At 44.7% G+C, this 230,686-nt stretch carries 176 protein-coding genes, 6 tRNA genes, 3 rRNA genes, 14 pseudogenes and 1 riboswitch (2 of these 200 cut by a window edge); of the genes and pseudogenes, 94 read left to right on the forward strand and 105 right to left on the reverse strand.

Going from position 1 to position 230,686, the window contains the following annotated elements:
- From OCV19_RS23355 to OCV19_RS23365, 3 genes are all read left to right on the forward strand, one after another.
- A protein-coding gene (locus tag OCV19_RS23355; RefSeq protein ID WP_065675755.1) for a Gfo/Idh/MocA family protein crosses the window boundary here: on the forward strand, positions 1 to 530 show its 3' portion. It extends 445 nt beyond the left edge of the window; the window shows 530 of its 975 coding nt (coding positions 446-975); its start codon lies off the left edge, out of view; its stop codon occupies positions 528 to 530.
- 199 nt (positions 531 to 729) lie between these two features.
- Positions 730 to 1,068 (forward strand): Fis family transcriptional regulator, encoded by a 339-nt coding sequence (locus OCV19_RS23360; protein WP_065675754.1) that lies wholly within the window; start codon positions 730 to 732, stop codon positions 1,066 to 1,068.
- A gap of 431 nt (positions 1,069 to 1,499) precedes the next feature.
- Complete coding sequence (locus tag OCV19_RS23365; protein ID WP_065675753.1) at positions 1,500 to 3,731, forward strand: hypothetical protein; 2,232 nt, start codon at positions 1,500 to 1,502, stop codon at positions 3,729 to 3,731.
- Positions 3,732 to 3,774: 43 nt separating this feature from the next.
- Here the strand turns inward: OCV19_RS23365 and OCV19_RS23370 are convergent.
- Positions 3,775 to 4,088, reverse strand: a pseudogene (locus tag OCV19_RS23370) (hypothetical protein); the annotation flags it as partial.
- Positions 4,089 to 4,313: 225 nt separating this feature from the next.
- Here OCV19_RS23370 and istA point away from each other — a divergent pair.
- Positions 4,314 to 5,842 (forward strand): annotated as a pseudogene (gene istA / locus OCV19_RS23375) (IS21 family transposase).
- 10 nt (positions 5,843 to 5,852) lie between these two features.
- Positions 5,853 to 6,593: an IS21-like element ISVch3 family helper ATPase IstB gene (gene istB, locus OCV19_RS23380; protein ID WP_065677598.1), complete on the forward strand. Its 741-nt coding sequence runs from the start codon at positions 5,853 to 5,855 to the stop codon at positions 6,591 to 6,593.
- Between the two features lie 27 nt (positions 6,594 to 6,620).
- Here istB and OCV19_RS23385 read toward each other — a convergent pair whose 3' ends face one another.
- Positions 6,621 to 6,818 carry a hypothetical protein gene (locus tag OCV19_RS23385; RefSeq protein ID WP_065677639.1) on the reverse strand — a complete coding sequence of 66 codons (198 nt, stop codon included), beginning with the start codon at positions 6,816 to 6,818 and terminating at the stop codon, positions 6,621 to 6,623.
- 180 nt (positions 6,819 to 6,998) lie between these two features.
- Positions 6,999 to 7,757 (reverse strand): DeoR/GlpR family DNA-binding transcription regulator, encoded by a 759-nt coding sequence (locus OCV19_RS23390; protein ID WP_065677638.1) that lies wholly within the window; start codon positions 7,755 to 7,757, stop codon positions 6,999 to 7,001.
- Between the two features lie 280 nt (positions 7,758 to 8,037).
- Here OCV19_RS23390 and ltnD point away from each other — a divergent pair, with 280 nt between their 5' ends.
- The 8 genes from ltnD to OCV19_RS23430 all read left to right on the forward strand — a co-directional run bounded on the left by ltnD (position 8,038) and on the right by OCV19_RS23430 (position 17,322).
- Positions 8,038 to 8,952, forward strand: a complete 915-nt coding sequence (gene ltnD, locus OCV19_RS23395; protein ID WP_065677637.1) for an L-threonate dehydrogenase — start codon at positions 8,038 to 8,040, stop codon at positions 8,950 to 8,952.
- A gap of 2 nt (positions 8,953 to 8,954) precedes the next feature.
- Entirely contained in the window at positions 8,955 to 10,211 is a 1,257-nt protein-coding gene (otnK, locus tag OCV19_RS23400; RefSeq protein ID WP_065677636.1) for a 3-oxo-tetronate kinase, read from the forward strand.
- Between the two features lie 11 nt (positions 10,212 to 10,222).
- Positions 10,223 to 10,870 carry a 3-oxo-tetronate 4-phosphate decarboxylase gene (gene otnC / locus OCV19_RS23405; RefSeq protein WP_004732181.1) on the forward strand — a complete coding sequence of 216 codons (648 nt, stop codon included), beginning with the start codon at positions 10,223 to 10,225 and terminating at the stop codon, positions 10,868 to 10,870.
- Positions 10,870 to 11,646 carry a 2-oxo-tetronate isomerase gene (gene otnI / locus OCV19_RS23410; protein WP_065677635.1) on the forward strand — a complete coding sequence of 259 codons (777 nt, stop codon included), beginning with the start codon at positions 10,870 to 10,872 and terminating at the stop codon, positions 11,644 to 11,646. Before otnC ends, otnI begins: the two co-directional genes overlap by 1 nt.
- Before the next feature lie 180 nt (positions 11,647 to 11,826).
- Positions 11,827 to 13,281: a GntP family permease gene (locus OCV19_RS23415; protein ID WP_065677634.1), complete on the forward strand. Its 1,455-nt coding sequence runs from the start codon at positions 11,827 to 11,829 to the stop codon at positions 13,279 to 13,281.
- Positions 13,282 to 13,394: 113 nt separating this feature from the next.
- The gene (locus OCV19_RS23420; protein WP_065677633.1) at positions 13,395 to 14,564 is read left to right on the forward strand and encodes a glycerate kinase; all 1,170 of its coding nucleotides are present in this window, start codon (positions 13,395 to 13,397) and stop codon (positions 14,562 to 14,564) included.
- Between the two features lie 199 nt (positions 14,565 to 14,763).
- Entirely contained in the window at positions 14,764 to 16,215 is a 1,452-nt protein-coding gene (locus OCV19_RS23425) for a catalase (RefSeq protein ID WP_048609850.1), read from the forward strand.
- Between the two features lie 234 nt (positions 16,216 to 16,449).
- Positions 16,450 to 17,322 (forward strand): patatin-like phospholipase family protein, encoded by an 873-nt coding sequence (locus tag OCV19_RS23430; RefSeq protein WP_050647742.1) that lies wholly within the window; start codon positions 16,450 to 16,452, stop codon positions 17,320 to 17,322.
- 85 nt (positions 17,323 to 17,407) lie between these two features.
- Here OCV19_RS23430 and OCV19_RS23435 read toward each other — a convergent pair.
- From OCV19_RS23435 to OCV19_RS23450, 4 genes and pseudogenes are all read right to left on the reverse strand, one after another.
- A pseudogene (locus OCV19_RS23435) lies at positions 17,408 to 18,280 on the reverse strand (IS3 family transposase); the annotation flags it as partial.
- Positions 18,247 to 18,756, reverse strand: a complete 510-nt coding sequence (locus OCV19_RS23440; protein WP_029236503.1) for a helix-turn-helix domain-containing protein — start codon at positions 18,754 to 18,756, stop codon at positions 18,247 to 18,249. The pseudogene OCV19_RS23435 and the gene OCV19_RS23440, both read right to left, overlap by 34 nt.
- A 115-nt stretch (positions 18,757 to 18,871) precedes the next feature.
- Positions 18,872 to 19,864 carry a 2-hydroxyacid dehydrogenase gene (locus OCV19_RS23445; RefSeq protein WP_065675784.1) on the reverse strand — a complete coding sequence of 331 codons (993 nt, stop codon included), beginning with the start codon at positions 19,862 to 19,864 and terminating at the stop codon, positions 18,872 to 18,874.
- 612 nt (positions 19,865 to 20,476) lie between these two features.
- Positions 20,477 to 21,280, reverse strand: coding sequence for a ferredoxin--NADP reductase (locus OCV19_RS23450; protein ID WP_065675785.1), 804 nt, complete (start codon positions 21,278 to 21,280; stop codon positions 20,477 to 20,479).
- A gap of 342 nt (positions 21,281 to 21,622) precedes the next feature.
- Here OCV19_RS23450 and OCV19_RS23455 point away from each other — a divergent pair, with 342 nt between their 5' ends.
- On the forward strand, positions 21,623 to 22,567 hold the full coding sequence (locus tag OCV19_RS23455; RefSeq protein WP_065675786.1) for an acyltransferase: 945 nt from the start codon (positions 21,623 to 21,625) through the stop codon (positions 22,565 to 22,567).
- 152 nt (positions 22,568 to 22,719) lie between these two features.
- Here the strand turns inward: OCV19_RS23455 and OCV19_RS23460 are convergent, their stop codons facing one another.
- The 3 genes from OCV19_RS23460 to glgX all read right to left on the reverse strand — a co-directional run bounded on the left by OCV19_RS23460 (position 22,720) and on the right by glgX (position 27,542).
- Positions 22,720 to 23,442, reverse strand: a complete 723-nt coding sequence (locus OCV19_RS23460; RefSeq protein ID WP_065675787.1) for a tRNA (adenine(22)-N(1))-methyltransferase — start codon at positions 23,440 to 23,442, stop codon at positions 22,720 to 22,722.
- Positions 23,443 to 23,573: 131 nt separating this feature from the next.
- Positions 23,574 to 25,316: a sensor domain-containing diguanylate cyclase gene (locus tag OCV19_RS23465; RefSeq protein WP_065675788.1), complete on the reverse strand. Its 1,743-nt coding sequence runs from the start codon at positions 25,314 to 25,316 to the stop codon at positions 23,574 to 23,576.
- 240 nt (positions 25,317 to 25,556) lie between these two features.
- Positions 25,557 to 27,542, reverse strand: coding sequence for a glycogen debranching protein GlgX (gene glgX / locus OCV19_RS23470; protein WP_065675789.1), 1,986 nt, complete (start codon positions 27,540 to 27,542; stop codon positions 25,557 to 25,559).
- 434 nt (positions 27,543 to 27,976) lie between these two features.
- On the opposite strand from glgX, the gene OCV19_RS23475 reads away from it, so the two are divergent.
- From OCV19_RS23475 to OCV19_RS23485, 3 genes are all read left to right on the forward strand, one after another.
- Positions 27,977 to 29,377, forward strand: a complete 1,401-nt coding sequence (locus OCV19_RS23475) for a carbohydrate porin (RefSeq protein WP_170926828.1) — start codon at positions 27,977 to 27,979, stop codon at positions 29,375 to 29,377.
- Positions 29,378 to 29,458: 81 nt separating this feature from the next.
- Positions 29,459 to 30,325, forward strand: coding sequence for a MalM family protein (locus OCV19_RS23480; RefSeq protein ID WP_083994275.1), 867 nt, complete (start codon positions 29,459 to 29,461; stop codon positions 30,323 to 30,325).
- A gap of 110 nt (positions 30,326 to 30,435) precedes the next feature.
- The gene (locus tag OCV19_RS23485) at positions 30,436 to 31,263 is read left to right on the forward strand and encodes an alpha/beta hydrolase (RefSeq protein WP_065675792.1); all 828 of its coding nucleotides are present in this window, start codon (positions 30,436 to 30,438) and stop codon (positions 31,261 to 31,263) included.
- 76 nt (positions 31,264 to 31,339) lie between these two features.
- On the opposite strand, the gene OCV19_RS23490 is transcribed toward OCV19_RS23485, so the two are convergent.
- The 3 genes from OCV19_RS23490 to OCV19_RS23500 form a co-directional block, all read right to left on the reverse strand.
- Positions 31,340 to 34,183, reverse strand: a complete 2,844-nt coding sequence (locus OCV19_RS23490; protein WP_065675793.1) for an amylo-alpha-1,6-glucosidase — start codon at positions 34,181 to 34,183, stop codon at positions 31,340 to 31,342.
- Between the two features lie 30 nt (positions 34,184 to 34,213).
- Positions 34,214 to 35,392: a maltose/maltodextrin ABC transporter substrate-binding protein MalE gene (gene malE / locus OCV19_RS23495; RefSeq protein ID WP_048610530.1), complete on the reverse strand. Its 1,179-nt coding sequence runs from the start codon at positions 35,390 to 35,392 to the stop codon at positions 34,214 to 34,216.
- Positions 35,393 to 35,760: 368 nt separating this feature from the next.
- Positions 35,761 to 37,392, reverse strand: a complete 1,632-nt coding sequence (locus tag OCV19_RS23500; RefSeq protein WP_065675794.1) for a glycoside hydrolase family 13 protein — start codon at positions 37,390 to 37,392, stop codon at positions 35,761 to 35,763.
- Positions 37,393 to 37,586: 194 nt separating this feature from the next.
- Between OCV19_RS23500 and OCV19_RS23505 the strand changes: the two genes are divergently transcribed.
- A complete protein-coding gene (locus tag OCV19_RS23505) occupies positions 37,587 to 38,501 on the forward strand; it encodes a LysR family transcriptional regulator (RefSeq protein WP_065675795.1) in 915 nt (304 codons plus the stop codon).
- Positions 38,502 to 38,596: 95 nt separating this feature from the next.
- Here the strand turns inward: OCV19_RS23505 and pulA are convergent, their stop codons facing one another.
- Complete coding sequence (gene pulA, locus OCV19_RS23510) at positions 38,597 to 43,015, reverse strand: pullulanase-type alpha-1,6-glucosidase (RefSeq protein ID WP_065675796.1); 4,419 nt, start codon at positions 43,013 to 43,015, stop codon at positions 38,597 to 38,599.
- 343 nt (positions 43,016 to 43,358) lie between these two features.
- On the reverse strand, positions 43,359 to 45,155 hold the full coding sequence (locus tag OCV19_RS23515) for an alpha-amylase family protein (RefSeq protein WP_065675797.1): 1,797 nt from the start codon (positions 45,153 to 45,155) through the stop codon (positions 43,359 to 43,361).
- Positions 45,156 to 45,311: 156 nt separating this feature from the next.
- Here OCV19_RS23515 and OCV19_RS23520 point away from each other — a divergent pair, with 156 nt between their 5' ends.
- The gene (locus OCV19_RS23520) at positions 45,312 to 45,701 is read left to right on the forward strand and encodes a DUF1294 domain-containing protein (protein WP_065675798.1); all 390 of its coding nucleotides are present in this window, start codon (positions 45,312 to 45,314) and stop codon (positions 45,699 to 45,701) included.
- A 48-nt stretch (positions 45,702 to 45,749) separates the two neighbouring features.
- On the opposite strand, the gene OCV19_RS23525 is transcribed toward OCV19_RS23520, so the two are convergent.
- Positions 45,750 to 46,334 (reverse strand): LysE family translocator, encoded by a 585-nt coding sequence (locus OCV19_RS23525; protein WP_065675799.1) that lies wholly within the window; start codon positions 46,332 to 46,334, stop codon positions 45,750 to 45,752.
- 141 nt (positions 46,335 to 46,475) lie between these two features.
- Here OCV19_RS23525 and OCV19_RS23530 point away from each other — a divergent pair, with 141 nt between their 5' ends.
- On the forward strand, positions 46,476 to 46,916 hold the full coding sequence (locus OCV19_RS23530) for an Lrp/AsnC family transcriptional regulator (RefSeq protein ID WP_009845852.1): 441 nt from the start codon (positions 46,476 to 46,478) through the stop codon (positions 46,914 to 46,916).
- A 26-nt stretch (positions 46,917 to 46,942) separates the two neighbouring features.
- Positions 46,943 to 47,872 (forward strand): LysR family transcriptional regulator, encoded by a 930-nt coding sequence (locus tag OCV19_RS23535; protein WP_065675800.1) that lies wholly within the window; start codon positions 46,943 to 46,945, stop codon positions 47,870 to 47,872.
- 142 nt (positions 47,873 to 48,014) lie between these two features.
- On the opposite strand, the gene OCV19_RS23540 is transcribed toward OCV19_RS23535, so the two are convergent.
- From OCV19_RS23540 to dsrO, 5 genes are all read right to left on the reverse strand, one after another.
- Positions 48,015 to 49,076, reverse strand: coding sequence for a c-type cytochrome (locus OCV19_RS23540; RefSeq protein ID WP_065675801.1), 1,062 nt, complete (start codon positions 49,074 to 49,076; stop codon positions 48,015 to 48,017).
- A 9-nt stretch (positions 49,077 to 49,085) separates the two neighbouring features.
- Positions 49,086 to 49,727, reverse strand: a complete 642-nt coding sequence (locus OCV19_RS23545; protein ID WP_065675802.1) for a c-type cytochrome — start codon at positions 49,725 to 49,727, stop codon at positions 49,086 to 49,088.
- A 469-nt stretch (positions 49,728 to 50,196) separates the two neighbouring features.
- The gene (locus OCV19_RS23550; protein ID WP_065675803.1) at positions 50,197 to 53,289 is read right to left on the reverse strand and encodes a tetrathionate reductase subunit A; all 3,093 of its coding nucleotides are present in this window, start codon (positions 53,287 to 53,289) and stop codon (positions 50,197 to 50,199) included.
- Positions 53,290 to 53,303: 14 nt separating this feature from the next.
- On the reverse strand, positions 53,304 to 54,434 hold the full coding sequence (gene nrfD, locus OCV19_RS23555) for an NrfD/PsrC family molybdoenzyme membrane anchor subunit (RefSeq protein ID WP_065675804.1): 1,131 nt from the start codon (positions 54,432 to 54,434) through the stop codon (positions 53,304 to 53,306).
- Positions 54,431 to 55,237: a sulfate reduction electron transfer complex DsrMKJOP subunit DsrO gene (dsrO, locus tag OCV19_RS23560; RefSeq protein WP_065675805.1), complete on the reverse strand. Its 807-nt coding sequence runs from the start codon at positions 55,235 to 55,237 to the stop codon at positions 54,431 to 54,433. The genes nrfD and dsrO overlap by 4 nt, the downstream gene beginning before the upstream one ends.
- Before the next feature lie 221 nt (positions 55,238 to 55,458).
- On the opposite strand from dsrO, the gene OCV19_RS23565 reads away from it, so the two are divergent.
- The 3 genes from OCV19_RS23565 (at position 55,459) to OCV19_RS23575 (ending at position 59,445) form a co-directional block, all read left to right on the forward strand.
- A complete protein-coding gene (locus OCV19_RS23565; protein ID WP_065675806.1) occupies positions 55,459 to 57,330 on the forward strand; it encodes a sensor histidine kinase in 1,872 nt (623 codons plus the stop codon).
- 11 nt (positions 57,331 to 57,341) lie between these two features.
- Positions 57,342 to 57,944 (forward strand): response regulator transcription factor, encoded by a 603-nt coding sequence (locus OCV19_RS23570; protein ID WP_065675807.1) that lies wholly within the window; start codon positions 57,342 to 57,344, stop codon positions 57,942 to 57,944.
- A 292-nt stretch (positions 57,945 to 58,236) separates the two neighbouring features.
- Positions 58,237 to 59,445, forward strand: coding sequence for a tetratricopeptide repeat protein (locus OCV19_RS23575; RefSeq protein ID WP_083994276.1), 1,209 nt, complete (start codon positions 58,237 to 58,239; stop codon positions 59,443 to 59,445).
- A gap of 214 nt (positions 59,446 to 59,659) precedes the next feature.
- Here OCV19_RS23575 and sstT read toward each other — a convergent pair whose 3' ends face one another.
- Complete coding sequence (gene sstT / locus OCV19_RS23580) at positions 59,660 to 60,874, reverse strand: serine/threonine transporter SstT (protein ID WP_048609829.1); 1,215 nt, start codon at positions 60,872 to 60,874, stop codon at positions 59,660 to 59,662.
- Positions 60,875 to 61,510: 636 nt separating this feature from the next.
- On the opposite strand from sstT, the gene OCV19_RS23585 reads away from it, so the two are divergent.
- Positions 61,511 to 61,831, forward strand: coding sequence for an MFS transporter (locus OCV19_RS23585; protein WP_065675809.1), 321 nt, complete (start codon positions 61,511 to 61,513; stop codon positions 61,829 to 61,831).
- Positions 61,832 to 62,749, forward strand: a pseudogene (locus OCV19_RS23590) (HlyD family secretion protein); the annotation flags it as partial. It abuts the gene before it with no gap.
- 248 nt (positions 62,750 to 62,997) lie between these two features.
- Here OCV19_RS23590 and OCV19_RS23595 read toward each other — a convergent pair.
- Both OCV19_RS23595 and OCV19_RS23600 read right to left on the reverse strand, forming a co-directional pair.
- Positions 62,998 to 64,045: pseudogene (locus tag OCV19_RS23595) on the reverse strand (IS91 family transposase).
- Positions 64,042 to 64,932, reverse strand: coding sequence for a site-specific integrase (locus OCV19_RS23600; protein ID WP_065675778.1), 891 nt, complete (start codon positions 64,930 to 64,932; stop codon positions 64,042 to 64,044). Before OCV19_RS23600 ends, OCV19_RS23595 begins: the two are co-directional and overlap by 4 nt.
- Positions 64,933 to 65,026: 94 nt before the next feature.
- Between OCV19_RS23600 and OCV19_RS23605 the strand changes: the two are divergent.
- Both OCV19_RS23605 and OCV19_RS23610 read left to right on the forward strand, forming a co-directional pair.
- Positions 65,027 to 65,341: pseudogene (locus OCV19_RS23605) on the forward strand (HlyD family secretion protein); the annotation flags it as partial.
- A gap of 242 nt (positions 65,342 to 65,583) precedes the next feature.
- Positions 65,584 to 66,246, forward strand: coding sequence for an OmpA family protein (locus tag OCV19_RS23610; RefSeq protein WP_065676463.1), 663 nt, complete (start codon positions 65,584 to 65,586; stop codon positions 66,244 to 66,246).
- A gap of 56 nt (positions 66,247 to 66,302) precedes the next feature.
- Here OCV19_RS23610 and OCV19_RS23615 read toward each other — a convergent pair whose 3' ends face one another.
- On the reverse strand, positions 66,303 to 67,310 hold the full coding sequence (locus tag OCV19_RS23615) for an AraC family transcriptional regulator (protein ID WP_065676444.1): 1,008 nt from the start codon (positions 67,308 to 67,310) through the stop codon (positions 66,303 to 66,305).
- 285 nt (positions 67,311 to 67,595) lie between these two features.
- On the opposite strand from OCV19_RS23615, the gene OCV19_RS23620 reads away from it, so the two are divergent.
- The 5 genes from OCV19_RS23620 to OCV19_RS23640 all read left to right on the forward strand — a co-directional run bounded on the left by OCV19_RS23620 (position 67,596) and on the right by OCV19_RS23640 (position 73,142).
- The gene (locus OCV19_RS23620) at positions 67,596 to 68,570 is read left to right on the forward strand and encodes an alpha/beta fold hydrolase (RefSeq protein ID WP_083994306.1); all 975 of its coding nucleotides are present in this window, start codon (positions 67,596 to 67,598) and stop codon (positions 68,568 to 68,570) included.
- A gap of 55 nt (positions 68,571 to 68,625) precedes the next feature.
- Complete coding sequence (locus tag OCV19_RS23625; protein ID WP_083994308.1) at positions 68,626 to 70,428, forward strand: arylsulfatase; 1,803 nt, start codon at positions 68,626 to 68,628, stop codon at positions 70,426 to 70,428.
- Complete coding sequence (locus OCV19_RS23630) at positions 70,428 to 71,513, forward strand: transporter (protein WP_065676446.1); 1,086 nt, start codon at positions 70,428 to 70,430, stop codon at positions 71,511 to 71,513. The genes OCV19_RS23625 and OCV19_RS23630 overlap by 1 nt, the downstream gene beginning before the upstream one ends.
- Before the next feature lie 210 nt (positions 71,514 to 71,723).
- Positions 71,724 to 72,644 (forward strand): IS5 family transposase, encoded by a 921-nt coding sequence (locus OCV19_RS23635; RefSeq protein ID WP_065676447.1) that lies wholly within the window; start codon positions 71,724 to 71,726, stop codon positions 72,642 to 72,644.
- Positions 72,645 to 72,704: 60 nt separating this feature from the next.
- Positions 72,705 to 73,142, forward strand: a complete 438-nt coding sequence (locus OCV19_RS23640; protein ID WP_065676448.1) for a glutathione S-transferase family protein — start codon at positions 72,705 to 72,707, stop codon at positions 73,140 to 73,142.
- A 99-nt stretch (positions 73,143 to 73,241) separates the two neighbouring features.
- Here the strand turns inward: OCV19_RS23640 and OCV19_RS23645 are convergent, their stop codons facing one another.
- From OCV19_RS23645 to malT, 5 genes are all read right to left on the reverse strand, one after another.
- Entirely contained in the window at positions 73,242 to 73,700 is a 459-nt protein-coding gene (locus OCV19_RS23645; RefSeq protein ID WP_065676449.1) for a copper chaperone PCu(A)C, read from the reverse strand.
- An 82-nt stretch (positions 73,701 to 73,782) separates the two neighbouring features.
- On the reverse strand, positions 73,783 to 74,379 hold the full coding sequence (locus OCV19_RS23650; protein WP_065676450.1) for an SCO family protein: 597 nt from the start codon (positions 74,377 to 74,379) through the stop codon (positions 73,783 to 73,785).
- Entirely contained in the window at positions 74,376 to 74,816 is a 441-nt protein-coding gene (locus tag OCV19_RS23655; RefSeq protein ID WP_065676451.1) for a hypothetical protein, read from the reverse strand. Before OCV19_RS23655 ends, OCV19_RS23650 begins: the two co-directional genes overlap by 4 nt.
- Positions 74,817 to 75,019: 203 nt before the next feature.
- The gene (locus OCV19_RS23660; RefSeq protein ID WP_017064236.1) at positions 75,020 to 75,940 is read right to left on the reverse strand and encodes a DUF368 domain-containing protein; all 921 of its coding nucleotides are present in this window, start codon (positions 75,938 to 75,940) and stop codon (positions 75,020 to 75,022) included.
- Between the two features lie 579 nt (positions 75,941 to 76,519).
- On the reverse strand, positions 76,520 to 79,228 hold the full coding sequence (gene malT / locus OCV19_RS23665) for an HTH-type transcriptional regulator MalT (protein ID WP_065676452.1): 2,709 nt from the start codon (positions 79,226 to 79,228) through the stop codon (positions 76,520 to 76,522).
- A 567-nt stretch (positions 79,229 to 79,795) separates the two neighbouring features.
- On the opposite strand from malT, the gene OCV19_RS23670 reads away from it, so the two are divergent.
- From OCV19_RS23670 to glgB, 3 genes are all read left to right on the forward strand, one after another.
- Positions 79,796 to 82,249 carry a glycogen/starch/alpha-glucan phosphorylase gene (locus OCV19_RS23670; protein WP_065676453.1) on the forward strand — a complete coding sequence of 818 codons (2,454 nt, stop codon included), beginning with the start codon at positions 79,796 to 79,798 and terminating at the stop codon, positions 82,247 to 82,249.
- Between the two features lie 185 nt (positions 82,250 to 82,434).
- Positions 82,435 to 84,615: a 4-alpha-glucanotransferase gene (gene malQ, locus OCV19_RS23675; protein ID WP_059017551.1), complete on the forward strand. Its 2,181-nt coding sequence runs from the start codon at positions 82,435 to 82,437 to the stop codon at positions 84,613 to 84,615.
- 174 nt (positions 84,616 to 84,789) lie between these two features.
- Positions 84,790 to 86,970, forward strand: coding sequence for a 1,4-alpha-glucan branching protein GlgB (gene glgB, locus OCV19_RS23680; RefSeq protein ID WP_065676454.1), 2,181 nt, complete (start codon positions 84,790 to 84,792; stop codon positions 86,968 to 86,970).
- 98 nt (positions 86,971 to 87,068) lie between these two features.
- Here the strand turns inward: glgB and OCV19_RS23685 are convergent, their stop codons facing one another.
- The 6 genes from OCV19_RS23685 to OCV19_RS23710 form a co-directional block, all read right to left on the reverse strand.
- Positions 87,069 to 87,533, reverse strand: coding sequence for a TetR/AcrR family transcriptional regulator (locus OCV19_RS23685; protein ID WP_065676455.1), 465 nt, complete (start codon positions 87,531 to 87,533; stop codon positions 87,069 to 87,071).
- A 223-nt stretch (positions 87,534 to 87,756) separates the two neighbouring features.
- Positions 87,757 to 88,596, reverse strand: coding sequence for an energy-coupling factor transporter transmembrane component T family protein (locus tag OCV19_RS23690; protein ID WP_065676456.1), 840 nt, complete (start codon positions 88,594 to 88,596; stop codon positions 87,757 to 87,759).
- On the reverse strand, positions 88,593 to 90,287 hold the full coding sequence (locus tag OCV19_RS23695; RefSeq protein ID WP_019821660.1) for an ABC transporter ATP-binding protein: 1,695 nt from the start codon (positions 90,285 to 90,287) through the stop codon (positions 88,593 to 88,595). The genes OCV19_RS23690 and OCV19_RS23695 overlap by 4 nt, the downstream gene beginning before the upstream one ends.
- 6 nt (positions 90,288 to 90,293) lie before the next feature.
- Entirely contained in the window at positions 90,294 to 90,842 is a 549-nt protein-coding gene (locus OCV19_RS23700; RefSeq protein WP_004732085.1) for an ECF-type riboflavin transporter substrate-binding protein, read from the reverse strand.
- 302 nt (positions 90,843 to 91,144) lie between these two features.
- On the reverse strand, positions 91,145 to 92,275 hold the full coding sequence (locus OCV19_RS23705) for an HlyD family secretion protein (protein WP_065676457.1): 1,131 nt from the start codon (positions 92,273 to 92,275) through the stop codon (positions 91,145 to 91,147).
- Positions 92,275 to 92,670: a DUF3302 domain-containing protein gene (locus tag OCV19_RS23710; protein WP_065676458.1), complete on the reverse strand. Its 396-nt coding sequence runs from the start codon at positions 92,668 to 92,670 to the stop codon at positions 92,275 to 92,277. The genes OCV19_RS23705 and OCV19_RS23710 overlap by 1 nt, the downstream gene beginning before the upstream one ends.
- A 250-nt stretch (positions 92,671 to 92,920) precedes the next feature.
- Here OCV19_RS23710 and OCV19_RS23715 point away from each other — a divergent pair, with 250 nt between their 5' ends.
- Positions 92,921 to 93,823, forward strand: a complete 903-nt coding sequence (locus OCV19_RS23715; protein WP_065676459.1) for a DMT family transporter — start codon at positions 92,921 to 92,923, stop codon at positions 93,821 to 93,823.
- 32 nt (positions 93,824 to 93,855) lie between these two features.
- On the opposite strand, the gene OCV19_RS23720 is transcribed toward OCV19_RS23715, so the two are convergent.
- The 4 genes from OCV19_RS23720 to deoD all read right to left on the reverse strand — a co-directional run bounded on the left by OCV19_RS23720 (position 93,856) and on the right by deoD (position 99,354).
- The gene (locus OCV19_RS23720; RefSeq protein WP_065676460.1) at positions 93,856 to 95,436 is read right to left on the reverse strand and encodes a GGDEF domain-containing protein; all 1,581 of its coding nucleotides are present in this window, start codon (positions 95,434 to 95,436) and stop codon (positions 93,856 to 93,858) included.
- Positions 95,436 to 96,905, reverse strand: a complete 1,470-nt coding sequence (locus OCV19_RS23725; RefSeq protein ID WP_019821666.1) for a hypothetical protein — start codon at positions 96,903 to 96,905, stop codon at positions 95,436 to 95,438. Before OCV19_RS23725 ends, OCV19_RS23720 begins: the two co-directional genes overlap by 1 nt.
- A gap of 186 nt (positions 96,906 to 97,091) precedes the next feature.
- Complete coding sequence (locus tag OCV19_RS23730; protein ID WP_065676461.1) at positions 97,092 to 98,561, reverse strand: lactate dehydrogenase; 1,470 nt, start codon at positions 98,559 to 98,561, stop codon at positions 97,092 to 97,094.
- Positions 98,562 to 98,643: 82 nt separating this feature from the next.
- A complete protein-coding gene (gene deoD, locus OCV19_RS23735; protein ID WP_017061880.1) occupies positions 98,644 to 99,354 on the reverse strand; it encodes a purine-nucleoside phosphorylase in 711 nt (236 codons plus the stop codon).
- A gap of 346 nt (positions 99,355 to 99,700) precedes the next feature.
- On the opposite strand from deoD, the gene OCV19_RS23740 reads away from it, so the two are divergent.
- Positions 99,701 to 100,675 carry a L,D-transpeptidase family protein gene (locus OCV19_RS23740; protein ID WP_065676462.1) on the forward strand — a complete coding sequence of 325 codons (975 nt, stop codon included), beginning with the start codon at positions 99,701 to 99,703 and terminating at the stop codon, positions 100,673 to 100,675.
- Positions 100,676 to 100,852: 177 nt separating this feature from the next.
- On the opposite strand, the gene OCV19_RS23745 is transcribed toward OCV19_RS23740, so the two are convergent.
- Both OCV19_RS23745 and OCV19_RS23750 read right to left on the reverse strand, forming a co-directional pair.
- Entirely contained in the window at positions 100,853 to 101,119 is a 267-nt protein-coding gene (locus OCV19_RS23745; protein WP_017061882.1) for an Lpp/OprI family alanine-zipper lipoprotein, read from the reverse strand.
- A 172-nt stretch (positions 101,120 to 101,291) separates the two neighbouring features.
- Positions 101,292 to 102,051 (reverse strand): annotated as a pseudogene (locus OCV19_RS23750) (IS5 family transposase).
- Positions 102,052 to 102,363: 312 nt separating this feature from the next.
- Here OCV19_RS23750 and OCV19_RS23755 point away from each other — a divergent pair.
- The gene (locus tag OCV19_RS23755; RefSeq protein WP_048609810.1) at positions 102,364 to 103,695 is read left to right on the forward strand and encodes a DEAD/DEAH box helicase; all 1,332 of its coding nucleotides are present in this window, start codon (positions 102,364 to 102,366) and stop codon (positions 103,693 to 103,695) included.
- 151 nt (positions 103,696 to 103,846) lie between these two features.
- On the opposite strand, the gene OCV19_RS23760 is transcribed toward OCV19_RS23755, so the two are convergent.
- Positions 103,847 to 105,094 (reverse strand): SGNH/GDSL hydrolase family protein, encoded by a 1,248-nt coding sequence (locus OCV19_RS23760; RefSeq protein ID WP_065677199.1) that lies wholly within the window; start codon positions 105,092 to 105,094, stop codon positions 103,847 to 103,849.
- Between the two features lie 482 nt (positions 105,095 to 105,576).
- Between OCV19_RS23760 and OCV19_RS23765 the strand changes: the two genes are divergently transcribed.
- Positions 105,577 to 106,518, forward strand: a complete 942-nt coding sequence (locus tag OCV19_RS23765) for a lipase family alpha/beta hydrolase (protein ID WP_065677200.1) — start codon at positions 105,577 to 105,579, stop codon at positions 106,516 to 106,518.
- A 38-nt stretch (positions 106,519 to 106,556) separates the two neighbouring features.
- The gene (locus OCV19_RS23770; RefSeq protein ID WP_065677201.1) at positions 106,557 to 107,450 is read left to right on the forward strand and encodes a lipase secretion chaperone; all 894 of its coding nucleotides are present in this window, start codon (positions 106,557 to 106,559) and stop codon (positions 107,448 to 107,450) included.
- 58 nt (positions 107,451 to 107,508) lie between these two features.
- Here OCV19_RS23770 and OCV19_RS23775 read toward each other — a convergent pair whose 3' ends face one another.
- The 4 genes and pseudogenes from OCV19_RS23775 to OCV19_RS23795 form a co-directional block, all read right to left on the reverse strand.
- Positions 107,509 to 107,787, reverse strand: coding sequence for an IS3 family transposase (locus OCV19_RS23775; protein WP_390904179.1), 279 nt, complete (start codon positions 107,785 to 107,787; stop codon positions 107,509 to 107,511).
- Positions 107,751 to 108,380: pseudogene (locus OCV19_RS23780) on the reverse strand (IS3 family transposase); the annotation flags it as partial. The gene OCV19_RS23775 and the pseudogene OCV19_RS23780, both read right to left, overlap by 37 nt.
- Positions 108,347 to 108,855: pseudogene (locus OCV19_RS23790) on the reverse strand (helix-turn-helix domain-containing protein). The pseudogenes OCV19_RS23790 and OCV19_RS23780, both read right to left, overlap by 34 nt.
- A gap of 126 nt (positions 108,856 to 108,981) precedes the next feature.
- Positions 108,982 to 110,625, reverse strand: coding sequence for a methyl-accepting chemotaxis protein (locus OCV19_RS23795; protein WP_065677292.1), 1,644 nt, complete (start codon positions 110,623 to 110,625; stop codon positions 108,982 to 108,984).
- A 466-nt stretch (positions 110,626 to 111,091) separates the two neighbouring features.
- On the opposite strand from OCV19_RS23795, the gene OCV19_RS23800 reads away from it, so the two are divergent.
- From OCV19_RS23800 to OCV19_RS23820, 5 genes are all read left to right on the forward strand, one after another.
- Positions 111,092 to 111,913, forward strand: a complete 822-nt coding sequence (locus tag OCV19_RS23800) for a phosphate ABC transporter substrate-binding protein (RefSeq protein WP_057623610.1) — start codon at positions 111,092 to 111,094, stop codon at positions 111,911 to 111,913.
- Positions 111,914 to 112,024: 111 nt separating this feature from the next.
- Positions 112,025 to 112,954: a phosphate ABC transporter permease subunit PstC gene (pstC, locus tag OCV19_RS23805; protein WP_065677293.1), complete on the forward strand. Its 930-nt coding sequence runs from the start codon at positions 112,025 to 112,027 to the stop codon at positions 112,952 to 112,954.
- Between the two features lie 15 nt (positions 112,955 to 112,969).
- Positions 112,970 to 113,833: a phosphate ABC transporter permease PstA gene (pstA, locus tag OCV19_RS23810; RefSeq protein ID WP_048661034.1), complete on the forward strand. Its 864-nt coding sequence runs from the start codon at positions 112,970 to 112,972 to the stop codon at positions 113,831 to 113,833.
- A 90-nt stretch (positions 113,834 to 113,923) separates the two neighbouring features.
- The gene (pstB, locus tag OCV19_RS23815) at positions 113,924 to 114,673 is read left to right on the forward strand and encodes a phosphate ABC transporter ATP-binding protein PstB (RefSeq protein ID WP_004732036.1); all 750 of its coding nucleotides are present in this window, start codon (positions 113,924 to 113,926) and stop codon (positions 114,671 to 114,673) included.
- 511 nt (positions 114,674 to 115,184) lie between these two features.
- Positions 115,185 to 116,615: a YfcC family protein gene (locus OCV19_RS23820; RefSeq protein WP_065677294.1), complete on the forward strand. Its 1,431-nt coding sequence runs from the start codon at positions 115,185 to 115,187 to the stop codon at positions 116,613 to 116,615.
- 118 nt (positions 116,616 to 116,733) lie between these two features.
- On the opposite strand, the gene glgC is transcribed toward OCV19_RS23820, so the two are convergent.
- A complete protein-coding gene (gene glgC, locus OCV19_RS23825) occupies positions 116,734 to 117,954 on the reverse strand; it encodes a glucose-1-phosphate adenylyltransferase (protein WP_065677295.1) in 1,221 nt (406 codons plus the stop codon).
- A gap of 401 nt (positions 117,955 to 118,355) precedes the next feature.
- Between glgC and ompW the strand changes: the two genes are divergently transcribed.
- A complete protein-coding gene (gene ompW, locus OCV19_RS23830) occupies positions 118,356 to 119,003 on the forward strand; it encodes an outer membrane protein OmpW (protein WP_065677296.1) in 648 nt (215 codons plus the stop codon).
- Between the two features lie 203 nt (positions 119,004 to 119,206).
- The gene (locus OCV19_RS23835; RefSeq protein ID WP_065677297.1) at positions 119,207 to 121,018 is read left to right on the forward strand and encodes a choice-of-anchor I family protein; all 1,812 of its coding nucleotides are present in this window, start codon (positions 119,207 to 119,209) and stop codon (positions 121,016 to 121,018) included.
- Between the two features lie 110 nt (positions 121,019 to 121,128).
- Here the strand turns inward: OCV19_RS23835 and OCV19_RS23840 are convergent, their stop codons facing one another.
- A complete protein-coding gene (locus tag OCV19_RS23840) occupies positions 121,129 to 121,848 on the reverse strand; it encodes an SDR family oxidoreductase (RefSeq protein WP_008216572.1) in 720 nt (239 codons plus the stop codon).
- Between the two features lie 210 nt (positions 121,849 to 122,058).
- Between OCV19_RS23840 and OCV19_RS23845 the strand changes: the two genes are divergently transcribed.
- Complete coding sequence (locus tag OCV19_RS23845; RefSeq protein ID WP_050643751.1) at positions 122,059 to 122,964, forward strand: LysR family transcriptional regulator; 906 nt, start codon at positions 122,059 to 122,061, stop codon at positions 122,962 to 122,964.
- Between the two features lie 47 nt (positions 122,965 to 123,011).
- Here OCV19_RS23845 and OCV19_RS23850 read toward each other — a convergent pair whose 3' ends face one another.
- Positions 123,012 to 123,350, reverse strand: a complete 339-nt coding sequence (locus OCV19_RS23850) for a winged helix-turn-helix transcriptional regulator (protein ID WP_017103534.1) — start codon at positions 123,348 to 123,350, stop codon at positions 123,012 to 123,014.
- A gap of 105 nt (positions 123,351 to 123,455) precedes the next feature.
- Between OCV19_RS23850 and OCV19_RS23855 the strand changes: the two genes are divergently transcribed.
- Both OCV19_RS23855 and OCV19_RS23860 read left to right on the forward strand, forming a co-directional pair.
- On the forward strand, positions 123,456 to 124,223 hold the full coding sequence (locus OCV19_RS23855) for an SDR family NAD(P)-dependent oxidoreductase (RefSeq protein ID WP_065677298.1): 768 nt from the start codon (positions 123,456 to 123,458) through the stop codon (positions 124,221 to 124,223).
- Positions 124,224 to 124,358: 135 nt separating this feature from the next.
- On the forward strand, positions 124,359 to 125,012 hold the full coding sequence (locus OCV19_RS23860; protein ID WP_065677299.1) for a cupin domain-containing protein: 654 nt from the start codon (positions 124,359 to 124,361) through the stop codon (positions 125,010 to 125,012).
- Positions 125,013 to 125,089: 77 nt separating this feature from the next.
- Here OCV19_RS23860 and OCV19_RS23865 read toward each other — a convergent pair whose 3' ends face one another.
- Positions 125,090 to 125,728, reverse strand: a complete 639-nt coding sequence (locus tag OCV19_RS23865) for an NAD(P)-dependent oxidoreductase (protein ID WP_065677300.1) — start codon at positions 125,726 to 125,728, stop codon at positions 125,090 to 125,092.
- Positions 125,729 to 125,882: 154 nt separating this feature from the next.
- Here OCV19_RS23865 and OCV19_RS23870 point away from each other — a divergent pair, with 154 nt between their 5' ends.
- Entirely contained in the window at positions 125,883 to 126,779 is an 897-nt protein-coding gene (locus OCV19_RS23870) for a LysR family transcriptional regulator (RefSeq protein WP_065677301.1), read from the forward strand.
- A 146-nt stretch (positions 126,780 to 126,925) separates the two neighbouring features.
- On the opposite strand, the gene OCV19_RS23875 is transcribed toward OCV19_RS23870, so the two are convergent.
- Both OCV19_RS23875 and ribB read right to left on the reverse strand, forming a co-directional pair.
- The gene (locus OCV19_RS23875) at positions 126,926 to 127,774 is read right to left on the reverse strand and encodes a hypothetical protein (RefSeq protein WP_065677302.1); all 849 of its coding nucleotides are present in this window, start codon (positions 127,772 to 127,774) and stop codon (positions 126,926 to 126,928) included.
- A gap of 331 nt (positions 127,775 to 128,105) precedes the next feature.
- Positions 128,106 to 128,762: a 3,4-dihydroxy-2-butanone-4-phosphate synthase gene (gene ribB, locus OCV19_RS23880; protein WP_017054827.1), complete on the reverse strand. Its 657-nt coding sequence runs from the start codon at positions 128,760 to 128,762 to the stop codon at positions 128,106 to 128,108.
- 185 nt (positions 128,763 to 128,947) lie between these two features.
- A riboswitch (FMN riboswitch) is annotated at positions 128,948 to 129,098 on the reverse strand.
- A 373-nt stretch (positions 129,099 to 129,471) separates the two neighbouring features.
- Between ribB and OCV19_RS23885 the strand changes: the two genes are divergently transcribed.
- Positions 129,472 to 130,215, forward strand: coding sequence for a phosphatase PAP2 family protein (locus tag OCV19_RS23885; protein WP_065677303.1), 744 nt, complete (start codon positions 129,472 to 129,474; stop codon positions 130,213 to 130,215).
- An 85-nt stretch (positions 130,216 to 130,300) separates the two neighbouring features.
- Here OCV19_RS23885 and OCV19_RS23890 read toward each other — a convergent pair whose 3' ends face one another.
- From OCV19_RS23890 to OCV19_RS23900, 3 genes are all read right to left on the reverse strand, one after another.
- On the reverse strand, positions 130,301 to 130,663 hold the full coding sequence (locus OCV19_RS23890) for an MmcQ/YjbR family DNA-binding protein (protein ID WP_048613868.1): 363 nt from the start codon (positions 130,661 to 130,663) through the stop codon (positions 130,301 to 130,303).
- 82 nt (positions 130,664 to 130,745) lie between these two features.
- Positions 130,746 to 131,471: a sulfite exporter TauE/SafE family protein gene (locus OCV19_RS23895; protein WP_170926822.1), complete on the reverse strand. Its 726-nt coding sequence runs from the start codon at positions 131,469 to 131,471 to the stop codon at positions 130,746 to 130,748.
- 224 nt (positions 131,472 to 131,695) lie between these two features.
- On the reverse strand, positions 131,696 to 132,907 hold the full coding sequence (locus OCV19_RS23900) for an MFS transporter (RefSeq protein ID WP_048611602.1): 1,212 nt from the start codon (positions 132,905 to 132,907) through the stop codon (positions 131,696 to 131,698).
- Between the two features lie 29 nt (positions 132,908 to 132,936).
- On the opposite strand from OCV19_RS23900, the gene OCV19_RS24935 reads away from it, so the two are divergent.
- Both OCV19_RS24935 and OCV19_RS23910 read left to right on the forward strand, forming a co-directional pair.
- Positions 132,937 to 133,086, forward strand: a complete 150-nt coding sequence (locus OCV19_RS24935; RefSeq protein WP_170926821.1) for a hypothetical protein — start codon at positions 132,937 to 132,939, stop codon at positions 133,084 to 133,086.
- A 460-nt stretch (positions 133,087 to 133,546) separates the two neighbouring features.
- Complete coding sequence (locus tag OCV19_RS23910) at positions 133,547 to 134,161, forward strand: YitT family protein (RefSeq protein WP_017065874.1); 615 nt, start codon at positions 133,547 to 133,549, stop codon at positions 134,159 to 134,161.
- A 79-nt stretch (positions 134,162 to 134,240) separates the two neighbouring features.
- Here OCV19_RS23910 and OCV19_RS23915 read toward each other — a convergent pair.
- Positions 134,241 to 134,339: pseudogene (locus OCV19_RS23915) on the reverse strand (RNA polymerase sigma factor SigZ); the annotation flags it as partial.
- Complete coding sequence (locus OCV19_RS23920) at positions 134,323 to 134,619, reverse strand: ArsR/SmtB family transcription factor (RefSeq protein ID WP_004733042.1); 297 nt, start codon at positions 134,617 to 134,619, stop codon at positions 134,323 to 134,325. The gene OCV19_RS23920 and the pseudogene OCV19_RS23915, both read right to left, overlap by 17 nt.
- A 233-nt stretch (positions 134,620 to 134,852) precedes the next feature.
- On the opposite strand from OCV19_RS23920, the gene OCV19_RS23925 reads away from it, so the two are divergent.
- Complete coding sequence (locus tag OCV19_RS23925; RefSeq protein WP_065677304.1) at positions 134,853 to 135,953, forward strand: permease; 1,101 nt, start codon at positions 134,853 to 134,855, stop codon at positions 135,951 to 135,953.
- Between the two features lie 103 nt (positions 135,954 to 136,056).
- Here OCV19_RS23925 and trmY read toward each other — a convergent pair whose 3' ends face one another.
- Positions 136,057 to 136,656: a tRNA (pseudouridine(54)-N(1))-methyltransferase TrmY gene (gene trmY / locus OCV19_RS23930; RefSeq protein ID WP_050643762.1), complete on the reverse strand. Its 600-nt coding sequence runs from the start codon at positions 136,654 to 136,656 to the stop codon at positions 136,057 to 136,059.
- Between the two features lie 255 nt (positions 136,657 to 136,911).
- Here trmY and OCV19_RS23935 point away from each other — a divergent pair, with 255 nt between their 5' ends.
- From OCV19_RS23935 to OCV19_RS23980, 10 genes are all read left to right on the forward strand, one after another.
- Positions 136,912 to 137,436 carry a DUF3087 family protein gene (locus OCV19_RS23935; RefSeq protein ID WP_048611591.1) on the forward strand — a complete coding sequence of 175 codons (525 nt, stop codon included), beginning with the start codon at positions 136,912 to 136,914 and terminating at the stop codon, positions 137,434 to 137,436.
- A 589-nt stretch (positions 137,437 to 138,025) separates the two neighbouring features.
- A 16S ribosomal RNA gene (locus OCV19_RS23940) occupies positions 138,026 to 139,574 on the forward strand.
- 122 nt (positions 139,575 to 139,696) lie between these two features.
- A tRNA-Glu gene (locus tag OCV19_RS23945) sits at positions 139,697 to 139,772 on the forward strand.
- Positions 139,773 to 139,792: 20 nt separating this feature from the next.
- Positions 139,793 to 139,868 (forward strand) — tRNA-Lys (locus OCV19_RS23950).
- A 25-nt stretch (positions 139,869 to 139,893) separates the two neighbouring features.
- Positions 139,894 to 139,969 (forward strand) — tRNA-Val (locus OCV19_RS23955).
- A 25-nt stretch (positions 139,970 to 139,994) separates the two neighbouring features.
- A tRNA-Ala gene (locus OCV19_RS23960) sits at positions 139,995 to 140,070 on the forward strand.
- A 32-nt stretch (positions 140,071 to 140,102) separates the two neighbouring features.
- A tRNA-Val gene (locus tag OCV19_RS23965) sits at positions 140,103 to 140,178 on the forward strand.
- 382 nt (positions 140,179 to 140,560) lie between these two features.
- Positions 140,561 to 143,445 (forward strand): 23S ribosomal RNA (locus OCV19_RS23970).
- 135 nt (positions 143,446 to 143,580) lie between these two features.
- Positions 143,581 to 143,696 (forward strand): 5S ribosomal RNA (gene rrf / locus OCV19_RS23975).
- Together the 16S, 23S and 5S rRNA genes with 6 tRNA genes alongside form the textbook arrangement of a ribosomal RNA operon.
- Positions 143,697 to 143,765: 69 nt before the next feature.
- Positions 143,766 to 143,856 (forward strand) — tRNA-Ser (locus OCV19_RS23980).
- A gap of 288 nt (positions 143,857 to 144,144) precedes the next feature.
- Here OCV19_RS23980 and OCV19_RS23985 read toward each other — a convergent pair.
- The gene (locus OCV19_RS23985) at positions 144,145 to 145,557 is read right to left on the reverse strand and encodes a sulfatase-like hydrolase/transferase (protein WP_065677415.1); all 1,413 of its coding nucleotides are present in this window, start codon (positions 145,555 to 145,557) and stop codon (positions 144,145 to 144,147) included.
- A 70-nt stretch (positions 145,558 to 145,627) separates the two neighbouring features.
- Between OCV19_RS23985 and OCV19_RS23990 the strand changes: the two genes are divergently transcribed.
- On the forward strand, positions 145,628 to 146,482 hold the full coding sequence (locus OCV19_RS23990) for a glycerophosphodiester phosphodiesterase family protein (protein ID WP_065677414.1): 855 nt from the start codon (positions 145,628 to 145,630) through the stop codon (positions 146,480 to 146,482).
- Between the two features lie 19 nt (positions 146,483 to 146,501).
- Here OCV19_RS23990 and OCV19_RS23995 read toward each other — a convergent pair.
- The 5 genes and pseudogenes from OCV19_RS23995 to OCV19_RS24015 all read right to left on the reverse strand — a co-directional run bounded on the left by OCV19_RS23995 (position 146,502) and on the right by OCV19_RS24015 (position 151,883).
- Positions 146,502 to 147,766 (reverse strand): annotated as a pseudogene (locus OCV19_RS23995) (IS4 family transposase).
- Positions 147,767 to 147,965: 199 nt separating this feature from the next.
- Positions 147,966 to 149,288, reverse strand: coding sequence for a CoA-disulfide reductase (locus tag OCV19_RS24000; RefSeq protein WP_065676812.1), 1,323 nt, complete (start codon positions 149,286 to 149,288; stop codon positions 147,966 to 147,968).
- A 77-nt stretch (positions 149,289 to 149,365) separates the two neighbouring features.
- Complete coding sequence (locus tag OCV19_RS24005) at positions 149,366 to 150,772, reverse strand: cation:dicarboxylate symporter family transporter (protein ID WP_065676813.1); 1,407 nt, start codon at positions 150,770 to 150,772, stop codon at positions 149,366 to 149,368.
- A gap of 37 nt (positions 150,773 to 150,809) precedes the next feature.
- Positions 150,810 to 151,193, reverse strand: coding sequence for a RidA family protein (locus OCV19_RS24010; protein WP_017111552.1), 384 nt, complete (start codon positions 151,191 to 151,193; stop codon positions 150,810 to 150,812).
- Positions 151,194 to 151,217: 24 nt separating this feature from the next.
- Positions 151,218 to 151,883, reverse strand: coding sequence for a helix-turn-helix transcriptional regulator (locus tag OCV19_RS24015; RefSeq protein WP_065676814.1), 666 nt, complete (start codon positions 151,881 to 151,883; stop codon positions 151,218 to 151,220).
- Positions 151,884 to 152,442: 559 nt separating this feature from the next.
- Here OCV19_RS24015 and OCV19_RS24020 point away from each other — a divergent pair.
- Positions 152,443 to 153,750, forward strand: a complete 1,308-nt coding sequence (locus OCV19_RS24020; protein WP_086738414.1) for an IS4 family transposase — start codon at positions 152,443 to 152,445, stop codon at positions 153,748 to 153,750.
- Positions 153,751 to 153,812: 62 nt separating this feature from the next.
- On the opposite strand, the gene OCV19_RS24025 is transcribed toward OCV19_RS24020, so the two are convergent.
- Positions 153,813 to 155,147 (reverse strand): MATE family efflux transporter, encoded by a 1,335-nt coding sequence (locus OCV19_RS24025; protein ID WP_065676636.1) that lies wholly within the window; start codon positions 155,145 to 155,147, stop codon positions 153,813 to 153,815.
- Positions 155,148 to 155,409: 262 nt separating this feature from the next.
- Positions 155,410 to 156,384 carry a helix-turn-helix domain-containing protein gene (locus tag OCV19_RS24030; protein WP_065676637.1) on the reverse strand — a complete coding sequence of 325 codons (975 nt, stop codon included), beginning with the start codon at positions 156,382 to 156,384 and terminating at the stop codon, positions 155,410 to 155,412.
- 92 nt (positions 156,385 to 156,476) lie between these two features.
- On the opposite strand from OCV19_RS24030, the gene OCV19_RS24035 reads away from it, so the two are divergent.
- Positions 156,477 to 157,832 (forward strand): serine hydrolase domain-containing protein, encoded by a 1,356-nt coding sequence (locus tag OCV19_RS24035; RefSeq protein WP_065676638.1) that lies wholly within the window; start codon positions 156,477 to 156,479, stop codon positions 157,830 to 157,832.
- 66 nt (positions 157,833 to 157,898) lie between these two features.
- Entirely contained in the window at positions 157,899 to 158,690 is a 792-nt protein-coding gene (locus OCV19_RS24040; protein ID WP_065676639.1) for a hypothetical protein, read from the forward strand.
- Positions 158,691 to 158,785: 95 nt separating this feature from the next.
- Here the strand turns inward: OCV19_RS24040 and ppsA are convergent, their stop codons facing one another.
- A complete protein-coding gene (gene ppsA / locus OCV19_RS24045; protein WP_065676640.1) occupies positions 158,786 to 161,158 on the reverse strand; it encodes a phosphoenolpyruvate synthase in 2,373 nt (790 codons plus the stop codon).
- Between the two features lie 178 nt (positions 161,159 to 161,336).
- On the opposite strand from ppsA, the gene ppsR reads away from it, so the two are divergent.
- Positions 161,337 to 162,170 (forward strand): posphoenolpyruvate synthetase regulatory kinase/phosphorylase PpsR, encoded by an 834-nt coding sequence (gene ppsR / locus OCV19_RS24050; protein ID WP_017069200.1) that lies wholly within the window; start codon positions 161,337 to 161,339, stop codon positions 162,168 to 162,170.
- A gap of 141 nt (positions 162,171 to 162,311) precedes the next feature.
- Here ppsR and grxB read toward each other — a convergent pair whose 3' ends face one another.
- The 3 genes from grxB to OCV19_RS24065 form a co-directional block, all read right to left on the reverse strand.
- Entirely contained in the window at positions 162,312 to 162,944 is a 633-nt protein-coding gene (gene grxB, locus OCV19_RS24055) for a glutaredoxin 2 (RefSeq protein WP_065676641.1), read from the reverse strand.
- Positions 162,945 to 163,291: 347 nt separating this feature from the next.
- Complete coding sequence (locus OCV19_RS24060) at positions 163,292 to 163,450, reverse strand: hypothetical protein (RefSeq protein WP_004733064.1); 159 nt, start codon at positions 163,448 to 163,450, stop codon at positions 163,292 to 163,294.
- 164 nt (positions 163,451 to 163,614) lie between these two features.
- Entirely contained in the window at positions 163,615 to 164,595 is a 981-nt protein-coding gene (locus OCV19_RS24065; RefSeq protein WP_065676642.1) for a Gfo/Idh/MocA family protein, read from the reverse strand.
- Positions 164,596 to 164,814: 219 nt separating this feature from the next.
- On the opposite strand from OCV19_RS24065, the gene OCV19_RS24070 reads away from it, so the two are divergent.
- Together OCV19_RS24070 and OCV19_RS24075 are read left to right on the forward strand one after the other, a co-directional pair.
- On the forward strand, positions 164,815 to 165,297 hold the full coding sequence (locus OCV19_RS24070) for a GNAT family N-acetyltransferase (protein WP_065676643.1): 483 nt from the start codon (positions 164,815 to 164,817) through the stop codon (positions 165,295 to 165,297).
- A gap of 2 nt (positions 165,298 to 165,299) precedes the next feature.
- Positions 165,300 to 166,073 carry a L,D-transpeptidase family protein gene (locus OCV19_RS24075; protein WP_065676644.1) on the forward strand — a complete coding sequence of 258 codons (774 nt, stop codon included), beginning with the start codon at positions 165,300 to 165,302 and terminating at the stop codon, positions 166,071 to 166,073.
- A 92-nt stretch (positions 166,074 to 166,165) separates the two neighbouring features.
- On the opposite strand, the gene OCV19_RS24080 is transcribed toward OCV19_RS24075, so the two are convergent.
- The 9 genes and pseudogenes from OCV19_RS24080 to OCV19_RS24120 form a co-directional block, all read right to left on the reverse strand.
- On the reverse strand, positions 166,166 to 166,903 hold the full coding sequence (locus OCV19_RS24080; protein WP_048612840.1) for a sulfite exporter TauE/SafE family protein: 738 nt from the start codon (positions 166,901 to 166,903) through the stop codon (positions 166,166 to 166,168).
- 160 nt (positions 166,904 to 167,063) lie between these two features.
- Positions 167,064 to 167,783, reverse strand: a complete 720-nt coding sequence (locus OCV19_RS24085) for a glycerophosphodiester phosphodiesterase family protein (protein WP_065676645.1) — start codon at positions 167,781 to 167,783, stop codon at positions 167,064 to 167,066.
- A 56-nt stretch (positions 167,784 to 167,839) separates the two neighbouring features.
- Positions 167,840 to 169,138 carry a sn-glycerol-3-phosphate ABC transporter ATP-binding protein UgpC gene (gene ugpC, locus OCV19_RS24090; protein WP_065676646.1) on the reverse strand — a complete coding sequence of 433 codons (1,299 nt, stop codon included), beginning with the start codon at positions 169,136 to 169,138 and terminating at the stop codon, positions 167,840 to 167,842.
- Positions 169,128 to 169,970, reverse strand: coding sequence for a sn-glycerol-3-phosphate ABC transporter permease UgpE (gene ugpE / locus OCV19_RS24095; protein ID WP_065676647.1), 843 nt, complete (start codon positions 169,968 to 169,970; stop codon positions 169,128 to 169,130). The genes ugpC and ugpE overlap by 11 nt, the downstream gene beginning before the upstream one ends.
- 38 nt (positions 169,971 to 170,008) lie before the next feature.
- Entirely contained in the window at positions 170,009 to 170,890 is an 882-nt protein-coding gene (locus tag OCV19_RS24100; protein ID WP_017071586.1) for an ABC transporter permease subunit, read from the reverse strand.
- Positions 170,891 to 171,131: 241 nt separating this feature from the next.
- Positions 171,132 to 172,424: an extracellular solute-binding protein gene (locus tag OCV19_RS24105; protein WP_065676648.1), complete on the reverse strand. Its 1,293-nt coding sequence runs from the start codon at positions 172,422 to 172,424 to the stop codon at positions 171,132 to 171,134.
- Between the two features lie 292 nt (positions 172,425 to 172,716).
- A pseudogene (locus OCV19_RS24110) lies at positions 172,717 to 173,457 on the reverse strand (IS3 family transposase); the annotation flags it as partial.
- A gap of 96 nt (positions 173,458 to 173,553) precedes the next feature.
- The gene (locus OCV19_RS24115; protein WP_029236503.1) at positions 173,554 to 174,063 is read right to left on the reverse strand and encodes a helix-turn-helix domain-containing protein; all 510 of its coding nucleotides are present in this window, start codon (positions 174,061 to 174,063) and stop codon (positions 173,554 to 173,556) included.
- Between the two features lie 93 nt (positions 174,064 to 174,156).
- Positions 174,157 to 174,759, reverse strand: a complete 603-nt coding sequence (locus OCV19_RS24120) for a 2OG-Fe(II) oxygenase (RefSeq protein ID WP_017071587.1) — start codon at positions 174,757 to 174,759, stop codon at positions 174,157 to 174,159.
- A gap of 386 nt (positions 174,760 to 175,145) precedes the next feature.
- Between OCV19_RS24120 and OCV19_RS24125 the strand changes: the two genes are divergently transcribed.
- Complete coding sequence (locus OCV19_RS24125; protein WP_065675921.1) at positions 175,146 to 175,934, forward strand: MBL fold metallo-hydrolase; 789 nt, start codon at positions 175,146 to 175,148, stop codon at positions 175,932 to 175,934.
- A 129-nt stretch (positions 175,935 to 176,063) separates the two neighbouring features.
- Here the strand turns inward: OCV19_RS24125 and OCV19_RS24130 are convergent, their stop codons facing one another.
- Both OCV19_RS24130 and rimK read right to left on the reverse strand, forming a co-directional pair.
- Positions 176,064 to 176,492, reverse strand: coding sequence for an ATP-dependent zinc protease family protein (locus OCV19_RS24130; protein ID WP_048661634.1), 429 nt, complete (start codon positions 176,490 to 176,492; stop codon positions 176,064 to 176,066).
- A 32-nt stretch (positions 176,493 to 176,524) separates the two neighbouring features.
- The gene (gene rimK / locus OCV19_RS24135; RefSeq protein WP_019824669.1) at positions 176,525 to 177,430 is read right to left on the reverse strand and encodes a 30S ribosomal protein S6--L-glutamate ligase; all 906 of its coding nucleotides are present in this window, start codon (positions 177,428 to 177,430) and stop codon (positions 176,525 to 176,527) included.
- Between the two features lie 602 nt (positions 177,431 to 178,032).
- On the opposite strand from rimK, the gene OCV19_RS24140 reads away from it, so the two are divergent.
- Both OCV19_RS24140 and OCV19_RS24145 read left to right on the forward strand, forming a co-directional pair.
- On the forward strand, positions 178,033 to 179,817 hold the full coding sequence (locus OCV19_RS24140) for an SgrR family transcriptional regulator (protein ID WP_065675920.1): 1,785 nt from the start codon (positions 178,033 to 178,035) through the stop codon (positions 179,815 to 179,817).
- Positions 179,818 to 180,004: 187 nt separating this feature from the next.
- A complete protein-coding gene (locus tag OCV19_RS24145) occupies positions 180,005 to 181,066 on the forward strand; it encodes an MBL fold metallo-hydrolase (RefSeq protein ID WP_065675919.1) in 1,062 nt (353 codons plus the stop codon).
- A 113-nt stretch (positions 181,067 to 181,179) separates the two neighbouring features.
- Here OCV19_RS24145 and OCV19_RS24150 read toward each other — a convergent pair whose 3' ends face one another.
- The gene (locus OCV19_RS24150; protein WP_017060573.1) at positions 181,180 to 181,605 is read right to left on the reverse strand and encodes a MarR family winged helix-turn-helix transcriptional regulator; all 426 of its coding nucleotides are present in this window, start codon (positions 181,603 to 181,605) and stop codon (positions 181,180 to 181,182) included.
- A 69-nt stretch (positions 181,606 to 181,674) separates the two neighbouring features.
- Here OCV19_RS24150 and OCV19_RS24155 point away from each other — a divergent pair, with 69 nt between their 5' ends.
- From OCV19_RS24155 to OCV19_RS24175, 5 genes are all read left to right on the forward strand, one after another.
- A complete protein-coding gene (locus OCV19_RS24155) occupies positions 181,675 to 182,166 on the forward strand; it encodes a DUF2798 domain-containing protein (RefSeq protein WP_065675918.1) in 492 nt (163 codons plus the stop codon).
- 33 nt (positions 182,167 to 182,199) lie between these two features.
- Complete coding sequence (locus tag OCV19_RS24160) at positions 182,200 to 182,505, forward strand: DUF3861 domain-containing protein (RefSeq protein ID WP_017069212.1); 306 nt, start codon at positions 182,200 to 182,202, stop codon at positions 182,503 to 182,505.
- Positions 182,506 to 182,593: 88 nt separating this feature from the next.
- Positions 182,594 to 183,112, forward strand: a complete 519-nt coding sequence (locus OCV19_RS24165; RefSeq protein ID WP_261875707.1) for a helix-turn-helix domain-containing protein — start codon at positions 182,594 to 182,596, stop codon at positions 183,110 to 183,112.
- A gap of 13 nt (positions 183,113 to 183,125) precedes the next feature.
- A complete protein-coding gene (locus OCV19_RS24170; protein WP_086738397.1) occupies positions 183,126 to 183,938 on the forward strand; it encodes an IS3 family transposase in 813 nt (270 codons plus the stop codon).
- Between the two features lie 198 nt (positions 183,939 to 184,136).
- Positions 184,137 to 184,901 carry a hydratase gene (locus tag OCV19_RS24175; RefSeq protein WP_017069213.1) on the forward strand — a complete coding sequence of 255 codons (765 nt, stop codon included), beginning with the start codon at positions 184,137 to 184,139 and terminating at the stop codon, positions 184,899 to 184,901.
- A gap of 200 nt (positions 184,902 to 185,101) precedes the next feature.
- On the opposite strand, the gene malK is transcribed toward OCV19_RS24175, so the two are convergent.
- On the reverse strand, positions 185,102 to 186,214 hold the full coding sequence (malK, locus tag OCV19_RS24180; RefSeq protein WP_065677202.1) for a maltose/maltodextrin ABC transporter ATP-binding protein MalK: 1,113 nt from the start codon (positions 186,212 to 186,214) through the stop codon (positions 185,102 to 185,104).
- Positions 186,215 to 186,880: 666 nt separating this feature from the next.
- Between malK and malE (OCV19_RS24185) the strand changes: the two genes are divergently transcribed.
- From malE (OCV19_RS24185) to malG, 3 genes are all read left to right on the forward strand, one after another.
- A complete protein-coding gene (malE, locus tag OCV19_RS24185) occupies positions 186,881 to 188,065 on the forward strand; it encodes a maltose/maltodextrin ABC transporter substrate-binding protein MalE (protein WP_048614635.1) in 1,185 nt (394 codons plus the stop codon).
- A gap of 78 nt (positions 188,066 to 188,143) precedes the next feature.
- A complete protein-coding gene (gene malF / locus OCV19_RS24190; protein ID WP_065677203.1) occupies positions 188,144 to 189,715 on the forward strand; it encodes a maltose ABC transporter permease MalF in 1,572 nt (523 codons plus the stop codon).
- A gap of 11 nt (positions 189,716 to 189,726) precedes the next feature.
- Complete coding sequence (gene malG, locus OCV19_RS24195) at positions 189,727 to 190,617, forward strand: maltose ABC transporter permease MalG (RefSeq protein WP_048610621.1); 891 nt, start codon at positions 189,727 to 189,729, stop codon at positions 190,615 to 190,617.
- Positions 190,618 to 191,179: 562 nt separating this feature from the next.
- Here the strand turns inward: malG and OCV19_RS24200 are convergent.
- From OCV19_RS24200 to OCV19_RS24210, 4 genes and pseudogenes are all read right to left on the reverse strand, one after another.
- Entirely contained in the window at positions 191,180 to 191,452 is a 273-nt protein-coding gene (locus tag OCV19_RS24200) for a hypothetical protein (protein WP_083994361.1), read from the reverse strand.
- A 237-nt stretch (positions 191,453 to 191,689) separates the two neighbouring features.
- Complete coding sequence (locus OCV19_RS24205; RefSeq protein WP_065677204.1) at positions 191,690 to 192,193, reverse strand: acyl-CoA thioesterase; 504 nt, start codon at positions 192,191 to 192,193, stop codon at positions 191,690 to 191,692.
- 407 nt (positions 192,194 to 192,600) lie between these two features.
- Positions 192,601 to 192,852: pseudogene (locus tag OCV19_RS24940) on the reverse strand (peptide ABC transporter substrate-binding protein); the annotation flags it as partial.
- Positions 192,853 to 192,903: 51 nt separating this feature from the next.
- The gene (locus OCV19_RS24210) at positions 192,904 to 193,797 is read right to left on the reverse strand and encodes a DMT family transporter (RefSeq protein WP_065677205.1); all 894 of its coding nucleotides are present in this window, start codon (positions 193,795 to 193,797) and stop codon (positions 192,904 to 192,906) included.
- A 98-nt stretch (positions 193,798 to 193,895) separates the two neighbouring features.
- On the opposite strand from OCV19_RS24210, the gene OCV19_RS24215 reads away from it, so the two are divergent.
- A complete protein-coding gene (locus OCV19_RS24215; RefSeq protein ID WP_065677206.1) occupies positions 193,896 to 194,684 on the forward strand; it encodes an AraC family transcriptional regulator in 789 nt (262 codons plus the stop codon).
- Positions 194,685 to 194,749: 65 nt separating this feature from the next.
- Here OCV19_RS24215 and OCV19_RS24220 read toward each other — a convergent pair whose 3' ends face one another.
- The 6 genes from OCV19_RS24220 to OCV19_RS24245 form a co-directional block, all read right to left on the reverse strand.
- Positions 194,750 to 195,883, reverse strand: a complete 1,134-nt coding sequence (locus OCV19_RS24220) for a lipocalin-like domain-containing protein (protein ID WP_065677207.1) — start codon at positions 195,881 to 195,883, stop codon at positions 194,750 to 194,752.
- Positions 195,883 to 198,441, reverse strand: a complete 2,559-nt coding sequence (locus OCV19_RS24225) for an ABC transporter permease (RefSeq protein ID WP_065677208.1) — start codon at positions 198,439 to 198,441, stop codon at positions 195,883 to 195,885. Before OCV19_RS24225 ends, OCV19_RS24220 begins: the two co-directional genes overlap by 1 nt.
- Positions 198,442 to 198,449: 8 nt before the next feature.
- The gene (locus tag OCV19_RS24230; protein ID WP_065677209.1) at positions 198,450 to 199,148 is read right to left on the reverse strand and encodes an ABC transporter ATP-binding protein; all 699 of its coding nucleotides are present in this window, start codon (positions 199,146 to 199,148) and stop codon (positions 198,450 to 198,452) included.
- 738 nt (positions 199,149 to 199,886) lie between these two features.
- Positions 199,887 to 201,791 carry a bifunctional metallophosphatase/5'-nucleotidase gene (locus OCV19_RS24235; RefSeq protein WP_065677210.1) on the reverse strand — a complete coding sequence of 635 codons (1,905 nt, stop codon included), beginning with the start codon at positions 201,789 to 201,791 and terminating at the stop codon, positions 199,887 to 199,889.
- Between the two features lie 302 nt (positions 201,792 to 202,093).
- Complete coding sequence (locus OCV19_RS24240) at positions 202,094 to 203,083, reverse strand: zinc-dependent alcohol dehydrogenase family protein (protein WP_065677211.1); 990 nt, start codon at positions 203,081 to 203,083, stop codon at positions 202,094 to 202,096.
- Between the two features lie 26 nt (positions 203,084 to 203,109).
- On the reverse strand, positions 203,110 to 203,892 hold the full coding sequence (locus OCV19_RS24245; protein ID WP_065677212.1) for a phytanoyl-CoA dioxygenase family protein: 783 nt from the start codon (positions 203,890 to 203,892) through the stop codon (positions 203,110 to 203,112).
- Between the two features lie 319 nt (positions 203,893 to 204,211).
- Here OCV19_RS24245 and OCV19_RS24250 point away from each other — a divergent pair, with 319 nt between their 5' ends.
- Complete coding sequence (locus OCV19_RS24250) at positions 204,212 to 205,399, forward strand: GGDEF domain-containing protein (protein WP_065677213.1); 1,188 nt, start codon at positions 204,212 to 204,214, stop codon at positions 205,397 to 205,399.
- 53 nt (positions 205,400 to 205,452) lie between these two features.
- On the opposite strand, the gene OCV19_RS24255 is transcribed toward OCV19_RS24250, so the two are convergent.
- The 3 genes from OCV19_RS24255 to OCV19_RS24265 form a co-directional block, all read right to left on the reverse strand.
- Positions 205,453 to 205,698: a hypothetical protein gene (locus OCV19_RS24255; protein ID WP_065677214.1), complete on the reverse strand. Its 246-nt coding sequence runs from the start codon at positions 205,696 to 205,698 to the stop codon at positions 205,453 to 205,455.
- 175 nt (positions 205,699 to 205,873) lie between these two features.
- On the reverse strand, positions 205,874 to 206,755 hold the full coding sequence (locus OCV19_RS24260; RefSeq protein WP_065677215.1) for a DMT family transporter: 882 nt from the start codon (positions 206,753 to 206,755) through the stop codon (positions 205,874 to 205,876).
- A gap of 111 nt (positions 206,756 to 206,866) precedes the next feature.
- Complete coding sequence (locus OCV19_RS24265; RefSeq protein WP_065677216.1) at positions 206,867 to 208,213, reverse strand: MFS transporter; 1,347 nt, start codon at positions 208,211 to 208,213, stop codon at positions 206,867 to 206,869.
- Between the two features lie 320 nt (positions 208,214 to 208,533).
- Here OCV19_RS24265 and kduD point away from each other — a divergent pair, with 320 nt between their 5' ends.
- Together kduD and OCV19_RS24275 are read left to right on the forward strand one after the other, a co-directional pair.
- Positions 208,534 to 209,295 (forward strand): 2-dehydro-3-deoxy-D-gluconate 5-dehydrogenase KduD, encoded by a 762-nt coding sequence (gene kduD, locus OCV19_RS24270; RefSeq protein ID WP_065677217.1) that lies wholly within the window; start codon positions 208,534 to 208,536, stop codon positions 209,293 to 209,295.
- 53 nt (positions 209,296 to 209,348) lie between these two features.
- Entirely contained in the window at positions 209,349 to 209,981 is a 633-nt protein-coding gene (locus tag OCV19_RS24275) for an RpiB/LacA/LacB family sugar-phosphate isomerase (RefSeq protein WP_065677218.1), read from the forward strand.
- 122 nt (positions 209,982 to 210,103) lie between these two features.
- Here OCV19_RS24275 and luxN read toward each other — a convergent pair whose 3' ends face one another.
- Together luxN and OCV19_RS24285 are read right to left on the reverse strand one after the other, a co-directional pair.
- Positions 210,104 to 212,713, reverse strand: coding sequence for a quorum-sensing autoinducer 1 sensor kinase/phosphatase LuxN (gene luxN, locus OCV19_RS24280; protein WP_065677219.1), 2,610 nt, complete (start codon positions 212,711 to 212,713; stop codon positions 210,104 to 210,106).
- The gene (locus tag OCV19_RS24285; protein WP_065677220.1) at positions 212,706 to 213,935 is read right to left on the reverse strand and encodes an acyl-homoserine-lactone synthase; all 1,230 of its coding nucleotides are present in this window, start codon (positions 213,933 to 213,935) and stop codon (positions 212,706 to 212,708) included. Before OCV19_RS24285 ends, luxN begins: the two co-directional genes overlap by 8 nt.
- A 423-nt stretch (positions 213,936 to 214,358) precedes the next feature.
- Between OCV19_RS24285 and OCV19_RS24290 the strand changes: the two genes are divergently transcribed.
- Positions 214,359 to 216,800 (forward strand): M9 family metallopeptidase, encoded by a 2,442-nt coding sequence (locus OCV19_RS24290; RefSeq protein WP_065677221.1) that lies wholly within the window; start codon positions 214,359 to 214,361, stop codon positions 216,798 to 216,800.
- Positions 216,801 to 217,073: 273 nt separating this feature from the next.
- On the forward strand, positions 217,074 to 217,448 hold the full coding sequence (locus tag OCV19_RS24295) for a cystatin domain-containing protein (protein WP_050632865.1): 375 nt from the start codon (positions 217,074 to 217,076) through the stop codon (positions 217,446 to 217,448).
- A 75-nt stretch (positions 217,449 to 217,523) separates the two neighbouring features.
- Here OCV19_RS24295 and OCV19_RS24300 read toward each other — a convergent pair.
- From OCV19_RS24300 to OCV19_RS24310, 3 genes and pseudogenes are all read right to left on the reverse strand, one after another.
- A pseudogene (locus OCV19_RS24300) lies at positions 217,524 to 218,830 on the reverse strand (IS4 family transposase).
- A gap of 144 nt (positions 218,831 to 218,974) precedes the next feature.
- Complete coding sequence (locus tag OCV19_RS24305; RefSeq protein ID WP_017067975.1) at positions 218,975 to 219,553, reverse strand: hypothetical protein; 579 nt, start codon at positions 219,551 to 219,553, stop codon at positions 218,975 to 218,977.
- 212 nt (positions 219,554 to 219,765) lie between these two features.
- Complete coding sequence (locus OCV19_RS24310; RefSeq protein ID WP_050647808.1) at positions 219,766 to 221,364, reverse strand: isocitrate lyase; 1,599 nt, start codon at positions 221,362 to 221,364, stop codon at positions 219,766 to 219,768.
- Between the two features lie 141 nt (positions 221,365 to 221,505).
- Here OCV19_RS24310 and OCV19_RS24315 point away from each other — a divergent pair, with 141 nt between their 5' ends.
- Both OCV19_RS24315 and OCV19_RS24320 read left to right on the forward strand, forming a co-directional pair.
- Positions 221,506 to 222,459, forward strand: coding sequence for a LysR family transcriptional regulator (locus OCV19_RS24315; RefSeq protein ID WP_012600244.1), 954 nt, complete (start codon positions 221,506 to 221,508; stop codon positions 222,457 to 222,459).
- A 155-nt stretch (positions 222,460 to 222,614) separates the two neighbouring features.
- Positions 222,615 to 224,798, forward strand: coding sequence for a malate synthase G (locus OCV19_RS24320; RefSeq protein WP_065676754.1), 2,184 nt, complete (start codon positions 222,615 to 222,617; stop codon positions 224,796 to 224,798).
- A 211-nt stretch (positions 224,799 to 225,009) separates the two neighbouring features.
- Here OCV19_RS24320 and OCV19_RS24325 read toward each other — a convergent pair whose 3' ends face one another.
- A complete protein-coding gene (locus tag OCV19_RS24325) occupies positions 225,010 to 226,437 on the reverse strand; it encodes an NAD-dependent succinate-semialdehyde dehydrogenase (protein ID WP_065676755.1) in 1,428 nt (475 codons plus the stop codon).
- Positions 226,438 to 226,682: 245 nt separating this feature from the next.
- Positions 226,683 to 227,471: an IclR family transcriptional regulator gene (locus tag OCV19_RS24330; RefSeq protein ID WP_065676756.1), complete on the reverse strand. Its 789-nt coding sequence runs from the start codon at positions 227,469 to 227,471 to the stop codon at positions 226,683 to 226,685.
- 154 nt (positions 227,472 to 227,625) lie between these two features.
- Here OCV19_RS24330 and pta point away from each other — a divergent pair, with 154 nt between their 5' ends.
- Complete coding sequence (gene pta, locus OCV19_RS24335) at positions 227,626 to 228,744, forward strand: phosphate acetyltransferase (protein WP_065676757.1); 1,119 nt, start codon at positions 227,626 to 227,628, stop codon at positions 228,742 to 228,744.
- A gap of 56 nt (positions 228,745 to 228,800) precedes the next feature.
- Entirely contained in the window at positions 228,801 to 229,568 is a 768-nt protein-coding gene (locus tag OCV19_RS24340) for a sulfite exporter TauE/SafE family protein (RefSeq protein ID WP_065676758.1), read from the forward strand.
- 67 nt (positions 229,569 to 229,635) lie between these two features.
- Here the strand turns inward: OCV19_RS24340 and OCV19_RS24345 are convergent, their stop codons facing one another.
- Positions 229,636 to 230,686, reverse strand: partial view of a cobaltochelatase CobT-related protein gene (locus OCV19_RS24345; protein WP_065676759.1) — the 3' portion only. 668 nt of this gene lie beyond the right edge of the window; the window shows 1,051 of its 1,719 coding nt (coding positions 669-1,719); its start codon lies beyond the right edge, outside the window — the gene reads right to left on this strand; its stop codon occupies positions 229,636 to 229,638.

Below are 230,686 nucleotides of genomic sequence, written 5' to 3' on the forward strand. Positions count from 1 at the left end.
CCTACGTTGCGGCGATTGATCAGTTCGTGAATCCTGCGAGCAAAGGCGCGCTATACAACCTTGGTTGCTACCCAATGTCGCTGATTCACTCTGTTGCGCAGCAGCTGTTCGGTGAGAGTGTGTTCGATGATGTGCAGATCTCGGCAATCGGCCGACGAGGCGAAGATAGCAATATCTGTGAATCGTCGGCGATGATGCGTTTCAATGACCGCTTTACCGCGCAAATCCACACTGCTGAAGACCACGGTTTAAAGCATGGTTTTACGATCCTAGGCAGCAAAGGCTGTATCACGCTAGATACTAATCCATGGCTACCGACGGCAGAAAACACGTTTACGGTAGAGATCTATGAGACGTCGACACGTGAAGTTAAAGTCGAAGCGCAAGGTGATGGTTTCCATTATCAAGTGCGCAATATCCGCCAAGCGGTTGAGCAAGGTGACACACAACTTGCTGCGCCAATGGCAACCCACCAAGACTCTCGCGTGATCATGACGTTATTAACGGATTGGGAACAAGCCGCGAGCTAGTGTCTTAGTAAATTCTATACTCGTCTCATGTTTGATCGCCTCGTAAGCTATCAAACATGAGGCGTTTCCTCTATATCTTCCAGTCGACTCTCCCCAATAAATACTTTGCATTTGAAACCGCCACAGTGTCCAATATCAGGTAGTACGAAACTGACCGAAAAACCTTATTTTTTAAGGTGTTAAATAGGACCTTTGCCGCATGCGTAAATCAGATAAGAAAATCGAGAATCAAATCAGAGACGTGTTAACTGACGTTTGTGAAGACACGCTGAAAGGCTTCGATGGTTTTTTATGGGTGACTCACTCGGTCAACTTCTCATCTTTTCCACAAAGTTTGAAAATTGTCTGTGTATTCGATACCAATCAGGATAGAACGAACTTCTTAAGTGGCGAAGGTCAACAGAGTGCCTCTGGGGCTATCCAACACGCGTTCAATCAAGTTGGGATTCAACTGAAGAATATCGATAAGCATGTTAGTTACGATACACAAGAAAATTGCGACCGTGACCACCAAGGGAAGTGGAACAAGAGGCTTTAAGGTGCGTTGTCATCGTTCTTGTTTAGACAGCCTATCCAAATTGAGTTTCAATAGTGTGGCGCTCAAACTGAGATTCGATACAGCAAATCCAAGTCCTATTCTGAGTTCTAGGCTCTGATAACTTCTCATCTTCCAAACCGTATTATTCTCATTTTGAGAAAATCTGAGCTGATTTCTCGTTAGCCGGAGATACTTGGTTTCCAAATAAAATTAAAATCACAAAAACTTATATTTTCCTTAATGCATTGATTTTGAATCGGCATTTGCTCGTTTTACTTGCCACCGATGAAACAAGACAGACGAGCACTTGAACAATAGAGCCATGTAGTCGATACTTTTTTCGTATTTTGATTCCTAAATTGACACGTAAGTTGGCTGACTTTTCGTCTTGTGATTTAAGGCATGACAGTATCGATTAGGAAATTTGAATCATGAAAACCTACATTTCTGGGCTGCTCGCACTCATACCGTCATGTTTAATCGCTGGTTACGCTTTTGCTGTTGGTACAGCGGTTGTGCTGCCAGGGCAACATGAAGTTGGTGTTGATCTTTCGGGCTCCCCACTATCTGCGAATGCCGTCATTGATTGGGAAATTTCCAACAGTGATATTGTGTTCGGAGCTTATGCCGACAAAGCCGACAATGAGCGGGCCACGACAATTGGTTATATGTACAACCAAGTCATGGCGATGAATTCGGGTTGGTTGGAGAACGATCTCCGTAACCAAGCTGAGTTAGAAGGCCTCAATTTCGAAGACTATTTCCTGCACTTTTCTGAAGATACTGTCATTGCCGAAGTTGATAAAACTCATGGCGAGAAGACCCTTTTAAACCGAAAACCTATGATCTTGGGCTATACAGCCAGTGAAGACCATGCTGGCTTTTGGCTGTATCAAGAGCCTCCGTGGGATGCCGATGTGTTTGAGAATTTCGAACAGGGTGGGGCTTTGTATGTCTATCATGCTGAGCAGTTCGAACGGCTGACCTTTAAATTCTCACAGTTTGCTGGCAACGGCGAATTCTGGATTGAATACCCAACGGCTATTGATTCTCAGGGAAGGGTTTCACAGTGGGAAAGGCTCGACGTAAAGAAAGACAAAACGCTCAATATGACCAAAAACCAATCGGTGATCTGGAACCTTCCGGATAACTGGGTAAGAGCCACAACTCATGATGGCAGTGGTGCGAGCTATGGTGGCGGCCAGTATTTTGGCTCCACCTTTTTGAGAGATGGTGGGCGCTTATACGTTGTGAGAGTTCGTTGGCAAAGTGAGAACGCCGACGACAGGCCGCGTTTAAAAGAAGTAAAACTCAAGAACAGTTTTCCAACCGTCAAGTTAACCGATGCTCCGACTACAACGCCGGACGGCAATGCTATCAGCCAATGGCGAAAAATCCGCGGTTTTGATGTGTCTGCAGACCTAGATGGCGATAATTACTTGTCGCCAAGTGAGTATCGAAATCGAACCAATAAGAACGCGACAGCGCGTTTTCGTTGGGAATCAAGAGTGGTGCCATTTGGTCGAATGTGGAGCGCTAACTCATCTTGGTCGCTAACGAACGTCGCAAACGCGGATTATCTATCTGCTATTCATCGCTACTACAAGCAAAGCTGGGCAAGCCAAGGTTTGAATGGTGCGTATAACGACGACACAAATAAACTCATTGGTTCGAACCAGTTCTATGTTCACTCTGGCGGGCATGTTCAAGAGTTAGGAGCAGTTGCGGGTTCGAATCAAGCGGATGATCTCTATAAACAACAATTTTCAGCGTTTCTGAAAAATCTATCTGCTTTAGAAAGTGATGCGTCGATTGGGTTGAATATCGGAACCGCGAACTTACTGGGTCGAAATGGACAGTCTCATCTTAGCGAGGCGGGATCTCTGTATTTACGCGAGCACTACATTTTTCCATCTACTGGGTTTAGTGGTTACTCGGGGATCTCTAAATTCTGGGATAATTCAGCGCTCGCCTACAATGGACAAAGTGTTATTTTTCAGGCGACAACGCGTTATGGGCGAGTTCAGTATCTTGGAAATAGTGAAGAGAGTTGGAAGCAAGACCAATACTCGACCCTAGCGATCTACTACCTCAATCGACATGCTCAACATAGCTATTTCAATCAGTGGAACAATGGTTACGTCTATGGAAGTGGCAATACGACGGCTGACACTTTCTGGCAAAGTGGTGTCCCTAAAAACATCGCCTATCAACCAAGTTCGTTATTGGCCGTTGATTTGGGAGAGCCGAGTCATCAAATCCCACAAGGCTTTGAACCGATTCCTTTGATGCTATCAACAACGACACCTCAACCCGCGGACTACACCATCGTTGGCGATGCCTCGATGAACGAAATGGTGCATGCTGATCTGCCCAACGGTATGACGCACGTTCTACCGACGTTCACGTACTTTATGTATCAATCTGAAAATCAGGTGGTTGCTGGTGGTCCTGAGGACATGGTGTTAGCGAGAGAGTTTAGCAATGGTCGTGTGTTGTATCGTACGGATTTCCACGGTAAGAATCCGAGCTTTTATGAAACGTCAAAACTCACCATTGCGTTGGATGTTCCAATGAAACCTGTTGATGCTAACGGTAACGTTGGTGACTATGTGAGTGAAATAGAAATTGGCGGTTATGAAGGGCTTTTCTTACTTTATTAGAACCAATGCGAGTGAGTACTCTCGAACCAGAGCAGACTAGAATTTAGGTTCGGGATATGAGCTTATTCTTTTTACACTGTTTGAACTCTTTGGCGATCCACGATTGCTCGTTTAAACCATTGTCGATTAGAGCAAAAAGGTAGCCATCGACTTTGCCTGAAGCCGCAGGATATTCTTGAAATAGCCGGGGTAATCTGTCTCGTATTGAGCGTCTAACTGCTTACCGAGTTGACGCCATTTTACGAATAACTCAGAAGAAGATGTCTCAACCTTATATTGGCCTAAAATGCGTTGGTGGTGGGTTAACGCCACTTTAGCGCAGTGATTGGTCTGTACGACTTTTTGTATCAATTGCATATTTCGGAGCATTCCGATCAGTCATTTCGGGATTATCCGATCACCCATTTCGGTTTAAACCGATCACTGATTCCGCGATTATCCGATCACTTTTAGTCAAACTCCGAAATCGGTGATCGGAATAGCGAAAACCGCGATCGTAATGGCCGAAATCCTTCCTTTTTCTCTTTTAAATCAATAGCTCGCTATTCTTTACTTCTTAAACAAGAAGGAAAGGAAGCGACAATGGCCAAAAAGAGAACTCCAATGAACAAAATCAAAGAGGTATTACGCCTTAAATACGACTGCGGTCTCTCAAATCGTGGTATCGCTTCTTGCCTTAAACTCGGCCCGTCCACCGTATCAGAACTCCTTACTCGCTTTAAACAAAGCCAACTTGGTTGGCCTCTACCCGACAGTTGCAGCGATGCAGATCTCACACAGGCGCTGTATCACGGCAAGAAAGTCAGTCGAGATAAAGTTATGCCAGACTTCACTCAATACGCAGTCGAACTCAGGCGTAAAGGTATGACAAAGATGCTGCTCTGGCAGGAGTATCATGAGCAATATCAAGAGCAAGCTTACGCTTACACTCAGTTCTGCGAGCACTTCACTCGTTGGTTCAAAACCCAAAAACGCAGCATGCGCCAGCTTCATGTTGCAGGTGATAAACTGTTTATCGATTACTGTGGGCCTCGGCTTCAGGTGGTCAACCCTGACACAGGCGAAGTGCGCGAAGCGGAGGTGTTCGTCGCGACTTTAGGCGCGTCCAATTACTTATGTTGAAGCCTTCCCAGCCAAGGGAAGCCCTACTGGTTAGAGGCGCATGCGAATGCGTTCGAACACTTCGGTGGCGTACCACAACTCTTAGTTCCCGATAACCTACGCAGCGCAGTCACCAAAGCCAATCGTTATGAGCCGAGACTGAACGACAGCTATCAAAAGCTGGCTAATCACTATCAAACAGCCGTGATGCCTGCTCGCCCCTACAAACCGAAAGACAAAGCCAAGGCAGAGAATGCCGTGCTCCTAGTAGAACGCTGGATCATGATGCGGTTGCGACACCAAGCCTTCCACACTTTTAAAGAGTTGAATCTCGCCATCCGTGAACTCATGAATGAGTTAAATCAGCGTGAGATGAAACAGTATGGCGCCAGCCGCCAAGCGCTGTTCGATAAACTCGACAAACCTGCATTAAAGCCACTGCCTAGGCAGCGTTACCTGTATACCGAAACTAAACGAGCCAAAGTTGGCCCTGACTATCACATCGAATATCGCCGTCATTACTACTCGGTTCCCCATCAACTTGTTGGTCACCATGTCGAGTTGGAAGCCTCTAATCGCCTGGTGCAGATCTACCATCAAGGTAACTTGGTGGCCCAGCATCCACGTAGCCAAAGAGAGCGAGGAAACAGCACCCAACCAGAGCACATGCCAAGCAACCATCAACATCAGAAGTGGTCGCCAGGGCGCTTGCTTAGCTGGGGAGCCAATATCGGCCCAGCCACACGAGAAGTCGTCAATAAGATGCTGAACTCCAAGCCTCATCCAGAGCAGTCTTATCGTTCCTGCCTTGGCTTGCTCAGCCTCAGTAAAACCTATGGCGAATCGCGCCTAGAGCAAGCCTGTAAAGATGCGCTGATGCTGACAAAATCCAATTACACCTTCATCAGCAATTTGTTGAAAACAATCGTGAAGGACAACTGAGTAAAGACAACACGAGTACGCCAAATCTTGTTCATAGCAATGTTCGTGGCCCGAACAGTTATCACTAGGAGAAAGGATATGAATGCACTGAACGACCAACTCAAAACCCTACGCTTGAGCCATGCAGCGAAAGCATTAGAGCAGCAGCAAGAGCAACTGACCACCTACGCAGAACTGGACTTCGAGGAAAGGCTAAGCCTACTTCTGGAAAGCGAGATCTTGAATCGCAATCAGAGCAAAATCCAACGCTTAAAACGACAAGCCAAGCTGAGAGTAGATGCGCAGCCGAGCCAACTTATCTATAAGGAGGGACGAAACCTCAATCGTAAACAGATGAGCGAACTTCTGACGGGCAGTTATCTATACAAACACCAGAACATCTTGGTTACAGGCCCAACAGGCGCAGGCAAAACGTATCTTGCCTGCGCACTGGCAACCAGCGCCTGTGACCAACAACAAACGGTTAAGTACTACCGATTAACTCGCTTGCTTGACGACCTGACCGCTGGTCGTCTGGATGGTAGCTATCAAAAGCAACTCCAATCGCTGGCTAAGAAAGCCTTACTGATCCTCGACGACTGGGGGATGGAAAAACTCACTCAAGAGCATGCGGGTCACTTATTAGAAGTGCTGGAAGAGCGTTATCAAAACAGCAGCACAATCGTCATCAGCCAGTTACCTGTAAGGGAGTGGTACAACATGATCGGCAACGCCACCGTCGCGGACGCGCTAATGGATCGGCTAGTACACAATAGTCATAGAATAGAACTGGGAGGTGAGTCAATGAGAAAACTGGCGCAATCCGATCACTTAGAGTAAAAATAAGAAGAGGGAAAAACGGTAGGATCAGGTGATCGGAATAAACCGAAACGAGCGATCGCAATCACCGAAATACGCAATCAATTCAACTTGTTCTTCACTCATGGTTTTCGCCAGTACATTCTCTTGTTCGATACGCGCCATTCGCTCACTAAACGTTTCAGCATGGATGGGAAACACAAAAGTAAGCGGTAAAGCCAATACCAAAAGACGCTTGTAGAACATAACCTAACTCGTTGAATGGATTCGTGACTATTATGCCGTTGAGTAACAATATTATTAACGAATAAACGCGCTTAATTGTAAGAATTATTTTTATCGAGTAGATAAATAGATGATTTTGGAGTGGTGGTATTCAGGCTCTGAATGTTAGGTTGGTGAGCCTGAAATTTGATGAGGGATCCGTTACGAATTAATGACCTTGATGCCTTTGTCTTGAAGCTCATCAATCACACTACTCGAAAGATCAATATCGGTGATCACGCCATCAAGCGCACTTAAATCTAAGGCGTGGAAGGTAGCGATACGTCCGTATTTGGTTGAGTCTGAAATCAGATAGTTCGAATGAGCTGCTTGAACAATGGCTTGTTTGACTAATACCTTATTTTCACAAGGTGTCGAGAGCCCTTTTAGATTCCAAGATGAAGAAGAGATAAACGCAATATCAATATTCATCCCTGCCAAGAACTCAGCTACTTTGCCCCCAATACTCGATTGATTTTCACGGTCAACCTTGCCACCAGTATGGTAAATCTCAGATTGTGTGCTGTTCATTAGGTACGCGGCAATCGCGAAGTCATTGGTGATGATAAGCAGATCATCTCGCCCTGCAAGTTGGTGAGCGATCTCCAAAGAGGTTGTTCCAGCGTCTAAGTAGATAGTCGAATACTCAGGAACCAATTGAGCAGCTAGTTGACCTATTTGAGCTTTTTCGCTTGCTTGCTGTTCTACCTTGATGTCGTGTGACAATTCGCTGTGAAGTGCTTTAGTCAGCTGAACGCCACCCGAAACTGAAATCACTTTCCCTGATGTCTCTAGCTTTACGATATCTCGACGAATGGTCATATGAGACACCTCTAAGTGCTCAACAAGCTCAGAAATACTGATCACTTCTTGGTGTGATAATAGTGACAAAATGGTTCTCTGACGTTCCGCTGGAATCATGATTTTTCTTCTATGTTCTTATTTTTCATCATCCTATCAATCTTTAGCTGTTTTGTGAATATCTGTGAATATCTGTTGTGAAATTGCAATTAGAACTGTGATTGCTGCCGAAATTACCCTTATCTAATGCCTCTAAAGGGTTGAATTACTCAGTGGTGTTAACTTTTGTTAAAAGTGTGACTTATCACTAAGTCGCATTCGATTACTTCACATATAATCACAAACATAAACAAGAATTAACAAATCTAGAATTCAATAATTACGTGAAAGGCATCTTGCTATGAATGAAGTTCAATCTGTTGGTGTTATCGGTTTAGGTTCTATGGGCATGGGCGCAGCGAAGTCATGCGTGCGTGCAGGGCTTGATGTATATGGTTTCGATTTGAATCCGCAAGCGCTTGAAACCTTGGGTGAATATGGCGCAAAAGCGGTCTCGACAAGTGCGGTTGAGTTTGCAGACAAACTTGATTCAGTTTTGGTATTGGTTGTGAATGCAGCTCAAGTTAACACGGTACTGTTTAAAACTGGTCTTGCGGCGGCACTAAGACCTAACACGCCAGTTATGGTCTCGGCAACGATCTCAGCAGAAGACGCGAAACAAATCGAAGCTGAGCTTGCTGAACATGATCTTGTGATGCTGGATGCGCCAGTGTCCGGCGGTGCAGTAAAAGCAGAAGCGGGTGAAATGACGATTATGGCTTCAGGTGCGGTGACCACATTTGAAGCACTGGCTCCGGTACTTGATGCAACAGCAGCTAAAGTCTACAACATCGGTGAGACCATTGGCCTTGGTGCGACCGTTAAGATTATCCACCAGTTACTAGCAGGTGTTCATATTGCTGCGGGCGCTGAAGCGATGGCACTAGCCGCACGCGCAAACATTCCGCTTGATTTGATGTACGACGTTGTTACGAATGCAGCGGGCAACTCTTGGATGTTCGAGAACCGCATGAAGCACGTAGTCGATGGTGATTACTCTCCAAAATCTATGGTTGATATCTTTGTGAAGGATTTGAACTTGGTATCAGATACCGCTCAAGATCTGAAATTCCCACTCCCACTATCAAGTGCTGCACTGAACATGTTCGTTAGCGCGAGTAATGCTGGATTTGGTCAAGAAGACGACAGTGCAGTGATAAAAGTCTTCCAAGGCATTGATCTACCAGGTGTAAATACGTCAAAGGCGGAGAAATAATCATGTTATTAGGTGTTATTGCAGACGACTTTACAGGTGCTACAGACATTGCTGGTTTCTTGGTTGAAAACGGTATGCGCACTGTTCAATTGAATGGGATTCCAACGGGAGAGTTTGACACATCAGCAGATGCAGTGGTGATCAGCCTTAAATCTCGCTCTTGCCCAGCTGACCAAGCGGTGACGGATTCGGTTACTGCGCTTAAATGGCTTCAATCTCAAGGTTGCCAACAGTTTTACTTTAAATACTGCTCAACGTTCGACAGTACCGCTCAGGGCAATATTGGTCCCGTAACAGATGCACTTTTGGCGGAACTTGGAGAATCTTTCACTATGGTTTGCCCTGCATTGCCAGTAAATGGTCGCACGGTTTACAACGGTCACTTGTTTGTTTTTGGTGAGTTGCTCAGTGATTCAGGTATGCGTAATCACCCTGTTACACCAATGATGGATTCCAGTGTGGTTCGAATGATGGACGCACAATCAGAAGGTGTTTCCGGTTTAGTTAACTTTCAAACGATTGAACAGGGCGCTGATGCGGTTACCGCTCGTTTTAACGAACTCAAAGCTCAAGGTAGTCGCTACGCCGTTGTAGACGCATTTAATGCAGAGCACTTGGTGACGTTAGGTCAAGCGGCTAAATCTCTGAAACTAATCACAGGTGGTTCAGGCCTAGCTGCTGGTATCGCTAAAAATTGGACAGAACATCTTGCTGATCAAAGTGATGCAAAACATGCCGGTAGCCCAGTCAAAGCACCAACCGTTGTGTTCTCTGGTTCTTGTTCAGTGATTACTAACCAACAAGTTGCGGTATACCGGCAGCTTGCTCCTCACTTTGCTATCGATGTGAAGGCTTGCTTAACCAATGATCAATACGCCAATGAAGTGTTCGATTGGGTGATGACCAATAACCAAGGCGAGTTTGCTCCTTTGGTTTATGCAACCGCAGATGCTGCCGCACTAAAAGCAATTCAAGAAGAGTACGGCGCACAAGCGTCAAGCCACGCCGTTGAACAATTTTTTAGTCAACTCGCTATCAAACTACAACAACATGGCGTGAAAAACTTCATCGTTGCTGGTGGTGAAACATCAGGCGTCGTGACGCAAAGCCTAGCTGTGAAAGGTTTTCATATTGGTCCTCAAATCGCACCAGGTGTGCCTTGGGTTAAATCGGTCGAAGGTGAGTTATCACTAGCGCTAAAATCGGGCAATTTTGGTGATGAAAACTTCTTCGCTAAAGCTCAATCATTCTTTTCATAAGCGAGATTCAAATGAGTAAAGTTTTGATGAACGAGCAGCAGTTAAGAGAGCAAATGGTCACGCTCGCTCGTTCAATGTTCGAACGAGGTTACGCGACAGGTGGTGCAGGTAACCTATCTATCAAATTGCCAAATGGGCATTTTCTAGCAACACCAACAGGCTCTTCATTTGGTCGCCTTGTCGCTGAGGAATTGTCGGTTGTTGATATCGATGGCAACCACATCTCAGGTAAGAAGCCTTCTAAAGAAGCGGCATTCCACCTAGCGATTTACCGTAATAACCCTGTATGCAATGCCATTGTTCATTTGCATTCTACTTACCTTACCGCGTTGTCTTGCCTTGAAGGGTTGGATCGTAACAACGCGATTAAGGCTTTCACACCGTATTTCGTGATGCGAATTGGCGAGTTACCAGTCATTCCTTACCTACGCCCTGGTGACCCACAAATCGCTGAAGAGTTGGCAAAACGAGCAGGTGATTATCGAGCATTCTTGTTAGCAAACCACGGCCCAGTAGTAACAGGCACTGACTTTATTGATGCCGTTGATAACGCTGAAGAGCTAGAAGAGACCGCCAAATTAGCATTCTTATTGAAAGGGAATGATATCCGTTACCTAACGGACGAAGAAGTGATGGATTTAAAAGGGAGAGGCAAATAATGGCTAAGTTCGCAGCAAACTTAACGATGTTATTCACAGAAGTGCCATTTCTGGAGCGTTTTGAGAAGGCACATAAAGCGGGTTTCAAAGCAGTTGAATACCTATTCCCTTATGCATTTGAGGCCGAAGAGCTTGCAGAAAAAATGCAGGAATTTGGTTTTGAACAGGCACTTTTCAATATGCCTCCGGGTGATTGGGACGCAGGTGAACGAGGCTTCGCAGCGATTCCTGGCCGTGAAGAAGAGTTTAAAGCAAGCGTTGATACGGCACTTATGTACGCTAAAGCGCTGAACTGCAAGAAAGTTCACGCGATGTCGGGTCTACATGATGCGAAGTTCACGAGGCAGCAACACGTTGAAATCTTTATCTCAAATATTCGTTTTGCCGCAGATAAGTTTGCTGAGCATAACATCGAATTGATGATTGAACCGCTAAATAGCCGTGATGTTCCTAATTACTTCGTTGCTCACCAACGTGACGCTGTTGAACTGATTAAGTTAGTCGATAGGCCAAATGTGAAGCTGCAACTCGACCTTTATCACGCGCAAATCATGGATGGTGATTTAAGTACTTTGATTCGTGAAGTGGCTGCTTATACCGGTCATATCCAAATTGCTTCTGTACCAGAAAGGCATGAACCATCGGAAGGCGAACTGAACTACCCACACTTGTTTAGTGTTTTGGATGATTCAGGTTACCAAGGTTGGATTGGTTGTGAATACAACCCAAGAGGCACGACAGAAGAGGGGCTTGGCTGGGTAAACAGTTATTTATAGCGCGGTGGGAATGGCGTTTATATGTAACGAACCATAAAAGTAAAAAACTGATTTAGATAATACGGCTTACAGGCAAGCCAACACATAACGATAAAGTGCAATAGGTGATCCCGATATCACCTATATGCACCACCCTACAATTTTCATAAAAATGAAGAAAGAGACAAAAGGAATATAAAAATGGATGGAGCACTGATAGGCATCGTAATTGGCATCTTAACCATGATGGGTATGATTATTAAAACGAGAATCCCAGTCGCACTTGCTATGGTTATTGCAAGTATCATCATGGGTCTTTTTGCGGGTATGGCGCCAACAGAGTTGATTGATGCAATTAAAGCAGGTTTTGGTGGCGTGCTTGGTGGTATTGGTTTGATCATCGCATTCGGCGTTATCATGGGCGCGTGTTTCGAACGCTCTGGAGCCGCTGTTCGAATGGCAAAAACGTTTGTAAAGCTGTGTGGTAAAGGTCGTGAAGACTTAGCACTAGGTTTTACAGGGGTGCTTGTCGCTATCCCAGTTTTCTGTGACTCTGCGTACATCATTTTGCATTCTCTTGTTCGCGCAATTTCACGTGATACGGGTAAGTCAGCGGTTGGCCTTGGTGTAACTCTAGCGCTTGGCTTGCTTATCACTCACGCACTTGTGCCACCAACACCGGGTCCAGTTGCTGTGGCTGGAATTCTGGGTGTAGACCTAGGTGAATACATGTTATGGGGTTTGATGGTTTCTATCCCTATGATGCTTCTTTCTATGATTTATATTCGCCGAGTAGGTAACGAGTTCTACCGCGTACCAAACGGAGAGATATGGATTACTAACCAAGCTGATTGGGCAAACCTTGAGAAAGTAAAAGAAACAGATGACAGAGAGCTACCAAGTAACTTTTTATCATTCGGTCCAATTCTGCTGCCAATCGCATTCATCCTAATCAACACGCTTGTTGGTCAAGGTGACACTGCAATGCACAACGTTATTTCGTTGATTGGTAACCCAGTGGTTGCTGTTGGTATCGGTGTTCTGATGGCGCTATACGGTCTTACTCGTCATATTGAGCGCAAAGACATGGTTAGCTCTATGGATGATGCTCTGTCTACTACAGGTCTAATTCTTGTGGTAACTGGTTGTGGTGGCGCAATGGGTGCCGTACTTAAAGCATCAGGTGCTGGTCCTCAAGTCGCCGAAGCTATCGCAAGCAGCGGTATTCCACCTCTACTTGTACCACTAGCAATTGCTTCAATGCTTCGTCTAATCCAAGGTTCAGCAACTGCATCAATGATGGTTGCAGCAACGATGACACTGCCTCTAGTCGAAACGTTAGGTCTAGACCCAGTATTCGTAGCACTTGCATGTGCGGTAGGTCCGGTTGGCTTCTCTCATTTGAACGATTCATACTTCCACATCATCAACCGTACGTTAGGTATTACTGAACTAGCTGACCAAATTAAGATCTGGTCTGTGTCTTCAACTATCGCATGGGCGATTGGTGCAAGCATCATCATGATTCTAAACTTAGTGTTTGGTAAAGGCGGTACGTTGATCGACCCACTGATTCCAATTGCGGTTCTAGGTGCTGTATTCGTGTGGCTAAAAAGCAAAGAGAAATCACAAGTAAAGACAGCCGTTACTAACTAATACTACTTACCTTTATATACTGCCCCTATTAAGTGATTAGCTTGCTGATCTTCAATAGGGGCATTTTTAGATCGGGCACTCATCAAAATTACTAATCTTTTGGATCTCTCAGTATGAAAATTGTTATTGCACCAGACTCGTTTAAAGAATCTCTATCGGCTGTATCTGTGGCGGGGTGTATTGAAAAGGGCTTTCGTGAAATCTTCCCTGATGCTGAATACGTGACCTTGCCTTTAGCCGATGGCGGCGAAGGGACTGTGGATGTGTTGCTGCAAGGCTTAGCGGGGCAAAAGCGAACACATCAAGTGGAAGGGCCGTTGGGCGCATTGGTTAATGCTGAATGGGCGATGCTTGAGTCATCCGATAGCAACCCGAACAAAACCGCAATTGTTGAAATTGCTGCGGCATCAGGTTTGGATTTGTTAGCGCCAGAGCAGCGTAACCCTTTGGTGGCTTCTTCATTCGGCACTGGGCAATTGATTTTGGAAGCGATAGAGCAGGGCGCTCAAACGATTATTCTTGGATTGGGTGGCAGTGCGACCAATGATGGTGGTGCGGGTATTGTTCAAGCTTTGAGTGGTCGTTTGCTAGATCAAAAAGAGCAAGAGCTTAACCGAGGAGGCGCTGCACTAGCTGATTTATCATCGATTGATCTTACTGGTTTAGATTCACGCTGTGCTGATATCGAGTTAATTGTAGCGTGCGATGTCGATAATCCGTTGTGTGGTGATAACGGTGCTAGCCATATATTCGGCCCACAAAAAGGCGCAAGCCCAGAACAAGTTGTGATGCTTGATAAGGCGCTTGAGAATTTTGCTCAAGTAGTTGAATCGCAAGGTTGTGTTCGTGGGGATGATCCCGTTCACAAGCGTACTGGTTATGGCGCGGCTGGTGGTGCTCCAATGGGGCTTGGTTTGTTGTTTAACATGCAGATTAAATCGGGTATTGAGATGGTGCTTGATGTTTTGCAAGCCGATGAAGTATTGAAAGGCGCAGATCTTGTGATTACCGGTGAAGGGCAAATGGACAATCAAACTCTGCAAGGAAAGACTCCTTATGGCATTGCCAAACGTGCGAGCTTACAAGGCATTCCGACCATAGGGATTGCAGGTTCTTTAGGTACAGAAGTCGAAGCCTTATATCGTGAAATGAACAGCTTGTTTGGTACAGTGCGCTCTCCTCAGTCACTCGAGCAAGTACTGCGAGAAGCTGAATTGAACCTAACCAGAACGGCGAGGAACATTGCCTCAACTCTGAGGTTAGGCCATGCCATTTTTAAATAAACCGAAGTTATACATAGGCTTATTCGCAGTGAAGTTCAATAGGTTTTATAGATAACAACGATAAATATAAACGATTATATTTTCTGCCAACTCAGGTCCATTCTTTATCCATATTATTTTAGTGGTTTTTAAAGTATTGAATCCACTTAAATCTAAGATGTGGCAACGATGCGATATCTTTAACCTTAAGGAATAGACCATGAGTAAAAAACTAACTACAGCTGCGGGTTGTCCTGTTGCTCATAACCAGAATGTTCAAACTGCGGGCAAACGTGGTCCTCAACTTCTTCAAGACGTTTGGTTTTTGGAGAAATTGGCCCATTTTGATCGTGAAGTGATTCCAGAGCGTCGTATGCACGCGAAAGGCTCAGGTGCTTACGGCACATTTACCGTTACACACGACATCACAAAATACACCAAGGCAAAATTGTTCTCTGAAGTAGGTAAAAAAACCGACTTGTTTGCACGTTTCACAACAGTTGCGGGTGAGCGCGGTGCTGCCGATGCTGAGCGTGATATCCGTGGCTTTGCATTGAAGTTTTATACTGAAGAAGGCAACTGGGATATGGTGGGTAACAACACGCCAGTATTCTTCCTTCGTGATCCTCTTAAGTTCCCTGACTTAAACCACGCGGTGAAACGTGATCCACGCACTAACATGCGTAGCGCGAAAAACAACTGGGATTTCTGGACTTCTCTTCCGGAAGCTCTGCACCAAATTACTATCGTAATGAGTGACCGTGGTATCCCTGCGACTTACCGTCACATGCACGGCTTTGGTAGCCACACGTTCAGCTTCATCAACGCTGATAACGAACGTTTCTGGGTTAAATTCCACTTCAAATCTCAGCAAGGTATTAAGAACCTTTCTGATGCAGAAGCGGCACAAGTGATCGGTGACGATCGCGAAAGCCACCAACGTGACTTGCTAGACAGTATCGATAATCAAGACTTCCCGAAATGGACGTTGAAAGTTCAAGTGATGCCAGAAGCGGATGCAGCGAAGGTTCCATACAACCCGTTCGATTTGACTAAGATCTGGCCTCATGCAGATTACCCGTTGATTGAAGTGGGTGAATTCGAGCTAAACCGTAACCCACAAAACTTCTTCGCTGAAGTTGAGCAGTCGGCATTCAACCCGGCGAATGTGGTTCCAGGTATCAGCTTCTCGCCAGACAAGATGCTACAAGGTCGTCTGTTTGCTTACGGTGATGCACAACGATACCGTTTGGGTGTTAACCATCAGCATATTCCAGTGAACGCTCCTCGTTGCCCAGTACACAGCTACCACCGTGATGGCGCGATGCGTGTCGATGGTAACTTCGGTGGCACATTAGGTTATGAGCCAAACAACGAAGGTCAATGGGCTGAGCAGCCAGATTTCGCTGAACCAGCATTGAACCTAGATGGCGCAGCAGCACACTGGGATCACCGCGAAGATGAAGATTACTTCTCGCAACCGGGTGACTTGTTCCGCCTAATGACGCCAGAGAAGCAAGCGATTCTGTTTGATAACACTGCTCGTAACCTAGGCGGCGTACCAAAAGAGATTCAACTGCGTCACCTAAGACACTGTTACAAAGCCGACCCTGCATACGGTGAAGGTATTGGTAAATTGCTTGAAATTGATGTGAGTGAATTTAAGTCGTAATCAAGATGATTGATTAATTGAAAGGCCGTTGAGTGAATCACTTGATGGCCTTTTTTGATCTCGCCGTTTATTAAGCAACCCAAAATCATTGAAAATTCAACAATTATCATTGAAAAATTTAACAATTATCATTGATAGTTTTTACCTATCGAATTGATAAATCTATCCCATTATCTTTGTAAGAGTGATGGGATTATTCTACGACTATCAGTTTATAAAGTAGAAGAGTTTGAGATGAATAAGAGCGCATTAATCGTTGAAGGTGGAGCAATGAGAGGTATTTTTGCTGCCGGAGTTTTAGACGCCTTTATGCAAGACGATTTCCGTCCTTATGATTTTGCCATCGGCGTATCTGCAGGTGTGTCGAATCTGGTTGGCTACTTATCTCATGCACCAAAACGCAGTTATGATGTGATCACCACGATGGCGACGGATAAGACCTTCTTTAACCCTGCTCGCTTTGCCAAGGGTGGCAACTTGGTAGACGTTAAATGGTTATGGAACGAATCCAATCAACGTTATCCGCTCGATTGTGGTGAGCTGTTTTCAAGTATCCCACTCATTGCTGCTGTCACAAATGTCGATACGGGCAGTGCAGACTACTACCATATTAAGCCAGAAAACCTCTCTAACGTGGTGGAAGCAACCACCGCTTTGCCTATTGCTTACCGAGAAACACCGTGCTTCTCTGGTGGCTGTTATACCGATGGTGGTGTCGCGGATTCGATTCCGGTGCGTGAAGCATATCGTCGTGGTGCACGAGACATTACGGTGATTCTTTCTCATCCTTTAAGTTACCGAATGAAGCCTCAAAAGCACCAATGGATGCTAAAAAAACTGTTAAAGAAATTCCCAAATATTGCTGAGTCGATGGCGGTGCGTGCCGACAACTACAATCAGTCTTTGGAGTTCATTCGTAACCCACCCAAAGATGCGACCATTAAAGTGATAGCGCCGCCAGAAGCGTTCGCAGTGAAGCGTTTAACTATGGATCAAAGTACTCTTAATGCAGGTTACGAGATGGGCATTAAAGCGGGTGAAGAGCACCTTGCCATTCGAAAAGGCGTGTATGGTTTAGACACCGAAGATTGTCATTTCTGCGTCTAGGAAGGGTTTTAGAATACTGAATAAACGACGAAGCCACGCTGTTCACTTCCGAAATGAAGTGACCCCATAAAGTTGGACATTTCTGTTAAGCGGCTTTCAAGGCCTGAGTTCGATATTCTATCGGAGTCAGGCCTTTTAGTTTCACTTTTATACGTTTGGTATTGTAGTACTCGATGTATTCTTTAATTTGCTCTATCAGAGCATCTGCATCTTCAAAGCTTTGGTTGTGATACATCTCGGTTTTGAGTAAAGCAAAAAAGTTTTCAGCAACAGCATTATCCAAGCAGTTACCTTTTCTCGACATGCTTTGCGTTAACCCACTCTCCGCTACCTTTTTCTGATACTGTCGATGGCGATATTGCCAACCTTGATCGCTGTGTATAATTGGCTTTGAGTTGGGTTTCAGCTTTGATATAGCCTCCGTCAGCATATCCGTGACAAGCGGCAAGCAGGCATTTTTGGCCACTCTATAAGCTACCACTTCCTGAGTAAACAAGTCGACAACTGGAGACAAGTATACTTTCTGCTCTTTGACTTTGAACTCCGTGACATCAGTTACCCACTTTTCATCGGGTTGAGTCGCACTAAAATCTCTTTCAAGCACGTTGGGAGCAGCTGTTCCAGACTCTCCTCGGTATGAACGGTACTTTTTAATCCTGACCGTCGATTTAAGGTTGAGCTGAGCCATAAGCCTTTGAACCGTTTTGTGATTAAGCGCGACCCCCTGATTTTTTAGTTCTAAATGAATACGACGATAACCGTATCGGCCCTTATGTTCATGATAAATTGACTTTATCAACCGCAGCTCACGTTCGTAGCTATTTGGGCGCTTGCTCGTTTGAGCCTGATAATAAAAGACACTTTTTGCCAGCTGTAGAGTCTGCAGTAAGTGCTTCAACGGGTACTTGCCTTTAAGAGTTAGAGCTATGACCGCTTTTTCTTTGTTCGACGGTTTTTTTCCTGCTCCAACTCTTCCAACTTTTTTAAAACAGCATTCTCGGTTCGTAAGTAGACTAACTCCTCTTTTAGCTCCTCAAGTGTCATTTCATTATCAGGCTTAGTGGTTCGTTGAGGTTGCTGTTTCATTGAGGGTCTTCCTTTCTGGCGCATTTTGAGCCCCTTGATACCGAGCTCATTAAATCGTTTGAGCCAGACAGAGAGTATCCCAGGGGATGAGAGGTTTAATACTGCGCTAGTGTGCGTGAGAGACCATTCATTCGTCCACATTAAATTCAATGCTTTTCGTTTTGTTTGAGCAGTCGCGGCATGCTTAGTTGGTAAAAATGAATCAGTACCATGGATGGCAAAGACTTGAGCCCAATACCGTATCTGCCTTGAAGAAATTGAATATTGTTTTGCTAAGTAGAGAGATGACGTGCCATCTAAGTATTGCTTAGCAATGATACATTTTAGCTCTCGGCTATATTTGGACATAAAAAGACCCCCAATAATTGGTGTCCAACTATTGGGGGTCAGTTCAAATCGCGTGGCTTTGTATCTGTAGACCTAGTTTGTTTTTAACTCAGTCTGCGATTAACTCAATCTGCTATTAAACGAGTTCGTTGCCGCTGGTGTTGCCAGCAAAGAAGGCATCAACACTGGTGAGCGTTGTATTGGCGATGTTGAACAGCGCATCTTTGGTCAAGAAAGCTTGGTGACCTGTGAACAATACATTGTGACAAGCAGAGAGGCGACGGAATACATCATCGACAATCACATCGTTAGATTTGTCTTGGAAGAACAACTCTTTCTCGTTGTCGTAAACATCAAGGCCAAGCGCACCAATCTTACTCTGTTTAAGCGCTTCGATAGCAGCGGTTGAATCAAGCAGTTCACCACGGCTGGTGTTGACGATCATCACGCCATCTTTCATCTTCTCAAATGCCGTTGCATCCAACAGGTGGTAGTTCTCTTTACTCATTGGGCAATGCAAAGAAATCACGTCAGATTCTTGGTAAAGCTCGTCGAGTTCTACGTATTTAGCGCCTAACTCAACAGCTAACGGGTTTGGATATGGGTCGTAGCATAGAATGTTCATGCCTAAACCTTTCAGAATTCGCATTGTCGCTATGCCAATCTTACCTGAACCAATCACACCAACGGTTTTACCGTGGAAGTTAAAGCCTACTAAGCCTTCAAGAGAGAAGTTCGCATCACGAGTACGTTGGTATGCCTTGTGTAATTTACGGTTCAAACACATCATCATGCCAACCGTGTGTTCTGCTACCGATTCTGGTGAGTAAGCCGGAACGCGAACCACTTGCAGGCCAAACTCTTTGGCTGCGTCTAGGTCTACTTTATCAAAGCCCGCACAGCGCATCGCGATTAACTTGGTGCCGCCTTGAGCAAGAATCTCTAACACGTCTCGCGATAGGTCATCGTTTACAAACGCACAAACCACTTCGTTGTCGTGCGCCATTTTTGCTGTTGTTGTGGTGAGTCGAAAATCGTGAAAATGAAACTCAGCGTTGAGTTCGCCTTTTGCCAGTTCGAATGATTTTTCGTCGTATGATTTTGAGCTAAAAAAAGCAATGTTGAGCATGGCTTCCTCTCTTACCTAAAATATAAATAACCCACTGATTCATTCTCTGAAACGGGATTAAAACAAGGGCATGTTGACCTTTCGCGGTTAAGTTTTGTTCGAGATAAAATCGTTTTAATCGCGACGAGAGGTTTGCCGCCTAGTCATTCTAAGCAAAACCCTCTCAACAAAGAGTAAAACGATTTTAGCCGAACCCTTCGGGCAGTGTTTGTGGTTCCTTTCTACAGCGTTATCGAATTCTCATGTAGGCGAGCTACACGTCGAATTCTCTGCCTTGTATAAATAACCCACAAACGGCTGCAAAAATCAGCTCGATAGGTCAACATGCCCTACAACTCTGTTCAGTGTGCTAGAGTTTTTTTCTCTTGTCTATCACCATTAGTCATTGTAATTGCTATGGTTATTTGATCTTTTGTCTTCACTTATTGAACATTAAAAATCACATTACGAGGTTGCTTGCTTATAAGTTCATCAATATTGAATGAATCTTACTTTCGGGTGTGGAACGTTGAATTTTCCAGTGTGACGGAATACGTAAATGACTCATATAAAACCTCTTCTCTAACTGTTCTTTGAAAGTTGTGCTTCTGTCTAACGAGTGGCGGTTGTTATTTACCAGTAGTTCTCACTGCTGAATTGACCGGGTTTTCTGCGTAAGTGCTTTTCAAAACCTAAGCTAGTTAGCGCTTCGCTTGTGTCACGAACCATTTGCGGATTGCCACAAAGGTAGAAAAAACTGCGGGTTTGATTGAAAGTGACAGACGCGGTTTGCTCAAGGTCGCCTCCAAGTAACAAGCTTGGGATTCGTCCGCGCAAAGTTCCGGTGACTGATTCTCTAGAAATAATTGGCACATATTGTAGTTTCCCTTGGAAGTGATGAACGAGTTGAGCGATACGGTCTCGATAAGTCAGGTCTTGTTCTGTTCTTACGGCATGAACCAGTACAAGGTTTTTGAACAAGGCGACTTTTTCAGATTCTGAGCCGTTTTGCTGCTGTATCTGCATGCTTTCGAGCATTGAGATAAAAGGCCCAACCGCGGTTCCGGTCGAAAGCATCCATAGATCATCGGCGATCTCTGGGATCTCACCTAACGTCATAAAGCCACTTGGGTCTTTGCCGACAAAGATGTCATCGCCTACCTTCAACTCATGAAGTTGAGGTGAAAGCTGACCGTTCTGATCCTTAATAATCAAAAACTCCAGGTGTTGATGACCTGGTTCGTGTTCTGGCGCGTTTACCATCGAATAGGCGCGTCTCACGAACTCATCCTCACTGTTAAGCAAGCCCAGTTTCGTGAACTGACCCGCCTGATAGGGAGAGACAGGAGCACTGACTTGAAGTGAGAACAGTTGATCTGTCCATTCCGTCTTGTTTAAGACTTTACCGGTTACCAAACCATGAGGAATATCTGTCATATCATCACCTTTACGTAGAGAAGTTATCTCATTAAGGATACTCAACTATTTACATTTTGGAGTTGCATGTACCATGCCAATAGTGAGAATGGTTATCAATACTGGTTTTGTGGTAAAAACAATTTGAGACTGTGTCAAATGGACTTATTTAAATTAGAGTCTAAATGACTCTAATAATGTTTTTTAATACTGATATTGTTGATTCAGAACGATGAACTGGTCTTTTGATACAAGCAAAATTAGTACAGTGGTTTGACCCCTAGGGAATTCAACCAATTACTGAAGAGAATATTTTGCAGATGAGTATAATGGCGGCTTTCGATCTCAATATAGCCGTGTTTTATGCTTGATAATCTTCGTATGGCCTTGAACGTATTGTTCGTGACCATCAATACCGCAATGACTGCGTTTACCGTGAGCTTCTTTGGCCTTATCAAATTGATTCTGCCAATCTCTGTTGTACAGAAGTCGTGTACTCGTTTAGCTAACTTCACATTTTGGTGCTGGGCTTCGCTCAACCTTTGGATGTTGAACGTGAACAACGACATCGAGTGGCAAGTCGAAGGCGGGGAAGATATCTCGACCAAACAGTGGTATTTGATGATGTCGAATCATCTGAGCTGGGCGGATATCGTTATTCTGTCTTCTATCTTGAAAGACAAGATGCCGATGACTAAGTTCTTCCTTAAGCATGAACTGTTGTATGTCCCTTTTGTTGGGTTGGCATGTTGGGGGCTAGATATGCCCTTCATGAGACGTCACTCGCGTGAGTTTTTGCTGCGTAACCCGGAGCGTCGTAATGATGACTTCGATGCAATCAACAAGGCGTGTACCAAGTTCAAGCTTGCACCGACAACCTTGGTTAACTTCGTTGAAGGCACACGCGCCAATCACGAGAAACTGGCGACCGCGAAAACACCTTATCGACATCTACTTAAGCCAAAAACTGGCGGTGTGGCATTTGCACTATCGGCAATGGGGCCAATCTTAGATGGTATCGTGGATGTCACTCTGGCTTATCCGGAAAATCAGACTTCTCCGTTTGAGGATATGCTAAAAGGCAAAATGACCAAGGTCGTAGTGCGTATTAAACTGCATCCGATGGATGAGAACGTGAACGGTAATTACTTTGAAGACAAAGCGTTTAAGCGCCGTTTCCACAGTTGGTTGAATAACACGTGGAAAGAGAAAGACGACTATCTCGATACGGTTTATGGGGTTGATACGCTCTGTGAGGTTGAAACGATTGATGAGCCCGATGCGGTTCATAAGAAACAAGAGCAGTAAGATCAAACCAAACAAATAGCATCAAAAAAGCCGATAGTTCATTGAACTGTCGGCTTTTTTATTGAATAGGTTTCATTGGTTTTGAATAGTGAAGTTAGTGCTTACTATGTTTTTAATTCTTTAAGATTAGGACTCTCAAAGAGAGTGCAAAGCTAAATCGCTTGGTAAGCCTCGATGATATGTTTCACTTGGCTCGGTTTTCCTTGCTTCTCTTGTCCTTGATGGATGCGCAAGTAGTGCTGCAATGTTTTGGCTTTGTATTGCTGTGATACCTTCACTTGTTCATCACAGCTTGATGTCCAGATCTTGTCACCGACGTTTGATATCTCGCTAACGGTTTGGCTCTTTTCTGAATCACTGCGACTATTACTCACCAATAAAACCTCATAGTAACGACGGTTCTCTTCAATCAACATTTCATCAATAAGACCAAAATTGAGCGCTTTTAAATGGCTTCTCAACTCGAATTGCTGATGCACCGGACAAAGCAAGAAATCGATCGCTTTGTCTGGGTGTTGACGATGAATATCATCGACGAGCTTTTGAGTAAGATCGCCACCGACACCCGCAATAATAACTAGGTGTTTGCCTGTATGTTTCTCAAGCGGAATAGCGGCGACATCCATGCAGTAGACTTGCCATTGGCTGCTAACCGTTTGTTCGGCTCTGTTATCTTGCGGAAAGTAGCGCGCTAGCTTGCCTTCAAGCTCACTCATCAGAGACGGGACAATGTCGACAAAGTGAATCTGCGGCGCTTTATTATCCGATAACAGTTGAACACCCAAAAAGCCATGATCACAGCAACAGTCCCAAATATGCTGGTAGTCATTGCTGACAAGGGAGTGGAGAGTTTGCAGTCGGTTACTTAGCTTCATAAGGTTCGCGTCGTTAGAAAAGGGGTGTTGTCTTATCGAAGGCGCATTGTAATGACTTTCTAGAAAAACAAAAGCACCTAGGGTGTGAATCCTAGGTGCTTTGTAGTGGCTACAGAATTGTTAGTATAGGTTTACGATGCTTTGGCAATGGCTCTGATATGGCCTTCCACCCGGTTCTTACCAAGTTGTTGCGCGATAAGCTTTGCCTGTTCCGCCAGCGCTAAAGCTGAGTCTGTTTCTCCTTCTATTTGCGAATATCCCACGCTAACCCCTAGCGATAAGGTGATATCTGGAGTGACGATGGTTTTCTCCGCGATTTCGACTCGGCACTGGTCTAGCTGGAACTTGGCATCTTTCACATCATTGGCTTTGAATAATACCGCGAACTCCTTTCCTCCAACACGTGCCAAGCAAAGTCCCTTTGGCTTGGGGAAGTAACAGCGTATCGATTCTGCAGTCAGCTTGATCATCTTGTCACCGACGGCTTCACCGTAGGCACGGTTTACGTGGTCGAAGTTATCGATATCAAGCAGAGCGACATAGGTATCGGGCTCGCTCGCGTAGTTTTCGATGGCGATACTGAAACTGCTCTTATTGTCTAACTGCGTCATCAGATCTTTGCTACTCAATTGATGTTGAAGCAGTAAGTTAGACAAAGAGACCTCAGTGTAATCACGGATCATTCGCAGAATACTCTGGCTGATCGGTAAGTTTGCGTTTACGTACAACACTGCGATCAACTGCTTGCGAGAGTGCAAAGGAATACAGTAATGACGTTGGTGTATTTTGAGTTTACACGCTAGTGGGTCGGCGTACTTACCACTTCGGTAAGCCATAGTGTCCGGTGTAAATCGCTCTGCAAGGGCTTTGTCACAATGTACCGTGGATTTGTTTCCGTGATAGTCGATGGTACTGAATGCGTGGTTCTCAGGCTGATAGAGACAGAATTGAATGCCTTTTTGGTAGGTGAAGCTGTCCAGTATGGATTTTAACTCTCGCTTAAAGCTTACAAGGTCATCGACTTTATTCAGTTGCGACAAGGACACGTTCAAACGATAAGCCAAATAGTTTGCGCCAATCCACAATAGAAGCAGCGAACCAAGTACCAAGCCAGTTAGCGTAAATTGGTGTGAGCTGGTTAAGATATCGTGGCGATCGGTGCCTGCGATGAATACCCAGTTCAAGCTGTTGTCAGCGTCAAACACCGATATTTTGAAGTTATCTTGATAGTAGTATTCGTGCTTACCGACGGTTTCACCTTGTGAGAGCTGATGGCTGATACCTGCGTGATAGCTGACTGATTTAGATCCGATACGTTTTGGATCTGGGTGGAAGACCAGTCGTTCTGTTGCTCGGTCAACCACAAACACATAGCCGTGATTCAGCGTTTTTAAGTCTCTTAATCCTTGTGTGGTGTGTAAAAGGTCAAACTCAATCCATATTTCTTCATTCAATCTTTCGGCGGTGTGTTTAACTGCGAATACCCAACGACCATCTGCTTTTTGGTAAATCGAAGAGATGTAGAAATCTTCAACCACACTGTCTATTGAGTTCCATTTTATGGAGTCGATTTGTTCATGGGAAAGAGGTAATCCACGACTTGATATATATTGTTGGGATTGTGGTTGGTATCGAACGATATCAGAGAAGTTTGGCGTTCTTTTTAGAATATTATCACTCAATTCTCTGAATTTTTTATCACCTATTGGAGCCGTTTTAGGTAAGCCTAGACTGGTTTCTAAAAAATAGAGCTTGCCGAATGTGGCTTCGATGTTGGAACGAATTGTAGAGCTTGCGATACGAATGTTTGATGATGATTGTTCTGTTGCTGCTGTTTCTATTTTTTCAAGCTGAGCCATAGCAAGATAGAGCATCCCTCCAGTTAATAAAATAATGTATGGTTTAAAAAGCCGAATTAATGTTTTAGGTAAAGCCATGATATCCAAAGACGTTATAGATTCATTTTTATAGTACGGCAATACTAAACAGTTTCATTAGTCACATCAATGCAAATGATTCCATATGGATGAATGATTTTTGTGATATTCAGCTAACAAAAAAGCCAGTTATAAATATAACTGGCTTCTATGGTTTTCGGTGTTTTATTAAGCTGACTAACCTTTTACTTCAATCAAATCAACCTGATCTGGCGAATAGTGCAAAATGGCCATCGAAGTTGGCGACAACAACATTTCACCTTCTGCATGACCGGGTTTGACGTTTCGCGAGTTGGTATCACAGATGGTTACCCAGTTTTGTTCACGATCATTCGGTAACGAGAAACGTGCTGGCGCATTGGTTTGGTTGATCAGATAAATCAACTCGTCGCCCTCTTTGCCAATACCTAAATGTAAAGCGACTGAGCTTAAGCGGTTCCAGTCGTCATGTTCCATAAGTGTGCCATCGACACGGCTCCAGAAGATGCGGTTAGAGTTACGCTTTTCGCCACTGAATGCCTTAATAAACGGCACCATGTATTGCTGACGAGCAGAGATCATTTCAGATAACCAAGTCTTGAAGTAAGTCTTGCGCTCTGAATCTTCCCAGTTAAGCCAGCTGGTCACGCCATCTTGGCAGTAAGCGTTATTGTTACCTTTTTGAGTATGAGATAACACATCGGCCGTCAAAATATGAGGAATACCAAAAGCAAACAGCAGGCTCGCCATGAAGTTTCGTTTCTGCTTTTCACGCGTCGCGATCACTAACAGGTTTTCGGTTTCACCTTCAACACCGTAGTTTTCAGAACGGTTGTCACCGTGTCCATCGCGGTTGTTCTCACCATTCTCTTCGTTGTGCTTATGCTTGTAAGAAACAAGATCCTGCATGGTGAAACCATCGTGATAAGTGATGTAGTTGACGGTTAATTTGTACGGCCAATGCGCAGCACTGTAGATATCGCGTGACCCCATCAAACGGGTTGCAAACTCTTTTAGGTAGCCTTGATCACCGCGCCAGAAGCTACGTGTGATGTCTCTGAGCTTGTCGTTACACTCATTCCAACCTAGCGGGAAATTACCCACTTGGTAGCCATTCGGACCGATGTCCCAAGGTTCTGCAATGAGCTTGGTTTCTTTAAGTACAGGGTCTTGAGCCACAGCTTTAAAGAATGCAGCCTCAGGGTTGTAGTTGTCACCTTCGCGCCCCAGTGTTGCAGCCAAATCAAAACGGAAGCCGTCGACTTGGAATTCACTCACCCAGTAGCGAAGCGTATCCATCACTAAGTTAAGTGCTGGTTGGTGGGTGAGATCAACGGTGTTACCACAACCCGTAAAGTTCGCGTAATGGCAGCCATGTTTAATGTAGTAGCGGCTATCTAGCGCTTTGAGGTTGAAGGTTGTACCACCTTCGCCACCTTCTGCCGTGTGGTTGTACACCACGTCTAGAATGACTTCGATGCCATTGCGGTGAAGTTCACGAATTGCGGTTTTGAGTTCATTAACGGCGTCTTTTTCTGCGTAGCGTGGGTCTGGCACCATGAACAAATATGGGTTGTAACCCCAATAGTTCACTTTATCCATGTCCAAGAGATGAGGCTCATGCATACATGCCGCAACGGGTAGAAGCTGTAGCGAGTTGATATTTTGTTGTTTGTAGAACGCAAGCATTTCAGGGCTCACTAACCCTAAGTAACGACCTTTAGTATTGGCTGCTACTTCTGGGTGCAATTGAGATAAACCTTTTACATGCGTTTCAAAAAGAACAGTATCTTCGCGGCTAATGCGTGGCTTTTCTACGTCTTGCCAATCGAAGGTGTCATCAACAACAACACATTTCGCCATCGCAAAGCTTTTTTCATTGGTATATGGCGTGACGTAATCGAGCGGTTCGCTTATTGCCTTGGCATACGGGTCTGAAAGCAGGATAGGGCCATTGTCCGTTTCTGCAATGAAGCCGTATTTTTGTCCCGCTTTAATACCATCAATAAAGACATATCTGATATCAGCGTATTCATTTTCTAATTTATAAGTGGTGAATTCGTCGTTCTCGTCAAAAAGAGCGAGAGAGAGTGATTTACAGTCAGGAGAATAAATTGAAAAGTTACAGCCAGTGTTACCTAGCGTTGCGCCTAGTGGATAAGGGCGAGCGAGCGTTCTAGTCATTGCTTGATTTCTTGTTCGTTTATCGACATCAGTGAACTATAAGTAAAAAGCTTTGTCACAGTAAGGTCAAGCAACTTCACAGAATAATTATTGTTAAAAAAATAATTTACCGATTAGGTTCAAATTATATATTTGAACTAGATCCCACTTATATTGAATAATTAGATCTGTGTGCTGTCTACTCCTCCTAGATTAAGTGATCTAACTCCTGTAAACACCGTTCTGTATAAATTCTACTCCCTTCTCATCCCCCTTAATTTAGTTCAGGGCGGAGGAAGTCAAACTTGTCATCCCCTCTTAATATTGGCTCCGTTGAAACGAATCAGGGGAAACCCTAAACCTCTCTATCTTACGTCCGCCATAACTGCCTTTGGTTGTCGCAAGAGAGCAAAAATATAAAACCTAAAAATAAATCGTCCTTAATGGAGTTAAGAATGAAAAAAGTAAGTTTGATTGCTGCAGCGGTGACTACTGCACTTATGGCTGGTTCTGTATATGCAGAAGAAGTAGCTCTTGATGTAACAAGTGGTGATGAAGCAATGGAAGTTGAGGTTAAAAACCCAACGGAAGTTATTGCTGATGGTTGGGAAGTGCATGGTTACATGTCTTCTAACGTTCGTGTTGCAGATGGTAAAACAGTAGATACGGAATATGGCAAACCTGATTACATGACGGCTGGCACACACGGCAAGAGCACTAACCAAGTTGAATTTGTAATTAAGAAGCACTCTGAATACCAAAATGGTGTGTGGGCGGACTACGTTCTGCGTACGGAATATGGTAACGGTAACTCTTACGCATACAGTTCTTCAGGTAGCCAAAAAGCAGATACAACAGCACAGTTTGAAGTAAAAGAAGCCTTCGTTGAGCTTGGCGGCATCCTAGGTGAAGACACATCAATTTGGGGTGGTCAACGCTTCTTAAACCGTGCTGCGGGTATCTTGTCTGGTGAGTTCTGGAAACAATCATCAGGTATCGGTGCTGGTATTCAAACTAAGCTAGGTGGCAATACGGCTGGTATCGCATATGTAATGGCAGATCCAGATGCTGGTAGCAATCCAGATGATACTTTGGCTTGTACGGATCCAAATGACCCAGATTACAAACCAGAACAACCGTGTGAACTAGTACCTGGTGCTAAAGGCAAACGCACAACACTTTCTTCTATTGACCTGTACTACTATGGTGTAGATGTGGGTATCGGTAGTATGGACTTCGATTTCAAATATGGTCAGCAGACTCTTGATGGCGAGAATGATGATGGTTTCGGTGCTTCTGTAACATTGAACACCAGCTACTACGGCCTTGACGGTTGGACTCAAAACGCGATTGCTTATGGTACTGGTGTAATGCAAAACCGTGGTGTGAACTTCGGTGGTTGGTCTGGTGGTGGTGATGATGCTGAATCATTGTTCTTAACTTCTTACGGTGTACTAAACATTTCTGAAAAATGGCAGCTAGGTACAGAAGCTACTTACTTTACAAGCTTAGATACTCTTTTTGGTCAAGAAGATTTAACGCGCTGGATAGTTGCAGCTCGTCCATCTTACAAATTGAATGACAACGTTCGTTTGGAAGCAACAGCATCATATGGCTATGAAGAACTTGGCGACCCAGCTGCATGGGGTAAACCAGCGGGTGTTGATGAATCTAAAATTGTTAACTTAGAAATTGCAACTGCATTCACGGCTAACTCTGATTACTTTGGTCGTCCACAAGTAAAACCTTACATCAGTTACATTAAAGCTGATGATGAAGCGAGTGCTGCAAATATCGGCATTGAGAATGGAAAAGACCAATTTGTATTCGGTGTTCACACTGAAATTTGGTTCTAAACCATTTATAGTATAAGGCAGCCAATTGGCTGCCTTTTTCCGTTTTCCCCAAAACAACAACCAATAGTGAGAGAGATTAAAATGACAAATAAAAGCTCTATGTTAGCCGTGGTACTAGGTGCCTTGCTAAGCGGTTGTGCTTCCGATGCTCAGGTTCAAACTAAACTCGATGCACCCACTAATGCAGAAGTATGCTGCAGCGATTTTTCGCAGTACCCATACGCACAATTGAATGATAATGAAGATTTAAAGTTTGATATCGACTTGGGATCACCTGTCGGTACATTTACAACAGGTAATAGCCACTTTGCAGCGTTCAAGTTCAGCGAACGCTCTGGGGAGATGGTCGTTAAGCTATCGAGCTTGATGATCGATGATTCAGTTTTTGCTCCAGAAGCCATGCTTCTAGATGAAAACTTTAAGCCAGTGCAAACATTGAAGTTTGAAGACTTTAAGGTTCAGGCATCCGATGCGTTTACACGCACTAGTTACATTGAGCGCTTGCGTATTGATGCGAGTAAGACACCTTATATTGTTATCTACACGCCTGCTGATGAGCTAGGAAAAGCGATTAAAGTTGATCACCCTGCGAAAGTTCGTGCGAAAGAGTTTGGTGAAGTGATGCCTATGGTCACTGATCCTGTATACACCAACCAACTAGGCGGTCGTTTAGAGTTAGAAGTTGAAACTCTGAAGCTTCGCCCTTACCGAGCTAAAGCTGCTGTAGTTCCAGTTGCTGCTGTTGCCGCGCCTGTTGCCGCGACAACTAACAAAGCTGATACACAGGTTCGCGTACAACAAGAGACAAAAGACTTCTATTTATCTGCTATACAAAATGCGGTTAAATCTGGTGATGTACCTAAAGCTTTAAGTTTGTTGGATGAAGCAAAAGCTCTCAATGTTGAAGGTGCACAAGAAGCCTTTGTACGAGCTGTCAACGCAAAATAGCTTAATAGCTTAATAGGTTAGTAAGCAGTAGCCTTGTAGCTTAGATCGAACGCTCCTTTAAGGGGCGTTTTTTCTATCTGTATTCATATATTTCAGGTTTAGAGGTAGTTATGCAATCTGAATTGATTCTTATTGATGAGTTCCTAATCCCACAGCTTAATCGAACTCGCACACTTCGTATTTATCTTCCTGCGGGTTACCGACAATCAGAACAAGCTTATCCGGTCTTATACATGCACGATGGGCAGAATGTCTTTGAAGAGTCCACAGCGACATATGGGATGTGTTGGGATGCACGAACGACCCTTGATGAGATGCAGAGACTTGGTAAATTATTTGGGTTAATTGTCGTGGCAATCGACAGTAGTGATGAGCTTAATAAGATGGGGCGTTATAACGAGTATTCACCTTGGAAAGCACATCGAGACATAAAAGAAATGGGCGTGGGTGATGAGTTACTTAAATTTGGTGGTGAAGGTGACGATTACATGGCTTTCATCTGTCAAACATTGAAGCCTTATATAGACCAAACATTAAGAACAAAGCCTGGCCGAGAGTTTACGTATCTTGCTGGTAGCTCCATGGGGGGATTAATCAGTTTGTACGGAGGCTCTCTATATCAGGATACCTTTGGCGTACTTGGGGTCTTCTCTCCAGCGTTTTGGTTCAATAAAACCTCATACTTCGAATATATGAAAGAGTTTAACTTTAGGTATCCAACAAAAATATATATGGATATGGGAACGGATGAAGCTCGCGAAGGTACAATAGTGGATTTCGCGGATGTATATCTAAGTGGTTCGCGGGAAATGAATAAGTTACTCGCTCAAAAACACAACGTGACGCTGTTTTATCAAGAAGGTAAAGATCATAGGCATAATGAAACGGCCTGGTCTCTACGATTCCCTGATTTCATCAACTTTATTTTTGGACAATAAAAGAAGGCCTAATTCCATTCTCTTTCGAGTAATAAGTGGATTAGGCTTTCTTTATATCGGCTTGCTAACAATGAAATTAGTCTTTTGCTACTGATAACTGTTGTTTATTCCGTTTGTTCAACAAGTAGTCATTGTTAAACATGCTTCGGTGTTTCTTGGAAAAATCAGGTTTAGCAAATTTTAAGTCATTTAAGATGGTATTACTTTGTTTAGGTTGAATATCAATATGCGCTTGTTTATTGCTTACAGTGACCTGACTTTGGAGACTATCGATCATTATTTCCAACTGCTCCGTCAATGGTGTTGAGATAACAGCCACAGATTTTTGATCTATATCCAGTTTAAGAACTAATGTTATGTCGGAACTCATTGTACCTTCTAAATTTGACCGAATCTCGTAGTGAGAAATACCACTTTTAGAGTCAAATGCTAACCGTAGTTGATTTCCTTTCCCAAAAGGCAGCGTAGCAACTAATTTATGCCAACAACTTGGAAGGTTGGGTGTTAGGTGTATCTCATTATCTAATAAGCGTGGGCAGTACCCCAAATAGTCCTGTTGCGCGTTACGAGCATATTCGGAAACAGACCAAGCTTGAGCGAATGTGCCTGATTCTACAAGATTGCGGTCATCGACTTGGTAGGCGTCCAAATTCTCACTCATTGTTCCTCTACAGCCTTGTTTAAGGATTTGTCTCGCCAAGTTTTTAGATAGTTGGTAACTGAGGTCTTGCTTCTTAAACTTGTTGAGAGCAGTGATGGTAAAGCCTGCATTCCACCCCCAGATCGTACCATTGTGATAAGCCGCGTCTTTATGGTATGTGGCTTGATTGTCATGATATGGGTGAAAATCAACGTGCTCTTGTTGTAATGAACAGATCCCCCATGGGAACAATAGATTTTCGATAGCATTCTTGACGATGTATTGCTCTTTTTCACTCTGATTAAGATCAACTTTCTGAGGAATTGATATCGTCATGAGCTGGTTTGGACGCACGCTATAATCTGGAACGTCACCTTCAGATAAATGGTCGGCTAATCGATTATGTTCATTATCCCAAAATTTGGTTGCGAAGTTTTCCTTCACTTTTCCTGCTTGGATTGTCCAGCTCTTTTCTGCTTCGGAGTCGCCCACTAAAGTTGCGAGCTGAATGGCACTGTTTAAGCTCTCAAACCATAAAGCTTGGATATCATTGGCTTTAGGTCCACGAGGAGACCAAGGTGTCATCCCATCAATTTTTGCATCCATCCATGTATCAGGGTGGCGATGTGCCATCAAGCTATCTTCATTTAAGTAGTGTCTTTCGACACCTGTGATAAAACGCTTCAGGGTTGGGTAAATAGCCTTACCGAACGCGACATCACCAGAATAGTTGATGTATTCGAGAGCTTCTCGAATCATCCACGGTGTGCCATCAGTAGTGTTGTAAATGATGTTCGTTTTACTTGTCACGCGATTGGGGATTCGGCCAAAATTCACGGAGCTTTCGTCGAGCATCTGCATTGATGCAAAGTTTTCAATTATCTCTTTGGCTTCGTTAAATAACCCATTAACCAAGCTTGTTCCTGATAAAGCGATAAACGTATCGCGGCCCCAGCAGTCTTTGAACCAAGGTAGCCCAGCCCAAATACCGGTTCCAAATTCATGGCTAACAAAGGCTCTACTGGCAAGACGTGACCACATAACCGCTCGGTTGTATTCCAGGTCGTTGGTCCACAAATAATTATCGGTCAGGAAGTCATAAACTCGCTGCTGGTGAAGAACGTGCTCGTTATTTTTGACAGCTTGATTTACCAGTAAACTAGCGGATTCAAGCGTGTCAGCAAAGCCTAAATAGACAATAAGGTCTGTTTGTTTATTCGACGTTGAGAGCATCAGTTTTACATTACCCTCTGAAAGTTGAACTAGGTCGCGCAGTTCATGATGATCGTCTAGTGAGACCTCTTTTGCATGTATTGAATGGTTGCTAGCAATTGCTACAAATCTTGGGCTGCCTTCAGGGCAAACTTGAGGGCTGAGTTCTAAGACTACATTTGAGCTTGAGGTATTTGAGGTATTTGAGGTATGAACTGTAGAGTGAACAGTCGGTATGTTGAGTTCTGGAATCAGGCTTAAAATGCTTGGTTTGTTTGACGAAACCGTGAGCGATACAAGCCTCGAACCTTGAACAAGGCTTAGCGATTCCTGACTATTGTCGTAATGATGCTCAATTCCATAAGGCATAAGGCGAGCACATTGAGCTACTAGCTTATTATTAAACTTGCCGTTGGTATAGCTGGCGAAGGAGCCTAGTATCCAACCTTGGTGGTGGCGATATTTTGCACTGTTTACATAGTTATAGGTAGTACCGTGATAATAACCATCGACGTTATCCCCGAATACAAACGGGAATGACTGTTTTTCTGTGATGGCTAGTTCTTGGAATAGTTGCTCGTGTGGTATTGCAAACTCAGGGTGCTTCCAGTCAGGAAATACGCCCTCAATCTCAATGAGCTTAGTATCAAGGCGCTCTCGTTGAGGTGTTGATTGAGTGTTGTATTCACCTTTGCTTATGGTGAGGGTTGGAGTCGACGAGGAGAATTCAACTTTCAAGGAGTACTGACCTGCCTCGGTGGGAGAGAGTAGTAGGTCATTGCCAATTCCTTGTGTATTGATAAGAGAGATTGCTTGTTCGAACTCGCAAAGTGTTGCTTCACTTTCATGTCCTGAAAGTGTCCATTGCTTCGTTCCATCTGAATCAGAGATCTTGAAGCGATAGAGATCGGTTGATAAGCATATGCTTGCTCTATAAGAGCTATCTTGCTCTTTGATAAGTGGGGTGTCTAAGCCCCAACCATTAAATGTACCTTTGAGATAAAGAGTAGGGATTTGCATAACGAGGTGACTTCCAAAACAAAAAAGGCACAGCATGCGCTGTGCCAAAGGACAATAGGATATTAATAAGAAGAAAGGTTATTTGGTAATTTGCTTAGCTGCTGTGTCTAGTGCTTCTTTAACCGTTTGCTTACCTTGCATTGCGTTATCGATTGCAGCACCCTCAGCGAACCAGTAAGCGGTCATTTGAGGGATGTTAGGCATGATTTCGCCGTTTTCAGCGTTCGTCATGGTTGACTTGATGCGTTCATCACTCTCAAGGATCTTTTGGAATGATTTTAGTGTCACGGCGCCAAGAGGCTTATCATCATTCATGGTTTTCAAAGCATCGTCTTGGAATAAGTAGTTTTCTAAGAATTCGACAGCAAGATCAGTATTCGGACTTGCAGCATTGATGCCTGCACTTAGGATTCCAACAAACGGGTTACCCTTACCACCATTTAATGTCGGCAATTCTGCAACACCATAATTAACGCCAAGTTTATCTAGGTTGCCCCAAGACCAAGGGCCGTTAATGGTCATCGCAACGTTACCATTGGTGAACTCAGCTTCAGCTACTGAGTAATCCATGTTCGGGTTAACAACCCCTTGGTTTACCATATCAACTAAGAATTGAAGACCGTGAACGCCTGCTTCGTTGTTAACACCAGTGCTTTTTGCGTTATAGCCTGTTTCTGTTTTCTCAAAAGCGAATGCACCACCGGCAGAGATCATTGGCCATGTGAAGTAAGCATTTTTCACATCCCACATAATGGCTTTTTTATCTTGTTTAGCCATCTCTTTTTGAATAGCAGCAAGTTCTTCCCATGTTTTTGGTGGGTTTGGAAGTAGGTCTTTGTTGTAGATTAGAGAAGGTGCTTCGATTGCTAGAGGGTACCCTACAATTTTGCCGTTCACCGTTACCGCATCCCAACTGAAGTCGACAAGCTTTTCTTTGAATTCTTTACTTGGGTTTAGTTCGTGAAGTAAACCTGATTCAGCGTAACCACCAAAACGGTCATGTGCCCAGAAGATGATATCTGGACCGCCGCCTGTCGCTGCGTGTTGTTGGAATTTTGCTTCCAGTGAATCTGGATACTGAACATTGATTTTAACGCCCGTATCTTCTTCAAATTGCTTACCAATTTCAGCGAGACCGGCATAACTTTTATCGCCGTTGATCCAGATAGTAATTTCACCTTCTTCCATAGCAAAAGCTGGTGCATTAAAAAGAGCAGCAAGGGTACAAATAGACAGTGTTTTCAATAGAGGTTTCATAGTTTCATTCCATATTCAGAAGGTTATCCATAACGATAATCACTTCTATCAGTTCTTATTATCTTGGAGTGATTTTATCGGTTTCCTTGTGCCTTGAGAAATAGGTAAACAAATAGAAGATATAGTAAAAATCTATATCATTAAGGTGAGGCTAGAGTTTTAGAGGAAGATGGATAGCTTTTGTGATGTTGAACATGAAAAGAAATGTGAAGGTGGGCTCAAACAAATTGCTGGTCATTTAGCTATAGCCGAATAAGAGTGGGGTTGCATATCTTGGTTTATGCTGTATGAGTTAACACCACTGATTGGGAACAATAAAAAAGGCAAGGAATTACCTTGCCTTTGTGCGGGGGTTGGAGCTTATAGGGCTATAGTTTTAAAGCAAAAGATTCATAAGGTGCTAAGTGTATTAGCGTATCTACACTTGAAACTTCACCATAGTTGTTGATGAGGCAAGTCGGCGTTTGGGTGCGATATTGTTCAGGAACTTCAAGAGTTAACGACTCTCCTGAGAAGTTACATACGATAAACAGTCGTTCACCATCCAATTCACGAACGTAGGCAAAAACCTTATCGTGTTCTTCAAAAACAGGAATGAAAGATCCGTAGACAATTGCTGGATGAGCTTTGCGTAACTCAATTAATTTCTTGTAGTGGTAAAATATTGAACCTGAATCGGCTAATGCACTTTCGACGTTTATATCCGGGTAGTTTGGATTGAGCTCAATCCACGGCGTTCCGTTAGAGAACCCTGCGTTAGCTTGATTGTTCCAGTGCATTGGTGTTCTGGCATTGTCACGGCTGTTCTCGTGAATGGCATCCATCATGTGTTCATGAGTGACACCAGACTCTGTTTTTACTTTGTAGAAGTTATGAGTCTCAATATCCTTGTACTGATCCAAACTGTCGAAGGCAACGTTCGTCATGCCAATTTCTTCACCTTGGTAGATATAGGGTGTGCCTTTCAAGAAGTGTAGACAAGTCGCAAGCATTTTTGCTGACTCGATCCGGAAGTTTTTGTCATCACCGTATTTTGACACCAAGCGCGGTAAGTCGTGGTTATTCCAAAATAGAGAGTTCCAGCCACCATCTGCCAATTCTAGCTGCCATTTCGTCAGAACATTCTTGAATTCTCTAAGGTCGAGCGGAATAGGATTCCATTTGTCACCGTTATCCCATGTCAGTGTGATGTGTTCAAATTGGAATACCATCGATAGTTCATTTCTATCTTGTCCGCTGTATAGCTTAGCAATCTCTGGTGTTGCGCCCCAAGTCTCTCCAACTGTTAACAAATCTTTATTGCCAAAGGTGGCCTGATTCATTTGTTGCAATAGCTTGTGCAGTCTTGGCCCGTTGCCCGTAATTCCTTTATCGATCTCTTTACCGATAAGGTCGATCACATCTAATCGAAAGCCGCCGATGCCAAGGTCAATCCACCAGTTCATCATATTATGAACTTCTTCTTGTACCTTTGGGTTTTCCCAATTTAAATCTGGTTGACGTTTTGAAAATAGGTGGAAGAAATATTGTTGTGTTAGCTCATCCCAATGCCAAGCGCTACCGCCGAAGATCGATTCTTGGTCGTCTGGTGCGCTCCCATCCGGTTTTGCATCACGCCAGATATAATAATCTCTATATGGGTTATCTTTTGAAGAGCGAGCTTGTTCGAACCAACAGTGTTCGTCTGACGTGTGGTTTACCACTAAGTCCATGACAATCTTGATGTCACGTTTTTTTGCTTCGTCCATAAGGCGTTGCATGTCTTCCATGCTGCCAAACTCTTCAGCAATCGCTTGGTAGTCAGAGATGTCGTAACCATTATCATCCATTGGAGATTGGTAAACAGGCGATAACCAAATGACATTGATGCCAAGTTCCTTGAGGTAATCGAGCTTACTGATAATCCCATTTAGGTCGCCGATACCATCATTATTTGAGTCTAAAAAACTACGCGGGTAAATTTGGTAGACTACCGCGTCATGCCACCATTTCTGTTCCATCTCAATTTCCACTTAATTAGTTGATTGCCTTTACTATAGTGATATCACCTTTGAGTGGGAAATAGCATTACTAATGCTCTATATAGAAAAATCCTATATCATGTTGCCTATCCGCTGTGTGCAAACATCAGTGGGGTAATTTGTCGAATTTCTAACCTCGCATTTTGTGATCGAATGCAAACTAAGAGAGTCTTATGAATAAGCTATATCGATATTTTCTGATGGTTGCGCATACCGGTAGCATTAAAGGTGCTGCAGAAAAACTGAATATAAGCCAGCCTTCCTTGACTGCTGCAATTAAGAAATTAGAGAGTGATATTGGTGTTGCTATTTTTATTCGGAAGTCAAAAGGCGTTGAACTTACCGAGTATGGGGTGCTGTTTCGGGAGTTTGCGCAAGAGCAGCAAGAAAAGCATCTGTCGCTAATGCACCGTTTTACCGATATGCAGCAGCGCCAATTAGGTAAATTGAAGCTCGGCACAGGCGAAGCTTGGTGGGAACAATTTGTCTGTAAGGCTGTTGAAGAGTACAAACAACAAGAACAAATGGGTTCGCTACATCTAGAGTTCGGAAATAATTTATCTTTGATGCATCACTTAGTTCAAGGGGATATAGATCTGTTTGTTGGCCATGAAATTTATGGGTTGCATGAGCGATGTAAAGTGACTTTCTACCCACTATTTCAAGACAAAGAAGCTGTGTTTGTTCGAGATGGTCATCCATTGTTAACAAAAAAAAATCTCGATGTCAGCTTGTTAAGGCGTGATATGTTGGATTATCCAATACTCCAAGTGACTCCCGATCACTCGAGACATAACTCCGTACTTTCTGATCACGTAAATTCACAATCTGGTGGGCGTGATGCCGAGGTAGTAGGGCGAGATGTTTATGATGTTGATTCTCTTTTTGCGAGCTTAGATATGTTAAGAATGTCAGATGCTGTGATGCCATACAGTCATAAAATGTGTGATTGGATGAAAAAAAGAGGCTTTGAAACTTTATTGATTGATGATTCTAAGCGAGGGAATGTTGGTCTTTACGCGAAGCAGGGAGCGAGGGACAAAAAGATTGAAGCATTTATCGAGATCATTAAACAACGCTCTTATTAGTGCCCCCAGTTTTCTAGTAAATCTGAGTTTTTAAACGAGTTGAAAAAGAAAACGCTGACCTGAGTCAGCGTTATTTGTAGGCGTTGAACGAGCGATTACTTAGTCGCTGCGATGTTCACCTGTTTAGAGATGATATCGAATGTCACTGTATACGTGCCTTCACTTGCAGGCGTAAAGGCTAGGTTGCCACCATTATCAGTAACGGCAAGTGAACTTTCAGCAACCACGACATCACTGTAGCCATGCTCACACTGTCCCCAATCCCCACAAGTAAACTTGAATTGGAACTCTTGGTTTGCAGCCAACTCTGCAGTAGTGAAGCTCACCATGGTTGCGTCTTGTGCATTTGTGGTCATCTTCTGTGCATCGTCGTGACCCCAGTTACCTGAGATACTACCTGGGATGTACCAAGTTTTGTCTTTGTAGCTTTCACCAAGCTCCGCATCGACAATTACTGGGTTTTCCACATCAGAAGCATCCAATGAGAACTCATACATACCCATTTCAGTGAAGTTTGATGGGCAGTTCTCACCGCCGCAGCTAATTTGAGAGTCCCAGTCACCATGCGTGAACTTATAGCCAGTGTCAGAAGCTAAGCCTAGCTCGATAGTGTACAAACCGCTGTTGGTGTAAGGCACTTCAATCGCTGCTGGATCCCAGCTAGCTTGCTCGAAGCCGCCTGCAATGTAGACCTTAGTTTTACCAAACGGTGGTAAGTCTGCTTTCTTCTCCGCAACTGGTAGACCTAGGCTACGCTCAGAACCTCGCAGTTGAACGAATACCGCAGTAGACCAAGCCGGTACTGAGAATTTGCCTTCAGTGAATGATGAATTCCCAGCAATACCGTTGTCTTCATGTGCAGCACTCAGTTCAAAGCCAGACAGAACAATTGGCTTGCTCTCGTGGTCAACGAAATCACCGACTGTTTGCGTCTCTGGCGTCGCATTGATGATAACTACAACTGCATCAACTGAGCTGTCGATATCCGCAGTTTGGGTACTGCCGTTATCGATGGTCATTGCGATCACACCGGTTGCTTGGCCTTTACCCGTATTACGGAAATCAACTCGATTGATGATCTCTTGTGCGCTTGGTAGCGTCATCAGATCCGAGGCAGAACGAAGCATCAACAACTCTTTGTAGTTATTGTACATGCGCTCCACATGTTCAGCTTCAGGCTGAGAATTTAGATCCGCAGTCGCACGAGCGATTTGGTCGTAGTTATCCGCATCCTTATCTTTCGCTGGCAGACCTTTGTTCCAGTTACTGTCAGTGAGGGTAAAGTCAACGAGGTTGTACCAATCGCCGTAGTCGTACGAGTCACGTTGCATCGATTTCGAACGCAGTAGTTCGCCACCCATGTGATTGAACGGCATCGCTTGACCTAGCAATACTGTAGACATACCAATGGTCTGCATTTGAACACGCACATCTACGCTAGCATCTTCCGATACCTTGTACATGTTGATGTCCCAGAATGTTTGGTTATCGTGTTTTGATACGTAGTTTTGTACTTCCCACGGTTGCTCTGCGTAACCTGCCTCTTGGCCGTTATAATCAATGGATGAACCAACTTGCGTGTTGCCTTCGAAGTCGACCATCTTGAAGTCTTTCAAGTTACCCGCCATACCCAAACGAGTCAGATCGATTTGGTGTAGTGCGCGCTCTAACTCAACGTCAGAAACATTGCCTTCATCATCGGCCATCAGTTCATTTGGCAGTGTTGCAGCGCCAGTTGCGAAGCCTTGAGTTTTACGAATCGCTTCACCGCCATCGAATGGACTACCGCCTCGAACTGCATCTCTGAGTCGGTCCGAGAAAGAACCAATACCAGTACCACCTAGGTTAGGTTGTGTTGCTTGTGTAAAACGACGGTTGTTTTCAACTTCACCAAAGTTCCAACCTTCACCGTAGAAGTAAACCTCTGGATTGACTTCACGAGCTGCAGCCAACGTTTGTTGCATTTGAGACAGTGGGTGGTGGCCCATCAAGTCCCAACGGAATGCATCGATCTTGTATGCCTCTACCCAAGTTTGAATGGAGTCATCAATCAACTTGGCAAACATTGCGTGTTCTGGCGCCGTGTTTTCACAACAGGTCGAAGTCTCGACCATACCTGAATCTGGAACCAGACGTTGGTAATATAGCGGTACGACTTTATCGAGTACCGATTTATCATTCATGCCCGAAGCGTTAGTATGGTTGTACACCACGTCCACCACTACGTTCATGCCGACATCTTGCTTAACTGATTTCACCATCTCACGGAACTCAAGAATACGTGTCGTACCTTCTGCGTCAGTGGCGTAAGAGCCTTCTGGCACCGTGTAGTGGAATGGGTCATATCCCCAGTTGTAAGAGTCTACAGAACGGACGTACTCGTTAAGTCCTTCTACCACTGCATTGTCTTTGGTATCCGTCGCTTTAAGCTCTTCAAATGCCTCGGCGATTGTGCCACCGCTAGTGCAGTAGTCGCTGTAACGGCTGTCGTTCTTAATCGTTTCATTCAAAGAACAAAGCTTGCTGAATGGTTCGTCGATATCTGCTACTTGGTCTGGGTCTTCATTAATGGTTGCGATATCGAATACAGGCATTAAGTGTAGGTGTGACATGCCCGCCTCACTAAGCTCTTTAAGATGATTTACTGGTACTGAGTTTTGCTCAGTAAACGCTAGGTATTTGCCTTTATTGTCCGTGCTTTGATCACGAGATGAGAAGTCGCGTACGTGTGACTCGTAGATCACCATGTTGGCTAGGTCGCCATTCTCCGGATCTTGTGAGTGTGGTGCTTCTAAGCTATCCCAACCTGCAGGCTTAAGCTCATCTGAGTCTAAGTCGATCGCTTGGCTGTAGAACGAGTTCGTGGATAAGCTAACCGAGTAAGGGTCAGTCACTTCGTAGCTGAAACCTTTTTGTTCTCTTGGTTGGAACACTTTCATTGCGTAGCGGTAGTATTTCCCGTCAACCGTGTCGGTTTCAACTTCAATACTCCAGCTGCCCGTTTCGTTGTTCTCGACCATTGGGTGGCGAGCCGCTTCAGATTTATCACTGTTGTAGACAACCAGTTCAACCTCTGACGCTGTTGGAGCCCAAAGTCTGAAGGTTACACCATCATCACCGTAGATAGGACCATACTCTTGTTCGGTAGCGGCTTCTGCAAAAATTGCATCCAGTGCGCCTGCATATTGAACGGCAGTTGACGAGCGCAATTGTGTTGGTTCACTGTCAGCATCATAAGAAGAGGCAATAGCAATCAAACTGCCCTTCATGATTGAAGCCAGTGACAGATCAGTTGGCAGTTGTGGCAATTCAAATGTTGGGTAGTCAGCAAGATGTGGAAATTTCGCTTTTTGTTCATCACTCAATGCTGTGCTTGTTAGCTTAATTGAAGCTCCGCTTATCACGCCTTCTTCCGATACCGTGTAATCGCCATTTGCGCTGAACATCAGTTGTACAAGGTCAGCGCCGTTTCCTGCTTGCCATACTAGAGTGCTGTCATCAATTAAAATGGCACCAACACTGTCGATAGTAAACTCTGAAGATGGACCTGCCACTTCAAATGCTTCACCACGAGTAGCATATGCAGTTGCGCTGCCAGCCATGAAAGTCACTGCTGGGTTCGCTTCTTGACCTGAAATATCGATAACGAGATCGGCACCAATCAACTTGTCTTTGTTTGCGTTGCGGAAAATAAGGTTGAAACATTGGCTAGGGTCGTCGATAACAGGTACGTACCAAACTGGCCCAAATTCGTCAGAGGCGTCTGGGGTCACCGTGACATCGTCCCAACCGTCATTGAAGTAGCTTGGATCACCTGCAGCACAAGTTGCGTTGTTCCAAATGTGTAGGTTAAGGTTGCCGTAGCCATCCTTATCAGCACCTTCTTCTTTTTTATCGCCTAGCGGGTCGTAGAGGTGAATTGCAAAATGGCCACTTGGTGGTGTTGGTAGCTCACCGGGGGGGGTTGCTTCTGGCAGTTTGACGTCGGTACCTGCTTGATCCAGTCCGTAGCTTGTTAGTAGCGTGTCTTGGCGAGAACCTGAAACCTTTGTGCTTTCGTGTGTGACACCAACGCTTGCGCCTGCATCAGCAGCGTTGAGAGTGATACTTGCTTGGTCAACGGTGCCGTCAGTAATTTTGCAGCTACCGGTTGCTTCGTCTGCAGCGACTAGCCACATAGGGCCAAATTGGTCAGAAGACGTTGCTGGAAATGAGTTATCACCACACACCAGTGTCCACTGGCTGAAATCGGTTGTGGTATTTGCCATACGGGAAATAGTAGAAGTAGTGTCGGCAATGTAGCTTATAGAAACTTGGTCTGCGGTTGGTTGTGGCGCTGCACTTGGTAGGTCGACACTCGGTGTCAGTACCACTTCACCAGGAACCGATGTTCCCGGCGTGGGTGTAGTGTACGAGTTATCATCGTCATCATTACAACCGACGATCAGTGTCGCCGTCAGTATCGGCAGCATCGCCTTGGTAAGAGTCGAGAGTTTAAAGGTTTTTGTATTCACGTGTGATATCCATATTAGAGTTTTGTTTTCGGTGAATATCGTAATGTTGAATAAGGTGATCTATATGTGAGCCTTATATACAAAGTTATTTTTAAGTCGGAATTTAAAAATAACTAGTGAGGAAATCACGCTTTGTATTTGTGAAAAGCGAGGTTAATTGGATCAACAACACATAAAATTAAGCAATATGCTATTTAGGCGTAGTAGGTAGGAGGAGGGGTAAAGGAGGAGGACTACTCCTAATTACTGTGAGCTATCTATCGCTTTATTGTGAGGTTATTTTTCATCAAAAATAAAGGGCGCGTAAAAATTTTTAGTTCAGCACCCTTATTCTTTTTTTCAATCAGTTAATGAGTGAATCAGAAGCTAATGAACGCAGTGGTAACACCCAAGTAAGCGCGGCCAGTGGGGCTAAGTGAACATTGAAATGGCCAATACCTTGCTCAATCGTTAATGTTTGAGGTTGTTGATGTTCAATAAATTCCGCTAGCGAATATACAGCGTCTGGCAACCCCAATGTCTTGATAACACTGTTTGGTAGTGTCAGCTCGATCTTAGTGGATGATTGCTGATCGAAGTTAACCGCCGTAAGAATCAGTTCATTTTGGTCGTAGCGTAGGAACGCATAGGTAGATTCACTTAACTGACAAGGTTGATGAAGGTCATAGTACTCGCCAGTGAGTGCCGAGTGCTCCAATGAAAAATTCATCACACGTCGATAGAACTCACGCAGCGCGGTTTCGTTTTCGTCTAACAAACCGCCATCAAAAGCACCGTAGTTCATCCATTTTTGATGTTGAGGTACACCAGTGTAGTCAAATATGGAAGTTCGTGAGGGCTGTCCAAAGCCTGCATTCTCTGCACCGGGTTCTCCGACTTCTTGCCCAAAGTAGATCATGGTTGGAGAACTGCTCAATAACGCGCTGACTAGCATCGCTGGTTTAGCGATATTCGGATTACCCACAAATTCAGGAGACGCGATACGCTGTTCATCATGGTTATCTAAGAAGTGCAACATGTGATGTTCAATATCCATCAGTTGATGTTGGATTTCAGGGATGATTGCCGTTGAAGCCTTACCTTGCATGATGGCTTTGAGGCCGTCATAAAGATCAACCTTATCGTACAGGTAGTCCATTTTTCCTAGGTGAATATAGTCGCGGTACAAATGAGGTTGGTACACCTCAGCCATTAAAAAGGCATTTTGGTTTTTCATCTTTATTGATGAGTTGAGGTAGCTCCAAAACTCAACTGGCACCATTTCAGCCATATCGTAACGGAATCCATCAACGCCTTTGTCTAACCAGAACAAGGCGATGTCTCGGAATTTAATCCAAGAGTCTGGCACATCCACGCCTTTCCAGAAGTGGTAATGGTCTAGGTGGTCACGCTGTACATAGTCTTTGGGTAGCTCAGGAAAATCTTTTGAACCGTCAGGGCGCACACCGTAATTAATCTTTACGGTTTCATACCAATCGTCGAAATTAGGTTTAGCTAAGCGTGAGCCATTACCCGTCCATTTGGCTGGTGTTTCGATAAACGGGGAGCTTAGGCTAGGGTGCTGTTCACCACCTAGCGGCGTAAAGGCGGGCTCTATGTCTGGTAATTCAAAGGTGCTGTTAGGAATGTAGTAGAAGTTATTGTCTCTGTGGTATTCCAGCGTTGTGTCATCTTGAGCGCCGAAGTCACTGACGCCTTGCGGGTTATTTAAGCCTCTATAATGACGCGCAACGTGATTCGGTACGATATCGATGATCACTTTTAAACCATTGCCGTGACTTCTCTTGATTAGTGCCTCGAACTCTTCCAAACGGCGATCAGGATTCTCAGCGAGGTCTGGATTGACTGAGTAGTAATCTTTTACCGCATAAGGTGAGCCTGCGCGGCCTTTCACTACGCTCGGGTGATCGTCTGAAATCCCGATATGTTTGTAATCATTGATGATGGCGTGATGTGGCACTCCGGTATACCAAATATGAGTCATACCGAGTTTGCGGATTTCAGACAGCGCTTTGTCGGTAAAATCACTGAACTTACCGACGCCATTTTGCTCGATTGTACCCCATGGAACATGTTGGGTGTTTTTATTGCCAAATAAACGCGTAAAAACTTGGTAGATGGCGTACTTTTGGTTGTACATATTTATAATTCCTTTAACTTCCATCATGTTATGTAGGGATGAAAGGGCTTGTTTATTCTTTGCAGGCTAACCGAATTACAATATGCCGCACTCATCCTTATCAAAATCTACAGGGCGTAATCGCTACAGTATGTGAGCTGCTGCCCAAAAGGAGTCATGTTGTCTTCATCTATTCAAATCGTTATCACCTATTTGGTTCTGGTGGCGGTATCTGTGTTGTTTGCAGAAAGTTCTAAAGCGCTGTTGGTGTGGTATTTGGTTATCGGTGTGGTGACGTTTTTTGTGTACGCGAAGGACAAGCGAGCAGCGATCAATGGCAATTGGCGTGTGCCAGAGAAAACCCTGCATATTTTTTCTGTTGCTGGTGGCTGGCTAGGGGCGTTGATTGCTCAAGATAAGCTGCGTCATAAAACGCAGAAGCAGCCGTTCAGATCTATCTATTGGCTGACAGTGGTAATTAATGTAGCGGCGTTTGCGTGGACATTAACCCCGAGCGGGCAGGCGAGATTTGGGCGTTGGCTTAGCGAGGTTATTGGATACTTATAAATTGATGGCTAGTAATCACTTACTAACCATCATAGGGAAGCTATCTGGTTACAACATCGGAATCGTTGAGGCTAATAGCAAGCCCGCCATGCCATAGTTGAAGCTTTTGATGCGGACTGGCGTTGTTAGCCAGTGTTGCAGTTGCTTGCCTGCTGCCGTCCAGAAAGTTACGGATGGCAAGTTAGCTAGTGTGAATATCGCTGCGATGATTGCAAGTTCCCACCATGAACTACCGCTGCTATAAACAGAAATGGCTGTCAGTGCCATTGACCAACCTTTCGGATTAACCCACTGAAAACTTGCCGCGCCAATGAAGGTCATCGGTTTATAAGCTTCAGTGCTTTTAGCTTTTCCACTCTTTGCTATTTTAATCGCTAGGTAAACCAAGTAAGCAAGGCTCAGGTACTTTAATATTTGGTGCGTAACCGGATAAGCGTTGAAAATACCCATTAAACCGAAGCCAACCAGCAGCAACATGGCTGCAAACCCTAGAGCAATGCCAAGCATGTGCGGAATAGTACGGGCGAAGCCAACATTGGCTCCAGATGTCATGAGCATGATGTTATTTGGACCTGGTGTGAAGGTCGAAACAAACGCAAACAAGGCAAGTGCGCTAAGTTGTTCTAAAGGCATTATGGTTCTCCAGCAAAAAAATGAACGAAGTGACTGACCGGTCATGACTTTCACGTGTTGAGAAACATAGTAGGTGGAAAGTGGGGCAATTATGTGCTTTTATTTCCTCTATTATCACTAAATGCACAATAATAAGTACTTATGGACAGATTTGACGAAAGGATATTGCAAGAGCTTAAATTGGACGGCAGAATCTCCAACATTGAGCTTTCAGAACGGATTGGCTTGTCGGCTTCTGCGACCTTAAGGCGCGTACAAGATCTTGAGCGTAAAGGTATCATTCAAGGTTACCGTGCGGTTCTGGATAATGGGCTGATGGGGGTTGGTTTTATTGCTTATGTTTCGATTGGGTTATCAAGCCACAGCAAAGCGGCTCAGCTGGAGTTTGAACAGCACGTCAGTATGGAAAAGGAGGTAGTGGAGTGTCACAACATTACCGGTGCCAACGAATACTTGCTAAGGGTAGAAACCAAAGATCTACCGGGCTATAAGAAGTTTCATGCCGATGTGCTTGGGGAATGTGCTCAGGTGCAATCTATTACGACCATGGTTGTGATGGATACACCCAAAGACGAACGCTAGTCGAGTTTTAATTCAGGAGAGGCACAGTGCCAAATACCAATCAGTTGTTATTGTTCTTAGATGTGGTTCAACAAGGGTCGTTTACCAAAGCGGCAACCTTACATGACATGGACAACTCATCACTCTCTAAACAGATCAAAAAGCTTGAGCAAGATTTAGGTGTTCAGCTGCTTAACCGCTCTACACGCTCGTTTTCGTTGACGTCGGCCGGGGAAGATATTCTCGCACAAACCTATGTGCTGAAAGACACTATCAATCAGATCCAAGGCATTGCTGATTCGTACCAATCTGAACCCAAAGGTGTGCTACGAATTACGTCGCCGATCTATTTTGGTCAGCAATACTTGCAACCTATCATTACTCAGTTCATGAGAAAGTATCCGGATGTTCAGATTGTACTTTCACTAGACGACAAGATCGCCAACATCATTGCAGGACAGTTCGATATCGCGTTTCGCTTCAGTAAGCTCGTTGAATCCAATTTGATTGCCAAGAAGATTGCCGACAGTAACTTTATGTTGGTCGCCTCGAACGACTTTGTGAAGCTGCATGGTGAACCAAAGACGCCACAAGATCTGCTCTCTTTACCTGCTGTGATTTATACCAATGGTGATATGACGGTCGATCATCTGCGTATCAGTGAAGAGCCGCATGGCAACACTTTCCAAAGCCTGACGATTCGTGGCAACTATAAGGTCAGTGATGTTCGTACTATGGTCTCTTGTGTGAAAGATGGTCTAGGTTATGGCTTCCTTGATCAATCAAACCTGTATGCCTCAATGAAAGAGCTTGGCTTGGTTACATTGCTTCCGGATTATCCGATCTCTACGATTGATACCGCAATCTACGCGGTGTATCCGCACCGTAAACAGACCAAGCTGGTCAAAGAGTTCATTACGACGGTTCAAGACTATATCGGCTCTCCGACGATTTGGGAAAAGATGCAGCAAGGTTAGTTGTTTTTCTAATCGTTCAAACATAAAAAAGGAGCCAGAACGTCGAACGATCTGGCTCCTTTTTATTCCTCTGGCTATAGCTGATTTACAATGTAAAGCTTAGCTATAGCTGACGTGAAAGGCTCTTGTGCACTGATGTCTATCAATGCTCATGAATCACTTCTTTACCACTTGGGTAGGCTTTTGAACCCAGTACATTACCGTCGACTTCTTTGCCATAATAACCTTGGTGGTTGTGGTAACGCTTAGCATTGCCGGCAACATCACCCTTGTATCTAGGATCTTGTGGGCGTTCATGACTGTTCACAAATGCGGCCACATCCCACGCATCCTGAATTGAAAGCTGTTGGCTCTTTCCAAGCGGCATGTTTTCGTAGATGAAGTAAGCTGCTGTATTTACACGGTGCATACCTGCGCCCCAGTTGAACGAATTCTCGCCCCAAAGAGGTGGTAGGTATGAGCGACCATCCGCCCCTTTAATACCTTCACCACTTTGACCATGACAGGTTTGGCAGCTGGTTTGGTAAACCTTTTCACCTCGCGCTATTGACGGCTCTTGTTCAGGGTTATCAATCTTAGGGAAGCCACGACCGGCAAGCTTACTGCGGTCATCGATTGGGTATTTGCTTAACAGCTCTTCAGGAAGAGGGAAGCTTTCAGCTTTACCACCAACTTGTAAATCAGCATCGCTGCTCTCAGGGACAGGCGTGTCTTGCATGCCGTTCTTGTCTAAGATTCCGCCCATCGCCAGCCAGTATGAATAAGCTGTGAGTGCGACCATTTCTTTTGAATCCTCTGCCGGTGGCAGGCCATTCATAGAGTAGGTGAAGCAACCTTGGATACGTTCTGCGTAGCTGTTTACTTTGTCGTTCTTGGAACGATACGCAGGGTAGGCCATGTACGCACCCCAAAGAGGGGCAGCGTTAGGCTTCATGCCCGCTTGCATGTGGCAGTTGACACAGTTTTGCTCATTGCCGACGAACGTACCACGCATCTGTTGTGAATCGACAAACAGGGAATAGCCCAGTTTTACTTTGTCGCCAAATTCTCCATCAGGAATATCTACCAAGTCGCGTGGCACCAGATATTTATTATCTTGTGGTTTTTCAACGGCGGGCAGTTCGGTTTGGCGATCGGGCAACTCAGCTTCGGCATAAGCGATTCCAGAGGCAAGGGTTGCGGTAATTAGAAGTAATGTTTTCATGCGAGCCCTTTAGTATCGGAAAGATGCAAAGTAATAAGAGAGGTTTTTGATCTCATCGTCGGTTAACTTGCCGGCGATATTGCCCATCATGTTTAAATCATCACCCTTACGAGTGCCGTTTTTCCAAGCGTTGAGCTGAGTCTGAATGTAGTCGGCATGCTGACTCGCTAGGCGAGGAAATTTGTCGACACCCATACCACTTGGCCCATGACAGGTTGCACAAGCTGGAATGTTTCGATCCCAATCGCCTTGGAATACAAGTTTACGATACGGGTTATCGATATCGGCTTGTGAGCCGCGTTGTTCTAAATTGGTGAAGTCGTATGAAGGCAGTGAAGCGAAGTATTCAGCAACTTCACGACGAATCGCAGGATCAGACACACCATCCGCCATGCCCTTCATGATCGCGCTTTGACGCTCACCACTAGAGAATAGAACCAGTTGATGTTCTAGATAGTCAGCATTGAGCCCAGCTAGCATAGGGGCAATGTTGGGCATGCCTTTACCGTCAGCTTGGTGGCAGCCACTACAGGTTTCTGCAGCTTCTGGCATTGGATTAGGCGCTGCTTGTGCAAAACCGGATAAAGAAAGGCTTCCCAGAGCAGCGATGCAAAGCGTTAGAGTTTGAGTTTTTATGTTCAGCTTAATCATGAGGCGTCGCTATTGGTTGTAATGCACGCATTTTCGACATAATTGGATGTTCGCGCTATTGTGGATTTCCACATTAATTCACTTGGAACTTGAGGTAAGTCTCACATTAATAACCTCAATCACCATAATGATATTGATGTGAATTTCGATAGGCGAATCTAACTGCCGTTAACGAAATGCAAGGGAACTGCCATGTTCGCCTCGGTGTAACTGCTTGTTAAGGCTCTTTTATGGCACCGATTGTTTAAGCATAGCCGCTTTATGGAGGCTGGCTAAAAAAGTTACGGTGAAAAGAAGAGAAGAGAAGACAAGAGAATAGAAGTGAAGAGAGTTTGCGGGTTGGATTGAATATTACGGATTGAATGCTGCCGATGTATTGACTGTTAAAAAGCAGAGCAACCTCAAATGGCAAAGTTGCTCTGCAGCGTTCCTATTCAGGAATGAATAGGAATATGTATTGGATCACTGATTAGACTTTGTAGATCTTAGCCGGAAGCGCTTGTCTTGCTGCTGCGCCCACTACCCAATCTAACATCACGCCTTTGCCTTCTCTCGTTGGGTCGATCAAGCCTATATCATTGATGTTAACGCCATCGTTCGACTTCATTTTTACTGGTTGTTGCGTGTCACCAATCCAGTGGGCACGTTCGCCGAGTTCTTTATGACCAAAGCCGTGTTCAAAGCCTAATGTGCCCGGCTTGATGCCATCGATCACCATTGCCAACGCATGTGTGGCTGAGCTCGGTGTTTCAATAGCAAACACGTCACCGGTTTTGATACCCGCAGAAGAGGCGTCTTGCGGGTGGATGTAAACCGGATTTACTCCTTTAATCGATTCCAAGCGTGGTGACAAATTCGATACTGCACTGTGAATCTTGGACTTAAAGTTGGTTAGGGTGAACGGCCACTCTTTTGCTGGGAACTGCTCTGCCAAAGGTGTGCCGTCTGCCAACTTTTGTGGATACCATGTCGGGCACCCCATGTATTGCTCGCCACTGATGGTGTTGCGAGAAGTACCGAGCTTTTCATTCCAGATAGCCAATGGTTTGATCCATTTGTACTTCATGGTTTCATTGGTGTAGGCATTGGTTGCGTCTTCGAAACGACCGCCACGCGCAAAGATATACGCTACTTTGAGCATCTCTTCAGGCTTGAGCGTTTTGTTCATCACAGGCACTAGGCGTTCTAGACCAGACCAAACAATATCTTCCGCATCGACATTCGGCACGCCGCCTTTTGCAAATGCTAAGTTAGCCGCAGAGCGTAGGTAGAAATCTTCCGCACTGTGGATACCGTGCCAGTTGCCTTGGCTGTCTTTGATTACGTTATCGCCAAAGCCACCTAAGCCAAGTGTTTTCGCTAGATCAATAAAGAAGTTCTCTAGGTTGATGGCACGTCCGTCTTGAGTGCGTGAGGTTTTAGGCTCAACAATCGGCCAGCGAGCGGTGATCGCTTTAGTCGCGACACCATGCCAAGGTGTTGCCATGCCCCAGCTTTCGTAGGTCACTGTGTCTGGCACGAGGTAATCCGATAACGCTGTGGTCTCATTGATGAAGGCATCGATAGACACGATCAAACCAAGCTGTTTTGGATCCTTAAGCTTTTCACCCAGCAAGTTGTCTAAACCCGGAACACCATAAAGTGGGTTCGCCATGTGGTTGATCCATGCCTTTGCTCGGTAGGGGTAGCCATCAATCGCAGCTGATAAGTGCTCAGTTAAAAGCGGTGCTGAGATTGGGTACCACGGCGCGCGTGTCGGGTAAGGTGACTCGCCTGCGGCAACACGACGTTTGTATTCGCTGGTTTTTTGGTACGGGAACTTGCTGCGGGACAAGAACACACCTTGAGGCTTAGTCTTACCTTTAAACTTAGTAAAGTCGTAACGAGGACCTGCAACCGAAGTCGGGTAGCCACCCGCTTTCGCCATCGCACCGCCTTTCGCGTTGATGTTACCGATCAGCGCGTTCAGCATCAGAATAGAGAACGAGTTGTAGAAGCCGTTGGTGTGCATGTTGCCACCGTGAGTATCCACGACTGCTTTCGTCCCGTAGCTGGTAAAGCGTTTCGCTAGCGCAATAATTTGATCCTGCGGGATCTCACACTGCTCACTGTAGTAAGCAAGGTCGTATTTGAAGGCTTCTTCTTTCAATCTTTGCAGAGAAGACTTAACACGAACAGTCTGACCATCGATTTCTACATCTTGATCGACGAACAGCGCCGCTTCATTCACCTGAATATGTGATGCCAATAGTGACGTTGTCACATCTAGTGCGATAAATCCGTCATCGTCAGACATCGATTCGCCTGTTTCTAGCAACCTCATATCCGATGCACGAAGCATACGCCCATTTTGTGGGTGCGATTCGTCGCTGATCACTAGGTGAGATGCGTTACACCAGTGTGTGGTGCCTGCTTTCTTCATCGCTTGCGCACTTGGGCGAGACAAGAAGTCGTGATTGTAGCGCTGGTTTTCGATGATCCACTGGATTATACCCAGAACTAATGCTGAGTCAGTGCCCGGCTTGATCGGCAGCCAGTTGTTGCGATCGGCCGCTGCAAGGCTTGAAGATCCTGCCGGAAGGCTTGGAGTGACAATGGTGTAGCTGAGTTTTCCGTTGGTACGAGCCTCAGCCAGCTGTCTTGCTTGACGCTTAAACGGATTACCTGCTTGAGCCGGAGACATACCGATGAAAAGAATGAACTCTGCGTTGTTGAAGTCGGGTTTTAAGTGCGAGAACTTGTCCAGATCGTTCATGATCGCGCCTGAACCTGCGCGGAATGCGTAGCCACAGTAAGAGCCGTGATGACCAAAGTTGCGTGTGCCGTAGCTGTTAAACGCAAAGCGCTTCAAGATGTCATCACGTCCTTCATTACCTGCGTTGGTTACCAGTAATTGGTTGGCCTTTGGTCCGTATTCAGGGTTGTTTGGATCAAGTGGTGTTTCGATGTCGCGAATCGATCGCAAGCCTTCAACTTCGCCTTCACCGAACAAGTCACCACCTTCGGTGATCTCAGATATTAGCTGTTCGTAGCTGATCGGTTCCCACTTGCCTTCACCTCGTTTGCCAACACGTTTTAACGGTTGTGTAATTCGGTATGGGCTGTTTTGAATCTCTAACATGCCATTACCACGGGCGCAGGCTGTCGAGCGATTATTGATGCCTGATTCACCAGACAAGCCAATGTAGGCGTCTTTTACCGGTGTTTTGAATGGGATCTGTTGGTCACTTGATAACGGGTGATACGGGTTGCCCGAGATACGCAAGATCTCGTCATTGCGATTATCGATACGTACACGCAAGCCACACAGTGTCCAGCAACCAAAACACATAGAGGGTGCAACACGTTGGTTTGGATTTGGCGAGATCTTACCCTGCTCATCGACACTGTATTCCGTCTCTAACGAATTACCGTGGTGGATGTGGTTGGTTTTCTTACCCGCGGTGCCATCGATAGCACCGTGAACCATGTGCTTTGTGGTTGTCGCATAACCTGCAGCAAAAGCTCCAACACCACCGGCAGCAAGGCCTGTTTTCAAAAATTGACGACGTTTGTTATCCATGATGATTCCTCAGACTACAAGCTATGTGAGCGGTTAAGTGGTGACGATGTATTTTGGTTTGGCTTCGATATTGTCTTAGGTGTAGATCGAGTTGACACGATTTCAGAAGCAAACAACGCAAGTGCTAACCAAAGACCACACATACCAACAATGCCGAGTAATCCTGCGCTACCCATCGGCAGTTCATAAGGGAATGCACCCACATCAAAACGGGGAATGGTTTGAACTTCCATCATGGTGACCCAACGTACCGCCCATGCTGAAACTATGGTCGCAAGCGCAACACAGATAATTCCTAGCTTACTTTGCGATAGGCGTTGTAGTGGCAGCACTAAGATCATGCACAGCAAAATGCTGGTGGTCATGATGCCTAGGTTGATACCCCAAGCGTCGTTCTCATACAGGTTGAAATGACCATGGTTAGATGCCCAAATCGACGTAAGAATGATCGCAAGGCCACCCGTTAAGGTAATAGTTCTTTGTACCAGAGCGAGATCTGTTGGTTTTAAGCTTGGCTTGCTTGAAGGCAGTAGAGCCCAAATAAATAGAGTTAAACCTGTTGCAGCAAAGAATGCAGTCGTGAACCAAAGCAGTGGAGAAGCCGGTTGATGCCAAAGTGGTCGGCTCGCCAAAATCGCAATCTCTGCACCTGTATAAAGCGCGATGCTTAGGCCTGATAACGCAGTTGCAGCGGCTAATGCAATCATCACTTTTGTCGATACCTGCCATTGCCCCAGTGTTAACCAAGACAAGCGTTTTAGAAGTGGGTTTTCACTCTCTTTGAGCTGTGCTATGTCATCACGCAGGTAAACCCAAGCAGTCGCAACAGCCAGACCAGAAAACAAAGGTAGGAACAGAGAGCCCAATGACATCCATGACCAAGGTGTGATGTGAGCGTAGAAGTGCCACGCACGTCCCGGTTGGTGTAAGTCACCAGTGAGGGCTAATGGCCCAACAATCGCGCCAATGGCCATCACAAGCACAAGCGCTGAACGGAATTGGTGACTGGTAGAGTTTTTGAAGATAAGTGCAATCAAAAACAGAATCGCAGCCGCGTAAGCCGAACCTATGTAGAAGAAATATTGAACCGCCCACGGTAGCCAAGCGATCTCTTGAGCGGGAACTAACACCTCAGTGATATTCATGCTGTCTCTCCTTGTTTGCTAGAGGATGAGTTATCGATGGGGGCTGGATCATAAATCGCAGGCTGACCTTCGATATGGCTAACGAAACGCTCGTTCATGCCGATATAGAAAACATGTGGGTTGGTATTTTGCTCTGGCTTAAGCACCTTGATGTCGTCTTGGTTTTCATTAAGCAGGCGGTTGATCTCACTGTTTGGATCTTTGAGGTCACCAATAACACGCGCACCACCAACACAGGTTTCGACACAAGCGGGCAGTAAACCGTCTTCAAGGCGGTGTGCACAGAAGGTGCATTTGTCTGCGGTAAGGGTGTCGTTATTGATGAATCGAGCGTCGTAAGGGCAGGCTTGAACACAGTAAGCACAAGCTACACAACGCTCGTTGTCGACCATTACAATGCCGTCTTCACGTTGGAAGGTCGCTTGAACAGGACAAACCTTGATGCACGGAGCATCGTCGCAATGGTTACACAGACGAGGCAACATGAATGACTTCACGTCTTGTTGAGTAGTCGAACCATCATCAAGGGAGACTTCATACTGTTTTACGGTGGTTCTGAACTGGCCAATTGGCGCTTGGTTTTCAACGCTACAGCCAACAGTGCACGCCTGACAGCCAACACATTTACGTAAATCAACCGCCATGGCGTAGCGTTTACCTACTTCGCCTTTGCGGTCAGGTTGGTTGTTATTGCGAATGGCTGTGCTTGCGACTGCGGTGTTGATTCCGGTGATGGGAATGAGCGCAGCACCAGCGGAAACCTTGCCGAATTGGCTGAGAAACCGTCTTTTCAATGAGTCCATGTTGGTACCTATAAATGGCTATTCTATCTGTTGGGCTCATTGTCAGATTTTGGGCGTACGCGGGGTATTGTGGATTTCCACATACCCAGATCAAAGTTGATCTAGAACAAATGTGGTTTTACCAATCTAGCTGTTATGCTTTGTATAAAGGCTCTATTTAATGTGTCGTCAATGCGTTATTTGAGTGTGGACATGCCGTCAGTGTGGAGAAAGAGATTTTAGTGACAGTCCGAAACCTAATATCAATCATTAGCCTTTGTTGGTTGAGCTTAACTGCAGGAATGTGTTTAGCCGCTCAAACGGATCAAGAGGTTACAACGACAAGCACTGTTGAGTCGGAGCAGGTTATTGAGGTCGGTGTGCTGGCTATTCGAGGCAAGCTTTCCGCGCAGCAGCGTTGGCAGCCGACGATGGATTGGTTGTCGGAGCGCATTCCCGGCAAACACTTTGTTCTCAAGCCTTTCAACTTAGAAGAGATGGCTGACGCGGTAAAAGGTGTTGAGGTCGACTTTGTCATCACCAACCCGGGTCAGGCGGTACGATTAGGTCGTCAATATGACCTCTCTTGGATGGCGACTATGACCAGCCATAACTTCGAAGATCGAAGCATCAGCAATACCCGAAGTATTGGTTCTGCCTTGGTGGTGAGAAGAATGTCACCTTATATCTCTCTCGAACAATTGAGCGGTAAGCCGATTGCGGCAGTATCTGAAAATGCATTTGGCGGCTATCTAACAATGCGTTATCAAGTGATGCAACAAGGGCTTAATCCCAACCATTTTTTCTCTAACACCCAATTTTTAGGTTTCCCGATCGATGCCAGTTTGTATCAACTGCGTGAAGGACACATTGAAGCGGCTGTCGTACCAAGTTGTTTAGTTGAGAACATGATCAGTGAAGGTTTGCTGGTGGCGGGGCAATATCGAATTATCGAGAATCAAGCACCAGAAGGATTCCGATGCCAAGTGTCTACGCCGTTGTACCCCAACTGGTCGTTCGCCAAAACAGAGCGGGCTTCTTCGGCACTGGCCAAACAGATGAGTCAGGTGTTATTTGCGATGCCAAAAAGCAGTGCACCGGCCATTGCAGCGAATGCATCGGGTTGGACGTCACCGACAAGCCTGCTCTCGATAGACAAGCTTTATCAACAACTCGACATGCACCCACTTCAACAACCTTGGTGGAAAGAAGCGTTAATCTGGCTCAAGTACAATCAACAGTGGGCATGGGCGTTTTTTATTCTTGTCGTGTCTCTAAATGCTTACCACTTCTGGCTAGAATACAAATTCAGTCGCAGCAAAAAGCAGTTAGAAGCGACGCTGTACAAGCTGAAAAGTAAGAGTGAACAGCTAGAGCACTCACAACGTATCGCGGTAGTTGGTGAACTAGGAAGTAGCTTGGCACACGAGATTAATCAGCCTCTGGCAGCCATTAGGAATTATAGCGAAGGTGGTTTACTGCGGATTTCGAAGAACAAACCGCTGACTGACATAGAGCCTGTATTTGAGAAGATCCAGTCTCAAGTGGATCGTGCTGACGCCATCATCCAGCGATTGAGAAACATGATCAAAAAACGCTCATCAGAGACATCTCAGACCGATATCGAGCAGCTGCTTACAGACACCATTGAGTTACTGCAATTTCGATTACACAAGCACAAGATAACCATTGAACGTTATGCTGTGGGCAAACCTATCAAGTTAAATGTTGACCCTGTGGGTTTGCAACAGGTGATTGTAAACCTGATCAACAATGCAACGGACGCGTGTAGTGCACAGCAGCATCGCGAACAAAGCGCTACGTCTGATATTGATAACAAAAACAGTGAGCCGGCGACAATTAAAGTGATTACCGAGTATCAACCGGATAAAATAATGTTGTCGATTATCGATAACGGAACGGGCTTAGATTTCACTGAACAAGAAGTGACTCAAGCCTTTGTGAGCAGCAAAGAAAACGGCTTGGGGTTAGGGCTCGCGATTTGCCAAGATGTTATTGAAGATCACAGTGGTCAAATGACGATCACGTCACTTACTCCACATGGGTGTCATGTTGCGGTGACACTGCCTTTCTCTCTTTCAAATGATTCATAAGGAATCTTGTTATGTCTGAACTTCATCAAAGGCTTCCTGTCTATGTGGTTGATGACGATGAGTCGATGCGCGACTCGTTGGTGTTCCTATTAGAAGAGCATGATTTCACTGTGTCAGCTTTTGAAGATGGGCCCAGCTTTTTGGACTCGGTGGATTTGAGTGCACCGGGTTGTGTGGTATTAGACAGCCGAATGCCAGAGATGAGAGGGCAGCAAGTTCATGAGTTGATGGTGAAAGCGCAGAGTCCTCTGTCGGTTATCTATCTGACTGGGCATGGCGATGTGCCAATGGCGGTGGAAGCCTTACGAGCCGGCGCGGTGAATTTCTTTCAAAAGCCAGTTAAAGGTAATGAGTTAGCTGAGGCAATCAAACAAGGTTTGGACGCTTCAGAAAAGCACTTACACATGAATGTGTATCGCCAAGCGTACGCGTCGTTAACCGAGCGTGAGATAGACATCCTCAAACAAATTATCGACGGTAAGCGTAACCAGAAAATAGCCGATGAATTGTGCATTGCAATGAGAACTGTGGAAGTACACCGAGCGAGTTTGATGAAGAAGTTTTCTGCGAAAACGGTCGCTGAGTTGGCATACATTTATGGGCAGCTTACCTAACCTTAAATGTAAGAGATAGAGAGTGGGAAATCACGCCCTAGTGATTTCCTGGTGAAAGGTGGTCTTCATAAGTCATCGATATTGAAGAAAGATCACACCATTTATGGCGTGCATACGGATAGGTCTAAGTAGACTTTTTATCGTTATGTATTCCTGAGATACTGAACTGAGTTCATTTTAGGGCGGAACGTTTTAATAACGGCGCTTTTCCCTGTAATTCGAAACATTCACTATAGGTTGATAACTCCTCGACACCGAGGTTGGTATCAACCGAGTTAGGTTAAAATATTTTATGAGTACAATGGGAATCGCAATTGGTGCGACGGCTCTTTCGTTAATACTTGTCGCCGTGTGGTTGATCTCTTTATCGCTAAGAAAGCAGCGCTTGGAACAAGAACGTAAGGCTCGTGCTGTCGCTTACCGAAAAGCGATTGAAAAAGCGCGCATACAAGAGCAAAAAGAGCGTCACTTCAAAGCCGAAACCGGTCATGTACCGTCGATTTTGTATTTGGCAAAAGAAGCTGAACGTAACAATATAAAGGAAGCTCTGTATTGGTACGATAAAGCGGCGCAACTCGATAATATCAATGGCATGTACGGCATTGTGCGCCTAAGCATGAAGCGTAAAGAAGACCTCATTTTAAGAGAGAAAGCCAACTTTTGGCAGCTAGCAATCTCTGCTTTAGACAATGACGTATCGGCGAAATTCGAGATGGGCAAAGCGCTCGTCTTTGGTCGTGGAACCGATAAAAACATCCCTAAGGGTTATACCTATATTGAAGAGTCTGCGGCTGGTGGTAATACCGAAGCGATGCTGTTTATCGGTGACTGGTGTCTCGATAAAGAGAATCCAGATTACTCGGCTGAAAGATCTGTCGAGTGGTACCAAAAGGCCGCTGAAAAAAACAACCTAGACGGCAAGATCAAACTCGGTATGAGTTACTTGAACGGTGTGGGTGTTGAGCCTAACCATGGTGAGGCTGTTTACTGGTTTGAGACAGCCGCAGAAAAGAACAGTGCAGAAGCGATGTTTAGAGCAGGCGAAGCTTGGATCGACCATGGTGAACACGGCAACGCCATCGCTTATATCTGGTTATTCCTATCAGCTCATTTTGGCTACTCAGAAGCCAAACATTTGAGGGATAAAATCGGCGGGGAGCTTGGTGTAGATGCCGTCGTGGGCTTACAGGCTCTGACTAAGCCGATAATGACTAAGCTGACCCAAGAAGCAATCACTAAGCACTCAATCATTAAAGCGCTCAACAAGCTCTACAAGCGTAATATACCGATTCCGAAGAAAGTGAAAGAAGCGTCTGATGAAGAAGGTGAGGCGCTAAATGTAGATGCGAGCCATTTAGAGACTCAAACGGCGAGCGCTCAAGATACGAATGTTGATTACAGCCAGCAACCTAATACCGAGCAAGCATCAACAGAGATACAAACGACACCAAATAGTGATCCTCTAGATTTCAGTCAGTCTAACTGGAACAGAAACCAGTAAATTGAACTCATTGGTTGTGTACGGTTGATAGGTCGTTTTAGCTCTAATCGAGAAATTCAAGACAACAAAAAGGGAAGCTGATGCTTCCCTTTTTATTTATCTGCTATTTACTTTTAGAGCTTAGAGCTTAGAGCTTAGAGCTTAGAGCTTAGAGCTTAGAGCTTAGAGCTTAGAGTGAAAGCCTAATACCTAATACCTAATACCTAAGAGCTTATTAAGCTTTGTTTTGCTCAGCTTTACATACAGCCGCAGTGAACACGACGTCTGTTGAGCTGTTAAGCGCTGTTTCAGCTGAATCTTGAATCACACCGATAATGAAACCAACCGCTACAACCTGCATCGCTACATCGTTAGAAATACCGAATAGGCCACACGCTAGTGGGATAAGCAGCAGTGAACCGCCAGCAACACCCGATGCGCCACATGCTGAAATTGCAGCAACAAGGCTTAGTAGAATCGCAGTGAAGATATCAATCTCAATACCCATTGTGTGTACAGCAGCAAGTGTTAACACAGTGATGGTAATTGCAGCACCCGCCATGTTGATCGTTGCGCCTAGAGGGATAGATACAGAGTAAGTATCTTCGTCTAGGTTTAGCTTCTTACAAAGGTTCATGTTCACTGGGATGTTTGCAGCACTTGAACGAGTGAAGAATGCCGTTACACCAGATTCACGAATACATTGCAGTACAAGTGGGTATGGGTTCTGTTTTGTTTTTGCAAATACAAGCAGTGGGTTAACCACAAGTGCAATGATCAGCATTGAGCTTAGTAGAACCGCTAGCAGTTGACCGTAGCTTGCTAGTGCATCGAAGCCCGTTGTTGCGAATGTTGTCGAAACAAGACCGAAGATACCAAATGGTGCAAGACGAATAATGAAGCGAACAATGTGTGAAACACTGTGGCTAAGGTCTTCGAAAACCGCTTTGGTTGTTGCAGATGCGTGGTGCAGTGCAAGACCAAGACCGATTGCCCAAGCAAGAATACCGATGTAGTTTGCGTTCATTAGCGCACTAACTGGGTTATCTACAAGCTTGAATAGAAGGGTATGAAGAACTTCCGCGATACCTTGAGGAGGGTTAGCACCTTCAGCGCCAGCAACCAGTGTCAAAGTGGTTGGGAACATGAAGCTCAGTACGACAGCAGTCAGTGCAGCAGAAAACGTACCAATCAGGTAAAGCACAATGATCGGACGCATATGAGTATGCTGACCTTTCTTTTGGTTTGCGATAGAAGCTGCAACAAGAATGAATACTAAAATTGGGGCAACAGCTTTCAGAGCACCAACAAACAGACTACCTAGTAGGCCTGCGTCTTGAGCTGCTGAAGGAGAAACCATGGCGAGAACGACACCGAAAACAATACCAGCAAGGATCTGTAGAACGAGATTTCCACGAGCGATGCGGGCGAGCATGTTGTGATTTTGCATAAAATACCTGCAATTGTTAATTTATTATAGTGATGTATCTTTTTATAAAGTTGTACCAAATCCAACTATACACTAGTGGAATGGGCGGTCATATTAGCGGGATCTAAGAGGGTGTCTAGGAATAGTTTACTTTTAGGGTGATTGTTTGCGCCATGTGGTGCTTTTAGAGCTAAATGTTAAATATTTGTGCTTTTGTTGAGGTGTAAGTCTGCTGAATAATGTTCCATTGGCTTAATGTTCTAGTATTTATGGGATGTAAACCATTACTGATAAAAACATTGTGTTCGGAAATAGCTGCCTAAACTTGTATAGGTAAAAAAGCCACTTCAACAGACATCATAGACCTCACCTGCTTTGCTTAATCTACGTTGGTGCATGACTTGCCATATTTTGTCGTTATCTAATCTTTCTATCGGCATTCCCACTTACTTAAGCAGCGTTAGCTGTGAATCTCATCAGCTCTCCTTAATAGCGTTAGGCTACTGAACTTAATACCTTGCTACTTTGATATACCGCACACATTATCCGGTAGTTTATATCAAAATATTATTTTATATGACGTAATTTATCTAAAATTGCCGTTGTAAGTGGGTGGCATATATCCTGTGTTGGTCTTAATTTACAAGAGTATGAGCAATGAGTTTAATCAGTATCCCTTATGTAGAGACCTCTGCAGATACCGTTTTACATATAGCAGCCGCTATCGTGCTGATCAGCACCATAGCGGCTGGCCTGTTCGGTTTTTGGAAGCTTCACGAGATCCCTATTCAAAAGGCTCATAAGACTGACCACCATCAGATAGGGTTGATTACCGCGCTCACTTGGATTGGCTTCATTTGGCACTGGGTGTGGGTGCTCGCCATTATCATTGCTTTTGTAGATTTTGAAAAAGCCATTATTCGGTTACGGGATTTATGGAACTCGCCGACTCAAGTTAATCAATCAGAGGATGTCTAAATGTTAGAAGGTTTAGCTGTTTGGTGTTTGTTCATCTATTTATTAAGACTTGTTGGCATGCCTTGGAACACAGGGACGAAAGCATTCGCTTATCTAGGAGGAAGTGGTTGGTTGTTGTTTGTGTGGGTTGGATTAATTAACTATACACCAATGGATTTGTCGGGAGGCTCTGTGGTGCAGTCTCCTCACATTCAGCTTCGCCCAACCTCAACCAATGTCTCGGGTAAGGTCGATCAGATTTATATCACCCCGAACCAACGCATTGAGAAAGGGCAGTTAATCTATGAGATTGAAAACGAGCCTTATCAAATTGCTTATGAACAAGCGAAGATTTCGCGCGACTCGGCAAACGTAGCGGTTAGCACTGCGGCTGAAGAAGTAAAAATCGCTGAATCCAGCTATCAGGCAGCGTTACATGATTTTGAAATGACACAAAGTGAGCTTTCAGCTGCTCAGTCAAATAGAGACTTACAGAAAAGAACGTTGAAGCGTTATCTTGAACAAAACCGAGTCGTGCGTAATACGATCACTGAAAGCATGATTGATAACCAGCAAACGGTCGCCGATTCTGCTGTGTACACTGTGGCCAAGCTTGAGTCACAGCTGAGCAAAAAGAAATCTGATGTAGAGAAAGCCAAGCTACAAATAACCAAAGCGGAACTCTCGGTTGAATCCCGTCAGTCAAACTTTAACGAAACAATTCAGAAGGTGAATAAAGCGAAATGGGATCTTGATAGCACCAAGATTTATGCACCCGCTGATGGCTTTGTGACTAACTTTATTCTTCGTGAAGGTCAGCTTGTTTCTAGAGTTCCACGATTGCAGATGTACACCAACGAGAAATACGTATTGATGAGAGTGAATCATCAAGCGATCAGAAATGTTAAACCGGGTCAATTGGCTGAATTTACAACAAACAAGAATAGCTGTCGCGTAGCCGACAGTTTTATTCAGAGTTGAACAAGCCCGTGCTTCTTCTTTATTAGTAATTTTCGGCTAGGGGTGAGAGGCTTCTTTTGAGTAGTGTCTTTCTTAAGGGCGAGTAAATCTAGAGCGTGATTCATTGTAGCATCACACCTTTAGTTTTCTGATTTATATCATATATTTACACCCTCCCTTTTTAGTTATAGTTAATGCTATTCTCCTTATTATCGTTTGCCTTTCGGCTAGATCGGTCGAGTTATCCCCACACAAGCCATCGTGCTCTGACAGCAAGGGCATGGCCGTACAGCTCGAGGTTTTAGGTGTGGCTTCTAATTCAGAAGCAATGCTCTCTGGTAAAAGAATAATTGGATTTGAACGCATAGCTGTCTAGCATTGCCTCGAAGGAAGCCATAATCTCGTACTCGTTGCATACCCCTAGGAAGCACATGTTGTAAAATAAGCCATAAAAACTCAAGTATGGGGAGCGTACGTGTTTGTCGCTGCTTCGTTTGACTGTCTTGATACTGGAAAGTGACATCACTTTCAGTGATGTTGAGGATATCGTTATCTGGAAGGACGCCTCGATAAAGGTATCGTGACAGATATTCTAAGGCATGAAGTCCATACCCGACACATCGACAATCAACAACCCATGTTTTAGGCACATTTTGAGGCAGCATCATCTCTGCATCGTGATGAATCATGTCTAACAACCTAGCTCGCCATACTTTTGCCAATGCGAATTCATTATATAAGTAGCCCTTTTTCCCCTTGCCACTCATGCCTCTTTGAATCATATTGCCCCCCTGCAACAATGACATGGAGGTGAGGGTGTAACTCTCTTTTTCGACTGTGTGTATGAAGGACAATGGTAAACCCTAGTTCACCTTTTGATTGCCGACGAGCAAAGTCTTTCAATGTTGAGGACGCAGCAGTGAACATCGCTTGATAAAGAGCCTTTGGATTTCGACGAGCCAAAGACCTAAGCTCATAAGGCACAGTAAACGTCACCATATAATAGTGAGTGGGTAACAGTTTTCGCTTCTGTCTTTCAAGCCAACCTGATGTGGTACTGTGCTGGCATTGGGGGCAATGCCGATTACCACACGATAAGGCCAGTCTGTCATCATGATGACAGTGTGAGCAATACCATTGTGATAACCCTTGCTTCTCAGTCTTGCAGCGTAACATCGCTGCAATCGCCTTTCTGGTGTCAGTGCTAAAACGATAGCCGTATTTATACTCAAGTTGATTCTTGTATTGGCGAAGTAACTCAATAAAAGTGCTCATACATTCAGCTCCCAATCGAGGCGAAGCTTATCGGCCAACTGGTTGAGTGCCTGATTCGCATCGTGCAATTTCAATTGAGTCATTTGTGTGTAGCGAGCGGTGGTATTTAGGCTGCTATGGCCCAGTAGTATTTGCAGCGAACGCAGATCTAACCCTTGCTCTAGAAGGTGTGTCGCAAAGCAGTGACGTAAAGAGTGAGGTGTAATTCGTTTGTAGATACCACATTCGTTGATGACCTTCTTTAGTGCTTTTTGAGCACCTTGATCGTTAGGGCTAACATCACAGCACTTCCCTTTACTTGGGAAAAGAAGATTAGGGTGTCGATGGGTGCACCAGTAGCGACGAAGCGCATGCAGGGTTCGATTTGGGATTGGAACCAGCCTATCTTTACCTCCCTTAGCATGACGAATATGGACTCGCATGGTATGGCTATCAATATCAGGAATAGTAATGTGAAGCGCTTCATTGATTCTTAGCCCCATTGTATAAATGGTGAGAAACAGCACTTTGTAGCGGGTCTCTCGAGTCGCGTTGATGACTTGAGCGACTTGCTCTGGGGATATGATATTAGGGAGCCGCTTTACTTTAGGTGGCTTAACAATACCTATCCATTCCCATTGTTTATCCAGCGTATGTTTATAGAAGAATTGAAGCCCACAGCGGTCAAGCTTAATGGTACTCCATGAGACTTGTCCTATAAGTTGACTGAAGTATCGTCGTAAATCTTCAATCGTTAGCGTGTCAGGGCAGCGGTCAAAGTACTGTGTTATTCGTCTAACTGCGAGTGAGTAAGCTTGGATCGTTTTTGGACGTTTTCCTTGAAGCTTTAATTGAGTAAGGTGTTGTTGATGTAGATCGTCGAAACGTAGTTGTTCGGAAGGCGTCATAATATACTCTCCAGTAAAGCACCATCGATATGATGGTGGTACTAAAGAGTATGGTTATCAGAAGAGTATCTTTTCTGCCGCAGAGCGGCTTCGTTCAACGCCAGTTTATCCAGGGAAAGTATTCACGGCAGAGGTTGAAGGTATTATTGAAGCAACCGGCGAAGCGCAAAGTAACTTGCTTGGCTTTGACCAGAATGTTCGCTCTACGACAGGCAAGAACCTACAAAACAAACATCACTTTGTTAGGTTGAAAGTCTTTGAACCTGAAGGCTATAGCGTACCAGTCGGCTCGGTTGGTTTAGCTTGGATTAGCGGAGAAAAGCCAACAGAGCTTATGGCGTTTCTTGATGTAATACGTGGAATCATTTTACGTATGAAGTCGCAGCTCTATTACTTCTACTCTTTCTAGAGCTAGAGCTAGAGCTAGAGCTAGAGCTAGAGCTAGAGCTAGAGCTAGAGCTAGAGCTAGAACCAGAGTTAATTCGGTTATTTAATTCCGAATTATTCAAAATAAGATTATTAATGAAATTACGGACCACAGTCGTGGTCTGTAATTTTAATATGTTTGCTATTCAGTGAATATTTAATCGAAAGTCTAAATTTAACTGGAATATATTTATGCTATTCATATCTTCTGAAATAAAAAGATGCATTAAACCTATTATCTCTCTGTTGCTATTAACGAGCTTGGTGGGCTGTCAGGCGACTCAACGTCAGGACGCAACGACTGGTGAGATGGAAACGAATTCCACAACAAAAGGGGCTGCGATTGGTTCTTTGTCTGGTGCTGCGATTGGTCTCCTGTCTGGAGATAATTCAAAAGAACGGAAAAAGAGAGCGTTAATTGGGGCAACGGCTGGCGGTCTCATCGGTGGGGGAGTCGGCTACTCACTGGATAAACAAGAGGAAGCTTTGCGTCAGGAGTTGCTAGATTCAGGCGTTCAAGTAAAGCGTGTTGGTGAAAATGAGTTAGTGTTGGTGATGGAAAACGGCATTGGTTTTCGCTCTGGTGAATACCTACTTGAAGCGACGGTATACAATTCATTGAATGGTGTTGCGAGAATATTGGTCGAGTACCCAGATTCGTATTTGCAGATCAACGGCTATACTGACAGTACTGGCAATGATGCTTCTAATCAGCAGTTGTCTGAGAAACGTGCTGATTCAGTAAAAGCTTACTTAGTGAATCAAAAAGTGAAAGGTGGACGAATCAGTACCAGCGGCCTTGGTGAACGTTACCCTATTTGTGACAATGCAACCGAAGACGGAAGAGCCTGCAATCGCCGTGTCGAGATCAGTATCCAAGCCATCTAGCGAGGTGATGCAATCTTTCTCATCCGCAAGTAGAGACATTTTGCGGATGTTCTATTTTATTCTAATGACTTGAGGTATTGCTTTGGTGTCATGCCTCGATGTTTCTTAAACATATGTGTAAAACTGTCTAGGTGGCTATATCCCAATTTGTGGGCAACTTCGTCGACAGGCATTGATTGGCTTAGCATCTTGACGGCTTTATTACTCAAGACAAAACCACACATTTCGGTGAAGTTATGGCCATACTTGTGGAATCTGCGTTGAAATGTTTGTGTAGATAGACCAAATAATTTCGATACTCTTTCGAGCGTCGGTAATCCAAAGTGACATGAGTAATTGATGGCCTCATAAACCAATTTAGTATCATCGCTTGGATCGGGCATATCTAAGCATCGATCCAAGTCCTCAAAATTTAAAGAAAAGGTTTGTTTGGTATCTTGATTTTCAGCCAGATTTGCCAAGCGTAAGTTGGAATGAAACCAGATCTCTGTTTGATGATGATTCCATGTTACGTCACAGCCAAAATAGTCTCGATATAGGTTCTCATCCGCACGCTCCCCAGAAAGTAATACGCGCATCGGAGCGAAATCTACCCCAAGGTATTTCTTCAATATCTTTAACATCAAAACAGCGACTCTAATACTGTCATGAACGTCTAAGTGTTCCGTATCATACTGATTGTTGTAAGTCCACTTGATGATAGACCCCGCAGGTGCAGCAACCCAAAAAGCACCGGATTGAATACACCCCATGCCGTAATTTACCTTTCTTATCGTCGACATTAAGTCATGACCAGAGAACATCCATTGGCCTAATCCGCCCAAGTCTTCGACCCGGAAATGGCGCACAGCCTCGAGCATAAAGTTTGGATTTTTTGTATAGCATTCGAGTTCTTCATAAAGCTGAAATACCTCAGAAATGGGCAACAGGTTCATTGTGTGATTAAACGCGGATTGGGGAATTGTCTGTGGGGAGATTGGATCTGAATAATATTGATTACATACGTTGTAATACAAATTCATCAGGCTATTTACCCTTATAAAGTAAGTTGTGTTGATAGTCATTGATCCATCCAAACCTCTGTGAATTAGGTCATAAACATAGCATAAATGACGTAATTTAACGAGTTTTAACAGACCCCAACGATGTTAGTTAACATCAAATATATCGGTAAAGTAGTGGCGATAATATTAGTAATAATGGTGTTAACTACAATTGTTGATAGCTGTAAATACTGAGTTTAGTAAACCCCAATACTATTTTTTGAGAACCATAAATAAATTGGATGGAAATTTTTAATCATGGTTTCAGCGTCTTTTAACTTCAGAGAATTAAATAGAGATTAATTAATGACACATACTCCTAAGATAGAAAAAATTAGCGTGTTTGATCGTATTAACGCATCGGCACTGATGTTATTGACTTCTGAATATAAAAGCTTGGAGCAGTTGCGAAGAAAAAACGACTATCCAATGTTCCCAACATTTGAAACGACACCATCCATGCCAATAAAGCGAACCAAGATAAATGGTGTCGATATACGATACGCACATTCTGAAGCGATTGGTAAACCGACTCTTGTGATGCTTTCCCCTTTTCCTCAAAGCATTCTTGCGTATGCCCCTATTTGGACAGGGTTGGCTGAATACTACAACCTATATGCCTACGATATGCCAGGATTCGGCGGCAGTACTGGCGGGTTTGAATATATGTCTTTCAAGGCTCAAGGTGACTTTTTAAAAGATTTCTTGAATCATTTTGATATTCAATCACCACACTTATTAGGGCCTGATGTTGGTATGCCGGCGATCGTTTATTACACGGGCACTTATGACAACGATGTAAAAAGCCTATTGATAGGTGATGGTCCAGCGATTGACCCTTCGTCAAATGCAAGTGCCATTCGCAAAATGGTCGGCTCATCATTTTGGCGCACTGTCTTTAAAGTGACAGGATCTGGGTCTTTAATTCAAGGCTGTATCAAGGTTTGTTATACAAACTATCGCCCTAATGAAGAAGAGGTTTCGGACTATATCGCATCGTATCGCAATCGAATGCCCGCCGTAATGCAATGGTTCAAAGATTACCCAAAAAGTTTAACAACGGTTGATCCACTTCTCGAGAGAATTGAGTTACCTACTCAAATATTTTGGGGAGAAAACGACGCCATTCTCTATGTCGAGAATGGGGAACGTCTCGTTGAACGCATGCCGAATGCTGAATTAACAGTGTTTAAAGACAGTGGCCATTTTTGTTATCAAGACAGTCATAAAGAATTCGAATACATGGTAATTGATTGGATTACTAAGCAAGAGGAAAAATAAGTGGTTATTGAGACCAGTAAACAGAAATTGAATAAGAGGCTCAGGTTATTTTGATATGAACAAAGAAAGAAAATATCGGGTGTTCAGTAGCTTACTGATGAGTTTCACTTTGATGTACGCTCATACCTCGTTGGCACAAGAAAAACAGCCGAACGTTTTAATCATCACCGCTGATGACATGGGCTTTTCAGATGTTGGTGCATTTGGTAGTGAAATTCAAACGCCAACAATCGATTCTATCGCGAACGAAGGGCTACGTTTTAACAACTATTACACCAATCCTTTATGTACCCCAACCCGAACTTCGCTAATGTCTGGCGTTGATCATCACCGTGCGGGCGCCGGTACTATGGGTCTATTCACTGCACCAAACCAAAAGGGCAAACCTGGGTATGAGGGTTTCCTTCGAGAAGAATTTGTCACCCTAGGTGATCTTATGAAGGAAGCGGGTTATACGACGTTTGTTAGTGGCAAATGGGATCTGGGGCGTTTTCCTAATTTGATTCCAAGAGCGAGAGGTTTTGATCGTGATTTCGTTATGCTGGATGATCATGGTAGCCACTACAGTATGTTAGCGATGTGGGAAGAGGCACCAAAGCTACAATTTACTGAAGACGGAAAGTACCTTAAAGAGCTGCCAGATAACTATTACTCGAGTAAGACTTACACCGATAAAATGCTGTCTTTCATGAAAGATAATAAAGCAAAGGATGACAAGCCTTTCTTTGCTTTCCTCTCTTACCAAGCGCCTCATGATCCTTTGCATGTCGATGAACCGTGGAGAAGCATGTATCAAGGGCAGTATGACAAAGGTTGGTCTGCAGTACGATTAGCTCGTTATAACAAGCAAAAAGAGCTGGGTATTATTCCTGAGTTTACTGAACTTGCGGAGCGATATTGGTTCGTGCCGGATAGTGAGATGCTCGCACCAATTGTCAGAGCGGCACTAGGAAGAGAAATGGAGCTTTATGCTGGCTTGATGACCAACATGGATCATCATCTTAACCGTGTAATACAGTACTTGAAGGACAGTGGCGAATATGACAATACCATGATTTTGTTCTTTGGAGACAACGGCCCTGAGGGCAACGGCACTTTTGACAGAATCACGACGTTTGGAACGAAAAATTACATTTTCAAAGCAAGAAACTGGTCTGATCAAGGTGATATTCGTTTGCAAGGCACAGAGAATAACTATACCGAGCTCGATCCCGGTTGGGCGCAAGTTTCGGCTGCACCATTCTTTGGACATAAAGACTTTGCCTTGGAAGGTGGAATTCGTAATGCACTGATTGTTAAACCGGCGAAAGATAGCCCGCATAAGCCCGGAAGTATTCGTAATGATTTTATGCATGTTCAAGACATTTTCTTGACCTTAGCTGAAATGACCAATCAAGATTTCCCCAATGGATACACTCAGGCTAAATCTTGGCTTGAGATGTTAAATGATCCTGAGGCAACGGTTCGAACGGGAGAGGATTGGTTTGGTTGGGAGAGTGGTAACTCACGAGCATTACGTCGCGGCGAGTGGAAAATCTCTAATAATATTAAGCCTTGGGGTAATGAGCAGTGGCAACTGTATAACATTGAGAAAGATCTCTCTGAACGTTACGACCTAGCTGATAAGCATCCAGAGATATTGAATGAACTCGTCTCAATTTATGAAAACGAATATGTGCCAAAGAACAATGTCATTCTTGGCAGCCGAAATTTCCATGAAAGTGATTGGTGGGATGGGCCTCTTCGTTTTGAAGAGGGCAATGATGAAGGCTCAGAGTATCCGCCTGGTTTGTACAAAAAAGGATGGACGCCACCTCAAGATATGATGGCAGAACCTAAGCAAGTGGAGGAGGAATAATGATGAAAGGATTCAGCATAAATTCAGATTCAGTTAATCAAATGACTAAATACCTCGTGGGTGCCGGGCTCATTGTTTCTACCAGTGCTAGTGCTTTGACATTACCTCCAAGGTTTTATGAACGTACGTTACTAGGAGTAGAAGCGATACCTATATTAGGGATCAGCTTTGACGGAAATATTAACCCATTTGACCCTACATTAGGTGACAACGGTAATGCTCATTTACCACAACCCGGTATTGATGACATTCATTTAGAAGGAACAATGGCGTTAGCGGGCTATTCGATTAGCTTCCCCATTAGTGACAGGTCAGCTCGTATTTCCTACTTACAACCTGTTGGCAACATGAATGTGACAGCGACGGGGCAAGTAACTAGTGGTGGGCAAACAGTATCCAATGTGCCTATTCAGTATTATTCAACTAATGGTATCGGTGACCCATTTTTTGAATTTACGATTGGGCTAATCGGTTCTCCAGCATTAGATGAGCTACCTAAAGCGATTCGTTATCAACCGGGCTTTCAAATGGACTTATTGGTCGACTTAAGCGTACCGCTTGGTGAATATGACTCGGATCAAGCGATTAACATGGGCACGAACAGATTGTGGGGAAGAGTGGGTTTCCCGATGATGTATCAGTTAGGAGATGTGTGGGCGCCAAGTAAGCGTGCTTCGCTAGAACTCCTACCTGCTGTCACTTGGTATGGCGATAATGACGACATGTATGGAGGCGGCTCTCAAAGCACTGATTTAGGTTACAGCCTCGGTGCTCATTTGACTTACGATTTAAGCCAACATGTGTGGGTTTCTTTGGACTACTCCTACGTGAAATCAGGTGATTATACCAACAGCGGTAATGTTCAAGTTTCCAACAATGGAAGCTTTGAGGGTCAGGACTTTTCAAGCGTTGGCTTTACGGTTGCTACGGATCTTACGCGTAATTTGAATACCTCATTGGGTTATCAGACGACCATTAATGATGGTGGTGCTGGCGAAGCGCAAATGAGCACCTTCAGTTTCAACTTGGTCTATTACTGGGCAGATATTCTTGATGGGTTAGACCGGACAGGTTTTAAGTTCTAAATATGAATTTTTAAACTCAGCTTCCTACTTCCTACTTCCAGAGTGATGGGGGAAGCTGAACTATAGTTTGAGAGGTTTCAATGTATTTTGTAAAAGTGCGTGTTGAACATGCGGGGTTAACAGAGAAAGAGGGCTTTGTTGCGTAATTCAATGGAACTAAATCAAGAACCTACGATCTGATCAGCTACCTCCACCCTCTCTCGTAGCCCTATGCCTAAGCCTCGTTACAAAACAACCAACTGGAAGCAATACAACCAATCACTCATTAACCGTGGCTCTCTGACCTTTTGGATTGATGAAGAAGCAATAAGCGGGTGGACGCAAAGTAAACAGAATAAGCGCGGGAAGCCGCGTCGGTTCAGTGATTTAGCTATCACGACAGCACTCATGGTGAAACGAGTTTTTTCTATGCCATTGAGAGCGCTTCAAGGATTTATCGACTCGATATTTAAGTTAGCCCATGTACCGTTAAGTTGTCCGCATTACACCTGCATAAGTCGTAGAGCCAAGCAAGTTGAGGTTTCATTTAAGACTAAAACGAGAGGAGCGATACAGCACCTAGCTATTGATGCTACTAGCCTTAAGGTTTATGGCGAAGGTGAATGGAAAGTCAAAAAACATGGGACGGATGGCAAGCGTAGAGTCTGGCGAAAGCTTCATATTGCCGTCGATACCAACACTCATGAGATCATTGCCGCCGAGCTAAGTTTATCGACGGTTACAGATGGAGAAGTACTCCCTAACTTACTGAAACAAACACGCCGAAGTATCCTTGAGGTATCTGGTGATGGCGCTTACGACACGAGAGCGTGTCACGCTGCTATTAAGATTAAGGGAGCCATTGCGCTTATTCCCCCAAGAGAAGGGGCAGCCTTCTGGGAGCGTGGTCACCTTCGAAATCTCGCCGTGGGTTGCCAGAAATTATACGGCTCAAATAAGTATTGGAAAGAGCGGTATGGATACCACAAACGTTCACTCTCAGAAACAGCGATGTATCGAGTTAAACAGTTGCTAGGAGGGCAACTGAGTTTAAGAAATTACAATGCACAGGTGGGTGAAACTTACGCGATGATAAAAGCGTTGAACAAGCTTACTGGGTTAGGTATGCCTGAAACTTGTCGTGTTGACTAAAAAACAAGCAAAACGGGTTGCCCTATCTCTAAATTTAATTACGCAACAAAGCCTTTTGTCTTGTCTGAATCAACAGCGATTTTAGAGTTTTTAGCGCAGGAGTACGGTAAGGGGCAAATCAAACCAAGCGACAAGAGTGACAATCGAGAAAAGGCACTTTGTGCTAAATGGTGCTCTTTTGCGGTTTGTGAGCTTGAGCAACCTTTGTGGACGATGGCTAAACACAGCTTTATTTACCCCGAAGATATGCGTCAGGATGGCATTTTACCTGTCTGTCAAAAGGAGTTCCAAAACGCTTTATCAGTTTTGAGCCAACAACTTGATAGTAACGAATACCTATTGGGTGAGGTGTTTTCTATTGCTGATATTTTAATTTCACACACCTTAGCGTGGGCGCTAAGTTTTCAGCAAGAGATCCCACAATCTAATTTGATGAGTTATGTGCAACGTTGTACATCTCGTCCCGCATTTAAAATGGCTCAGCAGAGAGAGCTTTGAACTTTATTTTGATTAAGTAAAAACAACCATGATAACTTTCGTCATCATGGTTGTTTTCTTGTATAGCTATAACAGAATGTTTGTTAGTGCTGTATTGTATTAATGATGATCGTGATTCATCTTTTTCATTCCGCTCATTACTTTCTTAACCGGCGCATCGAAGGTCTGCGTTTCACCGTTGGCGAAGGTCAGTGTCATCTCGATTTGCTCACCTTCTTTTAAGCTGCTTGCTAGGTCGAACAACATGATGTGTAGGCTACCTGGTTTAAGTTCCGCTTCACCGTTCGCAGGAATGGTGATCTCTTGAACTTGGCGCATTTTCATAACATCGCCATCCATGATTACATCATGAAGTTCTACTTTACCTGCTGCAGGTGTTGTTGCAGAAACAATAGCGCGATCTTTATCGCTGTGGTTCATCAGAGTCGTGAACACCGCGCTGTTCACTGCTGAAGGCGGGGTTGCACGAGCGTACGCGTCATGAACCATAATATCGCTACTAGCCTGAGCAAAAGGGGTGAGCAATAAGCCTGCTAGAGCAAGTGCTTTTAACTTCATGTTGTTGTCCTTAATTTTTATGTTTTTGGTCTGGGACCTGACTTTTTTGAACTTTATTGAGTAAGTTCTTTGTTTTTACGTTTTACTGCGTCAGCTTGTTGATAGCCTCAACAATTGGCGCTGGCGTCAACGTGTGCGGTACTTTGGTAATCAAGGTACCGTCGGGCTTTAAAAAATAAAAATATGAGCTGTGGTCTAGGGTGTATTCCAACTCTGAACCTTCAAGCTTGGTCTTTCTGAAAATAACGCCGTAGTTATGAGCCAGAGTCGTTGTGACATCCAATGGACCACTTAGTCCTTCCATCATCGGGTGGAAGTATTGCGCGTATTCATACGAGGCTTCAGCGGCATCACGTTCAGGATCGAGAGAAACAAACATCGGGCGAATATTGGCTTTTGCTTCATCAGAAACTTGGTTAAGTGCTCCGGCTAACATCGCTAGAGAAGTGGGGCACACATCTGGGCAGCGTGTGAAACCGAAGTAAACGATACGAATTCTGTCGTCGGTTTCGTCAAAGAGTTTTATTGGTTGGTTGTCTTTTCCAAAAAGCGTTGTTGCCGAGAATTCTTGCTTTGCAGCGTGCTGTTCTTGAGCTTCGTTTTGCCCATCAAGGTAGCTTTTGACACCAAAGCCAAGTACAAAAGCGACAACCAATGCTAACGACCAATTTCTACTCATCTTGCCATCCTTATTGCAGGGTTTACAGTATCGACACCATCAGTGAGTTCACCGATCCATGTCATTTTATCTAAAGTACATACAGGTAAAATCACATCACCTTCATAGGTATTGTTGCCAATGCTCTTTAATTGAAAACGCGCTGATCCCATTTCCATTTCTAAACCTGTGAGCGATAACATCAGTGTCTCAGATGCAGCACCTTCCCAAACTACCTTTATCTTTGTGGGTAGAAGAGGTTGCGCGGTTTCTCGGTCAAGCGACATTGAAATGGATTCCTGCTCACACGATGTGGTTGAAAGCATGCAGTAATCATCCAAGTTGACGTCGGCAGTTGAGTGCTCCATCGCTGATTTAAACTGCTGAATTGCTTGCGGCCCATAAAAGCCTGCCACGAGAGCGATCCCAACAGCAGCAACCTTTAATGCAGAGTGCATGTCGTGTTCTCATCTAATTTTATAAGAGCGGCGATGTTATCACACCCCTCAATACGTGCTTGTATCAAAAAGCAATTTTGTGCGTATGGTAGAACTAAAAAAGCGAAGCCATTGGCTTCGCTTTTGTCTGTTTAATAGATATGTGAGCTTAGTATTTCTAAGTTCTATCCATTCTGAACATGTTCCAGAAATACGTTGAATGATTAGTCAGCGTTACGCTCTGCGAACTTCTCCAGGCCTAAAACCAATGCAATCGCAGCAAACATCATCACAATCGCCATGACCAACTGAGAAGGCTGAGAGGTTACCGCTTCAAAATCAAACGGTGATAGGTTTTCTTGAATCAGAGGAACTTGTTCACCTTTTGAGTTTGTGCGCCAGCTGATGGTCTCTTTCCAAGGCCAGATCTTAGGCAGCGTACCGATCATCAAACCGGTTAAGAATACCAATGTGAAGTCGCGGAATGAACGCAATAGCCAAGACAGTACATGTGAGAAAGTCAGCAGTCCGATCACACAGCCCGCAAGGAATAGCGCAAGTACATCGACTTGAAATGATTTAACGGCGCCAAGCACGGGGCCATACATGCCAATCAGGAGCAGAATAAAGCTGCCTGAAATACCGGGTAAAATCATCGCGCAGATAGCAATCGCACCCGCAATCAATACGTTGATGCTGGTTGGTTCCATTTGCAGCGGTTTAAGCACGGTAATGCTATAAGCGAAAGCAACGCCAAGCAGCAAAAACACGAAGCGAATCATATCGCGTTTCTCTACTTGCTTAAGAATATGGAAAACCGAGACCAAGATCAGGCCGAAGAAGAAAGACCACAGTGGAACGGGGTGGGTGACCAATAACCAAGAAATCAGTTTTGCAAATGTCGCAATGCTGGTGAATACGCCTGCGAACAGTGAAATCAAGAAGAAACCATTGATGTGGTTAAACGCGGCTTTGAAGCCTTCGCGTTTCCATAAGCCAAGTACGCTAGGGTTAATTCTGCGAATGCTTTCTAGCAGCGTATCGTAGATACCAGTGATGAATGCGATGGTTCCGCCTGACACGCCAGGAACAACGTCTGCTGCGCCCATTGCCATGCCTTTGAAAAAAGTACTTAAGTAATTCATTGCTTCATAGAGTTGAGGATGATTTTGTGCAGTATACAAACTTTAGTGTAAAAAAAGTATGAATATGCTTTTGGGGAAAGGCTTTTATTACTCTATTAATTGTAACGCAATAAGTTGAAGTGAATATTTGCCTAACATTTAGATAACAACCACTTAGTGATTTGTCATTAAGAGCAGCGATGAAACTGATTTCTTATCGATATTGCATCTTGGTTGCATTATGCAAATGCACTTTGCAATTCGCATGACGAATTCATGGTTTTTATGCGATGCAGGGCTTATAAAACGTTGAATAAAAGTTGGCACGCTAACTGCATTATATCCATTGACCCTTCTTAAGCCGAGGGTCACCTAGCCAACTGACGTTGTTAGTGAACTTATGATTTGTTCACAAATATATAGAGCCAATCGCGATTATTGCGGTTGGCTATTTTTTTGCCTGTCGTTTGGTGATTGTCTTTTTTCTTTTCCAGTTCCTACATTTTTAAGCTCTAACTTCAGATGAAAAAAAAGCCAGCCACCATTGGTGACTAGCTTAAACTTTTCTCGAATCAATCTCGAATCAATCTTGAATCCGTTTTAGTACCCCATCAACTGCAGCAAGTTCTCCGCTGTGCTGATTGCTTCTTTACGGTTAGCAATGTTGAGCTTTTGGTAAAGGTTACGGATGTGAGTCTTGATTGTGGTACCCGCTACATCGAGTTCTTGAGCGATCTGCTCATTACTGAATCCTGAATAGATCAGACCAAGTACTTGCCATTCACGCTGGGTGAGTGGGCTAGTGCGCACCAGCTCAGGAATATTCGGGTGATTAACCAAGTTCTCAACAAAGTCTTCATCGAAATGAACCGAGCGACTGCGTTGCGTAGTTGAGATATCCTTCATGATTTGTTGTGCGCGGTGACGTTCTAAATCACCTAAGCCAGGCTTGTTGCTCAACTTATCTAGGATATGCCCGATAGTACCGCCATCGACTAAGAAGTTACCGACCATACCAGTTTGGTTAGTCATATGAAGCGCTTCTTCAAGCAGTACTCGTGCGCTGTCTTCATCGTTAATTTGTGTACGTAACACGGCTTCAACGATCAAGTTGCGGTTGGTGTCTGTAATCAGGTGCGAACGCTGGGCTTCACTCTTAAGGAAGGTCAGCGCTTCTTCGGCTTCTTCGTATTGCTCAAGGATGATGTGTGCACGAACGATGTTTCGCCACTGAAGTTGGCAGAAGTGGTTGCTTGCCGATTCAGGTCGAACAGCCACACTCAGCCAATCACGGATAGCTTCTTTATCGCCTTTTACTTGCCAGAACAGAATCAAAGAAAGAGAAGCATTTGCCGTCCAATCTACGTGGTAAGTCGATTGACGCAATAGGTGCTGAATCTGGTCAATAAACTTCGACGCTTTATCTATCTCGCCGCGGCTCAATGAAATACGAGCCAACATAGAATAGCTGTGTAGGTGTTTACTCGGAGAGTGGTGACCAAGGATATCTAAGCCTTTGTAGCAACACTCTTCCGCTTCATCTAGTCGGTTCCAACACCAGAAGATCTGAGCGCGAACACGCAGCAAGAATTCATGCAGCGGCACGTATTGAAGCTGGTGCTCTTCAATCAATTTGAATGCACTGTCTTGTAGCTCAAATGCAGCTTGAACATAACCTTGAGCAATCAAGATTTCGCTTTGTTGCAGAATCGCCCACAGAGCCTGATGGTAAACCTGATACTGACGTGCCAGTTTTTCTGTTTGTTGCATCATCGGTAGCGCACGACTGAGGTTACCCATTACGTGATTCACTTCGCCAACAACCGAGGTTGCAACAATACGGCTACGATAAACAGTGGTGTTCAGTTGGCTCAACGAAAGCTCAGCCAGTTCTAACGCTTTTTCAGGTTCATTGCTGTTGATGGCAACTTGGGCGCGCAAGGCGTTGTATTGACCTTGCTGCTGAGTATCGAGTTCAATGTTTCGAGCTTGATATTGAGTCTCTGCCTCTTCCAACAAAGTACCCACTTGGTCATAACGGTGCTGACTTTGTGCAAGCCACGCGCGTAGCATCGAAAGCTTAGGTTCACTGTATAGTTGATCTGTGGTTAGCTGCTTGATCGCCATTTCTAATGACGAAAGCTCACCTTGGTTGAACATCGGCCAACCGTGCTCAGTCAGGATTTGAATGATCAGTTCTGGATCTTCAGCGCGCTGTGCGTGACGTAGTGCTTGGTGTGGTGTGTTTTGCTTGATCCACGCTTTTGCAGCACTTCGATGCAGTTCAGCTTCCTGCTGAGGAATTCGAGCTTGGCGCTCATGTGCGAGGAATTCACCAAACAAGTTATGGAAGCGATACCAGTTCTTTTCACCTTCAAGCGGGTAGATGAACAAACCAAAACGGTTGAGTGATTCGATCATACCTAACGCATCTTCACGCTGTGTAAGTGCACACACAAGCTCATCGTTGAAGTGATCAAGCACGGAACATTGCATCAAGAACTGTCGGGTTTCTTTGTCTAGCAAGTCGAAAACCTCTTCAACCAAGTAGTCCCAAAGATGGGCGTGGTTAAAGTGAGAGAATGACTCTGCGGACTGTGCAAGAGTGCGTTTTTGGTGTTGTGCTTGTAGCGCGATAAGTTGCAGTGCAGAAGGCCAACCTTCTACATAACTACAAATACTGTCTGCCGTGGTGTCATCAATGCCGTCGGCTACGCGTTGGTTGAAAAAGCGTGTGGTTTCTTCGGTATCAAACGCCAACGAGTCATTACCTAATTCGATCATTAAGTCACGAACGCGCAGGTTTGCTGTACCAAGTGGTGGCGTACCACGACTGGTGACAACCAACGTTAGGTTATCGGGCATGTGTTTGAGGAAGAAGCGCATGGCTTCGTGGATGTCGTCATTGTTGACCAAGTGATAGTCATCCAACACCAGAAAGCACTCGTGATGGAATTCCGACATCTCGGAAAATACTTCACTTAATAAAGAATGCAGCGATGAAAACTGTCGCTTTTCTGCCAATTTTTGGGCATTCGGACAGGCATTTTGAGTCGCTTTATTAAGTGATTGAAGTAGGTAGTTGATAAAGCGGAAGGCATCATTGTCGCTATCATCAATGCTGTACCAACCCACATTAGGTTTATCTACCAACCATTGTGCAGCCATGGTGGTTTTGCCGTAGCCCGCTGGAGAGCGGAACAACACAAGCTTATAGCAATCTGCATTGTGAAGCAGATCGAGAACCCTAGGTCGTAGGATTGCATTATGTAAGCGGCCGGGACGAGTCAGTTTCGAAGGGATCCACATATCGAAGTTTTACACCTATTCCGTGGCTATGTTCTGGAATATCCCAATCTATCGTTGAGTGCACTCCAATGACATGAGCCTAATTACTTAAGTCTTTACTCATATTACGTGAAGCAAAACGTTACCGACTACGATCCTCCTCAGAAACCTTGCACTCCTGCATGTTTTTGGGTGTCTACGCCCTTTATTTGAGACTTTGCTCACGTTGCGGGTTGATTTGTGAATGTGACTTCGTTCATCCCTACACGGAAATCTATGCAAAAGATGAGAGTTGGAAATTATTTTCGTGATCTGAATATCAGATTTAACAATGACTTTAATCTGGTTAAATAAAAGTCACATCAATTGAAGTTAAGTTATCGAACGGGAGCTTGTGATCTTAGTCACTCCAAGTTTTTGTTCGCAGTCAGAACATGAGAGTCAGATCACTAACCCTAAGTCGGTACGCCCCCTACGCCCTCCCATCTACTCCTAGTCAGTTGCATTAGCGGGAGGATGTTTAGTTTATGGTGACCATGCACGATATGTCACAGATGAATTAGAACTATTAAAAGCGAGATTTCTGAAATGAAACCAACTCAGCAAAAAACTTTCGATAAAGTGTCTTTCCAAGAGAGTGTTAAGAAACATTTATCTGCAACCTACGCAACAACCGTTGAAACAGCAGACAGCCGTTCATGGTATCTAGCAATGGGTCGTGCTCTTGCAGAGCTAACGACTTTTGACCTGCTAGAAACTGAAAATGATGAAAAAATTAAGAACGCTAAGAGCGTTAACTACCTATCACTAGAGTTTTTGATTGGTCGTCTAACAGGTAACAACCTGATCAGCATGGGTCTATACGAACAGATCACTCATGCAATGGAAGAGCTAGGTCAAAACCTAACTGACCTTCTAGAAGAAGAACGCGACCCATCACTAGGTAATGGTGGTCTAGGTCGTCTTGCTGCTTGTTTCATGGATTCTTGTGCCGCTCAAGAATACCCAACAGTAGGCTACGGTCTTCACTACGAGTACGGTCTATTCAAACAATCTTTCCAAGACGGTCGTCAACAAGAAGCACCTGACGCATGGCGTGGTGTTGAAGGTTACCCATGGGAAGTAGCTCGTCCAGAACTAGCACAACACATTGGTTTTTACGGTCATGTAGACGTTGAGTTCGTTGACGGTAAAGAAGTTCGTACTTGGGTTCCAGGTATGGAAGTAAAAGCGATGCCTTGGGATCTACCTATCGTAGGTTACGAGTCAAACACGGTTTACCCGCTGCGTCTTTGGGAATGTCAGGCAATCGCACCATTCTCACTAGCAAGCTTTAACAACGGTGATTACTTCGAAGCGCAACACTCGCTAATCGATGCAGGTAACATCACTAAAGTTCTTTACCCGAACGACAACCACGAGAAAGGTAAGACTCTGCGCCTAATGCAGCAGTACTTCCACTCAGCAGCGTCTGTTCGCGATATTCTACGTCGTCACGAAGCAGCAGGCTTCTCTCTAGAAGATCTGCCTAAGCAAGAAACGATTCAGCTTAACGATACGCACCCAACGATTGCGATTCCTGAGCTAATGCGCATCTTGATTGACGAGAAAGGTCTATCTTGGGATCAAGCATGGGAAATCAGTGCTCATACGTTCGCATACACGAACCACACACTACTTCCTGAAGCACTAGAGACTTGGTCTGAATCACTGATCAACCGTCTTCTTCCACGTCACATGGAAATCATTTTTGAAATCAACCACCGCTTCATGCAAGAAGTTCGCAAGATGTGGCCTGGTGACGGTGAGAAGCAAGCGAAGCTTTCTATCATCCAAGAAGGTTTCCACCGCATGGTTCGCATGGCAAACCTATGTGTGATTGGTTCTTACAAAGTAAACGGTGTAGCTGCGCTTCACTCGCAACTGGTTAAGAAAGACTTGTTCCCTGAGTTCAACGAAATCTTCCCTGGTAAACTGACTAACGTAACGAACGGCATCACGCCACGTCGTTGGTTGAAGTTCTGTAACCCAGGTCTATCTACGCTAATCACAGGTAAGATCGGCACTGAGTGGCCAGCAAAACTTGAGCAGCTAGAAGGCATCGCTAAGTTTGCAACAGACACGAAATTCCAAAAAGAATTCATGGCTGTTAAGAAAGAAAACAAACAGCGTCTTGCTGATTGGGTTCAAGAGAACATGGGTATCGAACTAGATACTAACGCTATCTTTGACGTTCAAATCAAGCGTCTTCACGAATACAAGCGTCAGCACCTAGATTTGCTACACATTCTATCTCTGTACCACCGTATTCTTAACGAACCAGGTTTCGAGTGTGAGCCACGCGTATGTTTCTTTGCAGCGAAAGCAGCACCGGGTTACCACCTAGCGAAAGAGATCATCTTCGCGGTTAACAAGATTGCAGAGAAGATCAACAACGACCCTCGCATCGGTAACAAACTGAAAGTGGTATTCATTCCTGACTACCGTGTAAGCATGGCTGAAATCATCATCCCTGCAGCAGATGTTTCTCAACAAATCTCACTAGCTGGTAAAGAAGCATCAGGTACGGGCAACATGAAGATGGCTCTAAACGGCGCGCTAACTATCGGTACGATGGATGGTGCAAACGTTGAGATTCGTGAAGAAGTGGGTGATGAAAACATCTACATCTTCGGCCTAGACGTTGATGGTGTTCAAGCACTGAAAGCTCAGGGCTACAACCCATACGACTACTACAATGCAGACCCACTACTGAAAGCATCTCTAGACCTACTGACTGGCGATGAGTTCACTCCAGGTCAACCAGGTCTTCTACGTGCAACGTTTGATAGCCTGCTAGACGGTGGTGACCCTTACCTATGTCTTGCTGACTTCGCCTCTTACGTGAAAGCGCACGAAGACATGGGCACGCAATACAAAGACCAAGCAGGTTGGGCTAAGAAAGCAATTCTTAACACAGCATTGGTTGGTAAGTTCACATCAGACCGCTCTATCCGCGACTACGTGAACAACATCTGGAAACTTGAAGCGGTTAACCGTTAATACTTCCAAAGTAGCCAAGGCAGTTTCTGCCTTGGCTCAATTAGCTTGTGAGCAAACGAAAGGCTTAAAAGTTTCGTTTATCAACAAGCTGCTTACAAACCGATTGTCACAAGCTAATTGATTAGTAAAAATTAAATTAACAACCCTACAAAATAGAAAGCGTCAGAACGTTTTCGGAGAGAGCGATGAAAGAACAAACCGTATTAAAACAAGTCGCAGAAATGGCAAACATTGCCGACAGTTACGTTAGTGCGTGGGGCGATGAAGCACAAGTATCAGAAGAGACGATTACGTCTCTATTGGCTTCGTTGGGCTACGATACAAGCAGCGATGATGCACTGCTTAAATCTGCAGAAAGAAAACACAAAAAAGATGTACTAGACCCAGTTCTTGTCTTGCGTGACGGTGAGCCAGTAGAAGTGGCGCTTAATCTAGGTGTAAGTGCTCGTGAAAGTGAGTTCAGCTGGCGCTTAGAAACCGAGCAAGGAGAGGTACTTGAAGGCTATCTTCAATCTCAAGTCGTTCGTGACGAGCGTGCCGAGGGTGGCCCTTTAGTGTTTGCATTGCCAAGTGATTTGGCATGGGGTTATCACAAGCTAATTGTGAGCCGTAAGCGCCGTAAGAAGCCTTACGAGATGACACTGATTATTACGCCAAAAGCGTGTTTCAAGCAGTCACCAATCGAGCAAGGCAAAAAGCTTTGGGGACCCAGTGTTCAACTTTACACGCTAAGAACTCAGCACAACTGGGGTATTGGTGATTTCGGTGACCTAAAACAGCTTGTTGCGGATATCGCTTCTCGTGGTGGTGACTTCGTTGGTCTAAACCCAATTCACTCATTGTTCCCTGCGAATCCAGAAGGCGCGAGCCCATACAGCCCGTCGTCACGTCGTTGGTTGAACATCCTATACATTGATGTGAGTTCAGTACCTGAATTCGCATTAAGTGCAGAAGCACAACAAACGGTAGGCAGCGCAGAGTTCCAACAGCGTCTACAAAAAGCGCGTGAAGCACACTGGGTAAACTACACCGAAGTGTCTGAGCTTAAGATGAGCATCTTGCCTCTGCTATTCGCAGAATTTAAGACTCGTCATCTAGACAAAAACAGCGACCGTGCACAAGCGTTCTTAGCCTTCGTAGAAGAGGGTGGCGATAGCCTGATGCATCAAGCGGCGTTTGATGCTCTACATGGTGAACTGCATGCAGAAGATTCTGGCATGTGGGGATGGCCAGTATTCCCTGAGAAGTACCGTACATTCGACAGCCCTGCGACACAGAAGTACATCAAAGAGAACCTAGAAAACGTTCATCTGTACATGTACCTGCAATGGTTAGCGGATTGCCAGATCAACGATGCACAGTCTCTTGCAGAAGAGAAAGGCATGGCTGTTGGCCTTTACCGTGACTTAGCGGTAGGTGTTGCAGATTCAGGCAGCGAAACTTGGGCTGACGAAGGCAACCTAGTGATGGATGCGAGCATCGGTGCTCCACCTGATATTCTTGGTCCTTTGGGTCAGAACTGGGGTCTACCTCCGCTAAACCCAGAAGTGCTTCAAGAAACAAGCTACGACGCTTACATCAAGCTACTTCGTGCAAACATGAAGCACTGTGGTGCTCTGCGTATTGACCACGTATTAGGTCTACTGCGTTTGTGGTGGATTCCAAAGGGTGAGAACGCAACTAAGGGCGCGTACATCTACTACCCAGTGCAAGATATGCTGTCGATTCTGGCGCTTGAGTCTCACCGTTACCAATGTAGCGTTATCGGTGAAGATTTAGGTACGGTACCGGATGAGATTGTCGACATCCTTGCAGATGCTGGCGTGCATTCTTACAAAGTGTTCTTCTTCGAAACATCAGAAGACGACGGTGGTTTCATCTCACCAAAACACTACGCATCACAATCTATGGCGGCACTGTGTACTCACGATATGCCAACGCTTCGCGGCTTTTGGCACTGTGATGACCTAAAAATGGGCCAAGAGATTGGCTTATACCCAGATGCAGAACAATTAGAAACCTTGTTCGATGACCGCCTAGAGTGCAAGCAAGGTATCTTAGATTCAGTAGCATGGCATGGTTTCCTACCAGAAGGTGTGGGCCGCGATGCGAGCCAAGTACCGATGGACTCTTACCTTGCTGAGGCACTTCAACTGCACGTAGCGGCTGGTGGTTCAACACTACTGAGCGTTCAGCTAGAAGATTGGCTAGAGATGGACAAGCCAGTAAACATTCCTGGTACAGTTGATGAATACCCTAACTGGCGTCGCAAACTATCAATGAACTTGGACGAAATATTTGCTCACGAAGGCGTTAATCGTATCGCTTCTAAGCTGACTGACGTTCGAGAAAAAGCAGGTAAGTAATGACGTGAGTGACTTGAAATTAGGTGGTTTTTTGCTTACGCCGTACGAAACTACAACCTCGGTCACTCAATAATGAATGCTCATCTGGTAGAATAAACCGTCGTTATATTGCCCGCACTAATAGCGGGCATTTTTGTATTATGTTTTTTGGATGTTTGGTTAGGGAGAAACGTTTTGGAACTAAGTTCGATTTCAAAGCAAAAACAAATATATACCCAACTATCACAGGCTTGCTTCACAGACCCACTTGCGTTTTTAGGGCCATACCTACCTTCTGAGCAAGGTGCATTACGGGTGTGGATTCCTGGGGCATATAAAGTCGAGTTGATTGTTGGAAAGGAACCTCGTATTGAGTTAACGCGAGAGGGTGAAAGTGGTTTCATTCTTAAGCAAGAGAGAGACTTACGTTTCACTCACTATAAGCTTGCGGTTGATTGGGCTGGCGTAGAACAGATCATTGATGATCCGTATCAGTACCACGATCTATATGCGAGTTATGAAGATCTTCATACACCGAAAGATATGTATCATCACATGGGGGCTCAGTTTATTACGCTAGAGCGTGATGGACAGACGATTTCAGGTACGCGTTTCTTGGTGTACGCACCGCATGCAACTGCGGCAAGCTTGGTGGGTAACTTCAACGCTTGGGATGGTCGCCGCCACCCAATGCAACGCTTAGATTACGGTATGTGGGGTCTATTCATTCCTGAACTGGAAGAAGGCGCTCAATACAAGTTTGAATTAAAAGGACCAAATGGCGAAGGCTTACCACACAAAGCTGACCCATGGGGTTTCTACTCTGAGCAGTACCCATCGTTCTCATCTGTAACTTACGATCACGCTCGTTACGAGTGGCAAGATACTCAATGGCAGAATCGCCCTGTAACACAAAAGCGTAAAGAAGCGCTTTCGTTCTACGAACTTCACGCAGGTTCTTGGAAGCGTAACGCTGAAGGTGAATTTTTAAACTACCGTGAGCTAGCGGCAGAGCTAATCCCATACCTAACGGATCTTGGCTACACGCACGTTGAGCTAATGCCAGTTTCTGAGCACCCATTCTATGGCTCTTGGGGTTACCAACCTGTTGGTCTTTTCGCTCCAACCAGCCGTTTCGGTTCACCGGATGACTTCAAATACTTCGTAGACCAATGTCACCAAGCGGGTCTTGGCGTTGTTCTGGATTGGGTTCCAGCTCACTTCCCAAGTGATGATCACGGCCTAGCAAACTTCGATGGTACGCCATTGTTCCATGATCCAGATCCGCGTCGCGGTTGGCATCAAGATTGGAACTCGTACATTTACGATTTAGGCAGAGAGCATGTTCGTCGTTTCTTAGTTTCTAATGCACTGTACTGGTTCGAGCAATTCCACATTGATGGCATTCGTGTTGATGCAGTCGCTTCGATGCTGTACCTCGATTACTCACGCAGCCATGATCAATGGATTCCGAACGCAGACGGCGGCAACGAAAACTATGACGCCATCGCAACCCTTAAGTGGATGAACGAAGAAGTGTACAAGCACTTCCCGAATGCGATGACGATTGCCGAAGAGTCGACAGCGTTCCCTGGTGTTTCAGCACCGACTTTTATGGGCGGCTTAGGCTTTGGCTTTAAGTGGAACATGGGTTGGATGCACGACAGCTTGTCTTACATTCAAGAAGACCCAATCAACCGTAAATATCACCACGATACGATTACCTTCCCACTGGTTTACGCACACAGTGAGAATTATGTATTGTCTCTGTCTCACGATGAGGTAGTTTACGGGAAGGGTTCTATCCACAACAAGATGCCGGGTGATGAATGGCAGCAAACGGCAAATCTACGTGCTTATATGGGTTACATGTATGCGCAGCCGGGTAAGAAGCTGAACTTCATGGGCGCAGAATTTGGTCAGACGGCTGAATGGAACCATGATGACCAACTGCAATGGTTCTTGCTGGATTACGAACGTCATCAAGGTGTTCAGCGTTTAACGAAAGACTTGAATAACCTGTACCGCTCTGAAGCTGCAATGCACGATCTTGATTTTGATCCGAAAGGATTTGAATGGCGTTTACAGGACTCTGCTGAAGCGAGTATCTTAGCGCACGAACGCATCAGTGAGTCTGGTGAGCGTGTATTAATTGTCTCTAACTTTACACCAGTGCCTCATGAGCATTTCCGTTTAGGTGTTCCTGCAAAAGGTGAGTACTCACTGCTGTTGAATACAGACTCTGTGGACTATGCAGGCAGCGGTTTTGAAGTGAAGCAGACAGCTGAGATTGAATCAGTAGAAAGCGAAGGATTAGACACTTCGATTGAGCTACGCTTACCGCCGTTATCGACCGTTTTTTACAAGCTAAATTAGGTCTATAAGTTGAGCAGGTCATCGCTGCTCACTTTTCTGAAAGTCTAAAAAAGGGAACCCTAGGGTTCCCTTTTTCTATTTCAGTCAACTGGTTAGCGTTACTTGAAGTTGGTGAGATAGAACATTGAGCGTCCGACTACCATTTCAAGGATTCGAACTGAGTCGTTGCCGAAACTATCCAACACCTTTTCACGAAATTCGCCGTTCGAGCTGAGGTTAAATTGCTCAGGATTCTTGATTTGCGAAGCATGGAAAAACATCAATTTAATCACGTATCGAAACTGCTCATTATCTAGAGCAGCTTGCCAAGATTGGATAAAAAGCGCTTCCGATGAAAAGTCTAGACTGTCTATAACGATCGATAGCATGTGTTCGTGAAGTACTGAACGAATAGCGCGGGTCGACGGATAATAGCCCTGAAGCGTCGTTAAACTAATGCCAATCTCTTGAGCAATCCTTGCATAAGTTAGTGCTTCATGTCCTTCAGCCAGAAAAAGGTTTAGTACGATCTCATCGTAGTTTTTTTGATTTTCTAGCTTCTGTACTTGAGTAATTCGAGCCATTACAAATCTCTATTGAGTGTAACATTCTGTAAACGAGTATATTAAGAGCTTCTGAATTAAATCTCAAACTCCAAGGGTAAATAACTGGTCAATTTATCGTTAAATATAGTCAGTATTGTGTCATTGGTTCAATTATCAATCAGATTTTGGCATAAACAAAAATACCGCCCTATTGAGCGGTGTGTTATTTAAAGTCTTTGTTTATCTATGCTAATTCAGATGACTAGAACGGATACCAAAATAACTGCGGCTCTAGAATGCGTTTCGCGATGGCTAACACCACGATAAAAGCGATGACACCTAAACAAACAAAATCGATACGTTTCAAAGGTGCATAGCTATACCAAGTGCGTGCTTTGTGTCGACCAAAACCTCTTAATGTCATTGCGTTAGAGATCTCGTCTGCGCGGTCCAAACTAGAGAAAATGAGCGGGCCTAGAACCTTAGCTACATTTTTGATTCGAGTAATTAGAGGCGCTTTCTTTGAGAGCTCTACACCACGAGCCTGTTGGGCGTGCATGATATTGATGAAATCTTTCTTAACCTCAGGCAAATAACGCAGGGTTAGACTCACCGCATAAGCGATCTTGTAGGGAACACCGATACGGTTGAGGCTCGCGGCAAACTCAGTCGGATGCGTTGTGAAGACAAAAATCAACGCTATCGGGAACATGCTCATGTATTTGAGCGTGACAGTGACTAAGTAAAACAGAGTCTCTTGGCTCAACGAGTAGTTACCCGGCAATGTCAGCAATAAGGTTTCGCTGCCGATGAGCTCAGTACCTTGCTGTGGAGCCAGTAGATACATGAACAGAGCATTTAGGCTTAATACACTCGCCGTTCCTAATAACAAAGGCTTGTACACGCGTACAGGCACATTGGTCAGCTTTAGCAGGTATAAACCAGTCACAATAAGCATTGCAATCAATCTTAGGTCGAACGTAGTCAATACTACGGTCACCCAAGCTAAGAAGAGCGCAAATTTGGTGATGCCGTTGAGAGCATGAAGCGGTGATTTTGTATCAATGTAATTGATGCCGAATTTTACTTTTGATGCGTTCATTGAGCGCTTCTCTCGTAGTCGATGAAGTACTGCATAAACGCATTGGTGTCGTCGATTTTCATCATAGTCGCGAGTTCATAAATGCTGGTGGTACAAAGATTTGCACGTTCTAGAAGTGATGGTTGGCTAAATACTTCCGTCATCGCGGCATTGGCAATCAACTTGCTGTCTGCGATTACGATTGAACGTGTGGTGTACTCGAGAACGAGGTGCATGTCGTGTGAAATGATCACAACGGTAATACCCAAATCACGATTAAGCTTTTGGATGAATGCCAGCATGGATGTGTAGTTACGGTAGTCTTGACCTGCAGTCGGTTCATCCAAGATAAGAAGCTCAGGCTCCAGTACCAAGATAGATGCGATCGTTACACGTTTTTTCTGGCCGTAGCTCAGGGCTTCGATCGGCCAGTGGCGGAACTTGCTCAGCCCACATAGCTCAAGAACATGCTCTACTTTTTCTGTGATCAGCTCTTCTGCAATATTGCGGTTACGAAGACCAAAAGCAATCTCGTCAAAAATCATATGATGCGAGATCATATGATTTGGGTTCTGCATCACGACGCCGACTTTCTGGCTTCTTTCAAAGATAGAAAGCTCAGATAGGTCTTCACCATTTAGATAGGAAGATCCAGAATCGGCATCGATCACACCCATGATGAGTTTAGTGATGGTAGATTTGCCTGAACCATTTTTGCCTAGAATCGAAACAAACTCACCTTTGCCAATCTTGAAGCTGACATCTTCGAGTGCGTTCTTCTCGCCGTCGTAAGAATAAGTTAGACCATGAACTTCGAGTAAAGGTGGGTACTGCTTCTCTGCTATCGGGGCAGGGCGCTCAGCAAACCATGCTTGAACAGCAGGGCGGAACCTTTTGTAGTCTAAAGCCTTGAGGTTTGACAGCTTGTCTTCGCTGCTTAGTGGGGCTTTCGCCGCCTTAAGCGCCGACAAGTAAAGCGGTTCACGAATACCGTGTGTATCAAGTAATTCAGAAGCCAAGATTTCATCGGGTGTCGTATCAGCAACGATTTCACCACGTTCCATTAAGATCACGCGGTCGATATCGCGATGTAGGACATCCTCGAGGCGGTGCTCGATAATCACGATGGTCTTGTTGGTTTCTTTATGTAGCTGATCGATGATCTCAATCGTTGCTTTACCCGTTTTCGGGTCAAGGCTTGCTAGAGGCTCATCAAATAGCAAGATATCAACGTCATCAACTAAGATGCCCGCTAACGATACTCGCTGTTTTTGACCACCAGAAAGGTCATGAGGTGAACGCTCAAGCATGTCCGCTAGGTCGACCATTTTTGCCGTCGACTTAACTAACGGGTACATGTCAATGTTCGACATCAACTGGTTTTCGAGTGCGAAAGCGATATCTTCACCGATACTCAAACCCACAAACTGGCTGTCAGTATCTTGTAATACCGTGCCGACTTGCTCGGTATAATCGTGCATCGAAAACTCAGAGATATTCTTGCCGTTTATCTCTAAAGAGCCAGTTACCTCACCTTTAATTGCATGAGGTATCAGACCATTGAGACACTGACCTAGGGTAGATTTACCACTACCACTTGGTCCAATAATGACGATTTTCTCTCCTTTCTCTATCCTTAGATTGATATTTTTTAGCGTCGGTTTATCCAGCGACTCATATCTAAAAGAGAAGTTCGAAAATGCTATAGTCATTATCGCTTATGCCTCAGTCAGGTTGCGGCTTTGTTTGTTGCGTTTAGCGACTGATTTTAGGATCAGGAAGCCCACAACAGCGATCAGAACGGTGTTACCCGCTGCGATGATAGACAGTTGAGTGAAGACTTTAGTAAACGGTTCTGCGTACAGGATGGTGTCGAGGAACGCAGAGCAGCCATAGCCTACAACGTTACCTGCAAGGGCCAGTATCACGAACAATACAAAATCTTTCATTGGCAGTTCACCTTGTTGAAGGCGGTTCTTAGTCATCATTGGGAATAAGCCGATAACCATACCTACGATACCTGAGCCTAAAACCCAAGTTAACCACACGCCCCAGCCTGCGAATAGATCCGTAACCCAGTGACCGATAAAGCCAACTAAGAAGCCAACAATTGGGCCGAACAAAACAGAAAACAGTGCTAGAACTGCCATCGCTGGTTTCAATGTCGTGTTCGCAAACACTGGGACACCAAACATAGGTAAACCACCAATGCCGTACAGTGCCGCGCCAATGGCAATAACGACTACTGTTTTAGCTGAAAAGTTCATAGATAACCTCGAATACTGAAAGATAAAGCTTAATAAAGAACGAATATTCGCCATTATTAATATGCGTCTCAATGAGAACGTTTTTTGGGCAAATATAAAAAATAAGGCGCGCATTATACAGTAGAACCCTTCCATAAGGGAAGGTAAGTGTCTAGATGTCTAAAATTCCATCTGAACACCTAAATATCGTGTAAAAAGCGCAATTTTACGGTTAATCAAGCAACAAAAAAGCCAGAGCGGGTCTGGCTTTTTCATTCGCCTTAACAATGTGTTAAGCGGGTTCGTCACATATCTACGACCGTTTAGTGGTCTAGGTATAGATAGTTTTGCCAACTCTTCATGCGAATAAGGACCTTACGCATGATCGATACGTGGGTAAAGCTGTCAGAATAAACAGCAACTTCAACCGCAGTACCCATAGGTAAATGGTAGTCAGACAGGTCATCAGTGATGGTCATTTTAGCAAATACCCGTCCATGAGTGCGAAATGCATTGGTACCAATAAGCGTACCGCGTGCTTGAATTTGACTCTCCCCAATGGCTGGGATTACTTCATCAATGCGTCCTTTGAAGATTTTACCTGGTAGTGCCCTGAATAAAAATTCAGCTTCGAAACCAGGATGCAGTCGTTGCAATGAGTTTTGTCTGAATGCTGCGATGTAGTATTTCTCTTCCGTATGGACAAATGTCATGACAGGAGCAAGAGGAAGTGGCACAGCCATTACGCCCGGACGTAGTGCTAGTTGTGTAACATATCCATCCGTTGGTGCTCTTACGACTGTTTGGTCAAGGTTGAATTGAGCCTTACGTAAGTCTGCAAGTAATCCTGCTACTGCGGTGTTCTCGCCACCAATTTCAGAATTTAGAGCAATCTGAGCTTGTTGTTGACTTGCTTCTGCTACTTTTACTGCTGCTTCCGATGCCTTATAAGCTTGTCTACGAGTATCCAATTGTTGTTCGGTGAACGCACCACTTTCAAAGCCACGCTTATAACGAGAAAACTCGCGTTGCGCTTTGTCTCTTTCTGCAATCGCTTTGATTTTAGCAGCTTCAGCTTCAGCAACTTGAGATTCAAGTCCAAGTGCTCCTTGGCTTGCTTCTTTTACTTTCGCCTCGAGCTTAGCGACTTCGGCTTCAAAAGGGATAGGGTCAATTTTAAAGAGGATGTCTCCTTTCTTTAAAGGAGAATTTGCTTCAACAGGAACCTCAATGACTTTACCTCTAACGCCTGAAACTATCGGAGTCGTTGAGTAAACTTGGTTGCCAAGTTGTGTGAAAGGATGGTTGTAGTTCATTAATAAGATCAATGTTCCTACGATGACCACACCACCGAGCACAGCGGTAGGCACTGTCCATTTGTTTAGTGGGATATTAAATACTTTGAAAATAGTGATACAAAGTGCCGCGTAGGTCATTATCAGTAGTAAATCCATTACTTAGCCTCCTGATCTTGAACGTTGTTTGTCTCTTTCTCTGGACTGCTTTGCTCAGCACCAGCTTGCTTGAGCTGTGCGATTTCTTTCTGAAGGGTACTCACTTGATCGATTAAAACATCCACTCGGTGGTGAATATCGTGCTGCTCTTCTTCGAGTTTTTCGAAGCCCCAGCCTCGGTCTTTGCGCCATAATGTTGCCCAAATCCATAGAAAGGGCCAAATTGTGTGCAAAGTGAATAGGCTAACCCAGCCTGAGACGTGAATTGCATCTTGGTGAGGATGATTACGTTCTTTGGCTATTTCATAAGGGATATCGTGAATAACGATGATGCCGTAAAAGATGACTAGAGCAACGAAAATGAGTAAGCCGAGTGCAAAGTAGTCTAAAAACATAACAGATCCTTGTAATGTTAGATGTTAGTTATAAATATAGTACGCTATGATCCAAGTAATTGTTATAAAAATGATTTACCGAGTTGAAAATAATGTGTTGTCGCTTCTAATGCAAACAAAAGCATTGATGAATCTTATAAAGTCTCATCGCGTTTGAAGTGGCTATTTCGGCTTTCTGGCTGGTATTTCAGTTGAAATGATGACAGCTACGATTCTAAATGACGCGCATAACCACAAGGGAAAAATACGGATGTTTATAGGTGAATTGGCGGCTATTGGCGCTGCAATTGTGTGGGCATGTGCGACTTGGATCTATGGGCAATTTGGACATCGCTTCTCTGCGATGCAATTGAACATGGTTAAGGGGGTAGTGGCGTCAGGGATGATGTTGCTGGTTATGCCTCTTATCCCGATGCCGGAGTTTGAACTGAGTACCAACCATTTTCTGATATTGGCAATTTCAGGTGTGATTGGCATAGCGATTGGAGATAGCGCCTATTTTGCAGCGTTGAAAAGAATCGGCGCCAATAAGACGCTGTTACTGGAATCTTTAGCACCGCCTCTTTCTGGTGTGCTGGCATTAATGTTCCTTGGCGCTGTATTGACAGTGCAAAGCTGGCTCGGTGTCGTGATTACAACACTGGCGGTGACCTTCGTTGTCTTCCAGCCATCAAAATCGGCGAGCGGTGAATCGAATGATAAAGCGCAGTGGGGGGGTATTGGTTATGGGCTTGTGGCGAGTGTCTGTCAGGCATCTGGTGTGGTTATTTCTCATTACGCGTTAGTGGCGGGTGATATCCCACCATTGTTAGGTGCTTTGATTCGCCTGACGATTGGCGTGTTTGCTGTGATGCTGATTATCCCTTTCGTTGAAAAGAAGCCGTATTCATCGATAAAAAGAGATTTATGGGAAATGACCAAGCTCGATAAACTGTGGTTATTAGGAGCAATCTTTGTCGGGACGTTTCTCGCTCTATGGCTTCAACAAGTGGCGTTGAAGAATGCTAACCCTGCGATTGCACAAACGTTGATAGCGACCAGCCCGGTCTTTATTTTGGTGATTTATGCGCTGAAAGGGGAGAAGGTGTCAAAGCAAAGTATCATAGGCACACTTGCCGCCCTTGCTGGTATTTCTCTGTTCTTTTATCAATAAGCTGCTGGCCTGAGCTACAGAGTGACATGCCATTACTCTGTACACACTTGATTACGACCGTTGGCTTTAGCTCGGTATAGCGCTTTATCGGCACGGTAGAAGGTACGTTGAGTATTCTCTCCGTCACGATGCAAAGTGATACCAATACTCACGGTCAAACCACGCTCCCCAAGTATTTCATGCCATCCAAATTGGAAGATGCGCTCTCGATAATTTTCAGAGTGCATTTCTGCCTTCGGAAGATCAGTGTTCTCTAGAATGACGAGGAACTCTTCTCCGCCAAACCTGACACACGATGCGCCTTTAAACTTAAAGTATGAACGCAGCTCTTGAGAGACACTAACAATCGCTTTATCACCGACTAAGTGACTCAGTTCATCATTGATAGACTTAAAGTGGTCGATATCAACAACCATCAAGGCGAAAGGTGCTTCGTGAAGCAACAGGTCTTTCAGCTTCACATCTAACCAGCGGCGGTTGTGCAACCCTGTTAATGGATCGGTGAACACGTCTTGTTGAAGCTGAGCTACCGCATTCTTGTGTTGCTCAGTTGTCTCTTTCAACTCTTTGTTCTCTTGTTCAGAGAGAATGAGTTTGAGTTGTAATTCAAAACGGGATAGGCGGCGTAGTTGGCTTGCACCGAGTTCACTGATCGGGATCTGCTTCATCAAATCGGTTTCAATTCGGTAGCCTTTTTTCTCATAGCTTAGCGCTTCTTGAAAACGCCCTTGATTCATACACACATCACTTAGCGAATCGTAGAATCGTTTTGCAAGTACTGGCGACGAGTAGGCTTTTACACGTTTGTCCGTGCTCGACAAAATCATGCTCGCGTAGTCTTGCTTACCAGTTGCGCTTAGGCAATGTGCTAGCTCTAGTCGAGTCATGGTTGCGAGCCAGCTTGCTTGAGTGTTGTTGGCTGGGTATTGAACTTTAGACAGACAGCGTAGCGCTTCGTGGTATTTTTTCTTAGCGCGCAGCACCTTTGCTTGGTAAAGCAATATTTGAGCTGTGAGCAACTTGTCACTCACCAAAATACTCAGTTCTTCGCACTCATTCAGTAAATCGCTGGCTGCTGTAATGCGATTGAGTAGAAGTAGGCTTGCTACCATATGCAGCTTGAATTTGAGGCGAAGTGAGCGACTGCTGATCGCATGGTCTATGCTGCTGATTTTTTGATAGTAGCGAAGAGCTCTGTTGTGATCGCCATAGGAATCACACAGGTTGCCCATGCCTAAAATAGCTAATACATACTCATCGATATGACCGTGTTCAACCGCGATAGTCGATGAACTGACGAATTCATTGAGTGCTGAGGTGTAATCACCAGTTTCAACTAAGCGGTCACTTAAACTGGTTTTGACTGTCAGAATATCTTCGATATCGGCAGGAAGGTGGAGCAGATCGAGTGCTCGTCTCAACTCTTCGATACTGGTTTGATTTTGTTGTAACTCGGCACGGTATTCAGAGCTAATGATATAGCAGTGCGCTTGCTCTGTTTGCGTTGTCGAAACGTGCTGACGAATGTGGTTCCAGAAGATGATCGCTTCTTCACCTGATACTGATGAAGGGTCTAAACCGGCGTCTGTGATCTTGCTTAATAGAGTTTCCATTATTCTATTACCTCAGCATCGTCTTCTTCGAGTTGTTCAAGCGTGAACGGGAACGTCAAAATATCATTGAGGCTGACGCTTGGTTTCGAACCTTTTAATCCTTTTCTATGCCATGGATAGATATCGAGCATGGTGCTGAGAGTTTGGAAGGTTTGTTCTGCGGCTTCTCCTTTCTCGGAAAGCATAAGAGCCACACGTTCAGAACTTAGCCTTGCGATGAAGTCATTCTGGTTACATAAAGCATGAGCAATCTCGGTACAGACATCTAAATAATCAGTATCGACATGATGGAACATAATGATGCTGTGGTTCGAGCGTTTAAGCTCTGTCTTGAACAGCACCAATTTTTCCCACCAAAAGGTTTCAGAGACAACATAAGAGAGGTGCTTCTCAGGGTCGTACTCGTGTTGACCGCGAATACGGTTAATCAGTTTTCGTGCTCTCTGTTCAAGCTGGCGTTTTGAACTGCGTGCTTTGTCCAAACCGACACGTGTCGTTTGCTCTTTGAGCATGCCGATAGAATATTGACGGTACTTTTTAAAGGCGACGAGCGCGGCTTGGAAGTCTTGGTTTTCTTCCGCCACCAAGGATTGTTGGTAACAGATTTGGCTCAGCAACTCGCCATTATCGAACTCGTTTGCGGATTGTTCGGCGAGCCTCAGTAATTCCGCCGCTTGTTCTGGTCTTTTTCTCAGGAGCTCCAATCTAGCTCGGCTGATGTATGAGTGCGCCTTCATCCAAACTAGGTTGTGTTCAACTGCCAGATTGTGCGCTTTGGCCGTGGCGCGCTCCGCGTCATCTAAGCGTTCAAGACCAAGTAGGGCAAGGCCTCGAAAGTCCCACACCTCTGCATGCCAAGTGTTATCTTTATGGTCTTTTAATGCTTCTTCTGCACCGTCCAATACCGACAGCATTTCAACATAGTTGTTGAGCAGGTAGTAATCCCACGCAAGCAGTATTCTGGCTTTACCCTCTAACCAACCAATGCGGCTGTTGTTAGCAACTTTAACGGCAAGCTGGTGGGTAGAACGTGCAAGTTTATATTCGTGGGTCATCCGCCAAATATTGCCAAGGCCAATGAGGCATTCAATTTGAATTTCGACTTCATCAACCAACGCGGACTGCTCTAAAGCATTGATCCAGAACTGTTGGGCGGAATAGTACTTGGCTTGTCCCCAGAACTGGAGCGCGTGTAAATGGAGGATTTCAGGGAGAAAAAGGTCGGTATCTAATCGGCTTTGGCGCTTGTAGGCTTCCTTGATGTATTTTAAACCTTTTTGGTAATCCATCAGGTTCCAGCTACATCTTGCCATTAACATTAATGACTGGATGGCACCCTCTTCAAACAGAACTTGCTCTGATCGGACTAGGCACTGTTGGGCAATCTCTAGGATCACCGATGGCTCAGAGTCGACACGAGTTTTGAGTTTTTCTAATTCTGTTTCAAGAAGGTACTGATTTTTGTCCAAGACTTACATCCATGATTATCGAACATATTGATAACACAATCATTATAAGAGTGTAATTTGAGATAAGCACCAATTATCTTTCGTAGAGCGTCAAAGGAACATCGATCTTTTCTAATTATGGGTGTTACCTCATGTTGTCGCTTTAAAATCAATGAGTTCCCGAATAATTACCTAGAGGCTTTGTTGCTATGAAAGTAGTTGCTTTAGAGTTAATGGCAGCTCCGCTACGCCTAAGCGTTGTGCTGCCGTGAGCCCTTGCTTATCTTGGTAGCACAGATTGTGCCAAGCTCTAAATATGTCGAGCAATGGAAGAATGCCCCCAGGACGAAGCTTACGTCTGGGCTCATTAATAAAGCTATCAAATAACAGCTGAAAGCGCTGTTGATAGAACTTAGTTTGTTGAATTGAGGCCGTGTTAAACCACTGTTTTGGTTCTGGATTGTTACCGGTTAGGTAGCAGATACCTTTCTGGTTATCACCCTGATTGGCAATAGCCCAGCGATCTCGCCACCAACTCATGTGAACGATGTCGATCTTTTCAAAACTTTGATCGTCTTGCCAGCCTGAATCTTCTTCGACATACATGAGGTCAATATTTTGACTCTGTATGCGCGGCAAACATACACTTAAAGCGGCAGATCTTAGTAATGGATCTTGTGGCATATAAATGGCGACATGCTTGTCTTCGTTACACATATCCAACACATGTAAGAAGTGAGCGTAAGAGGTGTAAGGCGGTCGAATGAGTGCCCCTTTCGAAGGGTAGCTAAACGTCGTGAGGTTACCCATAGGGTCTTCAACATTGCCTCTTGCCAGAATCACTTGGTATTGCTGTTCAATACGCTCTTTTAGTTTATCAGAAGGCTGAGGAAGTTCGAGGTTTGCCTCTGACGAGTGCTCCTTTGAGACAAAGCGCGCCACATCGTCGTAGGGGTTATGGTCAACATTTCCCGAAGGCTCTTCATTTTGAGAGTAATTGACATGCTGGCAAAGGATGTAACCAGAATGCGCTTCGCCTGTCGCTATCCAGACCACACCGTTGTTACTTTGTGGTTGTAAGCGCTGATAATGGGAAGCGAATTGATAGTCCTTGGCATGATTAACCCATCGAGCATCGATCATCGCTAATTTGCGACGGCATCGACTCGCGATATGGTCAACATGATCATAGAAAGTCTTTGGATTGATCTCTAATTTTCTGCAGATTTCACGTACGGAATAACCCATGAACAATAAGCCCATGAGGTTCTCTTGAAACTGAAGTTTTTTATTGGATCCAGACCATTTATCAACGAAGGTTGATTGGCAGTCTTTGCATCGATAACGTTGCCTGTCACCGCTGTAACCGAAGGCATGGTAAAGATGTTTGTGGGTATGAACCGATAGGCCAAAGTTATCGCAATCATCATTGCGGCAAGCAGGAAGGCCATCGCTGTGAAGTTGTCGCAGGCGATGAAGTTCGCTTAACACTTCACGATTGTTAAGTAAGGGGGGGAAAGCTCCACATTCACGACAAACCATCGCTGGACGCTTAGGGTTCGCGTGTTGCAAAACATACCGTTTTGCATCGCTCAAGCCAAAGTTGTCACACGCCAATGTTTTACAAAAGTTGAGTTGCAAACCATCCGCATCTTTTGGCAGCTTGTCGTTAGACACGATCTCCCCCTCGGGATTATTTGAGCAGCCAAGCGAGCCTGGCTGCGGGGTAACGCTTTTCAATGTATCTTTTATCAAATCGTTAGATGTTGATTGCTGTCTCTAGAGCAACTTTCATCATGTCGTTGAAAGACTTTTGACGCTCTTCAGAACTTAGTTTTTCACCACGGATGATGTGGTCAGATACTGTTAGGATGGTTAGTGCTTTAGCACCAAGGTCTGCAGCAACGCCGTAGATACCAGCCGCTTCCATATCAACACCTAGGATGCCTAGCTTTTCCATTTTTTCGAAAAGGTCAGCTTCTGGAGTGTAGAAAAGGTCTGCAGAGAATACGTTACCAACTTTAACTGGAACTTCTTGTGCACGAGCTTGGTTTACTGCTTCTTCTAGAAGACCGAAATCAGCGATAGCAGCGAAGTCGTGGTTGTTGAAACGAATACGGTTTACTTTTGAGTCAGTAGATGCACCCATACCGATAACAACGTCCATTAGTTTAACGTCGTCACGTACTGCGCCACAGCTACCTACGCGAATTACGTTTTTCACTCCGAACTCAGCGATTAGCTCGTGTACGTAGATGCAGCATGATGGGATACCCATACCGTGGCCCATGACAGAAACTTTCTTACCTTTGTAAGTGCCTGTGTAGCCAAACATGTTGCGAACGTCACAAACTTGCTTCACGTCATCAAGGAATGTTTCTGCAATGTATTTTGCGCGAAGCGGGTCGCCCGGCATAAGTACTGTTTCTGCGAAATCACCAGCTTGAGCATTAATATGAGGTGTAGCCATGGTCGTTCTCCAAAGTTTAAACGGTAATTATAAGAACAGGATTTAATCAATTACCGATTCTGTTGAATTGAATTCGTTTTGTTGAGGCAATATTAGCGAGTTAGAACGTGGCTCCATGAGACTTTAGTCACAAAACAGGTCCGTCATTATAGTTTTATTAATATTGATAACCAAATCTGTTGAAAGCGTAAAGGCAATCGATTTTGTATGGGTTAATTGCAAGCGAATGAGAGGAAAAGGCTTACATATAAACTTGTTGCCTATCAGTTTCGAGACAACAATACGTTGTAGAGACGTTAGATCAGAGATAATCTAAACTTTGATAAAAGACAAACCAAGGATTTGTATGTCGCATTGCGCTAACTCGACGCCTTTACCGTCAATGAAAACACGACTCCACAGGGCGGCGTCGCTTGTTGTAAGAACTACTTTGCTTGCCAGCGGGATAGCTTCATCGTGGGTGTCTGCTGCAACCTTTCAATTGCCACCTACAGAAAGCCGCATTGTGGGCAGAATCCAGCAGCATGAAGTGGCGGCGGGCGAAACCTTGGCCATCATTGCCAAGCAATACGATATTGGTTTTCTCTCTTTAATGGCAGCCAACAAAGGGGTGGACCCTTTTCTTCCCGCGGAAGGCTATGTGTTAAGCATTCCAAGCCGCTTGATTTTGCCTGACACTCCGAGAAAGGGGATCGTCATCAATCTTGCTGAGTTAAGGTTGTATTACTTTGAGCCCGAGAAAAATCAGGTGCATGTTTTCCCTGTCGGCATCGGTCGAGTGGGGCGCGATACTCCCGAGATGATCACCAAGATAAGCCAAAAAAGGCCGAATCCAACATGGACGCCGCCAAATTCAATTCGCAAAGAGTATCTTGAAAAGGGCATTGAATTACCGAGAGTGGTTCCCGCAGGGCCAGAAAACCCATTGGGTGAGTACGCTTTGAGACTTGCTTATGGCGCTGGCGATTATTTGATCCATGGTACTAACAAAGACTTTGGAATAGGTTTACGAGTTAGCTCTGGTTGTATCCGAATGGAACCTAAAGATATTGAGTGGCTATTTGAGCAAGTGAACCGTGGTGAACAGGTCACTATTATCAATGAGCCGATTAAGGTGTCATTAGAACCAGATAGAAGTGTGTTTGTTGAAGCGCACGAACCATTAACTCGAAGTGACGGCTCAAAGAAATCATTACAGATCCCTGTGGAACTAAAATGGTGGCTTGAAGACGCAGAACTGCCAAATTCAAAGGCGAAAGCGGTTATCTTTGCTCAAAACGGCGTGCCTGTAGAGATAGCACCACCTGTGATTGAGTTTTAATTCGATGGCCTCTTCTGTAACAGGGGGCGGTTTTATCTTGTCTACTCGCATTAGTACCTTCTACTCGAATTAGTATCGCCCAAAAAAAAGCACCACATCCGATAAGAAGTGGTGCTGTCTATATACTGCTTTTTGCGACTTATTTAATTTACAGCTTAATCGCGATTAGATCTCAAACTACTTAGTGTAAGACTCAGCGATGTTATCGATGCGTTCGTTAGCACGATCCGCTTCTTCTTTCGCTGCCATAGCGGCTGCTTCTGCTTCTTGAGCCTTCATTTCTGCTGCTGCTTTGTCACTCTTAAGTGCTTCAACTTCGCTTGTAAGTTGAGCCACTTGGTTAGTTAGTTGATCCATTTCTGACACTGCAGCTTCTTCTGGCTCTGAAGAACAACCGGCTAGAATGAAAACTGATGCTGCAGCTGCGATTAACGTCTTATTCATAAGAACTCCTTGCTTATTTATCATCAAAAGATGCGCTATACATTCTTTATCATATAGTCGCTTCATTAATGATTGTAGCGACTAATTTTTTAACTGCAAAAACAATAACTAAAGAAATTGCTAAATTTTTGAGGTGATTAGGGCGTGTTGATCTTTGCTGTACATTTCGCGTTCAACAATACATCGGTAGCCACATTAACATGAATGCCAGCGATAACATGCTGGCATAATTCCTTTCTAGCTTGTCATATCTACTTGAAATAGCTCGATAATGCTTAATTCTCCCAAAGGCATTTTCGACCAAGTGACGATACTTGTATAAACACCAATCCATACTGTCTTTGTCTATATCTTGTCCGTAATTGCGTTTAGCAATTACCGTTTCTCCGCCACGTTCCTTAACAAAATACGGAAAGGTTCGCTGTCATATCCTTTATCACAAACGATGGTATTAACTTCATCGAGTTGCTCAACTAAGCTTTCGGCATGCACTATATCGTGGCGTTGTCCCTCTGATAAATCAAAGCAAATCGGCAGGCCACCACTATCTACGGCTAAGTGAATTTTGGTTGAGTTGCCCCCGCGACTTTTTCCTATTTGCTCTGAACTTTCAGTAGCTGCACCTGTACTATGCTGATGTGCTCTAACTATAGAGCCATCAAGAAATACCATTCAAAATCAGCCATGTTAGATAAGCTTTTGAAAAGATTATCTAAAATCCCTTTCTTTGACCAAAGATTAAATCGTCTGTAAACGGTACTCCACTCTCCGAACTCAGAGGGTAGATCTCGCCAAGGAATACCTGTTCTCATTCGATAAAGTATTCCTTCAAATGTCATTCGATGTTCAGTTTTATCGTAAATACGACCTGTACTTTTCATAACTTGGAGTAGCAGTTCCCAGCGAATATCAGTTAGCATTGTTCTTGGCATGGTATTGGTTATGGTTTTACTTTTGGCGAAGCAAATTATAACTCTTTACCATGCTGTTCAAAAAACACTCACGAAAGATCAACACGCCCTAGCTAAGCATCACGTTCTGTCTCACTTATGAGATGAAGGATTGAGAGGCGACTAAAAGGTGTTTTTGGAGGGCTATCCCTTTGCTAGCAATGCATACAATGTTCTAGCTAAAGATAGATTAAGGGATAAATTTACTGTGATCTCTATCCTTATAAAGTACTTTCGCGGTATCATGTCACGTTAAATTAATTTTATTCAATACCATCATGACTGGAGAGTCCTTTGCACTTTAAAGATTTAGGCTTAGATAACCGCTTACTGAAGAACTTAAAACATTACGACTTCAAGAAGGCGACAGAGATCCAATCAAAAGCGATCCCTGTTGCTATTGCTGGTAAGGATCTATTGGCTTCATCAAAAACGGGATCAGGAAAAACATTGGCGTTTGTGTTGCCAATGATACATAAAGCATTAAAAACAAAAGCGTTTTCTGCTAAAGATCCTCGTGGTGTAATTTTGGCTCCTACTCGTGAGCTAGCGAAGCAAGTTTACGGCGAATTGCGTAGCATGCTTGGTGGCCTGTCTTATGAAGCGGCGCTTATCTTAGGTGGTGAGAACTTTAACGATCAAGTTAAAGCACTGCGTAAGTATCCTCGTTTTATCGTAGCGACGCCAGGTCGTCTTGCTGACCACCTAGAGCACCGCTCATTGTTCCTTGATGGTGTTGAAACGTTAATCCTCGATGAAGCAGACCGTATGCTTGATCTTGGTTTTGCTCCAGAACTGCGTCGCATTGCGAATGCGGCTAAGCACCGTCGTCGTCAGACGCTAATGTTCTCTGCAACGCTAGACCATGCTGAAGTGAACGGTATTGCCAATGAAATGCTAGACGCACCTAAGCGTATCTCGGTGGGTGTTTCTAACGAGCAGCACCTTGATATCACTCAGAAATTCTATCTATGTGATCACCTAGATCATAAAGAAGCGATTTTAGACCGTGTACTAGAAGAAGCTGAATACCGTCAGGTTATGATCTTCACAGCAACTCGTGCTGATACTGATCGCCTAACGGATAAGCTGAATGAGAAGAAGCTTAAAGCCGTTGCACTGAGCGGTAACTTAAACCAAACGCAGCGTAATGCGATCATGAGTCAGTTTGAGCGTGCGGTTTACAAGATTTTGGTAACAACCGATGTTGCTTCTCGTGGTATCGATATTCCAAACGTAAGTCATGTAATCAACTTTGATATGCCGAAGCACACCGAAGAGTACGTTCACCGTGTTGGTCGTACTGGCCGTGCCGGTAACAAAGGCGATGCAATCTCTTTGGTTGGTCCAAAAGACTGGGACAGCTTCAAGCGTGTTGAGCTTTACCTTCAACAAGATCTTACTTTCTCTGTGCTTGAAGGCCTAAAAGGTAAGTTCAAAGGTATTAAACCTCGTAAACCTGCGTTTGCTAAAGGCGGCCCTGCGAAGAAGAAAACCAACACTCAAGCGAAGAAAACGCCGAAGAAACCAGTTAAGCGCGATAAGAGCTTCCACCAGAATGTGGCAGTGGGTGATACAGTGTTTATCCCTAAGAAGAAAGTTGCGCCAAAAACTGACGACGAGTAATCAACTCGCGTGAGCTAATAGATTATGTTCATAAAAACAGATCTTTATAAAAGCTAGCGTAAATAAAAACCGCCTATCAAAGGCGGTTTTTTTGTATCTGACTTTTGTGCCTAAGAGGTGCTACCTCAAGTTACAGTTCAACTTGGCGGCTTTAGAAATCAAATGTCGAGAATGAAAAAGCTAGGATATGGTCGGCAATGTATTTATGAGTAGCTGTAGTTGGGTGCGTCACGCCCCAGAATACATAACTGTCTGAACCATAGGTCGCACAATCATTGGTTAAGCTGTGGCTTTTCAGGTAGTCGGCTGCGGAGCTTCGATTGATATTAAGACAAGCATCACTCGCGTTTCGAAAGCCATGTTGTTCTGGGTTATCGGTAATGCTGGCGAACAAGGCGCTTGCATCGAACAACACCACGTTTTTCCCCATACCTTGGTAATACTCGGCTTGAGCTTTGATGAACTGGTTAAATTCTAAGATCTTGCCACGAACTTTTATGATCTCTTGTTCGGTAGAGTATTTGAATTGAGGGGCTTTGGTCGCATCGGGTAAGGTGAACAGCAAGATATTGTTCGCACCAGATTCCGTTAAGCGGATCAGCGCGCTGCTAAAGTCAGCTTTTACATCGGAAACTTCTCGGTTGTAGTTCATGAAGTCATTGAGGCCAAACTCGAGAGTAAACAGTGAGTTTTCCGGGCGATAGTTTTTGGCGACTTTCATGTAGGTCAGATAAGAGGTGACTTGATCATAAATACCAGTCAATGCCACGTATTGGTTGGTACCTGCAGCGCCACCCACAGCCCAGTTATACAGAGGGACATCTTTCGCTTTTGCTAAATACTCCGTCCAGACTAAACCATTCGAAAAGTGCCCTAAAAACCACGAATCTGCGTTCGGAAAAACCCATTGTGAGCCATTAAATAGATTACCAGTGTCGGACAGGCTATCACCAAAGGTGACAATACGGTTGATGCTACTGGCTTGAAAAGCGTTGTCGTTGGTCCAGATTGAGTGGTTGTAAGAGAAGCGATTATCTGCGGCAAAGTAGGTGATGTCAGCGGCGTCATGTTGGATGTCGAGCGTCTGTTCGCAACGCTGTTTGATTTCAGATTGAGGCGCATCACTGTAGAACATGTTTTTGAAAGAAACAGAAGACCACCAATATCCGTTGATCGTGTAGTAATCACCATTCTCTTTCTTTGCCCACTTCCAGTCGGTGGCTGGGGAGTCATGAGAGGCATCGGTTCGATACCAACATCTAACATATGAATAGGTCTCTGATCCTTGTGTACTGAGTACTTGTGCAGATGTAATCGATTCTGGTGTTGGTATTGAGTCTTCAGCGGCATAAGCGCCAAAAGGCAGGGCTAACGTGAGTATTAAAGCCGTATTTTTCATCACTGTATTCTCTTTTATATTTAGATGAGCCAAACAAAAACGTTGTTGCTTGTTTCTTGCTGATAACTGGATAAGTAAATAACTGGTACGACCTATATCTAAAATCAATAATTAACGTCAATACATTCAGGTTTGTGGTGTGTCGTTAATGGCATAAGTATCAAGTTTTCAACGAGTTTATGGTTGAAAAATACCTGTTTCCAAACGGTTATTTGTCGACAAACTTTGGTTTATTACGAATGTTGAATTGATATTTGAGTCAGAGTATTGAAAGAACAATCTCATCAACCTTGGTTAAATGTTAATTTAATCAACCGCTTATGGTTTTGGTTTTTCTTCTGATTCTGTTTGCCTGATGTTCATCGCACCTATTTAATTCAAGTTCGCCATCACAAATATCAAATCGTTACTTTCTGTTTTATAAAACCATCATCTACGGTTCTTTTACTCATCAGAGGTCTAATCTGTTTAAGGAAAGAGCATTGAAAAAGATATTAATTTGGACGATAGCCTGCCTATCCAGTTTTGGCGTATATGCCGGAACGAGCGCATCAGCATTAGAAGCCAGCGGATACACTGAAACGAAATACCCCATTATGTTGGTACATGGTCTGTTTGGTTTCGATACATTAGCGGGCGTCGACTATTTCTATGGCGTACCTGAATCCCTAACCAAAGATGGCGCGAGCGTATACGTTGCTCAGGTCTCTGCAACCAACAGTTCTGAGGTTCGTGGTGAACAGTTACTCAGCCAAGTTGAAACGCTGCTAGCCGCAACGGGAGCAAGCAAGGTGAATCTGGTTGGTCATAGTCATGGTGGGCCTACGGCTCGTTATGTTGCGTCAGTTCGGCCGGATCTTGTTGCTTCAGTGACCAGTATTGGCGGTGTGCATAAAGGTTCTAAGGTTGCTGATCTCGTTAGAGGGAACGTATCTGAAGGCTCGGTCACAGAAGGTATTGCGGTGAAATTAGCGGGTGGGTTAACGACACTGATTAACCTTTTATCTGGTGGAACGGATCTCGATCAAGATGGCCTCGCTTCTCTTGAAGCATTGACCACAGAGGGCTCACTAGCATTCAACCAGTTTTACCCTGAGGGCGTTCCGACGTCTGAGTGTGGCGATGGTGAGTGGCAAGCAAGTAACGGCGTTTATTACTATTCATGGACAGGGTCTTCCACTTTTACCAACCTTATTGATCCTACCGACGGAGCTATGACAATCCTAGGCTTAGCTTTCAATGAACCTAATGACGGGTTAGTAGGGGCATGCAGCGCCCATTTGGGCAAAGTGATTGGTGATGATTACAAAATGAACCATCTAGATGAGATCAATGGGTTATTGGGAATTCACCACTTGTTCGAGACCGATCCTGTGACTCTATATCGTCAACATGCCAATCGATTGAAGTTGGCTGGTTTGTAGTCTGCAAAGCCGTTTAATAAGAAAACAAGGAAAGTATGATGAAAAAGACCGCCATTATGTCGATAACCACGATAGCCCTGATGAGCACAGCGGCGGTCTTTTTATATCTAAAAAAGGGAGAAACCAATACACATAATGACAACGAACAACGCGTCTCCTCATTGAAAGTCATCTCTCAGCAAGACACCGACATCGATAACGCATCAGCCAAAGACATGATGGAATACTTCGTATCAGGTAATACAGAATTAACCCTTGAAGATATTCGTGACAATGTGGCAAAACACCACGAGCAATCATCAACAGCCGTGGTCGATGAAGCACTGTTTGCCAAATATCTAGAGTATAAGTCGGCACTGACATCGTTGGACGTACAATTCGATACCACATCCATTTCCGCTGATGACCTACGCGCACTCAATCAAGCGCTCCTTGACCTTCAAGCTCAGTTCTTCAGTGAGAGCGAGATAAGTATTCTGTTTACGCACGACAACAGAATGAGAGAAATCGCCTTAGAAAAGTTACTTCTGAAACAGGAGGGATTAGAGGAGGAAGAATACCAACAACGTCTCGAATCCTATCTATCTGAGCAACCCGATTATGTTCAGTCGAGTCACCAGAATCAGGTGTTAATCCAACAGCTCTCTAGCTCTGAAGGTCTCGATGAACAGGGTAAATACTTAAAGAGAAGCGAACTTGTTGGTGAAGAAGCAACCCAGAGACTTGAAGCTCTTGATAAACAAAGAGCGGACTTTGAAGGCTCGTTAGAGGTCTACTTCGCTGAACGAAATGATGTTTTGAACGACTCAGCCCTCTCAGAAACCGAGCTACAAGAGACGATTGCGCAACTTCGAACTGAACATTTCCTACCAGAACAGCTTAGAAGGGTAGAAGCGATTGAAAGGATCAGAGCGGCTGAATCTGGTCAGTAATGTCTAAAAGCGAAAAACCAGCCATGATGAAGTGACCCCATAAAGTTGGACATTTCTGTTAAGCGGCTTTCAAGGCCTGAGTTCGATATTCTATCGGAGTCAGGCCTTTTAGTTTCACTTTTATACGTTTGGTATTGTAGTACTCGATGTATTCTTTAATTTGCTCTATCAGAGCATCTGCATCTTCAAAGCTTTGGTTGTGATACATCTCGGTTTTGAGTAAAGCAAAAAAGTTTTCAGCAACAGCATTATCCAAGCAGTTACCTTTTCTCGACATGCTTTGCGTTAACCCACTCTCCGCTACCTTTTCTGATACTGTCGATGGCGATATTGCCAACCTTGATCGCTGTGTATAATTGGCTTTGAGTTGGGTTTAAGCGTTGATATAGCCTCCGTCAGCATATCCGTGACAAGCGGCAAGCAGGCATTTTTGGCCACTCTATAAGCTACCACTTCCTGAGTAAACAAGTCGACAACTGGAGACAAGTATACTTTCTGCTCTTTGACTTTGAACTCCGTGACATCAGTTACCCACTTTTCATCGGGTTGAGTCGCACTAAAATCTCTTTCAAGCACGTTGGGAGCAGCTGTTCCAGACTCTCCTCGGTATGAACGGTACTTTTTAATCCTGACCGTCGATTTAAGGTTGAGCTGAGCCATAAGCCTTTGAACCGTTTTGTGATTAAGCGCGACCCCCTGATTTTTTAGTTCTAAATGAATACGACGATAACCGTATCGGCCCTTATGTTCATGATAAATTGACTTTATCAACCGCAGCTCACGTTCGTAGCTATTTGGGCGCTTGCTCGTTTGAGCCTGATAATAAAAGACACTTTTTGCCAGCTGTAGAGTCTGCAGTAAGTGCTTCAACGGGTACTTGCCTTTAAGAGTTAGAGCTATGACCGCTTTTTCTTTGTTCGACGGTTTTTTTCCTGCTCCAACTCTTCCAACTTTTTTAAAACAGCATTCTCGGTTCGTAAGTAGACTAACTCCTCTTTTAGCTCCTCAAGTGTCATTTCATTATCAGGCTTAGTGGTTCGTTGAGGTTGCTGTTTCATTGAGGGTCTTCCTTTCTGGCGCATTTTGAGCCCCTTGATACCGAGCTCATTAAATCGTTTGAGCCAGACAGAGAGTATCCCAGGGATGAGAGGTTTAATACTGCGCTAGTGTGCGTGAGAGACCATTCATTCGTCCACATTAAATTCAATGCTTTTCGTTTTGTTTGAGCAGTCGCGGCATGCTTAGTTGGTAAAAATGAATCAGTACCATGGATGGCAAAGACTTGAGCCCAATACCGTATCTGCCTTGAAGAAATTGAATATTGTTTTGCTAAGTAGAGAGATGACGTGCCATCTAAGTATTGCTTAGCAATGATACATTTTAGCTCTCGGCTATATTTGGACATAAAAAGACCCCCAATAATTGGTGTCCAACTATTGGGGGTCAGTTCATGATGGCTGGCTTTTTGTTTATCGGCGAGTTCTAAAGAGCATACAGCTTGAATCTGTTGCCTTGAATCGTACCTTGAAGCCTATACCTTAAAGTAATCCAACTGCTGCTTCTGTTGCTCAGCTAGGTTAGATAGCTCGTGGCTTGCTGCTGCGGCTTGAGTAATGCCGGTTACGTTTTGGCTTACTAAGCTGTAGATGTTTGAGATATTACGGTTGATGTCTGAGGTTACTTGGCTTTGCTCTTCGGCGGCAGAGGCAACCTGAGTGTTAATCTCTGTCATGTCCGTTACCGAGTTAGCAATGCCTGAAAGCGCCGCGCTTACTTCACCTGCAAGAGTTTGGTTGTGTTCCAGCATAGCCAGTGAGCTGCTCATGCTTTCATTCGCGTTACCGGATTGAACCTGCAAACCTTCAATGATGGTTTGGATCTCTTTGGTTGAATCTTGTGTACGTGCTGCTAGCATTCGAACTTCATCAGCAACCACTGCGAAACCACGACCACTTTCACCTGCACGAGCGGCTTCGATTGCTGCGTTAAGCGCAAGCAGGTTAGTTTGTTCAGAGATACTTTGAATCACCTCAATCACTTTACCAATCTGTTCAGAGTGCTCTTTTAGCGTGCCCACAACATTTGCAGCTTCACTTAGCTGAATCGCCATCTGTTCGTTAGCTTTGTTGCTTTCATTAAACAAGCTCATGCTGTGTGTCGCCATTTCGTCAGCTTGCTTAGACGCTGAGTCGGCTTGTACTGCGTTCTCATTAACGTGTGCTGCTGTGCTTTCTAATTGGTTTACAGCAGAAGCAACTTGTTCTACTTCTTGCTTCTCTTGGTCTGAATTAACGCTCGATTGTGTCATTACTGCTGCTAGCTCTGTCGACGCAGAAGCCACTTCGATACTGATTCGAGACAGCGAGCTTACCGTGTCACGCAGCTGTTCAACAGACTGGTTTACGTCTTGCGCTAGGCGTGAGATTTCGTTGTCGCCATACTCTTCTGCTTTAACTAACAAGTTACCTTTTGCCACTTCGCGCATGGTTGCTTGAATATTGCTGATCGGCTTAACAATGATGCCAGCCAGCGTCCAACTGATAATTAGAGCTACAGATAGGATCACTAGAAGCGCAATGGTTGCGGTATTGAGTGTGCTGGTGTGTTGCTGGCCGTTGATGTCGACCTCTTGAGTGGCAAGCAAGTTCAGCTTTTTAGACAGAGTATTGATCGCTTGCACCATGTCATTACCCGCGTGACGGTATTGGTCGATTGCAATCTGGTAGCGGTTTTCAAAATCTGAAGAGAGTGATGCATCGCCGTGCTTCGATCTTAATAGAGGAAGCATTGTCGTTCGAGAAAAGTCGACATAGTGATTCATCGCTTTGTTCATCGCGGCCACTTCATCTTGCATGCCTGGCACTGTGTCTAATGAATTCAGTAGGCGAGTATTTTGGTCGCGCTTTTGGTTTAGTGTTTCAACCAGTGTTTTTACGTCATCAGCATTGAATAGACTGTAAATCGCTTTGATGCGCATGCCATAGCTGTTGTCGACGATTTCGCTTAGTTCTTCTTTATGTAAGATTAATTGGTCGGTCGCTACTGATACATCTTTGAATGCACTTTCTAGCTTTTCACTACCGATAATGACACCGGCTAAAAGTAAAACGACGGAAAATAGTACGGGTATAAGAATTTGTATTTTGATTGATAAGCCACTGAGAAGTTGGCGCATGTAATGTCCTTCTTTGAATAAAACAAATAGATGAGAATTATTATTATTAGAATTAGTTGGCGATTCTAACTAATGAGACTGACAATTCAATCAGTAATGAATTCGATTTTGATATATGAGATAGATATTTGATAAATTTTGAATATTTATTGTACAAACAAGGCTTTAGCCATTTTTAAGGTAGGGTTATTTGGCACAGAACCTTGTGTGGTATTAGGTAATAAAAGGGATGGCGAGATATTGAGCGGTTTAGCTTAAGTAGGTTGGAATGAATATTCGGAGCCTATGAGTGGGGCTAATTTATTACTTTAAAGCTATTTGGTAGGGGAGAAACAAGAAAATAAATTGCAGTTGTCATATAGGCTTCAATTAAGTGAAACACAACTGTCATATTCGGATTCTAAAGTAGGCCTCGTTCAAGCAAAATACAACATTACGGCAATAACGCCACTAAAGGAAATTTGTGATGAAAAAGACAGTTATCGGTGCAATCGCACTACTAGGCGCTCTAACAGTGAATACAGCTTCAGCTAAAGAAACTATCTCTGTAGTTGGCTCTAACAGTGCTTCTCCACTGGTTGAAGTTTTTGCAGAAACCTACATGAATAAAGGCGAACCAGTGTTCATCGAAATTCAAGCACCAGGTTCTTCTGCAGGCATCAAAGCAGCAAAAAATGGAAGTGCTGACCTTGGTATCTCTTCTCGTGACCTAAAAGAAGAAGAGAAAACAGCTGACCTGAAAGAGCTAGTTATCGCTCGTGACGGTATCGCAGTTGTTGTTAACCCGAACAACGAAGTATCTGCTCTTACTGCTGAGCAAATCACTTCAATCTACAAAGGCGACATCACTAACTGGAAAGATGTTGGCGGTGCTGACAAGCCAATCGTAGCAATCACTCGTGATACTGCATCTGGTACACGTGGTGCATTCGAAGACATCATGAAGCTTAAGAAGAAGATTGGCGATAAGAAAGTATCGGCTATCTCTCAACGTGCTCAAGTTGCAAACGGTAACGGCGCACTTAAAGTTTCTGTAGCAAGCAACCCATACGCTATCGGCTTTATCTCTCTAGGTACAGTTGACGAATCTGTTCAAGCTCTAACTATCGACGGCGCTGCTGCGACTGTAGACAACGTTAAGAACGGTTCTTACAAAGTTGCTCGTCCTTTCCTAGTTCTTTACAAAGCAGGCGCTCCAACAGCTGAAACTCAACAATTCCTAGATTGGATGGTTGCAGATGAAGCTCAAGCTATCGCTGACAAAAAAGGCTACATCACAGTTAACTAATCTTAACTGACCAACACTTAATTATTGCTCAGCCTAACTTAGGCTGAGCCTTTTCTTTCAACTTTGTTTATTTCGAGCTCTTATTGAGCCACAAAGTTTGAGATTTTATATATGACCATCGCAAATAGTGAAAAGCTTATGAATACTGAAGCGACTCAAATCAACAAGCCAAGTCTACGTGCTAAGAAGCGCATTGACTGGAGAGAAAGAATCTTCCACGGCTTGTTCTTATCGAGTGCTATAATCGGCATCGTATCACTAGCCGTTATCGCTTACTTTATCGTTACAGAGAGTATCCCTGCATTCCAAGAGGCCGGTGTTTCTGGCATCGTTCTGGGTGTTGACTGGTTACCTCCAGCTCTATTCGGTGTTGCAACTATGATTGTTGCATCGATTGTTTCGACACTTGGAGCTGTAGTTGTTGGTGTACCGGTAGGTGTATTAACCGCTATTTTTATTGCTGAGATTGCTCCCAAGCGTCTTGCAGATATTATTCGTCCAGCAGTTGAGCTTCTAGCGGGTATCCCGTCGGTAGTTTACGGCTTCTTCGGTCTAGTAATTATCGTTCCAATGATTCAGAACATTTTCCAAGTACCAGCAGGTAACACTATCCTGGCGGGTATCATTGTTCTGGGTATCATGATTCTTCCTACCGTTATAACGGTTTCTGAAACTTCGATTCGTGCTGTACCTCGTACATACAAAGAAGGTTCACTTGCACTGGGTGCTTCGAAAATCTACACGATTTTTAAGCTACTCGTTCCTGCTGCACGTTCAGGCATTATGACTGGTGTGATTTTGGGTATCGGTCGCGCACTTGGCGAAACGATGGCTATCATCATGGTGATGGGTAACGCGCCAGCAATGCCAGAAGGTATTTTGGATTCGGCTCGTACGCTAACAGCAAACATTGCAATTGAAATGTCTTACGCAAGTGGCGTTCACGCTAACGCACTGTACGCAACAGGTGTTGTACTTCTAGTGTTCATCATGATGTTAAATGGTGCTCTACTTTATCTTAACCGTGAAAAAGCGAAGTAGGCGAGGATAAGTAATATGGATCGCGTAAAATTAAAGCAAGCACGTCAAATCAAAGATAACATCTTAAAAGGTTTTATCTGGGCAGCTGCGGCTGTAACCGTTGGTTTCTTATTCTGGATTATTTGGTACATCCTATCGAACGGTCTGCAATACGTAGATTGGAACTTCATCACTGACGATTACACTCGTACTGGTGAAGAGCGTGGTATTTTCCCAATGATCATCGCCACGATCTACATGGTAATTGCATCGATTGCAGTCGCAGCACCACTGGGCATCATGACGGCAATCTACCTAACAGAATATGCGAAAGTAGGTAGCCGTTTGGTGAAAGTGATTCGATTCTGTACTGAGTCGCTCGCTGGTATTCCATCGATTATCTTCGGTCTGTTCGGTATGACCTTCTTTGTTTCGATCCTTGGCCTTGGCTTCTCGATTCTATCGGGTGCATTAACGCTAAGTATCTTGATTCTTCCTGTAATCATTCGTACTACAGAAGAAGCATTGATGGCAGTACCACAAACTTACCGTGAAGGCTCATACGGCCTTGGCGCTTCAAAAATCTACACTATCTGGCGTTTGATCTTACCAAGCGCAATGCCAGGTATCTTAACTTCGGTCATTCTTAGTATTGGTCGTGTAATTGGCGAATCAGCACCTGTATTTTTAACAGCAGGTATGGTGGCACGTGTTCCTGAGTCGGTATTCGATTCTGGCCGTACACTAACGGTTCACCTATATAAGCTGACAACAGAGCTATTTACTATCGATGAGTGGAACCAAGCCTACGGCACGGCGACAGTCCTAATCGTATTGGTTCTCTTGATCAACATGGTTACAAAACTGATTGCAAGACGCTTCAACACGGCAACTTACTAAGCTGATTAGCAGGCTCAACAATAAAGAGAGCCTCCGTGATAAAGAAAGCATCAAGCTAGACACGAATTTAAGAATTTAGAGATTACGACAATGAACAAATTTGATATTGAGAACCTAGATCTGTTTTACGGCGACAACCAAGCGCTTAAATCTATCAACCTGCCAATTCCAACTCGTCAGGTTACGGCACTGATTGGCCCATCTGGTTGTGGTAAGTCAACGCTACTACGTTGTTTGAACCGCATGAATGACCTAATTGAAGGCGTTACTATCAAAGGTAAGCTGGATATGGATGGCACAAACATCTACGGCAATATTGATGTGGCTGACCTGCGTATCCGCGTAGGCATGGTATTCCAAAAGCCAAACCCATTCCCAATGAGCATCTACGAGAACGTGGCTTACGGCTTACGTGCTCAAGGTATCAAAGACAAGAAGCACATTGATGAAGTAGTAGAAAGCTCACTGCGCAGTGCGGCACTTTGGGACGAAGTAAAAGATCGTCTTAAAGCACACGCATTTGGCTTGTCTGGTGGTCAACAACAGCGTCTATGTATCGCTCGTACCATTGCAATGGAGCCGGATGTAATCCTGATGGATGAGCCTACATCGGCACTCGATCCAATCGCGACGCACAAGATTGAAGAATTGATGGAAGATCTGAAGAAAGACTTCACTATCGTTATCGTAACGCACTCAATGCAGCAAGCGCGTCGTATTTCAGACCGCACGGCTTTCTTCCTAATGGGAGAGCTTGTAGAGCATAACGAAACGAGTGTTATCTTCAGCGAACCAAAAGATGATCGTACTAAAGGTTACGTAAACGGTGACTTTGGTTAATTGATTATTCAAGTGCTGGTTTAGCCTTTTAGCAAAACCAGCACGCTAGCTGATACGCAGGTTAGATAATCGAATAGATCGACAGAATTATCACTATAACTATAAGCGATGGAAGTTTTGCCCCACTTTAGGTGGGGCTTTTTTCTTTTGCTCACAAAAACATGACGAAACTCACACTTTTCTGACAATTAATGACTCGTTGTGCTAATATCCGCCGCTTGTCTTTGTAATTGATAAAAAACGCATTACCAAAACAGACTTTTCTGTTTACCTGCTTGTAATGACCTCATTCAGTTTGGCCTGACTTGGCTGAACATCTGCATTTTGCTCGGACGCAAAGAGAGTAGTACTCACTACTTCACTATGTACATTTGAGAGCACCATCTATCAAAGGCCTTTTTGAAACAGCCTAAATTAGCGCGAACTTAGTTCAGCGTGAAGGGTTTCGTTTTTCCAAAAATCCCTCTCGGCGGCTAAGTGATCCTTAGTTGCTGACAAATAAGGAGTCTATATGACGACTACGGTATCCACATCCGTACCTACATCTCAAGCTGGTAACGCAGCGCCGACAGAGAAAGAAGTAAACCACCCGTTTCTCTCTTTGGTTATCATGGTGATCGTTGCTGCAATCGCAACTTACTTCATTCCAGCTGGTGAATTCGAGCGAGTGGTCATGAATGGCCGCACGGTTATCGACCCAGACAGCTACACACAATTGAGTAGCAACCCAACAACATTAGCCTCTTTTTTCGAATCATTTTTTAAAGGCTTCAAATCCGCTTCTGGCGTGATGGGCGTTGTGGTATTTGTGGGTGGTGCTTTTGGCATTATCAAACACATGGGTCTGTTAGACGCATCCGTTGTTGCGCTAACCACTAAGCTAAAGAAGCAGGGCTTGTACGTGATTGCACCTGTGATCATGACGGCGATCTTCTTCAACGTTACCTTCACCGGTATGCGTGAACTTGATGTCATCTTTATCTCTTTGATGATCCCGATCTGTATCAAGCTTGGCTATGACGCGATTACGGCACTTGGTGTTGTTTTACTGGCAAGTTGTGCCGGTTTCGCCGCCGCTTTGGCTAACCCATTCTTTACGGGTATCGCACACACTATCGCTGAACTGCCTATGTATTCAGGTATGTGGTACCGCTTTATTGTTGGCATGTTCATGTTGCTAACGGGTGCGTGGTATGTGCTTAACTACGCGCGCAAAGTTAAGCAAGACCCGACCAAAGGTTTGTTGCACGGTACGGGTTACCACTACGAATCTAACGTTGAAGCGAAAACACTGACTACACGTGAAAAGCTTGCGGGCATCGCGTTTTTGGGCGTGTTCGCGTACATGATCTTCGGCACGTTGACGAAGGGGTTCGGCTTCACCGAGATTGCGGGTGCATTCGTGGCGATGGCTATTATTCCGGGTTTGGTGGCGGGTTTATCTCCGAACAAGATTTGTGAGTACTGGACCAAAGGTGTTAGCGACGTATTGGTCGCGGTACTGATCATCTTTTTCGCTCGTTCGGTGTTGACCATTATGGAAGACGCGAAGATTGTCGATTCGATCATCTACTATCTTGCGCAGATCATTTCTGGTAGCTCTAAACTCGTGGCAGCAGCAGGGATCTATTTCTCGCAGGCTACGATCAACTTATTCATTCCGTCTGGCAGTGGCCAAGCTGTGATCACTATGCCAATCATCATTCCATTGGCAGATATTGGTCAAGTGACTCGCCAAGTGGCGGCACTGGCTTCTCAATTGGGGGATGGTATCTCTAACTATATTTACCCAACCAATGGTGGCTTGCTGGCGGTATTAGCTATTGCAAAAGTGCCTTACACCAAGTGGGTTCGTTTCTTCTTACCACTGTTCTTGTTTTGGTCTGTGGGTGCTTTGGTTTCCGTTGTGATTGCTCAAATGATCGAATTAGGGCCTTTCTAAGATTTCTGTTTAATCGAATACATGGACAGTTAAGGCTTAACTGAAGCTGTGTAAATAAGAAGGCAGCGAGTTCGCTGCCTTTTTTTCGTTTAAAGAAAAGCTATCCCAACGTTAAAGGTTACTCTTCAAATTGGTAAGAAGAGGGAACCACAATCACGCCCTTTTTTGATATGTGGAAGCGTTTCGCATCGGCAAGGCTATCAACACCGATCTGGGTTCCATCTGGCACCTTAACGTTCTTATCGATGATGCAGTTTTGTATGTGGCAATTTTTTCCAATCTCAACATCTTCAAACAGAATACTATCAATCACAATCGCGGCATTGCTGACTTTCACTTTAGGGAAGAAGATAGAGTTTTGCGCCGAGCCGCCTTCAATTACAACGCCATTCGCTATCATCGAGTTGATGAATATTCCTTGGTTACCTTCAACAGAAGCAATGGTTCGTGCGGGTGGCAGCTGCGGTTCGTAAGTACGAATTGCCCAATCAGGTTGATATAAATCGATAGGCGAAGCTGGCTTTAACAGGTCCATGTTGGATTGGTAATAAGAGTCGATAGTACCAACATCTCTCCAGTACGCATCTTGGGTCACTCGGCCTTCTTCATCCCCAAACTTATATGCATAAACACTGTTGTTGCCGACCAATTTCGGAATGATGTCTTTACCAAAATCGTGGCTTGAGTTTGGATCTTCGGCGTCCGCCAGGAGCGCTTGTGTTAGTACCTCTTTATCAAAGACGTAAATGCCCATTGAAGCCATGCTTCGAGTTGGCCTACCAGGTACACATGCAGGGTAACGTGGCTTTTCGGTAAAGTTATTGATCTCTAGAGATTCATCTATCTCCATCACACCAAACTCTTTAGCTTCGTCAATTGAAACCTCCATGCAGGCCACGGTTAGGTCGGCCTCGTTCTTTTTGTGCTGCTTGAGCATTGGCGCGTAATCCATGCGATAGATATGGTCGCCAGATAACACCACCACATGCTTAGCTTCACTGCGAGACAGCAAATACAAGTTTTGATAAATCGCATCGGCAGTACCGCTGTACCAGCTATCACCGGTTCGCATTTGTGGGGGAACATTGGTGATGTATTCGCCGAGCTCGGGGTTAAGCACCGACCAACCATCACGTAAGTGTTTTTGCAAAGAGTGAGATTTGTACTGAGTCAGCACCAAAATTTGGCGTAGCCCAGAGTGTAAGCAGTTCGCGAGAGTGAAATCGATGATTCGATATTTGCCACCAAAGGGTACCGCAGGTTTTGCACGGTTATCGGTGAGAGGGGAAAGCCGAGAGCCAACACCGCCGGCCAGAACGATTGTTAGAGTGTCTTGCATGATCAGAACCTCAATGTATTTATGATTATGAGCATAGACTTGCAAGCACTAAGCCAAATGTAACTCATTGAATATTATACGAGGCGAGATTGATTCTTGTTGTTCTGCACCAAAATGATGCGTGCGAGATGTTGGCTTGCTCTATTTTGATCCAAGAAAGATCCGAACAAAGTGAAGGGATTGGATTAACAAAATGACGCACGGAAAAACCGCATTACAAAACTGTCAATAAAATGAAGGAATAAAGTGATCGGGTCGATATAAATTTACATAAGTAATCACAAATTTTCACAAATTGATTTCCATCAATAAAGTAGGGTTATTCTATGATACCTTGCACGCAAAATAAGAAATGATTACTCATTCACCAATAAAGAATAAGCCCTCAAAAGGAAATAATAATGAAAAAAACAGTATGTGGAATTGCGGTTATTGCGGCTCTTATGTCAACGAATGTTCTTGCTCATAAAGAAGGTGATTTTATCATCCGTGCAGGTGCAGCAATGGTATCTCCTAACGATAGCAGTGGAGATGTTCTGGAGACATCGGGGTCAAAATTTGGTGTGGATTCAAACACCCAACTTGGATTGACATTTGGTTACATGTTTACAGACAACATCAGTCTCGAGATTCTTGCAGCGACACCGTTCTCCCATACAATTTCTACAAACCATGGTGGTTTAGGTGATATCGCCGAGACAAAACACTTACCACCAACGTTGATGGTTCAGTACTACTTCGGCGAAGCAAACAGCAAGTTCCGCCCTTACGTAGGTGCGGGCATTAACTACACTGTCTTCTTTGATGAAGAACTTAATGGCACTGGTAAAGATGCAGGCTTAAGTGACTTATCTCTTGATGACTCTTGGGGACTTGCGGCAAACATTGGTATGGATTACATGATCAATGAAGATTGGTTCTTGAATGCGTCAGTTTGGTATGCAGACATTGATACTACAGCGAAATACAAAGCTGGTGGCGTTCAGTACTCAACAGACGTTGATATCGACCCATGGGTATTCATGATCGGTGGTGGTTACAACTTCTAATCTCCCTATTCAGTTTACTAAAGGCGCTCAAGCATCAGCCAGCTTGGGCGTTTTTTTTTGCTTACTTGTTAATAGATTGCTCGCCTTAACTTCCTGTTGTTATGGGTAAGGGGGAACTTATTGTGGTCATTTATTGTTAATAAAAGGGAAAGATAAGTGTCATAACAGCCCTCTATGATCGCGATTCAAATTATGGAGGATATATGAATCGTAAATTTAATAAGCTGACATTATTACTGCCTATCGCGGTTAGTTCTGCTCTAGTAGGCTGTTCTCAACCAACATCACCAACGACTGCTACGCCATCTCAAACATCACTTGATGCTTTTAGCCTTCAATGCCAATCCATCGAGCAGCCAAGCGCTTCCAATGCTGAGGTATCCGGAATCAGCCTAGTTGGCCGTTCAATTGCTGACGTCCCGTTTGATACTTCTGCAGCCGAAATCGTCAGCTACGATTCATGTACCGACAAGCTTTATGTTGTGAACGCTCAAGCTCAGAAGGTTGATGTGTTATCAATGAACTCAGCTAGTGAACCAACATCTGAGGGCTCCATTGATCTTCAATCAGCGACTGCAGCTTCCGGTATTGATATTGGTGCTGCGAACAGCGTGTCGACTCATCAGGGCTTAGTTGCTGTCGCGATTGAAAATGCTGACAAGCAACAGAACGGCATCATTGCACTTTATCGTTCAGACACGTTAGAGCTGATCACTACTTATACGGCTGGTGCATTACCAGACATGGTGAGCTTCTCGAAAGATGGCCGCTACATTGCTTCTGCAAATGAAGGTGAGCCGAATGCGGATTACAGCATTGACCCTGAAGGTACAGTAACGCTGGTGGATTTAAGCAGTGGTCCGTTGCAAGCGACAGTCACTCAGATTGATTTCAAGGCATTCAACCAAGGTCAGCCTCGCCATGCAGAGCTGACCGACAAGGTTCGAATCTCTGCGCCGAATGCAACCGTAGCTCAAGATCTTGAACCGGAATACCTAACGTTTGCTGATAACGGAAAACTCTACGTTGCCCTTCAAGAGAACAACGCTTTGGCCGCGATTGATGTGGCGAGTGCACAAGTGGATGCGATTCTTGGACTAGGCGGAAAGCCTTGGGATAGCGCTCAGCTAGATGCGTCAAACAAAGACAAAAACATCGGCAATCTACAAAGCTACGCGATGTTAGAAGGCCTTTACATGCCAGATAGCATCACTAGCTACAGTGTTGATGGTAACACTTACATCGTGACTGCGAACGAAGGCGATGGCCGTGAGTATGGCATCAAAACGACACAAAAAGTGTGTGATGATAAAGGTTTTGAGTGGGATGGTGATGACTATCAAGGCACCGAAAACTACACCACAGAAAAAGACTTTTGTATTGCTTATGTCGATGAAGTACGCGGCAAGAAGTTAGATGTTGACGCTAACCACCCATTAGCTGGCGCATTGAAAGACAACAAGCAACTTGCACGTCTTAAGGTGATTAAGCCACAAGGGACACTCGCTGCTGACCAAAAGGTTCAAGCATTCGGCAGCCGCTCGTTCTCTATCTGGGATGAGTCAGGCGAGTTAGTGTTTGATAGCGGCGATGATTTTGCTCGAATCGTACTTGAGCAAGATCCTGCAAACTTCAACAGCACCAATGATAACAACCAAAGCGGTGACGATCGTAGTGATGATAAAGGCGTAGAACCTGAAGCCATCGAAGTGGCTGAGATCAACGGCAAGCACTATGCCTTTATTGGACTTGAGCGCCAAGGTGGCATCATGGTTTACGACGTAACTCAGCCTAAGAGTGCAAGTTTCATCAGCTATCTAAACAACCGCGACTTTACTCAGCCAGTGTGCACCAAGGTTGATGAAGACGGTGATTGCGACAACGATACTTACAACTCGAAAGCGGGTGACTTAGGTCCAGAATCAATCAAGTATTTCACTCGCTCTGGTAACCACTTTATCGCGGTCGGCAATGAAGTGAGCGGCAGCACATCAGTTTACCGCGTTGAGTTTTAATCAAGCTTATTATTAGCAATTAGCTCGAATCAAAACAAAAGCGCCACTACTTGTTAAGTAGTGGCGCTTTCTATTTAATTTTCACGAATATATGCGTGATAGATTAGCTTCTATGGTTGTTGCTTAGTTGGTGCTAGAGCAATCTCACGGATACATACGTTCTGTGGTTGTTGGTAAGCGAATGATACAGCGCGAGCGATATCGTCAGCAGCCAAAACACCACCCATATCTTCTTTCCAAGAATCGTAACCGTCTTTGATCTCTTGAGATGTAGTGTGAGATAGAAGCTCAGTCTCTACAGCACCCGGTGCGATAGTGGTAACACGAACGTTTGAAGCCGCCACTTCTTCACGAACATTTTCAGAGATAGCGTGTACCGCGAATTTAGTACCACAGTAAGCTGCGTGGCTTGGGAATGTTTTCTTACCCGCGATAGAGCTGATGTTGATGATAGTACCCGTGTTGCGTTCCATCATCGGAGCAAGTACAGACTGCATGCCGTTTAGAAGACCAATTACGTTCACGTCGAACATTGTCTTCCATTCTTGTGCGTCTTGAGTATCGATTTGACCAAGAAGCATTGCACCAGCGTTGTTGATAAGCGCGTCTACAGGGCCAAATTTCTCTTCACCTTGTGCGATTGCTGCATCAAAAGACGCTTTGTCTGTTACGTCTACTTTTACTGATAGAGAGTTTGGTAGATTCAGCGCTTCAAGGCGGTCAATACGACGAGCTAAAAGTAGCAGAGGGTGACCTTCATCGCTTAGACGACGAGCGATTGCTTCACCAATACCAGAGCTTGCACCTGTAATTACGATTAGTTTTTTCATTTTATTTCCTCTGTACTTATATTGCGTCGGTTGGCTACGACGTATTGTTTAAGTGCATTCGAATCAAGTGCTTGTTGCCTTGCTTCGTTGCGATGGAGGTATATTAAGGAAAATAGCATTGTTGATATATAGCGCTTTACTTGAAACACTGTTGCTGTGGTGCAACAATAAAAGCGTCTATCTCATAACTTCATTAGTAAGCTGGCGACTATGCTCAATCAAATTAACCTGTCTGATATTCGCTCCTTCGTGCTTATCGCTCGTTTAGGTAATTTCACCAAAGCGGCGGAGGAGTTGGATGTGTCTCGTTCACACGTATCACGCCAAGTGAGTAGTTTAGAAAAGCAGATGGGTGTGACTCTGTTTATCCGCACCACTCGAACCTTGAGGCTGACTCACGCAGGGCAAGATCTGTACGCGAGATGTGAACAAGCCTTAGATAATATAGACCAAGCTCTGATTGCTGCTGTCGACGATGTCGAAGAGGTGCGCGGCGACATAAAAGTAAACTGTGTCGGAGGTTATCTTGGTGAGGTGATCATCGCGGATCTGGTCAATGAGTTTATGCAGCTTTACCCAGACATCAGCATCAGTCTTGATTTCAGTAGTAACCGAGTCGACTTGATTGAAGATGCGTTTGATATCGCTTTTCGTATGGGGAGTCTTGAAGATGCGGGCTTTATCGCTAGAAAGCTATTGGATATTGAAATGGGAACACTCGCGAGCCCAGAATATTTTGCTCGCAAAGGAAAGCCAAACCATCCTAAAGATCTGATCCACCATGATTGCTTAACGGGCTCGGTGCGTAAGTGGAGCTTTCAAGCTTTGGATGACACTAAGAAAACGGTCGATGTGCATGTCACGGGCAGACTGCAATGTAAAAATGGGCGAGTGTTGGTGCAGGGCGCGAAGTCGGGCAACGGGATTATTCGAGTTCCCACCATCTATTGCTTACAAGAACTCAATGACGGACAACTAGAGCAGGTGTTTGATGAGTGGGTGGTGCCTAAAGTGGACTTTTCAGCGATCTACCATCGAGACCGCTATCAACCGAGCCGAATTCGAACCTTCATTGATTTTGTAAAAGGCCGTTTTGAGCAAATGCCAGTCAGCTAAATAGTGCGTGCTGTCCATTATTTGGAATAGAGCGGATTAGCGTGGGCTTACATCTCGTCGATTTCGTTTTGTAGGTTTTCCAACTGCTCTAGAATCAACAAAAACTTCTCGCCGAACGGCGTCACTTGGTATTCAACTCTTGGTGGCAGTTCGTTGAACATCTGCTTATCCAAAATCCCAAACTCTACATTTCGCTTCAAACATTCATTCAACACCTTGGTCGATAGCCCTTCTACTGAGCGCACCATTTCACCAGGACGATTAATGCCATTTGCCAGTAATTGATAAACTGTTAGCGACCATTTACAGCCGTAGATGGTTTCGACCATGCGAGCGGAACGCTCAGGTGCAGATTTTCTTGAAAAAAAGTTTTCCTGATTTTTCATAAAGATGTACCAATAAGTACCTACCTAACCGATTTGTACTTACTATTCATAGTGTTAGTTCAAAGCCTAAGATTACCACGTTCACATGACTTAGGAGATAACAAAATGAACTTCACTAAAAATGGTATTGCAGTCGTAATCGGTGGCACAAGTGGTATGGGCTTTGAAACAGCGAAGCAGTTAGTCGCTCAAAACATCCATGTGTTGGTGGTCGGCAATAACCCAACTAAGTTAGATAAAGCGGTGTCAGAGCTGCAATCGTTAGGTCACGCTTCAGGCTGGCAAGCTAACCTTTATGATGATGCCAGTGTGTCTCGCCTTATTGCGCATTTAGAGTCGCTCAAAGAAGGTATTGGTTACCTTGTTAATGCGGCTGGTTACTTCAACCCTAAAGCGTTTATTGATCACCAAGAGACTGATTACGAGCAGTACATGCAGCTTAATAAAGCAACCTTCTTCATCACTCAAGCGATAAGCAAGTTGATGATCCAGAACGGCGGCGGCAGTGTAGTTAACGTTGGTTCTATGTGGGCGAAGCAAGCAATCAAAGCGACGCCATCTTCTGCCTATTCAATGGCTAAAGCTGGCCTGCATGCATTAACACAACACATGGCAATGGAACTGGCTGAGCATAACATTCGTGTGAATGCGGTGTCTCCAGCCGTGGTTAAAACACCGATTTACGAATCTTTCATCAAACCTGAAGAAGTGGATCAAGCGCTAGAAGGCTTCAACGCGTTCCACCCGATTGGTCGAGTTGGTTTGCCGAAAGACATCGCTAATAGCATCTCTTTCTTACTGTCAGACAGTGCAGATTGGGTAACGGGCGCAATCTGGGATGTTGATGGCGGTGTGATTGCCGGCCGCAATTAATTAGGATTCTTTTTAGGTGGCTGTCACGCAGGCAAAATAGCAGCGAGATGGCCTCCTTGAACAATATTCGCGTAGAATAGAAACGAGAAAGACAACAATAATAATTAAAACGATAACAAGAGTAAGGTCGCCATTATGTTCAACATGGACTTTTCAAAGAGACTGGTTATAGAAACCGAGACACTAGATTGGGTCGCAAGCCCTGCTAAAGGGGTTTGGCGTAAGCCACTTGAAAGAGAAGAGAAAGAATCGGGCCACACGACCAGCGTGGTGAAGTACGATCCTGAATCTTCGTTTTCTGAGCACCCACACCCACAAGGCGAAGAGATCTTTGTATTAGATGGCGTGTTCTCAGATGAAACGGGTGATTTCCCTGCTGGCACTTATATCCGTAATCCGCCGGGCGGCGCGCATTCTCCATCAAGCAAAGATGGCTGTACGATCTTGGTGAAGCTCAACCAGTTTGACGCGAGAGACTTAACTCAAGTTCGCATCAATACTCTAGAAACGGAATGGTTACCTGGTATTGGTGGCTTACAAGTGATGCCACTGCATGAATTCGAACACGAGCATGTCGCGTTAGTGAAGTGGCCAGTTGGCGAACGTTTTCAGCCGCATCGCCACTTTGGCGGTGAAGAGATATTTGTACTTTCTGGCACCTTTAAAGACGAACATGGTGAGTACCCGAAACACACCTGGATGCGCAGCCCGCACATGAGTGAGCATTTTCCTTATGTGGAAGAAGAGACGGTTATCCTAGTGAAAACGGGGCATCTGCCATTGGATTAAAGGAATGCTCAGTAAAAGATGAGAAAGCCGCATTGTTTTGAACAAGCGGCTTTTTTTAGTTTTTATATATGAGCTGACTAGTAAGCGACACCAATACGTTGGTGTGGGAACTTGCCAGATTCGAGTTCATCAATCATCGCAATAGCGTAATCGCTAACGGATATTTTGCTGTTGCCGTCTTGGTCGGTGAGCAATTGGTCGCCACCGGTACGGTAGGTTGATAGTTTCTCGCCAGGGAAGATTTCTGCTGCTGGGCTAATGAACGTCCAGTTAACCTCGCTGTTAGACTGTTTGAACACTTCAAGCGCTTCACCTTGTGCTAGCGCTTCGTTTTTATGCTCTGCTGGAAAGGCCGGAACGGTAACTAACGGTACGTTTGGCGCTACTTCTAATGAACCCGCACCACCTACCCAAAGTAGACGTTCGATACCAATGCTTGGCAGTGTATCAAGCAGCTTAGTCGCTGTGCTTTTTACGATGTCGTGATTGCCTAGAGCACGTCCGCCAATCGAAGCAATAACCGCATCAACGCCTGAGAAGGCGGTCGCTAGACTTGCCGCTTCATCTTGTAAATCAAATGAACGAACTTCAACATCGCTGATTTCTACGCGGCTTGCATCTCTTACAACAGCAACAACTTCGTGTCCGCGAGATTGAGCTTCTTGAGCGATGTGACTACCAATCCAACCTGATGCGCCTAATACTGCAATTTTCATAATGTCTCTCCAATTATCTAATTTATTGAGTCTGTTTCTCGACAGCCATTGCAGTCTAATAGCTTACTAGATTGCGATAAATATCGTGAAATGATGTAGATTGTATCTATACAGTTATCTAATAGGCTTGGTTAAGTCGGTAAGGGAGAGTGTGATGGACAGGTTGACGGCGATGCGTAGCTTTGTTGAAGTCGCAAATTGCGCCAGTTTTACTCAAGCAGCAGAGCATTTGGACATGAGCCGTTTACAGGTTTCACGGCATGTTCAAGAGATCGAAGGGTGGTTAAAACAAAGGCTTCTGCACAGAACGACTCGTAAGGTAAGTTTGACGACAGCAGGGGAGATTGCGCTACAACGTTGCGAAAAAATACTCCATGAAACGGCGGAGCTAGAAGTCACTGCACTTAATCAAACCGATGCTCTTTCCGGAACCATTCGAATAGCAGCCCCAATTGGCTTGACTCAACATATGCTGTTGAGTGTGGTTGAACAGTTCACAGAGCTTCATCCCAGTATCACGGTAGAGCTATTTGCTTCTGACCATTTTGCTCAGCTGGTGGATGATAGAATCGATATTGCGCTGCGCTATACCGATCAACCTGACGATAGTTTGATTGCTCGAAAGCTAATGGAAATTGATTCGGTGGTGTGTGCCTCACAAGACTACCTAGACAAACACGGTGAACCTGAAACGGTTGAAGCGCTTAGACAACACAATTGTTTTCGTCATTTGAGTGTCTCTAAGTGGGATTTTGTTAAGGATAACCAACATTATTCGGTTGAGGTGTCGGGGACTATTAAGGCCAACGATGTTGGGGTGTTAGCTCGCGCCGCACAGCATGGCAAAGGGGTTGTTCGATTACCTTGTGATTTAGCGAATCCGTTGATTACTGAAGGGAAGCTGAAACGAATTTTGGATGATTTTGTTTCACCGAGTAGTGTGCTTTGGGCGGTGTACTTGTCTCGCAGTTATCAGCTGCCTGTTGTTCGTCAGTTCATTGATTTTGCAGCAGAAGCTTGGTCTGGCGATATCAAATCTGGAGACGTTTAAGCTTACATCGCTCATAACTTGTCTCGCCCTAAAATAGAACCAAATAAATATATAAGCCCATAAATACAAAAATCCGATATCAATGGTGATATCGGATTTGAACTCAATAATCCAGAGTTCCAGCACGCTCTCCTCTCACGAAGTCTTTACATGTAATGATGTACGGATAATCGGGTATTTATCACCTTTTCGTTTACGTCTGGTAAAGGCTGATACAAGTTTCTAGTGATGTCGGATAATACTTGGTCGTAGACTTGCGATACCACAGTAGAGATATCACTGGTTAACTCGTACATGCTATCTGCTGGTTGGGTCGCTTCAGTGCTTGATGCGATCTCGGTAAGTGCATGCATCGCACGTGTACAAATGGGCGACCCACTGCTGATAGGGCAGATAATCGATAATTGGTTAAGTTTGCGGTGTGTCTGAGATGCGTAGAATTTGAATCTCGCGTACTCCTCAGGCTTCTCCATATCAGGTATGCACATGCGTAACTTGGTCAGGATTTCCATGCAATCCAAGAGCTGTTGCCAGTTCATGTGGTACTCGCGGCTCATGTCTTCTCGTTCAGACTGAATCAACCAAATGATCATCACCTCATCCATCAAAAACATGCTGTGACGAATCGTTTTGCCATGAATTGATTGGTTACGCACCAAGCTACGGTTTTGCCAGTCGCTGTGCATGGCGATGAGTTTGAGGTGGTAGATGCGATACATAGGACGGCTATCGAACGACACATGGGATTGAAGCAGTTCAGATACTTCAAGTATGTTGTCGTAAATCTCATTCACTTTGCGAATCGAGTCGCTAGACAATTTATACGCCAGAGCATAATGCGTTGCTGCACGATGTTTGCGTGATAACAACAATAACTCTCTGAGCAGAACCAAGGTTTCAAACCTGTGTGATAGCGCCGTTTGTCTCTTCCTTGAAAAATGAAATAGGGCAGCAAGTACTGCTATGGATAAACCAACTGAAATAATTACAAACATATTTAACTCCTAATATGCGTATACCTACTTAGTGGTAGTGCAGACACCATGCCAAAATTAATAAGTGTTATATTTCAGTTGCTTATGATTTTTATGTGATTGAGGGTGATCAATGATGGTGCATGACTTCACCATTCGAGGGAATCTTTCTCATATTTTGCAGAATTTTTTGAGAGGTTAGTCGTTGGCGAGGAGATGGATCTTAGGTTTCAGTGTAGGAAATGAAGAAGGCCTAACCCTTTATGTACTTTTAACTAGAAAAAGCAGTAAGAGTGAGGCCTTTAAATGTTCACTTCTGAGTTTCGTTAGCTTAAGTGCTAAGTGCTAAGTGTTACGCAAGCTTAAGATCGAACTCAGTGCGGTACATCACCATGTCTTCAATGGTCAGTACTGGCATGTTGTGAAGTTTGCCGAAAGCAACGATCTCTGGCGCTTTTGCCATCGTGCCGTCTGGGTTGGTTACTTCACATAGTACGCCAGCCGATTGAAGACCAGCCATTTGCATAAGATCCACAGTACCTTCTGTGTGGCCGCGGCGAGCAAGTACGCCACCTTTACGCGCACGCAATGGGAATACGTGACCAGGGCGAGCAAGGTCAGTAGGCTTAGCTGTTGGGTTGGCAGCTGTCTTGATCGTTGTTACACGGTCAGCGGCAGAAACACCGGTTGTTACGCCAACTTTCGCTTCGATAGTGACGGTAAACGCAGTTTGGTTTGCGCTGTTGTTATCAACAACCATAGGTGGAAGTTCAAGTTGGTTTGCTTGCTCGTCGGTTAGACACAAGCACACAATGCCGCTGCATTCGCGGATCATAAGCGCCATTTGAGCATTGGTTAGGTGTTCTACTGAGTAGATAATGTCGCCTTCGTTCTCACGATCTTCATCGTCAAGTAGAAGTACGCCACGACCTTCGCGCAGAGCTTGCAGTGCGTTTTCAACGCGAGTGATTGGTTCGCCAAATTCGGCAAGTAGTGAAGACTGATTCATGGTTAAACTCCTAAAATATCACCAGAATCAGGGCTGTATGAGGGATCTCAACCGAGCACGACAAAGCCTACTCATTACAAGAGGCTTTAGCTCATTATGGTTTTATCCAAAACGAAATGCACCCGCCTGAGTTGGAGGCATCAACCCAATAGATAGGTGCGCCTTTCCAACTTAAACGAGTGTGTTTCCATTCTCTCTCATCCGGACTATAACCGTCGGCTCTGGCATCTCACCAGATCTGCTGACCTCGACGAATCGAGCGCTCGCGGGCTTATCTTTAGATTTTGCTAAGGACATACCGCCGGTGGGGAATTTCGCCCCGCCCTGAGAATAAAAATTAATAATTTGTTTTGCTTTGAAAGCAGATCAGATGGTAATCCTTTCGATTGTGGATTTAAAGGACTGACAGCAAAGTTTTTCAGATTCTGGCCTTATAATCCGGTAAGTGTTCACTTTATCGGCAGACCTTGGCGTGCGGTGTTTAGTCGGGCGCTGGTTATGTTTAGTGGGTTTTGATGTCTATATGTGCACAAGTGGATGGTCTGTATTATTGGTGATGGCGTGACAGTTCATCAGCTCAATACTCAAGACGCCCTTTAATCGATTATTGTTACACCATGACGGTTTACTGACCGTTTTGACATAAAATTGATATAGGCGATGCTAAGCTGCGATAGCATCCAACCACTTTATCTCAAAGATCTTAGCCATGACTTCTCTGTTCTCTAACAAATCCAAAGGCCTATTACTGCTCGTTTTAAGCTTGTATTCTCTAGTACCCTTTTTGATCTTTGGATCTGACTTCGACCTTGGAAGTGCGGTTCTGCCTTTCTACGGTGCTTTTATGACGTTTGTGACATACTCGGCGGGGAATCAAGGGTTCTTGGTCACACTCGCTGTTTTGTCTTTAATCTTGCTCACGATGAAGTTTTCTAAAGCTAAGTTAGTCAGCCTTTGTTTGCAACTCGGTCTGCTGTTGGTGCTCAGCTTTGCAGCGAAGACCTTCTTAAAGCATTCCACTGAGAGCCCTCGTCCTTATTCTGAGTATTTGGTAACTCAGGAAGTCGTTGAAATGCCAGAGCTGTTTTACGAGCTGCCTTTGGTAGAAAAAAATGCCGCGATTGAATCTGTACAAGATAAGGTCAGCGAGTGGCGAACTCGTCATTGGCATGGCGAAACGGATTACTCTTTCCCATCTGGACACATGATCTTTGTCGGTGTGTGTTTGGCATTCTTTGGTGGATTGTTCATAGAGGCGAAACGCTTTTACCTAGTCGGCGGTTTGTTGGTTTGGGCTGGTGGTGTCGCCTATAGCCGTGTTTGGCTTGGCATGCATCGACCTGAAGACCTAGCGGCGTCTATCGCCTTTGCGGGTTTAATTTATTTATTGGTGCCACTGATTCCAACGCAAAAGATAGAACCTTTATTGCCTAAATTTTTAAGAGTCACCTAAGTTTTTAAGAGAGGCTTAAGGTTTTAAGAGCGGCCTAAGTTTTTAAGACGAGCATAAATCTATATTTAACAAGTAGATATTCTGACTACTGATTGAGCCCGAGTTCTGCTTGTTTCTTTTTGGTAAGCCCCAAAGACACAATTCGGTGTGACTCAGTGAGGTAGTATCTTAGTTCCTCATCCCTTTCTGATGTGCTCTCAAAAAGCTGAATCCACTTCATGCCACGAGAAGCAAAGTAGGGCGCGGGTTTATAGCCTGGCTCTTCTTTGAGAAAGTCGAAATTTTGATCGGACGCCTTGAAGATAAACGCAGGCTCATCTTTCGGTCCCCAACCACCAATCGCGAACACCTTGCCACCTACTTTCCAAACGTGAGAGTTATTCCACTGCATCACATAACTGGTTGCAGGCAGTGACTCGCAGAATGTATTGAATTCATCGTAAGTCATAGAACGTCCTTTTATCTATTGGGTGTTTGATCTGTGGTTTTTAAGATCTCTTTCTACCTTCCCGTCTTTAATTCACCAAGCACTAGCCAGCTAAACCCTGCCAAATTGCCGTAAAGCCACTGATAGAACATAGCAGCAATGAACCAATGCGTATCTTCTCTTTAGGGATGCTTTGTGTCGTCATCAATGCCACTTTATAACCTAACCAAGCCGCAGGCAGCAAAGGGATGGTAATGATCAAATGGTGCATGGTGAAGAAGCCAATTGGGATTTGAACAATCAACGAGATGATCGAACTAAACACGAAAAACGCAGAAAGGTTACCACGAAGCTGATTGGCATCTTGGTGTTGGAGTAGCAGTGCCATCGGCGGACCACCAATGCCCGAACTGGTGCCAAAGAACCCAGAAAAGAATCCCGCAATGCCCATCTTAGTTGGGGTTGGTTCGAGTCTAAAAGGCAGTAGGCTAACAATCACGGCAAATACCACCAATAAGCCCAACCATAGTGATAACACGCTCGTTGAAACCATCACCAACAAAGCCCCGCCAGCTAGTGAGCCTGGAATACGGCCCAGCAATGCGATTTTTAATCCGCCAATAGAGATATTTGCTCGATGTTTAAAAGCGTTGAATAACGAGATAAACAGACCAATTAAACAGATAGGCGCAGGTACATAATCTGGAGAGACCAAAAACAGCAGTGGGGCTGCAACAATGGCCAAACCAAAGCCGATTGCGGTTTGCACAAACGAGCCGACAAAAATGAGTGCCATTGCGATAAGGACAGTCTGATCTATGTATTCCATAAGCCTGCGGATTAGTTTTAAAGGAGCGGGTGGATACTATAAATGAAAACCAAAAGAATAGTCTTATTATTCAGTGAGCTTTATGCCAGTTTCGCTAGTTATCATTTCTATTATAACGACCAACAAAAAAGCGAGTGAGTATCTCAGGATGCTTCCTTTCAATACTCACTCGCTTTATTGGAACGACTTGTTGTTTACGCTAGTGGGGGAGTCAGCATAAAACGTTAAGCCATTGCCAATTTCAATCGCTCAATGGGCTTGTCATTGATTGGTAAATGGATAAGTGCTGCTGCAAATGCCAGCACCACCGTTGACCACCAGATTGGCTCGTAAGAACCGTAGTAATCGTAAATACGACCACCAACCCAAGCGCCTAAGAAGCTACCTACTTGGTGAGTAAAGAACACCAAGCCGTACAACGTTGATAGGTAACGGGCACCGAAGATCTGACGAACTAAGCCAGACGTTAGCGGCACTGTACCTAGCCAACAGAATCCAATGGCCGCACCGAAGATAGCCGCAGTTGACTCAGTCACAGGCAGAGTAACAAACGCACCGATAACCACAGTTCGTACTAAGTACAGTGCAGACATAACGTGGCGTTTGCTGAACTTGTCGCCCATCACACCCCAGAAGTAAGACCCGAAGATGTTGAAGATGCCAACGTAAGCCAGTGCCATCGCAGCGCTGCTCGCGGGTAGGTCTTTATCTGCTAAATAGCTCGGTAAGTGCGTTGCGATAAACATTACGTGGAAACCGCACACGAAGAAGCCCGCGTGAATCAACCAGTAACCTTTGTGAGCAAATGCTTCAGACAGCGCTTCTTTCAGTGTTTGGTTCTCTTCAGCTTGCGCTTGTTTGTTTGAGGCTGCTTTAGGCGCTCGCATGAACAGCGCAAAAGAGATCATCAAACAACATAGTACGCCAAACACTTGCATCGCACTTTGCCAATCAAACTCGTTCAGCATGTATTGTGCGCCCGGAATTACCGCGAACATACCAAATGAACCTGCAGCCGTGGTTAAGCCAAACGCCTTAGCCGCGTGCTCTGCTGGTACAACTTTCGCCACTGCGCCAAGCACGATCACATAACTTGTCGCACTTAATCCAAGGCCAACGAGTGCACCCAATGAGACGTAAAGCATGCTCGATTCGGTAGAAATTGAGGTAAGAAGTAAACCCAAACCGTAAGCACATGCACCCGCGATAATGATGCGTCTTGCTCCCCATTTGTCGGCTGCCATACCAACAAAAGGTTGGAACACGCCGAACAAAAGGTTTTGTAGCGCAATCGCAAAGCTGAAAAACTCGCGACCTGTACCGAAATGCTCTGAAATTGGCATCATGAAAATGCCGAATGATTGTCTGATCCCTAGACTGATAATAAGTGTGCCTATCCCTAGCCATACCAGTAAAGGAAAACGGAAAATGCTCATTCTAATACTCTTAAATTAATGGTGGTGATGTGAGTGGTCTTGCGCTGACATGTGTTGGTCAGTCATCTCATGGTGATGTTCGTGCCCAGCATGCTCGTGCGCTGATTGCTGGTGGCAGCCACTGCTCACGGCATGCTGAGCCAAGAGATCAATCAATGGCTGACTGTGATGCACAATAACCAAACTAATGACGAGAAATAGCGTCATTCTGGCCAATTGGGCAAAAAGAGATTGTGAAAACATACGGTGTTGACATGCGCTCAATGTTGTAAGAAGTCGCGCATCATAGTGATGAGTAGGTTATGTATCAAATGACCATTTGTGATTTAGTCTATGCGTTTTATGCATAGACTTATATATCGCTGGAATTGGGATGAAACATGACCAATAAGTAGGAAAACGCTATGCTCACTGATTCAACGGTAGAAGTGTGTAATTCAGAGTAGATACTTAATTTCATGTTCGTAACTGATTGCTTTATTGAGATTTTTCACAAAACTGTAAAAACTAATATACAAACTAATCACCTCGCAAGATCGGCTATTCGCTCGACTTATCTGATGAACATCGTAAATTTGGGCGTAAATCGTTTCAACTGACTGAAACACGATGTTAAAAGATTCAGGGAGAGTCATTCACATGGATAAAGATCATAACCTTCGCGAAAACTTACTGGCGCTGATCTTAGGTAGCGCATTGGTATCACTCGGCGTTATCTTTTTCAATCAGGTCGGTCTGCTTACTGGAGGCACGGCTGGTCTAGCTATCTTCATTACCAAAGTGACGGACTTGAGCTTTGGCCAAGTGTTCTTCGCACTTAACTTACCTTTCTATATTTTGTCTGTCGCTCGTATGGGGTGGCGCTTCACTATCAACACCTTTATTGCCGTTTCGATTGTCTCGTTCGCCGTGGATCATTTGTATCATGTGATTCAGATAGCCGAGATTCATGCACTGTACGCAGCATTACTTGGCGGCGGATTAATTGGTACGGGCATGTTGGTGATTTTCCGTCATAAGATGAGCTTGGGTGGCTTCAACATTCTGGCGTTGTTCTTACAAGAACGTTTTGGGATTCGAGCGGGTAAGGTTCAGATGGCATTAGACTGCACGATTGTTGTGCTTTCTCTGTTCATTGTTGATGTGTCATTGGTTCTTCTGTCTGTGCTTGGTGCGATAGTCACCAACTTGATTCTAGCGATGAATCATAAACCGGGGCGCTATCAACCTGTGGTAAAAGCGGAAGCAGCATAGTTCGGTTCGCTCAAGCACTCGATTCGCTTAAGTAAAGAGTGATTTGCAGATTATGAAAACAACAAAGCCAGCATCAATTGCTGGCTTTGACCTTTGAATGCAGGAATGACTTTAATGCTTGCTGATACTTGGCCCAGACTTGTTCTAGCTTCAAAGGTGCATTAGTTGCACTGTTCATTTACGCAACACTCGTCTTGTAAGAAATCAATCACTCCTTCTAAGCACTCATACTCCGCCACGCAGAATAGAGTTCTTCCTTCTCGCCTTTGGCTGATTAGGCCTGCAGACGCCAAGCTTGATATGTGGTGAGACAAGGTAGAACCGGGAATGCCTAGCTCTTCTTGTAGGCCGCCAACTGCAATGCCTTGGTAGCCAGCTTTAACGACACTCTTATAAATGGTTAGGCGAATAGGGTGCCCCAACTCTTTAAGTGCTTTCGCAACGACTTCTAAGTTCATATTAACTCCTCAAGATTTAATTTCGATGTTAGTCGAAATGTGTGTTGAATTCAAATTTAAAAACGGTGTCTGTTTAAGTCATTGAAAAACTGTGTTTTCGAAAATCATTTCGATTTTTATCGAAATAATGTTTGATCTGGAACTGTTTATTTCTATAATTCGAGAATATTCGAAATTAAGGGTTGGTTACTTTTCTCATAGAGCCCGACCTTCAATCCAGTTTGGAGTTAATTATGAGCAATGAAATGTTAACAATGCTAAAAGACGCACTTGATATGTTCGCTTTCTTAGCAGTAGAGCTAATTATCCTTTTCTTAGCGATCAGTTACATTGTTGGGATTCTTCAAGAGTTCCTTACACCAGAAAAGATTCAATCTATCCTGAGCTCACGTAATGGTAAGGGCTATGTGGTTGCTGCACTATTGGGTGCAATTACACCTTTCTGTTCATGTTCGACCATTCCTTTCCTAAAAGGATTGCTGCGTGCAAGAGCGGGTTTCGGTCCAATGATGGTGTTCCTATTTGGTAGCCCGCTATTGAACCCAGTGATCATTGGTTTGTTTGTGATTACCTTCGGCTGGCAAGTTGCTGTGTTCTACTTCCTTGTAGCAATGACGGTGTCTGTAGTGGCTGGTTACGCTCTTGAGAAGCTTGGCTTTGAGCGTTACGTAAAACCTGAAGCGTATGAATCAACAGCTTCAGCTTTAAGCTGTGGCACTAGCTGTGGTGACTCTGCTCCTAAGAAAGCAGCACCGGTTAAAGCGGAATCTTCATGTGGTACAAGTGCATGTGGTGAACCTGCACCCGTAATGGCGAAAGAGACATCTTGCTGCGATTCTAAAAAAGAAGAGCCACAAGTAACGGTTTCATGCTGTTCAGCGGATGGAAGCGCAACAGCTGAAATCGTAGAGAAGAAAGAACCTAGCCGTTGGATGAGAATTTGGTTCTCAACTTGGAAAGACTTTAAACAAGTTTTCCCTTACCTAATGATGGGTATCGCGATTGGTTCATTCATCTACGGCTTCATTCCTACAGACCTAATTGCACAGTACGCTGGTGAAGGTATGTGGTATGCAATTCCAGTAGCAGCCGTGATTGGTATTCCACTGTATATTCGTGCTGAAGCGGTAATCCCACTAAGTGCAGCTCTAGTACAGAAAGGCATGGCGTTGGGTTCAGTTATGGCATTGATCATTGGTAGTGCTGGTGCAAGTTTAACGGAAGTTATCCTGCTTAAATCAATCTTCAAGAACCAAATGATTGCGGCATTCCTATTCGTTATCCTAAGCATGGCGATGGGCGCAGGCTTCCTATACAGCTTCATCTTTGGTTAATCAGGCTCGATTGTGAGATAACACTATCGATACCAAGAGAACGATAATAAAAAAGAGCTCACTTAGTTGAGCTCTTTTTTTGTTTAGCTTATTAGTACGGAGGCTAGAAACCGCGAATATCCAGTTCATTATTGATCAACACAACACACTGAGAAGCAAACAGCATGTTCGGGCCTAAGCTGATCTTTTCTGTCCCTAAGCGCTTTAAGCTGTTGTAGCTTTTCTTCGGCATAGGGATGTGGTCAGTCAGAAGGAAACATGGATTTTCAGCAATCTCTGCATCACGGATAAAGTCACCCTTCTTATCCATCATGTATAGCTGGTGGTCTTCAGCCAGTTCTTTGACTAGTTTTTCAAAGCTCATAGTGCGAACGATGATTCCCGGTTCAACCTGACGAGTTTGCTCTTTGGTCATACCTTGAGAAGCATCAACCGCTCTTACGACCGCTGATAACAATGCCGATTCATGGAAGCCGCCAATGTTGGTGATCTCATTTGAATCGAAAGTGATCGTACGTGAGAAGTCTTTAGTACTTTCTAATACAAGGTGCACGGTGACATTCTCACGATGAGATTGAGCGACGAAGATCGTGTTCATCAGAGTATGAGCCAGAATCTCAGTATGAGCGTCTTGCCCAACACCTTCTAAGATAAGTTTGCTCTCTGTAGGGGCTGCGCGAGCGCGTAATACAAATGAACGCATGGAATGTACCTTGTCAGTATGTGATAAAGCGAAACGAACTTTATCAACATGAATTGATGAATAACCAAAATTGTGGCGGTATGTAACTCTTTTCTATTAATGAAGTCAAATGGAGTTGCACTTAGCACCAACCCGCGAACTTTGAGTATTAAATAGAGAATGACCACATTACAAGACGGTAAGGGTTGAAGCGACCCAATGTTTACATAGATAGTATGCGCAAATTATTAGGTGACTTGCAGAAGGAAGTAGTCGATGAAGTTACAGAAGATTAATAAAGAAGAATATAGAAAGAAGATGAACCTGTTGTTGGTGTCATTAGTTGGGTCACTTGCATTGTTTGCCATCGTATTCGGCACCATTCTGATTGAATTGTTTGGCTCGGCGACTTCAATTACTGGTGAATCGACAGGGAACTTTCATTTGAACGTACTTGGGGTGATCTTATCTGTCGCTTTGAATGCATTTATCGCAAGCCGAGTAAAAGGGCATGAGTATTTCAAAGAAGCGCTTTATGTTTGGAACCTGAAACAAATCCACAATCAAATCTATCGTAAGCTCAAGCGCATTCAGCCAAAAGCGGAACAAGGCGACCGAGACGCGCTGACTATCCTTTACTTCTATTACACTACGCAAAAACAGGTATACGACCTTGACAATAATACTTTGACGATAAAAACGGTTCAGCAGTCGCTAGATAACATCGTAGAGCTGAGTGATAAATGGAGTATTGAACTAGATATAGAGGCATTTTCGAAAGATCTAGTAGCGAAATTTTAAGTGATATGCCTGTAATTGTATGAGCTTTGACCTGTGAAAGAGGCTTTTGACGTAAAAGTAGACACTTAAGCAACTTTTTTGAATTTTTATCAAAAAAGGGGTTGCCATGTTTTCGATGATCTCTATAATGCCGCCTCACTGACACGGCAGATGCCACAAGGCTTCAGCGGTAATCAGTGAGACGGAAAGTTCGAAATAAATTAATTTTAAAAAGTGTTTGACACTTAAGATTAAATCGCTAGAATTCACGTCCGCTTTCAAGGGTTTCTTTGTAAAAAGAAAGTTTCGATAAGCAAAGCTCTTTAACAATTTAAACCTATCAATCTGTGTGGGCACTCGTTGATGAATATCAAAACGTTATTGGTTCTTTTTAGAAAGAGCGTAATAACAGTTACTTCGGTAACAAAATTGATTTCAATGAACTGAGTGACCAATTCAATTTGGTACAGCCTTGAGCTGTTTGATTTCACTTTTTAAAGTGAAAACCAAAAAGAGCACAGTCAATTCATTACCATTCTGTTGGAATGGTAATAGCTTTAAAATTACATAGTAGTTTTGAAGTCAGTATTCGTTGAGTCGACAAAATCTTAAATTGAAGAGTTTGATCATGGCTCAGATTGAACGCTGGCGGCAGGCCTAACACATGCAAGTCGAGCGGAAACGACACTAACAATCCTTCGGGTGCGTTAATGGGCGTCGAGCGGCGGACGGGTGAGTAATGCCTAGGAAATTGCCTTGATGTGGGGGATAACCATTGGAAACGATGGCTAATACCGCATAATGCCTACGGGCCAAAGAGGGGGACCTTCGGGCCTCTCGCGTCAAGATATGCCTAGGTGGGATTAGCTAGTTGGTGAGGTAATGGCTCACCAAGGCGACGATCCTAGCTGGTCTGAGAGGATGATCAGCCACACTGGAACTGAGACACGGTCCAGACTCCTACGGGAGGCAGCAGTGGGGAATATTGCACAATGGGCGAAAGCCTGATGCAGCCATGCCGCGTGTATGAAGAAGGCCTTCGGGTTGTAAAGTACTTTCAGTTGTGAGGAAGGGGGTAGTGTTAATAGCGCTATCTCTTGACGTTAGCAACAGAAGAAGCACCGGCTAACTCCGTGCCAGCAGCCGCGGTAATACGGAGGGTGCGAGCGTTAATCGGAATTACTGGGCGTAAAGCGCATGCAGGTGGTTCATTAAGTCAGATGTGAAAGCCCGGGGCTCAACCTCGGAACTGCATTTGAAACTGGTGAACTAGAGTACTGTAGAGGGGTAGAATTTCAGGTGTAGCGGTGAAATGCGTAGAGATCTGAAGGAATACCAGTGGCGAAGGCGGCCCCCTGGACAGATACTGACACTCAGATGCGAAAGCGTGGGGAGCAAACAGGATTAGATACCCTGGTAGTCCACGCCGTAAACGATGTCTACTTGGAGGTTGTGGCCTTGAGCCGTGGCTTTCGGAGCTAACGCGTTAAGTAGACCGCCTGGGGAGTACGGTCGCAAGATTAAAACTCAAATGAATTGACGGGGGCCCGCACAAGCGGTGGAGCATGTGGTTTAATTCGATGCAACGCGAAGAACCTTACCTACTCTTGACATCCAGAGAAGCCAGCGGAGACGCAGGTGTGCCTTCGGGAGCTCTGAGACAGGTGCTGCATGGCTGTCGTCAGCTCGTGTTGTGAAATGTTGGGTTAAGTCCCGCAACGAGCGCAACCCTTATCCTTGTTTGCCAGCGAGTAATGTCGGGAACTCCAGGAGACTGCCGGTGATAAACCGGAGGAAGGTGGGGACGACGTCAAGTCATCATGGCCCTTACGAGTAGGGCTACACGTGCTACAATGGCGCATACAGAGGGCAGCAAGCTAGCGATAGTGAGCGAATCCCAAAAAGTGCGTCGTAGTCCGGATTGGAGTCTGCAACTCGACTCCATGAAGTCGGAATCGCTAGTAATCGTGAATCAGAATGTCACGGTGAATACGTTCCCGGGCCTTGTACACACCGCCCGTCACACCATGGGAGTGGGCTGCAAAAGAAGTGGGTAGTTTAACCTTTAGGGGAGGACGCTCACCACTTTGTGGTTCATGACTGGGGTGAAGTCGTAACAAGGTAGCCCTAGGGGAACCTGGGGCTGGATCACCTCCTTATACGAAGATATACACGATGAGTACCCACACAGATTGATTAGGTTTAAAAAGAAAAAGAGATGAAGAACTCCCAAGGTTCTTCAAAGTTTGTTTCTGCTTTTAAAGTAGAGATAAATTGCAGTGTCCCGTTCGTCTAGAGGCCTAGGACACCGCCCTTTCACGGCGGTAACAGGGGTTCGACTCCCCTACGGGATACCACTTCCTTCAAGAAGTAAAAAGGGTCGTTAGCTCAGTTGGTAGAGCAGTTGACTTTTAATCAATTGGTCGCAGGTTCGAATCCTGCACGACCCACCATTTCCTCCCAAGGAAATAAAATTTGGGGCGATTAGCTCAGTTGGGAGAGCACCTGCCTTACAAGCAGGGGGTCACTGGTTCGAGCCCGGTATCGCCCACCATTTCCTCCCAAGGAAATAAAAATATGGGGCTATAGCTCAGCTGGGAGAGCGCCTGCCTTGCACGCAGGAGGTCTGCGGTTCGATCCCGCATAGCTCCACCATTCTTTCTCCATGAAGGAATCAAAACTATCATGGGCGATTAGCTCAGTTGGGAGAGCACCTGCCTTACAAGCAGGGGGTCACTGGTTCGAGCCCGGTATCGCCCACCATCTTTAAGCACACTTTTCTTAGTAATAGAAAGCTGAGTGTATTTAAAAATGGGTTTGAAAGTTTAATACTTAAAACTCTTGCTCTTTAATAATTTGGAAAGCTGACTGATTAGCTTAATTATTTTTACTTTTTAAAAAGTAAAACAAAACGGCCAAGGCTGTGATTAAGTTAATCAAATTTAAAAGTTCTCAATGTTTATCTGCTCTTAGTTAATAAGAACGGTATAAACACAACAAACACATTCAAGTGTCTTGTATTCGAATCAATGTTTACATTGATTCACAATTGAGTCCGGCAAACAGTTATCAGGAATTAACCCTTCTTGATGACAACCAAAAACCTTGGTTAGTTGCCATACGCTAAGACCCTTTCGGGTTGTATGGTTAAGTGACTAAGCGTACACGGTGGATGCCTTGGCAGTCAGAGGCGATGAAAGGCGTAATAACTTGCGATAAGCCCAGATTAGGTAGTAATAACCTTTTGAGTCTGGGATTCCTGAATGGGGAAACCCACTTACATAAGTAAGTATCCTGTTGTGAATACATAGCAGCAGGAGGCAAACCGGGGGAACTGAAACATCTAAGTACCCCGAGGAAGAGAAATCAACCGAGATTCCGAAAGTAGCGGCGAGCGAAATTGGATTAGCCCTTAAGCTTTTAATGATGCAGGTGAAGAGTCTGGAAAGTCTCGCAATAAAGGGTGATAGCCCCGTAACCGACACATCATAATCAGTGAAAACGAGTAGGGCGGGACACGTGATATCCTGTCTGAATATGGGGGGACCATCCTCCAAGGCTAAATACTACTGACTGACCGATAGTGAACCAGTACCGTGAGGGAAAGGCGAAAAGAACCCTGTGAGGGAGTGAAATAGAACCTGAAACCGTGTACGTACAAGCAGTAGGAGCACCTTCGTGGTGTGACTGCGTACCTTTTGTATAATGGGTCAGCGACTTAATTTTAGTAGCAAGGTTAACCGTTTAGGGGAGCCGTAGGGAAACCGAGTCTTAACTGGGCGTACAGTTGCTAGGATTAGACCCGAAACCAGGTGATCTAGCCATGGGCAGGTTGAAGGTTGAGTAACATCAACTGGAGGACCGAACCGACTAATGTTGAAAAATTAGCGGATGACTTGTGGCTAGGGTGAAAGGCCAATCAAACCTGGAGATAGCTGGTTCTCCCCGAAAGCTATTTAGGTAGCGCCTCGGACGAATACTACTGGGGGTAGAGCACTGTTAAGGCTAGGGGGTCATCCCGACTTACCAACCCTTTGCAAACTCCGAATACCAGTAAGTACTATCCGGGAGACACACGGCGGGTGCTAACGTCCGTCGTGAGAGGGAAACAACCCAGACCGCCAGCTAAGGTCCCAAAGTATAGCTAAGTGGGAAACGATGTGGGAAGGCTCAGACAGCCAGGATGTTGGCTTAGAAGCAGCCATCATTTAAAGAAAGCGTAATAGCTCACTGGTCGAGTCGGCCTGCGCGGAAGATGTAACGGGGCTAAGCTATACACCGAAGCTGCGGCTACGTACCTTAGGGTATGTGGGGTAGGGAGCGTTCTGTAAGCCGTTGAAGGTGGTCTGTAAGGGCTGCTGGAGGTATCAGAAGTGCGAATGCTGACATGAGTAACGATAAAGGGAGTGAAAACTCCCTCGCCGGAAGACCAAGGGTTCCTGTCCAACGTTAATCGGGGCAGGGTAAGTCGACTCTAAGGCGAGGCCGAAAGGCGTAGTCGATGGGAAACGGGTTAATATTCCCGTACTTCTTACAATTGCGATGGGGACGGAGAAGGCTAGGTGGGCCTGGCGACGGTTGTCCAGGTTCAAGTACGTAGGCGGGTGGTTTAGGTAAATCCGGACCGCTACTAACGCTGAGATACGATGTCGAGCTACTACGGTAGTGAAGTCATTGATGCCATGCTTCCAGGAAAAGCCTCTAAGCTTCAGATTGTAAGGAATCGTACCCCAAACCGACACAGGTGGTCGGGTAGAGAATACCAAGGCGCTTGAGAGAACTCGGGTGAAGGAACTAGGCAAAATGGTACCGTAACTTCGGGAGAAGGTACGCTCTTATCAGTGAAGTCCCTTGCGGATGGAGCAGACGAGAGTCGCAGATACCAGGTGGCTGCAACTGTTTATTAAAAACACAGCACTGTGCAAAATCGTAAGATGACGTATACGGTGTGACGCCTGCCCGGTGCCGGAAGGTTAATTGATGGGGTTAGACTTCGGTCGAAGCTCTTGATCGAAGCCCCGGTAAACGGCGGCCGTAACTATAACGGTCCTAAGGTAGCGAAATTCCTTGTCGGGTAAGTTCCGACCTGCACGAATGGCGTAATGATGGCCACGCTGTCTCCACCCGAGACTCAGTGAAATTGAAATCGCTGTGAAGATGCAGTGTACCCGCGGCTAGACGGAAAGACCCCGTGAACCTTTACTACAGCTTGGCACTGAACATTGAACCTACATGTGTAGGATAGGTGGGAGACTTTGAAACCGCGTCGCTAGATGTGGTGGAGTCGTCCTTGAAATACCACCCTTGTAGTTTTGATGTTCTAACGTTGGTCCCTGAATCGGGATTACGGACAGTGCCTGGTGGGTAGTTTGACTGGGGCGGTCTCCTCCCAAAGAGTAACGGAGGAGCACGAAGGTGGGCTAAACACGGTTGGACATCGTGTGGTTAGTGCAATGGCATAAGCCCGCTTGACTGCGAGAATGACAATTCGAGCAGGTGCGAAAGCAGGTCATAGTGATCCGGTGGTTCTGAATGGAAGGGCCATCGCTCAACGGATAAAAGGTACTCCGGGGATAACAGGCTGATACCGCCCAAGAGTTCATATCGACGGCGGTGTTTGGCACCTCGATGTCGGCTCATCACATCCTGGGGCTGAAGTCGGTCCCAAGGGTATGGCTGTTCGCCATTTAAAGTGGTACGCGAGCTGGGTTTAGAACGTCGTGAGACAGTTCGGTCCCTATCTGCCGTGGGCGTTGGAAAATTGAAAGGGGCTGCTCCTAGTACGAGAGGACCGGAGTGGACGAACCTCTGGTGTTCGGGTTGTCATGCCAATGGCATTGCCCGGTAGCTAAGTTCGGAATCGATAACCGCTGAAAGCATCTAAGCGGGAAGCGAGCCTTGAGATGAGTTTTCCCTGGCGCTATAAGCGTCCTAAAGGGTTGTCGTAGACTACGACGTTGATAGGCAGGGTGTGTAAGTGCTGCGAGGCATTGAGCTAACCTGTACTAATTGCCCGTGAGGCTTAACCATACAACACCCAAGGGGTTTTGTGGACTCAAAGAAAGACCAGACCTTGAATGAGTTTGAAGAGATAGACTTTTAAATCAGTTTTCCAGATTATTTTGCCTTCAGTTTTTAAAAAACTGAAAGTAAAAGCAAAATTTGCTTGGCGACCATAGCATTGTGGACCCACCTGATTCCATGCCGAACTCAGAAGTGAAACACAATAGCGCCGATGGTAGTGTGGGGCTTCCCCATGTGAGAGTAGGACATCGCCAGGCTTTAATTTCGTTATTTGCGTAGCAAATAACAACCTCAACAGTGTACTAATCTGTTGATGACAATTTGTTGGAGGGATGGCTGAGTGGTCGAAAGCACCGGTCTTGAAAACCGGCAACCGTTAATAGCGGTTCTAGGGTTCAAATCCCTATCCCTCCACCACCATTGAAAAGCCCGCTGAGAAATCAGCGGGCTTTTTTCTTATCTGCTTCAAATCATTATGTATCATCCAAATATTTACACACGCACTTAATTCACTTGCGGATACTGTCAGAGTTTCCTAAATCATCTCATTAGGCTTTTTACTAACAAGGTTAATGAAGTCTCTTGAATAAGTAAAATTGAGCTGATATCTGCCTACACAGTGTCAGATAAGGGATAAATTGATGTGCGGAGAAGGTTACTAAGTAAACTTTATGGTATTCAGAATCTTCTGTATCAGTTGTTCGCTTAGTCGATTTTTCTTACCTTGAACTCACTCGTTAACACTGAGTCATACTCCTTTCCTATGTACTCGGTATTGAAGATACTTTTGTTTTGCTCTGTCTGTTCTGAAGATATTCCTACCCATTGTGCAAATGTGTCTGAAAAGTCTCTTAGGTTATATTTAACCGAATGTATTTTCGTTTCTTGTGGATCATTACTCATTGCTATGAAAGGTACTTCTACTGCCTGCCTTGAAAAATGTGAGCCAGTTCCGTGAATCAGATACGGTGGAACGTTTACAGATGTTAGGCCATGGTCAGAAAAATAAATGATTTTATATGTTTTATCATGCAGCGTGAGTAGGTCTCTAAGCTTCTCTATAAAAGCCACGCCATAAGTCACTGATTTTGAATAGCATGCTAGATACTTGTTATCGGAGGCTTTTAGTGAAATTTCTTCATCAAATCTTTTACAAAAATCATAATGTGACCCCATGGTGTGGATGAAAATCACTTTTGGCCTTTTAGTTTCTTCACGAATCGCCTTGATAACTTCTGGAAGGAGAATGTTATCGGGTTCGGCTTTATCATAAGACGTATTCTTATAATATTGGTAATGTGCCCTACTCGCGATTGCGGATACCTGTGTCTCGTATTGCCCGATCTTAGCTTGATTTGATATCCAATAAGTTTTCATTCCAGCATCATTAGCAAGATCTATCACATTTAAGTTTTTATCATGCCTGTTTACATCTAGGCTCTTTGATAATATTCGAGGGACTGAGAAATATGTAACAACGGATGGGGAAATAACACCATTAAATATGGCTGCTCCTTTTATCTTTCCATTCTCTTCGTTATACGATGGGTAGTAATTTTTAATAACAGATTCACCAATATTTACGATGTAAATATCCTTTAATACCTTATTTGTATGAACATTCTCCCATTTTGAAGAGATTACTGATTTTCCCCCTTCGAGAAGAGAGAGTTCATAATATAAAGAAATAGGTTTAATAACTGTAATTAGCCCTAAAAAACTAAACCACACTTCATGATGGATTGTTTTTAAGTATTCTTCATTGATATATGTCGTCTTTTTATTATCATGTAAGCTATAAAATTTTGTGACTAATATACTGGAAAATAATATCAACATAATTAATGAAAATGACTTACCAACCTTTCCTAAGGTAATGTGAAATGATAGAAAAACCAGAATGAAAAATACAATTATCTTTAAATATGTTACGGAACTAATGATTTTTATATGTTCAAGAATTTCACCTCGATTAGACTCTAAAACCGACCCTAAGACACCTAAGTCTAAACTTAGAGAGTTTAATCTTAAGTAGAAATCAAAAGTCATTATTACAGTGAGAAGAAGAAATACAAATCTATTACCGACAAATGCTATTATAGTTGCTATAAATAACATGTTTAAACTCAATATTGACAGGGTAAACCACACATTATCATCAGCCCCAGTTCTCAACAGGTAAAATGTCATGATACTTAAAGGAATCAGAGTCTTAATATCAATATTTTGTCTAGTTCTCATATGTTTTTGGGTAGCTTTTGTTATCGGCCCTTCGATGAGTGTAGTCATTGATGTATGGAGAGGCAATGTAAAGGCATACCCAAATGAACATAATAATATCTCTGGAATTATCGTTAATTCTGGTGGTTTGATCGCACATGCCGGTGGGGGAATCAATGGATTAAAATATACAAACTCGTTAGAAGCGATGGAGCAATCAATTGAACATGGTTTCAAGATGATAGAGTTAGATCTACTTATCTCATCGGATGGATGGATTGTTGCTGTTCATGATTGGAAGTCTTTTCACGAAATGACAAATTCTAATAATACTGGGTCTATTAGCTATAAAGAGTTTGAATCAAAGATAATTTATGATAAATATAAAACACTAAATATATCTACAGCTATTGATATTATAGATGAAAATGAAGTGGTGTTAGTTACGGATAAAATAAAAAATCTTGCCTTGCTTTCAAAATATATAATAGATAAAGATAAATATATTATCGAAGTGTTCAGTATAGATAAATATAATGAAGCAATAGAGTTAGGTTTTAATAACGTCGCATTAAATATAGATCTAAATACACCATTTATTCTTGAGTGGATTGATTTAAATAAAATTAGGGCTGTGACGTATCGGGGTGATAACCTTGGCTCGCTTGGGAGTGAGTATAAGAAGGCGATAGAACTAAGCAACATGGGGGTTTCTTCCATGATCTATTCGACAAATGATTTAGACTTGGATGGTATTAAAGCTTCTGGAATCGGAAATTTTGCGTTATATGTCGACTTTGTTCTTCCATCAGATGAACTATAAGATCGTCATAGACTGAACCTTAAGCATTAAGACCAGCATAAATCCCGTCTAACGTGATGTTTTTCTTTGACTTCCTCTGGGCGGACTTTTGTGCGTTCTTAAATATATAGCTAGAGGCCCATTCCAGTTTATTACCTATTTCTGACCATGCCTTGTGGCTGATACATTCAAATATGGGCAACAGCCACACATCCACATTTTTTGCCGCCTTAAACAGCGAGACCGATGGCATTATCTGAAGCGCAGTACTGCGCCTGATGATCAGCGAGAGTAACTGGCCCAGATAAGCCCATCAACGATGGCCTTTTGTGCGGTGACAAATCGTTGCCAGTTTGTGTGAGATTTTAATTCTTTAAAAAGCAACTCCACCTGCCATCGACAGCGGTAGATCGCCATTATGTCATCAGCAGTATAGGTACCTGAAGGCAAGTTAGTTAACCAAATACAGAATCGCTTTTCTTCGGCAAACCAACGTCTTACCACTCTAAATTCTTGCTTACCACTACGAACTTTAAGGTCGAGTACCTGTGAGCGATTAGTACCTCGAGTGATGTCTTTGAGCTTCTTTCCTTCTAGTTTAGATAAATGCCGGCCCTGACCGTTTCTCGCTTCTATAACATGAGGATTCAGGGACTTTGCTCCTCGAAAAATATAGAAACCACCATACAGTTCAAGCTCAGTAAAGAATTGGAAGTCAGGGTACCCTGCGTCAGCCAACAACAATTTGTTACTCATTGTTTTGGGGCGGGCAAAAGTCTCTTTCTGATGCTGTATCAGCGCTGATGCTCATTGCGACTGGAGAAAAGCTTTTTAAAGACATTGTCATATGGCATTCAACTGCGGCTGGATTGCGTTTAAATCGGCTCGGGTAAACGTTCGAAAGGTCACGATGAATGTGGAAAGAGCTACCATCTTGAAGCAGCACATCATCAAAGGTGGCGAGTTTATCTGGTAGGTTGGCACTCTGCTGGCGAGCAAACTGAGCTATCGCTCGCATGGCCAATTGGCGCATGAATATCGGAAATTCTTCTTTCTTAACTGGTTATGGTAGGGCTTATAAGCCACAGTATCTTTAGCGCTTAAGCACATCCCATTGAATTGCCTTAGTAAATCGGCAATAGATGAGCAGTTTCCTTTGCTCAAAGCGGCCACTAGGCTTACTACTAGCTGGTCGGGTAAGATAGCCCGACATCGCTTCATAAGTCCTGTACTTTTCGCCATTTTTTGAAGGCTATCAGCATTAAAGAATTGCTTAAACTGCTTTTGTAGGGAGATAATCGTCATCGGCTTCACGGTTGATATGGGTGGTTTGTTTGGCGACGATTATCTGATCATAAATGAAGCCTTTTTTCTATCTAAATAAATAGCTTAGAGCTTAAGATCCTGTCTATGATAAGATCGTAGGTTATCTAAAAAGCAGAGCTTAATCGCTCTGCTTTGATGTTGAAATGAATATTCTTTGGGACTAGTATAATCAGTTCGCTTACTTAGCGACGTTACCTGCCACGTTTAGAGCATCCCAAGTACGTGAAAAAGGAGGAGCATAACAGAAGTCCATGTAGCCTAGTTGTTGAGTCGTCATCTTCGCGGTGATAGCTACCGCTAGTGCGTTAATACGGCCAACCGCTCCTTTCTTACCTACGATCTCACCACCTAGAAGAACCTTAGTCTCTGGGTGATAAACCAACTTCACCTTGATGTCTTCTTGGCCTGGGTAGTAATCCGTTTGGTTCTTATCTGAAATCGTTGATACTTTCACATCTAAGCTATGCTCTTTCGCCAGAAGTTCAGACACGCCTGTACACGCCAGTTCGTAGTCGAGCACTTTCAAACAAGATGAACCCAAGAAGCCCGACATGTAAGTGTCTTTTCCTGCTAGCTTGTCTGCCATCATGCGTGCTTGCTTGTTGGCTGTGGTGGCTAGAGGAACATAAACGGGTTTGCCTAGTGCCATATGATGGACAACGGCACAGTCACCTACAGCATGGATGTAAGCATCTTCAGTGGCACCATATTCATTCACCAACAACGCACCATTTGCGGCTTTTGGTAGTTCGAATGCTTCAGTGTTTGGTTTGAAGCCGAGTGACAGGATAACGACATCAGCTTCTACATTGCCGTTATCGGTTTCTACGATGTAACCACCTTGCTCGGCATCGCGAATCGCAGACACGCTGCAACCGGTTTTTAGCTCTACACCGGATTCACGAATTGCACCTTCAACTACTTCAATGATCTCAGAGCTGAACTGACGGCTCATGATGTGTTGTTCACGTTCGATAATCGTCACGTGCTTATCCAAGCCATGTGCTGCATCAAAGACTTCCAGCCCTATAAAGCCAGCCCCAATAACACACACACGCTGCTTGTTACTATCCTTTAGCGCTTCCTTAACCGCCAAGCCATCTTCCATACTTGTTAGTGTGTATACGTGTTCTGGATTGAATTCACCGAATGAAGGCACAATTGGACGTGCGCCTGTCGCAATCACCAACATATCGTAATCGATAGTGCTCTCTACGTTTTGGTGACGCACCGTAATCTGTTTTTCAGTGCGGTCGAACGACACCATTTCCGTTTCTACACGTACATCTAAACCAGATTTGATGGCTTGCTCTGGTGTACGAGAAATCATTCGTTCGGTGTCATCAAACATGCCGCCTGCAAAGTAAGGTAAGCCACAGGCTCCGAAAGAGATGTAGCTACGCTTATCTAGAACGATGACTTCGTCTGATGGCTGATTACGTTTGTACTTTGCTGCGAAACTCATACCCGCGGCGCTACCGCCTATAACAACAACTTTCATATTTACTACCTAAATAACCTGAACTCAGGAAAAACAGAAGAGCACTCACGTGGAGTGCTCTTAATTAAGTTTGAGAATTATACTGCTGCTTCTTTTGATACTGTCGCTGTAACGTCAGCGTCGTATTGTTCAGTATCCAATGAGCCATTCTTCTTCGCTGTAAGAACGCCTGACAACATCGAGCCTGAGATGTTCAGCGCTGTACGAGCCATGTCAATTAGCGCTTCGATAGACACTAAAATCGCGACTACTGTGATGTCTAGACCCATGATGGTCAGTACCGCTACTGCTGCGAACGTTGCACCGCCACCAACACCTGCGATACCGAATGAAGCAATCGCGATAACAGCGATCAGTTGTAGGATAAAGCTTAAGTCTACAGGCATGCCCATTACTTGTGCCGCCATGATTGCTAGCATTGCAGGGTAGATGCCCGCACAACCGTTTTGACCAATACTGGTACCAAATGTCGCAGACATGTTTGCTGTTTCTTCGTCTACACCTAGGCGCTGAGTTTGTGTTTCAACGTTTAGCGGGATAGCTGCCATGCTTGAGCGAGAACCGAAACCGAACACCAAAACTGGCCAGATTTTCTTCATGAATTTAGCTGGAGAAAGGCCGAACATTGACACCATGACGAAGTGGATGCCGAACATAACGCCAATTGCTACGTAGCTTGCTAGAAGGAAGCGGCCCATTTCAGCTAGTGCGAATAGGTCGTTGGTCATCATGAACGTGGTCATCAGAGCGAATACACCGTAAGGCGTTAGCTTCAGGATTTCACGAACCATTGAAAGAACCACTTCTTTTGCTGCATTGATGAAATCAACGAAGTTTTGTACTTTCTCTGGCTTACGGTTTTTCACTTGAAGAATACAGAAGCCTAGGAACATGCCGAACAGGACAGTTGATAGCGTAGAAGTACGTTGAGAACCCGTTAGCATGTCAAAGATGTTGGTAGGAATGATAGACAGAGCCATACCAGACAGACCACTGCTCGCCATTGCATCTTGTGTTGCTACCAGTGAATCACCGCGAGCTTCAATCGCACTGTTTGTGCCGATTGTGCTTACTAGCGCGTTCGCATCGATACCAAATAGGTAAATACTTGCGATACCAACGGCTGCTGAGATTGCACAAGTGAAAAGTAGAATACCGATGATTTTTGGTGCGATACGAGATAGCGCACCGCCGCCTTCAACGTTCATGATCGAAGAGATCATCGCCACGAATACCAGTGGGATAACGATCATTTGTAGAAGTTTGATGTAGCCTTTACCGAACACTGAAATCAGTTCAGCAAAGCCAGAGGTCGCAACGTTACCGACACCGAAAACAAGTTGAATTGCGCCACCGAACAATAAGCCAGCAGCAAGCGCACTCAGTACGCGGAAGTTAAAACTTTTCTTTTGCTTTTTGAAGTTCGACAGCAGTGCGTAGAACCCAAAGAACAATACGCTTAATGCGATAAATGAAACGCTCATGAGAATCTCCTATGATACCCATTAATACCTAAGTCGGTTATTTTTTGTATGCGATGGCTTCAACTTCAACCAGTGCGTCTTTTGGTAGTCGTGCTGCTTCAACACAAGAGCGAGCAGGTGCGTTCTCTGTACCAAACACCTCGGTGTAGACTTCGTTAAAGGCAACGAAGTTTTCCATGTCAGATAGGAAGCAGGTTGTCTTAAGCACTGTGTCCAGTCCTGCATTACTCGCTTCTAGTACAGCTTTTAAGTTTTCTAGCGACTGACGAGCCTGCTCTTTGATGCCGCCCTCAACAAACTGCATGGTTTCTGGAACGAGAGGTAATTGACCTGATGTATAAACCATGTCGCCGTAAGACGTACCTTGTGAGTAAGGGCCGATAGCTGCAGGTGCTTGTTCAGTGGCAATGATCTGTTTCACGATGTAACTCCTAAATTATTGGTTTTATTCTGATTTAAATTCACGGATAAACTTGTAAACCGCCTGTCGGCTGATCCCAAGTTGCTCTGATACTTGTGTAGTCGTCTCTTTTAGCTCAAATACGCCGTTATCAAATAAACAACGAATGATGGCTTTATTGCGACCTTTGGAAGAAACCGACTCGTCTTGGTCAACCTCGTTAATGGCTGAACTCAGTGCTTGTTGAATCACGTCGTTTGCATTGTTGCTGAATGTCTCGCTGACAATGGCTTGCGGCACATTGCACTGCGGCATCAGCGTTTTGACGATTTCTGGAAATGGGAAAGATAAGTTCATGTTGATACACAGCATGCCGATCGGCTTTTGTTGTGGACCAGCCAGTACGCAGGTAGTCGATTTCAGTAGGGATCCGTCTGCTGCATTGGTGAAGTAGCTTTTTGGAGAAACTTCGCCAGTCTTCTCGAATGCACTCCACATGCGTAAACCTAAATCGGTGATCGGTGAACCAATTTCACGCCCCGTATGATGACCATTGACGATCTTCACGACTGAGTTTTCTAAGCTTTCAAATGAATGGATGACTACTTCACAGTAGGGACCAATCAAATCGGCAATTGTGTCTGCTAAGCGGAAGTAATTGCTTAAGCATTCTCTGTCTTCATCGGTGAATCGAACTTGTTTTACATTCATGGTTTCGGTTTACATTTTTGAACTCAATGAATGAAATCTACTCCTTTGGTGGTATTTCCACAATACGCAGTAAACTTCTGTAAACCTGACGTAAACGTCTAAAACATCAACAAATCGTAAGTTTTAGAGCTAAATCACGCACGAAATTTGAACGTGATCACTCGAAATAGGTAAATCAGGTTTAATTTCTTAAACTTCATCAAGGTTTACATATTTAAAACCAAAGGTTGCGTTATTGAATGTTTTGATGATCTAGGACAAGTTCTAAAGGGCGCTTAGAATTGGCTTGATTGATGTCTTAGATGAATGTTAATTAAGTATTCGTTCTGAGAATAAGATGACGGTTGATTGGAATTTTGTTCAATTGAAAGCAAGGTTGGATTAGAGAGGCTATATTCGTGAAAGAGGTTCATCGGAGGGATGTAATGTAAATTAGAACTTAGGTATTAAAAAAGCAGCCTAAGTGGCTAATGCCGATCAGTTAAAGCCAAAGTGATCGGTTGAACGATCCTTCAGAGCTGTCAAAATCCAAGTGTATTTAATGCACTTGGATTTTTTTATGGATGTTTCTCAAGCTCTAAACATAATTAATGATTGGAAACCTAGCAACGTTGAAACTTTGTCTGACTTGCTTCCAATTGACCTCATCGACGAAGCTTATTCTCTTACTGATACCGTCACGATGAGAAAGAGGAAATTAACTTTAGAATCCATGGTGTGGCTGCTTGTTGGAATGGCTATCTATAACAGTAAATCCATGAAAGATTTAGTGAACCAACTTGATATTGTCGACCGTACAGGTAAAGCTTTTGTCGCACCAAGTGCGTTAACTCAACGTCGAAAGACTTTGGGTGAAGACGCAATTAAAGCGGTCTTTGAGCGAATGACTACGTCATGGTTAAAAAGTGCAAAGTTACCCCAGTGGAATGGATTAACGCTTCTTGGCGTCGATGGCGTTGTTTGGCGAACGCCCGATAACCCGCAAAATGAAAAGGCATTTTCTCGACAAAAAGGGACGCAATATCCGCAAGTGAGAATGGTCTGCCAAATGGAACTAAGCAGTCACATTATTACGGCCAGTGCCTTTGATAATTACAATACAAACGAAATGATATTAGCTGAAAAACTGATAGAAACAACACCAAACCATAGCGTGACAATGTTCGATAAGGGATTCTATTCTTTAGGCTTATTACATAAATGGCAAGACTCTGGCTCAGAGCGTCATTGGCTTATCCCCCTCAAGAAAAATACACAATATGACATTGTTCAATCTTTAGGGCGAAATGACAAACTGGTTCAATTACACAGTAACCCAAGGGCTAGAAAGCTATGGCCTGATTTACCAAAGTCGATAACCGCTCGACTTGTCACTCGTAAAATTAAAGGAAAAGACTACCAAGTATTAACCTCCATGACGGACTCCCTGCGTTACCCATCAAAAGATATTGCAGGCCTTTATGAACATCGTTGGGAAATTGAGCTAGGCTACCGAGAGCAGAAACAATACATGCTTGGAAATCGTCTCACGCTGCGAAGTCGTTTACCAGAACTGGTAAAGCAGGAGTTATGGGGCATCTTGCTTACTTACAATTTAATCCGATACCAGATGGTCGAGCTCTGCTTCAATCTAAAGGGAAATTACCTTCCTTATCAACTCAGTTTTAACGGCACATTAGCTCATGTATCTGCGTTACTTGTAGGCTTACCTTACTCAACACCAGGCGCAATACCTCGTCAGCTAAAGGGGTTCCACAACATGGCTGAAAGCTTAATACTTGAAGGGCGAAGGGAAAGGACATTCCCTAGAACAGTTAAACCCAGACCACAACGGTATGCTAAGAACAAAAATGCCGTTCACTCTTAAGTGAACGGCATTAAGCCTAAGTGGCTGCTTTTTCGTTCGTAACGCTCTAGCTGTTCAATTACCTATTTGGCTAGCTTGGCTTCTACTTGCCCAAGTGCTCGCTGGTACATAAACCATGCACAAGTGCCGGCAAGTACATTACCTACCATGGCACCCCAGAATAAGCCTTCAATGCCAGCAAGCTGAGAGCCAACCCATAGGCAAGGTAAGAAGAAAGCAAACAGGCGGAGTGCTGATATCGTCAAGGCAGTATAAGACTTGCCTAAAGCGTTAGAGATAGAAACCATCAACATACAGATACCCAAAGGCCCTAAACTGATAGGAACGATAAGTAAGTGGTAGTTCAAAATGGTCGAGACTTCGTCTTCGCTGGTCATGAGATTTGCCAACCCGCTAGAGAACACCCAAGTTACCAGTGCGATCACTAATTGGAACCCTAATACAAACATCACGGCAATCTTCACAAGACTACGTATGTTCCCTAGGTTCTTCTCTCCCAACATTCGGCCAATCATAGGTGGCATCGACATAGTCAGAGCAAGCACTGCAACAATCGAAAAGAACTCAAAACGTGAACCTAGCGCCCAGGCCGCAACGGCTGCTGTGCCATAGCCTGCAAGCAGTTTGGTGGCGAGCATCGAAGAGACTGGTGGGAGCAATTGGCTGATCATGGCTGGCCCCATGATGTTTCCTATAGAGCGAACACTTTTGCCGATATCAAGATCGTGCCAGTCGAATGTCATCCAATGCTTCTTCGTCACCTTAGGAGCAACGATAAAGATACCCGCACCGAATGCCAAGATGGTCGCAATCGCGGCTCCGTTGATGCCCATGTCGAGCGTGAATATGAAAATCGGGTCCAATATCAAGTTGATGATGCTGGTCGCGATCATCATCGAACCGGGCAGCATGGTATTACCATTGGCACGACACACACTGTAGAAAAAGTAGAGCAGTGCGCCTGTCCAAGAGCTTACCAGCCAATAGATCCAGTAAGAATCAATGATCGGCAGTACCGTCGGTGGTGCATCGAGGAGTTGTAAAATAGGACCACGCAACAGATAGATGATGACCGAGAACAGCGCAACACTCACACTGCCCATCGCAACGACTAATCCGCCGAGCTGTTTGGCATAGCGTATCTCGTTAGCCCCAATAGCTCTCGCGATCACAGCCGTTGTCGCGATGCCTAGTCCGACTTGAATCCCGATAATGATCATCTGAATTGGTAGCGTGAAGCCTTGAACCGCGAGCGGCAGTACGCCTAACTGGCCAATAAAAGCACTGTCTACAAGTTGGAAGCTCATCAGGGAGAGCACCCCAAACAGCATTGGCCATGTCATTGTATAGAGTTGTCGGCCAAGAGAAGGCGAGGGAGTTGCGGTCGTAGAATTCATAACACTCTTATCAGTCTTGAAGGTAGGTTTGTCGTAGTGACAATCCACTCAATGAAGAATTGCGTAAAGGATAACGTAACGTTAGCTCGATACCAATAAATGTCATTAAATCTATCGATATTACCTTTGCACAGTTTCATTGGTATGTGAGCATTGTGCAATGCAACTTTATGCGTTCGCTTATTGAAATTTAAGGTGTCGTATCTTGTTTCTGAGTTTTATATTAGCGGATTGGGTCTAAAGGTTTTCCATTCGACTATTTCTAATGTTTCGCTTTATCCCGATAACTTGGTGGCGTGACTCCAACCCAACCTTTGAATGCACGATTGAAATTACTCAAGTCGCTGTAACCCACTTGCCAACTGATGTCTTGAACAGAAAGGTTGGTCTCTTCAAGTAGCTGTTTTGCTTTAGTTTCCCGAACTTGTTCTTTGGCTTCTTTAAAGATAATGTTTTTGCTCTTCAGGTTTCTCTGCAGCGTTCGTTTTGTCATGCCGAGCATGGTCGCAAACCACTCAATATTGAACCAAGGTAGATTCGCATAGGTGTCTATTAATATCTCGACAGCGTGATGCCAATCTTGGGTACTATTTCGTTCTGAAATGGCACGATAATCATCGGGCAGCGGAATCGAGAACGCACCGTATTGCTCTTCAAACTGAATATCAGAATCAAAGAAATGCTTAGGTAATTTGCGTGCGCTGTTGTGCTTAGAGACCAACTTGGCGTGTGATGGTTGCCAGCGACTGTCAATGAACTTACGGCATAGGCTAATCACGGTCAGAGCGCGAAACCATTCGGCTTGTTCAAAACCTGAGGTCGATGGGTGATAGCAACTTCGATGACACAGCCACCACAATCCATCGCTTTTTTCCGTCCATATGGTGACGTGATTACTTAAGGTCGATATTTCAGTAATCAAGCAGCGTACCGCTTGCTCTAGTGACGTGCATTGATCAATTTTTCGGTCTAGCTCAGGTGACAACTGTTCTAGAGAGGCTTTACGTCCAACCTCAATCCCTATCGAATAGCCAAACTTACGCTCAAGGCCATGAATGAAGCGAATTACGTCCTGGGTAGGAAGCCATTGATTGGATTGTGTTAGTTCAATGGGTAGACCGCACGCAACGGCGACGGTGCGCCAATCCAGTCTATGTTTGTCACAATACTGAATATATGGAGCAATGTTACTGGTCGAAGTGAGCAATATGCTAGTGGTGTTCGATGATGCTTTCATTGTCTTGTGTCTACCATTAAATGTCACCAAGTGACCTAATTAAGTGTAGCGCATCTCCTTATACTTCTCCTAACCCAAACAGGAGACCAATTATGAAACTTAAACACATTGCCGTTCTAGTATCGTTAGCGACCGCATCGTCATTTGCTCTTGCAGCAAACCCAGTTGAAGAAGCTCTAAAAGTTGAAGGTGCTCAAGTTACCTTGACCGTGAAAGAGGCGAGCACAGCATTTACCCCAAGTTTTACTGACTCAGCTCGTGAGTTATTCAATAACTTTCATTGGCAGATGGGCGGCGACCACAGCGTTTACTACAACATGCACATGAGTGAGTTTCTACCAACGGCACTGGCGGCTCCAAACGAAGAGTACAAGCCTTTAGTCAAAAATATCGACCCACGACTCGCTGCACTCAAAGTTAATACTGAAAGCAAAGGTCAGTTGACAATGGATGAGTACTTGGCGGATGAACAGTTCCGTACCCAAGGCTTTATGTTGATTCACAAAGGGGAGATCGTTTACGAAGCTTACCCAGGTATGAAGCCGACAGATACGCACGTTTGGGCATCTACAGCAAAAACGACGGTTGGCACAGTGATCGCAATGTTAGTGGAAGAGGGCAAAGTCGACCCTGAAAAAGAGATCGCTGAGTATGTTTCTGAATTGAAAGGAACGAACTGGGATGGCATCACAGTACACCAAGTTCTGAACATGTCGACCGCGCTAGATAATGAAGAGACATTAGAGTCTATCTTGAACCCAGACTCTGATGTGGTGCGTTTCTTTGCTGCATCGTTCAACTCACCTCGTGCAAAAACGGGTGAAATGGAAACTTGGATGGAAGTGGCTCAAGGTGCACAGAAACTGGAAGGTGAAAAAGCCGGTGACCATTTCCGTTACGCATCTATCAACACCATGGTGCTGACTAAGTTAGTTGAAAACGTTGAAAACAAAACTTGGACTCAAGTATTCGAAGATCGTGTTTGGTCAAAAGTGCACGCACGTCAACCAATGCAATTCAACTTGACGCCAGATGGCATGGCGATCGCGGTTGGCTTGGTTTCATCAACGGTAGAAGACATGGCTCGCTGGGGAACACTATTTACACCTAGCTGGAAAGCGGTGGCTGATGAGCCAGTGGTGTCACAAGCTGTGATTGATCGTATCCGCAACGGCGGTGATCCAAAAGCATTCGTAGGTACTAGCAAAGAGAGCAGTTCACTGCACGCATACAACGAAAAAGCGGACTACAACGCATACCAATTCGACTTTATCTTCAACGATGGTGCGATATCGAAAAGCGGCAACCTAGGCCAATTTATTTACATCGATCCTGCGCGTGACTTTGTAGGTGTGATGTTCTCAACCAACCCTTACCACTCAGGTTTTGGTGAGAATAAAGGTCCTGCACTAATGCGTTCAGCGGCAAAACTACTTGCTGACAAGTAATCTATTTATTACCTAACAGGATGTTCCAGGCTTCAAGGAGGAAGCAAACGACTTTCGAGAGATATAATGAAAAAGTTTGCTCTATTAATCCCGTTGAGTTTAGGTCTAGCCCTTCCTGCACATGCCGATTCAGATTCCGAACGTGTTATCGATCCTGCTGATGTCACTAAAGTTTATACTCAAGCTGCATTGATGCTGAATGGTAGTTCAGATATCCAATTTCAAGGGCAAGTTTCTGGCGGTTTAGAAAACGGTCAGCAGTTTGCCCTACTGGCCGAAGGGACGTTTGTCGATGGAAGCAACACAGCGCTTCGCGATCCAGACAAATTCGGTACAGAGTACAGCAACTCTAGAATCCAGTACTTCCACGTATTTGAAACGGGGACGAAAGCTACGCCTAAAGTGGGTCTTTCATTAGATTATATTAATACGCGCAACAGTATTAAAAATGACTTGTTGTCGGTTGGCGGTGTTGTTGCGATTAACCCAGCTTATACCGGTGGATTCCTTGTCTTTCCAAGAGCAGGACTGATGACAGGTAGCATGGAGATCCCTGGCGTCACTTCATCTAAAGATGATTTAACGGGGTACTCGCTTGGTTTGATTACCGCGAAGCATCTCGGCGACTCTGGCGCTTATGTGTCTTTGGTTCCTGAGTGGCAAGATCTTTCTGGTGATGATATCGACATGCAAAACTTCTCATTTAAAACATCGTTAAATGTGCCGATGAACACTGCAAGAACTTGGTGGTTGAATACGCGCTATGACATTACCAAAGCGGATGTTGATGTGAAAGGTGTGTCAATGCCGAATGGTTGGCAAACCGAGGCTTGGGTTGGTGTGAGATACTACTTTTAGCGCTCTAGCCAACTAATTTGCAAAGAACCTAAAAAAGCCAGTCAACGTGACTGGCTTTGGTCGTTTAGGTACCGCGTGAAGCGTTACTTATTTACTTATTTATTAGCAACGTTACCTAGCTTCAACCACGTATCGATAACCGTATCCGGGTTTAGTGAAACAGAGCTGATGCCTTGCTCCATTAACCACTCTGCTAGGTCGTCATGGTCAGATGGGCCTTGGCCACAAATACCAACGTATTTACCCGCTTTGGTTGCCGCGTCGATAGCCATCTTCAGCATTGCTTTTACGGCTGGGTTACGCTCATCGAAGAGGTGTGCTACATCGCCTGAATCTCGGTCTAGGCCAAGTGTCAGTTGCGTCATGTCGTTTGAGCCGATAGAGAAGCCATCGAAGTACTTCAAGAACTCATCAGCCAAGATTGCGTTCGATGGTAGCTCACACATCATGATGACTTTCAGACCTTGGTCGCCACGGCGTAGGTCAAACTTAGCCAGAATGTCGATAACCGATGCTGCTTCGCTTGGCGTGCGAACGAATGGAATCATGATTTCAACGTTCTTAAGACCCATCTCATTACGAACACGTTTGATTGCTTGAGTTTCTAGCTCGAAACAGTCTTCGAATACTGGTGAGATGTAACGAGATGCGCCACGGAAGCCCAGCATTGGGTTCTCTTCATGTGGTTCAAACGTTTTGCCACCTACAAGGTTGCTGTATTCGTTCGACTTAAAGTCAGACATACGTACGATCACACGCTTAGGCCAGAATGCAGAAGCGATAGTCGCGATGCCTTCTGTTAATTTGCTTACGTAGAAATCGATAGGATCTTTGTAGCCGCGAATACGTTCGTTGATTTCCGCTTTTAGCTCATCCGTTTGCGCATCGAAGTTAAGCAGCGCTTTAGGGTGAATACCGATCATCTTGTTGATGATGAATTCTAGACGAGCAAGGCCAACACCTTCGTTCGGGATTTGTGCGAAATCGAAGGCACGATCTGGGTTACCCACGTTCATCATTACTTTGGTTGGTAGCATTGGTAGCTCATCAACCTCAGAACGTTTGATTTCAAAGTCGAGTTCGCCGTTGTAAACGTAGCCTGTTTCGCCTTCTGAACATGACACTGTCACGGTATCGCCATCGTTTAGGCTGCTTGTTGCGCTGCCACAACCAACAATCGCTGGAATACCAAGCTCACGAGCGATGATTGCAGCGTGACAAGTACGGCCGCCACGGTTAGTGACAATCGCAGACGCTTTTTTCATAACAGGTTCCCAATCTGGGTCTGTCATGTCTGTTACCAATACGTCGCCTTCTTGAACTAGGGACATTTGGTCTAGTGAATCAACCAAGCGAACTGGGCCTGAGCCGATGCGTTGACCGATAGCACGACCTTCAACCAAGACATCCGCCTTGTTGTTTAGCTCGTAACGCTCGATAACGTTTTGGTCGCTTTGAGAACATACGGTTTCTGGGCGAGCCTGAACGATGTAAAGCTTGCCGTCGATGCCATCTTTCGCCCACTCAATGTCCATCGGACGTTGGTAGTGCTTCTCGATGATCATCGCTTGTTTTGCTAGCTCTTTGATCTCTTCATCGTTGAGTGAGAACTCGTTACGCTCTTGAGTGTCGGTGTCGATGATATCTACTTGCTTACCGATCTCTTGATTGGTCGAGTAGATCATTTTGATCAGCTTAGAACCAAACGTCTTTTTAACGATTGGGTAGTGACCCGCTTCTAACATTGGCTTGTGAACGTAGAACTCGTCTGGGTTCACAGCACCTTGTACAACCATTTCACCCAAGCCCCAAGAAGAGGTGATGAATACCACTTGGTCGAAGCCAGACTCAGTATCAAGCGTGAACATCACGCCTGAAGAGGCTTTGTCTGAACGAACCATGCGTTGGATACCCGCAGACAGTGAAATGCCACGGTGGTCATAGCCTTGGTGTACACGGTAAGAGATAGCGCGGTCGTTAAACAGTGACGCGTAAACGTGCTTGGTTGCTTCGAGTACAGCGTCGATGCCTTTCACGTTAAGGAAGGTCTCTTGCTGGCCCGCGAAAGAAGCATCTGGAAGATCTTCTGCGGTCGCCGATGAACGAACCGCTACAGACAATTCTTCGTTGTCTTCAATTAGCTCGCGGTAGTTCTCACGGATGTCTTGCTCTAGTGATTCTGGGAAGGGTGCATCTAGAACCCATTGTCGAATCGTTGCACCTGTCTTACGCAGTGCGTCAACGTCTTCAACATCAAGTTCATCAAGTAGTTGGTGAATGCGCTCATCAAGACCTTTGTAATCAAGAAAGTCGTTAAACGCATAAGAGGTGGTAGCAAAACCATTAGGTACAGAAACACCAGCATTGGACAGGTTAGAAACCATCTCGCCCAGTGAGGCGTTCTTACCGCCGACTTTGTCGACATCTTCCATGGATAGGCCATTGAACCATAGGGTATTATTTTGCATTTATTTCTCCAGAAACATAGCAAGCATTGTAGGGATTTAAAGGCAAACGATTACGTATCAGTTTAAAAAAATGTAAATTATTTTTTAAAGTTGTGGGGGACGTAATAGTCAGCAGGGTTTCGTTATATATATTATGGTTCCCATCCTACTCAAAATAATTTTAAACATTAAATAAAAAATGCAAATTGATATCCAAAGTCGTGATGTATTCTATGTTTCTGATGGAACGGCCATAACATGTGAGACTTTAGGGCATGTTGTTCTAGGTCAATTCCCATTCGAAGCTAATGAAAAAACCTTCCCGTTTGTCGAAAGTGAGGACAAACTTTCTGATTTATTAAAAGAGATCGAAATTTCGTATCGTGATACGGGCAACCACCCGTTGGTCTTTTTTTCGATTGTGATTCCAGACATCAAGCAGAAGCTCTTGGAGGCACCAGCGCATTGTTATGACGTGCTAGAGAGTATTGTGCAGAAAGTGCAAGACGATACCCAAATGGCCCCGGTGCCTAAGCTGCAACGCTCACGTAGTGTTAATAAAGATTCAGTGAAGTACTTCGACCGTATTGCTGCGATTGAATACACGTTGGCTCATGATGATGGCATCACGCTGAAAGGGCTTGAAGAGGCGGATATCATCCTATTGGGTGTATCTCGAAGCGGTAAGACACCGACAAGTTTGTATATGGCGATGCAGTTTGGCTTGCGCGTAGCGAACTATCCGTTCATTCATGATGACTTGGCGCGCTTGAAGCTGTTACCCGAATTTGAGATCTACCGACACAAGCTGTTTGGTTTAACCATTGATGCGGAAAGGTTGACTGAAATCCGAGAGAACCGTTTAGCTGGCAGTGAATACGCAAGTGATTCTCAATGTTTGTATGAGTTGCAAACGGTAGAGTCGATGTTTCGCCGAGAAGCGATACCTTACATCAACACGTCTTCGTTATCGGTTGAAGAAATTTCAACGCGAATCTTGGAGCGAACAGGGTTGAGAAGGCGCTTGTTGTAGAAAAAGACAATTGAGTCATAAAAGTCGAAGCTCGTACGAACAATGGTTCGGGGAGCTTCGATTTTTCGTTTAGGCTGGTTGCTAACGGCTAACGGCTAACGGCTAACGGCTAACGACTTAACGACTTAGCAAATTAGGAAATTAGCGAAGAAGCTTGATGCCTAACGTTTGACTCTGTTTTTCTAACCAACGCTCAAGTGCTGATGGCCATGTGATGCTTGGTTCAACACAGAAGCCACGAAGCATTGAGAAATAGAGTGCTTGATCAACTAAAGGTAGCGATGATTCACCATTCTCTAGATCCAATAGAAGCTCTGCATCTTTCAGTAATGGGTTAATCAGTTGAACGTATTGTGGGGTCTTTTCTAAGAGCTCTTCAAAGTTAAAACCTTCGGCCTCTTTACTTGCACGCCAAGCTTCTTTGGCTCCAGCAGAGCGATATTCAGCCAAGTCGAGGTTCCACCAACGTGGGCGTCCGATCTGTTGAGTAAGAGGGAAAGCGCGGCTTTGAAAAAGCGCAGCCTGCTCAGATGGCTCACGTTGCTCGTCACTTGATTTCAAATCCATGAAGTAAACAATGATGTCTAGGCTTTCAGCCATAATAGAACCGTCGTTTTTCTTTAGGACTGGCACCATCTTCTTACCGATCAGATTGATAAGGGTTTGGGCATCATCATAATCCACAGAAACAAGTTCGATGTTCAAGCCTAAAGATTGAGCGATGTAGGCAACTCTTGCACAGAAAGGGCAGTGGTCGTAAATGTAAAGCTTCATAGCTTCCCTTATTCGGGTCATTCTTAGTATAAGATGATGCTAATGTACCAGAAACTTTCGCAGACAATAAGCCTTTGTTAACATGAACTATTCACTGCGATTAAGTGCTCGGGGATATCAAGAGAACGATGAGAATAAGCACCTAGTGTAGAAACTCGTTGCCTAATTCTATTGTCAGTTGAGTGCGGTTTTATTGTAACGAGTAAGCGAATGATAAAGCTGGTGGGTAAATGACGGGCATAAAAAAGGCTCTGGCTGCTCACTCTAATGCAGAAGAGTGAAGTCAGCCAAAGCCTCAATTTTGTTACCTTTAGTAGAGTGACTACTAAAAGGGCAGAGTGGTTAAACTATGCTTTTTTAAGATCTTGCGCTGGGTAAGTAAGCGTCATTGCGCCTTCTACCGTTGTAACGTGAACGTAGCCGCCACCAGCACTTAGGCCAGTTACTACCATTTCACCTAGTTCAACACCTTTTGTTGCTACAACGCGATCATCAACTGAAAACACTTTACACACCTTCAATAAATTAAATAAATACGATAGATATCGAACGCGGATTTAAACAGATGGCACCCCAATCAACTAATCCGGTTATTTGTCGTAAAGATTAAATTTAGTTATGTATAAATCAGTATGTCTTAAAAATCAGTTTGTTAACTTACGCTGTGACGTTATTTATCCGCTGGGTACACGACACCAACTTGTTGGCGCATCTCTGTAATTAACTTCGCAACCGTTAAAGCGCGCAGTTGGGCTTGAGCTTGTGTTACGTTGTCGCCAGCAATGCAGCTAGCAAAGGCCTGCGCTTCGTAACTCATGGAGTTTTCGCTTTGTGCTTGAGTAAGGTTTTCTACCGTGCCATCGCGGTAGCGGATCTTAACGTCAGTACATTCAGCGATGTGATCGATGATGATCGCCCCTAATTCACCTTGGATCTCGCTTGGCGCATAAGAGTCGCTGACTTTGGAGTGAGCAAGTGTTACGTCAAACTCAGGATACTGGAAGATCGCACAGCCATGCGCATCGACACCTGAATCAAGTAGCTTTGCAGAAGCCTGTGCATTTTCAGGTTTGCCAAATAGCGCGACTGTTGCGGCAACACAGTAAAAGCCAATATCGACTAATGAGCCGTTAGAAAAAGCTGGGTTGAAGGTGTTTGGGTTTTCTCCATTCAAGTACTTTTGGTAGCGCGATGAATACTGGCAGTAGTTGATGTGTGCCTTATGTACCTTGCCAATCTTTTCTAACCCGAGTTGAATTTGCTTAAAGTTCGGTAGGAATTGAGATTTATACGCCTCAAACAGCACCACACCGTTCTTCTGAGCGACCTCAAACATTCGTGCTGCTTCTTCGATATTCGATGCGACAGGCTTTTCACAGATAACATGCTTTCCGTGTTCCATCATGAAGATAGATTGCTCGCAATGCAGTGAGTTCGGAGAAGCGATGTACACGGCTTCTACAGTGTTGTCATTGGCCAATGCATCGAGTGAGTCATACGTGGTTTCAACGTCAAATTCTTGGGCGAACTGTGCCGCGCTGTCTAGATTTCGAGAGTAAACCGCAGCGAGTTGCATCGATTGAGATTCATGCGCAGCTTGAACAAACTTTTGTGTAATCCAATTGGTTCCAATTACAGCAAACTTAATCATATAGGTATCCAGTCGTTAGTCGTCGTTAGTATATTGATTCTGCAGAGATAGTAGCACTCAACGGCTGGCAATGTGCCTGAGATTTGCGGAACAATTTCCCTAAACATAGTGCCTAATATTAATAATCAGCCTTCACAGAACGTCTGAGTTGACCAGTGTAACGGTGCACAACTAAGCCATTTTTGCTAAGGTGTTATTGAATTCAAACAAGGTGATGATATGCAAATCCGGACGGCCAAGGTAACTGATATTAACGCGATCTTAGCGCTCTCTGAGCAGATAAACCGTCAACATCATCTTGGTGCACCTATGGTATTTGCGCCAGCGTCACAAGGTTTGGCCGACAGTGAAGAGTATTGGTTAGGTTTGATGCTTGACCCACTTGGCGCTTTCCTGGTTGCAGTCGATGATAAGCAAGTCGTCGGCTTTTTAGCAGGTAAGGTAACGCAGAACAAAGGCGTCAGTTTTATTCAGCCGCACAAGGTGACAAGAGTGAATACGATTGTGGTGAACGATCAGGTTCAGAGCCAAGGTGCTGGTCGAGCGTTAATGAAGTCTTTTAATCAATGGGCGCAGGCGAGAGGAGCGATAGAACTTAGGTTGGAGGTAATGGAGTTTAACCAACAAGCTCAGGGTTTCTATGAGTCGTTAGGAATGGAAACTCAGTCACGAACCATGTCCATGCGTTTTGAGGAGATCTAAAGGTGCGTCTGTTTTTGCCATTATCACTGTGTTTACTATTTGTGGCTTCGAAGGTGAACGCTGAGCAGGTTGTGGTCGAGAAAATAGTCTCTGACGCGACCGCTATCGAAACCATCGTATTCGAGTCTGCACCGGCTCATTCTCAACGTGTCTCAACGTCTTCATCTAATTCAACCTCTTCTACGAGCTCAAGCTCCAAGCATGTGATTATTGTGGATGATGTTCTTAACAGTCGCTCTGATGAAAAGGTAGCTCAGCTTTCTCAAGGCTCATCGAAACGTCCACCTCAAAGTTCCTCTCGACAGTTTTACAACGTACCGGATAGCGCATCTAAGATAGATTCGCTGTCGCAAGTGGTTACGTTAGTTAAAGTCGATAAATCGAAACGTAGGATGTACCTGCTTAAAGGTGAAGAGGTGATTCAGGAGTTTCGTATTGCGCTAGGCAAACAACCGAAAGGGCATAAACGCTTTGAAGGGGACAACCGAACGCCGGAAGGTGAATACCAGCTCGATTATGTGATGGAAGAGTCGGACTTTTATCGCTCAGTACATATTAACTATCCGCAACCTTCGGATATGCAATGGGCAGAGCAAAATGATGTGGATCCTGGAGGAAACATCAAAATCCATGGCATCAAAAACGGCGAGCGTCGTTCGCCGAGCTTTATTCAAAGCTTTGATTGGACGGATGGCTGTATCGCATTAACCAATCAAGATATGGATGAGTTTCTCCAACTTGTAAAAATGGGTACCCCTATCCATATCGAATGGTAGTCATTGGCCCCCTATTTTCTTAATCACTTTCCGGAATCAATTAGCGCAGTCAATTCGTAAAAGCAACGTCCAAAATTAACCGCTAAAGCCAGTTACAATAAGACTCGACCTGCACTGAATATTGCAATCACAATCAGCAATGCAATGGTGACTGGCTTAAACTTCGCTCCACCAAATCTCTCGAACAGTTTAGAACCCACATAACCGCCAAACATGCTGCTTGGTAGAAGCGCGAGAGTCAGCCAAACTACATCACGGTCGACTAACCCAGCGATAGATGCCGAAACAAATGCAGTCGAATCCGCCAAGACAAAGAAGGCAATCAGGCCGGCTCTGGCAATGTGCGGAGCGACTGGGCTTGCCAATGCATGAGTGCCAATTGGAGGCCCTGACATCGAAGCTGCGCCGTTCATTACACCTGCAAGGCTGCCTAGAATATAGGGAGCAAATCTAGGTTCGCTTTTGTACTGGAAACCTTTGTAGATCATAAGTGCAGACGCAAAAATGAAGGCACTGATGATCAAGATGATCGTGTCTTGGCTAACGGATTTAAGCAGAAGTAAGCCGACTGGTGTGAAGGCAAAACAAGGGATAAATACCTTTAAAACCCAGCGCCAGTTAACATGCTTTCGAACTTTAGGCAGTAATTGAACATTGCCTAATAGGTCGATCAACATGAAGACAGGAACCAGTTCGATAACAGGCACGAATAACGCACTTAATGGCAATGCCACTAAGGTGAAACCGAAACCTGAGAAGCCACGAACAATAGCGGCGAAAATGAAGATTGCACCCAAAATTGGGAAGGTTGGACTAAAAATGAGATCCATAAATTAAGTAACCAATGAAGCTGTCTAAATAGAGCGAGCTAATGAAACCAAGTGAGTAGCGGAATGTACTCCTACTCACTTGTGTTTGCTACCTAATTTTAAGGTTTCCCGAGAGTTAATTTTAAAGTCTCTCGGGGTTGTTTTTGCAGTATTCGCTTGGTCAATTTATAGAGGTAAATTGATTCGGAAAATCAGTGAATACGGCATCTACTTTTGAGATGAATTTGAAGTGAGACGGATCGTTTACTGTGTAGCACCAAGTTTGAATGTTTGCTTCACTGAGTGTATCAAGATCGCTCTGATTCACATGCTCGTAGTTCATGTGACAGCTGAACGCTTTAACCTCGTCAATCAACATCAAGTCGGCTTGAGTCAGTTGTTCTGTGATCACACCAACTCGGTATCTCGGCAGGTGACGAGCCATTTCAGAAACGACTTGATGGCTGAAACTTGAAAGCAGCACTCTGTCGGTGTCTAGATTTGAACGAATCAACTCGGTATGCAGCAAATCAACGACATGAGGCGCTTGATGTCGACTGTCGACTTTGATCTCTAAGTTCACGCTGAGATCATGCTGCTCAACAAGCGCGAGCAACTCTTCCAACGTCAATATTCTTTCACCTGCGAACTGTTCAGACTTCCAACTGCCAAAATCAAGCTGACGCAGTTCTGCAAGGGTGTGTTCGTCGACACGACCCTTGCCATCACTGCAGCGCTCAAGGGTGTGGTCGTGACAAACCACAAGTTGATCATCCTGAGTTGGCTGAATATCTACTTCAATCCATTTCAAGCCGAGTTTAGCGGCTTGTTCAATGCTTGCTTTGGTATTTTCTGGGTGAGTACCTGATACACCCCGATGACCTACGATGATAGACGACATAATTAATCCTTCTTAAAGACGCACCGTAAAAACGCATTAAATATCAGTGTACTCGATTAAGCGAGAGCCGTCGTTATGCTTGTCGCCTCTTCGCGTGACTCTTGTAAAGTAAAGTTATTCGGCTGAATACGCTTCCCACGACTGTCAAAAATATGCAGGTTGGTTTTATCAATGCTTAATCCGAGTGGCAGTACTTGGCATAGTGTCGTTTCTGGCGTGACGGCGATAAAGGGTTGGTCGTTTACAAGGCCATGAACCAATTGATTCGGCCCCAACGGCTCAACCACACTGATACGCAGTTCGAGAGGTAAGGTGTTCATCTTTAATTCGGAACAAATCTCAGAGTGTTCAGGGCGAATGCCAAGCGTGATAGTCGCGTCCTTAACGTGCGCGTACTCTGGCAGATACATTTGTTGATCGCCGATTTCAAGATAGCCATCATCGAGCGTAGCAGTTAAGAAGTTCATCGCGGGGCTGCCAATAAAGCTTGCCACAAAGGTGCTGGCAGGCTGGTGGTAGACTTCTCTTGGTGTGCCGACTTGTTCAATTTGGCCTTTGTTGAGAACCACAATTCTATCTGCCAGTGTCATGGCTTCGACTTGGTCATGAGTCACGTAAACACTGGTTACGCCTAGCTCGCGTTGCAGCTTTTTGATTTCTAATCTCATGTGAGCGCGTAATGAGGCATCTAGGTTAGACAAAGGCTCATCAAACAAGAACAGTTGAGGGTCGCGTACGATCGCTCGCCCCATGGCAACACGCTGGCGCTGACCACCCGAAAGTTTGGCTGGCTTGCGGTCTAGGTACTCTTCGATTTTCAGTGTCTTGGCGACTTTCTCAATCTTCTCTTCAATCACGTGTTGGCTGACCCCTCGGTTCTTTAAACCATAAGCGAGGTTTTTGTACACCGTCATGTGAGGGTAGAGTGCGTAATTTTGAAAGACCATTGCGATATCGCGTTGAGCTGGCTTTTCGTTATCAACACGGCGCCCACCCAAGTGAATCTCACCGCCAGAGATGCTTTCCAACCCTGCAATTGAACGCAGGATAGAAGACTTGCCGCAGCCCGATGGGCCAACCAATACAAGAAATTCACCCTTTTCGATATCAAGCGACACATCTTTCACTGCACGATGACCGTTCTCATACGTCTTTACCAAGTTTTTGATGCCCAACATGGTAGGTGCTTTGTGTGTATGGTTGTGAGTGGCTTGGGTGTGCCCTAACGTTTGTTTTAACTTTGGCATCGGGGTGTCCTCTGATTTTTGCGGAGAAGCTGGTTGAGACATCTTGTACTCAGCGAGTGATTGAATGCGGTTATCGTTCATTTGATTTTTGTCGTTATTATTTTTCACTTTCTACTAGCCCTTTTACAAACCAACGCTGAAATACAACCACCACTAAAACGGGTGGCAACATAGCTAAAATCACCATGGCAAAAACATAGTCGTAGCGCGGTAAACTGGTTTCATTGATGTTGTTGAGTACTTGTTTGATGCCCATCACGATGGTGTTGTAGCCTTCGTTCGTGGTCATCATGATTGGCCACAGATATTGGTTCCAACCCACCACAAACATGATGATGAAGATTGCTGCGATCATGGTTTTAGACAGTGGCAATAAGATGTCGACAAAGAATCGAAACGGACCTGCGTTATCTAACTGTGCGGCTTCTAACAATTCATCGGGGATGGTTTTGAAGAACTGCCTAAAAAAGAACGTCGCGGTGGCTGAGGCGATCAAAGGCAGAATTAAACCTGTGTAGCTATTAAGAAGCCCAAGCCCAGCGACAACCTCATAGGAAGGGATAATGCGCACTTCTAATGGCAGCAAAAGCGTCACGAAGATCAACCAGAACCAAGCTGTAGCATAAGGCAACCTGAAGTAGACCAAAGCATACGCGGCCATCATCGAAATGATGATCTTACCGATCGCAAAACCTAGCCCCATGATCATCGAGTTGGCGATCATTTTGCTGGCGGTGACTTCGCCACTGAAGCCCATGCTTTTGTTCCAAGCTTCGCTATAAATGGCCGTAAAGTTATCGCCTGGTAGCCATTGCAGGCCTTCGCTGACAATGGTGTTTGGGTTATGCGTCGAGCTGGCGAAGATTAGCCAGATAGGGACCAACATAAACAGCATCCCAGCAATTAAAATTAGGTGGTCAGAGACCTTATTACTTTTCATAAATAACTCCTGTCGCGTTAAAACCTAGCTGTCGTGGGCTAGTAATGAACACGCTTTTCTACAACGCGAAACTGGATAAATGTAAGAGTGAGCACCAATAGCAACAACACAACTGACTGCGCAGAGCTGCCGCCTAAATCTGCGCCAACAAAGCCGTCTCGATACACCTTGTACACCAACGACGTTGTGCCGCCACCCGGGCCGCCATTGGTCATGGTGTCGATCACGCCAAAGGTTTCGAAGAACGAGTAGGTGAGGTTGATGACCAAAAGAAAGAAGCCTGTAGGTGCGAGTAGTGGGAAAGTAATGGTCCAGAAACGTTTTGAGTCGCTGACGCAATCCAGCATCGCCGCTTCTTTTACGGCGTAAGAGATCGATTGAAGCCCAGCCAGAAAGTAGATGAAATTCACCGAAACCTGTTTCCACACTGAGACCAAAATCAGAGCAAACGTGGCATCTAAAGGGTCGGTCTGGAAGCTAAAGTCCCAACCTATAACCGCAAATATCTCGGTAAACACACCAATATGTGGGTTAAACAAGAAAGCACCGATTACGCCTGCAATCGCAGGAGCAACCGCGTAAACCCAAGTGAGAGTGACCTTGTAAGCGCCTTGTCCGTGAATGATGTTGTCGGCTTTTACGGCGAGCAGCAGCGCTAAGGCAAGCGATAAGAAAGAGACCACGATTGCGAACATTAATGTGAAGCCAATCGAGTTCAGATACTCGCTCGATTCGAATAGCATCTGATAGTTTTCGAACCACACGAATATCGATGAGGTGCCCCAAGGGTCTTCTAGCATGAAGGACAGGTAAACTGCCTTTGCCGCTGGGTAGATAAAGAAAACCGCAATGATGAGTATCTGAGGCGCCAAAAATAGGTAAGGCAGCGGAGAGTGAAAGAATTGCTGACGTCGTTCCACAGGGTAATCCCCAAAAATTAGTGACTGTTATCACTGTTAGTTACGGTGAGCACAAGCGCGATATCAAGGAATGCATCCAGTTGAGTTGTAGTTTTTGGAGCAAGAAATGGCGCGAGTGAAGAATCTCCTCACTCCTTGCCATTGCGTTTTTAATGACGCAGTGACAAGTGGTGAGGAGCAATGAACGGCTTGGGCTTGTTAAGCCTTTAGCTCAGTGATCTGCTTTGGTTAAAAAGCAGAATTAGTTCATTGTGCGAGCGAAGCGTTTCAGCAGTTTGCTGCTCTCATCTTCGACTTTATCTAGGCTGTTCTCGACGCTAGAGCGGTCGGCGAAGATATTGTCGAATTCACGATGCATCACTTCACGAATTTGAGGGTAGTAACCTAAGCGGTAGCCCTTAGTCCACTCGCCCGATTTTAGGCTTAGCTGCTTTACGCCCACTTCTGCGTCTGGTTGTTCGTTGTAGTAGCCAGACTCTTTCGCTAGCTCATAGGCAGCCGTTGTTACAGGTACATAGCCAGTGGTTTTGTGCCAGTAAACTTGAGTTTCAGGCTTAGTCAGGTAGTCAAAGAACGCTGCGACACCTTTGTCTTGTTGTTGGTCATGGCCATTGAGTGCAAACAGAGCAGCACCGCCAATGAAGGTTAAGCCTGCGTCTGGGTTAACCGATTTCCAATATGGAAGGTATGTGGTGCCGAGTTCGAAAGGTACGCGGTTACGTAAGCCACCGAATGAGCCTGAAGAACCCATCCACATTGCCACTTCTTGGCGCTCGAAAGGGGTTTGGTTTGCATCCCAGTCGCTGCCGTAATACTTGTAGTAACCGAGATCTGACCACTCTTTCATCTTGCTGACGTGCATCATCATGTCTTTGGTGTTGAACATGATCTTAGTGGACAAGCCATCGTAGCCGTTGTTTTGATCTGCGACCGGTAGATTGTGGCGAGACTTAAAGTTCTCGAACATGATCCACGGTGTCAGAGATTGAGAAAACGCGATGTGTCCTTCTGCCTTCAGCTTCTTAGCGACCACTTCTAGTTCTTCATAAGTTTTAGGCGCGTCTGCACCCACTTCCGCGAGAAGATCTTTGTTGTAGTAAAGAACCGGTGTCGAACTGTTGAAAGGCATACCAACCATCTTGCCTTGGTTGTCGGCATAGAAGTTACGAACGCCCGCTAGGTAGTCGTTTGAATTAAAGTTGTAGCCCGACTCAACCAGAATATCCTGTACCGGTTTCGCGACGCCTTTCGCGTTCATGATGGTTGCTGCGCCTGCATCGAAGACTTGCAGAATATTAGGTGCTTCACCTGCTCGGTATGCCGCGATACCGGCTGTTAAGGTCTCTGTATATGAACCCTTGTAGATTGGCGTGATCTGGTAATCATCTTGTGATGCATTAAAGTCGGTCGCAATTTTGTTTACTGTTTCTCCAAGCTGGCCGCCCATTGCGTGCCACCAAGTGACTTGAGTCGTTGCGAATGCTGGTATTGCCACTGTCGCAGAAAGAACGCCTGCCAAAATTAGCTTATTCATCTTCGTTTCCTTTTGGATGAAATCGATGTTGAGGTATTGGATTAGAGTGTTAACGAGACGGTAGGGGTGTCGTTTGAAGCTATCTTGAACAGGGCGTATTTCACTTACGTGGCTAAACCGTTTCACTGATATGAAAGATTCATTTCGATTTCATTTAAGAGAAAAGTTATTGATGATTTTGATATTTACCACGTGTGGTTTTTGAGAGGTTTGTTGACCGATATTTGATCGGCATTTGTTCAACAAAAAAGCCTCTCGAATTGAAGTGACCCCATAAAGTTGGACATTTCTGTTAAGCGGCTTTCAAGGCCTGAGTTCGATATTCTATCGGAGTCAGGCCTTTTAGTTTCACTTTTATACGTTTGGTATTGTAGTACTCGATGTATTCTTTAATTTGCTCTATCAGAGCATCTGCATCTTCAAAGCTTTGGTTGTGATACATCTCGGTTTTGAGTAAAGCAAAAAAGTTTTCAGCAACAGCATTATCCAAGCAGTTACCTTTTCTCGACATGCTTTGCGTTAACCCACTCTCCGCTACCTTTTTCTGATACTGTCGATGGCGATATTGCCAACCTTGATCGCTGTGTATAATTGGCTTTGAGTTGGGTTTAAGCGTTGATATAGCCTCCGTCAGCATATCCGTGACAAGCGGCAAGCAGGCATTTTTGGCCACTCTATAAGCTACCACTTCCTGAGTAAACAAGTCGACAACTGGAGACAAGTATACTTTCTGCTCTTTGACTTTGAACTCCGTGACATCAGTTACCCACTTTTCATCGGGTTGAGTCGCACTAAAATCTCTTTCAAGCACGTTGGGAGCAGCTGTTCCAGACTCTCCTCGGTATGAACGGTACTTTTTAATCCTGACCGTCGATTTAAGGTTGAGCTGAGCCATAAGCCTTTGAACCGTTTTGTGATTAAGCGCGACCCCCTGATTTTTTAGTTCTAAATGAATACGACGATAACCGTATCGGCCCTTATGTTCATGATAAATTGACTTTATCAACCGCAGCTCACGTTCGTAGCTATTTGGGCGCTTGCTCGTTTGAGCCTGATAATAAAGACACTTTTGCCAGCTGTAGAGTCTGCAGTAAGTGCTTCAACGGGTACTTGCCTTTAAGAGTTAGAGCTATGACCGCTTTTTCTTTGTTCGACGGTTTTTTTCCTGCTCCAACTCTTCCAACTTTTTTAAAACAGCATTCTCGGTTCGTAAGTAGACTAACTCCTCTTTTAGCTCCTCAAGTGTCATTTCATTATCAGGCTTAGTGGTTCGTTGAGGTTGCTGTTTCATTGAGGGTCTTCCTTTCTGGCGCATTTTGAGCCCCTTGATACCGAGCTCATTAAATCGTTTGAGCCAGACAGAGAGTATCCCAGGGGATGAGAGGTTTAATACTGCGCTAGTGTGCGTGAGAGACCATTCATTCGTCCACATTAAATTCAATGCTTTTCGTTTTGTTTGAGCAGTCGCGGCATGCTTAGTTGGTAAAAATGAATCAGTACCATGGATGGCAAAGACTTGAGCCCAATACCGTATCTGCCTTGAAGAAATTGAATATTGTTTTGCTAAGTAGAGAGATGACGTGCCATCTAAGTATTGCTTAGCAATGATACATTTTAGCTCTCGGCTATATTTGGACATAAAAAGACCCCCAATAATTGGTGTCCAACTATTGGGGGTCAGTTCAAATGAGAGGCTTTGAATAAGCTAGAGCTTGTAATAATCGGCTTTGTTCTAGTGTGCGATATCGAGTTGGTTGTCTTTCACGCCGTTAATGCGGAACCAACCTGCAATACTGAATCGCTCTGTGTTGGTCGGCAGTACCTCGTGTGGGAACTGTTCAGATAAGAACACAAATAAGCGGCCTGACTTTGGTGGAATGGTCGCGATGTGGTTGTCTTTTAGATCGTAAACCACAAGCTCACCTGCGTCTTCCTCTGTCCACTCGTCGTTCATGTAGAACACGGTAGTCAGACGGCGGTTCTCATTGCCCTTGAAGCAGTCTAAGTGCTTCTGGTAGAAGTCGCCTTTTTCGTATTTAGCAAAGTGTGCTTCGTACTCGAACAGACCCAAAAAGAACGCTTGGTTTGCTGCTAAACGAATTTGTTCCATCTTGTCTAGAAACAGAGATGCTGGCTGACCCATATCGCGGCGCACCCATTGAATCTTGTCGCTACGGATGGTCGACTCTCGCGTTACTTCATCGTTACGGCCAATCCTAGCCTTTTTCCAGTTCTCTGGAATGCAATCCCTCAATGCCACCACTTCTTCTTGAGTTAAGAAGTCATCCCAAACAAAGTAACCTTGGGTAGAAAGAGCATCGATTAGTTGGTTCATGTATAGCACTCAGACAATAAATTAGAAGCGCATATATAGTCCTAATAACTTAGGTCAACAAATCACGTATTTTGTCGTTACGACAAATGGTGCTGGAGGCTTGAATCGCAAGGCCTATAGAGCAAGGTTTACGGCAATGCGGGCATTTGATAATGCTGAAAATATCGGATGAAATTGATGGCAATCTTTGGAATCTGTTCCCATTGTTCTGAGTTGAATTGGATTTGAGTAACATTGGATTTGAGCAATTTAGTGGATTCCAATAGAAATCTTGATTCGAGTTCTCTATCCGGTTTTAGATTGTTGCCTTTAACAAAATGATCACAATTGAAGTTGGATTTGCTATTGTATAGGTCTGACCAGTTGTTTTATCACAAGGAGCGGTTTTGCAGCTGCATACCATCAAAGGCTATATCCAAGACATGTATCTCGTAGAGTACCCAGATAGGTTGCTGTTACTTGATGGCGCGTGCCGTGCGGATATTCCTCACCTTAAAGCTTTCATTGAAGATGAACTTGTCCGTGAATTTAGCGACCTACACACTGTGGTTGTGACGCACATGCATCCCGATCATGCAGGCGCTGCGCATACGCTCAGAAAGCTGACGAACTGTAACTTGGTGGCAGCAAACCGAGATAAAGACTGGTATTACGGCATTGATGGCATTTTGATGCATTTGACGGATCTGGCGCTGGCACGATGGATGGCGAATCGCTTAGGGAAGCCTAAAGCAAACCTATGGTATTCAAGAAAGTTAAAGCCGGACTACAAGTTATCAGATGGTGAGAGCATTCCGGGTTTTGATGACTGGTTGGTTCTAGAAACGCCGGGGCACACTGACCGAGATCTTTCGGTTTATTGCCCATCTCACAGCGTTGCCTATGTCGCAGACCTAATGGTGGAAGTGAAAAAGAAACTGATTCCGCCTTTCCCTATCTTTCATCCTAACAAGTACCGAGCGTCAGTATCTCGTATCTATGAGATGCAGCTTGATACCTTGCTGGTGGCGCATGGTGGTCAAGTCGATTTTAGTCAGAAAGCTTTTGAACATCTGTTAATGAGTGCGCCAAGAAGGCCCGTTACACATTGGCGAGTGACAAAAATTAAAACCAAGAAATTGTTGTTATCGATTTGGCGATTTGGTTTTCAATCTCATGGTAAATCTAAGAAATAGATAAGCTCAAAGTAAGATCGGCAACTTGAAATTAAAGAATAGAACGCAATAAGGCCAGTCATGAGACTGGCCTTATATCGTTGTGACTAACTTTAGCTATAACCTGTGGAGCGGTTACGATGACTCGGATTAGTGAGTTAGCAGGAACTCACCCGCTGGATCAACAATCACTTTGTCACTCATGCCTTGACGACCAAGCAACATCATATAAGTCATATCTTGACGGTTGCTTAGCGTGATATCGATAGGCCATTCCTGACCACCCATTTTTAGCATGGTTTCAATCACACAACGGTGTTCAACTTCGCCGTTAGATGATTTGATTTTCTTACTTGTTTTCAGCTTCGCTTTGCAGCGCACAGTCTCTTCTAGGTGGTAAACGTCTGGGTGAAGATCGAATTCCACGAAGTTCTCACCGTCTGTTTTTACACATAGTAGATTGTCTACGTGTAGAGAAGAGGTTTTAGCCCCTGTATCAACACGTGTATGTAGTCCAGTTATCCCTAACTCTGGTAAGCAAAGTGCTTCAGTATTCCCTATGATCATTTTATTGTTCATATCATTTCCAATCATGAGTTAACGGTGTTAAATCAGCCTTTGCCACGAGTACGGTTAGCGTTTGGTTTTGCATTTTTCTCGATGAATTCGAAAATCATGTCTGCTACATCTTTACCTGTCGCTTTCTCAATACCTTCTAGGCCAGGAGAAGAGTTCACTTCCATTACAACAGGGCCATTCTTAGATTGTAGAATATCTACACCACATAGGTTTAAACCCATGATTTTCGCAGCATTGATTGCTGTAGCGCGCTCTTCTTTGGTTAGTTTAACCAGTTGAGCTGTACCGCCACGGTGCAGGTTAGAGCGGAATTCACCCTCACCAGCTTGGCGTTTCATTGCTGCAATAACCTTGTTACCCACAACAAAACAACGAATGTCTGCGCCATTAGCTTCTTCAATGAACTCTTGAACCAAGATGTTCGCTTTTAGGCCCATGAATGCTTCGATAACGCTTTCAGCTGCTTTGTTTGTTTCTGCTAAAACCACGCCGATACCTTGAGTACCTTCAAGAAGCTTGATAACCAGTGGCGCACCACCTACGTTTTTGATCAAGTCTTGAATTTTGTCCGGGCGGCTAGCGAAACCTGTTTTTGGTAAGCCAATACCTTTACGAGACAACAATTGTAGTGAGCGCAGTTTGTCGCGAGAACGACTGATTGCTACTGACTCATTGATACAAAAAGTGCCCATCATTTCGAATTGGCGAACAACCGCAGTGCCGTAAAAGGTAATGGAAGCGCCAATACGTGGAATAACAGCATCGTATTGAGGTAGCTCTTCACCCATGTAGCGAATCTTCGGATTGTTACTCGCGATATCTATATCACAGTGCAGCGTGTCGATAACATCGACCTGGTGACCACGTGCTTCTCCAGCCGCTTTTAAGCGAGAAGTAGAGTATAGATTTTCGTTGCGAGAAAGAATTGCGATACGCATGGCGTTTCCTTAGTTAATACCTGATTGGTAACTGCAAATAAATTAGTTGTTAGCTGAGCTTTCAGTTTTTCTGAGGCTCCTTGCTTGCTTCGGGGCGAACCTTAAGGCTTTTCGTTTAACTAAGAAAACGAATTAAATTTGTCGAGTCGACAACAGAAATTTATCGAATGCGTGAGCGATTGGTACAACTGGGTTGGGAGGGGATTTGGAATGGAAAAGCGAGTTGAGACCTAACTCATATTGGGGGTAGGAGCCTATTAGGTTGTGCTCAACTCGCGTTAACTCGGTGCTTAAAAGTGTACTAATAACGCCAGTTACATAGCTCTATAAGTGTTCGTAGTGCTTCTCTTTCGAGCTTGCTACAGGTGCTTTTTAGCTTATTAAGATAGTATTTTCTCATGATGATTACTTCTCTTGTATTAGGCTTTGGTGGGAACTCAAAGTTCCTTGCTGACCCATTAATTATGGCCATTTAACAGGAAGTGATAAACAGACGGTTTTTTGGTAAGTTGTTCCTGTTTTTGTCTTTTATCGTCACTTAAAGACAAATGTGTTTTATAATCGGCTTTATGAGGAAGGGTTGTTTCTAAAAGGTTCATTATTTGTCTGATCTAAACATGATGCGTTACTACACTAGGCTGGATTCGTTCGAGCCAAACATCTCACATTCGGTGACTTTGACTGAGGTGGCAGACAAGCTGTTTACCAGTTTGCGCCATGCACGAACCTTACTCGGCAAGATGCATCAAGCTGAATGGGTGGTGTGGGAGCCAAAAGTCGGCAGGAATCAACGTTCTAACCTGACATTGCGCTTTAGCAATCAACAACTGACTCAACATGTTGCCAGCAAGCTGATAGAGCAGGGTAAGTACGAAAAAGCGCTCTCTATTTTGGATGATGACCGCGCAGTGTTTGGCTCTCTTCTCCAAGAAACATCCGGTGCGACGATGCGCGAAGGGTTACTGCACGTCCAATTAACCTACAAACGTAAGTTCGAAGATCTGTTCCCGCACCATATTCATCGTAGTAGTGAACGATTTTTGATCAGGCAAGTGTTCAGTTGTTTAGTGACTTGTAATGGCAAAGGCGAGTTGAAGCCTGAACTGGCGCATCATTGGCAATATGATGCTGAAAAGCTCGTTTGGACTTTCTATCTGCGCCCGGGACTTACTTTCCATGACGGACAGCCTGTGGATGCTAAGCAATTAGTTTCGATGTTTTCTGCATTGCAAACTTTACCTTTCTATCAAACAGAGCTCGCCCATGTCGCTTCAGTTTACAGTGAGCAGCCATTGAGGATCAGCTTTCAACTCACCAAAGCCGATACCGGCTTTGCTGGTTTACTTGCTGGCGTTAAATATTCGATTCAACCCGCAGCGCAAGTCACCCGCGAACCGTCTCCATTAAGTTCTGTGTCCCATGCTGTTATTGGTACCGGTCCATTTAAAGTGGTTGAGACCAACAATGAACGAATCAAACTCGCCGCATTTGAACACTATTATGGTTGCCGCTCGTTAACCGATGAGGTGACCATCTGGCAGTTTGAGGAATCAATGACGGGCACTGCTCGTTTCGATGATAGCCAAATGCACGTATCGCCTTATGAAGATTCTTCTTGCTTCCATCAGTTAGGGAAAAGCGATGCGGAACTTGTTTCAGCAGACACAGACGGCCTTCGTAGCCGAGTCGAGGATGGGTGTCTGTTTATCCTCTTCAATCAGAACTCAGCGGCTAGCCCACTAAATAATGAGCAGCGCAAATACCTTTCAGAACTGACCAACCCACAAGCGATTTTGTCTCAGTTGGAACATAACAAGGGTTTGTTCAGTGTCTCTTTAGCTCAAAATATACTGCCAAGTTGGCAGGAATTGTATCGAACGCCTTCGAAAGAGACACAACTGCCGAAAAAGATGAGTATTGCGGTTTATGATTATTATGCGTTGTATCGATGTGCGATTTGCGTATCCGATATACTCAAACGATATGGTGTGGAAGTTAAGGTGAACACCTACAGTTTTCGAGAGTTGGCGCAGCTCTCTCAGAGTGGCGAGTTAAAGGAGGACTTGGTGCTGTGTAACTTGAACCTCGATGACAATGCTCCATCTTCGCTGTTCTCGTGGATGATGAACGATCCTGTTTTGCACTCTGCTTTGGGAGAGATGAACAGCGATTGGCTCAAGCAGCGCTTGGATAGTCATAAAGCATCCGTGGAACTGCCTAATTACTTGGCAGAGCTAGAACCTATCGCTTCTACTCTGATCTCAGATTATTGGTTAGTGCCTATGTTCCATCACTTACAGACCGTTCGTTTCCAAGGGATTCTGAAAAACGTAGCCATCACCAACTGGGGATGGCCAGATTTCAAAAATGTATGGTCTGCTGATTAACCTTTCTGACTAGCTAAATAACTAAGTTAATTCGTTTTCAAAGTCGGTTTCTCCAAAATCGACTTTGGCACGCTCACGTCTAGATAAATTAAAAATTACACTCGGTGGTTTACTTTTTATTTTTGATATGTAAACTAGTCGGTGTAGTTTATTTGTTGGGTCTATCCCAACGGTTAAAGAGATACCAATGAAAAAATATCTATTACCGATTTTAGGAGTACTTGCCGTGGTCGCTATCGTAAGCACAGGTTCACAATCAAACGACAATCTAGATAAGCTTCCAAAGAAGTTTGCTAACAGTGAGTTGGAATACAAATCGGGTATGTCTGATATTTTTTCAATCTTAAAAGCATACGTGACTGTGGAAAGAAACGAGCCAGTGCCGCGCGCTGCATTGCCTTTGATTCCAATGACAGCTGAGCAATTGATCGAAGAACAAGACGACGTTGCTTACCGCTTAGGTCACTCCAGTGTGATGATGAAACTGGATGGCAAGTTAGTGATGACTGACCCTGTGTTCAGTGATCGTGCATCACCCGTGCAATGGATGGGGCCAAAACGTTTTCATCCGACACCAATCACACTTCAAGACCTACCCGATATCGACGTGGTGGTGATCAGCCACGATCACTACGACCATTTAGACAAAGGTGCCGTTAAGGTGCTCGCTGACAAAGTGGGGATGTTCTTAGTGCCATTAAGAGTGGGCGCACTATTGGAAAAGTGGGGCGTGGATAAAGAGAAGATCATTGAATTGAACTGGTGGGAATCGGCAACAGCCTCAGACATTGAGTTCACGTTAACGCCGACACAGCACTTCTCTGGACGTGGCTTGCTTGATCGTGACCAAACACTGTGGGGCAGTTGGGTTATTAACGCTTCAGACAAGAAAGTCTTCTTTAGCGGTGATTCTGGTTACTTCAATGGCTTTAAAGAGATTGGCGACCGTTTTGGGCCGTTTGATTTAACCATGGTTGAAACGGGTGCGTATAACTCACTTTGGGCGGATATTCATATGTTCCCAGAACAGAGTGTTCAGGCACACATTGATCTGCAAGGTAAGGTGATGATGCCAATCCACAACAGTACCTTCGACCTTTCTATGCATGATTGGCAAGATCCAATGGAACAAGCTCTGGCGATTAGCAAAGAGCGAGATGTACAAATGGTAAGCCCTGTGATGGGTGAGCGTTTGGTGATCTCAGAGCCGATACCTGTTCAGGCATGGTGGAAACTGGCATCTAATTAACACTCTCTTCTAAGTGAGAGGTCGCCATACCGCTAATCTGTATAAAACCAGCTGATACAAAAAACGCCACTGATCATTCGATTCGGTGGCGTTTTTTCGTTTCGTTTTGAAGATCAGCTTTCTAAGTTCTGCGCCATTTTCTTCGCAATTTTTCTGAATTGTTCTAACTCATCTTCGGCCATGCCTTTGGTCATTCTCTTCAGCATGTCTCGATCGATATCCGAGACCTTACTCATGATCTCTTGACCCTTATCGGTCAGAACCAATAACTGGCTGCGCTTGTCTTCCGGGTTCGGAGACTTCTTCACAAGTTCCTGATTGATCAAGGCATTAATGAGCCGAGTGACCTGTGCTTTATCACGATCTAGGAAGTGTGCGATATCGATAGCGGTACATGGAGACTTCTTAGTAATGATCTTCATGACACGAATGTTCATAGGGGCGATCTCTGAGTCTAAGCTCTCAATCTGTTCGCTCATTTGACGTTTCAAAGAGTGCACTAAACGAAAGATAGACTCTAGCGATGTGTTATCAGACATAAACGATCCTTAGAAATGTAGTTGACATTATCAACTTAATTGTTCGTAAATTCAAGACAGGAAATAGATATGACGATTCAAGCAACTCTAACGCCAACTCTTCCTGAGCAAAAAGGCACACCGGTTTTATACAAAGTTTTGGTCATGATGAGCTTAATGCTGACGATTGGCGGCAGTTTAACGGCCGTGATGACCTACATGAATGTCGGATTCGGCGAGGCATTTATTGGCAACTGGCTTTCTTCGTTAGCCCTTGTTGTCGTGATCATGATGCCAATGGGCGCGGTGATGATGGCTTTAGTAACCAAAGCCGTTGCTAGAGTGTTCACAACTTATAGCGAGAAAGTTCGCAACCTGATCGTAGGACTGATCATGGCATTCATAATGGAGTCCATGATGGCATTTGTAACAGCGGCAAATAATATTGGATTTTCAGATACATCGGCGTTTACCAGTGGATGGTTTAATGGATTTATTGCCGCGCTTCCTATTGGCCTTACGATCATGGTCGTAATGTCGATGACGGTTAAACCTAAGCTAGAACGATTCATGAAGAGCTAGCCAAAACATTTCACAGCATTGTAGGAGATCCACATGAAAGCATTTACAGGCAAACACAATAACTACCGCATCACTATTGAAGAAGTGAGCGTTAAAGAAGACCGCGAACTTCAAACCATGCAGTTTGAAATTGAAGACAGAGAAAACATGTTCGCGATTGTTGAGAAGATCAAACAAGACAGCGGCTTAGATGAGCAATCAGCAGCACGACTGGGTGTGAGTATCCGCTTACTCGGTCCATTGATGATGCAAGATAGAAAGCATCCTCTGTTTGTTAATTTTATGCCTCACTTCAGAGACTTCATGCAAAACCTTAAGAAGACCTTGAAAGGGCAGTAAAGCCTAATCATCAGTAACACATCGAAAAGCCAGTAACGAATATGAACTGACCCCCAATAGTTGGACACCAATTATTGGGGGTCTTTTTATGTCCAAATATAGCCGAGAGCTAAAATGTATCATTGCTAAGCAATACTTAGATGGCACGTCATCTCTCTACTTAGCAAAACAATATTCAATTTCTTCAAGGCAGATACGGTATTGGGCTCAAGTCTTTGCCATCCATGGTACTGATTCATTTTTACCAACTAAGCATGCCGCGACTGCTCAAACAAAACGAAAAGCATTGAATTTAATGTGGACGAATGAATGGTCTCTCACGCACACTAGCGCAGTATTAAACCTCTCATCCCCTGGGATACTCTCTGTCTGGCTCAAACGATTTAATGAGCTCGGTATCAAGGGGCTCAAAATGCGCCAGAAAGGAAGACCCTCAATGAAACAGCAACCTCAACGAACCACTAAGCCTGATAATGAAATGACACTTGAGGAGCTAAAAGAGGAGTTAGTCTACTTACGAACCGAGAATGCTGTTTTAAAAAGTTGGAAGAGTTGGAGCAGGAAAAACCGTCGAACAAAGAAAAGCGGTCATAGCTCTAACTCTTAAAGGCAAGTACCCGTTGAAGCACTTACTGCAGACTCTACAGCTGGCAAAAAGTGTCTTTTATTATCAGGCTCAAACGAGCAAGCGCCCAAATAGCTACGAACGTGAGCTGCGGTTGATAAAGTCAATTTATCATGAACATAAGGGCCGATACGGTTATCGTCGTATTCATTTAGAACTAAAAAATCAGGGGGTCGCGCTTAATCACAAAACGGTTCAAAGGCTTATGGCTCAGCTCAACCTTAAATCGACGGTCAGGATTAAAAAGTACCGTTCATACCGAGGAGAGTCTGGAACAGCTGCTCCCAACGTGCTTGAAAGAGATTTTAGTGCGACTCAACCCGATGAAAAGTGGGTAACTGATGTCACGGAGTTCAAAGTCAAAGAGCAGAAAGTATACTTGTCTCCAGTTGTCGACTTGTTTACTCAGGAAGTGGTAGCTTATAGAGTGGCCAAAAATGCCTGCTTGCCGCTTGTCACGGATATGCTGACGGAGGCTATATCAACGCTTAAACCCAACTCAAAGCCAATTATACACAGCGATCAAGGTTGGCAATATCGCCATCGACAGTATCAGAAAAAGGTAGCGGAGAGTGGGTTAACGCAAAGCATGTCGAGAAAAGGTAACTGCTTGGATAATGCTGTTGCTGAAAACTTTTTTGCTTTACTCAAAACCGAGATGTATCACAACCAAAGCTTTGAAGATGCAGATGCTCTGATAGAGCAAATTAAAGAATACATCGAGTACTACAATACCAAACGTATAAAAGTGAAACTAAAAGGCCTGACTCCGATAGAATATCGAACTCAGGCCTTGAAAGCCGCTTAACAGAAATGTCCAACTTTATGGGGTCACTTCAACTTACTGGCTTTTGTTGTCTTTAAATCAAAATAATTTCAGTTGTTTGCGTCTAGAATATGCGAAAATTGATGGCTGAATTTTCGGTGTAGCACCGTTGTTGAATTGTCTATTCAAGCTCTAAGAAATCCGATATTATACTGGTCATAAAACTAAAGGTGGTATTATATGACAAATGTATTTAAACAAGCAGCTGAAGAACTGTTGAGTCGTCGCGTTGCTGGCACCAAAGCACCAAGATTGGACGAACAGTACCGTCCGAATAACTTGGAAGATGCGCTAAAGATCCAATCTTCAATGATCGATTTGAAAAGCGATAAAGTCGGCGGTTGGAAGTGCTTACTTCCTCTGGCTGAAGACAAGTTTGTTGTTGCGCCAATCTTCTCGGGCAGCGTTCAACAAGGCGAAGTTTGTGAACTGTTTGCAGACAACGATGTAGTGCGTGTTGAGCCTGAAATTGCATTTACTCTTGCTAAGAGTCTGCCTGCAAACCAAGAAGGCTACAGCGAAGAGCAAATCAACGAAGCGATTGGTTCTTGTCACATGGCACTTGAGTTAATGCAATCTCGTTTTGCGGATGACAGCGGCGCTGAGTTCTATGAAAAACTGGCCGATGGCCTAGTAAACCAAGGCTTATTCATTGGCCCTGAGATTGATCGCGAAAAAGCGTTCACTTCTGCAGAGATCAGTATTGAAGTGACTCAAGGCGAGCAAGTTCAAGCATTCGACGGTAAGCACCCGAATACACTGCCACCAAGCCCAATTTACTGGCTGATTAACTACATGACGCGTCGTGGTGTTGATTTCCAAGCGGGTGAAGCAATTATCACGGGCTCTTACTGCGGTATCGTGGAAATGGAATTCGATAAACCAACGACCTTCCATTATGAAGGTATTGGCGAATACCAAGTAACCTTCAAGCAGAAACGCTAACTTCTAGCGACGCACTATCTGTTATCGAAAGGCTGTTTACTGATGAGTAAATAGCCTTTTTATTGCCGCTAGCGAAAGAGCTAATGGCTGACTCATAAACTATTCTATGTAAGTGAAACCGTCTCCAGCACATAAAAAATCCCCCTTACTGAGTAAGAGGGATTCGATATGGGCAAGTTATATCCTAAAAGGCTAAGCGATTAGTCTGTGCCGTATTCTTTGTACAAACGACGACATGCGCGGCCATCGCTGTGGAACAGGTGACAACGGTGCGCTGGAATACCAATCGCCAACTTGTCACCTGATTCGATTGTTAACGTGTCTGGCTGACGATAGATAACATCAGCATCGGCACTTTCAAGGTTTAGGTAAACCTGAGTTTCGTTACCTAGTTTCTCTACCATCATCACGTCAGCTTCAATCGTCGCGTCACCTGCTTCAGCAGACATCAAGTGTTCAGGGCGAATACCCAGGGACATGCGATCGCCGGCATTAACCGTCGTCCCGTCAACAGGAATCCAGAAAGTCATGCCATTAGAAAGTTGTACCAATACGCGTTCTGCTTCAGCTTGCTCGATGTGTACCGACATGAAGTTCATCTTCGGTGAGCCAATAAAGCCAGCAACGAAACGGTTTTGAGGGTAGTGGTAAAGGTCAAGCGGCTTACCGACTTGAGATACATAACCACCATCAAGAACAACGATCTTATCCGCCATTGTCATCGCTTCCACTTGGTCGTGGGTAACGTAGATCATGGTACAACCCAGTTGACGTTGTAGCTTGGTGATTTGCGAACGCATTTGAACGCGTAGTGCAGCATCTAGGTTTGATAGAGGCTCATCAAGTAGGAATACGTTTGGTTGAGAAACCAGAGTACGACCAATCGCAACACGTTGACGTTGACCACCAGAAAGCGCTTTAGGTTGTCGCTCAAGAAGGTGACCAAGCTGAAGGATTTCTGCAGCATGTTCAACACGTTTGTCGATCTCAGCTTTATTTGCGTTTGCTAGCTTAAGACCGAAAGACATGTTGTCGTAAAGGTTAAGGTGAGGGTAAAGCGCGTACGATTGGAATACCATACCCACGCCACGCTTTGACGGTTCAACGTCATTCATGCGTTGGTCGCCAATGTACAAATCACCAGACGTAATGTCTTCTAAACCTGCGATACAACGTAATAGTGTCGATTTACCACAACCTGATGGTCCAACGAATACTACGAATTCACCTTCGTTGATGTCTAAGGTTACGTCCTTAGAAATCTGTACATCACCATATGATTTATAAACGTTTTTTAACGTGACACTCGCCATCTAGCTTGTCCTCGATCGATCAAATTTTAAGTTTTACTGCTTATCATTATAAGAAATTTTTGGGTCAGCAGTAACTGTAGGAATTGGTAAGTATTGAGTGAGTAAGAAAAAAAGTGGGTGAGACTTGGCTTCTTTAACCAAGCCCACCCGTCATAGCCAAACTGATGCCCATTTCCCCCACATCGAGCTAAACCTCCCCCGTGATTCAATCACAGATTTAGCTCGATGCTAATATAAGACACCAGCGGGCAGTGAAGCCAACTAAATGAACAATGCGTCAACGCATAACACTTGCCGGTAAAGGGTTCTTACTATCCACTCTTGGATGAATGCAGTTTCGGTGAAATGGCGTAAGGGTACATCCTCCTAATGGAAAATTAACTAGGGGGAGTAGGAGGGGAGGAGTAGATAAATGGGGTTATCCTCAATTGGCGATCCAGTTCAAATAAATCCACCACGTAACGGTGATGTGGATCACGATGAGTATACACTTTGTGACTTCGCTCTCTAATCTGACCGGATGACGATCACGAAATTAAGCCATAATAGCTAGGGCGTAGTGGCTAGGATGATGAGCTGTCATCGATTTTCTCAGATCATAACCTCCGAAAACTGGCTCGTCTTAATTGAATGCGCCCTACGTATAAATATAAAAAGGATATTGACATGAAAAACGCTCTAAGCGCTGTAGCTCTAGGCACAATAGTAGCTCTGGGTTCATTTGGTGCAAACGCTGCTATCGAAGAAGGTCAACTAACTATTTGGGTTGGTGGCGACAAAGCTTATGAAGGAATGGCTGAAGTAGGTAAACGTTTCGAAGAAGATACTGGCGTTAAAGTAACAGTAGCTTTCCCAGATAAACTAGAAGAGAAATTCTCTCAAGTAGCAGCAGCTGGTGACGGCCCAGACATGATCTTCTACGCTCACGACCGTTTTGGTGGTTTTGCAGAAGCGGGTCTTCTTGCTGATATCAAACCTTCTAAAGAAACTAAAGAAGGTATCGTAGACTTCGCATGGGACGCTGTTTCATACGAAGGTAAAACAATCGCATACCCTGTTGCTGTTGAGTCAGTTTCTCTAATTTATAACAAAGCGCTTGTTCCTAACCCACCTAAGTCTTGGGAAGAAATTCCAGCACTTAACGCTGAGCTTCAAAAAGACGGCAAAAAAGCAATCATGTGGCCTCTACGTGGCGGCGCGTACTTCACATGGCCTCTACTAGCAGCTGACGGCGGTTACGCATTCAAACAAACTGCTGAAGGTTACGATATTAAAGATGCGGGCGTAGCGACTGACGGTGTTCAGAAGTCTCTAGGTTTCATCGAGAAGATGGTACAAGACAAAGTTATCTCTGCCGATATGGATTACTCAGTAGCTGAGTCTGAGTTTGTTGCAGGTAACGTTGCAATGACAATCAACGGTCCTTGGGGCTGGGCAAACATTGAGAAAGCTGGCGTAGACTACGGTGTAGCAACACTGCCTAAGTTTAACGGTAAAGCGTCTAAGCCTTTCGTTGGTGTATGGGCAGGTGGTATCAGTACTGCTTCTCCAAACCGCGACCTAGCTGTTGAGTTCATGGAAAACTACCTACTAACAGATGAAGGTATGAAAACCTTGAACGATGACAAGCCACTTGGTGCTGTTGCTCTTAACTCTTTCCAACGTCAACTAGACAGCGATACACGTATTGCAGCAACAATGGACAACGCGATGAACGGTGAAATCATGCCTAACATCCCTCAGTTCACAACGTTCTGGTACAGCATGGAAGAAGCGATCGGTAACGTAGTTGACGGTCGTCAATCTGTTGATCAAGCACTCGACGCTGCTGAAGCTCGTATGACTAAGTAATAATAAAGCATTACCTTTTAAGGAGGGGGTAACCTCTCCTTACTTTTCTATTTTTATATCTCGTTAGCAGGTTCCTCTATGCAGTCAGTTCAAGGTTCAGATGCGATCCCGGCACCATCAAGCCTTCCAGGCAGTAAAAGCGTCTTCATCAAATGGGGGTTGCTTGGTAGTGTTGGTTTAATTAACGGCTACGCTACAATTTTAATGTATTCTCGCGGTGAGCTCGCATTTGCGCTGCTTACGGTGATCTTAACGGCTTTGGCACTTTACATTTTTGGCAGTAAGAAAACTTACGCCCACCGTTACATTTACCCAGGTATTGCCGGAATGATCTTGTTCATTCTTTTCCCATTGGCATACACCGTAGGGCTTGCGTTTACTAACTACAGCGCAAAAAACCAGCTTTCTTTAGAGCGTACTCAAACCGTTCTTTTAGACCGTTCATTCCAAAGCGGTGAAAGTTACCCATTTACTTTGTACGAAACAGATGACGGTCACCAGATCGTAGTGAAAGATGGCGACCAGCTGTTGGCAACTGACGTATTTTCTTTAGAAGGTATGACAGCAACAGAGATGGACCTATCAGCAATCGAGTCTGCGCAAGGTGAAAAAGAGAAGATCAAAGCGATCATCCAAAACCGCTCAGCGATCAGTGGTGTTGATTTCCATCTGCCAAACGGTGATGACATCCGCATGAGTGGCTTACGTAAGTTTGCTGCTGTTGCTCCGCTTTACACTCTTCAGGACGACGGTGAAACGCTATACAACAATGAATCTGGCGAAACCTTGAAGCCAAACATGGAAGTTGGTTTCTATCAACCAGTTGATGATAAAGGTGAGTTTACGGGTAACACCATCTCTCCAGGTTTTGTTGTAGAAATCGGAACAGCTAACTTCGAACGTGTTTGGAAAGATGACGGCATTAAAGAACCGTTTATTAGCATCTTTATATGGACGGTTGTGTTCTCGATTTGTACTGTCGCCTTCACACTTGCGATTGGTTTGATTCTGGCGAACGTTGTGCAATGGGAAGAGCTGAAAGGCCGCGCAGTTTACCGTGTTCTGCTGATTTTGCCTTACGCCGTACCAGCGTTTATCTCGATTCTTATCTTTAAGGGTCTATTCAACCAAAGCTTTGGTGAGATCAACATGGTGCTTGAGAGTATCTTTGGTTTAAGTCCTAACTGGTTCTCAGACCCGATTCTTGCAAAAACCATGGTGTTGATTGTTAACACATGGCTAGGTTTCCCTTACATGATGATTCTATGTATGGGTCTACTAAAAGCGATTCCTGAAGACTTGTACGAAGCATCAGCGATTGATGGTGCGAACTTCATTGATAACTTCAAGCGCATTACGTTCCCATTGATGATTAAACCGCTTACACCGCTATTGATTGCAGCGTTTGCCTTTAACTTCAACAACTTTGTAATGATTCAACTATTGACGAACGGTGGCCCGAACATGATTGGTACTTCTGAGCCAGCGGGTTACACAGACTTGCTTGTAAGTTACACGTACCGAATTGCATTCGAAGGCGGCGGCGGTCAAGACTTCGGTCTAGCAAGTGCCATCGCAACGCTTATCTTCCTATTGGTTGGTGCACTAGCGTTACTAAACCTTCGTTTCACTAAACTGACTCAAGATTAAGGAGCACGACAATGGCTATGGTACAAGGTAAAGGCCTTAAATACCGACTATGGGCAACGCATTTTGCGCTGTGGTGCTTCTTAGCGCTGATTATTTTTCCACTGTTAATGATTATTGCTATCTCATTCCGTGAAGGTAACTTCGCAACCGGTAGCTTGATTCCAGATAACCCATCTTTGGAACACTGGAAGCTAGCATTAGGTATGTCAGTGACGAATGCTGATGGCTCGGTAACGCCACCTCCGTTTCCAGTACTGACTTGGTTATGGAATTCAATAAAAGTAGCAGGTATTACCTCTATTTTAATTGTGGCACTGTCTACAACATCGGCTTACGCATTTGCTCGTATGCGCTTCAAAGGTAAAGAAACTATCCTGAAAGCGATGATGATTTTCCAAATGTTCCCAGCAGTACTCGCTCTAGTAGCAATCTACGCGCTGTTTGACAAACTTGGTCAATACATTCCGTTCTTAGGCTTGAACACGCACGGTGGTCTAATCTTCTCTTACCTAGGTGGTATTGCACTGCACGTATGGACGATTAAGGGTTACTTTGAAACGATAGATAACTCTCTGGAAGAAGCGGCAGCACTTGATGGTGCAACACCTTGGCAAGCATTCAGACTGGTTCTACTACCACTGTCTGTGCCAATCCTAGCGGTTGTGTTTATTCTGTCTTTTATTGGTGTTGTTGGTGAGGTGCCAGTTGCTTCAATCCTACTATCGGATGTGAACTCTTACACACTAGCAGTAGGTATGCAGCAGTACCTATACCCTCAGAACTACCTATGGGGTGACTTTGCGGCAGCGGCTGTACTATCAGCGCTTCCGATTACTATCGTGTTCTTACTTGCTCAACGTTGGTTAGTTGGCGGTTTGACGGCAGGTGGTGTAAAAGGATAAGCTGTACTCTATAAGAAAGAAAAAGAGCGACCGTTAGGTCGCTCTATATTGGCATTTTTATTACATCATTTGGTTTGGCCGCCGATCAGTAATAAAAATAACCCTCAGGTTACGCATAGCTGGCTACTAATCAGGTTCCTTACGCTATTAATGATTAGTGGTTTTTGTAACTCTAACCCAGGTATTTACTTGGGTTTTTTTATGCCTGCTACTTTTTATTTTTTTGTCTTAGCGTTACTCGTCAACTATCGCGCTCATATCTACTTTAAAACCCAAAGTTTCGAGTTACTTCTCTCCTAAATACCGACCACTTCATTTTGGTTACTTGTAGAAATGAACTAGTCTCACAAATCAGACACTCAGTATAAGTGGCCGTTGTACTATTGATATGTTGCTAATATTCCAATGCGTGATACTTCAATGATTTGTATGCAACAAAACCTGAAATTGCACTGAAAATGTATGGGTAAGCGAGAGATAGTTACAGAATATTTAAGCGATATTCATGAGGGCTATGGAGGTGGGCTTACTTATATGCCTGGTTTTTGGTGGGACTTAGAAGTCAGAACTCTTTGCTCGAGGGAGCACAACCTAAGTGTTGCAATAACACATAGATGCTTTCTTGATCGAGTGCCACGCGACGAAATAGATCGGCAAATGTCGGATCTCCGCCAAAACACGTTAGGATATAGTGGTTGATTTCATTGCTGTCGTATCCTTCGACGTACAAAGTTCTAACCCATTGGTACTCAACAGCCTTTAAATTGTTCAGTGTAGACTCGCTAAGAGTGGGGCGTATGACGCTCAAGAGTGGCTCCAAGAAATTCAAATGCATCTATTATGATTGGCGGTATTTAATCAGAGCAAAATGACGACTTTATTACAGTCAAAATAAATCAGTGAACAAGTGCCGATTCATTTCAACCTTTGGCTGGGTATCACGCTCTTATCGTCTATATTTGGTGTGCAGCGGATGTGACTGTGTAGAGCACGAAGGTGTCAAATAGATCAATGCCAAGCAGGCGTTTGGCATTGTAATAAGGTTTTGTAGGGGGAGGGCTGCTGGTGGACCTTATTTCAGGTACTTCACGTGAGCTTCCATCTCTTCACCAATCTGTTTTCGCATGTTCATTAGGCGAATAGCCGAACCTCGTAATTCGATGTCTTCTGGCGTCTCTGGTATCCACTCTGGCACTTTAGTCGGATTACCATTCTCATCGACAGCGACCATAATAACGATACAGTGAGTTGTTAGGCGGTTATTGAGCTCTTTAGGGTCGCTTGCTTGCACGTCGATAGCGATATGCATTGAAGATGAACCTGTGTAGATGACCTTTGCACTTACCTCCACAAGGTTGCCTACATGAATTGGGGCAACGAATCGAATTCCGCCTGCATAGGCTGTTATACAGTATTTACCGCTCCAACCTGCAGAACAAGCGTAGGCTGCTAAATCGATCCACTTCATTGCTGCACCACCATGAACTTTACCACCAAAGTTCACATCCCCGGGTTCAGCTAAAAAACGCAGAGTAACGTCTCGTTTACCATCTTGTCGGCTATTGCTACTGCTCATCTATCTTCCTTCATTATTATTGTGCTGCATAACATGCTTGTTACTTGCTAGTAACAATATACTTAAGGTGACATAAGTTAAAGCGGATAATCTCACGGTTAAGACTATTTTTTTCAAACAGATGATCAGTTGATGAATATCGGTGCTTAAAGGCGTATCAGGCGAATGGCAAACATGGATGAAGTGATATCAAGTAAGAGAATAGAAATACTGATTAAGTCACTAGATAGGTTGATTGCAAAAAAAACACCTAGCGCAATGCTAGGTGTTTCTAAGCCGTGTGGTACTCATGTCGGTACCTTTTTTGTGTTAGCCAACTAACCGCTGTTGATTTGGTTTAGTTAAAGTGACTGTATCTCAGTCACCACTAAAGTGGTAGTGGTTATTGTTTTCTTATCAGCTCACTTTTACTGTTTCAAAAAGTATAGATCCTTCGCGTAGATATTTCCTTTCGGATTATTGTTTGGGAAGCCTTTTAGTGTATTTCGCACTAATCGTGTGTGATTGTAATGATATAGAGGCATAACTGCTGCAGAATCGTTGAGTAACGACTCAGCATGCTGATATAAAGTAAAGCGTTTAGACTGTTCTTCCGTTTTACTCGCTTGCTGTAAGAGCTCATCATAATCTGGATTACAGTAGCCACTCTCATTTGCTGTGAGAAACGTAAGTTTGAATATTTACCCTAATGTGAGCGTTGGGTAATGCGTTTAGCTTTGTTGAGGGAGAGGAGCCTCAAGCCTTGGTTTTCTTCTGATTTGAGCAAGGATGACACCTGAAATCACCATCACACCACCAATGATGTGGAACTGGTTAATCTCTTCGCCAAGCCATGTCGCGGCTAATACTATCGCTACAACCGGAAGCAAGTTCATGAACATCGCGCTTGAGTCAGCACCAATGGTGTCAATCGCTTTCACCCACATCCAAGGCGCTAAAATTGAAGCGGCAACCGCGGCGTAAGCTATCAATGGGAGCGCTTGTTGTGGTGGTAAAAGCTGTTCGCTGGTAAGCCAAAGTGGCGTAAGCATCGCGACAGCAAACAGACCCTGAATGTAAATCACCACCCAGCTACTGATTGGCATTTTCCAGCGTTTCAATAACACACAGTAAGAAGCATAAACAAAGGCCGCAATCAGCATATAGCCATCGCCCTGAGTCAATTCTTGATGCATGAAGAACAAAGGGTCGCCTTTGCCTAACATCAGAGCTAAGCCTGACAGTGACAACACACCGCCAACAATACTTAAACTAGAAATGGACTTGTGCAACAAAGGAACGCTTAGAAACACGCTGATCAATGGGACTAAAGACGTGATCAAGGCCATGTTGGAAGCGGTTGTGGTTAAGCCTGCGTAGTAACCTAGAGATTGGTTCAACACCATGCCTAAAAAGCCGAGGAACGCTAATTTCGATAGGTTTGGCTTAATGACAGCCCACTGCTTCATCACCGGGCGAATACAGAAAGGCGTGAGAATTAACATCGCAAAAAACCAACGGTAAAAACTCATCGCGCTAGGTTCTATGGTGCTTGCAGCAAGCTTGTTGACGATTGCATTGACGCCCCAGATACAGACTGTAAAAAATGGTAAGAGATAATGCATGTGAATTCCGTCGCAAATGAGTTGATGCGGCTAGTTTGACAGGTCGTTATACTTACAAGTATCTTTAGGAAGACATCAGGCGCGATAGGAAGACAAGTTTGAAAAAACAGTCCAGAAACCTTCATCCATCCTTATCAATTGATAAGGCACCATCCAACGTATTTATGAATTTTGAAGCGTTTCTTTCGAACACTGAAACCCGAGTTCATAGCCACTCATGGGGACAGGTTCAATTGATCAGTGGCGGTATATTAGAGATGGAAGCGGAAAGCACCCGATTTCTAGCACCACCGCATTTGGCGATTTGGGTACCGGCCGGGGTGATGCATTGCAGTTATAACCGTAAGCCTTTGGACTACTGTTCGCTAAATATCGCCCCAGAGCTAACGAAACATCTGCCAGATAAAACCAGCCTTATAAAGATCACGCCGATTGTGTCTTCTATCATCGATGATTTTCGCGATCGTGGGATCAATGTTGCGGAAACCGAGCAAGACCAAAGGCTCGTTCAGGTACTGCTTGACCAACTTGCGCAGCGTGAGGTTGAACACCACTTCTTGCCTTCAACCGATAATAAGTATCTAGCGCCTATATTGGCTTCTGTTGAAGAGAACCCAACCGATGAAGTGACGCTGAAAGATTGGGCTGAACGTGTCCACACCACGGAAAGAACCCTTTCTCGCCACTGCCAGACCGAGCTTGGAATGAGCTTTACCGAGTGGCGACTGCGAGTGCGCTACCTATACTCAATGGACTTGTTGAGAAACGGCCAATCGGTTAAAGAGGTCGCTCTTACATTGGGTTATAACCAAGCAAGCCCTTTTATCACCATGTTCAAACGTTACGCGAACCAAACACCAGAACAGTATAAGAACCGCTTGTTGTAGCTCGCTCTTGTTTCCAAATGATCAGATGTATTTGTTGTCAGATTTCACCTTTATTAATACAGGACTTAATACCCCGTCAACTCCATATAGCCAGTTCCGGAATGAGAGCCTTTAATCACGATTGGCCCCTCCCAATAGGGAACCGACAGCGGCATTTTGGCATTTGGATTGAGTGCCGAGACGGTCAGTTCGATTTGTTGAGTTGGAATCGAAACTTGCCACTCTGTTGGGTAGTCACGTCCATCGATTTCCGTTTGCATGATGGCTGTTAAGCTGATGTCTTGCTGCTTAATCGTGATGCCAGAACCGTCTTGCTGCATTAATCTTGCGTTAGCATAACTGGCTTTGCCTGATGTAGAGTTCCGAAGCTGGAATATCACCAAACTGGTTTCATCACTCAGCCTTAGCGCAAACCAATCCCAACCTTGTTGCGAGTCGAGTAAAAATTGCGAGCTCCATTCTCTGTCTATCCAACCTGTACCGGAAACCTGATGGGTTACTCCATCAATGGTTACCTCGCCTGATACATCGATGAATGGTTGGCTGTAGTAGTAGGAAGCCACTTTGCCATCGCTACTTTTAGTGCTGTAGCCTTGTTCGCCTTGCTTTTGATAAGGCGCGTTGTTGGTTAACTTAAGCGAGTATCCAAATTGATCCGAGTTAGCGACTAATGTCGCTGGGAACAGGTCATCGGTCGTCGACGTCCATTGCCAATCATCGAGATAAACACGAAACGGCGAACTGCCTACACCTGCTAGTTCAGCTTGATCGCGAGACCACTTTTCATCGGCGTAGTGCTTGTCTTTAGTGGTGACAGCACTGTGCGCCATGTAGATTTGCTGGCTTTGCCACGTGGTTTTCTTAGCGCCATTGCCACTTTCTTGTGGTGCAGCCGCGAAGCGGAACTGTGTCCACTGCAAGCCTAAAGTGTTGCCGTCTTCATCAATTAAGTTTGCGGTTAAGTACCACCATTCATGACGAAAATCTGGGTGTGCTTGATGGTCGGCAGGGAAGGTGATGTCGATACCTTTTACTACCGGCGTGAATTGCTCAGCCTCTTTTTGTGTTTCATCGTCGGTTTGTGTTTCTGCGCCAAGTATCGAACCCATATTTTGAGCTGATGGTTGAGTGGACTCCTCACACCCTAAAAGGAACAAGATGCCTAGTGTGAGAACGAAAACTCTTATTGCTCGATTCATCACAACACCTCGCTCTGTAAACTGGATACAACAGGTTTGCTGACCAAACGCCACAGTGGAATCAAGGTCGCAAACACAGCCACTAAAATGGTGATGGCTGCGATGCTGAATGCGTCACTCCAATTCCATACATAATTTAAACTCCAACCAAAGGCGCGCAGGGTAACGATGTCCGTCAACACATAACCGACCATAGCGCCGAGTGGTAAGGCGATAACCAGAGTGAAGGCGACCAGAACAACGATTTGCCCGACCACCATCGCCATCAATTTTTTCCGACTAACACCGAGCGCATACAGCCTTGCAATCGCGGCTTTACGTGCATCGAGCAACATGAAACAGGCGCAGAACAACCCTATCACCGCCACCATTAATGTGACGCCATTAAGCGCCCGAGTGATGGCAAAGGTTTGTGAGAAGATATCTAACGCGATCGATTTGATCTGTGCTTGATCGTAAAGCTGACTTGGGTGCAGATTGAGTTGTTGGCGTAGCTGTTCGTACACCACTTGTGGGTCGCCAGAAACTTTGATTCCCAAGCTGGTGGGTAAGTCAGTAAATCCGCTTTCGAGCCATAAATTAGGTGCAAGTAACACTTCCCCATTGGGTGAGCCGTAATCGTGGAAAATGGCCCCTACGATGAGTGTTTTGTCTTGGATCGCGTCGAGCTTGAGTTGGTTTCCAAGGGACAAGCCGAGCTTCACCGCAGTGGGTTCGCTGATCGCCACTAATTCACCTTGGTAAAAGCGCGTCCAGAAGTCATCAAGATAGGATTGGAACACCATGGTTTGCTCAAGTGTGTCCTTGTCTTTAGTGCCGAGCAAAGTCGGTAAGCCCTGTAAGTTATCATCGACGTAGTATTGCTTATAAACGGCTTCAACATTTTCAAACTGCTCTAACGAGCGCTCCACATTTGCGATTTCACCTTGGGCAGGGCTAACGTAAATATCGGCATGTAAGCGCTGTTCAAGCCATTGCTTTAACGTGAATTCAAAGCTGCCGACTAAGGTGTTCATCCCCACATTGGCGGTGACGGCGAGAAGCAACGCCATCATGGCAAGAGAAAGAGGGGAGATAAGTTCACGTAGCTCAGCAAACAGATATTGTATTAACCCCGATTGGGTGCGTTTTTCGCTCCAGTTCGCTAGCACGCTGAGTGTTTTGGGCAGGTACAAAGGAATCGACACCACTAACACACCGAGCCATGCCATGGTGAAGCGATGATGTTCGCTCAACCATAACCCTGCTAACGCGACAATGGTTAATACTGACCCGATAACAAACAGCTGATTTTCGTTAGAAGCTTCCGGCGCTTGATAGAAACCGCCATGGGAAGAGAGGGGGTGTCGCACCTGCTGTTTAAAGTGCTGCCAACACGCGACAAGCGTTGCGGCCAGCGTGAGCAGCAGTGCTTGCACTAACCATTGCCACTGCCATGTGCCGGGAAGCAGTGTCGCACCATAAAGTTGCTCAAGCGTGATCGCGACGGTGGGATGTAGCCAATGGCTGAGTTGAATGCCGAAAATGAAACCAAGCGACGCGCCCAGTGTGACTAAAAGAGTTAGCTCTACTAACAGAGCTGAAAACACGATGCTTGGAGCTATGCCGGCTTGTTGAATTTGCACCAACAGCCGATTGCGTTTCAGCAAACTGTACTTCACGCCATTGTAAGCGATGAACAGGCCAACCAAAAACGCTAACAAACTCATGGCGGTGAGGTTAAGGTGAAAGCTATCGGTAATTGAACCGAGATCCGTGCTTTGGTTGTTGGGTATCCATTGCCCTTGCTTGCCAATAAGGCTTTGCCATTTATCCTGAGTATTGCTGTTCGTGTTGCTGTTCGTGTTGCTGTTCGTGTCGCTCTTCGTGTCAAAAATAGCGATATAGCTCAGTTGCCCTTGCTTGTTAAGCAGTTGCTGAGCGAACCCAATATCCATCAACATTCGGCTACCGAGTTGCCATTCATCTGACAATACCACGACTTTGGTGAGCACTTCATCCAAAGTGAGTGTGTCTACTTCTCCCAAGTTCTGGTGTTGCGACTGGCTCATCATCACAATGGGTTCACCCGATAAGAGTTGCGGCAAAGGTAAGGCATTGTCGAACAGGGAAATGTTTGGCTCTTTGGTTTGAGTATTGCTTTTTTCGTCGATGCGAGAGTGGCGAGCTCTTGAAGTGAGGGCGGCGATTAGCTCACTGCCTTGAACTGACCAGCGTCGACCTTGTTCGTCTCTTGCTCGCCCTTCAATCACAGGTAGCGCAGCGCTTAATCCACTTTGTCTTAAGTTGAAGTAAAGCGATTCTGATAAATAGTTTTGCCCTGCTGGTGGAATGATAAGGTTCTGCGCTTGGGCGCTAAGTTGCTCGGTCGATTCTGCATAACTGCGTTTGGCATTGAGGTTGATGGCTTGCACTGCGACAAACAAGGTGACCGCAAGCACAATGCCGATCAGAATCGCTGCCGCTTGCAGTGGCGATTGACGATAGTGTGCCGCGAATAAATTTAGAGTCAGTCTGGTATGGGTGAGCTGGCTATGAGCGAAGCCAGTTTGCTTCATTGAATGACTCACAACGCTGCTGCTCTTGGGGTTAGCTCTGCGTTCCTTAAATAACCATCATCTAACACCAAACTTGTCTGCATAAAGCTGGCGCATTCCGGGCTGTGCGTAACCAAAAGCACGGCAGTGTTGCCTTGTGTAGTGATTTCACTCAGCAGCTTCATTACCTCAATGCCTGCTTTGTGGTCGAGGTTGCCTGTGGGTTCGTCGGCAAGCAGTAGCTTAGGTTTATGGGCTAACGCGCGCGCAATAGCGACTCGTTGTTGCTGACCGCCAGAGAGTGCGGATACGTGTCTTCCGAGTAGCTCGCTGATGCCCAATGCGTCAACTAAGTAATCGCACCAGTCGCTCCACTTCTGTTGATTTAAATGAAGAGGGAAGGCGATGTTTTGTTTTACGTTGAGTGGGGTCAATAAGTTGAACTGTTGAAAGATCACGCCCAATTTTTGATGGCGGAATCGGCTCCACTGTGGATCTTTCCAATTTGATGTATTCTCGCTATCGAGCCACAACTCGCCACCAGATAGAGGTGCAAACCCCGCAATGATGTTAAGCAGAGTACTCTTTCCACTGCCACTCGCCCCTGTCAAAGCCACGCTTGCCCCTGTCGCCAAAGCGAAGTCGACATTGTCCAACACGCTATGGGTGTCTTTACCATCAATAAAGTTTTTGCTGGCATGTGTGAGTGTGACAATTGGGCTTTCCATTTCCTTTCCTTATAACCAAAACTAACCATCAAAGGTGTCGTTACTTGTGGCAATTACCGAAGCGACAAGCTCTATAAAACTGTAGACAAAAATCTCAAACAATAGAGCGATTTATATCGAATTATTAATAACTTGTACTGCAAAAAGAGGGAAATAGATCAGTGTGAGGAGGAATACAGTTGTTAGTGGGAGTTTTGAGCCACCTCGGAGGCTTTTGGGCTGTTTATAGATAATAAATATCTATGTTAAAAAATTGTCCCAATTCCAATTCATTTTAAAAGAAAACGCCCCCGATTGGTTGAAGCCAATCAGGGTTAGTAAGGCCCAAGAAAATCTAGTTACTTGGACTTTATTGCGAGGATTAATTTCGCTAAGGCACCTAACAAAGCAGCGATAGCGAAAACCAATTCAGGGTTATTCATATTATTACCTATAAAGAAGCTCTCGCCTTATGTGAGAGATTCTTCGTATTATCAACATGCATGTGATGGAAGGCAAGATAAAGAAATGGGGCTGCCTGTGGATAACTATCTGATTTATTAGGTTTTACTAAAAGGGGGGCGGTGTAGCCTTCAAGTTGCAAAGTACTTGCTTACAATAGTAATGAGTGTGTCAAAGAGTCTGCTTTTACTTCTATTTTTCAACGTCACTTAATATGGATCGTACTCAACTTTCCGTAATTAACGACTTAACCACGCTCTAAGCGTCGTTAAGTCGTTATTGGTTTGAGAGCAGGGCTTAATTGAGCGCTTTGATCAGAGTGATTTCGCGTTTGATTTGCTTACTCTCTTGCTCAGTCGCCTGCGCCAGTTTCTTTTCGCGTGTGGTGATGGCAGCTTGTTTCGCTTCGTCAGATTTGAACAGCAGCTCTTTCACGTTGATAGAAGCGATGTTTGTGTAGCGGCCATCGTCACTGGTTGGGATTGATATGGTTTCATCATTGATCAACGACTTTACGATCTCTCGCTGTTCATTGTAACGGCTCTCCAAGCCAGAAAGTGCCCATCGTTGTTGAGGCTTGCCTTCATACTGACCGTTCTTTTCTTCCTTAAGAAACTTGATGGTCATGTTACGGATCGTGCCTGCTTCTTCTCCATACTCTGCTTCCGTATCAAAGAGTACAGGGAATGATTCACCTTCTAGCACGCCGCCTTTCTTGGTTAGATGACCCATTCGATAGCTATTCATACCAATACGGATTTCGGTTTCATCTGTAACAGGTGCCCCATCAGCAAACGCGAGGTTGGTGATGCGTGTACCTGCAGGCTGAGTGAGGTCGATGGTATAAGTTACGCCTGCGAAAAAGTCATTGGTTGAGTATTTTGATGCTCTGCGTTCAGGGTTAAAGCTGTAGGTCACATCACCGGGTTGCACTGAGTTGAAATAGCCCGCAGACCATTCCATATAGGTTCTTAGCTCTTTGCCTGTCATCTGGTAGACCGTGATTTCGCCACCTGCGTATTGGTAGTTGTACGCGATGTCTTTAGCTTTGATTGGACCAACATCAAGCTCTGCATTGTCGTTGTCTATTTGAAGTGCAATGACATTGGCTTTAGGTGCATAAAAGAAGCTCGCTTCTTGGAATAGCGCACTGATGCCTGTGTCTTGAACGTGGACTTGAGGGATACCGTGGATTTCGTTTTCTGGGACTAAATCAACGCCGGTAAGTTGAGCGACAGGTCTGTTCGCCATTTCTCGGAGTTGTTTATGATAAGGCTGGTATAGCTCGTCCATATTCTCATCAGAGTCGATACCTTTAATTTTATAGGTGAAACTGTCTTTGTTGACGAGAGTGAATGTGCCATCGCGCTCTTCAAATTGAAGATCGATACGAGATAGGGCGCGGCCATATTTGTCGGGCTCAGTAATAATAACGCCATTCACAACGGCCTTATCGATGCGAGTGTGCATGTGACCAGCGACGATGGCATCAAGCTCTGGGTTTGCATTGGCAATGTCGGTGACACCGGTGTCAGCAATGTCATTCTCGTTCTCAATCCCCATATGGGCAACCAATACGATGGCATCCACTTTATCATCAATTTCTTTGACGATTTTCTTCACTTCCAAGGTTGGATTAGTGAAAGTGACGCCTTCTAAACGGTTTGTACCTTGCGCAAAGACCTCCGTCATTGGGGTATCCATTCCGATCACGCCGATCTTAATGCCGCCGCGTTCAAGGATGGTGTAACCCGGCAAGAATGGGTTTCCGTTTTTGTTCTTGATGTTGCCACCGAGAGATTGCCCTTTAAATTGGGTAACGGCTCTGTTGAGGGTTTTGAGGCCAAAATCGAATTCGTGGTTACCTAAAACCCACACATCGTATTTCATGTGATTAAAGCCAAGCATCATTGGATCAACGGGCTCGTCTTTGAAGGTTTCAACGAAGTTGCCTTGGATGGTGTCACCAGCGTCGACAAGGATAATGTTAGATTGCTCTTTGCGGATCTCACCAACCTTGGTCGCGATTTGACTCAAACTACCACGAGTGTTGAGTTTATCTGCCGCGTAATCCCACGCCATAAAATGACCGTGGATATCTGAAGTACCCAGTATCGTGACATCGTGTATGTCGCCATCAGCTGCAAAGGTGGGAAAGGCTAGAGATAGTAGGATGGCGCTTGATAGTATGTGTCTTTTCATAAGTATGTTCACATCGTGGTTTTAAGTATGACGCTACCATATAGAATTGAGGCTACCTTATGGGTGACCAGTGTCATATTTCTAGTGATACAACTTATTGATGTTTCAAATAAATGTGACTCATGACTGTCTCGTAACCACTTAAGTTATGGAGAAACGCATTACAACTCTTTACTGCGTTCTCAATACTCAATTCCTTGAATCAAACTTTCTAAGCGTGGGGTATTAATAAACACGTTTGTAAGCTGTTGAACGTCTTGCCTGTTGAAATAAACAAGGTATATATATCGTTCAACTTTCACTTACTTTGGTAGTAAGACGATCTTGCCCTCTAAGCGTGTGGTTTTCGATTCAATGAGATCAATCGCGGTTTGCACTTCATCGAATGGCAGATAGCGGTCAACGTCGAGCTGAATGTCGTTTGTGATGAAGTGATCTAGCATGGTCGTGAACTTATCACGGCGAACATCTTTACCTTCCGCTTCCTCCCAATAACGTAAGAAGAAGGTGCTGAAATCGATGTCTTGGCTTTTCGCGTACTCAAAGAAGCGTGGTTCGTAAAAATCCAACGACAGCGTCCCATAGTTGATAAAACGCCCATTGTTGCCAAGGGTGTGAATAAGGTTGGTTCCGGGTGAACCGCCAATCGCATCAAAGGCAACGGTTGGCATCGGCAAGCCTAACGCCTTAATTTGAGGAGCTAAATCGTCGTTTGCATCTAACACCCAACTGGAAGTGGCTGGATATTGTTCCGGCTGTGATGTAACAACAATGATTTTGAAGCCGAGTGATGCTGATAACTGGAAAAAAATCTTACCGATGGCAGAGCTGCCCGCGTTGATGATCAACACATCTTCATGGGTCAACTTGGCTATTTCTGTCGTTAGCACCCATGCAGTTAGCGCATTAATGTACAACTGACAGGCGTAGCCATTGTCTAAATGTTGAGGAATTTGGAACAGGTCATCTGGTGATACATCGACATAGTTCTGCCATGTTCCACTGGTTACCACAAGCACGCGCTGATTCACTGAAAACTCAGCACTGCTGGATTCTACAACCCTTCCTACCGCTTCAAATCCCGGTACTCTCGGCGGCTGGTGGCTATGTTTGTACTGCCCAACACCATAAATCGACAACAGATCACTAGGGTTGATGTTAGTGGCTTCAATTTGTACGCGAATTTTATCTTTGTCTAGTGCCCCCAAAGCGACATGTTCTAACTTGAGAGATTCTTTTGGCTGACCGAAACGGAACTGGCTAATTCGGGTATTTTGCTTAGTGTCAGTCATAGCTAGGGCACCTTTATGGATTATGATTACTGCATTGATTTTAAGTGTAGCGTGTTCATAAACAATCTTGGGTCGGCAATACTGTTCAACATAGCTGGTGTTGGTAAACAGTCGTCATCAACGTAGTCGACATAATCTGCCGCCGAATCGAAGATCAAAATATCCAAAGCCAAACGATCCAAGCCATATCGGCCTCGGTGGATCATATCCGCTGAAAACACCAATAAGTCACCGGCGGCTAACGGTATCTGCTTACCGCCAGAGATGTCATCGCTGCTCACTTTGCCGTTTTCTTCTTGGCGAACGTTGTATTCTTCTTCGTTGTCCCAGCGTTTGTGTGTTCCGGGGATAAGCTCCATCCCGGGTTCATCAAATATAGGTACACGGAGGTGCAATACTTGAGTTTCCATGATGACTTTCATCTGGTCATCAATGTCATAGTCGTATTGACAGTCGCGATGCCAGAAGTCTTTTTGTTGCGGGTTCACAGGGTTGAAAAACAGCTGCGTGTTCATGAATGCCGGTTTGTTTGGTATCACCGCATCGACCACTTCCATCACTTTTTTTGAGCTGATGAAGTCAAACAGTACGGTTCTATCGTCGGCGGGTAGATACTCGCTTCCGGTAATCAAAGATGAGTTAAATGCCTCTTCTTTATAGAATTCTTCGTTGTCTGCTTTCCATGATTCATGAAATTTCAGCACGACTTTTCTAAGCGATGCAATTTGAGCTTCATTGAAGTAATTTCTGATAACAAAGTAACCATGTTCGTCGTAACGGTCACTTAATTGTTGGCTGTTTTCTACCACTGAATACCTTCGTTCATTCTTTGCTGTGTAATAACTAAGGTCAACAGCCCTAGAGATTTCTTGGGCGCATAATGCCAGACAGTTGTCATTCAACCAAGTAAGGAGTGCAGAAGCCTGTAGATTCGGTGATGTTATGAAGCAATATTGAGGGCGAGTGTTACATGCCAATCCATTTCATGGACTCATACGACAAAAATCTCCGCATATGTGATCTACCCCTTATTTTGTAAAATGAAAAGATTCATATGGTGAATGTTTTTATGGTTTACATGATTATTGACCATGTTGAAATTTAGTTGCGTATGGAAGATAGAAAATCATGGATGGTTTTTCGCTGGATATGAGAACACTTAATTTTATTATTATTTTGTTCTCTTTCATTTACTGCATTGGCTTGTTGCTGTTCCAATTTACGCAACAGTCAATTAAAGGGCTCTCGAGCTTTTCCCTTTCAATATTTGTTATTGGAACTGGGCCGTTGATGTTGAGCCTAAGGGGGGAGTTACCGGATTGGATCACTGTTATTGGTGCTAATATGGTCATTGCGCTTGGTTTTCATCTCGCTTTGTATAGTTTATGCCTGTTCCGAGAATACTCCTTAAAATGTACCTACTTCAGCAGTTTGATGATATTGGCTCTTCTGCTAGGTTTTATTCACTTCACGTACTATGAACCTTCCATCAAGGCTCGAATTATTCTCATTAGTTTCTATTTAGCCTTTGTCACTCTTTGCACTGCCTTTGTGGTGTTAAAGGGTCAACGTTATGACTTAAACTTAGCTACTCGGATGATGGCCTTATCATTTTTGATATATGGCGGGTTTATGGCTTTCCGGGTATTGGTGACGCTATTTTCTGCTGAGCTGCAGGATTTCATGACGGCCGCGCTGATTCATCAACTTGCCTTTTTAGTGAGTATTGTTCTTATCGTGTCGATGAGCTTCACAATGCTCTGGTTGATTAATGCAAGATTGCTTAGGTCTATTCATGATCTGTCTTACAGCGATCCTTTAACGGCACTTGGAAACCGCAGAGCATTAGATGAAATGGTTCCAGTTATCATGAAGCAGGCGGGGACTACGCCTGTCAGTGCCATTATGATGGATATTGATAATTTTAAGTCGATCAATGACCAACACGGACACATAGTGGGTGATCTCGTTATCAAGTCTTTTGCTGAAATGGTTCAAAGTGCAATCAAAACATCGCCTACAGCCAGTGCGTTCCGTTTTGGCGGAGACGAGATAATGATTTTATTGCCCAATGTTAATTTCCTACAAGCACAGGCTATTGCTTGCAAGTTGCGGTTGTCTATTTCAGAGATCTCAGCAGTGCAAGGAAATGAGATGTTTCTGACGTCGAGTTTCGGTGTTGCTCAGCTTCACCCGAATGAGAGTTGGAATGGGTTTGTTAGCCGAGCCGATAAAGCGTTGTATCAAGCGAAAACAAACGGTCGTAATATGATTTCAATTTGTCCTAGTCATATTAACGAACTCGTCACTGCCTGATGATGACAGGTCTTTATGCGTTAGTTTGACCCGCCACTATTTTGATAAAGCCATTATATTGTTGGCAGTGGCGCTGAGTCTGCTTTTTGGCTTTGCGTTAACGTCTGTGAGGCAGTAGCTTTAGTTTCTTCCGTAGACGTAAAATGTTTATCAGTTAGCGTCACGGTCATTCCTTCATGCTTCACTGTTGTGCTTGACGCTTCTAATTGGGCTTGGTTTGTTGTCGCGGGCTCTGCGAATGCCATCATTGAGGTTGTAAAAAAGATCGTTGCTAGTGCGATTTGAGTAAGGGTTTTCATTGGGCTGTATGCTATTGGGTAATGATTAATAGCTGATACGTGCACTATAAAAATTATGTGGAGGCCGTTCTTATCATTTTACGCCACCGTAATATTTATGCGGTGGGTGAATATTTCACTGGGGTATGATTTCCAGTCCTCTTTGACCCAACGTCCAAGTATGGCGACGTTCAAATCACTGCCACATCACCAATACCGCTGCGATAGAGAGTAAGATGAGTGCAACAATGTCTTTGCGAGCAATACTTTGCCCCAACCAGAAGTAAGAGATTAACACCATAAAGACCACCTCAACTTGTCCCAACGTTTTCACATAAGGCACGGCTTGAAGTGACATTGCACTAAACCAGCCAAGAGAACCGATCACACTGGCTAGGCTTGTCATCACCACCAATCTCGACTTCTTGAATATCTGGTGTAACGTGTCGCGTTCTCTGAAAAAGAGGTACGTACAGATAATCACTGTTTGAAGAGAAATAACTAGGAACAGCACCCACGCTGCACTATGAGGGAAGGGAAGGCCGATGTTCAAGCTGGCTTCTCGAACCCAAAGAGACGTTAAAGCAAACGCGGTACTGCAAGCCATACCTAACAAAAACACTTTGGGGGAAAGGCTTCGCCAACCTGAAGCGCTACTCATGATGAGCACGCCCAAGGTGCCAATTAATACGCCTACCCAGCCTGTAACGGTCAACGCTGTGCCAAAAAATAACACGGAAAGCACAGCAGAAACCGGAGCTTCACACTTGGCAAGTCCAGCACCAATCGCATAGTTTTCGAGCTTAAATAACATCACCATCAAGCCTGTTGCAAGGATCTGCATGATTGCCGCAGCAACTATGTAGAAAACAAACTCACCGGAAAAATTAGGCGCGGAGACTGGCTGCCATTGGTACAGCGAATAGAGATAAATAAGGGCGATTGGGCCTGCCCAAATAAATCGCGCCAACGTCACGCCAGCCACACTCATGGTGTCACTTAATTTGCTTTGAAAGGCATTGCGCCAAGATTGGCTAAAGGCAGCAAGGAGAGTAAAGGCTATCCAACTAAAAGACATGACGCGTCCATATGATATGTAATTTGCTGATTATATTAACAAATAAAACCAATATAAGAAGCGACTTGTTCTTTCAATAAGCAATAGTTAGTTGCGTGAGCCGCTCAGTTTTTAAGGTTGTTCGGTTTTGAAGATCGCTTGTTTTCTGTTCTTGAAGTAGAACAGCGCGCTTATCGAAATGAACAGTAAGGTGAAGTAATAGAAAAACGAAGACAGTGAGGCCGAGAAGGCAAGGTTCTGTTCTATTTCTTGTTCGGTGTAGCCTTGAGACACCAACTTATAGTAGTAAGCGTACAAGATACCGATCAGACCGTATCCGAGGTTAAACATCAAACCTTTGAAACTAAGGACGGTGGCTCGGTTGTGTGATTCGGTCTTTTTATTCAGGTGGTAGCTGATGAAAATGTTCATCGTCATGATGATAAAGATTAATACTAGTGCCGGAATGACCCCGTAAATTGACCAACCTAAACTGATCCAGTAATAAGTCGCCATGCTTGCCAATCCCATAACCACAATGAAGGTTTTAGGCTCAATGCTCTCTGCTAATCTTCGGCTTTGCCCTGCCAAGATGATCTTAAGCAAGCTTATACCCGCGCCAATAAAACCAAAGTAGATAATTGGAATATCAATCGACAGATAGTATTGGCTGTTCATGGTTAGGAACATGCGTGAGGTGTGTTCGAATAGGCTGTAGTAGAGCAAGATAAACAGTATGTAAGGCGTAGCAAATACCCACTTACCCGCATCGATCGTCAATTTTAGACTTGAGATCGTGGTTGCCAATTTGGTCTGGTCGCTTGGCATCACCTTTTTCTCTTCGCGCATATTAATCGCGGCATAGATGGCGATCATCGCTACAAATAGGGTGGCGAACACAGGAATACGCATCAGATCTTTCGTGCTTTCTGGTTCGGCTAGTCCAAGAAAATGAAAGATGTTCGCCATAAAATTCACGTCGTACATCGCCGCACCAATCAGCGTGACAAAGATACCGACGGTTGAGGCGATACGAAGCTGGATTTGCAGCACTCGAGGCCACAACTCTTCATTGCCTTGTTCCTTTAAAGTGTCGTAGGCCAATGCCTCGTCAGCACCGCTGGCCAGTGCCATCGCTAAGCCACTGAGAATCCGGTTAATCAGAAAAACAATGAACACCAAGTCGGGGTTTCCGGTTGGTACTAGCGCGATCATCGCGATCTCAACAAACATCACGATCGAAGACAGCACCACCAGTTTCTTGCGGCCTAAGGTATCAGCGAATGCACCCGACGGTACTTCAGCAAGCACAATAGTGGCTGCCCAAACTACATTGAGTATCGCGAATTGAGAAAGGGTTAGCCCGTAATCTAAATAAAGTAGGGTGAATATAGGGTAATAAAAACGCGCAAAGTAGCTGCTTCTAAACATTAAGAAGTAGCGGACATTGGGAATTTTAAGGATCTCTTTGAGCGTCATGATAATTTCAGTAATTTAGATAACACATCATTATGTATAACCCTTTTACTCTTTTAAATCATGGAATTGTTGCCAAAATCCCTAAAATATCTGGTTAAGGTGATCTTCGAGATCATGGTTCATAGTCGGTTATAGGCTTCTGTTCTTCAAATCACTTCCCCCCATTCATTTAGTTTGTGCTGCTCGTTTCAGCTTGTTCGACTGATTTTGGTGCAAGGTCGAAATTCTACAACGTCGCTTTCGCATTTACATCTTATTGTATGATTTAATTATTGGTAGTAATGATACGCAATGAATCCAATGTAATTGAGGAAGCGAGCATGATCTTAGAGTCATTCAGTCTGGAAGGTAAAGTAGCGATAGTGACTGGCTGCAATACGGGTCTTGGGCAAGGCTTAGCATTAGGCCTAGCGGAAGCTGGTTGTATGGTTGTCGGTGTTAACCGAACAGAACCTGAAGAGACTATTGAAAAAATGAGTGCAGCAGGCCATTCGTTCTTAAACGTGAGTGCTGATCTTCTCGATCAAGCGTGCATTCCAGGGGTTATAGAGCGCACTTTGGCTGAGTTTGGCCAAGTCGACATTCTCGTGAACAATGCAGGAATTATTCGCCGCCAAGATGCTATTGAGTTCTCAGAGCAAGATTGGGATGACGTAATGAACGTGAACACCAAGACAGTGTTCTTTATGTCTCAGGCTGTTGCAAAGCAGTTTAAGGCTCAAGGTACTGGCGGAAAGATCATTAACATTGCATCGATGCTCTCATTCCAAGGTGGCATTCGAGTTCCTTCCTATACGGCTTCAAAAAGCGCTGTGATGGGAGTGACACGTGCTATGGCGAACGAATGGGCGCGCGACAATATCAATGTGAATGCGATAGCACCCGGTTATATGGAAACGAACAATACTCAAGCTCTGCGTGAAGATGCTGAGCGCAATCAAGCGATTCTTGAGCGTATTCCGGCTGAGCGCTGGGGTAAACCGCAAGATATCGCAGGTCCTTGTGTGTTCTTAGCATCATCAGCATCGGATTACATTAATGGCTATACCATTGCTGTTGACGGTGGTTGGTTAGCACGCTAGTTGGTTTTTTACTCTAAATTTTGAGTTTGCAGCAATCTTGCAGGAGAAGATAAATCAAAATCGCTTTAATGATGGAAAACAGTCAGGCAGGTAAAAATGCCATGGTTGCAGCTGAGCTAGAGTCAGTGGTGGGTGGCATTGGTCACGATGTTTTCAACTTAGGTATGACCGACGAGAATGATCACCACTTAACGTATATCCACTTAGGTATCATGGCCAGTATTCTGATCAACTCAAAGGCTGTGGACTTTGTTGTGACGGGATGTGGAACAGGGCAAGGTGCTTTGATGTCACTGAACCTGCATCCGGGTGTGGTTTGTGGTTACTGCCTAGAGCCATCAGATGCTTTCTTGTTTAACCAAATCAACAACGGCAATGCTCTCGCTTTTGCTAAAGGCTTTGGCTGGGCAGGTGAACTCAACATTCGTTATATCTTTGAAAAAGCGTTCACAGGCGAGCGTGGTAATGGGTATCCACTAGAACGTGCAGAACCACAGCAACGTAATGCAGCAATTTTGAATGAAGTGAAAGCGGCGGTGGTAAAAGGTAACTTTATTGATTCTCTGAGAGCTATCGACCAAGATCTAGTGAAAACAGCGGTTGGCAGCGAGCGTTTCCAACAATGCTTCTTTGAGCATTGCCAAAACCAAGAAATCGCTGATTATGTTCGTTCACTTTTAGATTAATTAGAGCGTTTAGTTCTGATAGAGCCAGCCTTGTTCGGCTGGCTTTTTGATGAATAATTAAAGCAACGTAATGAGACAAACAGTAATCAACTGGCTAAATTGCGATTCGTGTTTTCCTGCATCTACTCTTCATCTTCGGTTTCTTTGGAAGCATTCGAGGCACAGCCTTTCTCTAGCCAGTTATCGAGCACGCGTTGCAGCGCGTTCAAAGAGGTTGGTTTCTCTAGGCGACCATCCATCAACTTGCTGATCATATCTAACTCGTGCTGTCCTGATTCGCCAGACAAAGCAATGATTGGCGTTTGAGGAGAGCGTGCCTTGATGATTTGGCTTGCGTCAAAACCATTCATTATCGGCATTTGTACGTCCATTAAGATCAAATCGACCTTGTATGTTTTGAACAGCTCAACGGCATTCTCACCGTTTTTGGCTTGTAAGCTATTTACACCAAGTCGACTCAGGTACATCTGAACAAGCGTGCGTTGTACCTCTTTGTCATCGACGATAAGCACGGTTGGAGCCAAATGATTCTCTGGGGTTAGCGTACTTGTTGGTTCTGAACTTTGCGTTTCTGCTTGGTTATCTGGCTTAGCTTCAGCGTTGGTTTTGTTTTCAGTTGCGGTTTGATTACCTTTCCAATCATCGAAGTAAGGCGTACGAAGTGCGTCTGCTTTGGGGGCATTGGGTACCACCGGGAAGTACAGGTGGAACTCAGTAAACTCCCCAAGTTTAGAGTGGCACTCAACTCGGCCGCCAAATGAACGCATTACACGTTGGCAATAACCGAGCCCTAGGCCGCTACCACCGCTTTTTTGGTAAGAGAAGAAGTCATCAAAGATCTTATGTGCAATGGCTTCGTCAATGCCTGGGCCAGTATCTCGGAATATCAGAACGTTTTCGTAAGGCCCTGTGTTGGTGCTGATCTCAATTTGGCTTTCTGGATAAGAATCAAAGTAATAGATAGCATTACGTATCAGGTTGAAAATAACGAAATTGAATAAGGTTTCATTGAGCTTTGCTACAAAATCAGCGTGTTGTGGTAAACGAATGCGTTCAATGATCTTTTCATTCTCAAAACCATAGTGGCTTACGGCTTGATCCACGGCTTTGTGGATAGAGGTCATGGTCACAGGGCCGTGTTCAGGCGTACTGTCACTGACTTCGCGCAGGATAATATCAATCAGTTGTCGCCCGCGTTGAATCGCCGCTTGGCCATTCTCAATATCCTTTAGGATTTGTTTCGCTGGGGCTTGGTTATCAATGTGCTGCTTTAGCACCTCAAAATGCAGCTGCACTTGAGCCAGCGGGTTACGCATTTCGTGTGCGATAGAATTAGCAAGCGCGCGACTTTGGCGAATGCGTCTATCGGCTTCAATGGTGCTTTGTACACGAGTTAACAAGGTTTGCAGTGCAGAGATCTCCTCGTTAGAGAACATCTTATCGTTGCTCTTGTGTGACGAGACCAATAAGTGCGTGACCGATTTCCCCTGACCAAATAAAGGCATCACCAAGGCGGTGTCGTTTGAACTCATCTTGTCATACAGGGCTTTTATCGAGCGCTTGGCTGGCGCGGTGTAATCAAGCTCCTGAGACAGTTCATCGAACACTAAAACGGACTTGTTGGTAGACAGGTAATCTTCGTAGAAGGTTTCGTTGTAGTTGCTGTTCACCAGACGCAACTTGTCTTCGGGAATCTGCAATAGGCTACCTAATCGACGCATTGCATCATCAATCGACAGTTTGAAATCGTCTTCTAGTGAGAGGATCTGTTGTACTGGTGTTTTCTTGTTTCCGTAGACAAAGAAGGAGGCGTAGTGGCTTACGCGTTTGTAGAGAACATGCCAAGTGATGCCGATAATCGCACAGATTGGGATAGCAACGAGCCATTGACTGTCGTCTGTCAGCGGGATAAATATCGCGCCAAAAGGGATCACCAAAATAGCACAAACCAACATTGCATTTAGGCTCATGTACGCCAGGTATTTCACGCTGTAGAAGCGCGAGGTCAGCAGGGCATAGCCAACGAACAACATTTCACTTATCGACAAAGCTGGTGGCAGCCAAGTGAGCGAGAAATCACGTAAGAAGTAGGTCATGCCTAGGTGGATTGTCGCAGTCGACAGCATGAAGACTAAAATGCCAGCGATCATGTAGTTGGTCTTGGCTAAGGTTAGCTTGCTGCTGTTGGCGCGCATGGCCACCAGGTTGAGCAGTGTCAGGATAACAAAGCTAATCATCCCAATGAAGAAGTACGGCGTATGCGGGCCAAACTCAATCACGAACTGGCTTGGGCCTGCAATGGTGACGTGTTCAACGGTTAACCCCGGACTTAAATTGATAAAGAAGGAGTAGACGGTCAGGGTGACGAAAATGGCTTGTTGCCACAAATGAACCTTACCATTACGTTGTTCAGCGGCGAGCTTACACGAGAAGTAATAGGCAAAGGCAAACGCAAAGAAAGAAGCGAGGTTGGCAAACTTTGCGGCGAACACGGCGGCCGAGGCCCCAAGTTCCGGTAATAAGTCGGTATGGAAATAAGCGTTACTGCTGATCCACGCAACAATACAGATCGAATACGCGATGTAAGGAGCGTGGTGTGTCCCCGCGATCACTTCGTTCTTCTGTTTCAGGCGGTAGCAGTAATAGAACAACCACATGACAACCACTGCCACGGTTGCAAGCAGGGTGATTGCTTTTGCATAGATGATCGCCTCAAGGCCGAAATCAAACATGTTCATCCTTTTTTACCGAACTAGTTTGTCCTGCCGAGCACGACTTTTCTAATGACTTTCTGCTCTCTCGCACTGCGCGTTTGTAGCCGCGGAAATCGACATTATTGAACGCTTTTACCATTATCTCGAAATTCCAAAACCCGCGATAAATTGTTGTGCCATCATCATTTAATTCGCAATACCCAGCATGGAAGTATGCATTGGAATCAATGGTTTGATAAAACTGAAGCATGAAAGGTTGTTCAATGATGGTGAAACCAATTTTGTAGCCAACTTGATGTAAGACGCTCATTAGCTCTTTTTGAGCGAGATAGAGGAAGTAGAGTTTTTGTTGGGTATTTCCACTGACGGTTAAGCGCAGAACTTCACATATGGCTCGAGATTCGGATAGTTGTAACTGAAACTGATTATCGAATTTTGGCAGAGAATCACATTTTGACAATATCGGTGGCGTGAATAGCTGTAACCCTGAAAGTGAATCGTAACCATGATTTGGTAAGCAGTATTGCCATTGCTCATTGCTGAACGGCGGTGCGTAACTTAGCCAAGTGTCCTTCTTAGACCAGTCTTGAATCAGCGCAGAGGAAACCAGTGTCGGAAAGGCTTCATCGACTGGATGTTTGAGCAGAATAAAATGCTTACCTGCCTGAGAAAGGTGTAATAAAGGCAGCATCTCAAACCATTTCTCACCCTTGATGAACACCTCGAGATTGCTTAAAGCAATGGCATCGCAGATTGGCATTCCTTGTGGGTGACTCGGTGTCTGTACCAAAAGTGGCTCATGCTCTATCTGTTCGATGATCGCACCGTAATAAGCACTGTCATTGATAGGGAGGTCGACATGAGAAATGGAGCTTGAATTTAATGGAGATTTTACTTTGATCGCAGCAATTTCACACTCACACCAGAAATCTAGCCAATGCATATAGCACTGACCTACGGCCTGCTCTAGAAGAGCAATCTCTGCAGATAGTGTATTTGGATAGCGCAGAATCAGATCGCGGTAGTCCATCACCTCAAACAATACAGAGTAGCTTTTGTTTTGATGTTCTGGGAAAAGCAATTCTAACTGGCTTCTACGATATTCAGTCACGTTTTGAAAAAGCTCAGTGCGCTGTTGTGGCTGATAAGTGCTGATGACGAGCTCGATAAGCGCGTGTTGTTTCTTTTCGATAGCCAGACTGCTAGCCAACAGTGAGACTAAAGACGACGTTAATTTCATGTTTAACCTAGCCTAGGTTTATATAATTATTTTTATTAGATTTGCACTCGTTAACCAGACACGAATTGTTATTAAGTTATTTGATATAAAGCTACCTTGTTGAGATTGAGTAACTCTAATTGTGTCTATTTTTTAAAACAAGTTGCATAATAGAACGCAAGTTTACTACTTGCACAACCCCTTAACAACAGAACATTTACTAGTTTATAAGTTGCTAAATTAGAATATTCTCAACCACTTAGAGCCTAACCTTGATCCGAGTCTGACCAGTATCAATTGAGCATAATCCTTTGAATTTATAAATTAACGTAAAATATCTATTTTTTGAACCAAGCTCATAAATCATACGCAACTGAATTCACCTTGTTAATCGTAAGGAATATAACGGCGAGCCAAAATATATAATTAACTAATGAGTTTTGTATGTCTCATAACCGTTTATTTCCACGTCATCGTTTGGCTCTCGCTTGCATGCTGGCCAGTGTTTCCAGCTTCTCCTTTGCTCAAAGTCAGTGTGAGGTGCTTGATCTTCAGCAGGCGTCTGACCTTGCTCTCGCTGTCTCATCTGCAGATAACAGTTGCTATGGCGCTTGGTTCTCTGCTCAAGAGAGTTCGTTAAGCAATATCTATAGCGAAGCGAGCCTAAGCCGTATTCAAGTAGCATTGAATTTAGAAATCGCTCGCTACCGAGGTAATGCTGAACAGGCTCGTAAACTTGAAAACCTTGGCGAATTTGTCCGCGCCGCTTATTACGTTCGCTATAACGCGCGAGCGCAGGATTTTTCCGAGGCGTTAAGCCAGCGCTTCGCTCAATCTATTAATGCTTTTCTGGCGAACCCTAATGCATTCGATCAAGGCCATGAGCAAGTTGGGGCAATGAAAAGCCTGACGCTGATGGTCGATAATGTTAAGCAACTTCCACTGACCATGGATGCGCAACTTGCGGCATTGAATCACTTTAACCGTGAAACCGCGCTGGATTCACAATGGGTCGATGGTCTTAATAATCTGTTTCGAGCAATGGCAGGGCATGCCGTTCGAGATGACTTCTACGATTACATGGCAAATCACACCCAACACATTGATACGCTGGCGACTTTTGCACGTGATAACACGTGGGCATTGGATACGGATGCGAGCTTTCTGGTTTATAACGCCGTGCGTGAAACAGGCCGTTTGTTAGCCAGTCCGGATAAAGCGACCAAAGACAAAGCGATGCGGGTTATGCAGCAAATAATGGCGCAAAATCCACTGGGCAGCGAGCACGATAAGCTATGGCTAGCGGCCGTTGAAATGATGAGTTACTTCGCACCAGAAGGCTTGAATGGGTTAGACCTAGAGCAAGTGAAACACGACTTGGCAACACGTGTACTTCCTAATCGCTATGAGTGCCAAGGACCTGCGATTATTCGCTCTCAAGATCTTACGGAGTCACAAGCGATGGAGGCGTGTGATGTGTTGGCTGCCAAAGAGGCCGACTTCCACCAAGTCGTGAATACGGGTCAACAACCTGTCGCTGATGATAACAACGAGCGAGTAGAAGTCGCGGTGTTTGGCAGCAAAGGCAGTTACATTGATTATTCATCGTTCTTGTTTGGCAATACCACAGACAATGGCGGTCAGTATTTAGAGGGTAATCCTGCAGAAGTCGGTAACGTCGCTCGTTTTGTGGCTTATCGCTATGCCAATGGTGATGATCTTTCTATTCTCAATTTAGAGCATGAATACACTCACTATCTCGATGCTCGCTTTAATCAATATGGCTCATTCAACGACAACCTAGCACATGGCTATGTAGTGTGGTGGTTAGAGGGCGTTGCCGAATTTATGCATTACAAGCAAGGCTATGATGCAGCGATTAGTTTGATCAGCAGCGGGAAGATGAGTCTGTCGGATGTGCTTGCGACTACTTACTCCCATGACTCCAATCGTATATATCGTTGGGGATACTTGGCGGTACGCTTCATGTTGGAAGAGCACCCTCAAGAGGTGCAAGGTTTATTGGCATTGTCTCGTACTGGTCAATTTTCTGAATGGGCACAACAAGTAAAAGCGCTAGGGCAGCAATACAATGGCGAGTTTGAGCGCTGGTTAGACTCGGTTTCAAGTTTACCCACAGAGCCTACTGATCCCACTGTACCGACAGATCCTACGCAACCAACAGACCAAGCCATAGTGCTTGCAGCAAACCAAAGTGTGTTGTTGAGTGGCGAGGCGTATAGCGAGCAGCTGTTCTATGTTGATATTTCAGATAACACGACGCATTTTGAGGTGTCTATTGAGGGGCAAACTCAAGGTGATGCTGATCTTTATATGAGCTACAACAAACCAGCGCATTACTACGACTTTGAATTCAGTCAATACGGCAATGGAAGTAATGAAGTGGTGACGTTTGAACAAGAACCTTCGGGTTACATCAAGTCGGGTCGTTACTACATGAGTGTTACGGGGCGTACCAATTTTAATGAGGTGTCGCTAACGGTTGTAACAGAAACGCCAACGCCTCCAACTCAACAGCAAGATGATTTAACGCCTGTAGTATTGGAGTCAGGTCAGGCTCAAGTGCTTACCGTGCACCAACGACGTTACGCCGCTGTCTATGTACCAGAAGGCGTACAAGAGGTGCGAGTATGGCTCAGCGATAAGAGCGACAATGCGGAAAATGAACAGTCGAATACGGGTAACGTTGGTCTGTTCGCCAGCCACTCATATTGGCCAACAGCTGGGCAGCATGACTACGCATCTGACTACCGTGGAAGCAATGAGTATCTGCAAATCCCTATAACAGGAGAAGGCTATGTGCATTTCTTATTGAGTGCGGAGCAGAAAGGGGATGATGTCGAGATGTTGGTGTATTTTCACTAACAGAGCAGGCATTAGGTAATAACACTAAAAAAGAGGCATTGCCCTAACTGTATTAACGAGAACGTCACTAAACTAAATATTTTAATATCAATAAAGTAGACGGATAAAAGCCGGGCATCAGTGTCCGGCTTTGTTTTCCTGACAATCTCCTGTGTTTATAGAGTAGTTACACTATAATCTCTGATGAAGTGATGACATTCGAGGTTTAAGCTTATCTACATATGAAACATCATTGCGAGTAACCTCTCGTGAGTGATAGAGGTAGAGATAACTATGAAGAAAGTAATATTGGTAACCGTATTTAGTGTCGCGGCGTTAGCTGGGTGTAGTCAGAAATCAGAGGTACCGACTCAACCACAAGAGAATGCGAACCCTATCTGCAGTACTAAAAACCTGACGGGTGGTTGGTCGCAAAGTGAGATTACACCAGAAGCTAAGCAAGCTTTAAACGCAGTTCTTGGTCAAATGAACACTTCAGCTGAGCTCAAACAGATCTTGAGTGTTCGAACTCAGGTTGTCGCGGGTTTGAATTACGCTATTGAGTTTGAAATGGATAATGGTGAAGTGTGGAACACCATCGTTTACCGTTCTCTACAAGGTGACATCGAAATGACGCAACCTGCACAGAAAGGTCTTCTGTGCTCATAATCTAGATGTGCTTGTATCTTGTGGGATAGGCTGATAGCAAATAAAAATGGCTCCGTATTGGGTAATGCCGTTCACTTAAGAGTGAACGGCATTTTTGTTCTTAGCATACCGTTGTGGTCTGGGTTTAACTGTTCTAGGGAATGTCCTTTCCCTTCGCCCTTCAAGTATTAAGCTTTCAGCCATGTTGTGGAACCCCTTTAGCTGACGAGGTATTGCGCCTGGTGTTGAGTAAGGTAAGCCTACAAGTAACGCAGATACATGAGCTAATGTGCCGTTAAAACTGAGTTGATAAGGAAGGTAATTTCCCTTTAGATTGAAGCAGAGCTCGACCATCTGGTATCGGATTAAATTGTAAGTAAGCAAGATGCCCCATAACTCCTGCTTTACCAGTTCTGGTAAACGACTTCGCAGCGTGAGACGATTTCCAAGCATGTATTGTTTCTGCTCTCGGTAGCCTAGCTCAATTTCCCAACGATGTTCATAAAGGCCTGCAATATCTTTTGATGGGTAACGCAGGGAGTCCGTCATGGAGGTTAATACTTGGTAGTCTTTTCCTTTAATTTTACGAGTGACAAGTCGAGCGGTTATCGACTTTGGTAAATCAGGCCATAGCTTTCTAGCCCTTGGGTTACTGTGTAATTGAACCAGTTTGTCATTTCGCCCTAAAGATTGAACAATGTCATATTGTGTATTTTTCTTGAGGGGGATAAGCCAATGACGCTCTGAGCCAGAGTCTTGCCATTTATGTAATAAGCCTAAAGAATAGAATCCCTTATCGAACATTGTCACGCTATGGTTTGGTGTTGTTTCTATCAGTTTTTCAGCTAATATCATTTCGTTTGTATTGTAATTATCAAAGGCACTGGCCGTAATAATGTGACTGCTTAGTTCCATTTGGCAGACCATTCTCACTTGCGGATATTGCGTCCCTTTTTGTCGAGAAAATGCCTTTTCATTTTGCGGGTTATCGGGCGTTCGCCAAACAACGCCATCGACGCCAAGAAGCGTTAATCCATTCCACTGGGGTAACTTTGCACTTTTTAACCATGACGTAGTCATTCGCTCAAAGACCGCTTTAATTGCGTCTTCACCCAAAGTCTTTCGACGTTGAGTTAACGCACTTGGTGCGACAAAGCTTTACCTGTACGGTCGACAATATCAAGTTGGTTCACTAAATCTTTCATGGATTTACTGTTATAGATAGCCATTCCAACAAGCAGCCACACCATGGATTCTAAAGTTAATTTCCTCTTTCTCATCGTGACGGTATCAGTAAGAGAATAAGCTTCGTCGATGAGGTCAATTGGAAGCAAGTCAGACAAAGTTTCAACGTTGCTAGGTTTCCAATCATTAATTATGTTTAGAGCTTGAGAAACATCCATAAAAAAATCCAAGTGCATTAAATACACTTGGATTTTGACAGCTCTGAAGGATCGTTCAACCGATCACTTTGGCTTTAACTGATCGGCATTACTCCGTATTGGGAGCCATTTTTGTTTCTAAGAAGATTGATTTATTGAACGATTTCAGTCGGCCAGCTCGGGCTCAGCTAATTCCTGAACACAAGCTCTGCTGATGTCTTCATCAATGTAGGCCATACCGAGTTTATTGAGGTAGTCCATGCGATCTGCAGTGCGAAGCTCGATGTCGGGGCCTGCAATGTTGTTGGCTTGATAAATTTCAGTGAGGTGAGACATGAATTGCTCGCCCACACTCATCATCAATAGACTCATTGCGCCTACGTCCGGTCTTACTTTAGCACGTTGCTTTTCCGATAGGTTTACCGCTAACACGATAGGCTGTTCTTCACCTTCGAAGCGAACACCTCGCTCACGAACGGTTTGTTGAGCCCAGTAATACGCCAGTTCTTTACTCTGAGTGAGAAACACTGGCTCAACCGATTCGGTATAGTTGTTGCCGATGGTCGCCATGGTTTTTGAAGCTGCTTCGTTGAGCGCTTTGTCACCAGAGCGTTTTAGGCCTTGGCCTTGAATAGAAGCCAATAAAGCGGAAGATGTGCCGTGATACCAAGTATCACCCGTCGCGAAACCATTCTCTGATAACAGTGTTTTTGCATCTTGTAGGTGTGTAGGTATTGAAGTCATAGGCACTCTCAAAAAATAAGAATCTCAACAAATAGGAATCTGAACAAAAATTTATACAGTTAGCTTAAACAGAAGTTGTTCGGTTAACCGTGGTGTGGAACACAAATCTGAGGCTTTGAGATAAAGCTGGCAGTACAAGCTTTATCTCAAAGCCTTCCCCCGGATCTTACCTAAGTAAGAGAGAAGGACGGGGGAGGCTTTAGCGTTAGCGATTAATCAAATTGGTTCGATGTATTCGCTTCACCCGCTGCTTTTAGTGCGTTCTCACCAGCAAAGTACTCTTTGTGGTCATCACCCATATCTGAACCAGACATGTTTTGGTGTTTAACACAGGCGATGCCTTGGCGGATTTCTTTACGTTGAACATTCGCAACATAACCCAACATGCCTTGGTCGCCGAAGTACTCTTTCGCTAGGTTGTCAGTAGACAGCGCAGCAGTGTGGTAAGTCGGTAGAGTAATCAAGTGGTGGAAAATACCCGCTTCACGTGATGCGTCTGCTTGGAATGTACGGATTTTCTCGTCAGCGCTTGCAGACAGCTCAGTTTCATCGTATTCCGCGCTCATTAGATTCGCACGGTCGTAAGCTGAAACATCTTTACCTTCTGCTACCATCGCATCGTAAGCTTGCTGACGGAAGTTTAGAGTCCAGTTGAATGATGGAGAGTTGTTGTAAACCAGCTTCGCATTAGGGTGAACTTCACGTACGCCGTCCATCATCTCTTTGATTTGACCGATGTGTGGCTTCTCAGTCTCAATCCATAGTAGGTCAGCACCCGCGTTGATTGCTTCGATACAGTCAAATACACAACGGTCTTCACCAGTACCTTGGCGGAATTGGTATAGGCCTGAAGGTAGACGCTTAGGTCGAACTAGCTTGCCGTCACGGTTGAAGCAAACATCGCCTTCAGCCATATCAGCAACATCAATCTCTTCAACATCTAGGTAAGAGTTGTAGATGTCACCTTGGTCGCCCGGCTCTTTCACTACCGCGATTTCTTTTGTTAGGCCAGCACCTTGTGAATCGGTACGAGCAACGATGATGCCGTTGTCGATGCCTAGCTCAAGGAAAGCGTAACGAAGCGCGCGAAGTTTCGCGTGGAAGTCAGCGTGTGGAACCGTAACTTTGCCGTCCTGGTGACCACATTGCTTCTCATCGGCTACTTGGTTTTCGATTTGTAGACAACAAGCACCCGCTTCAATCATCTGCTTAGCCATTAGGTAAGTCGCTTCTGCGTTACCGAAACCAGCATCGATATCGGCAATGATTGGCACTACGTGTGTCACGTGGTTGTCGATTTTGTCTTGGATACGGTCTTGTAGGTTCACATCGCCTGCTTCACGCGCAGCGTCTAGCTCACGGAATAAACCACCCAGCTCACGAGCATCGGCTTGGCGTAGGAAGGTGTATAGCTCTTCTACTAGGCCAGCAACGGATGTTTTCTCATGCATAGATTGGTCTGGAAGTGGACCAAAGTCAGATCGAAGTGCAGCAACCATCCAACCAGAAAGGTATAGGTAACGACGGTCAGTCTTGCCATCAAAGTGCTTCTTAATAGAAATCAGCTTTTGTTGGCCGATGAAACCATGCCAGCAACCCAGAGACTGAGTGTATTGAGAGCTGTCTTCGTCGTAAGCCGCCATGTCTGCACGCATGATATCTGCCGTGTATTGTGCAATATCCAGACCTGTTTTGAATTTGTTTTGAGCTCGCATACGAGCAGCAGATTCAGGGTTAATTGCATCCCATGGAGCACCAGCAGCGCTTTTTGCAACTTCAATCATTTCGATATCTTGTGTAATTTGCGACATAACTATTCCTTAGTTTCACGTGGACATGTTGGCCAATTTGGCGAGGTCATTTGATTTGGATTAAATCTAACCATGGACAAATAATAACCATGTATGTGATAATTTTGTTAATTTATAGTTATTATATTCGGTATTTTTCTTATGAATATTGCTCGTATAGACCTTAATTTGCTTGTGTATTTAGACATGTTGCTACGTGAAAGAAACGTTACACGAGCAGCAAATCAATTGGGTATTACTCAGCCAGCCATGAGTAATGGCCTTCGCCGATTGCGTGATCTATTTGAAGACCCGCTATTAGTGAGAACAAGTGAAGGGATGATACCGACCGAGCGCGCGCATAAGTTGCAGCCACTGATTCGAAACATCTTGGCGAATGTAGAGAAGACACTGCAACCGACCACAGAGTTTAATGCAGAAGACAGTGAACGCGTGTTTCGTATCATGGCGAGTGACTATGCGGAATCGACCATAATTCAGCCTCTTCTGAAAAGGTTAAGTGAGATCGCACCGAAAATACGACTGGATATCATGACGCCAAGTGACGTGAGTTATCAGGATGTAGAGCAAGGTACCGTTGATATAATTATCAACCGATTTGACGATATTCCTCAGTCGTTTCACCAGATGAGCCTTTGGCACGACGGGTTTTCTTGTCTATTTAGTTGTGACAACCCGATAGCCGACAATTTCGATATTTTGTCTTACCTAAAGGCGCAACATATTTGGGTAAGTAAGACAGGTATGGGAACGGGAGTGGGGATCAACCCAAGTGAAGCTCAAAAGCTCGGTTGGATAGATGAGGCATTAATGCGCATTGGTAAAACCCGTAACATCACGGTGTTTACGCGACACTACTTGTCGGCGATTCTCTTCGCACAACAGAAGAACCTGATCCTGACTATTCCTACCAAAGCAGCTCAACTGCAGCGCAATAACCCTAGATTGTTGATCAAGCCTGCGCCATTTGCGATTGAACCCTTTGAGGTGAAGATGGCGTGGAGTCCATTGTTACAAACCAATCCAGACCATCAGTGGATGCGTCGTTTGATTAAAAGTGTCGCTAACGAAATCGAGAGTGGAGTGACGGAATAACACAGTTTGTAGGGTATTTTTTATATGAATATCCAATATAACCGGCATAAATTAGCTAAATTCATGTCCGTTAAGTAAGTTTAAATCAGTAAAGTAAATTTGAGCTAGTCACGAAAATTTATTGAGTAGCCATCAATTAGTTTGAGAGAGATTTTATGAGCAGTCGTATTCAACAGGGAAGCTTGAACATTGATAGCACCCTCTACCAATTAATTAATGAGCAGGTGATTCCTGGAACAGGCATTGTCGCTGAAGACTTTTGGCAATCATTTGCAACCATCCTTGAAGACTTGGCTCCAAAAAATCGCGCATTGCTTATCAAGCGTGAAGATCTTCAACATCAAATTGACGTTTGGCACCAAGAGCGTGCGGGACAAACGCTAGATGCGGCCGAGTACAAACAGTTCTTACAGCAAATTGGCTACCTCGTTCCTGAGGGTGATGACTTTCAAGTAACTACTGCCAGCGTTGAGCCTGAAATTGCAACACAAGCGGGTCCGCAGCTTGTTGTACCTATTATGAATGCACGTTTTGCACTTAACGCGGCTAATGCGCGTTGGGGCAGTTTATACGATGCGCTCTACGGAACCGATGTCATCAGTGAAAGTGACGGCGCGGAAAAGGGAGGAAGCTTTAACCCGGTACGCGGTGCTAAAGTGGTGAGCTACGCTCGAGGTTTCCTTGATGATGCTGCACCTCTCAACGGTGTCTCTCATAAAGACGTCACCAAATACAGCATCAGCAACGTCAGCATTGGCAATACACTGACAGCGACCTTAGATAACGGCGAAGAAGTCACTCTGATTGATCGTAACCAGTTCATTGGTTATCAAGGTGATGCGAGTGCCCCTTCAAGCATTCTGCTTAAGCACAATAATCTCCATATCGAAATTCAAATTGACCCGAGCGCGCCAATTGGCAGCGTTGATGTGGCTGGTATTAAAGATGTGCTGGTGGAATCGGCTCTCACCACCATTATGGATTGCGAAGACTCGGTCGCTGCGGTTGACGGTGAAGACAAAGCATTGGCTTACCGAAACTGGTTAGGTTTAATGAAGGGTGACCTTCAAGAGTCGCTAGAGAAAAACGGTAAAACCATTGTTCGTAATCTTAACCCCGATCGTCAATACACCAGTGTGACGGGTGGTGAAATCTCACTTAAAGGTCGCAGCATGTTGTTCATACGCAATGTGGGCCACCTAATGACTAACCCTGCGATTATTGATGCTGAAGGTAATGAAGTGCCTGAAGGTATCATGGATGGCATGGTTACCTCGCTCATCGCGATGCACGATTTAAAGGGTAATAGCCCTTACCAAAACTCGACCGCGAACAGCATCAATATTGTAAAACCTAAAATGCATGGCCCTGAAGAAGTGGCTTTCACCAATGAGTTGTTTGGTCGCATTGAGGATGCACTAGGTTTAGAACGCTTCACCATTAAAGTCGGCATTATGGACGAAGAGCGTCGTACCTCTGTGAACTTGAAAGAGTGTATTCGCGCAGCCAAAGACCGTGTCGTGTTTATCAACACCGGTTTCCTAGATCGAACGGGTGATGAGATCCACACTAGTATGGAAGCGGGTCCGTTTGCACCTAAAACACAGCTTAAAACCATGACTTGGATTGGCGCATACGAAGATCAAAACGTTGATCTTGGCTTAGCTTGTGGCCTGCAAGGTAAAGCCCAGATTGGTAAAGGTATGTGGCCAGAACCAGATAACATGGCGAAGATGATGGACGCGAAAATTGGACACCCACAAGCCGGTGCCAATACCGCTTGGGTTCCTTCTCCAACTGCGGCGACTCTGCATGCCTTGCACTATCACAAGGTGAGTGTTCCTAGCCGTCAGAAAGAGCTTCGTGAGCGTGTGAGAGCAAATGTTGACGATATTCTTACTATCCCATTGTTAGGCAATCAAAAGCTGACTGCTCAAGATATCCAAAACGAACTGGACAACAATACGCAAGGTATTCTTGGTTACGTAGTTCGTTGGATTGACCAAGGCGTAGGTTGTTCGAAAGTGCCTGATATTAACGATGTGGGATTAATGGAAGACCGTGCAACGCTGCGAATTTCAAGTCAACACATCGCTAACTGGTTACGTCACGGCATTTGCGAGGAAGCCCAAGTAATGAAAACCATGAAGCGCATGGCAGCAGTGGTTGATGAACAAAATGCAGGGGATCCAAGCTACCAAAATATGGCGCCTGATTTTGAAAACAGCATTGCGTTTTCAGCAGCGTGCCAGTTGGTATTTGAAGGCTGTGCTCAGCCGAGTGGTTATACCGAGCCAGTGCTGCACGCGATGCGTCTAAAGCTGAAAGCGCAGGAATAGCGAAGCAACCGAATAACAAAAACAGAGAATGTAAAATACTAAAAAAAGAAACCCCCTTTAACCGAGCCCAAGGTGCCGCGCTTTTATAGCGCGGCTTTTTTTTGATTCATTTTTGTGGTGGGAAGGGGGGAGAGTGGGCCAGGTTAGTGCTCACTAAGATTTAAGTGCTTCTGAATCTTGGTTAACGCCGAAACCTACTTGCTACTAAAACCTAGTTACTACCAAAACATAAGTATTTAATGTCCATGTACTCATCGATGCCTTCTTTAGCACCTTCACGGCCAATACCTGATTGTTTAACGCCACCAAAAGGCGCGACCTCGGTTGAGATTAGGCCATCATTAATACCGACCATACCGTATTCAAGTGCTTCTGCTACCTGCCATACGCGGTGGATATTCTGGCTGTAGAAGTAAGACGCCAAACCATAAATAGTATCGTTCGCCATCTCGATGAGTTCCTCGTCTGTGTCGAATTTCATCACAGGTGCGACTGGGCCAAAGATCTCTTGTTGAACAATGTCCATACTGTGTTTCACATCTTTAAGAATGACAGGCTGAAGGAAAAGCCCATCAAGCTCTTGAGTTTGTGTCACAGGTGTTGCGCCTTGCTCTACCGCTCGGTCTATTAATGCTTGGATGTTGTTCTTGGCATTCTGGCTGACAACAGGGCCAATGGTTACACCTTCATCTAAGCCGTTACCAATCTTAAGTTGTTGAACGGCTTGATCAAATTTAGCCACGAACTCATCGTACACTTTACTGTGAACATAGAATCGGTTTGCACAAACACAAGTTTGGCCAGCGTTGCGGAATTTCGAGACCATTGCGCCTTGAACCGCAGCGTCGATGTCTGCATCGTCAAACACAATAAAAGGTGCATTGCCGCCGAGTTCCATAGAGGTACGCTTGATGCCTTTTGCGGCTTGAGCCATCAAAATACTGCCGACACGGGTAGAGCCTGTAAAAGAGATCTTTTTGATTAATGGGTGCGATGTGAATAACTCACCAATCTGTTCTGGGCTATCACCTAATACGACTTGGAGTAAATCCTCAGGAATACCCGCTTGGTAAGCCAGTTCGACCACAGCAAATGCGGAAAGCGGTGTCTCATCTGAAGGTTTCACGACAAAGCTACAACCGGCAGCTAATGCAGGCGCTGCTTTACGAGTGATCATTGCAACAGGGAAGTTCCATGGCGTAATGGCACACGCGACTCCGATAGGTTGCTTGATAGTCACCAAGCGTTTGCCTGCGACTGTGCTAGGAATGGAATCACCATAAGTGCGCTTGGCTTCTTCTGCGAACCACTCAATGAAGCTCGCACCATAAACCACTTCACCTGCCGCTTCTGCTAACGGTTTACCCTGTTCGATCGTCATGATTCGAGCAAGGTCTTCTTTATTCTCAATGATTAGCTGGTGCCAACGGTGCAGTGATGCAGCTCGAGATTTAGCTGGAACCTTTGCCCACTCTTTCTGCGCTAAATGAGCTCGTTCAATCGCGCTTGCTAACTCTGTTTCTGATGATACCGGAGCGTGTCCGATGAGTTCACCCGTTGCTGGATTTGTGACTGCAACTGCGTTGTTCGCTTCTGTCACCATAAAAGAGAGTAAGTGCTGGTTCTTAATGTTTAGCATCGTGATTCCTTTGTTGTGATTACTTTAGACGTGTTGCTGATATGCGGGTTGGTGAGTGTTCAGATCATTTTGACCAAATGTTGATTAGTCGCAGATTGTGGTCGTTAATTCGATAGTTTTGAAGTCCTTGTTTGTGAAAGCATTGTTTACCAAAGCAAGGTATACAAAATCATTGTTTATTAAATTCGAGTTTTCGAAATCCATGATCAGCTAAATCATGGACTTCGAAATCTTTTAAGAAAAGTCTATTGCTGACTCCAATTATCAGCTTCGATTTTCGCTAGCGCTTTTGCAGCTTTTTGTAGAGCAGGTAGGAACTTGATCGCTTCGTCCGGCTTTACTCGAATCACAGGTGCTTGGATTGCTAAGCCGAGATTAGATTGGCCGGTTGGCGATGGAATGAGTACCGCAATACACACCAACCCCGGTAGAAACTCTTCGTCATCAATCGCAAAGCCTTGGATCTTCGCTTCTTCGATGTCTTGCTCTAACACTGAGTAGTCGGTGATGGTTTTGACTGTGTACTGAGTCAGTGGCACGTTTTCAATCAGTCTTCTGCGCTGTGATTTCGACATGTGAGCCAAAAACAGTTTACCTGTCGCAGAGCAGTGAACAGGAACGCGAGAGCCAGGCTGCAGGTGGAAGCGAAGTGGTGCTTCGGTCTCTGCGCGGTCAAGGTAGATGATCTCACCGCTCGATAGTGCGGTTAGGTTGCAGCTCTCGCCGACTTCTGCTCGAAGGTTTTCAAGAATTGTGCGTCTTGCGCTGTGCATGGTGCTGTTGAACAGTAGGTTTTCAGCCAGCTTTCTGAGTCGAATGCCAGAGCTGTAATGCTTTTCATCACCGTCTCTTTGAATGATGCCTGCGGATTCTAATTGTTGCAGCATACGGTGCAAAGTGGGTTTCGGCAGTCCGGTTTCTTCGACGAGCCCTTGAAGGGAAATAAACTCGTCTTTTTGCGCTATCACCTCTAATAGTGCAAAAAGTCGGAGAGTGGGCGTATCTCCTTGAACTTGTGGTGTTTCTGTTTGCATACAGTGATTCATCCTTGCGATATGTCTATTTGTAAGAGTGTACATACCAAATTAATATTCTTCAATTATCTGAATAAAATTTGACCTTTTTTATTATTTCAATAATATAAATATAAATTATGGAACAATTAATCTCAATAAATGGAATTTTAAAATGAAAGCAATTGAACGGATTATTGATAAGGCGCACCTAGATCGTAAGCGTGTGGTTTTGAGCGAAGCTGAAGATCCTCGTGTACTCAAAGCGGCACGATTAGCGATAGATAAACAACTCGCTTATATCACGCTAATAGGGGATGAAAAGGCGATTATCGAAGCCGCTCAGTTGCATCATATTAACCTCGCGGGCATTCATATTGTTTCACCACAAACATCGGCACTTAAAGCCGTGTTGGCTGAACGTCTGTATGAGCTCAGAAAAGCCAAAGGCATGACTTATCAAGATGCATTGGAGAAGGTTACAGACCCACTGATTTTTGCCAATTTGATGGTGAGAGAAGGGCTGGTCGACGGCACGGTTAATGGCGCGGTTTATACCACGTCAGATGTGGTGCGAGCTGCGCTGCAGATCATTGGGCCAGCACCAGACAGCGAGTTGGTATCGAGCTTCTTTTTAATGATGTTGTGCGAGCCTTTCCACAATCTCAAAGGTGGCATGATTTTCAGTGATTGTGGTTTGGTGATTAACCCCAATGAAACCGAGCTTGCATCGATAGCAGTGGCCGCATCAAATAGTGCTCAAACGCTGTTAATGGAAGAACCTAAAGTGGCAATGCTGTCGTTTTCTACCAATGGCAGTGCCAAGCATGAATCGGTCGATAAGGTGCGTAATGCCGCCCAGTTAGTGAAGCAACGTTGCCCCGGAATTGCGGTTGATCAGGATGTTCAACTCGACGCGGCGATTGTCACTGAAATTGCGGCGAAAAAGTTGCCCGATTCCGAGGTTAAAGGAGAATCTAACGTGCTGATATTCCCAAACTTAGAAGCTGGCAATATCGGTTACAAGCTTGCTGAAAGGCTAGGAGGCGCGGTCGCGATTGGTCCTTTGTTGCAAGGGTTGAATCAACCAGCCAATGACCTATCCAGAGGTTGTAGTGCCGAAGATATCTTTAATGTAATCGCGGTGACTGCTGTGCAAGCACAACAAGGCAAAACTGCAAATGCAACGACGGATGTTGACGCTGATGCTCAAGAAGCTCCAGAAGATCAAAACGCTACAGAAGATCAAAAAGCTAAAGAAAGAGCTGAATCGGAATTTGAGTTTAGGTACTAGGCTCAAACTTAAAGCCCGCACTCACACTAAGTAAAAACACCTAATTAGGATTGCTAATGGAGTTACCTGTTTTACTCGCCATTCTTGCCACCATTGCGGTCGGTACCTATTTCCAAACCGTCACAGGGTTTGGGCTTGGCATTATCGTGATTGGTCTAACGGTCAGCCTTAATTTGGTTTCGTTGCCCGTAATTGCTGCCGTGGTTAGCATTGTGACCTTGTTTAATTGTGTGGTCGCGTTGATGGGCAAGCCTCTGCTTGGGGAACTCAAAATTCTGGTGGTGTTAGTGATCGGTATTATCCCCGGCGTGTCGTTGGGAGTGTTTTTACTGGACGAGTTGAGTGAGTCGGCGACGCATATCCTGCGAGGGCTATTGGGGGCAATGGTGTTATTCGCAGGTCTGAGCTTTATGTTCAAACCTAAAACCAGAAAAGACCGCTCGGCCACGGTATCCTTCTTGGTGTCTGGCTTTAGTTCTGGTTTAGCGGGCGGGTTGTTTGGGATGGCGGGGCCACCGATTGTTTATCACCTTTATCGGCAGCCTTTTACACTCGATCTGGTACGAAGTACATTGCTGATGGTGTTCGCTTGTACGTCGATGTCCCGTACCGTCAATGTCTACGCAGCAGGTGACATGGAAGCGAGCATATTGTGGTTATCCGCTATTGCTGTTCCCTTGGTAGCGCTTGTTACTATGTTTGCTCGGCGCTTTCCCCCACCGCTTTCGAATGACCAACTCAGAAAGCTGGTATTTATGGTGTTGATGTTGATTGGTGGGTATTTGATGGCTGTCTCTGCATGGTCGTTGTTTGGCTCTTCGTAAAACCACTTTCGACAAAGGAGGCTAGCGGTTTGCTAGCCGGTACGTCACTGCTCACGGTTTACATCTCTTAACGCTTCAATATCTCAAAGATGCTCCTAGATAACCCAAACAAGCAACTCTCCTGGACATCTAAAGTGATGTTACTGCGGTAGTACGGGCTTAAATCGACGCCCATTCCCACGCCATGAATTTCGATACTGTTTTTGGCCGACTCGCGCTCAATCACTTGTTTGAGATGGTTGTCCAAATAGAACTGATCGTTGGCAGTGCTGGTGGCGGTATCCATCGGGCAGCCGTCTGAGAATACAATCAACACCTTTCGCTGTGCGCTATGCTGTTGCAAGCGTTGGCTAGCGAACTGAACCGCTTCGCCATCAATCCCTTCTTTAAATATGTCGGCTTTGCGAAGGCTAGCAATGCCAAGGCGAGAGCGTCTCCAATGCGCATCAAAATTCTTAAACACGATATGTCGAACTTCGTTTAAACGACCTGGGTGTTTCGGTTGACCTTGCTTGAGCCACTGTCGATAAACCTTGCCACCATTCCAGTTATTAGTGGTGAAGCCGATAATTTCAAAAGGGATATTGGCTAGCCCAACCGATTTGAGAATCGTATCCATCAGTAGACTCAGTTTGTGACTGTGTTTTTGCATTGAGCCCGAGCAGTCCATCAAAAACGTGATGGCACATTGATGGGATACGCCAATCTCTGGCTGATAAAAGACAGCACGATCCAATGGCGAAGTGATGAGCTTGGTGATGGTGGTGGCGTTAACAGTGCCTTCTTCTAAATGGTCCTGACGTCGATTCTTCTGTGGTGTGGCAACAAAGCGAGTGAGCATCGCGGCTAAACGGCGAGTGTTGACTTGTCTCGCCATGATGTCATCGGTGAGCCTTTGTCTCAGTTCGAGTAATAGGGCGCGCCTGACGAGTTTGTCTGCCGCGATGACTTGATCAAATTCTGAATTAAAGACCTGATAATTGGCGCCCGACAATTCGAACACCTTGCTGTTACCTGTGATGTCGGTATCGACCTCTTCATCTTGAATGTCGCCATCAACGATAAGAGCCAGCTGCGCGAGGATCTTGATGTCTTCTTCAACCGTAGGTGTCGGAGAG

This window comes from Vibrio celticus, from assembly GCF_024347335.1.
Lineage (GTDB): Bacteria > Pseudomonadota > Gammaproteobacteria > Enterobacterales > Vibrionaceae > Vibrio > Vibrio celticus.

Excerpts from the sequence above, each read along its gene's own strand:
- OCV19_RS23360 (WP_065675754.1), top strand. The coding sequence starts at position 730 with ATGCGTAAATCAGATAAGAAAATCGAGAATCAAATCAGAGACGTGTTA.
- OCV19_RS23365 (WP_065675753.1), top strand. The coding sequence starts at position 1,500 with ATGAAAACCTACATTTCTGGGCTGCTCGCACTCATACCGTCATGTTTA.
- istB (WP_065677598.1), top strand. The coding sequence starts at position 5,853 with ATGAATGCACTGAACGACCAACTCAAAACCCTACGCTTGAGCCATGCA.
- OCV19_RS23385 (WP_065677639.1), bottom strand. The coding sequence starts at position 6,818 with ATGTTCTACAAGCGTCTTTTGGTATTGGCTTTACCGCTTACTTTTGTG.
- OCV19_RS23390 (WP_065677638.1), bottom strand. The coding sequence starts at position 7,757 with ATGATTCCAGCGGAACGTCAGAGAACCATTTTGTCACTATTATCACAC.
- ltnD (WP_065677637.1), top strand. The coding sequence starts at position 8,038 with ATGAATGAAGTTCAATCTGTTGGTGTTATCGGTTTAGGTTCTATGGGC.
- otnK (WP_065677636.1), top strand. The coding sequence starts at position 8,955 with ATGTTATTAGGTGTTATTGCAGACGACTTTACAGGTGCTACAGACATT.
- otnC (WP_004732181.1), top strand. The coding sequence starts at position 10,223 with ATGAGTAAAGTTTTGATGAACGAGCAGCAGTTAAGAGAGCAAATGGTC.
- otnI (WP_065677635.1), top strand. The coding sequence starts at position 10,870 with ATGGCTAAGTTCGCAGCAAACTTAACGATGTTATTCACAGAAGTGCCA.
- OCV19_RS23415 (WP_065677634.1), top strand. The coding sequence starts at position 11,827 with ATGGATGGAGCACTGATAGGCATCGTAATTGGCATCTTAACCATGATG.
- OCV19_RS23420 (WP_065677633.1), top strand. The coding sequence starts at position 13,395 with ATGAAAATTGTTATTGCACCAGACTCGTTTAAAGAATCTCTATCGGCT.
- OCV19_RS23425 (WP_048609850.1), top strand. The coding sequence starts at position 14,764 with ATGAGTAAAAAACTAACTACAGCTGCGGGTTGTCCTGTTGCTCATAAC.
- OCV19_RS23430 (WP_050647742.1), top strand. The coding sequence starts at position 16,450 with ATGAATAAGAGCGCATTAATCGTTGAAGGTGGAGCAATGAGAGGTATT.
- OCV19_RS23440 (WP_029236503.1), bottom strand. The coding sequence starts at position 18,756 with ATGTCCAAATATAGCCGAGAGCTAAAATGTATCATTGCTAAGCAATAC.
- OCV19_RS23445 (WP_065675784.1), bottom strand. The coding sequence starts at position 19,864 with ATGCTCAACATTGCTTTTTTTAGCTCAAAATCATACGACGAAAAATCA.
- OCV19_RS23450 (WP_065675785.1), bottom strand. The coding sequence starts at position 21,280 with ATGACAGATATTCCTCATGGTTTGGTAACCGGTAAAGTCTTAAACAAG.
- OCV19_RS23455 (WP_065675786.1), top strand. The coding sequence starts at position 21,623 with ATGCTTGATAATCTTCGTATGGCCTTGAACGTATTGTTCGTGACCATC.
- OCV19_RS23460 (WP_065675787.1), bottom strand. The coding sequence starts at position 23,442 with ATGAAGCTAAGTAACCGACTGCAAACTCTCCACTCCCTTGTCAGCAAT.
- OCV19_RS23465 (WP_065675788.1), bottom strand. The coding sequence starts at position 25,316 with ATGCTCTATCTTGCTATGGCTCAGCTTGAAAAAATAGAAACAGCAGCA.
- glgX (WP_065675789.1), bottom strand. The coding sequence starts at position 27,542 with ATGACTAGAACGCTCGCTCGCCCTTATCCACTAGGCGCAACGCTAGGT.
- OCV19_RS23475 (WP_170926828.1), top strand. The coding sequence starts at position 27,977 with ATGAAAAAAGTAAGTTTGATTGCTGCAGCGGTGACTACTGCACTTATG.
- OCV19_RS23480 (WP_083994275.1), top strand. The coding sequence starts at position 29,459 with ATGACAAATAAAAGCTCTATGTTAGCCGTGGTACTAGGTGCCTTGCTA.
- OCV19_RS23485 (WP_065675792.1), top strand. The coding sequence starts at position 30,436 with ATGCAATCTGAATTGATTCTTATTGATGAGTTCCTAATCCCACAGCTT.
- malE (WP_048610530.1), bottom strand. The coding sequence starts at position 35,392 with ATGAAACCTCTATTGAAAACACTGTCTATTTGTACCCTTGCTGCTCTT.
- OCV19_RS23500 (WP_065675794.1), bottom strand. The coding sequence starts at position 37,392 with ATGGAACAGAAATGGTGGCATGACGCGGTAGTCTACCAAATTTACCCG.
- OCV19_RS23505 (WP_065675795.1), top strand. The coding sequence starts at position 37,587 with ATGAATAAGCTATATCGATATTTTCTGATGGTTGCGCATACCGGTAGC.
- OCV19_RS23515 (WP_065675797.1), bottom strand. The coding sequence starts at position 45,155 with ATGTACAACCAAAAGTACGCCATCTACCAAGTTTTTACGCGTTTATTT.
- OCV19_RS23520 (WP_065675798.1), top strand. The coding sequence starts at position 45,312 with ATGTTGTCTTCATCTATTCAAATCGTTATCACCTATTTGGTTCTGGTG.
- OCV19_RS23525 (WP_065675799.1), bottom strand. The coding sequence starts at position 46,334 with ATGCCTTTAGAACAACTTAGCGCACTTGCCTTGTTTGCGTTTGTTTCG.
- OCV19_RS23530 (WP_009845852.1), top strand. The coding sequence starts at position 46,476 with ATGGACAGATTTGACGAAAGGATATTGCAAGAGCTTAAATTGGACGGC.
- OCV19_RS23540 (WP_065675801.1), bottom strand. The coding sequence starts at position 49,076 with ATGAAAACATTACTTCTAATTACCGCAACCCTTGCCTCTGGAATCGCT.
- OCV19_RS23545 (WP_065675802.1), bottom strand. The coding sequence starts at position 49,727 with ATGATTAAGCTGAACATAAAAACTCAAACTCTAACGCTTTGCATCGCT.
- OCV19_RS23550 (WP_065675803.1), bottom strand. The coding sequence starts at position 53,289 with ATGGATAACAAACGTCGTCAATTTTTGAAAACAGGCCTTGCTGCCGGT.
- nrfD (WP_065675804.1), bottom strand. The coding sequence starts at position 54,434 with ATGAATATCACTGAGGTGTTAGTTCCCGCTCAAGAGATCGCTTGGCTA.
- dsrO (WP_065675805.1), bottom strand. The coding sequence starts at position 55,237 with ATGGACTCATTGAAAAGACGGTTTCTCAGCCAATTCGGCAAGGTTTCC.
- OCV19_RS23570 (WP_065675807.1), top strand. The coding sequence starts at position 57,342 with ATGTCTGAACTTCATCAAAGGCTTCCTGTCTATGTGGTTGATGACGAT.
- OCV19_RS23575 (WP_083994276.1), top strand. The coding sequence starts at position 58,237 with ATGAGTACAATGGGAATCGCAATTGGTGCGACGGCTCTTTCGTTAATA.
- sstT (WP_048609829.1), bottom strand. The coding sequence starts at position 60,874 with ATGCAAAATCACAACATGCTCGCCCGCATCGCTCGTGGAAATCTCGTT.
- OCV19_RS23585 (WP_065675809.1), top strand. The coding sequence starts at position 61,511 with ATGAGTTTAATCAGTATCCCTTATGTAGAGACCTCTGCAGATACCGTT.
- OCV19_RS23600 (WP_065675778.1), bottom strand. The coding sequence starts at position 64,932 with ATGACGCCTTCCGAACAACTACGTTTCGACGATCTACATCAACAACAC.
- OCV19_RS23615 (WP_065676444.1), bottom strand. The coding sequence starts at position 67,310 with ATGACTATCAACACAACTTACTTTATAAGGGTAAATAGCCTGATGAAT.
- OCV19_RS23620 (WP_083994306.1), top strand. The coding sequence starts at position 67,596 with ATGACACATACTCCTAAGATAGAAAAAATTAGCGTGTTTGATCGTATT.
- OCV19_RS23625 (WP_083994308.1), top strand. The coding sequence starts at position 68,626 with ATGAACAAAGAAAGAAAATATCGGGTGTTCAGTAGCTTACTGATGAGT.
- OCV19_RS23630 (WP_065676446.1), top strand. The coding sequence starts at position 70,428 with ATGATGAAAGGATTCAGCATAAATTCAGATTCAGTTAATCAAATGACT.
- OCV19_RS23635 (WP_065676447.1), top strand. The coding sequence starts at position 71,724 with ATGCCTAAGCCTCGTTACAAAACAACCAACTGGAAGCAATACAACCAA.
- OCV19_RS23645 (WP_065676449.1), bottom strand. The coding sequence starts at position 73,700 with ATGAAGTTAAAAGCACTTGCTCTAGCAGGCTTATTGCTCACCCCTTTT.
- OCV19_RS23650 (WP_065676450.1), bottom strand. The coding sequence starts at position 74,379 with ATGAGTAGAAATTGGTCGTTAGCATTGGTTGTCGCTTTTGTACTTGGC.
- OCV19_RS23655 (WP_065676451.1), bottom strand. The coding sequence starts at position 74,816 with ATGCACTCTGCATTAAAGGTTGCTGCTGTTGGGATCGCTCTCGTGGCA.
- OCV19_RS23660 (WP_017064236.1), bottom strand. The coding sequence starts at position 75,940 with ATGAATTACTTAAGTACTTTTTTCAAAGGCATGGCAATGGGCGCAGCA.
- malT (WP_065676452.1), bottom strand. The coding sequence starts at position 79,228 with ATGTGGATCCCTTCGAAACTGACTCGTCCCGGCCGCTTACATAATGCA.
- OCV19_RS23670 (WP_065676453.1), top strand. The coding sequence starts at position 79,796 with ATGAAACCAACTCAGCAAAAAACTTTCGATAAAGTGTCTTTCCAAGAG.
- malQ (WP_059017551.1), top strand. The coding sequence starts at position 82,435 with ATGAAAGAACAAACCGTATTAAAACAAGTCGCAGAAATGGCAAACATT.
- OCV19_RS23685 (WP_065676455.1), bottom strand. The coding sequence starts at position 87,533 with ATGGCTCGAATTACTCAAGTACAGAAGCTAGAAAATCAAAAAAACTAC.
- OCV19_RS23690 (WP_065676456.1), bottom strand. The coding sequence starts at position 88,596 with ATGAACGCATCAAAAGTAAAATTCGGCATCAATTACATTGATACAAAA.
- OCV19_RS23695 (WP_019821660.1), bottom strand. The coding sequence starts at position 90,287 with ATGACTATAGCATTTTCGAACTTCTCTTTTAGATATGAGTCGCTGGAT.
- OCV19_RS23700 (WP_004732085.1), bottom strand. The coding sequence starts at position 90,842 with ATGAACTTTTCAGCTAAAACAGTAGTCGTTATTGCCATTGGCGCGGCA.
- OCV19_RS23705 (WP_065676457.1), bottom strand. The coding sequence starts at position 92,275 with ATGGATTTACTACTGATAATGACCTACGCGGCACTTTGTATCACTATT.
- OCV19_RS23710 (WP_065676458.1), bottom strand. The coding sequence starts at position 92,670 with ATGTTTTTAGACTACTTTGCACTCGGCTTACTCATTTTCGTTGCTCTA.
- OCV19_RS23715 (WP_065676459.1), top strand. The coding sequence starts at position 92,921 with ATGTTTATAGGTGAATTGGCGGCTATTGGCGCTGCAATTGTGTGGGCA.
- OCV19_RS23720 (WP_065676460.1), bottom strand. The coding sequence starts at position 95,436 with ATGGAAACTCTATTAAGCAAGATCACAGACGCCGGTTTAGACCCTTCA.
- deoD (WP_017061880.1), bottom strand. The coding sequence starts at position 99,354 with ATGGCTACACCTCATATTAATGCTCAAGCTGGTGATTTCGCAGAAACA.
- OCV19_RS23740 (WP_065676462.1), top strand. The coding sequence starts at position 99,701 with ATGTCGCATTGCGCTAACTCGACGCCTTTACCGTCAATGAAAACACGA.
- OCV19_RS23745 (WP_017061882.1), bottom strand. The coding sequence starts at position 101,119 with ATGAATAAGACGTTAATCGCAGCTGCAGCATCAGTTTTCATTCTAGCC.
- OCV19_RS23760 (WP_065677199.1), bottom strand. The coding sequence starts at position 105,094 with ATGAAAAATACGGCTTTAATACTCACGTTAGCCCTGCCTTTTGGCGCT.
- OCV19_RS23770 (WP_065677201.1), top strand. The coding sequence starts at position 106,557 with ATGAAAAAGACCGCCATTATGTCGATAACCACGATAGCCCTGATGAGC.
- OCV19_RS23795 (WP_065677292.1), bottom strand. The coding sequence starts at position 110,625 with ATGCGCCAACTTCTCAGTGGCTTATCAATCAAAATACAAATTCTTATA.
- OCV19_RS23800 (WP_057623610.1), top strand. The coding sequence starts at position 111,092 with ATGAAAAAGACAGTTATCGGTGCAATCGCACTACTAGGCGCTCTAACA.
- pstC (WP_065677293.1), top strand. The coding sequence starts at position 112,025 with ATGACCATCGCAAATAGTGAAAAGCTTATGAATACTGAAGCGACTCAA.
- pstA (WP_048661034.1), top strand. The coding sequence starts at position 112,970 with ATGGATCGCGTAAAATTAAAGCAAGCACGTCAAATCAAAGATAACATC.
- pstB (WP_004732036.1), top strand. The coding sequence starts at position 113,924 with ATGAACAAATTTGATATTGAGAACCTAGATCTGTTTTACGGCGACAAC.
- OCV19_RS23820 (WP_065677294.1), top strand. The coding sequence starts at position 115,185 with ATGACGACTACGGTATCCACATCCGTACCTACATCTCAAGCTGGTAAC.
- glgC (WP_065677295.1), bottom strand. The coding sequence starts at position 117,954 with ATGCAAGACACTCTAACAATCGTTCTGGCCGGCGGTGTTGGCTCTCGG.
- ompW (WP_065677296.1), top strand. The coding sequence starts at position 118,356 with ATGAAAAAAACAGTATGTGGAATTGCGGTTATTGCGGCTCTTATGTCA.
- OCV19_RS23835 (WP_065677297.1), top strand. The coding sequence starts at position 119,207 with ATGAATCGTAAATTTAATAAGCTGACATTATTACTGCCTATCGCGGTT.
- OCV19_RS23840 (WP_008216572.1), bottom strand. The coding sequence starts at position 121,848 with ATGAAAAAACTAATCGTAATTACAGGTGCAAGCTCTGGTATTGGTGAA.
- OCV19_RS23845 (WP_050643751.1), top strand. The coding sequence starts at position 122,059 with ATGCTCAATCAAATTAACCTGTCTGATATTCGCTCCTTCGTGCTTATC.
- OCV19_RS23850 (WP_017103534.1), bottom strand. The coding sequence starts at position 123,350 with ATGAAAAATCAGGAAAACTTTTTTTCAAGAAAATCTGCACCTGAGCGT.
- OCV19_RS23855 (WP_065677298.1), top strand. The coding sequence starts at position 123,456 with ATGAACTTCACTAAAAATGGTATTGCAGTCGTAATCGGTGGCACAAGT.
- OCV19_RS23860 (WP_065677299.1), top strand. The coding sequence starts at position 124,359 with ATGTTCAACATGGACTTTTCAAAGAGACTGGTTATAGAAACCGAGACA.
- OCV19_RS23865 (WP_065677300.1), bottom strand. The coding sequence starts at position 125,728 with ATGAAAATTGCAGTATTAGGCGCATCAGGTTGGATTGGTAGTCACATC.
- OCV19_RS23870 (WP_065677301.1), top strand. The coding sequence starts at position 125,883 with ATGGACAGGTTGACGGCGATGCGTAGCTTTGTTGAAGTCGCAAATTGC.
- OCV19_RS23875 (WP_065677302.1), bottom strand. The coding sequence starts at position 127,774 with ATGTTTGTAATTATTTCAGTTGGTTTATCCATAGCAGTACTTGCTGCC.
- ribB (WP_017054827.1), bottom strand. The coding sequence starts at position 128,762 with ATGAATCAGTCTTCACTACTTGCCGAATTTGGCGAACCAATCACTCGC.
- OCV19_RS23885 (WP_065677303.1), top strand. The coding sequence starts at position 129,472 with ATGACTTCTCTGTTCTCTAACAAATCCAAAGGCCTATTACTGCTCGTT.
- OCV19_RS23890 (WP_048613868.1), bottom strand. The coding sequence starts at position 130,663 with ATGACTTACGATGAATTCAATACATTCTGCGAGTCACTGCCTGCAACC.
- OCV19_RS23895 (WP_170926822.1), bottom strand. The coding sequence starts at position 131,471 with ATGGAATACATAGATCAGACTGTCCTTATCGCAATGGCACTCATTTTT.
- OCV19_RS23900 (WP_048611602.1), bottom strand. The coding sequence starts at position 132,907 with ATGAGCATTTTCCGTTTTCCTTTACTGGTATGGCTAGGGATAGGCACA.
- OCV19_RS23910 (WP_017065874.1), top strand. The coding sequence starts at position 133,547 with ATGGATAAAGATCATAACCTTCGCGAAAACTTACTGGCGCTGATCTTA.
- OCV19_RS23920 (WP_004733042.1), bottom strand. The coding sequence starts at position 134,619 with ATGAACTTAGAAGTCGTTGCGAAAGCACTTAAAGAGTTGGGGCACCCT.
- OCV19_RS23925 (WP_065677304.1), top strand. The coding sequence starts at position 134,853 with ATGAGCAATGAAATGTTAACAATGCTAAAAGACGCACTTGATATGTTC.
- trmY (WP_050643762.1), bottom strand. The coding sequence starts at position 136,656 with ATGCGTTCATTTGTATTACGCGCTCGCGCAGCCCCTACAGAGAGCAAA.
- OCV19_RS23935 (WP_048611591.1), top strand. The coding sequence starts at position 136,912 with ATGAAGTTACAGAAGATTAATAAAGAAGAATATAGAAAGAAGATGAAC.
- OCV19_RS23985 (WP_065677415.1), bottom strand. The coding sequence starts at position 145,557 with ATGTTATTTATAGCAACTATAATAGCATTTGTCGGTAATAGATTTGTA.
- OCV19_RS23990 (WP_065677414.1), top strand. The coding sequence starts at position 145,628 with ATGATACTTAAAGGAATCAGAGTCTTAATATCAATATTTTGTCTAGTT.
- OCV19_RS24000 (WP_065676812.1), bottom strand. The coding sequence starts at position 149,288 with ATGAAAGTTGTTGTTATAGGCGGTAGCGCCGCGGGTATGAGTTTCGCA.
- OCV19_RS24005 (WP_065676813.1), bottom strand. The coding sequence starts at position 150,772 with ATGAGCGTTTCATTTATCGCATTAAGCGTATTGTTCTTTGGGTTCTAC.
- OCV19_RS24015 (WP_065676814.1), bottom strand. The coding sequence starts at position 151,883 with ATGAATGTAAAACAAGTTCGATTCACCGATGAAGACAGAGAATGCTTA.
- OCV19_RS24020 (WP_086738414.1), top strand. The coding sequence starts at position 152,443 with ATGGATGTTTCTCAAGCTCTAAACATAATTAATGATTGGAAACCTAGC.
- OCV19_RS24025 (WP_065676636.1), bottom strand. The coding sequence starts at position 155,147 with ATGAATTCTACGACCGCAACTCCCTCGCCTTCTCTTGGCCGACAACTC.
- OCV19_RS24030 (WP_065676637.1), bottom strand. The coding sequence starts at position 156,384 with ATGAAAGCATCATCGAACACCACTAGCATATTGCTCACTTCGACCAGT.
- OCV19_RS24035 (WP_065676638.1), top strand. The coding sequence starts at position 156,477 with ATGAAACTTAAACACATTGCCGTTCTAGTATCGTTAGCGACCGCATCG.
- OCV19_RS24040 (WP_065676639.1), top strand. The coding sequence starts at position 157,899 with ATGAAAAAGTTTGCTCTATTAATCCCGTTGAGTTTAGGTCTAGCCCTT.
- ppsA (WP_065676640.1), bottom strand. The coding sequence starts at position 161,158 with ATGCAAAATAATACCCTATGGTTCAATGGCCTATCCATGGAAGATGTC.
- ppsR (WP_017069200.1), top strand. The coding sequence starts at position 161,337 with ATGCAAATTGATATCCAAAGTCGTGATGTATTCTATGTTTCTGATGGA.
- grxB (WP_065676641.1), bottom strand. The coding sequence starts at position 162,944 with ATGAAGCTTTACATTTACGACCACTGCCCTTTCTGTGCAAGAGTTGCC.
- OCV19_RS24065 (WP_065676642.1), bottom strand. The coding sequence starts at position 164,595 with ATGATTAAGTTTGCTGTAATTGGAACCAATTGGATTACACAAAAGTTT.
- OCV19_RS24070 (WP_065676643.1), top strand. The coding sequence starts at position 164,815 with ATGCAAATCCGGACGGCCAAGGTAACTGATATTAACGCGATCTTAGCG.
- OCV19_RS24080 (WP_048612840.1), bottom strand. The coding sequence starts at position 166,903 with ATGGATCTCATTTTTAGTCCAACCTTCCCAATTTTGGGTGCAATCTTC.
- OCV19_RS24085 (WP_065676645.1), bottom strand. The coding sequence starts at position 167,783 with ATGTCGTCTATCATCGTAGGTCATCGGGGTGTATCAGGTACTCACCCA.
- ugpE (WP_065676647.1), bottom strand. The coding sequence starts at position 169,970 with ATGAAAAGTAATAAGGTCTCTGACCACCTAATTTTAATTGCTGGGATG.
- OCV19_RS24105 (WP_065676648.1), bottom strand. The coding sequence starts at position 172,424 with ATGAATAAGCTAATTTTGGCAGGCGTTCTTTCTGCGACAGTGGCAATA.
- OCV19_RS24115 (WP_029236503.1), bottom strand. The coding sequence starts at position 174,063 with ATGTCCAAATATAGCCGAGAGCTAAAATGTATCATTGCTAAGCAATAC.
- OCV19_RS24120 (WP_017071587.1), bottom strand. The coding sequence starts at position 174,759 with ATGAACCAACTAATCGATGCTCTTTCTACCCAAGGTTACTTTGTTTGG.
- OCV19_RS24130 (WP_048661634.1), bottom strand. The coding sequence starts at position 176,492 with ATGAACAATAAAATGATCATAGGGAATACTGAAGCACTTTGCTTACCA.
- rimK (WP_019824669.1), bottom strand. The coding sequence starts at position 177,430 with ATGCGTATCGCAATTCTTTCTCGCAACGAAAATCTATACTCTACTTCT.
- OCV19_RS24145 (WP_065675919.1), top strand. The coding sequence starts at position 180,005 with ATGAAAAAATATCTATTACCGATTTTAGGAGTACTTGCCGTGGTCGCT.
- OCV19_RS24150 (WP_017060573.1), bottom strand. The coding sequence starts at position 181,605 with ATGTCTGATAACACATCGCTAGAGTCTATCTTTCGTTTAGTGCACTCT.
- OCV19_RS24155 (WP_065675918.1), top strand. The coding sequence starts at position 181,675 with ATGACGATTCAAGCAACTCTAACGCCAACTCTTCCTGAGCAAAAAGGC.
- OCV19_RS24160 (WP_017069212.1), top strand. The coding sequence starts at position 182,200 with ATGAAAGCATTTACAGGCAAACACAATAACTACCGCATCACTATTGAA.
- OCV19_RS24165 (WP_261875707.1), top strand. The coding sequence starts at position 182,594 with ATGTCCAAATATAGCCGAGAGCTAAAATGTATCATTGCTAAGCAATAC.
- OCV19_RS24175 (WP_017069213.1), top strand. The coding sequence starts at position 184,137 with ATGACAAATGTATTTAAACAAGCAGCTGAAGAACTGTTGAGTCGTCGC.
- malK (WP_065677202.1), bottom strand. The coding sequence starts at position 186,214 with ATGGCGAGTGTCACGTTAAAAAACGTTTATAAATCATATGGTGATGTA.
- malE (WP_048614635.1), top strand. The coding sequence starts at position 186,881 with ATGAAAAACGCTCTAAGCGCTGTAGCTCTAGGCACAATAGTAGCTCTG.
- malF (WP_065677203.1), top strand. The coding sequence starts at position 188,144 with ATGCAGTCAGTTCAAGGTTCAGATGCGATCCCGGCACCATCAAGCCTT.
- malG (WP_048610621.1), top strand. The coding sequence starts at position 189,727 with ATGGCTATGGTACAAGGTAAAGGCCTTAAATACCGACTATGGGCAACG.
- OCV19_RS24200 (WP_083994361.1), bottom strand. The coding sequence starts at position 191,452 with ATGCATTTGAATTTCTTGGAGCCACTCTTGAGCGTCATACGCCCCACT.
- OCV19_RS24205 (WP_065677204.1), bottom strand. The coding sequence starts at position 192,193 with ATGAGCAGTAGCAATAGCCGACAAGATGGTAAACGAGACGTTACTCTG.
- OCV19_RS24210 (WP_065677205.1), bottom strand. The coding sequence starts at position 193,797 with ATGCATTATCTCTTACCATTTTTTACAGTCTGTATCTGGGGCGTCAAT.
- OCV19_RS24220 (WP_065677207.1), bottom strand. The coding sequence starts at position 195,883 with ATGAATCGAGCAATAAGAGTTTTCGTTCTCACACTAGGCATCTTGTTC.
- OCV19_RS24225 (WP_065677208.1), bottom strand. The coding sequence starts at position 198,441 with ATGAAGCAAACTGGCTTCGCTCATAGCCAGCTCACCCATACCAGACTG.
- OCV19_RS24230 (WP_065677209.1), bottom strand. The coding sequence starts at position 199,148 with ATGGAAAGCCCAATTGTCACACTCACACATGCCAGCAAAAACTTTATT.
- OCV19_RS24235 (WP_065677210.1), bottom strand. The coding sequence starts at position 201,791 with ATGAAAAGACACATACTATCAAGCGCCATCCTACTATCTCTAGCCTTT.
- OCV19_RS24240 (WP_065677211.1), bottom strand. The coding sequence starts at position 203,083 with ATGACTGACACTAAGCAAAATACCCGAATTAGCCAGTTCCGTTTCGGT.
- OCV19_RS24250 (WP_065677213.1), top strand. The coding sequence starts at position 204,212 with ATGGATGGTTTTTCGCTGGATATGAGAACACTTAATTTTATTATTATT.
- OCV19_RS24255 (WP_065677214.1), bottom strand. The coding sequence starts at position 205,698 with ATGAAAACCCTTACTCAAATCGCACTAGCAACGATCTTTTTTACAACC.
- OCV19_RS24260 (WP_065677215.1), bottom strand. The coding sequence starts at position 206,755 with ATGTCTTTTAGTTGGATAGCCTTTACTCTCCTTGCTGCCTTTAGCCAA.
- OCV19_RS24265 (WP_065677216.1), bottom strand. The coding sequence starts at position 208,213 with ATGACGCTCAAAGAGATCCTTAAAATTCCCAATGTCCGCTACTTCTTA.
- kduD (WP_065677217.1), top strand. The coding sequence starts at position 208,534 with ATGATCTTAGAGTCATTCAGTCTGGAAGGTAAAGTAGCGATAGTGACT.
- luxN (WP_065677219.1), bottom strand. The coding sequence starts at position 212,713 with ATGTTTGATTTCGGCCTTGAGGCGATCATCTATGCAAAAGCAATCACC.
- OCV19_RS24285 (WP_065677220.1), bottom strand. The coding sequence starts at position 213,935 with ATGAAATTAACGTCGTCTTTAGTCTCACTGTTGGCTAGCAGTCTGGCT.
- OCV19_RS24290 (WP_065677221.1), top strand. The coding sequence starts at position 214,359 with ATGTCTCATAACCGTTTATTTCCACGTCATCGTTTGGCTCTCGCTTGC.
- OCV19_RS24295 (WP_050632865.1), top strand. The coding sequence starts at position 217,074 with ATGAAGAAAGTAATATTGGTAACCGTATTTAGTGTCGCGGCGTTAGCT.
- OCV19_RS24305 (WP_017067975.1), bottom strand. The coding sequence starts at position 219,553 with ATGACTTCAATACCTACACACCTACAAGATGCAAAAACACTGTTATCA.
- OCV19_RS24310 (WP_050647808.1), bottom strand. The coding sequence starts at position 221,364 with ATGTCGCAAATTACACAAGATATCGAAATGATTGAAGTTGCAAAAAGC.
- OCV19_RS24315 (WP_012600244.1), top strand. The coding sequence starts at position 221,506 with ATGAATATTGCTCGTATAGACCTTAATTTGCTTGTGTATTTAGACATG.
- OCV19_RS24320 (WP_065676754.1), top strand. The coding sequence starts at position 222,615 with ATGAGCAGTCGTATTCAACAGGGAAGCTTGAACATTGATAGCACCCTC.
- OCV19_RS24325 (WP_065676755.1), bottom strand. The coding sequence starts at position 226,437 with ATGCTAAACATTAAGAACCAGCACTTACTCTCTTTTATGGTGACAGAA.
- OCV19_RS24330 (WP_065676756.1), bottom strand. The coding sequence starts at position 227,471 with ATGCAAACAGAAACACCACAAGTTCAAGGAGATACGCCCACTCTCCGA.
- pta (WP_065676757.1), top strand. The coding sequence starts at position 227,626 with ATGAAAGCAATTGAACGGATTATTGATAAGGCGCACCTAGATCGTAAG.
- OCV19_RS24340 (WP_065676758.1), top strand. The coding sequence starts at position 228,801 with ATGGAGTTACCTGTTTTACTCGCCATTCTTGCCACCATTGCGGTCGGT.